The 230,686-nt window shown below is 59.4% G+C and carries 214 protein-coding genes, 11 pseudogenes and 1 other annotated feature (1 of these 226 cut by a window edge); of the genes and pseudogenes, 128 read left to right on the forward strand and 97 right to left on the reverse strand.

From position 1 onward, the window contains the following. The 12 genes from EE36_RS00290 to EE36_RS00345 all read left to right on the forward strand — a co-directional run. On the forward strand, positions 1–1,074 hold the 3' portion of the coding sequence (locus EE36_RS00290) for an acetyl-CoA C-acetyltransferase (RefSeq protein ID WP_005848317.1). Its footprint begins 87 nt before the window's first position; only the last 1,074 of its 1,161 coding nucleotides appear in the window; its start codon lies beyond the left edge, outside the window; its stop codon occupies positions 1,072–1,074. 134 nt (positions 1,075–1,208) lie between these two features. Next, positions 1,209–2,366, forward strand: a complete 1,158-nt coding sequence (locus EE36_RS00295) for a C4-dicarboxylate TRAP transporter substrate-binding protein (protein ID WP_005848319.1) — start codon at positions 1,209–1,211, stop codon at positions 2,364–2,366. Between the two features lie 75 nt (positions 2,367–2,441). Further along, on the forward strand, positions 2,442–2,990 hold the full coding sequence (locus EE36_RS00300; RefSeq protein ID WP_005848320.1) for a TRAP transporter small permease: 549 nt from the start codon (positions 2,442–2,444) through the stop codon (positions 2,988–2,990). After that, positions 2,983–4,287: a TRAP transporter large permease gene (locus EE36_RS00305; protein ID WP_005848322.1), complete on the forward strand. Its 1,305-nt coding sequence runs from the start codon at positions 2,983–2,985 to the stop codon at positions 4,285–4,287. The genes EE36_RS00300 and EE36_RS00305 overlap by 8 nt, the downstream gene beginning before the upstream one ends. A gap of 233 nt (positions 4,288–4,520) precedes the next feature. Further along, positions 4,521–5,768 (forward strand): acetyl-CoA C-acetyltransferase, encoded by a 1,248-nt coding sequence (locus tag EE36_RS00310; protein ID WP_005848323.1) that lies wholly within the window; start codon positions 4,521–4,523, stop codon positions 5,766–5,768. Between the two features lie 88 nt (positions 5,769–5,856). After that, on the forward strand, positions 5,857–6,618 hold the full coding sequence (locus tag EE36_RS00315) for an SDR family NAD(P)-dependent oxidoreductase (protein ID WP_005848325.1): 762 nt from the start codon (positions 5,857–5,859) through the stop codon (positions 6,616–6,618). Between the two features lie 21 nt (positions 6,619–6,639). Beyond that, positions 6,640–7,419 carry an SDR family NAD(P)-dependent oxidoreductase gene (locus EE36_RS00320; RefSeq protein WP_005848327.1) on the forward strand — a complete coding sequence of 260 codons (780 nt, stop codon included), beginning with the start codon at positions 6,640–6,642 and terminating at the stop codon, positions 7,417–7,419. A gap of 106 nt (positions 7,420–7,525) precedes the next feature. Next, entirely contained in the window at positions 7,526–8,350 is an 825-nt protein-coding gene (locus tag EE36_RS00325; protein WP_005848329.1) for an enoyl-CoA hydratase-related protein, read from the forward strand. Positions 8,351–8,401: 51 nt separating this feature from the next. Continuing rightward, on the forward strand, positions 8,402–9,559 hold the full coding sequence (locus EE36_RS00330) for an acyl-CoA dehydrogenase family protein (RefSeq protein WP_005848330.1): 1,158 nt from the start codon (positions 8,402–8,404) through the stop codon (positions 9,557–9,559). A gap of 9 nt (positions 9,560–9,568) precedes the next feature. Next, positions 9,569–10,657: a CaiB/BaiF CoA-transferase family protein gene (locus EE36_RS00335; protein ID WP_005848332.1), complete on the forward strand. Its 1,089-nt coding sequence runs from the start codon at positions 9,569–9,571 to the stop codon at positions 10,655–10,657. 39 nt (positions 10,658–10,696) lie between these two features. Continuing rightward, complete coding sequence (locus tag EE36_RS00340; RefSeq protein ID WP_005848333.1) at positions 10,697–11,467, forward strand: SDR family NAD(P)-dependent oxidoreductase; 771 nt, start codon at positions 10,697–10,699, stop codon at positions 11,465–11,467. Positions 11,468–11,623: 156 nt separating this feature from the next. Beyond that, a complete protein-coding gene (locus EE36_RS00345; protein WP_039911249.1) occupies positions 11,624–12,652 on the forward strand; it encodes a phosphotransferase family protein in 1,029 nt (342 codons plus the stop codon). A 181-nt stretch (positions 12,653–12,833) separates the two neighbouring features. Here EE36_RS00345 and EE36_RS00350 read toward each other — a convergent pair whose 3' ends face one another. After that, the gene (locus EE36_RS00350) at positions 12,834–13,472 is read right to left on the reverse strand and encodes a TetR/AcrR family transcriptional regulator (RefSeq protein ID WP_005848339.1); all 639 of its coding nucleotides are present in this window, start codon (positions 13,470–13,472) and stop codon (positions 12,834–12,836) included. Positions 13,473–13,599: 127 nt separating this feature from the next. On the opposite strand from EE36_RS00350, the gene EE36_RS00355 reads away from it, so the two are divergent. Genes EE36_RS00355 through EE36_RS00365 form a run of 3 tightly spaced genes read left to right on the forward strand, consistent with a single transcriptional unit; the run spans position 13,600 to position 16,619 of the window. Beyond that, the gene (locus EE36_RS00355) at positions 13,600–14,589 is read left to right on the forward strand and encodes a phosphotransferase family protein (protein WP_217564300.1); all 990 of its coding nucleotides are present in this window, start codon (positions 13,600–13,602) and stop codon (positions 14,587–14,589) included. Between the two features lie 13 nt (positions 14,590–14,602). Next, entirely contained in the window at positions 14,603–15,337 is a 735-nt protein-coding gene (locus tag EE36_RS00360; protein WP_005848343.1) for an SDR family NAD(P)-dependent oxidoreductase, read from the forward strand. 34 nt (positions 15,338–15,371) lie between these two features. Then, the gene (locus EE36_RS00365; RefSeq protein WP_005848344.1) at positions 15,372–16,619 is read left to right on the forward strand and encodes an acyl-CoA dehydrogenase family protein; all 1,248 of its coding nucleotides are present in this window, start codon (positions 15,372–15,374) and stop codon (positions 16,617–16,619) included. A gap of 93 nt (positions 16,620–16,712) precedes the next feature. On the opposite strand, the gene EE36_RS00370 is transcribed toward EE36_RS00365, so the two are convergent. The 3 genes from EE36_RS00370 to EE36_RS00380 are packed head-to-tail and all read right to left on the reverse strand — an operon-like array spanning position 16,713 to position 19,761. Beyond that, positions 16,713–18,605: a DUF2207 domain-containing protein gene (locus tag EE36_RS00370; RefSeq protein ID WP_005848346.1), complete on the reverse strand. Its 1,893-nt coding sequence runs from the start codon at positions 18,603–18,605 to the stop codon at positions 16,713–16,715. 4 nt (positions 18,606–18,609) lie between these two features. Continuing rightward, positions 18,610–19,170, reverse strand: a complete 561-nt coding sequence (locus EE36_RS00375; protein WP_005848348.1) for a LemA family protein — start codon at positions 19,168–19,170, stop codon at positions 18,610–18,612. Between the two features lie 48 nt (positions 19,171–19,218). Then, positions 19,219–19,761, reverse strand: a complete 543-nt coding sequence (locus EE36_RS00380; RefSeq protein ID WP_005848350.1) for a hypothetical protein — start codon at positions 19,759–19,761, stop codon at positions 19,219–19,221. Between the two features lie 153 nt (positions 19,762–19,914). Between EE36_RS00380 and EE36_RS00385 the strand changes: the two genes are divergently transcribed. Further along, positions 19,915–20,799 carry a hypothetical protein gene (locus EE36_RS00385; protein WP_005848351.1) on the forward strand — a complete coding sequence of 295 codons (885 nt, stop codon included), beginning with the start codon at positions 19,915–19,917 and terminating at the stop codon, positions 20,797–20,799. A 213-nt stretch (positions 20,800–21,012) separates the two neighbouring features. Here the strand turns inward: EE36_RS00385 and atzF are convergent, their stop codons facing one another. Next, positions 21,013–22,803, reverse strand: coding sequence for an allophanate hydrolase (gene atzF / locus EE36_RS00390; protein ID WP_005848353.1), 1,791 nt, complete (start codon positions 22,801–22,803; stop codon positions 21,013–21,015). A gap of 153 nt (positions 22,804–22,956) precedes the next feature. On the opposite strand from atzF, the gene EE36_RS00395 reads away from it, so the two are divergent. The 9 genes from EE36_RS00395 to EE36_RS00435 all read left to right on the forward strand — a co-directional run bounded on the left by EE36_RS00395 (position 22,957) and on the right by EE36_RS00435 (position 31,406). Beyond that, positions 22,957–23,859, forward strand: coding sequence for a LysR family transcriptional regulator (locus tag EE36_RS00395; protein WP_039911167.1), 903 nt, complete (start codon positions 22,957–22,959; stop codon positions 23,857–23,859). A 158-nt stretch (positions 23,860–24,017) separates the two neighbouring features. Then, the gene (locus tag EE36_RS00400; RefSeq protein WP_005848357.1) at positions 24,018–25,139 is read left to right on the forward strand and encodes a BMP family ABC transporter substrate-binding protein; all 1,122 of its coding nucleotides are present in this window, start codon (positions 24,018–24,020) and stop codon (positions 25,137–25,139) included. A gap of 1 nt (position 25,140) precedes the next feature. Beyond that, entirely contained in the window at positions 25,141–26,247 is a 1,107-nt protein-coding gene (locus tag EE36_RS00405; protein ID WP_005848359.1) for an ABC transporter permease, read from the forward strand. Further along, positions 26,247–27,173, forward strand: a complete 927-nt coding sequence (locus tag EE36_RS00410; RefSeq protein WP_005848361.1) for an ABC transporter permease — start codon at positions 26,247–26,249, stop codon at positions 27,171–27,173. The genes EE36_RS00405 and EE36_RS00410 overlap by 1 nt, the downstream gene beginning before the upstream one ends. A gap of 11 nt (positions 27,174–27,184) precedes the next feature. Beyond that, positions 27,185–28,195, forward strand: coding sequence for a formamidase (locus tag EE36_RS00415; protein WP_005848363.1), 1,011 nt, complete (start codon positions 27,185–27,187; stop codon positions 28,193–28,195). Further along, positions 28,192–28,872 carry a cysteine hydrolase family protein gene (locus tag EE36_RS00420; protein WP_005848365.1) on the forward strand — a complete coding sequence of 227 codons (681 nt, stop codon included), beginning with the start codon at positions 28,192–28,194 and terminating at the stop codon, positions 28,870–28,872. Before EE36_RS00415 ends, EE36_RS00420 begins: the two co-directional genes overlap by 4 nt. Then, on the forward strand, positions 28,869–30,404 hold the full coding sequence (locus EE36_RS00425) for an ABC transporter ATP-binding protein (protein ID WP_005848367.1): 1,536 nt from the start codon (positions 28,869–28,871) through the stop codon (positions 30,402–30,404). The genes EE36_RS00420 and EE36_RS00425 overlap by 4 nt, the downstream gene beginning before the upstream one ends. After that, a complete protein-coding gene (locus tag EE36_RS00430) occupies positions 30,401–31,066 on the forward strand; it encodes a cysteine hydrolase family protein (protein WP_005848369.1) in 666 nt (221 codons plus the stop codon). Before EE36_RS00425 ends, EE36_RS00430 begins: the two co-directional genes overlap by 4 nt. Further along, the gene (locus tag EE36_RS00435; RefSeq protein WP_039911175.1) at positions 31,059–31,406 is read left to right on the forward strand and encodes a cupin domain-containing protein; all 348 of its coding nucleotides are present in this window, start codon (positions 31,059–31,061) and stop codon (positions 31,404–31,406) included. Before EE36_RS00430 ends, EE36_RS00435 begins: the two co-directional genes overlap by 8 nt. Positions 31,407–31,830: 424 nt before the next feature. On the opposite strand, the pseudogene EE36_RS17240 reads toward EE36_RS00435, so the two are convergent. Then, a pseudogene (locus tag EE36_RS17240) lies at positions 31,831–32,822 on the reverse strand (IS3 family transposase). Then, positions 32,419–32,535 (reverse strand) — a sequence feature (AL1L pseudoknot). Its footprint overlaps the pseudogene before it by 117 nt. Positions 32,823–32,880: 58 nt before the next feature. Then, a complete protein-coding gene (locus tag EE36_RS00450) occupies positions 32,881–33,267 on the reverse strand; it encodes a DUF4440 domain-containing protein (RefSeq protein ID WP_005848378.1) in 387 nt (128 codons plus the stop codon). Positions 33,268–33,412: 145 nt separating this feature from the next. On the opposite strand from EE36_RS00450, the gene EE36_RS00455 reads away from it, so the two are divergent. Beyond that, the gene (locus tag EE36_RS00455; protein WP_005848380.1) at positions 33,413–34,300 is read left to right on the forward strand and encodes a LysR family transcriptional regulator; all 888 of its coding nucleotides are present in this window, start codon (positions 33,413–33,415) and stop codon (positions 34,298–34,300) included. A 6-nt stretch (positions 34,301–34,306) separates the two neighbouring features. Here EE36_RS00455 and EE36_RS00460 read toward each other — a convergent pair whose 3' ends face one another. Beyond that, positions 34,307–35,212, reverse strand: a complete 906-nt coding sequence (locus EE36_RS00460; protein WP_005848381.1) for a LysR family transcriptional regulator — start codon at positions 35,210–35,212, stop codon at positions 34,307–34,309. A 108-nt stretch (positions 35,213–35,320) separates the two neighbouring features. Between EE36_RS00460 and EE36_RS00465 the strand changes: the two genes are divergently transcribed. Both EE36_RS00465 and EE36_RS00470 read left to right on the forward strand, forming a co-directional pair. Then, complete coding sequence (locus EE36_RS00465; protein WP_005848383.1) at positions 35,321–35,944, forward strand: glutathione S-transferase family protein; 624 nt, start codon at positions 35,321–35,323, stop codon at positions 35,942–35,944. A gap of 170 nt (positions 35,945–36,114) precedes the next feature. Continuing rightward, on the forward strand, positions 36,115–38,085 hold the full coding sequence (locus EE36_RS00470; RefSeq protein WP_005848384.1) for a pyridoxamine 5'-phosphate oxidase family protein: 1,971 nt from the start codon (positions 36,115–36,117) through the stop codon (positions 38,083–38,085). Positions 38,086–38,312: 227 nt separating this feature from the next. Here the strand turns inward: EE36_RS00470 and EE36_RS00475 are convergent, their stop codons facing one another. From EE36_RS00475 to EE36_RS00505, 7 genes are all read right to left on the reverse strand, one after another. Then, a complete protein-coding gene (locus EE36_RS00475) occupies positions 38,313–39,167 on the reverse strand; it encodes a hypothetical protein (protein ID WP_005848385.1) in 855 nt (284 codons plus the stop codon). Further along, a complete protein-coding gene (locus EE36_RS00480; RefSeq protein WP_005848386.1) occupies positions 39,164–40,369 on the reverse strand; it encodes an amidase family protein in 1,206 nt (401 codons plus the stop codon). Before EE36_RS00480 ends, EE36_RS00475 begins: the two co-directional genes overlap by 4 nt. 11 nt (positions 40,370–40,380) lie before the next feature. After that, complete coding sequence (locus tag EE36_RS00485) at positions 40,381–41,679, reverse strand: TRAP transporter large permease (protein ID WP_005848388.1); 1,299 nt, start codon at positions 41,677–41,679, stop codon at positions 40,381–40,383. A gap of 2 nt (positions 41,680–41,681) precedes the next feature. After that, positions 41,682–42,152 carry a TRAP transporter small permease gene (locus EE36_RS00490; protein WP_005848390.1) on the reverse strand — a complete coding sequence of 157 codons (471 nt, stop codon included), beginning with the start codon at positions 42,150–42,152 and terminating at the stop codon, positions 41,682–41,684. Positions 42,153–42,286: 134 nt separating this feature from the next. Beyond that, positions 42,287–43,246, reverse strand: a complete 960-nt coding sequence (locus EE36_RS00495) for a TRAP transporter substrate-binding protein (RefSeq protein ID WP_005848391.1) — start codon at positions 43,244–43,246, stop codon at positions 42,287–42,289. A 69-nt stretch (positions 43,247–43,315) separates the two neighbouring features. Continuing rightward, positions 43,316–43,984 carry a DUF4286 family protein gene (locus tag EE36_RS00500; protein ID WP_005848393.1) on the reverse strand — a complete coding sequence of 223 codons (669 nt, stop codon included), beginning with the start codon at positions 43,982–43,984 and terminating at the stop codon, positions 43,316–43,318. Positions 43,985–44,168: 184 nt separating this feature from the next. Next, complete coding sequence (locus EE36_RS00505; RefSeq protein ID WP_005848394.1) at positions 44,169–45,047, reverse strand: LysR family transcriptional regulator; 879 nt, start codon at positions 45,045–45,047, stop codon at positions 44,169–44,171. A gap of 443 nt (positions 45,048–45,490) precedes the next feature. Here EE36_RS00505 and EE36_RS17435 point away from each other — a divergent pair, with 443 nt between their 5' ends. Further along, entirely contained in the window at positions 45,491–45,883 is a 393-nt protein-coding gene (locus tag EE36_RS17435) for a hypothetical protein (protein WP_156785499.1), read from the forward strand. A gap of 254 nt (positions 45,884–46,137) precedes the next feature. Here the strand turns inward: EE36_RS17435 and EE36_RS00510 are convergent, their stop codons facing one another. Beyond that, the gene (locus EE36_RS00510) at positions 46,138–46,671 is read right to left on the reverse strand and encodes a glyoxalase superfamily protein (protein ID WP_039911259.1); all 534 of its coding nucleotides are present in this window, start codon (positions 46,669–46,671) and stop codon (positions 46,138–46,140) included. Between the two features lie 433 nt (positions 46,672–47,104). Here EE36_RS00510 and EE36_RS00515 point away from each other — a divergent pair, with 433 nt between their 5' ends. Beyond that, entirely contained in the window at positions 47,105–47,737 is a 633-nt protein-coding gene (locus EE36_RS00515) for a tyrosine-type recombinase/integrase (protein ID WP_005848397.1), read from the forward strand. Positions 47,738–47,938: 201 nt separating this feature from the next. Here the strand turns inward: EE36_RS00515 and EE36_RS00520 are convergent, their stop codons facing one another. Beyond that, positions 47,939–48,376, reverse strand: a complete 438-nt coding sequence (locus EE36_RS00520; RefSeq protein WP_005848398.1) for a helix-turn-helix domain-containing protein — start codon at positions 48,374–48,376, stop codon at positions 47,939–47,941. A 75-nt stretch (positions 48,377–48,451) separates the two neighbouring features. On the opposite strand from EE36_RS00520, the gene EE36_RS00525 reads away from it, so the two are divergent. The 6 genes from EE36_RS00525 to EE36_RS00550 all read left to right on the forward strand — a co-directional run bounded on the left by EE36_RS00525 (position 48,452) and on the right by EE36_RS00550 (position 52,556). Beyond that, entirely contained in the window at positions 48,452–48,841 is a 390-nt protein-coding gene (locus EE36_RS00525) for a mercuric transporter MerT family protein (protein ID WP_039911262.1), read from the forward strand. Positions 48,842–48,855: 14 nt separating this feature from the next. Then, positions 48,856–49,152, forward strand: a complete 297-nt coding sequence (locus EE36_RS00530; RefSeq protein ID WP_005848401.1) for a heavy-metal-associated domain-containing protein — start codon at positions 48,856–48,858, stop codon at positions 49,150–49,152. Then, the gene (merF, locus tag EE36_RS00535) at positions 49,149–49,385 is read left to right on the forward strand and encodes a mercury resistance system transport protein MerF (protein WP_005848403.1); all 237 of its coding nucleotides are present in this window, start codon (positions 49,149–49,151) and stop codon (positions 49,383–49,385) included. The genes EE36_RS00530 and merF overlap by 4 nt, the downstream gene beginning before the upstream one ends. Then, positions 49,382–50,797 carry a mercury(II) reductase gene (gene merA, locus EE36_RS00540; protein ID WP_005848404.1) on the forward strand — a complete coding sequence of 472 codons (1,416 nt, stop codon included), beginning with the start codon at positions 49,382–49,384 and terminating at the stop codon, positions 50,795–50,797. The genes merF and merA overlap by 4 nt, the downstream gene beginning before the upstream one ends. Positions 50,798–50,801: 4 nt before the next feature. Further along, on the forward strand, positions 50,802–51,131 hold the full coding sequence (locus tag EE36_RS00545; RefSeq protein ID WP_005848406.1) for a hypothetical protein: 330 nt from the start codon (positions 50,802–50,804) through the stop codon (positions 51,129–51,131). Positions 51,132–51,209: 78 nt separating this feature from the next. Next, a complete protein-coding gene (locus EE36_RS00550; protein ID WP_005848407.1) occupies positions 51,210–52,556 on the forward strand; it encodes an NAD(P)/FAD-dependent oxidoreductase in 1,347 nt (448 codons plus the stop codon). A gap of 239 nt (positions 52,557–52,795) precedes the next feature. Here the strand turns inward: EE36_RS00550 and EE36_RS00555 are convergent. After that, a pseudogene (locus tag EE36_RS00555) lies at positions 52,796–53,890 on the reverse strand (transposase); the annotation flags it as partial. A gap of 40 nt (positions 53,891–53,930) precedes the next feature. Between EE36_RS00555 and EE36_RS00560 the strand changes: the two are divergent. The 4 genes and pseudogenes from EE36_RS00560 (at position 53,931) to EE36_RS00575 (ending at position 57,684) form a co-directional block, all read left to right on the forward strand. Further along, positions 53,931–55,154: pseudogene (locus tag EE36_RS00560) on the forward strand (IS256 family transposase). Positions 55,155–55,227: 73 nt separating this feature from the next. Continuing rightward, positions 55,228–56,658: pseudogene (locus tag EE36_RS00570) on the forward strand (IS3 family transposase). 171 nt (positions 56,659–56,829) lie between these two features. Continuing rightward, complete coding sequence (locus tag EE36_RS17735; RefSeq protein ID WP_005848423.1) at positions 56,830–56,961, forward strand: hypothetical protein; 132 nt, start codon at positions 56,830–56,832, stop codon at positions 56,959–56,961. A gap of 81 nt (positions 56,962–57,042) precedes the next feature. Next, positions 57,043–57,684 (forward strand): sterol desaturase family protein, encoded by a 642-nt coding sequence (locus EE36_RS00575; protein ID WP_254655517.1) that lies wholly within the window; start codon positions 57,043–57,045, stop codon positions 57,682–57,684. 42 nt (positions 57,685–57,726) lie between these two features. On the opposite strand, the pseudogene EE36_RS00580 reads toward EE36_RS00575, so the two are convergent. Continuing rightward, positions 57,727–58,956 (reverse strand): annotated as a pseudogene (locus EE36_RS00580) (MFS transporter). A gap of 7 nt (positions 58,957–58,963) precedes the next feature. Then, the gene (locus EE36_RS17245) at positions 58,964–59,224 is read right to left on the reverse strand and encodes a metal-sensing transcriptional repressor (protein WP_005848429.1); all 261 of its coding nucleotides are present in this window, start codon (positions 59,222–59,224) and stop codon (positions 58,964–58,966) included. A 120-nt stretch (positions 59,225–59,344) separates the two neighbouring features. On the opposite strand from EE36_RS17245, the gene EE36_RS00590 reads away from it, so the two are divergent. The 3 genes from EE36_RS00590 to EE36_RS00600 all read left to right on the forward strand — a co-directional run bounded on the left by EE36_RS00590 (position 59,345) and on the right by EE36_RS00600 (position 61,122). Continuing rightward, positions 59,345–59,662 (forward strand): hypothetical protein, encoded by a 318-nt coding sequence (locus EE36_RS00590; RefSeq protein WP_254655518.1) that lies wholly within the window; start codon positions 59,345–59,347, stop codon positions 59,660–59,662. 102 nt (positions 59,663–59,764) lie between these two features. Then, a complete protein-coding gene (locus EE36_RS00595) occupies positions 59,765–60,448 on the forward strand; it encodes a HupE/UreJ family protein (protein WP_198005480.1) in 684 nt (227 codons plus the stop codon). Positions 60,449–60,465: 17 nt separating this feature from the next. Next, on the forward strand, positions 60,466–61,122 hold the full coding sequence (locus tag EE36_RS00600) for a hypothetical protein (RefSeq protein ID WP_005848435.1): 657 nt from the start codon (positions 60,466–60,468) through the stop codon (positions 61,120–61,122). A gap of 38 nt (positions 61,123–61,160) precedes the next feature. Here the strand turns inward: EE36_RS00600 and EE36_RS00605 are convergent, their stop codons facing one another. Continuing rightward, entirely contained in the window at positions 61,161–61,484 is a 324-nt protein-coding gene (locus tag EE36_RS00605; RefSeq protein ID WP_005848437.1) for a YnfA family protein, read from the reverse strand. Continuing rightward, positions 61,484–61,821, reverse strand: a pseudogene (locus tag EE36_RS00610) (MerR family DNA-binding transcriptional regulator). Before EE36_RS00610 ends, EE36_RS00605 begins: the two are co-directional and overlap by 1 nt. A 250-nt stretch (positions 61,822–62,071) precedes the next feature. Here EE36_RS00610 and EE36_RS00615 point away from each other — a divergent pair. The 18 genes and pseudogenes from EE36_RS00615 (at position 62,072) to EE36_RS00695 (ending at position 76,000) form a co-directional block, all read left to right on the forward strand. Further along, positions 62,072–64,333 (forward strand): annotated as a pseudogene (locus EE36_RS00615) (heavy metal translocating P-type ATPase). Between the two features lie 19 nt (positions 64,334–64,352). Next, a complete protein-coding gene (locus tag EE36_RS00620; RefSeq protein WP_005848449.1) occupies positions 64,353–64,817 on the forward strand; it encodes a DUF411 domain-containing protein in 465 nt (154 codons plus the stop codon). 95 nt (positions 64,818–64,912) lie between these two features. Next, positions 64,913–65,347 carry a CBS domain-containing protein gene (locus EE36_RS00625; RefSeq protein ID WP_005848451.1) on the forward strand — a complete coding sequence of 145 codons (435 nt, stop codon included), beginning with the start codon at positions 64,913–64,915 and terminating at the stop codon, positions 65,345–65,347. Between the two features lie 86 nt (positions 65,348–65,433). After that, a pseudogene (locus EE36_RS00630) lies at positions 65,434–66,401 on the forward strand (cation diffusion facilitator family transporter). A gap of 23 nt (positions 66,402–66,424) precedes the next feature. Further along, positions 66,425–66,862 (forward strand): hypothetical protein, encoded by a 438-nt coding sequence (locus EE36_RS00635; protein ID WP_254655519.1) that lies wholly within the window; start codon positions 66,425–66,427, stop codon positions 66,860–66,862. 98 nt (positions 66,863–66,960) lie between these two features. Beyond that, positions 66,961–67,908: an exo-alpha-sialidase gene (locus EE36_RS00640; protein ID WP_254655520.1), complete on the forward strand. Its 948-nt coding sequence runs from the start codon at positions 66,961–66,963 to the stop codon at positions 67,906–67,908. Beyond that, positions 67,905–68,399 (forward strand): DUF411 domain-containing protein, encoded by a 495-nt coding sequence (locus EE36_RS00645; RefSeq protein ID WP_005848459.1) that lies wholly within the window; start codon positions 67,905–67,907, stop codon positions 68,397–68,399. Before EE36_RS00640 ends, EE36_RS00645 begins: the two co-directional genes overlap by 4 nt. A gap of 7 nt (positions 68,400–68,406) precedes the next feature. Continuing rightward, positions 68,407–68,538 (forward strand): hypothetical protein, encoded by a 132-nt coding sequence (locus tag EE36_RS17740; RefSeq protein WP_005848461.1) that lies wholly within the window; start codon positions 68,407–68,409, stop codon positions 68,536–68,538. Next, positions 68,535–69,011, forward strand: coding sequence for a cytochrome c (locus EE36_RS00650; protein ID WP_005848463.1), 477 nt, complete (start codon positions 68,535–68,537; stop codon positions 69,009–69,011). Before EE36_RS17740 ends, EE36_RS00650 begins: the two co-directional genes overlap by 4 nt. Beyond that, positions 69,008–69,586, forward strand: coding sequence for a DsbE family thiol:disulfide interchange protein (locus EE36_RS00655; RefSeq protein ID WP_005848465.1), 579 nt, complete (start codon positions 69,008–69,010; stop codon positions 69,584–69,586). The genes EE36_RS00650 and EE36_RS00655 overlap by 4 nt, the downstream gene beginning before the upstream one ends. Further along, positions 69,583–70,098 carry a TlpA disulfide reductase family protein gene (locus EE36_RS00660; protein ID WP_005848467.1) on the forward strand — a complete coding sequence of 172 codons (516 nt, stop codon included), beginning with the start codon at positions 69,583–69,585 and terminating at the stop codon, positions 70,096–70,098. The genes EE36_RS00655 and EE36_RS00660 overlap by 4 nt, the downstream gene beginning before the upstream one ends. A gap of 8 nt (positions 70,099–70,106) precedes the next feature. Continuing rightward, positions 70,107–70,370 carry a hypothetical protein gene (locus tag EE36_RS00665; RefSeq protein WP_005848469.1) on the forward strand — a complete coding sequence of 88 codons (264 nt, stop codon included), beginning with the start codon at positions 70,107–70,109 and terminating at the stop codon, positions 70,368–70,370. Between the two features lie 22 nt (positions 70,371–70,392). Next, positions 70,393–70,683 carry a hypothetical protein gene (locus EE36_RS00670; RefSeq protein WP_005848471.1) on the forward strand — a complete coding sequence of 97 codons (291 nt, stop codon included), beginning with the start codon at positions 70,393–70,395 and terminating at the stop codon, positions 70,681–70,683. 54 nt (positions 70,684–70,737) lie between these two features. Beyond that, entirely contained in the window at positions 70,738–71,385 is a 648-nt protein-coding gene (locus EE36_RS00675) for an SCO family protein (RefSeq protein ID WP_005848473.1), read from the forward strand. Next, a complete protein-coding gene (locus EE36_RS00680; RefSeq protein WP_254655521.1) occupies positions 71,382–72,029 on the forward strand; it encodes a hypothetical protein in 648 nt (215 codons plus the stop codon). Before EE36_RS00675 ends, EE36_RS00680 begins: the two co-directional genes overlap by 4 nt. Then, a complete protein-coding gene (locus EE36_RS00685; protein ID WP_005848476.1) occupies positions 72,026–72,505 on the forward strand; it encodes a hypothetical protein in 480 nt (159 codons plus the stop codon). Before EE36_RS00680 ends, EE36_RS00685 begins: the two co-directional genes overlap by 4 nt. Then, positions 72,498–73,226 carry a cytochrome c biogenesis CcdA family protein gene (locus tag EE36_RS00690; RefSeq protein WP_005848477.1) on the forward strand — a complete coding sequence of 243 codons (729 nt, stop codon included), beginning with the start codon at positions 72,498–72,500 and terminating at the stop codon, positions 73,224–73,226. The genes EE36_RS00685 and EE36_RS00690 overlap by 8 nt, the downstream gene beginning before the upstream one ends. A 218-nt stretch (positions 73,227–73,444) precedes the next feature. After that, the gene (locus EE36_RS00695) at positions 73,445–76,000 is read left to right on the forward strand and encodes an NAD-dependent epimerase/dehydratase family protein (RefSeq protein WP_005848479.1); all 2,556 of its coding nucleotides are present in this window, start codon (positions 73,445–73,447) and stop codon (positions 75,998–76,000) included. Positions 76,001–76,402: 402 nt separating this feature from the next. Here EE36_RS00695 and EE36_RS00700 read toward each other — a convergent pair whose 3' ends face one another. From EE36_RS00700 to EE36_RS00710, 3 genes are all read right to left on the reverse strand, one after another. Next, positions 76,403–77,788, reverse strand: a complete 1,386-nt coding sequence (locus EE36_RS00700) for an IS1182 family transposase (protein WP_005848480.1) — start codon at positions 77,786–77,788, stop codon at positions 76,403–76,405. Between the two features lie 154 nt (positions 77,789–77,942). Continuing rightward, positions 77,943–78,401 (reverse strand): GAF domain-containing protein, encoded by a 459-nt coding sequence (locus EE36_RS00705; protein ID WP_005848481.1) that lies wholly within the window; start codon positions 78,399–78,401, stop codon positions 77,943–77,945. Next, the gene (locus EE36_RS00710; protein ID WP_254655522.1) at positions 78,398–80,056 is read right to left on the reverse strand and encodes a gamma-glutamyltransferase family protein; all 1,659 of its coding nucleotides are present in this window, start codon (positions 80,054–80,056) and stop codon (positions 78,398–78,400) included. Before EE36_RS00710 ends, EE36_RS00705 begins: the two co-directional genes overlap by 4 nt. Before the next feature lie 108 nt (positions 80,057–80,164). On the opposite strand from EE36_RS00710, the gene EE36_RS00715 reads away from it, so the two are divergent. From EE36_RS00715 to EE36_RS00730, 4 genes are read left to right on the forward strand one after another with little or no spacing between them, the layout of a single operon-like run. Beyond that, the gene (locus EE36_RS00715; RefSeq protein ID WP_005848483.1) at positions 80,165–80,962 is read left to right on the forward strand and encodes a GntR family transcriptional regulator; all 798 of its coding nucleotides are present in this window, start codon (positions 80,165–80,167) and stop codon (positions 80,960–80,962) included. 44 nt (positions 80,963–81,006) lie between these two features. Further along, positions 81,007–81,945 carry a tripartite tricarboxylate transporter substrate binding protein gene (locus EE36_RS00720; RefSeq protein WP_005848484.1) on the forward strand — a complete coding sequence of 313 codons (939 nt, stop codon included), beginning with the start codon at positions 81,007–81,009 and terminating at the stop codon, positions 81,943–81,945. Beyond that, positions 81,942–82,565, forward strand: coding sequence for a hypothetical protein (locus EE36_RS00725; RefSeq protein ID WP_005848485.1), 624 nt, complete (start codon positions 81,942–81,944; stop codon positions 82,563–82,565). The genes EE36_RS00720 and EE36_RS00725 overlap by 4 nt, the downstream gene beginning before the upstream one ends. 10 nt (positions 82,566–82,575) lie before the next feature. Beyond that, the gene (locus tag EE36_RS00730) at positions 82,576–84,156 is read left to right on the forward strand and encodes a tripartite tricarboxylate transporter permease (protein ID WP_005848486.1); all 1,581 of its coding nucleotides are present in this window, start codon (positions 82,576–82,578) and stop codon (positions 84,154–84,156) included. Between the two features lie 124 nt (positions 84,157–84,280). Here the strand turns inward: EE36_RS00730 and EE36_RS00735 are convergent. Both EE36_RS00735 and EE36_RS00740 read right to left on the reverse strand, forming a co-directional pair. Beyond that, positions 84,281–85,291, reverse strand: a pseudogene (locus EE36_RS00735) (IS30 family transposase). Between the two features lie 97 nt (positions 85,292–85,388). Next, the gene (locus EE36_RS00740; RefSeq protein WP_005848490.1) at positions 85,389–86,381 is read right to left on the reverse strand and encodes an IS30 family transposase; all 993 of its coding nucleotides are present in this window, start codon (positions 86,379–86,381) and stop codon (positions 85,389–85,391) included. A 378-nt stretch (positions 86,382–86,759) separates the two neighbouring features. Between EE36_RS00740 and EE36_RS00745 the strand changes: the two genes are divergently transcribed. Further along, complete coding sequence (locus EE36_RS00745) at positions 86,760–87,824, forward strand: MBL fold metallo-hydrolase (RefSeq protein WP_005848492.1); 1,065 nt, start codon at positions 86,760–86,762, stop codon at positions 87,822–87,824. Between the two features lie 33 nt (positions 87,825–87,857). On the opposite strand, the gene EE36_RS00750 is transcribed toward EE36_RS00745, so the two are convergent. The 3 genes from EE36_RS00750 to EE36_RS00760 form a co-directional block, all read right to left on the reverse strand. Then, positions 87,858–88,997 (reverse strand): thiolase family protein, encoded by a 1,140-nt coding sequence (locus EE36_RS00750; protein ID WP_005848494.1) that lies wholly within the window; start codon positions 88,995–88,997, stop codon positions 87,858–87,860. A 10-nt stretch (positions 88,998–89,007) separates the two neighbouring features. Further along, complete coding sequence (locus EE36_RS00755) at positions 89,008–89,415, reverse strand: Zn-ribbon domain-containing OB-fold protein (RefSeq protein ID WP_005848498.1); 408 nt, start codon at positions 89,413–89,415, stop codon at positions 89,008–89,010. Between the two features lie 118 nt (positions 89,416–89,533). Next, positions 89,534–90,151, reverse strand: coding sequence for a TetR/AcrR family transcriptional regulator (locus EE36_RS00760; protein WP_005848500.1), 618 nt, complete (start codon positions 90,149–90,151; stop codon positions 89,534–89,536). Positions 90,152–90,458: 307 nt separating this feature from the next. On the opposite strand from EE36_RS00760, the gene EE36_RS00765 reads away from it, so the two are divergent. From EE36_RS00765 to EE36_RS00795, 7 genes are all read left to right on the forward strand, one after another. Then, entirely contained in the window at positions 90,459–91,991 is a 1,533-nt protein-coding gene (locus EE36_RS00765) for an AMP-binding protein (RefSeq protein ID WP_005848502.1), read from the forward strand. A gap of 61 nt (positions 91,992–92,052) precedes the next feature. Continuing rightward, entirely contained in the window at positions 92,053–92,820 is a 768-nt protein-coding gene (locus EE36_RS00770) for a crotonase/enoyl-CoA hydratase family protein (protein ID WP_005848503.1), read from the forward strand. 2 nt (positions 92,821–92,822) lie between these two features. Then, positions 92,823–93,695, forward strand: coding sequence for an SDR family NAD(P)-dependent oxidoreductase (locus EE36_RS00775; protein WP_005848505.1), 873 nt, complete (start codon positions 92,823–92,825; stop codon positions 93,693–93,695). Positions 93,696–93,820: 125 nt separating this feature from the next. Further along, complete coding sequence (locus tag EE36_RS00780; protein ID WP_005848507.1) at positions 93,821–95,125, forward strand: oxygenase MpaB family protein; 1,305 nt, start codon at positions 93,821–93,823, stop codon at positions 95,123–95,125. 376 nt (positions 95,126–95,501) lie between these two features. Then, the gene (locus EE36_RS00785) at positions 95,502–96,611 is read left to right on the forward strand and encodes a TRAP transporter substrate-binding protein (protein WP_005848509.1); all 1,110 of its coding nucleotides are present in this window, start codon (positions 95,502–95,504) and stop codon (positions 96,609–96,611) included. Positions 96,612–96,722: 111 nt separating this feature from the next. After that, positions 96,723–97,289 (forward strand): TRAP transporter small permease, encoded by a 567-nt coding sequence (locus EE36_RS00790; protein ID WP_005848511.1) that lies wholly within the window; start codon positions 96,723–96,725, stop codon positions 97,287–97,289. Further along, positions 97,282–98,592, forward strand: coding sequence for a TRAP transporter large permease (locus tag EE36_RS00795; RefSeq protein WP_005848512.1), 1,311 nt, complete (start codon positions 97,282–97,284; stop codon positions 98,590–98,592). Before EE36_RS00790 ends, EE36_RS00795 begins: the two co-directional genes overlap by 8 nt. Before the next feature lie 123 nt (positions 98,593–98,715). Here EE36_RS00795 and EE36_RS00800 read toward each other — a convergent pair whose 3' ends face one another. From EE36_RS00800 to EE36_RS00815, 4 genes are all read right to left on the reverse strand, one after another. Continuing rightward, the gene (locus tag EE36_RS00800; protein ID WP_005848514.1) at positions 98,716–100,482 is read right to left on the reverse strand and encodes a SulP family inorganic anion transporter; all 1,767 of its coding nucleotides are present in this window, start codon (positions 100,480–100,482) and stop codon (positions 98,716–98,718) included. Between the two features lie 51 nt (positions 100,483–100,533). After that, positions 100,534–102,162 carry an alkaline phosphatase family protein gene (locus EE36_RS00805; protein ID WP_039911192.1) on the reverse strand — a complete coding sequence of 543 codons (1,629 nt, stop codon included), beginning with the start codon at positions 102,160–102,162 and terminating at the stop codon, positions 100,534–100,536. 75 nt (positions 102,163–102,237) lie between these two features. Then, positions 102,238–103,269 (reverse strand): TAXI family TRAP transporter solute-binding subunit, encoded by a 1,032-nt coding sequence (locus EE36_RS00810; RefSeq protein WP_005848518.1) that lies wholly within the window; start codon positions 103,267–103,269, stop codon positions 102,238–102,240. 19 nt (positions 103,270–103,288) lie between these two features. Further along, the gene (locus EE36_RS00815; RefSeq protein ID WP_005848520.1) at positions 103,289–105,148 is read right to left on the reverse strand and encodes a TRAP transporter fused permease subunit; all 1,860 of its coding nucleotides are present in this window, start codon (positions 105,146–105,148) and stop codon (positions 103,289–103,291) included. Positions 105,149–105,267: 119 nt separating this feature from the next. Between EE36_RS00815 and EE36_RS00820 the strand changes: the two genes are divergently transcribed. Beyond that, positions 105,268–106,053 (forward strand): IclR family transcriptional regulator, encoded by a 786-nt coding sequence (locus EE36_RS00820; protein ID WP_005848521.1) that lies wholly within the window; start codon positions 105,268–105,270, stop codon positions 106,051–106,053. Positions 106,054–106,070: 17 nt separating this feature from the next. On the opposite strand, the gene EE36_RS00825 is transcribed toward EE36_RS00820, so the two are convergent. Next, entirely contained in the window at positions 106,071–106,526 is a 456-nt protein-coding gene (locus EE36_RS00825) for a MarR family winged helix-turn-helix transcriptional regulator (protein ID WP_005848523.1), read from the reverse strand. Between the two features lie 152 nt (positions 106,527–106,678). Between EE36_RS00825 and hmgA the strand changes: the two genes are divergently transcribed. The 5 genes from hmgA to EE36_RS00850 all read left to right on the forward strand — a co-directional run bounded on the left by hmgA (position 106,679) and on the right by EE36_RS00850 (position 111,866). Continuing rightward, positions 106,679–108,028, forward strand: coding sequence for a homogentisate 1,2-dioxygenase (gene hmgA, locus EE36_RS00830; RefSeq protein WP_005848524.1), 1,350 nt, complete (start codon positions 106,679–106,681; stop codon positions 108,026–108,028). Between the two features lie 5 nt (positions 108,029–108,033). Then, positions 108,034–108,669 carry a maleylacetoacetate isomerase gene (gene maiA, locus EE36_RS00835; RefSeq protein ID WP_005848527.1) on the forward strand — a complete coding sequence of 212 codons (636 nt, stop codon included), beginning with the start codon at positions 108,034–108,036 and terminating at the stop codon, positions 108,667–108,669. A 10-nt stretch (positions 108,670–108,679) separates the two neighbouring features. Further along, on the forward strand, positions 108,680–109,930 hold the full coding sequence (gene fahA / locus EE36_RS00840) for a fumarylacetoacetase (protein ID WP_005848529.1): 1,251 nt from the start codon (positions 108,680–108,682) through the stop codon (positions 109,928–109,930). Between the two features lie 296 nt (positions 109,931–110,226). Continuing rightward, positions 110,227–111,300 carry a DUF3500 domain-containing protein gene (locus EE36_RS00845; RefSeq protein WP_198005476.1) on the forward strand — a complete coding sequence of 358 codons (1,074 nt, stop codon included), beginning with the start codon at positions 110,227–110,229 and terminating at the stop codon, positions 111,298–111,300. A gap of 122 nt (positions 111,301–111,422) precedes the next feature. Beyond that, on the forward strand, positions 111,423–111,866 hold the full coding sequence (locus EE36_RS00850) for a hypothetical protein (RefSeq protein ID WP_156785501.1): 444 nt from the start codon (positions 111,423–111,425) through the stop codon (positions 111,864–111,866). 282 nt (positions 111,867–112,148) lie between these two features. On the opposite strand, the gene EE36_RS00855 is transcribed toward EE36_RS00850, so the two are convergent. From EE36_RS00855 to EE36_RS00865, 3 genes are all read right to left on the reverse strand, one after another. After that, on the reverse strand, positions 112,149–112,811 hold the full coding sequence (locus EE36_RS00855) for a hypothetical protein (RefSeq protein ID WP_005848535.1): 663 nt from the start codon (positions 112,809–112,811) through the stop codon (positions 112,149–112,151). Between the two features lie 115 nt (positions 112,812–112,926). Next, positions 112,927–114,015, reverse strand: a complete 1,089-nt coding sequence (locus EE36_RS00860) for an NAD(P)/FAD-dependent oxidoreductase (protein WP_005848537.1) — start codon at positions 114,013–114,015, stop codon at positions 112,927–112,929. Positions 114,016–114,051: 36 nt separating this feature from the next. After that, positions 114,052–114,945 carry a pirin family protein gene (locus EE36_RS00865; protein WP_005848538.1) on the reverse strand — a complete coding sequence of 298 codons (894 nt, stop codon included), beginning with the start codon at positions 114,943–114,945 and terminating at the stop codon, positions 114,052–114,054. Between the two features lie 103 nt (positions 114,946–115,048). Between EE36_RS00865 and EE36_RS00870 the strand changes: the two genes are divergently transcribed. From EE36_RS00870 to EE36_RS00885, 5 genes and pseudogenes are all read left to right on the forward strand, one after another. Then, the gene (locus tag EE36_RS00870; RefSeq protein ID WP_005848540.1) at positions 115,049–115,942 is read left to right on the forward strand and encodes a LysR family transcriptional regulator; all 894 of its coding nucleotides are present in this window, start codon (positions 115,049–115,051) and stop codon (positions 115,940–115,942) included. A 412-nt stretch (positions 115,943–116,354) separates the two neighbouring features. Continuing rightward, positions 116,355–116,880, forward strand: a pseudogene (locus tag EE36_RS17670) (TRAP transporter large permease subunit); the annotation flags it as partial. A gap of 70 nt (positions 116,881–116,950) precedes the next feature. Beyond that, positions 116,951–117,175, forward strand: a complete 225-nt coding sequence (locus EE36_RS17675; protein WP_254655528.1) for a hypothetical protein — start codon at positions 116,951–116,953, stop codon at positions 117,173–117,175. 63 nt (positions 117,176–117,238) lie between these two features. Next, positions 117,239–117,872: pseudogene (locus EE36_RS00880) on the forward strand (transposase). Next, positions 117,823–118,725: a DUF4198 domain-containing protein gene (locus EE36_RS00885; RefSeq protein WP_368072179.1), complete on the forward strand. Its 903-nt coding sequence runs from the start codon at positions 117,823–117,825 to the stop codon at positions 118,723–118,725. The pseudogene EE36_RS00880 and the gene EE36_RS00885 overlap by 50 nt, the downstream one beginning before the upstream one ends. A 33-nt stretch (positions 118,726–118,758) precedes the next feature. Here the strand turns inward: EE36_RS00885 and gspD are convergent, their stop codons facing one another. Genes gspD through gspG form a run of 5 tightly spaced genes read right to left on the reverse strand, consistent with a single transcriptional unit; the run spans position 118,759 to position 122,897 of the window. Continuing rightward, positions 118,759–120,654, reverse strand: coding sequence for a type II secretion system secretin GspD (gene gspD, locus EE36_RS00890; protein WP_005848548.1), 1,896 nt, complete (start codon positions 120,652–120,654; stop codon positions 118,759–118,761). A gap of 47 nt (positions 120,655–120,701) precedes the next feature. Then, complete coding sequence (locus EE36_RS00895; RefSeq protein WP_005848550.1) at positions 120,702–121,577, reverse strand: type II secretion system protein N; 876 nt, start codon at positions 121,575–121,577, stop codon at positions 120,702–120,704. Further along, entirely contained in the window at positions 121,574–121,936 is a 363-nt protein-coding gene (gene gspI / locus EE36_RS00900) for a type II secretion system minor pseudopilin GspI (protein ID WP_005848554.1), read from the reverse strand. Before gspI ends, EE36_RS00895 begins: the two co-directional genes overlap by 4 nt. Then, positions 121,933–122,415 (reverse strand): prepilin-type N-terminal cleavage/methylation domain-containing protein, encoded by a 483-nt coding sequence (locus EE36_RS00905; RefSeq protein WP_005848556.1) that lies wholly within the window; start codon positions 122,413–122,415, stop codon positions 121,933–121,935. The genes gspI and EE36_RS00905 overlap by 4 nt, the downstream gene beginning before the upstream one ends. Next, positions 122,412–122,897 carry a type II secretion system major pseudopilin GspG gene (gene gspG, locus EE36_RS00910; protein ID WP_005848557.1) on the reverse strand — a complete coding sequence of 162 codons (486 nt, stop codon included), beginning with the start codon at positions 122,895–122,897 and terminating at the stop codon, positions 122,412–122,414. Before gspG ends, EE36_RS00905 begins: the two co-directional genes overlap by 4 nt. A gap of 181 nt (positions 122,898–123,078) precedes the next feature. Here gspG and EE36_RS17550 point away from each other — a divergent pair, with 181 nt between their 5' ends. From EE36_RS17550 to gspF, 4 genes are read left to right on the forward strand one after another with little or no spacing between them, the layout of a single operon-like run. After that, a complete protein-coding gene (locus tag EE36_RS17550) occupies positions 123,079–124,125 on the forward strand; it encodes a hypothetical protein (protein ID WP_005848560.1) in 1,047 nt (348 codons plus the stop codon). After that, complete coding sequence (gene gspM / locus EE36_RS17555) at positions 124,122–124,577, forward strand: type II secretion system protein GspM (protein ID WP_005848562.1); 456 nt, start codon at positions 124,122–124,124, stop codon at positions 124,575–124,577. Before EE36_RS17550 ends, gspM begins: the two co-directional genes overlap by 4 nt. Then, positions 124,574–126,106, forward strand: a complete 1,533-nt coding sequence (locus EE36_RS00925) for a GspE/PulE family protein (protein WP_005848564.1) — start codon at positions 124,574–124,576, stop codon at positions 126,104–126,106. The genes gspM and EE36_RS00925 overlap by 4 nt, the downstream gene beginning before the upstream one ends. Further along, positions 126,106–127,323 carry a type II secretion system inner membrane protein GspF gene (gene gspF, locus EE36_RS00930; protein ID WP_005848566.1) on the forward strand — a complete coding sequence of 406 codons (1,218 nt, stop codon included), beginning with the start codon at positions 126,106–126,108 and terminating at the stop codon, positions 127,321–127,323. The genes EE36_RS00925 and gspF overlap by 1 nt, the downstream gene beginning before the upstream one ends. Here gspF and EE36_RS00935 read toward each other — a convergent pair. Beyond that, positions 127,320–127,979, reverse strand: coding sequence for a hypothetical protein (locus tag EE36_RS00935; protein ID WP_156785502.1), 660 nt, complete (start codon positions 127,977–127,979; stop codon positions 127,320–127,322). The two genes, gspF and EE36_RS00935, sit on opposite strands and share 4 nt — an antisense overlap. On the opposite strand from EE36_RS00935, the gene EE36_RS00940 reads away from it, so the two are divergent. The 3 genes from EE36_RS00940 to EE36_RS00950 are packed head-to-tail and all read left to right on the forward strand — an operon-like array spanning position 127,973 to position 130,520. Continuing rightward, positions 127,973–129,115: a penicillin-binding protein activator gene (locus EE36_RS00940; RefSeq protein WP_156785503.1), complete on the forward strand. Its 1,143-nt coding sequence runs from the start codon at positions 127,973–127,975 to the stop codon at positions 129,113–129,115. The genes EE36_RS00935 and EE36_RS00940 overlap by 7 nt on opposite strands. Then, entirely contained in the window at positions 129,112–129,639 is a 528-nt protein-coding gene (locus EE36_RS00945) for a type II secretion system protein GspJ (protein ID WP_005848571.1), read from the forward strand. Before EE36_RS00940 ends, EE36_RS00945 begins: the two co-directional genes overlap by 4 nt. Beyond that, positions 129,636–130,520 (forward strand): general secretion pathway protein GspK, encoded by an 885-nt coding sequence (locus EE36_RS00950; protein ID WP_005848573.1) that lies wholly within the window; start codon positions 129,636–129,638, stop codon positions 130,518–130,520. The genes EE36_RS00945 and EE36_RS00950 overlap by 4 nt, the downstream gene beginning before the upstream one ends. Before the next feature lie 304 nt (positions 130,521–130,824). On the opposite strand, the gene EE36_RS00960 is transcribed toward EE36_RS00950, so the two are convergent. Next, positions 130,825–132,450: a DUF4331 domain-containing protein gene (locus EE36_RS00960; RefSeq protein ID WP_005848576.1), complete on the reverse strand. Its 1,626-nt coding sequence runs from the start codon at positions 132,448–132,450 to the stop codon at positions 130,825–130,827. A 208-nt stretch (positions 132,451–132,658) separates the two neighbouring features. On the opposite strand from EE36_RS00960, the gene EE36_RS00965 reads away from it, so the two are divergent. After that, the gene (locus tag EE36_RS00965; protein ID WP_005848578.1) at positions 132,659–133,114 is read left to right on the forward strand and encodes an A24 family peptidase; all 456 of its coding nucleotides are present in this window, start codon (positions 132,659–132,661) and stop codon (positions 133,112–133,114) included. 291 nt (positions 133,115–133,405) lie between these two features. On the opposite strand, the gene EE36_RS00970 is transcribed toward EE36_RS00965, so the two are convergent. Together EE36_RS00970 and EE36_RS00975 are read right to left on the reverse strand one after the other, a co-directional pair. Continuing rightward, positions 133,406–136,585: an efflux RND transporter permease subunit gene (locus EE36_RS00970; RefSeq protein ID WP_005848581.1), complete on the reverse strand. Its 3,180-nt coding sequence runs from the start codon at positions 136,583–136,585 to the stop codon at positions 133,406–133,408. After that, positions 136,582–137,790, reverse strand: a complete 1,209-nt coding sequence (locus EE36_RS00975) for an efflux RND transporter periplasmic adaptor subunit (RefSeq protein WP_005848583.1) — start codon at positions 137,788–137,790, stop codon at positions 136,582–136,584. Before EE36_RS00975 ends, EE36_RS00970 begins: the two co-directional genes overlap by 4 nt. A gap of 375 nt (positions 137,791–138,165) precedes the next feature. On the opposite strand from EE36_RS00975, the gene EE36_RS00980 reads away from it, so the two are divergent. After that, on the forward strand, positions 138,166–138,846 hold the full coding sequence (locus EE36_RS00980; RefSeq protein ID WP_005848585.1) for a TetR/AcrR family transcriptional regulator: 681 nt from the start codon (positions 138,166–138,168) through the stop codon (positions 138,844–138,846). A 40-nt stretch (positions 138,847–138,886) separates the two neighbouring features. Here the strand turns inward: EE36_RS00980 and EE36_RS00985 are convergent, their stop codons facing one another. From EE36_RS00985 to EE36_RS01010, 6 genes are all read right to left on the reverse strand, one after another. After that, a complete protein-coding gene (locus EE36_RS00985) occupies positions 138,887–140,194 on the reverse strand; it encodes a TRAP transporter large permease subunit (RefSeq protein ID WP_005848587.1) in 1,308 nt (435 codons plus the stop codon). Next, positions 140,194–140,700 (reverse strand): TRAP transporter small permease, encoded by a 507-nt coding sequence (locus tag EE36_RS00990; RefSeq protein ID WP_005848588.1) that lies wholly within the window; start codon positions 140,698–140,700, stop codon positions 140,194–140,196. Before EE36_RS00990 ends, EE36_RS00985 begins: the two co-directional genes overlap by 1 nt. A 56-nt stretch (positions 140,701–140,756) precedes the next feature. Then, the gene (dctP, locus tag EE36_RS00995; protein WP_005848590.1) at positions 140,757–141,767 is read right to left on the reverse strand and encodes a TRAP transporter substrate-binding protein DctP; all 1,011 of its coding nucleotides are present in this window, start codon (positions 141,765–141,767) and stop codon (positions 140,757–140,759) included. Between the two features lie 78 nt (positions 141,768–141,845). Next, complete coding sequence (leuD, locus tag EE36_RS01000) at positions 141,846–142,436, reverse strand: 3-isopropylmalate dehydratase small subunit (protein WP_005848591.1); 591 nt, start codon at positions 142,434–142,436, stop codon at positions 141,846–141,848. Further along, a complete protein-coding gene (gene leuC, locus EE36_RS01005; protein ID WP_005848593.1) occupies positions 142,433–143,830 on the reverse strand; it encodes a 3-isopropylmalate dehydratase large subunit in 1,398 nt (465 codons plus the stop codon). The genes leuD and leuC overlap by 4 nt, the downstream gene beginning before the upstream one ends. After that, complete coding sequence (locus tag EE36_RS01010) at positions 143,827–144,642, reverse strand: GntR family transcriptional regulator (protein ID WP_005848595.1); 816 nt, start codon at positions 144,640–144,642, stop codon at positions 143,827–143,829. The genes leuC and EE36_RS01010 overlap by 4 nt, the downstream gene beginning before the upstream one ends. 141 nt (positions 144,643–144,783) lie before the next feature. Here EE36_RS01010 and EE36_RS01015 point away from each other — a divergent pair, with 141 nt between their 5' ends. Genes EE36_RS01015 through EE36_RS01040 form a run of 6 tightly spaced genes read left to right on the forward strand, consistent with a single transcriptional unit; the run spans position 144,784 to position 151,914 of the window. After that, positions 144,784–145,350 (forward strand): tautomerase family protein, encoded by a 567-nt coding sequence (locus tag EE36_RS01015; RefSeq protein WP_039911304.1) that lies wholly within the window; start codon positions 144,784–144,786, stop codon positions 145,348–145,350. Continuing rightward, positions 145,347–147,041, forward strand: coding sequence for a hydantoinase B/oxoprolinase family protein (locus tag EE36_RS01020; protein ID WP_005848598.1), 1,695 nt, complete (start codon positions 145,347–145,349; stop codon positions 147,039–147,041). Before EE36_RS01015 ends, EE36_RS01020 begins: the two co-directional genes overlap by 4 nt. After that, positions 147,038–149,104, forward strand: a complete 2,067-nt coding sequence (locus tag EE36_RS01025) for a hydantoinase/oxoprolinase family protein (protein WP_005848600.1) — start codon at positions 147,038–147,040, stop codon at positions 149,102–149,104. The genes EE36_RS01020 and EE36_RS01025 overlap by 4 nt, the downstream gene beginning before the upstream one ends. Beyond that, positions 149,101–149,703, forward strand: a complete 603-nt coding sequence (locus EE36_RS01030) for a cysteine hydrolase family protein (protein WP_005848602.1) — start codon at positions 149,101–149,103, stop codon at positions 149,701–149,703. The genes EE36_RS01025 and EE36_RS01030 overlap by 4 nt, the downstream gene beginning before the upstream one ends. Further along, positions 149,700–150,560, forward strand: coding sequence for an oxaloacetate decarboxylase (locus EE36_RS01035; RefSeq protein ID WP_005848604.1), 861 nt, complete (start codon positions 149,700–149,702; stop codon positions 150,558–150,560). The genes EE36_RS01030 and EE36_RS01035 overlap by 4 nt, the downstream gene beginning before the upstream one ends. Next, the gene (locus EE36_RS01040) at positions 150,547–151,914 is read left to right on the forward strand and encodes an FAD-dependent oxidoreductase (protein WP_005848606.1); all 1,368 of its coding nucleotides are present in this window, start codon (positions 150,547–150,549) and stop codon (positions 151,912–151,914) included. Before EE36_RS01035 ends, EE36_RS01040 begins: the two co-directional genes overlap by 14 nt. A 49-nt stretch (positions 151,915–151,963) precedes the next feature. Here the strand turns inward: EE36_RS01040 and EE36_RS01045 are convergent, their stop codons facing one another. The 6 genes from EE36_RS01045 to EE36_RS01070 form a co-directional block, all read right to left on the reverse strand. Then, positions 151,964–152,728, reverse strand: coding sequence for an SDR family NAD(P)-dependent oxidoreductase (locus EE36_RS01045; RefSeq protein ID WP_005848607.1), 765 nt, complete (start codon positions 152,726–152,728; stop codon positions 151,964–151,966). 25 nt (positions 152,729–152,753) lie between these two features. Then, positions 152,754–154,085, reverse strand: a complete 1,332-nt coding sequence (gene hisD / locus EE36_RS01050; RefSeq protein WP_005848609.1) for a histidinol dehydrogenase — start codon at positions 154,083–154,085, stop codon at positions 152,754–152,756. Positions 154,086–154,189: 104 nt separating this feature from the next. Then, positions 154,190–154,954 (reverse strand): HpcH/HpaI aldolase/citrate lyase family protein, encoded by a 765-nt coding sequence (locus EE36_RS01055; RefSeq protein WP_005848611.1) that lies wholly within the window; start codon positions 154,952–154,954, stop codon positions 154,190–154,192. Positions 154,955–154,975: 21 nt separating this feature from the next. Beyond that, positions 154,976–156,880, reverse strand: a complete 1,905-nt coding sequence (locus tag EE36_RS01060; protein WP_005848613.1) for a TRAP transporter fused permease subunit — start codon at positions 156,878–156,880, stop codon at positions 154,976–154,978. A gap of 67 nt (positions 156,881–156,947) precedes the next feature. Beyond that, positions 156,948–157,916: a TAXI family TRAP transporter solute-binding subunit gene (locus tag EE36_RS01065; protein WP_005848614.1), complete on the reverse strand. Its 969-nt coding sequence runs from the start codon at positions 157,914–157,916 to the stop codon at positions 156,948–156,950. Between the two features lie 110 nt (positions 157,917–158,026). After that, positions 158,027–159,007: a LacI family DNA-binding transcriptional regulator gene (locus tag EE36_RS01070; protein WP_005848616.1), complete on the reverse strand. Its 981-nt coding sequence runs from the start codon at positions 159,005–159,007 to the stop codon at positions 158,027–158,029. 170 nt (positions 159,008–159,177) lie between these two features. Here EE36_RS01070 and EE36_RS01075 point away from each other — a divergent pair, with 170 nt between their 5' ends. The 4 genes from EE36_RS01075 to EE36_RS01090 all read left to right on the forward strand — a co-directional run bounded on the left by EE36_RS01075 (position 159,178) and on the right by EE36_RS01090 (position 162,152). Then, positions 159,178–159,879, forward strand: coding sequence for a haloacid dehalogenase type II (locus tag EE36_RS01075; protein WP_005848618.1), 702 nt, complete (start codon positions 159,178–159,180; stop codon positions 159,877–159,879). A gap of 140 nt (positions 159,880–160,019) precedes the next feature. Then, positions 160,020–160,490, forward strand: a complete 471-nt coding sequence (locus tag EE36_RS01080; RefSeq protein WP_005848621.1) for a MarR family winged helix-turn-helix transcriptional regulator — start codon at positions 160,020–160,022, stop codon at positions 160,488–160,490. Continuing rightward, positions 160,483–161,349, forward strand: a complete 867-nt coding sequence (locus tag EE36_RS01085; RefSeq protein ID WP_005848623.1) for an alpha/beta hydrolase — start codon at positions 160,483–160,485, stop codon at positions 161,347–161,349. The genes EE36_RS01080 and EE36_RS01085 overlap by 8 nt, the downstream gene beginning before the upstream one ends. Before the next feature lie 44 nt (positions 161,350–161,393). After that, positions 161,394–162,152, forward strand: coding sequence for an enoyl-CoA hydratase (locus EE36_RS01090; RefSeq protein ID WP_005848624.1), 759 nt, complete (start codon positions 161,394–161,396; stop codon positions 162,150–162,152). A gap of 215 nt (positions 162,153–162,367) precedes the next feature. Here EE36_RS01090 and EE36_RS01095 read toward each other — a convergent pair whose 3' ends face one another. Next, entirely contained in the window at positions 162,368–163,090 is a 723-nt protein-coding gene (locus EE36_RS01095; protein ID WP_005848626.1) for a hypothetical protein, read from the reverse strand. Between the two features lie 173 nt (positions 163,091–163,263). Here EE36_RS01095 and EE36_RS01100 point away from each other — a divergent pair, with 173 nt between their 5' ends. Then, positions 163,264–163,947 (forward strand): TetR/AcrR family transcriptional regulator, encoded by a 684-nt coding sequence (locus EE36_RS01100; RefSeq protein WP_005848628.1) that lies wholly within the window; start codon positions 163,264–163,266, stop codon positions 163,945–163,947. Between the two features lie 141 nt (positions 163,948–164,088). Here EE36_RS01100 and EE36_RS01105 read toward each other — a convergent pair whose 3' ends face one another. Further along, positions 164,089–165,246 (reverse strand): surface lipoprotein assembly modifier, encoded by a 1,158-nt coding sequence (locus EE36_RS01105; protein WP_005848630.1) that lies wholly within the window; start codon positions 165,244–165,246, stop codon positions 164,089–164,091. A 200-nt stretch (positions 165,247–165,446) separates the two neighbouring features. Then, positions 165,447–166,151, reverse strand: coding sequence for a hypothetical protein (locus EE36_RS01110; RefSeq protein ID WP_005848632.1), 705 nt, complete (start codon positions 166,149–166,151; stop codon positions 165,447–165,449). A gap of 171 nt (positions 166,152–166,322) precedes the next feature. Here EE36_RS01110 and EE36_RS01115 point away from each other — a divergent pair, with 171 nt between their 5' ends. Both EE36_RS01115 and EE36_RS01120 read left to right on the forward strand, forming a co-directional pair. Continuing rightward, the gene (locus EE36_RS01115; RefSeq protein WP_005848634.1) at positions 166,323–168,491 is read left to right on the forward strand and encodes a sensor histidine kinase; all 2,169 of its coding nucleotides are present in this window, start codon (positions 166,323–166,325) and stop codon (positions 168,489–168,491) included. After that, complete coding sequence (locus EE36_RS01120) at positions 168,488–169,129, forward strand: response regulator transcription factor (protein WP_005848636.1); 642 nt, start codon at positions 168,488–168,490, stop codon at positions 169,127–169,129. The genes EE36_RS01115 and EE36_RS01120 overlap by 4 nt, the downstream gene beginning before the upstream one ends. Before the next feature lie 153 nt (positions 169,130–169,282). On the opposite strand, the gene EE36_RS01125 is transcribed toward EE36_RS01120, so the two are convergent. The 11 genes from EE36_RS01125 to EE36_RS01175 all read right to left on the reverse strand — a co-directional run bounded on the left by EE36_RS01125 (position 169,283) and on the right by EE36_RS01175 (position 180,134). Then, the gene (locus EE36_RS01125) at positions 169,283–170,377 is read right to left on the reverse strand and encodes a C45 family autoproteolytic acyltransferase/hydolase (protein ID WP_005848638.1); all 1,095 of its coding nucleotides are present in this window, start codon (positions 170,375–170,377) and stop codon (positions 169,283–169,285) included. Position 170,378: 1 nt separating this feature from the next. Beyond that, complete coding sequence (locus tag EE36_RS01130) at positions 170,379–171,452, reverse strand: PHB depolymerase family esterase (RefSeq protein WP_005848640.1); 1,074 nt, start codon at positions 171,450–171,452, stop codon at positions 170,379–170,381. Positions 171,453–171,482: 30 nt separating this feature from the next. Then, positions 171,483–171,899, reverse strand: a complete 417-nt coding sequence (locus tag EE36_RS01135) for a hypothetical protein (protein WP_005848643.1) — start codon at positions 171,897–171,899, stop codon at positions 171,483–171,485. Positions 171,900–171,977: 78 nt separating this feature from the next. Next, entirely contained in the window at positions 171,978–173,399 is a 1,422-nt protein-coding gene (locus EE36_RS01140; protein ID WP_005848645.1) for a UdgX family uracil-DNA binding protein, read from the reverse strand. Further along, positions 173,399–174,634, reverse strand: coding sequence for a putative DNA modification/repair radical SAM protein (locus EE36_RS01145; RefSeq protein ID WP_005848647.1), 1,236 nt, complete (start codon positions 174,632–174,634; stop codon positions 173,399–173,401). Before EE36_RS01145 ends, EE36_RS01140 begins: the two co-directional genes overlap by 1 nt. 111 nt (positions 174,635–174,745) lie before the next feature. After that, positions 174,746–175,120 (reverse strand): response regulator, encoded by a 375-nt coding sequence (locus EE36_RS01150; protein WP_005848648.1) that lies wholly within the window; start codon positions 175,118–175,120, stop codon positions 174,746–174,748. Further along, positions 175,117–176,217: an HWE histidine kinase domain-containing protein gene (locus tag EE36_RS01155; protein WP_005848650.1), complete on the reverse strand. Its 1,101-nt coding sequence runs from the start codon at positions 176,215–176,217 to the stop codon at positions 175,117–175,119. The genes EE36_RS01150 and EE36_RS01155 overlap by 4 nt, the downstream gene beginning before the upstream one ends. Positions 176,218–176,364: 147 nt before the next feature. After that, positions 176,365–177,153: a heme ABC transporter ATP-binding protein gene (locus EE36_RS01160; protein WP_005848652.1), complete on the reverse strand. Its 789-nt coding sequence runs from the start codon at positions 177,151–177,153 to the stop codon at positions 176,365–176,367. After that, positions 177,153–178,217, reverse strand: a complete 1,065-nt coding sequence (locus EE36_RS01165) for an iron ABC transporter permease (protein ID WP_198005477.1) — start codon at positions 178,215–178,217, stop codon at positions 177,153–177,155. Before EE36_RS01165 ends, EE36_RS01160 begins: the two co-directional genes overlap by 1 nt. 4 nt (positions 178,218–178,221) lie before the next feature. Further along, entirely contained in the window at positions 178,222–179,082 is an 861-nt protein-coding gene (locus tag EE36_RS01170; protein WP_005848655.1) for a hemin ABC transporter substrate-binding protein, read from the reverse strand. Continuing rightward, entirely contained in the window at positions 179,079–180,134 is a 1,056-nt protein-coding gene (locus tag EE36_RS01175) for a hemin-degrading factor (protein ID WP_005848657.1), read from the reverse strand. The genes EE36_RS01170 and EE36_RS01175 overlap by 4 nt, the downstream gene beginning before the upstream one ends. Positions 180,135–180,350: 216 nt before the next feature. Here EE36_RS01175 and EE36_RS01180 point away from each other — a divergent pair, with 216 nt between their 5' ends. Further along, positions 180,351–182,378: a TonB-dependent receptor gene (locus EE36_RS01180; RefSeq protein WP_198005478.1), complete on the forward strand. Its 2,028-nt coding sequence runs from the start codon at positions 180,351–180,353 to the stop codon at positions 182,376–182,378. Between the two features lie 51 nt (positions 182,379–182,429). On the opposite strand, the gene EE36_RS01185 is transcribed toward EE36_RS01180, so the two are convergent. From EE36_RS01185 to EE36_RS01215, 7 genes are all read right to left on the reverse strand, one after another. Next, positions 182,430–182,870, reverse strand: coding sequence for a cytochrome c (locus EE36_RS01185; RefSeq protein ID WP_005848660.1), 441 nt, complete (start codon positions 182,868–182,870; stop codon positions 182,430–182,432). 54 nt (positions 182,871–182,924) lie between these two features. Beyond that, entirely contained in the window at positions 182,925–183,665 is a 741-nt protein-coding gene (locus EE36_RS01190; protein WP_005848663.1) for a copper-binding protein, read from the reverse strand. Between the two features lie 48 nt (positions 183,666–183,713). Next, complete coding sequence (locus tag EE36_RS01195; RefSeq protein WP_107277643.1) at positions 183,714–185,072, reverse strand: multicopper oxidase family protein; 1,359 nt, start codon at positions 185,070–185,072, stop codon at positions 183,714–183,716. 11 nt (positions 185,073–185,083) lie between these two features. Further along, positions 185,084–186,547 carry a TolC family protein gene (locus EE36_RS01200; protein WP_005848667.1) on the reverse strand — a complete coding sequence of 488 codons (1,464 nt, stop codon included), beginning with the start codon at positions 186,545–186,547 and terminating at the stop codon, positions 185,084–185,086. Next, on the reverse strand, positions 186,547–186,789 hold the full coding sequence (locus EE36_RS01205) for a hypothetical protein (RefSeq protein WP_005848669.1): 243 nt from the start codon (positions 186,787–186,789) through the stop codon (positions 186,547–186,549). Before EE36_RS01205 ends, EE36_RS01200 begins: the two co-directional genes overlap by 1 nt. Positions 186,790–186,872: 83 nt before the next feature. Continuing rightward, entirely contained in the window at positions 186,873–187,280 is a 408-nt protein-coding gene (locus tag EE36_RS01210; protein WP_005848671.1) for a hypothetical protein, read from the reverse strand. Positions 187,281–187,371: 91 nt separating this feature from the next. Beyond that, positions 187,372–187,830 (reverse strand): helix-turn-helix domain-containing protein, encoded by a 459-nt coding sequence (locus EE36_RS01215; protein ID WP_005848672.1) that lies wholly within the window; start codon positions 187,828–187,830, stop codon positions 187,372–187,374. Between the two features lie 160 nt (positions 187,831–187,990). Here EE36_RS01215 and EE36_RS01220 point away from each other — a divergent pair, with 160 nt between their 5' ends. Then, positions 187,991–189,403: an MATE family efflux transporter gene (locus EE36_RS01220; protein ID WP_005848674.1), complete on the forward strand. Its 1,413-nt coding sequence runs from the start codon at positions 187,991–187,993 to the stop codon at positions 189,401–189,403. Here the strand turns inward: EE36_RS01220 and EE36_RS01225 are convergent. Beyond that, positions 189,400–190,284, reverse strand: a complete 885-nt coding sequence (locus EE36_RS01225; protein WP_005848677.1) for a LysR family transcriptional regulator — start codon at positions 190,282–190,284, stop codon at positions 189,400–189,402. The genes EE36_RS01220 and EE36_RS01225 overlap by 4 nt on opposite strands. A gap of 133 nt (positions 190,285–190,417) precedes the next feature. On the opposite strand from EE36_RS01225, the gene EE36_RS01230 reads away from it, so the two are divergent. The 9 genes from EE36_RS01230 to EE36_RS01270 all read left to right on the forward strand — a co-directional run bounded on the left by EE36_RS01230 (position 190,418) and on the right by EE36_RS01270 (position 199,720). Further along, positions 190,418–191,365, forward strand: coding sequence for a tripartite tricarboxylate transporter substrate binding protein (locus tag EE36_RS01230; protein ID WP_005848679.1), 948 nt, complete (start codon positions 190,418–190,420; stop codon positions 191,363–191,365). Positions 191,366–191,400: 35 nt separating this feature from the next. Beyond that, positions 191,401–191,871 (forward strand): tripartite tricarboxylate transporter TctB family protein, encoded by a 471-nt coding sequence (locus EE36_RS01235; RefSeq protein ID WP_254655524.1) that lies wholly within the window; start codon positions 191,401–191,403, stop codon positions 191,869–191,871. Further along, positions 191,872–193,389, forward strand: a complete 1,518-nt coding sequence (locus EE36_RS01240) for a tripartite tricarboxylate transporter permease (RefSeq protein WP_039911212.1) — start codon at positions 191,872–191,874, stop codon at positions 193,387–193,389. Continuing rightward, a complete protein-coding gene (locus tag EE36_RS01245; RefSeq protein ID WP_005848685.1) occupies positions 193,373–194,962 on the forward strand; it encodes a gamma-glutamyltransferase family protein in 1,590 nt (529 codons plus the stop codon). Before EE36_RS01240 ends, EE36_RS01245 begins: the two co-directional genes overlap by 17 nt. Positions 194,963–195,060: 98 nt before the next feature. Continuing rightward, the gene (locus tag EE36_RS01250) at positions 195,061–196,038 is read left to right on the forward strand and encodes a bile acid:sodium symporter family protein (RefSeq protein ID WP_005848687.1); all 978 of its coding nucleotides are present in this window, start codon (positions 195,061–195,063) and stop codon (positions 196,036–196,038) included. 207 nt (positions 196,039–196,245) lie between these two features. Beyond that, positions 196,246–197,514, forward strand: coding sequence for a tetratricopeptide repeat protein (locus tag EE36_RS01255; protein ID WP_005848690.1), 1,269 nt, complete (start codon positions 196,246–196,248; stop codon positions 197,512–197,514). Positions 197,515–197,600: 86 nt separating this feature from the next. Next, a complete protein-coding gene (locus EE36_RS01260; RefSeq protein WP_005848692.1) occupies positions 197,601–197,837 on the forward strand; it encodes a type II toxin-antitoxin system Phd/YefM family antitoxin in 237 nt (78 codons plus the stop codon). Next, the gene (locus EE36_RS01265) at positions 197,834–198,232 is read left to right on the forward strand and encodes a type II toxin-antitoxin system death-on-curing family toxin (protein ID WP_005848694.1); all 399 of its coding nucleotides are present in this window, start codon (positions 197,834–197,836) and stop codon (positions 198,230–198,232) included. Before EE36_RS01260 ends, EE36_RS01265 begins: the two co-directional genes overlap by 4 nt. 102 nt (positions 198,233–198,334) lie before the next feature. Further along, a complete protein-coding gene (locus EE36_RS01270; RefSeq protein ID WP_005848696.1) occupies positions 198,335–199,720 on the forward strand; it encodes a cytochrome P450 in 1,386 nt (461 codons plus the stop codon). On the opposite strand, the gene EE36_RS01275 is transcribed toward EE36_RS01270, so the two are convergent. Next, positions 199,702–201,093, reverse strand: a complete 1,392-nt coding sequence (locus EE36_RS01275) for a sensor histidine kinase KdpD (RefSeq protein WP_005848698.1) — start codon at positions 201,091–201,093, stop codon at positions 199,702–199,704. The genes EE36_RS01270 and EE36_RS01275 overlap by 19 nt on opposite strands. A gap of 175 nt (positions 201,094–201,268) precedes the next feature. Here EE36_RS01275 and EE36_RS01280 point away from each other — a divergent pair, with 175 nt between their 5' ends. Beyond that, complete coding sequence (locus EE36_RS01280) at positions 201,269–201,997, forward strand: acyl-homoserine-lactone synthase (protein ID WP_005848699.1); 729 nt, start codon at positions 201,269–201,271, stop codon at positions 201,995–201,997. Here EE36_RS01280 and EE36_RS01285 read toward each other — a convergent pair. After that, entirely contained in the window at positions 201,964–202,581 is a 618-nt protein-coding gene (locus tag EE36_RS01285; RefSeq protein WP_005848701.1) for a TetR/AcrR family transcriptional regulator, read from the reverse strand. The two genes, EE36_RS01280 and EE36_RS01285, sit on opposite strands and share 34 nt — an antisense overlap. A 113-nt stretch (positions 202,582–202,694) precedes the next feature. Here EE36_RS01285 and EE36_RS01290 point away from each other — a divergent pair, with 113 nt between their 5' ends. Together EE36_RS01290 and EE36_RS01295 are read left to right on the forward strand one after the other, a co-directional pair. Beyond that, a complete protein-coding gene (locus EE36_RS01290) occupies positions 202,695–203,771 on the forward strand; it encodes an efflux RND transporter periplasmic adaptor subunit (protein ID WP_005848702.1) in 1,077 nt (358 codons plus the stop codon). A gap of 3 nt (positions 203,772–203,774) precedes the next feature. After that, the gene (locus EE36_RS01295; RefSeq protein WP_005848703.1) at positions 203,775–206,834 is read left to right on the forward strand and encodes an efflux RND transporter permease subunit; all 3,060 of its coding nucleotides are present in this window, start codon (positions 203,775–203,777) and stop codon (positions 206,832–206,834) included. 9 nt (positions 206,835–206,843) lie between these two features. Here the strand turns inward: EE36_RS01295 and EE36_RS01300 are convergent, their stop codons facing one another. After that, the gene (locus tag EE36_RS01300) at positions 206,844–207,500 is read right to left on the reverse strand and encodes a TetR/AcrR family transcriptional regulator (RefSeq protein WP_005848704.1); all 657 of its coding nucleotides are present in this window, start codon (positions 207,498–207,500) and stop codon (positions 206,844–206,846) included. A gap of 333 nt (positions 207,501–207,833) precedes the next feature. Here EE36_RS01300 and EE36_RS01305 point away from each other — a divergent pair, with 333 nt between their 5' ends. The 3 genes from EE36_RS01305 to EE36_RS01315 all read left to right on the forward strand — a co-directional run bounded on the left by EE36_RS01305 (position 207,834) and on the right by EE36_RS01315 (position 210,923). Continuing rightward, entirely contained in the window at positions 207,834–208,985 is a 1,152-nt protein-coding gene (locus EE36_RS01305; protein WP_005848706.1) for a C4-dicarboxylate TRAP transporter substrate-binding protein, read from the forward strand. An 82-nt stretch (positions 208,986–209,067) separates the two neighbouring features. After that, complete coding sequence (locus EE36_RS01310) at positions 209,068–209,616, forward strand: TRAP transporter small permease (protein WP_005848707.1); 549 nt, start codon at positions 209,068–209,070, stop codon at positions 209,614–209,616. Next, on the forward strand, positions 209,613–210,923 hold the full coding sequence (locus EE36_RS01315) for a TRAP transporter large permease (RefSeq protein WP_005848709.1): 1,311 nt from the start codon (positions 209,613–209,615) through the stop codon (positions 210,921–210,923). The genes EE36_RS01310 and EE36_RS01315 overlap by 4 nt, the downstream gene beginning before the upstream one ends. 40 nt (positions 210,924–210,963) lie before the next feature. On the opposite strand, the gene EE36_RS01320 is transcribed toward EE36_RS01315, so the two are convergent. The 3 genes from EE36_RS01320 to nthA are packed head-to-tail and all read right to left on the reverse strand — an operon-like array spanning position 210,964 to position 212,572. Next, positions 210,964–211,290, reverse strand: a complete 327-nt coding sequence (locus EE36_RS01320) for a nitrile hydratase accessory protein (protein WP_005848710.1) — start codon at positions 211,288–211,290, stop codon at positions 210,964–210,966. Next, positions 211,287–211,949 carry a nitrile hydratase subunit beta gene (gene nthB / locus EE36_RS01325; protein WP_005848711.1) on the reverse strand — a complete coding sequence of 221 codons (663 nt, stop codon included), beginning with the start codon at positions 211,947–211,949 and terminating at the stop codon, positions 211,287–211,289. Before nthB ends, EE36_RS01320 begins: the two co-directional genes overlap by 4 nt. Then, positions 211,946–212,572 (reverse strand): nitrile hydratase subunit alpha, encoded by a 627-nt coding sequence (gene nthA / locus EE36_RS01330; protein WP_005848712.1) that lies wholly within the window; start codon positions 212,570–212,572, stop codon positions 211,946–211,948. The genes nthB and nthA overlap by 4 nt, the downstream gene beginning before the upstream one ends. A 197-nt stretch (positions 212,573–212,769) precedes the next feature. Between nthA and EE36_RS01335 the strand changes: the two genes are divergently transcribed. Then, positions 212,770–214,038: a GAF domain-containing sensor histidine kinase gene (locus EE36_RS01335; RefSeq protein WP_005848714.1), complete on the forward strand. Its 1,269-nt coding sequence runs from the start codon at positions 212,770–212,772 to the stop codon at positions 214,036–214,038. A 9-nt stretch (positions 214,039–214,047) separates the two neighbouring features. On the opposite strand, the gene EE36_RS01340 is transcribed toward EE36_RS01335, so the two are convergent. Together EE36_RS01340 and EE36_RS01345 are read right to left on the reverse strand one after the other, a co-directional pair. After that, entirely contained in the window at positions 214,048–214,923 is an 876-nt protein-coding gene (locus EE36_RS01340) for a LysR substrate-binding domain-containing protein (RefSeq protein ID WP_005848715.1), read from the reverse strand. Then, on the reverse strand, positions 214,923–215,951 hold the full coding sequence (locus EE36_RS01345) for a YeiH family protein (RefSeq protein WP_005848716.1): 1,029 nt from the start codon (positions 215,949–215,951) through the stop codon (positions 214,923–214,925). The genes EE36_RS01340 and EE36_RS01345 overlap by 1 nt, the downstream gene beginning before the upstream one ends. Positions 215,952–216,164: 213 nt before the next feature. Between EE36_RS01345 and EE36_RS01350 the strand changes: the two genes are divergently transcribed. Then, positions 216,165–216,800 (forward strand): TetR/AcrR family transcriptional regulator, encoded by a 636-nt coding sequence (locus EE36_RS01350; protein ID WP_005848717.1) that lies wholly within the window; start codon positions 216,165–216,167, stop codon positions 216,798–216,800. Between the two features lie 10 nt (positions 216,801–216,810). Here EE36_RS01350 and EE36_RS01355 read toward each other — a convergent pair whose 3' ends face one another. Both EE36_RS01355 and EE36_RS01360 read right to left on the reverse strand, forming a co-directional pair. Further along, the gene (locus tag EE36_RS01355) at positions 216,811–218,466 is read right to left on the reverse strand and encodes an FAD-binding dehydrogenase (protein ID WP_005848718.1); all 1,656 of its coding nucleotides are present in this window, start codon (positions 218,464–218,466) and stop codon (positions 216,811–216,813) included. Positions 218,467–218,476: 10 nt separating this feature from the next. Further along, positions 218,477–219,343: a bile acid:sodium symporter family protein gene (locus tag EE36_RS01360; protein WP_005848719.1), complete on the reverse strand. Its 867-nt coding sequence runs from the start codon at positions 219,341–219,343 to the stop codon at positions 218,477–218,479. A gap of 216 nt (positions 219,344–219,559) precedes the next feature. On the opposite strand from EE36_RS01360, the gene EE36_RS01365 reads away from it, so the two are divergent. Both EE36_RS01365 and EE36_RS01370 read left to right on the forward strand, forming a co-directional pair. Beyond that, a complete protein-coding gene (locus EE36_RS01365; protein WP_005848721.1) occupies positions 219,560–221,095 on the forward strand; it encodes an AMP-binding protein in 1,536 nt (511 codons plus the stop codon). Between the two features lie 123 nt (positions 221,096–221,218). Further along, complete coding sequence (locus tag EE36_RS01370; RefSeq protein WP_139283831.1) at positions 221,219–221,866, forward strand: NAD(P)H-dependent oxidoreductase; 648 nt, start codon at positions 221,219–221,221, stop codon at positions 221,864–221,866. A 93-nt stretch (positions 221,867–221,959) separates the two neighbouring features. On the opposite strand, the gene EE36_RS01375 is transcribed toward EE36_RS01370, so the two are convergent. The 6 genes from EE36_RS01375 to EE36_RS01400 form a co-directional block, all read right to left on the reverse strand. Next, positions 221,960–225,040: an efflux RND transporter permease subunit gene (locus tag EE36_RS01375; protein ID WP_005848723.1), complete on the reverse strand. Its 3,081-nt coding sequence runs from the start codon at positions 225,038–225,040 to the stop codon at positions 221,960–221,962. Next, positions 225,037–226,167 carry an efflux RND transporter periplasmic adaptor subunit gene (locus EE36_RS01380; RefSeq protein ID WP_005848724.1) on the reverse strand — a complete coding sequence of 377 codons (1,131 nt, stop codon included), beginning with the start codon at positions 226,165–226,167 and terminating at the stop codon, positions 225,037–225,039. Before EE36_RS01380 ends, EE36_RS01375 begins: the two co-directional genes overlap by 4 nt. Before the next feature lie 110 nt (positions 226,168–226,277). Then, entirely contained in the window at positions 226,278–227,183 is a 906-nt protein-coding gene (locus EE36_RS01385) for a cation transporter (RefSeq protein WP_005848725.1), read from the reverse strand. Next, entirely contained in the window at positions 227,180–227,617 is a 438-nt protein-coding gene (locus tag EE36_RS01390) for a hypothetical protein (RefSeq protein WP_005848726.1), read from the reverse strand. The genes EE36_RS01385 and EE36_RS01390 overlap by 4 nt, the downstream gene beginning before the upstream one ends. Before the next feature lie 104 nt (positions 227,618–227,721). Then, positions 227,722–228,498: an enoyl-CoA hydratase-related protein gene (locus tag EE36_RS01395; protein ID WP_005848727.1), complete on the reverse strand. Its 777-nt coding sequence runs from the start codon at positions 228,496–228,498 to the stop codon at positions 227,722–227,724. A 109-nt stretch (positions 228,499–228,607) separates the two neighbouring features. Further along, positions 228,608–229,486, reverse strand: coding sequence for a glycosyltransferase family 2 protein (locus EE36_RS01400; protein WP_005848729.1), 879 nt, complete (start codon positions 229,484–229,486; stop codon positions 228,608–228,610). Positions 229,487–229,656: 170 nt separating this feature from the next. On the opposite strand from EE36_RS01400, the gene EE36_RS01405 reads away from it, so the two are divergent. Beyond that, the gene (locus EE36_RS01405; RefSeq protein ID WP_005848730.1) at positions 229,657–230,406 is read left to right on the forward strand and encodes a helix-turn-helix transcriptional regulator; all 750 of its coding nucleotides are present in this window, start codon (positions 229,657–229,659) and stop codon (positions 230,404–230,406) included. Positions 230,407–230,686: the final 280 nt, after the last annotated feature.

Consider the following 230,686-nt stretch of genomic DNA (forward strand, 5'->3'; position numbering starts at 1 on the left):
GCCGCGCGCGTTTTGGACGCCACGGTGCAGAATACCGGCATCGATCCCGCTGCCATTGAGGATGTTATCATGGGCTGCGTCGGCCAAAGCGGCGAACAAGGTTTGCACATCGGTCGCAACGCCGTGCTGGCCTCGTCCCTGCCCGAAAGCGTGCCGGCGGTGTCGATTGACCGTCAATGCGGCTCTTCTCAGCAGTCGATCCAGTTTGCGGCGCAGGCCGTCATGTCCGGCACTCAGGACCTGGTGATTGCTGCGGGCGTTGAATCCATGTCGCGGGTACCGATGGGGACTACAGGCGTCTTTACGCGAAACTTCGAGCCCGGCTCGGCCAAGTCGCCGGGTCTTGACGCCAAATATCCCGGCGTGGCCTTTAGTCAGTTTTCCGGCGCCGAAGCGATTGCACGCAAGCATAACTTCAGCCGCGAGGATCTTGATGCCTTTGCTTTGCTGAGCCATCAGCGCGCGGCGAAGGCCACAGAAGCGGGTGCGTTCGATCAGGAGATCGTGCCGCTTGAGCTCGAGAATGGTGAAATTCACCGGACGGATGAAGGCATCCGTGCCGACGCCTCGATGGAGGCGCTGGCCGGCGTGAAGACGCTGAAAGAGGGCGGCGTGATCACCGCCGGCAACGCCAGCCAGATTTGCGACGGTGCCTCGGCGGTTTTGATTGCCAGTGCCGCGGCGGTCAAGGCCCACGGGCTGACCCCCCTCGCACGGATCAGGTCGATGACTGTAACGGGTGGCGATCCGGTGATCATGCTCGAAGAGCCGCTTTTCGCCACCGATCGCGCCTTGGCCCGCGCAGGCATGACGATCGACGAGATTGATCTTTACGAGGTCAACGAAGCCTTTGCCTCGATCCCTCTTGCTTGGCTCAAGCACACAGGTGCCGACCCTGATCGTTTGAACGTCAATGGCGGTGCCATTTCGCTGGGTCACCCATTGGGCGCTTCGGGCGCCAAGCTGATGGCGACATTGGTGCATGGATTGCGCGCCCGCGGAAAACGCTACGGGTTGCAGACCATGTGCGAGGGCGGCGGGCTGGCGAATGTCACCATCGTCGAAGCGCTTTAACCTAAATTCTGGCTGCGGTTCGTGGAGTATCTCAGCCGAATGACCGCTCCGCTGCGTGGCTTCGGAGCACAGACAGTCACCAATAAAGTCGGGGTAAACCCGACGATTTACTGACAATCAAAGGGAGAAGTTAAATGAAGTTTTCTAAATTGTTCAAAAGCAGCGCGTCTGCTTTGGTTCTTGCAGCAGCATCAGTGGGCACATTCTCGACATCGGCCGAGGCGCGCGATTTACGCTATGCGATCGGCTGGCCCCCAGGCGCGCTGCCGACAGAGGCGATCGAGACCTATGCCAGTGCCGTAGAAGAGGCATCTGGCGGGGACGTCACGGTAAAGGTTTTCCCACTATCTTTGCTTAACTTTCTGGAGTCGACATCGGGTGTACGTGACGGGATTGCCGACATAACAACTGTTTTGACACCGTATTTCCTATCCGAATTCCCCAATACAAACTTCGTGACCGAGCTGGCTAGCTTTAGTGAAGTGGTGGAAGGCGACCCTGATCGGATGGCCTTTGCTTTCACCGGCGCGATCATGGAGTACGTCATGTTCAACTGTGGCGACTGCTTGAGCGAGTTTGCGGCCCAGAACCACGTTTACACAGCGGGTGCGGGGACACCCCCCTACATGCTGCAGTGCACAAAACCGGTCGTTTCGGCCGAGGATCTGAAGGGTGCTCGTATCCGCACGCCTGGTGCCTTCTGGAGCCGCTGGATCGAGGCGATGGGGGCCACGCCCGTCTCCATTTCGATCAACGAGACTTTCGAGGCGCTGAACCAGGGCGTCATTGACTGTACTGCATCATCAGCGTCGGAGCTGACGAACTTCAGCTTTATCGATGTGGCGACAGACATCACGACAAACCTGCCGGGGTCTTCCTTTGTATCAGGTCTTACAAATGTGAACGCCGATACATGGGCTGGCCTTGATGACGCAGGCAGAACCGCGATGTTGAAAGGGTCTGCCGTCGTGGCGGCGGAAATGAACTGGGCCTATTATGGTGAGGCACGAGACAACATTGCCAAGGCCAAGGAACAGGGGATCACTTTCCACGAGGCAGAAGCAAGTTTGCGCGCGCAAAGCGTTGAGTGGATCAACGAAGACATCTCGAACGTCGTTGACATCTACGCCGAGCGTGGCGTTACGGGCGGTGAAGAAAGTGTCTCGAAGGTGCGTGAGCTCATGACCAAATGGGTTGGTTTGGTGAAAGACGTGCAGGATGCTGATGCGCTGTCCGATCTTTACTGGACCGAAGTTCTGTCGAAGGTCGATGTATCGACCTACGGGCAGTAAGCGATCTGCTGCACCGACGGTACGTCGTTTTCCGACGGTGCAGCAATCTTCATCCCACAGACAAGTGAGGCTCGAATGAAGCTTTTTCAACGCGTGCTTGAACCGTTGGTCTCGGTAATGGGACTGGTCGGCATCATCTGCGTAACGCTCATGATGTTGCACATTACGACCGATGTAATTTTGCGGTTTGTTTTTAATTCGCCGATCAGAGGTACGATCACCATCGTTTCCCATTATTACATGGTGATACTTGGCTTTTGTTCGCTGGCGGTGGCTGAATCGCGCGATGCCCATGTTTCTGTCGAAGTCTTCACCGAGCTGATGCCGCGCAATGTTCAGAGCGGGCTGGCTGCGATGGCCGCGTTTCTGGCTGCGATTGTTTTCGGGTTCGTCACGGTTCGTACCTGGATAGAAGCCATTCACAAAATGGAAATCAGCGCGGCAATCCAGCAAGGGTCGCTGACCATCCCTGTGTGGCCCAGCTATTTTGCGCTGCCTTTGGGCTGCGGATTGATGGCTGTAACCGCGCTATGGCGTGCGCAGGCGATTGCCAGAGGCGCACAATCTACTTTTGGCCCTGACATGAATGGCGAATTGCCAGCGGAGGAGCTTGCAAATGGATGATATCGGTATTGGTCTCAGTGGCTTGGGGCTTTTGTTTGTCCTGATTGCCTTGCGCGTTCCTATCGGCGTTGCTTTGATCGGGGTAAGCTTTGGCGGGCTTTATGTTCTTTTGGGTTGGAGGGTTGCCTGGGGCGCGCTTGCGGTCATGCCCTATCAGTTTTCCGCAAACTGGGTGCTTAGCTCGGTCCCCATGTTCTTGCTCCTTGGGTTTATTTGTTATCATGCTGAGCTGACCCAAGGGATGTTCAGGGCCGCAAGGGTATGGACGTCAGCGCTCCCGGGCGGGCTTGCCATTGCGGCGGTCTTTGGTTCTGCAGGCTTTGCGGCAGTATGCGGGTCGTCCGTGGCATGTGCCGCGGCAATGGGGCGTATTGCCGTCCCCGAGATGATGCGCGCGCGCTACAATGCCGAACTTGCGACAGGCACAGTTGCCGTCGCGGGCACCATCGGAGCCTTGATCCCGCCCTCGATCATCTTGATTTTGTATGGTGTCATCGCACAGGTATCAGTGCCGCAGTTGTTTCTGGGCGGCATCACTGCGGGGGTGATTTCGGCGATCGGTTACTGCGTGGTCATTCTGGTTCGGGTCAAAATTAATCCGGCTATGGCACCCGTAGGGGTTCGCGCCTCATGGGCAGAGCGTCTTTCGGCGCTCAAGGATACCTGGCCGATTGTCGTGGTCATGATCGGGATTTTTGGCGGGCTTTTCTCTGGTGCTTTCACCCCGACAGAGGCTGGCGCGATTGGCGCGTTCCTTTCATGTTTGGTGGGGCTGGCACGCAGGACACTGAATTGGCGTCGCTTCCGGCTTGCCGTTGAGGAAACGATGATTACGACTGCTGCCTTGATCGTCATCGGCGTTGGCGCGACATTGCTAACAAGATTTCTGACCCTGTCGGGTGCCGGAGATTACCTGTCAGACTCCATCATCGGATTATCCGCCAATCCGGCCATGATCCTCTTTGGGATCATACTGGTCTATCTCATTCTTGGTATGTTTCTTGAGCCGATTGGCGCGATGCTGCTGACGATGCCGATTGTTCTGCCGATCGTGCAGGACGCCGATTGGTCACTGCTTTGGTTCGGGATCGTGCTCACAAAACTGTTGGAAATCGGGATGGTGACGCCGCCCATCGGGATGAATATCTTTGTCATCAAGGGTGTCGTCGGGAACATCGCCACAACAACCCAAATTTTCCGTGGCGTGATGTGGTTTATCCTTATGGACCTAGTGGTGCTGGCGGTGCTGGCGATCTGGCCTGAAATCACACTGTTCTTGCCCGAAATCATGAAGTGAGACGCACCGAATTCCCTCGCAAAACTTATAGCGTCGCCTCACTTTGTGGACGAGGCGGCGCTATAACTAGCAGACTATTCGCGCAGTTAACTTAATTAACTACTTGACTAATTAATGCTGTGGTGAGATGCCTGCAGTGAATGAATTTAACTGTCGGTTTAGGCGGCGGTGAACTGGGCACGAAGCAAACGGCAGGCGGCGAGCCAGCTGAACTTTAGAGAAGGAAACCCTCAATGGCTGAAGCATATATCATTGACGCTTGCCGCACCCCTCGCGGTGTTGGGAAGGTCGGGAAGGGCGCGCTCGCGCACCTGCATCCTCAACACTTGGGGGCCACTGTCCTAGCCGCGCTGCGCGATCGCAACGATCTGAACACGGCTGATGTGGATGACATCATTTGGGGTACGAGCACGCAAAAAGACAAGCAGGGCGGCGACCTTGGTCGCATGGCGGCGCTGGATGCGGGCTATGACGTCAAAGCGTCAGGCGTCACGCTTGACCGTTTCTGCGGCTCCGGGATCACCACGGTTTCGCTGGCTGCAGCCCAGATCATGTCAGGGATGGAGGATGTCGTCATCGCGGGCGGCACCGAAATGATGAGCTATACCGCGCAGATCGCTGACCCGAAGAAACCCTTTATGATGGACGCGGGCAATCTGAGCCTGCGCGCAAAGCACCCGCAGACCCAGCAGGGCTGCAGTGCAGACGCCATCGCGACGATTGAAGGCATTGATCGCGCTGCAGCAGATCAGCTGGCCGTGACGAGCCAAGAACGCGCCGCCAAAGCCATCGCCGAAGGGCGTTTCGACGGTTCTATCGTACCAGTGCGCGACCCCGAGACCGGCGAACTGGTGTTGGACAAGGAAGAATTCCCGCGCCCGGGCACCACGCTTGACTCTCTTTCGACCCTCAACACGGTTTTCGACAAGTTCATGGAGTTCCCGATTGACGACAAGGGGACGACCTACGGCGACATGATCTATGCGCGCTATCCTGAGCTGAAGGGGAAAATGCAGCACATTCACCATGCGGGGAATTCCTCTGGCGTTGTGGATGGCGCGGCGGCGCTTTTGCTGGCGTCCGAAGGCTATGTAAAAAAGACAGGCATGAAGCCACGCGCGCGCATCGTAGCGACGGCGAACATTGGCGACGATCCGACGTTGATGTTGAACGCTCCTGTTCCGGCAGCACGCAAGGTTCTGGAGAAAGCGGGTCTGACCACTGACGATATCGACGTTTATGAAATCAACGAAGCCTTTGCCGTGGTTGCGGAAAAGTTCATTCGGGATCTCAAGCTCGACCGTTCCAAGGTGAACATCAACGGCGGCGCGATGGCGCTCGGTCATCCTATCGGTGCGACCGGTTCCATTCTGATCGGTACTGCCTTGGATGAACTAGAGCGTTCTGGTGGTCGGTATGGCCTGATCACGATGTGTGCGGCCGGTGGCATGGCCCCCGCAATCATCATCGAGCGGGTGTAAGCCTTTATCCGTGCAGAGGGCTGGTCATGATCGCCCTCTGCAAATTTTGGCTCCCTCGAAACGAGACGACCCCAAGAAGAGACCTAGAATGACCCCACCCTTAAGTATCGACTTGAGCCAAAGCAGAGCGCTCGTCACAGGAGCATCCAGCGGCCTGGGCGCACATTTCGCTTCTGTTCTTGCGGCGCAAGGGGCTGATCTGGTTCTCGCAGCGCGACGCACAGACAAGCTGGAGGAGGTCGCAGCGCCATTGCGTGCGATGGGGCGTGATGTCCACGTTGTTCAAATGGATGTGGGCTCTCCCGAAGCGGTTGAGGCGGCGTTTGCGGATATGCCACCCTGTGAAATCGTTATTAACAATTCGGGTATCGGTCAGAATTCTTGGCTTGCCGATATGGATGAAGACGAGTGGCAGCAGTTGATAGATGTCAACCTGAGCGGGGTCTGGCGTGTGTCCAAACAGGCTGTCGCAATGTTTCGCAAAGAGAAGACAGCCGGGGCCATCGTTAACATTGCGTCAATTACAGCATCGCGAACTGCGCTCAAATCAGGGGCGTATGCGGTAACCAAGGCCGGCGTTATTCATATGACTAAGTCGCTTGCGATTGAGGTCGCGCGTGACGGCATTCGAGTCAATGCCTTGGCACCGGGCTATTTCCAGACAGAGTTGAATGCGGATTTTCTGGGATCCGAAGCGGGGAACCGCATGGCTGCGCGCATTCCGCAACGCAGGTTTGGGGCTATGGAGGAATTGAATCTTCCATTGCTCATGCTGGCGGCCAGACAGAACAGCTACATGACCGGCGCGACCATAACCGTGGATGGCGGTCATAGCATCAATGCCCTTTGAGATAACTTACGGAGAACGCAAATGAAACTTGATAACTCAATCTCGGCAGTCATCACTGGGGGCGCCTCCGGTCTGGGGCTTGCCACAGCGCGTGCGTTGGCTTCACATGGCGTCAAGGTCGCACTGTTTGACCTGAACGAGGAAGCGGGCGAGACCATTGCATCTGAATTGGGCGGCGTGTTTTGCAAGGTGAACGTGGCGGACGAAGCCAGCGTCGACGCTGGCTTTGAAAAGGCGCGCGTGGCCAACGGGCAGGAACGTATCCTGATCAATTGCGCGGGCATCGGCAACGCGATCAAGACCGCTGGTCGGGATCGCAAGACTGGTGGGATTTCCCAGTTCCCAATCGCTGAATATCGCAAGGTTATCGAGGTAAACCAGATCGGTACCTTTATCTGTACCGTGAAGGCCGCCGCGGGTATGATGACCCTCGACCCAGAGGACGGAGAGCGTGGCGCGATCATCTCGACCGCTTCCGTTGCGGCAGAGGACGGTCAGGTCGGCCAAGTCGCATATTCGGCGTCGAAAGCCGCGATTGTTGGTATGACTTTGCCAATCGCCCGTGACCTTTCGGCCGAGCATATTCGCGTCAATACAATCCTGCCCGGTCTCTTCGAGACGCCGCTTTTGATGAGCCTGCCCGAAAACGTTCGGCAATCCTTGGGGGCGATGGTGCCCAACCCTGCTCGCCTTGGTAAGCCGGAAGAATATGCCTCTCTGGCTCTCGAAATGGTGCGCAATCCCTACCTGAACGGCGAAGACATTCGCTTGGATGGTGCTATCAGGATGGCACCGCGCTGATTGGCCGCTGTGACGTTGGGGGAGGGGGCGGTCCCTCCTGCCACATCACGGCACTGCAAAAGTCGACGTGGGAACCTGACTGCGCCGCGGGAAAATGGAGAATGGAATGACTGACGTAAAAACCAAAGATACCAAGGATATCTGGGCGCGCGATTTCGACTATATCTCGGTCAAGCGTGACGGCCATGTCCTTGAAATTACGATTGATCGCGCGGATCGCTACAACGCCCTCCACGGCGGGGCGCATCAGGAATTGCACGATATCTTTGATGGATACGAGCAGGACCCGGATCTGTGGGTTGCCATCATCACCGGGGCCGGGGACAAAGCTTTTTGCTCGGGCAACGATCTGAAAGCCACAAGCGAAGGGCAGAATATTGAACCCGCCAGCAGCGGCTTTGGCGGTCTCACTGATCGCTGGGGGCGGGAAAAGCCGGTTATCGCGGCGGTGAATGGCGTGGCAATGGGCGGTGGATGCGAGATCGTTCTGGCATCCGATATTGCCGTGGCGGATGCCCATGCGAAATTCGCGCTGCCCGAGGTGAAGGTTGGCCTGTTCGCAGCGGCGGGTGGCGTGCAACGTCTCACGCGCCAGATTGGTCGTAAAGCCGCGATGGAGCTGATCCTGACAGGCCGTGCGATTACAGCCGACCGTGCCTGTGAGCTGGGTATCATTAACCGCGTCGCGAGCGAAGGCGAGACGGCGATGGATATCGCACGTGAAATCGCCAAGGAGATCACGATGGTATCGCCGACTGCCGTCAGGGCGTCAAAGCGGGTGCTCAACGCCCTTGAAGAAGATATCGAGCGTCTGCCCGAAGCCTTCGCGGGCAACACGGCTGAATTTGACGTCGTGCTAAAATCCAACGACGGTAAAGAGGGCGTCAAAGCCTTTGTCGAAAAACGCGCGCCGAACTGGACAAATAGCTAAGCCGTTTGTGCCACCGATGCCCAGACCCATCAAAGCAACGAGGGATGTCCCATGATCAAAAGACGTATTTTTGAAGAAGAGCACGATATGTTTCGTGACAGCGTTCGCAAATGGATCGCGGCCGAAGTTGCCCCCCATGCCGAAAGCTGGCGTCAGAACAAACACGTTAGCAAGGAAGCTTGGAAATCCGCTGGGGACAACGGTTTTCTGGCGATGTTTGCCGATGAAAAATACGGCGGTATGGGCCTTGATGATTTCCGCTTTGACATGGTTCTCAACGAAGAACTGGGCAAGGTGGAAAGCTCTTTCTTCATCACGCTGCACAACCGCATCGTGGCACCCTATCTGCAAAAGTTCGGCACCGACGATCAGCGCGACCGGTACATGCCGGGGATCGTTTCGGGCGACACCATTCTTGCGATCGGCATGACCGAACCGGGATGCGGCTCGGATCTTGCGGCGATCAAAACCCGCGCCGAAAGGCAGGGGAACCATTGGGTCATCAACGGGTCAAAAACCTACATCTCAAACGGTCAGATTGCTGGTCTCTACTTGATCGCTGCGAAAACGGACCCCGATAACCCGCGCTCTATCGGGCTGTTCTGGGTTCAAGAAGGGGCAGAAGGCTTCTCCAAGGGTCAGAACCTCAAGAAGATGGGGCTGCAAGCGCAGGATACGTCCGAGCTGTTCTTTGATAACGTCAAAGTGCCCGCATCGGATCTGGTTGGCGATGGGACAGATGGTTTCAAATTGATGATGACCAATCTAGCCGAAGAGCGGCTGGTGGGGGCGGACGGCTATCTCGCCCGTGCGGAACGTGCGTTCGAGATCACGATGGAGTTCATCAAAGAGCGCAAGGCCTTCGGAAAACCGGTCGGCACCTTCCAGAACAGCCGCTTTGTCATGGCTGATGCGCGCACCAAACTCGATGTCGGCTGGGCCTACCTCGATCATTGTGCGATGGCCCATATAGATGGGGAATGCACTGCGGAAATGGCAGCGCAGGCCAAGTTGTTCACATCGGAGATCGAAGGCGAAATCATTGATGCCTGCCTGCAATTGCACGGCGGTGCTGGATATATGGAAGAGTATGAAATCTCTCGGCTTTATGTCGATGCGCGGATCAGCCGTATCTATGCTGGCACGTCCGAGATCATGCGTGAAATCATCGGTCGCGGCCTTGGGCTGGATGATCGTCAAAAGGGCTGAGGGTTAGTCATGTCGGGACCGCTGAAAGGCCTGGAAGTCATCGAAATGGCCGGGATCGGTCCCGGCCCTTTGGCGGGGCAGTTGCTGGCCGATCTGGGCGCTGATGTGATCGTCATCGACCGCGCCGAAGCGCCAGCTGACAAAACCGATGTCAACCGGCGCGGCAAGCGGTCCGTCTTTTTGGATCTGAAATCTGAAGAGGGGCGTAGTACCGCGCAGGCGCTGATCAACCGGGCTGGTATCGTCATCGAAGGTTTCCGGCCCGGCGTGATGGAACGGTTGGGGCTCGGGCCAGATGACCTTGACGAGACGGTGATTTTTGGCCGGATCACGGGCTGGGGGCAGGACGGACCGCTGAGCCAATCGGCGGGGCATGACATCAACTATCTTGGCCTGACGGGTGCTTTGGCTGCAATGGGCACGCTTGATAATCCGCCGCCGCCGCCGTTGAATCTGGTCGCGGATTATGGCGGGGGCACGATGTTCCTGCTGCTTGGCATCCTTGCCGCCGTGTTCGAGCGGCAGACATCCGGCAAAGGTCAGGTGGTCGATGCAGCAATGGTTGATGGCGTAAGCGCGATGATGGGCCTTTTCCACACCTTCAAAGCGCGTGGCGCGTGGAGCGAAAACCGCGCGTCCAACCTGCTGGACGGGGGTGCGCCTTTCTATCGCTGCTATCGGACCAAGGACGATCTGTTCATGTCTGTCGGCCCGCTAGAGCCTCAGTTTTTTGCCCTGCTGCTGGAGAAGGCCGGGCTGCCCGCCGAGCATAGTGCCGATCAGAACGACCCTTCAAACTGGGCCGAGCGTGCCGAGCTTTACGCACAGGCTTTCGCAAGCAAGACACAGGCGGAGTGGTCCGGCATCTTTAGTGGGACCGATGCCTGTGTGGCCCCCGTGCTGAGCATGGATGAAGCGGCATCCCATCCTCATATGGCCGCGCGTCAAACGCTGGTGGAGGTGGATGGTGTTTTGCAGGCCGCACCTGCGCCGCGTTTCTCGCGTAGCAAACCGACAGGGATCAATACGCCGAAGGCAATGGGCGGGGACACTGCGGCGATCCGCCGAGCGCTGCATGATGCTCCGAAGTCCGAATGAACATCGCGGCGGGAAACTCTTGCCGCATGGAGGCTGCACATGTTTGATCTGACAGGAAAAACCGCCTTGATCACCGGCGGCAACAGCGGAATTGGTCTGGGCATGGCCGAGGGGCTTGCCAAATGCGGCTGCGATATTGCCATTTGGGGCAGAAGTGCTGACAAGAACGCTCAAGCGGTTGAAACGCTGTCGACCCATGGCACAAAGGTCAGCGCATACATCTGCGATGTGACCAGTTCAGAGGCCGTGAATGACACATTCGCCGCCACTCTGAACTACCATGGTCGCGTCGATGGCTGCTTTGCCAATGCCGGATTTTCCACGCCTAGTTCGGGCTTTGACCAATCCGAGGATGCGCATTGGCAGCAAATGATCGATATCAACCTTAATGGTGCCTATTACGTCCTACGTGTGGCGGCCGCCCATATGCGGGAGCGTGCCGAAGGCGGTGACAGGTTCGGGCGTTTGGTCGGCACCTCCAGTATCGGTGCCTTGAACGGCATGCCCCGCAATCAGCATTATGCGGCTGCCAAGGGCGCATTGATCTCGATGATCCGATCGCTGGCGGTGGAATATGCCCGCTACGGTGTGACCGCGCACAGCATTCTGCCGGGGTTTGTCGAAACGCCGCTGACGGACGAAAGCTTTGCCTCGCAGGCGTTCGCCGACAAGGTGCTGCCCAGAATTCCTGCAAGGCGTCTGGGGCAGGGGTCGGACTTCAGCGCGATTGCGGCCTATATCATGAGCGATGCCAGCGCATGGCATACCGGTCAGGATTTCATCATAGACGGCGGGTATATGGTGTTCTGAGCTGGCGTCATGGGCGTAAAGAACAACGAATAGAATTCGATCTACATCAAAAGCCCAAACCGGTGCCATAATGTCATATCTGTGGATCGGCCAATTCGACCGCATTGCCGGTAGCATAAAGACAGAACGACGGGATTTTGGGATATGGGGGCGCGTATGGATACGGTAACAAAGGGTGCAATGGATTTCGAGCCGGAAGCGCTTGCCGATTTCCTTGCTGAAACTTTCGGAGGCAAGGCTCCGGTCACGATCGAGCGGATTGCGGGCGGTCAATCGAACCCGACGTATTTTGTCACCCGCGGGGACGTACGGCTGGTCTTGCGCAAACAACCGGGCGGCCCGATTTTGCGGGGGGCCCATGCCATTGATCGCGAGTACCGCGTGCTCGAGGCGCTGCACCCCCAAGGCGTCCCGGTGGCGCGCCCGATCCTGTATCATGCGGACCCTGATCTTTTGGGCACCCCGTTTTATCTGATGGAGCGGATCGAAGGGCGGGTTTTTGCTGATGGTGCCTTGGCGGCGGCAGACAAAGCGGAGCGCCATGCCTTGTGGATGGGTTTGGCCGACGCGATGGCCGCCATGCACAACGTCCGCCCCGAAGCGGTAGGGCTGGAGGATTATGGCAAACCTGGAAATTACTTTGCCCGGCAGATCGCGCGCTGGTCACGACAGTGGGAAGAAAGCCAGAGCGACCCGATCCCGGAGCTGGATGAATTGTCGGCCTGGCTTGTCGAGCATCAACCGCAGGATGACGGACGGGTGAGCCTCGCCCACGGGGACTACCGGATGGGGAACGTCATTTTTCATCCGACCGAACCGCGTGTGGCCGCCATTCTGGATTGGGAGCTTTCTACGCTGGGGCATCCGCTTGCCGATCTTGGCTATTGCTGCATGGCCTGGCACACGGCGCCCGAAGAATACGGCGGACTCCTTGGGCTGGACCTCGCGGCAGAAAACCTGCCGACCGAAGAGGCATTCGTTGAGCGCTACATGTCACACTGCCCCGACCTGCCACCGCTGACCTCGTTTCACAAGGCTTTCGCGTTGTTCCGGTTTTCGGTCATCTGGGTGGGCATCGCCGACCGCGTGCGTGCGGGCAATGCGGCGGGCGCGGACGGTGCGGACCCCGTACATCTTGCCAGATGTTTCGCGAGACGTGGTTTGGAAGTGATTGAGCGCGGCTGACGAGAACTCCATTAGGGGGCTGATTGCTAGCCCCCAATCTTAACGAGACATCTCGAACCTGACCGCTATTTGTCTGCGGCGCTTTCGGTGGCGGGGACTTCGTGCGCTTTGACATCCTTGATACGTATCAACGCACTCGGGTCAGAAAACCGCGCCATGCTGTCTACATTGCTTGTAAGGATCACTCCATCTCTAGCATCCATGTGACTGTGGCTGCGAAATGCGCCAGCGTTGACGCGTCGCTCCAAGTGGCGTGGGCGCGGCTCGTGTCACCCAGCCTTGTCTCACGCGCGCTGAGCACTCCGCCTAGATAGGATTCCAGAAATATAAATCGTTGATTTTGTATGGTCCGGCTTTGCGACGGCATCAGGATACGCAGATGTTCCAGGCAACGCTGATAGCCTGAGTTCCAGCGGCCCTCTAGGGCGTCATCGAACAGGACTCTGTGGGACATGGTGAGCATGTGGAGAAAGCGGTTGTATGTGTCCGTTTCACCATCTGCTGCTAAGTTGACAGAAGGATAGATAAGAATATCCACGATCTGCGAAATCCGCGTGGGGCCGCCGTCTGCTTCCAAAGCATCAAGCTGGGCGTTTCGGCGTGCGTCGATGATCTTTGCACCGTCCACGATAAGTTCGCGGATCAGCGCCTCCTTCGAGCCGAAGTGATAGCCAACAGCGGCGGGGTTCTTTTGGCCTGCAGCTTTGGCGATGTCACGCACTGTGACGCCGTCGATGCCCCGATTGGCAAAGAGGCGCTGCGCCTCGCCCTTGAGCCGTTCAACCGATGGGCTGGGCACCTTTGAAGACAGTCGGGTCATATCACGATCCTCTAGAGCACAGAAAATTATGGGTTGCAATAATTCAAATGATTAATACAAATGAATTATGATGAATCAAGCAAACACAGAAACGATCCCGGTCGACCTGCAGGCGCTCACAGCGTGGATGGACGATATCGGGTTGGAACGCGGCCCGCTGAGCAATCTGCAGCTTCTTGCAGGCGGGACGCAGAACATCTTGCTGCGCTTTGACCGGGGCGGCAGAGAGTTCGTGCTGCGCAGGCCGCCGCTTCATCTGCGCAAGAATTCCAATGAGACGATGAAGCGCGAGGCGCGTATTCTGGAAGCGCTTAGCGCGACTGACGTGCCGCACCCCAGGTTCATCGCAGGTTGTGACGATGAAGCCGTGCTTGGTGCCTGCTTTTATCTTATGGCTCCGGTTGAGGGCTTTAATCCTGCAAACGGATTGCCGCAGCTTCACGCCAGCGACCCTGCGATCCGCGCGCGCATGGGGTATTCCTATATCGAGGGGATGGCCGCACTAGGGGCGGTTGACTACAAGGCGGTAGGTTTGGAAGGATTTGGCAAGCCCGACGGGTTTCTGCAACGGCAGACAGGCCGGTGGATGAGCCAGCTGGAAGGCTACGCCGCTTTCGACGAATGGACAGGCTTCAAAGAACTGCCTGATGTCGACAGAATTGTCTCCTGGCTTGAGGATAATCTCCCCCAAGATTTTACGAGCGGAATTTTTCATGGAGACTGCCATTTGGCAAACACGATGTTTGCCCCTGACAGTCCCGAGCTCGTCGCCTTTGTCGATTGGGAGCTGGCCACGATTGGCGATCCCTTGATCGACCTTGGCTGGGTCATGGCCACTTGGGCTGATGAACATACGCCCGTGGTGGGCGATATCGAACCCTGGGTTGGTTTCCCGAGCCTCAATGAACTCATTGCACATTACGACAGGCATTCGACACGCAGTCTGGATGCGGTCGCCTGGTATGGGGTGCTGGCCTGTTTCAAGCTGGGGACACTCCTGGAGGGGACCCATGCTCGCGCAAGCGCTGGCAAGGCACCAAAGGAAACCGGCGATCACCTGCATGCGATGACGATTTCATTGTTCAATCGCGCCCACCGATTGATCGCGAAGAACTGAGAAGGAAACTGTTATGAATGATTTGGACTTTTCGGGAAAGCGGGTGCTGGTCGTCGGCGGTTCTAGCGGGATCGGCAACGGCATTGCCCGCGGCTTTAGCGCGCGCGGGGCAGAGGTGCATGTCTGGGGCACGCGCGCCTCGGCAGAGGATTACGCGGGCCAAGAAGGCTCTGATCTGGAAGGGCTGCATTATGCGCAGGTCAATGTGGCGGACTTCAATGAGTTAAGCGCTTACACGCCGCCCTTCGACAGCTTGGATGTGCTCGTCCAGTCTCAGGGTTTCGTGCGGTACAAGCAGGCGGAATATGCCAAGAAAGGCTGGGACGAGGTGATGGATATCAACATCAACTCGGTCATGCATACGGCGACCAAGTTCAAGCCTATGCTGAGCGCGGCCAAAGGCTCCATCGTGATTGTCAGTTCGGTCTCTGGCTTGCAGGCGAATATCGGCAACCCCGCCTATGCCGCCTCCAAGGCTGCGGCAATCAGCCTGACGAAAACGCTCGGCCAGTCCTGGGCGCGTGACGGGATCAGGGTGAACGGACTGGCCCCCGGACTGGTACCAACCAAGCTGACTGCCGTCACCACACAGAACAAGGAGCGCGCGGAAGCATCTTTGCGCGCAATCCCGGTACGGCGCATGGGCACGCCGGAAGAAATGGCCGGTGCCGCCATGTTCCTTGCCTCGCCGCTCGCGTCCTATGTGCAGGGCCACACTCTCATCGCTGATGGCGGTCTCACGCTGTAACAAGCGATCCAGAACAATTTAGGACACCCAAATCATGTTCTTTGATTTTACCGAAAAAACACAAAACCTGATCGACAAGCTGCAAGCCTTTGTCGATGCCAACATCCTTCCTGTGGATCGCGAGGTCCACGCATGGAACACAGATTCGGCCAACCGCTGGAAGCCTTGGCCCGGCTTGGAACCTCTCAAGGAAAGGGCCAAGGCGGCTGGCCTTTGGAACCTGTTCCTGCCCGAGGAATATGGCGAATACAGCCCCGGCCTGACAAACCTAGAGTATGCGCCGCTGGCAGAGATCATGGGCCGAAATATGTGGTCTGCCGAAGTCTTCAACTGCTCCGCACCTGACACCGGCAATATGGAAGTCTTTGCCAAGTTCGGCACCGCCGCCCAGAAAAAGGAGTGGCTCCTGCCGTTGCTCGCGGGCGAAATACGTTCGGCATATTTGATGACCGAACCCGATCATGCCTGCTCTGATGCGACGAATGTCCGCACTGAAATCCGCAGTGACGGCGACGATTATGTCATCAACGGCAAGAAATGGTGGATTTCAGGCGTCATGGACCCGCGCTGCAAGGTCCTGCTGCTGATGGGTCAGACCAATCCGGAAAACCCGCGCCACACGCAGCAATCAACCGTTATCATTCCGCGTGACGCGCCGGGTGTTAAGGTGATCCGCGCCCAGACAGTATTCGGCGATGTCCATTCGCCCGGCGGGCATTGCGAAGTGCATCTGAAGGATGTGCGCATCCCCAAAGAGAACATCATTCTTGGCGAGGGGCGGGGCTTTGAAATCGCACAGGGCCGCCTTGGGCCTGGCCGCATTCATCACTGCATGCGCTCCATCGGATCGGCGCAGCGTGCCTTGGAACTGATGTGTCAGCGCGTGACAGAGCGCAAGACCTTTGGTCGGATGCTTGCGGATCGTTCCAGCATTCGGATGGAAATCGCAAAGAGCTATTGCGACATCGAACAGGCGCGCCTGCTCACGTTGAAAGCGGCGGATGCGATTGACCGTCATGGGGCCAGGAACGCCAAGGATTTGATCGGCGCGATCAAAGTCGTGGCCCCGCAAATGGCACAAACCGTGGCGGATCGCGCGATTCAGATCTTCGGCGGCATGGGTGTGAGCGATGACGTGCCCTTGGCAGAAATCCTCGCCACACAACGATTTATCCGCCTTGCAGATGGTCCCGACGAAGTGCACGCATCCCAGCTTGGCAAGTTCAAGATCGCTCAATACGCAAAACCCGGTGCCGGTTGGAATAACATCTCTGAAACGTGACTGCTACGATTGTGAGTATGGTATTGCAGCTCTGCCCGTCCGCGCAGGGCGTCGATCCTGCAAGGCCCTGACCCTAACGGGATTTCGCAGGGACTACCAACCTCCACCACCACCTCCGCCGCCGCCCGATCCGGCAGAACTGTTGCTATCGTCTGCACCGCTATGGAGCGATGCAGCAACAGACTCTGCGAAACGCGATAGTCCGCTGATTGCGTCGTCATCATCGCCAACAAACCAGCTTGGAGCATAACTGGGTCCTATGAGTGACTGGCCTGATATTAAATGAGTTTTGAACGTCTCGCGCCAAGGCTTTTCGATACCGAGAGCGATCGCGCTTGGCAGTAGGGTTTCGAAATGCGCTGGTGACAATTCCGGTGCGTCGCGGATGTTCATGCGGTCCATCTCTCCTACCGTGAGATAGAGGCGCAGCCCCGTGATGTGATCCCTTATCTTTGCCCCTGCACGTGTGGTTGATCCGATCAGCACAAGGAAGATCTGGTTGAACGTCACGCCACCCCAGACGACCAACAAAGCCTGAAACGCGATATTCATTCCTGTGTCTTCGTAGAGCATGGCGCAAAACAATAGCGCCCCGAAGACCCACATGCCCGCAAGAATGGCCAATCCCATAAAATTCAGGAGCCGCTTCATCCATGAGTACGGGTTCCTGCGCGATTTCAGCAGCGTCCAGATGCCTGCATTAAGGAATAGGGGCGCGAGACTGGAAAAGAATACGAGCTTCATGGCCGTCTCATTAAGATCGATAACCACCAGCCAGGCAAAGGCAGCCGCACCCGATATGATAATGCCCAGATAGAACAGAATTTTGTTCTGACGGTAAAAGCGCCCGTCGTTTTCAGCCTCGACGCCAATTTTGAAGTTGAGCAAAACTGCTTCGATATCATCTTCGTGTAGTGAGGCCAGGGACATCTCACCTTCATGCGCATGAAGCATGTCCAGAATAGCTATATGACCGGCAGGCAGCCCGTCTGATATGGGCAAGTCAGTCCGCCTGATGGTGACCAGATGATCAAGGCCGTCGAGAACAACGTAGCCCTTCACAGCGAGATCCAGAACCGTGGCAGTAAGCGCCGTTTTCCCTTCATCCCGCAAGGTTCCATCAAAGATATAGCTCATCAATGCTGGCGAAATCCCCATTGGTAGATCCCACCGTGGGACGATTGTCCCTGCCTTGGGATCGCGCCCGAACCAAAGCCACGTAAACATCATATAAGCAAAAACGGCCGCAAAGCCGTAGATCAAGACGACCCATCCCAGATTGTCCCGCCACCACCAGTCTGACAGTTGCGCGGTGGTTGGAGGTGCAACAGCGCCCTTGGGGAACTGTACCATGATCGTCATCCCTTCGAATGGATCAAGAGCGTGGGTGGTTTCAAACGTGGCACCGCGCCCGGATACTGTCGCGACCGCATCGGCCAACTTGCTGCCGCGGGAACCGGTAAAGGCTATCGGTTCAAAAGGCTGTGCGCCGCTCGACAGGATGACGTGCGCAGATGCACTCAAGATCGGGAAACTCCACTCGTCGCCAGTGACGTTCCAGCGCAATCTGTCGCTCGCGTCTCCGAAGATAATCTGTCGGTCGGTCAAATAGCGGATCTGGTAGATGTGGTTGCCGGTCGAAACGAGCTGAAACTGATCACCGATGCGAATCTTGGTGCCCAGATCGGTGTCAGTTGCCTCCCATGGTTCATCCTCTCCGTTGCGTGTGACCGAAAGGATCTCGAAGCTTACCTTGTATCGCGTGCCGTCCGGCGTAGTGACATATTGCGGGATGTCGCGATAAATCCCGTGCTGGATATCTGTTCCATCGGCATTCACTTTGATCGTCTCGGTCACATCAAGCACGCCATCCTCCCGCACGAGGATATCGGTGTTGAAAGATCGGATCACGTCGCCAGCGTGCGCCCCGTAGGCCCAGATAGAAAGTAATACAGCGGCAAGGACGCGCGCGATGTGTTTGGTCACAGCGTTAAAATCCAACCGTTGGGAGTCTGCGATCCGCGGGCTCTTCGATCTCGAAGAAAGCACTTTGTTCGAAGCCGAAGCTTTTGGCGACCAGATTGGAGGGGAAGCTTTCGACCTTGATATTCAGGTCTCGCGCCGCGCCATTGTAATAGCGGCGGGCCATTTGGATCTCACTCTCGACAGTATCAAGGTTAGCTGCCAGATCGCGGAAGTTATTGCTTGCCTTTAAGTCCGGATAGGCTTCGGCCAAGGCAAACAGCTTTCCGATGGCCTGCCCCACCAAGTTTTCGGCGCGTGCACGTTTTTGCACATCAGAAGGGTTCAGGGTGGCCGCCGAATTACGGGCCGCGACGATCTCGTCAAAGGTGGCGCGTTCGTGCGCGGCGTATCCTTTTACGGTTTCGATCAGGTTGGGGATCAGATCTGCGCGTCGTTTCAACTGGACATCGATACCGGACCACCCCTCTCGAACGCGCTGACGGGCGCGCACAAGCGCGTTGTACAAAGAGATGAGCAAGACACCAGCAATCGCAACTACGGTAATAATAATCAGAAGCGTATTCAAAGGGTGGTTCCTATTCCAAGTGGAGCATTCAGGGTTGGGGCCAGTGGATCAGAACCGGCAATCGGGCAGGGCAGTCGCTTCAAAATCCCCTTCCACGGGCTCGTCGAAACTGGCGTCTATTCTGATCGGGTCGAAAGGGGCATAGTCTTGGGCGTCGGGGGAAAGCCGGACGACGTAGTGACAACTCGATCTGACGATGGTCGCACCCTCATTGGTTTCCATCTCTACAACGACGGGCACCGCCGAGACCTCTGTACCGACACCAGCGCTGGTGAATCCCAGTTCGAAGCGCAGCTTAATGCTGCGGATATCCTGAAATTTGTTGCGAAACGCATTGTAATCAGCGGCAAGCTGGTTCGCATCTTTTTCGGGAGTGCCTTTAAGGGTGTAACTGAAAGCGCGTGCCAGCTGCCCCGTGCCAATTGCGTTGTAGTACGACTGGACGAGATCAAGCGCTGTTGATCTATTGTCGTAATACGTTGATGCGGCGGTCACGTGTAGCGCGGGCTCCTTAGCTTGTGCCTGAGTATACGGCAGCACCGCGCATAACCCTGCGCAAAGCAGTGGGCGGAACGCTTTTTGGATATGCATGGGAGCACCTTCTGAAGAAAATGTTTTCAGACGAGATGTTTATAAGTTGTTCGTTTGTCCACAATGGGCAAAAATTTTTAGCCCAAATATGAGTTGAGAGCGGCGCGGTCGATGCTGTTGTGCGCCCCTCTGACAAGCGAAACTAGATAGATCATGATCCAGACTGCCGATACCGCACCTTCTTATGACGCAGCACAGCTTATTGCGCGCCCGATGTTCTGGGAGGCGCTGAAGGGAGAGGCAAGCGATCTGTTGAAGGTCCACGCCGTTGCTCCAGAGGTTGTGCATTACCTCGCCGATATACGGCACTGGATCTTGATCCATATGGCGATTGCCTTGCATTTCGAACGCAAGATTGACCCGGCCGCGCCGCCCTTAACGCCGAAAAAGCTTCTGACCGAACTGGCTGGCACGGGGATCGCCAGTCGCAATACTGTGCAGTCCTTCTTGCGAGAACTTGTGCGAATTAAGCTGACAGAACCGCCGAAAACCGGGACATTGCGTCAGCATGCGACTGAAGTCTCCGCAAAAAGCGAAAAGCTTATGTTTGTCTACATCGACATCCACCTTCGCGCGCTCGATATGGTTGATGGGGGCGGGCGTAGTGCACTCTTTAACCGGACCCCGACGCTTTTGCATAAGCTTCAACCCGCTTTCGCCCGAAAAATTTGTTTGAACCCTGCGTGGTACAATCCGCCGGCAATGGTCAACTGCTTTACCAATAGCGTCTCCGGCAGCAGCATCTTGCATGAAATGGTGCTGTCCACCCAATCCAACGAGCCGGATGGGGATGGCCGGTTCTGGCTCGGCACCGTGTCGACAGCGGGTTTGGCCGCACGCTACCACGTATCCGACGCTCATATTTCGCGCATACTGATAAAGGCACAGCAGGTCGGCGGTATCGGCTGGGAAAACGAAAGGCGACGCGGGGCGTGCTGGCTGTCAACGACATTGCGCGACGCTTATCTTTTATGGCAGGCCGAAAAACTGGCTGCGTTATCGAGCGCGTTTAATCGGTGCGTCAGCGCAACCGCATAGGGACAACTTTAAATCGCTCGATGACACTTAGCTGCATCGAACCTGAAGTATGAAAGCTGGTGGCGTGTTTATATGCAAGGAAAGTTCAAGCCTTCCGCCAAGTTGATAGGGTATGGGGAGCAACTGCGACTACCTAAGATGAACCCTCCTCGATTCCGAACAGCGGGGAAACCCAAGATACGAAGCCACCTTAGAGATGGGGCGCTACGTACCTCACAGCTGCGCTAGATAATTTCGCCAGTCCCCAAGCTGAGTGATGTCTGCGCTTTCCGCAACGGCTTCGGCCTCACAGATGAACCCTTTTACCTGCCGCCCGTCGGACAGATCGACAGTGCCGATACCAAGAGGGGCGGGAATGGCTTCCAGAAAGCCGCCGACCTTTTCAAAGGGCAGGGACCACAGTTCTACCGCAATGGGAGCACCTGATCCGGGGGTGCCTTTCACCAAGCCCGGCCTTGCAGGAGGGTCGCCGGCGAGCGCGTAGAAACGATAGCTATCGGTGGTCGTCGCTGCGCCGTGATAGGTCGCGCCCCGCTGGGTCAATTGATGGTTCAACGGCAGCCCGTGCATATGGGCACCGCACACCGCGAGGATCAGACCGTCGGTCGTCGCAGCTTCAAGCGTGGGCGTGCCGCTGAACGGCCAACCCGTTGCGCCTAGGTTCCGCTTCCCTGCGGCCTCCAGTGCAAGACCTGAGGCGGCGATATCCGCATCTTTGCCAGCGGCTGCCAGCAACGTGACGCTGCCCGGACGGCCATCACTGCGCGCCGGCACGGGCACGGCGATACCGCACATATCCAGCAGGTTGACGAAGTTCGTATAGGTGCCGAAGTTCGAGTTCGGTCCGATGGGGTCAGCTTCTAGCTCGGCGACGGTGTGGAAGGTCGGAATGGTTGGCACGCAGAGCATATCCAAGCCCTCCAACGCGGTTTCAGCAATGCGCGACAGCTTTTTCAGACGGTACATGCCGCGAAACGCATCTGCGGCAGAAAGCGCTTCCGCCTTGCAAATGACCTGGCGCGTGACAGGCAGGATCGCCTCTGGGTCTGTATGTAAAAGATCCTCGATGACGGTATAACGCTCCGCGACCCACGCCCCTTCATAAAGCATATCTGCCACATCATAGAGCGGCGTGATATCAATCTCGCGTATCTCGGCACCTTCGCCGCGCAGCAGGTCCACTGCTGCGTTGAACGAAGCCTCTTGGACGGCGTCACCCGAAAAGCGGATGCTGTCACGACTGGGGATGCCGATCACAGGGGCGGATTTTGGCGTAGAGAGGGGAGGGGCCGAGATGTGTCGTGCATAGGCATCGGCGGCATCATAGGCGCAGGCGACAGTGAAAGCCGTATAGGCGTCCGCGACGGTAAGCGCGAAGATCGAGACCGTCTCGACCGACCGGCACGCGGGCACGACACCAGTTGCAGATAAGGCACCGAGGGTTGGTTTCAGGCCTACAATATTGTTCAGCGCTGCTGGCACCCGCCCGGACCCTGCGGTATCGGTGCCAAGCGAGAAGGCGACAATACCATGGCCTACCGCCACGCCCGAGCCGCCCGAGGACCCACCGGGCACAATTTCAGGGTCGATAGAATTGCGCGGCGCGCCATAAGGGGTGCGGACGCCCACAAGCCCTGTCGCAAATTGGTCAAGGTTGGTTTTCCCGATGAAAATTGCCCCCGCCTCGCGCAGTTTGGCGACGACGAAGGCGTCTTGCGTGGGGGTATAGGCATAGGCAGGGCATGCGGCGGTTGTCTCGTACCCCGCGACATCGATGTTGTCTTTCACCGCAAAAGGGACACCCCACAGCGGTTTGGCAGGGTCGTATGGGCCCAGACCCGCCGCCGCTGCTTGGGCGTCAGCCTCGCTTGCCATGGATAGAAAGATGCATGGGTCGTCCACGTCACGCAGTCGGGTATAGACCTGTGCGATGATTTGTTCAGGCGACACACCGCGCGCATAGGCCGCGTGAAGGTCTGGGATGGTCATCGCAATATCGGTCATAGGAGGCTCTTTTGTAGTTGCACTGGGGTCATCGTTGCGGGCCGTACCGCTGACGTGTCTCAGTCGTCCTCTGTTGCGCTGCGGAATTCAAATGCTAAGAATTCACAAAAGCGGTGCAAAAAATGCATCATCATGGGTCGGAAGGTCTTTTCTATGAAACATCTGCAAACTTTCCGCTTCATCGAGGCAGTGTCGCGCGCGGGCTCAATCCGGAAAGCGGCGGACGATATGAACATCACGGCCTCTGCCCTGAACCGTCGGATCCAGCGGTTCGAAGAAGAGTTTGGCGTCGAAATTTTTGAACGCCTGCCGCGTGGTGTGCGCTTGAACCCAGCCGGTGAGTTGCTGATGCAGCATTTCCTGATGCAGGAGTCCGACTTGCGGCGGGTGAGAAGCCAAGTTGCTGATCTGTCCGGTGAACGACGGGGCCATGTGACGGTGGCCTGCTCTCAGGCGCTGATCCCGTACTTTATGCCTGCGCACACCGCAGCTTACCGGCGTGACCATCCCGGGGTGTCTTTTTCTGTGCAAGTGCGTGATCGCGAAGATGCAGAGCGCGATCTGGCCGAGTTCAGAAGCGATCTGGCCTTGGTATTCGAGCCTGTCCATATGGTAGACCTCGATGTGCTGATGCGTATCCCTCAGGTCATCCATGCCATCATGAAACGGGATCACCCTTTGGCGTCAAAGCCCGACGTGCGGTTGCGCGACTGTCTGGATCAGCCGCATGTCATCCCGTCGCGCCGGTATGGGGTGCGGGCTATGCTAGATGATGCCGCGGCGCGGGGGTCGCGCCCGCTACGCCCCATTGCCACATCCGACAGTTTCGAGTTCATGCGCCACTATGTGCTGCATGAGGATGCCATCGCATTCCAGATCCCCATTGGCCTGGATATGGAGCACTGCGCCGAACTGACTTCGCGCCCGCTGTCGTTACGTGACGTCGCGGCGGGTAGTCTGGTCCTGTGTCAGTTGCGCGGTCGGACCTTGCCCGTGGCTTCCGCCCGTTTCGGCCTGGCACTTTCCACCGCATTGGAACAGTTTTCCGACGTCTAGCAGGCGACTCTGGGGCGACCACACACCGAGTGATGCATTTTTTGCACCGCTTTGTGGAATAATGAGCAGACGTAATCACCGCTGAGATTTTGTAGTCATTGAATCACATCATATGCGCTCTCTCCTCCCAGGGCGGCGCATCATCATTGGAGATTTGAATGACACATGCACCGTTCCTGAACCGCCGTGGTTTCCTTGGTACTTCCGCCGCTTTGCTGGGCACTGCCGCAGTCGGTGGTCTGGCCCGTCCCGCGATGGCGGCTGACCCTTTGACCGTGGGGTTCATCTACGTCGGTCCGAAAGATGATTTCGGCTATAACCAGGCGCATGCCGAAGGGGCAGCGGCGGTCAAGGCGATGTCTGGCGTGGTCGTGCTGGAAGAAGAGAACGTCCCGGAAAGCCAGGACGTGCAGAATTCCATGGAATCGATGATCAATTTTGACGGGGCCAAGCTGATCTTCCCCACGTCCTTCGGCTACTACAAACCTCATGTGCTTGAGACAGCGCCGAAACATCCTGACGTGCGCTTTCAACATTGCGGCGGCCTGTGGTCCGAAAATGACCCGTCGAACGCCGGTTCCTACTTTGGCTATATCGGCATGGGGCAGTATCTGAACGGCGTTGCCGCAGGTCATGCGACCAAGACCAAAAAGATCGGGTTTGTCGCGGCCAAGCCGATCCCTCAGGTGCTCAACAATATCAACTCCTTCCTATTGGGTGCGCGTTCGGTTGACCCGACGATCGTCTGTCAGGTGATCTTTACCGGTGAATGGTCGCTTGCCGTAAAAGAAGCCGAAGCTACCAATGCCTTGGCAGACCAAGGGTGTGATGTAGTCACCTGCCATGTCGATGGGCCGAAGGTGATCTGTGAAACCGCTGTTTCGCGCGACATTTTTGTTTGCGGTTACCACGCTGACCAGACACCGATTGCAGGGGACAAATACCTGACAGGGGCTGAATGGAACTGGGCCAATGTTTATACCGACATGGTGGCCAAGACCTTGGCAGGGGAGCCGATCCCGAACTTCGTGCGCGGCGGGCTGGCGGACGGCTTCATCAAGATGAGCCCCCTCGGCCCCGCGGTCAGCGATGCGGCGCGTGCACAGTTTGAAGCCACGAAAGCAGAGATCGAGGCAGGCGGCTTTGCCGCGATCAAAGGGCCGCTGAAGGACAACAAAGGCAATGTGATCGCCGCCGAAGGGGAATCCTTTGTCGAAACCGATGTCGCGATCGAGAGCATGGACTACCTTGTCGAAGGCGTGATCGGGTCCACAAGCTAAGATGACTTTGGTTGCTCAAGCTGACAAGCCCGCGGCCACTGCGGCGCGGTCCTTTATCGGGATCGCGCCGCGGGCCGAGGCTGTGTTGATCCCGATCTGTGCTTTGCTGGCGGGATTCGCGTTATTTAGTGTCTTTTTGCTGATGGTCGGGAAATCCCCTGTCGCGTTTTACCAACTGGTCTGGAAGGCGGGATTCTCGTCTGCTTTCTCGTGGCAGAACACGCTGTCGCGCGTGGCACCTCTGGTGCTGGCGGCACTGTGCGTCGCACTTCCCGCGCGGCTGGGGCTTGTTGTTATTGGCGGCGAAGGTGCGATCGTCCTGGGCGGGCTTGCCGCCGCCGTTGCAGGCACCGCCGTTGCCGGGATGTCCGCCGCTTTCGGCATGGTCACAATGGCGATTGCCGCGATGATCGTCGGCGGTGTCTGGATCGGTGCCGTGGGCGCGCTGCGGATCAAACGGGGCGTGAACGAAACAATTGCATCCTTGTTGATGGCCTATATCGCGATTGCGCTGTTGAACCACTTTGTCGAGGGTCCATTCCGTGATCCGGCATCGCTCAACAAACCCTCCACCGTGCCGCTGACAGAGAGTTTGCGCGTCGGGGATATGCCGTTTCTGCCGTCGCATTGGGGCATTCTTGCGGGCGTGCTCGCCTGCCTCTTTGCATGGGTCTTGATTGAACGCACGACGCTGGGGTTTGCCGCGCGTATTGCGGGTGACAATGTGCGTGCCGCGCAGGTGCAAGGGTTACCCGTCGGGCGTCTGGTGATCGGTTTTACCGCACTTGGCGGTGCCTTTGCAGGGCTGGCGGGTTATTTCGAAGTGGCGGCGGTGCACGGCTCTGCAAACGCTTCGCTGATCGCGGGCTATGGCTATACCGGCATCCTGATCGCCTTTCTCGCGCGGCATAACCCTTTGGCGATCCTGCCGGTTGCGGTTCTGTTCGGCGGGTTCGAAGCCTCTAGCGGGTTGATCCAGCGGCGTATGGAGCTGCCCGATGCGACGATCCTTGTCTTTGAAGGCATCGTGTTCCTAGTGATCTTGCTGAGCGAGGCGCTGTACGGGCGGGTGCCAATCTTTACCGCTGCATATTGGGAGAAACGCTGATGGAACAGGTAGATGTCGGCCTTTGGGGCGTTCTCATCGCCATACTGGGCGGTGCCATCCGCGTCTCGACTCCGTTCATATTTGTCTCGCTGGGGGAGCTGCTGACCGAACGTTCCGGCCGGTTCAACCTTGGCTTGGAAGGGACATTGGTCTTCGGCGCGATGAGCGGCTACGCCGTTGCTTACGAGACCAACAGTGCGTTTGTCGGCGTTTTGGCGGCGGCTGCGGCGGGGGCCTGCTTTGGGTTACTGCACGGGTGGATCTGCAAGTTCAAAGGGGTGAACGACATTGCTGTGGGCATCGCCATGATGCTGCTTGGCATGGGGCTCGCCTTCTTTTTCGGCAAACCTTACATCCAGCCGCAGGCACCTGATCTGCCTGCGATCAGCTTGGGCTGGTGGTCGGATATCCCGCAGCTTCGGGCGGCACTTGAGGTAAATGTGTTGTTTATCGTCGGCGGGCTGCTGGCGCTTGCCATTGCATGGATGCTGCGTACCACTCGCATGGGGCTGCGCTTGCGCGTTGTCGGGGACAGTACCGATGCGGCGCGTGCCATGGGGTTAAGCCCCGATCGCATCCGGCTGCTGGCAACCGGCGCCGGTGGGGCAATGGCGGGCGTCGGCGGTGCTTATCTGTCGCTTTACTATCCCGGCAGCTGGACGGAAGGCATTTCTTCGGGCCAAGGCCTGATGGCCATTGCGCTGGTGATCTTTGCCCGTTGGAACCCGATCAACTGCTTTTGGGTGGCATTGCTCTTTGGCGGGGCGGGCGCACTTGGCCCGGCCTTGCAATCGGTGGGCATCACCGAAGGCTACTACCTTTTTGGTGCTGCACCCTACGCCCTGACACTGGGCCTTTTGATCCTCACCAGCGCGCCGGATCGCGCGGTACAAGGCGCACCGCTTGCGCTGACACTGACGAAATAAGGATAGAGATTATGAATGGTTTAGGTGGACTGAACAAATCTGACCAAGGTGTTGTGATTGGCATGGTTCAGTTGCAATTGCCGACTGTCGCGACCAAAGCCGAGCTGACAGCACAAACCGCCCGCGTGGTTGATCTGGTGGGCAAGGCGCGCCGCAATATGGCGACGATGGATCTCGTGGTATTCCCCGAATACATGCTCCACGGGCTGTCGATGAACACTGACCCCGAGATCATGTGTACGATGGATGGCCCCGAGGTCGCGGCGCTCAAGCAGGCCTGCGTCGACAATGACATCTGGGGCTGCTTTTCGATTATGGAGCTGAACCCCGGCGGATACCCTTACAATACGGGCCTGATTATTGACCCGCAGGGCGAGGTGCAGCTGTACTACCGCAAGATGCATCCTTGGGTCCCGGTAGAACCGTGGGAGCCGGGCAATGGGGGCATTCCGGTCTGCACCGGCCCCAAAGGGGCCAAAATCGGGCTGATCATCTGCCACGACGGGATGTTCCCCGAAATGTCGCGTGAAGCGGCGTATAAAGGGGCCGAAATCCTGATCCGCACTGCGGGCTATACCGCCCCGATGCGCGAGGCATGGCGGTTTACCAATCAATCCAACAGCTTCTGCAACCTGATGATCACTGCGAACGTGTGCATGTGCGGCTCTGACGGGACGTTCGACAGCATGGGCGAGGCAATGATCATCGACCACGAAGGCACCGTCATCGCGCATGGCAAAACCGGGCGCGTGGACGAGATCATTACCGCCGAGGTCCGCCCCGATATCGTCCGCGAGGCACGCATCGGCTGGGGCGTGGAAAACAACCCCTATCAGTTCGGGCATCGCGGATATGTTGCCGTGAAGGGTGGGGCGCAGGATTGCCCCTATACCTATATGACCGATCTCGCGCAGGGGGCCTATCGCCTGCCATGGGAGGATGAGGTCAAGGTCACTGACGGTACAAGCTGTGGCTTCCCGCTGCCCAACCGTAGATTCAACGAGCAGGGGCCGCAGTCGTGACCACCGTTCAAAGCCACCCCTACGCCTGGCCCTATAACGGCGATCTGCGCCCCGAGAATACGGCGCTGGTCATTATCGATATGCAGACCGATTTCTGCGGGGTCGGCGGGTATGTCGATCACATGGGCTATGATCTGTCGCTGACCCAGGCACCTATCGCGCCAATCAAGGCGCTGCTGGCGGACATGCGGGCCAAAGGCTACCACATCATCCACACCCGCGAAGGGCATCGCCCTGATATGGCGGATCTGCCCGCGAACAAGCGCTGGCGCAGTCAGCAGATCGGGGCCGGGATCGGCGACAGCGGCCCCTGCGGCAAGATCCTGATCCGTGGCGAGGCGGGGTGGGACATCATTCCGGAACTCGCCCCGCTGGAGGGAGAGACAATCATCGACAAACCCGGCAAGGGCAGTTTCTATGCCACTGATCTGGAACTGATCCTGCGCACAAGGCAGATCGACAATCTGATCCTCACCGGCATCACAACCGATGTTTGCGTTTCCACCACCATGAGAGAGGCGAATGATCGCGGGTTCGAATGTGTGGTCGTTGAGGATTGCTGCGGTGCCACTGACCCCGCAAACCATGCCGCGGCCATTAAGATGGTCACAATGCAGGGCGGCGTCTTTGGGGCCGTGACGACCAGCGCTGATCTGATTGCGGGGCTGCCGTCATGACAGTGCATGCGCGTACGTCTGGCGATGCCATCAGCGTCGAAGCCATCGGCATGACCATGCGCTTTGGCGACTTCACAGCGCTCGACGATGTCTCTCTCAAGATACCGGCGGGCAGCTTCCATGTGTTGTTGGGCGAAAACGGGGCCGGGAAATCGACGTTGGTGAAATGCCTCATGGGGTTTAACCGCGCAACACATGGCGAGATGATCGTGGACGGGGCTCAGGCCTTCATGACCGACCCGAAGGTCGCGCAATCGCTGGGACTGGGAATGGTCTATCAGCACTTTACCCTCGTGCCCGCGCTGACCGGTGCAGAAAACCTCGTGATCAGCCGCACCGACACCCCAAGCGTTATCGACTGGGCACAAGAACATCAGTCGCTTCGGTCCTTCATGGCGACGATGCCGTTTAACGTGCCGCTCGACCGACCGGTGAGCCAGCTTGCCGCAGGCGAAAAGCAAAAGCTCGAGATCATCAAACAGCTCTACCTTGGCAATCGCTTTCTGATCCTAGACGAGCCGACATCCGTGCTGACCCCTGCCGAGGCAGATGAGGTTCTCGGCCATATCCGCGCTATGACGGACGCGGGCGCGCTGACTGTGCTCATGATCTCGCACAAGTTCCGCGAGGTGACGGCATTTGCCGATCACGTCACGATCTTGCGCCACGGAAAATACGTCGCCGGCGGCGCAGTTTCCGAGATGAGCGTGGAAGACATGAGCGCTGCCATGATGGGCAAAGCGCCTGTACACAATCCGCGTGTTCGCGTTGATACGGTACGCAAACCTGTGCTGCACCTAAACGGCATTCGGGCACAAGACCGCAGCGGGTTGAACAGCATCCAGATCGACGACGTTACCCTGCATTCCGGCGAGGTTCTGGGTATCGCTGGTATCTCGGGCAACGGCCAGATGGAGCTGATGGAAATCCTGACAGGTCAGCGTCGTCTTCAAGCCGGAGAGATACGGGCAAACGGCACCCCCTACACCGCCACACGGGCAGAGGCGCGGCAGCATAAAATCCGCTACCTGCCCGAAGAACCCCTGCGCAATGCCTGCGCCCCCAAGATGAGCGTCGCCGATAATCTTGCGTTCAAGATGTTCGATGTCAGGCGCAACGGCCGGCCTGCCTTCTGGTGCAATCGCAAAGATATGGCGCGCAATGCCGATTGGCTGATTGCCGAGTTCAACGTCAAGACAACCTCCCCCGATGCCCGTATCGCTTCGCTGTCGGGCGGGAACGTTCAGCGGGCTGTTCTGGGCCGCGAGCTGACCGGTGAGGTGAATGCGCTGATCATATCAAACCCCTGTTTCGGGCTGGATTTTGGTGCGGTCTCCGCCATTCGCGACCGCATCATCGAAGCCCGCAATAACGGCACAGCAGTGCTGCTGATCAGCGAGGACCTTGACGAGATCATGGAGCTTTCTGACCGCATATTGGTCATGTCAGAAGGGCGCATTGCCTTTGAAACCACCGCCGCCGCGGCAGATCTGACAGAGATCGGGCAGCATATGGCAGGGCATGCCGCATGACACAGATCCCCGCCCGACCTTTCGATTTTCCGCTCGCCCGTGATCAAGTCGCGCTGATCATTATCGACATGCAGCGCGATTTTGTCGAACCGGGTGGCTTTGGCGCCAGCCTTGGCAACGATGTCCGCCCGCTGCAGGCAATCGTGCCCACGGTTGCGCGGCTGCTTGCAGGCTTTCGCACCGCAGGCCTGCCGATCTTCCACACGCGCGAAGCACACCGCGCCGATCTGTCCGACTGCCCGCCTGCCAAACGTCTACGCGGTGCGCCTGCGTTACGTATTGGGGACCCCGGTCCAATGGGCCGTGTGTTGATCGCAGGCGCACCCGGTTGCGAGATCATCCCCGCGCTGACCCCGCTGCCCGATGAACCCGTCATCGATAAACCCGGCAAAGGTGCCTTCTACGCCACTGACCTCGGCGATCAGCTTGCCGCACGGGGGATCACCCAGCTTGTCTGCGCAGGTGTCACGACCGAGGTTTGCGTACAAACCACGATGCGCGAGGCCAATGATCGCGGGTTTGAATGCCTCTTGGCTACCAATGCCACCGAAAGCTATTTCCCAAGCTTCAAAGCTGCCGCGATAGAGATGATCGTCGCCCAAGGGGGCATCGTCGGCTGGGCAACCGATACGGATGCAATTCTAGGAGCGATCAATGGCTGAGGGTCTGCCATCACCAAACGTGTTTCGGGGCCTCGTGCCCGACGGTTGGCAAAACATGACGTTCGAGCCTTTCCGCGACGGGGTCGAGATTTGCCACCTTGGCCGCGGTGGTCCGGACGTCGCCTTGCTGCGCTACGCCCCCGGTGCCTCTGTTCCCCGTCATCGCCATCAAGGGTTGGAGGTGATCATCGTCCTGTCCGGCAGCCAAAGTGATGACCATGGGCGGTATCGCGCCGGGGATGTCGTGCTGAACCCGAAAGGAAGCGAACATGAGGTCTGGTCCGTGGATGGATGTACCGTCCTGATCCAGTGGGAACGCCCGGTGACGTTTGTCGACTGAGCAGCACGTCTTTTCCGGATCGCAATGCTGAGCGCGGAACTGCTGCTTTTGCAAAGTTGTAAGGTCAATTTTCATGCGTGTCTTGGATTTAAATTTGGCCGTAAGCCGTGTCGTTGCAAAGCCGAGGGATTAGCGACAAATGCCTCCGTATCCGTAGGTGGTCTCATTCGTTCGGACAGGTTTGCGCCCAGTTTAACGTGCATTTGTTTAAGCCAGCAGCAACTACACTAAATTGTTCAAAGCCAGGGACCTGAGAATACAACCGTCAGCCCGGCCGCGCAGAGCGCGATCGTCGGTATGTGTCGGCGCGCTCCGATCAGACCGGACGAGAGTAACCTCAGCCCCAAGGCCACGCCCGCCGCCGCCAAGAGAGCGGCCAGTGGTGAACCGCCGCGGGTTTACCGGAGAGTTTCTGGTTCAATGATTAAGCTGCTTTTTCGGCAGCGTTCAAGGTTTCGTAGAATACCTCCTCTGCTTCTTGCGGCGTGACGTAGCCGATGGCGCTGTGCAGTCGAGTGTTGTTATACCAGTCGACCCACTTCAGTGTTTCCCACTCGACCTGGCCGACGATCTTGCGGGCGAAGACGTCGATCACGAAGGCGACATAGACCATACCCTACCAGCTTGAGACATAGGTGAAATCGTCGTCCATTGGGCTCGGACCAATGGCACCACAATGAACGACCCCAGAGCCGGTTCGGCATATCGGCGACGAAGGCCCGGTTCACCTTGTCAGCCGCGGGGGGTGAGCTGTATCGGGGGTGGTCGTGATCACCTTCTTGCCACGGGCAACACCTTGTAATGTCAAGATCTTCATCAGCCGCTCCACCGTGCAGCGGGCGATGTCGTGTCCGCTGCGGCGCAGTTGATGCCAGACCTTGCGCGCGCCATACCGGCCCCGGCTGCTATCGAATGCCTGCTTGATGGCGGCCATGTCCAGTTGATCCTGCCTAGCCCGGTCCGATGCCAGGTCCGGATCACGCTCCACGGCCTTGAAGGCGTAATATGTCGATGGTGCGATCCCCAAGACCCGGCAGATCGGCCCGACACCAAAGACGCCACGATGATTGTCGATGAACGCGATCATTTGCGGAACGGGCGGTCGAGCTCCGCCGCCGCGAAATATGCGCTGGCCTTCTTCAGGATCTCGTTGGCTTGGCGCAGTTCACGGACCTCACGCTCAAGTTCCTTGATCCGATCTTTCTCGGCACTTGTCAGCCCGGCCCGTTGCCCGGCATCGCGTTCGGCCTGCTGACACCAGACGCGCAAGCTGTCCGGTGAACAGCCAAGCTTCGGCGCAATTGCCTTATAGGCTGCCGTGTCGCTGGCATAATCAGTACGGTTCTCTCGGAAAAGCCGAACACCGCGTTCGCGAAGCTCGGCAGGATAGGCGGGGGTGAATCTCTGCTTGGTCATAGGGCTCATCCTTTGAGTGTTTTACTCTCCGGTAAACCCGGGGCGGTTCAGTAACGGCCTAGGCCGGGCCGTTGTTGTCCATGTCGAGGAACATCTTCCACGCGCCGGTTTTGTCGCGCTTATAGCCAAGCACCAAGCGGCCCTCGGGCGTATTGACCTCGCCTGTGTCACGCATCTTCATCGTGCCGTAGAAACGGCCCGATACGATGACAGTGTCGCCGTATTCCTGCAGGTCTTCGATATCATAACCAGAGGTGATTTCTGCGGCGGCGATACGCGGGTTGTACTTGTCGCGGATCGCCTGCGTGCCTGTTGTGACAGGCTGGCGTTCGTTCACCGTCATCACCTCGGGATGGCACGAGGCCACCATCCGTTCGATGTCACCATTATCGAGGCCAGTGTTCCACTCAGCGATGGCGGCTTGGATTTCTTCAAGTACTGTCATTGTCTTGCTCCTTGGTCTGTTGATTGAAGGCCCGGTCATCGACCTGATCTTCGCGTTTTCATTTCCATCTTGCTGAGAATGTAGACGGCTGTTATCGTAAGGATAACCCCACTTTAACCTGATACAGTGATCGGAATAGCGAACAATGGCCCGTAGAAGCTTTGGTGACATTCGTGTTTTTGTCGAAGTCGCGCGCCGCGGCGGCTTCCGTGCAGCTGCCGAGCACCTTCAGCAAGCCCCCGCCTCGGTGAGCGAGGCCATCCAACGGTTCGAGGACCGTCTGGGTGTGCGTCTGTTTGAACGGTCATCACGCTCCGTCGTGCTGACACGCGCAGGCGAACAGCTCTATGATAAAAGCCTGCCCGCCATTGTGGATCTGGAAGGTGCGCTGGATGACATCCATGCGCAGAAGGACGAGGTCGCAGGCACCTTGAGGCTTTCGGCTCCCTACAGCGCTGGCCCCTTCTTTCTGGATGATCTGGTCGCACGTTTCGCGACTGCATTTCCGACGGTCGATGTTGAAGTCATCTATGATGACAAAAAGGTCGATCTTCTGACGTCAGGCATCGACGCCGCGATCCGTTCAAACACGTTGCTTGGACCAGATACACATGCTGTCTCTGTTGGACCAGAGCTGGAAATGACCATCGTCGGTTCGGCCGAGTACCTTGCGGGGAAGGGGACGCCTGCGCATCCGCGCGATATCCTGAAGCACGATGCAATCTGCTATGCCTTTGGCTCGGGCGCTCATCTGGCCCCGTGGGGGTTCGACGGGCCGGAGGGCCTGTACACGATACAGCCGAAACCGCGCATGGTGGCGAACGACATGCGGTCGCTGCTGACCTATGCACAGCAAGGGCTTGGTCTTGCGTATCTGTACAGGGAAATAGCCCTGCCTCATCTGGAAAAAGGCGGCCTGACCGAAGTTCTAAGCGGCCATGTGGGGCAGCTTCCGCGCTATTCCTTGAATTACCGCAGCAAGCGGAACATGACGCGCCGGCTCAGAGCTTTCGTCGATATGGCAAAGGCGTAGCGCAAGTCAGGTCTTGGCGCTATCGGAACAAAGCTCCGGATCATCCGCGAGATGGTCAATAAGCGCCCGCACCCGCGTTGTAAGGCGCCTGTTCTGGGGGAAGAGCGCAGCAACGGCATAGGGCGAAACCCGATGCTCGGCGAAAAGCTCCACCAGATCACCGGATCTGAAGGCATCCGCTACCGTGTAGGCGGGGCAACGGGCAATTGCAGCGCCTGTTGCGGCAAGCCGGGCTGCAGCTGCGGGCGCGTTCATGCGGAAACGCCCGCGGACCGGAACAGCCTCTTCCTGACCATTGATATCAAACCTCCAGATGGTCGGCTCGGTCATGTTCCCGTCAAGAATACACTCATGCGTGGCCAGCGCCCGCGGATGATCCGGCGTTCCGGTGCGCTCCAGATAGGCGGGCGACGCACACACGACCAACGGCATTGGGCCCAGTTGCCGTACCTTGAGCGAGCTGTCGCGCATCGGGCCAATCCTGATGGCGAGGTCAAAGCCCTCCTCAATGATCGACACGCGGCGGTCAGAGAATTGCAAATTAAGGTCCACATTGGGGTGTTTCGCCCCGAACTTTGCCAGCGACGGCGTCAGCCGCAAAGCTCCGAATCCGGTGGGGGCCGAAATATGTATCGCCCCCCTGAGCGAGGTCTGATCGTGTCTGACCCTCTCCTCCAACTCGTCAAAGCCATCAAGAAGCGGCTCACATAGCGCGAGATATGTCGCACCAGCGTCTGTCAAAGAGACACTCCGCGTCGTGCGATTAAGCAACTGCACCCCGAGCGCGTTTTCCAAGTCAGCGACATATTTGCTGACCAATCGGGCAGATCGTCCCATACGCTGCGCGGCAATCGTGAAAGAGGCGTTCTTGGCGACAAGGGCAAAGGCCCGCATCCGGTCGATTTTATCCATCTCATTGCGCCTCATCAGGGCTTAAATATACGCCAATTTAGACAATTATCGCCGGAATGCGCAACTGGTAGGGCTTGCACATATCTTGAAAAATGACTGGAGACACCGATGTCAAACGCCGTTCGCATTCACCATTTCGCAAAATCAGGTCACGCCCACCGGGCCTTGGTGTTTGCGAAACTCGCAGGGATCGCACATGAGGAAGTTCCCCTAGATCTGGCAGGTGGTGAACATAAATCGCCTGAGTTTCTGGCCATGAACCCGAACGGGCAGGTCCCGGTCTTGCAAGATGGGGATGTAACCGTATCGGACTCCAACGCAATCCTCGTCTACCTCGCACGGACATATGCGCCGGACTGGATGCCAAGCACGCCGATCGGTGAGGCCAATGTTCAACGCTGGCTGACACTTGCAGCAGGCGAAGTTGCCTTCGGGTCCTGTGCCGCACGACTGATCACCGTTTTCGGCGCGCCCTTGGACGTAGATTTCGCCGATGCAACAGCGACCAAGGCAATGCAAAAACTGGAACATGGGCTGGAAGGTCGCGATTGGTTGGTTGGCGATCGCCCGACAATCGCCGATGTTGCGAATTATTCCTATACCGCCCATGCGCCCGAGGGGAACGTCTCGCTTGATCCCTACCCGAATGTCCGCGCATGGCTCACCCGTTTCGAAGCCCTGCCCGGGTTTCAGGCCATGCCAGCAACCGCTGTTGGCCTTGCGGCTGAATAAGGGGGCGGCCATGACATCCGAAGCCCCGCGCCATCCGGGTCTAAGCGATCTGGGGCTATAGCGCTGACGCCGTAACACCAATAACCGCTGACGCCTTTCAGTCCTAAAGAAAGGCGTCAGCGCAAACACCGCAACACGACCGCTTTTCAGACGAACGATTGGAACACGAAATGGCCCAGTTTCATAAATCCCATAAAGGCGAGCTGCGGCTTCAGGAGCGGCGCAACACGCCCAAGGAATTGATCTCATCCATTCCCCAGTACATCGCCCCTGACATGCCACAGCAGCACGCGGATTTCTTTGCTGAACTGCCTTATTTGCCGCTCGCAACACTGGATCACGACGGGCGGCCTTGGGTGAGCCTTCTGGTTACACGATCGGAGAGTGACCCGTCGGTAGACATCAAAATTTGCGATCAAAACACAATGGAGGTTGTTGCCGAAAGCAACCCATACGATCCCTTCGCGCGGGCATTGATGCAAGATCCGACCTCTGGTCATGCGCAGAAACTCTTTGCCGGCGTAGGGGTCGATTTCAGCAATCGCCGGCGCAACAAAATCGCCGGGCAAATTAGTGCGGCATCTGTTGAAGAGAGCGGAAAAATTCGCTTGCACTTGGCGTCCGATCAACATCTGGGAAACTGTCCCAAATATATTACCGTGCGTGAGTTGGCGTATGAAAAACGCAGTGCAGGCCTCGTGTATGACAGCTTTGAAACCCACACCGCCGCTTTGCCGGATGCCGCCAAAGCCGTTGTGGTCCAAGCCAGCACGGTGTTTTTGGCGACAAAGCACAGTGCAGATGAGGCCAGTTCTGGCATCAAGACCGACATGGGCGTCAATCACCGCGGTGGCGCACCGGGTTTTACCCGCATCTACGAAGACGCTAATGGTGACGACATCACGACGTATCTGGTTTTGCCCGACCATTCTGGCAATCGCTTCTATCAATCTTTGGGAAATATCGAGACGGACCCACAAGTCGGACTCGTTTTTCCAGATTTCACGACAGGCAGTGTCCTTTACATTACGGGGGATGCCGAAAACTTGCTTGATGACGATGCAGAAGCACTTATTCCACGCGTGAGCCTGCTCACGCGTATCAAAGTGACAGGTGCCGTCTTTGTTAAAGACGGTCTAAACCTCAAGTTAACATCTCAAGAGCAGTTCTCGCCGTATAACCCGCCGGTCAAGCTCCTGCGTCGGGAAATGCAAGAGATGGGGCATGTACTGGTTGCTCACGAAACCGAAACCCCCATCACAGCCACACTCGCATCGACAGAAACGCTTTCTGAGAGCATCAAGACTTTCAATTTCGAACTGTCACAGCCTGTCAGTGTGCCATTGCCCGGCGGGTTCGGTGTCTTCGACTTCTCAAACCTTTTGGACTCGGGATACAGGCATATGAACGAAGCCAATCCGCAGCTGGTCAACGAAGACTACGTGCGAACTTGGACGATTTCGAATACGCCCGTTTTCGACCCTGGCAGCAACGAGTTTGCTGCCACCAATCAGGTGAGCGTCACCGTGAAAAAGAAACCGGGCGGCTTGATGTCCAACGTTCTTCACGCCAACGCTTACAAACTTATCGAACAAAGGCTGCCGGTTGAGTTCAAAGGTTCTGGTGCAGGCTTTACATGCTTTGAGCCGGGTACTCAGAATGCTCCTCCAAGTGTTTCATCCAAGATGCTCTGGATCGCGGGCGGTGTCGGCATTACACCATTCATGGCGATGTGGGACGGTATCCTCCAACTGGCGAACGCTCACCCGCAAACAACGACTGACATCGTCCTCCTGTTTTCTGGTCGTGGTGATGACATCAAAGTTCTGAAGCATTTTGTCCGGCAAGTTGGTCCTGTCCCCGCCAATGTGAAACTGGGCATTGTGGCGTTTCAAAGCATCGGCGATGATTCACTGGTCGCAAAATCTGCACGGGAGGATCTGCGTCTGGCATTTTCTGAGGATGCGCTGCAGATCAAAGAACGTCGCGCGCAGGTTGAAGATATTCAATCCATCTCCGCACTCGACAAGCGAGAGGTCTATATGTGCGGACCCGATGCGTTCATGAGGTGGAGCGAAGCAACCCTCATCACACTAAACGTCGAAGAAGGGCGACGTCATCGCGAGTCCTTCGTCTTCTGAGTACAAAATTCATAAAGCCAACGACGATTTTACCCGCAGTCACTAATTTTGAACCAAATTTTTGCGGCGCTATGTACGCATGGCTGGTCTATCCACCGTGCGGCAGCACTAGACTTTACACCGACGCAGCATTTCCCGTGCTGCATGCGCGCCGAGCGACACCGTGCGCAGCTCACCGCGAAATCTTAGATACTTTAGTCAACTGTCGTTTGCATTTCAGTGGGACCTCAGAATGTATCCACGTCGGGCACCGGGAACAGCAAGGTGACACGGTCTGGGTTCATTTCTGCGATGATGATGGTCCCATCGCGCTGAACAGCCAATCCGTGACCAAAGGTTGAAAAGGTGCGACAGCGACCGACCAACTCACCACTCGGAGAATAAGCGGACAGACGCGGGGTCTGGTCACTGACCAGCAATAGGCCATCAGGCGTTAGCGCCAGCGCCATCGGCTTGTACAATCCCTCAATCTGACCCAGCCAAGTGCCATCCCCATCAAAAAGCTGAACGCGGTTGTTCTCACGGTCCGCGACACAGAGCCTGCCTTGCCCGTCGAACAACAGGCTGTGCGGGGTCGAGAACGCGCCCGGTTCAGCACCGGGGTGTCCAAAGGTCTTGAGGTGGCGCAGTTCCGGGTCAAAGATGTGAACCGCGCTGTTCCCGTATCCGTCAGCGACATAATAGCGGCCGTCGGGACCTTGGGTGCAATCGCAGGGATGGTTGAAGGGGCGCCCCAAGCCCGGCCGCTCCGCGCAGTCCATCCGCGTGATCTCGTGCATCGTTTCATCGAGTAGCACGATCTTGTGGCCATCCATGTCCGTGGCGGCCAATTGGTTCGCAGAGGTGGCGCGCAGCCCGTGGCCGCATACGAACTGCGGCAGATCGATGCCTTCGCCACTCATTGCACCGTTTGGCCCGAGTATGACCAGCTCAGGCGCTTGCCGCCTGAGAACAACGATCCTGTCGCCCAAGACCGCGACATCGGAAAGGCCCGACAGCATTGGATCGCTGACATGGCGCACGCGGTAGCGTTGCGTGCGCAAGGCCACATAGGCGCAAGGGCGTTTCGTCGTCTCGCTCACAATGCGCCCTGCAATGTTTCGGCCATGGTGATGAGCATCGCATCCCGGCCTGCCGGAGCGGTCAACATTAGCCCCGTGCCGGGGTGGTCGGTGATGGGTATGCTGACCGAACAGCCGTCGATCACATTCGCAAGGCTGGTGTTGCGCAGCGCCAGCAGGTTGATCCGGTCATAGGTCGCGTCGTCGTTCAGATCATCCGGCTTCGGCGGCATGATGGCCACGCTTGGCAAGGCCACGGGCGTGTCGCCAAAGAGCCGGTCTGCCCGTGCGATCAGTGCTTCCCGCGCGGCTATCGTGCGGGCGAATTCGATGCCGGTGACGCCGTCCGCCCGGGCCATACGCGAGGCGACGCGCGGATCAAGTTCGGCACGTGTCTGGTCAAAATAGGCCCCGTGGTGGGCGCGGGACTCGACTGCCGAGAATTGCCAAACGGGTAGGGCGCGGTAGTCCTCGAAAAAATCGAGGGTCTGTCGTCGTACGCTGACGCCAGATGCCCGAAGCACTTCGAGCGCGGCTTCAAAGGCGTCGACGACTTCGGTATCCAACCCGTCCATGCCGAAGTTCTCCGGCACGATGACTGCACGCGGTGCAGAGGACGCGGGAAGCGGTCGGTCTCGTAGCACGTTCAACACCGGCCGCAGCAGGCCAACGTCTCGGGTTAGCACCCCGACACTATCCAGCGAATGCGACAGCGGCACCGCCCCCTCGCGCGAGATCGTTTGCGCTGTGGCTTTGAACCCGAATAACCCGCAAAAGGCCGCCGGAATACGTGCGGAGCCGCCGGTGTCTGTCCCAAGCGCGATGTCAGCCACACCTCGCGCCACGGCAGAGGCACCGCCCGAGGTCGATCCACCCGCGATACAGCCTTCTTTCAACGGGGTGAGGGGGGTGCCGTAATGTGGGTTCAGGCCAAGACCGGAATAGGCGAATTCCGTCATATTTGCGTGACCAACGAGCCCCGCCCCTGCACCGCGCAGCCGCGCGACCGTCACAGCGTCCTTGATGGCGGGTGACGCGTCTTTACGGACCAGCGATCCCGCACGGGTGACTTGGCCCCGCACGTCGAACAGGTCTTTGACTGCTACGTTCAGCCCTGATAGCGGCCCTTCGCCTTCGACCGGATCATCGAAGGTGCGGGTGAAATCGGGCGCCAAAGCGCGCGCGCGGGCCGCGTCGAGGAGAGATTGAGGGGTCTGTGTCATCAAATCAGCCTTTAAATCGTTTGCTCTACAAGCCATGTCGCGATGCCGGGGAAAGCCGTCAGCAGGATTACGGCCAGCACAAGGATCAAGAAATAGGGGACGATCATACGAGTGATCTCGAAGATCGACTTGCCTGTCAGGTTCTGGATCACGAACAGGTTGAACCCCAGCGGCGGCGTGATCTGCGCCATTTCGACGACGATGATCAGATAGATCCCGAACCATACCGGATCGATCCCAACGGCAGCCACGGCGGGCATCACAACCGAGGTCGTGAGCACCACGATGGAGATTCCGTCTAGGAAACAGCCAAGCAGCACGAAGAACACCGTCAACACAGCAATCAACCCCGGTGCGCCCAACCCACTGGCAGAGATGATTTCGGCCAGTTGCCCGGGCAAGCCGGAGAAGCTCATGGCCGAAGTGAGAAAGGCCGCGCCAAGCAGGATCAGGCCGATCATGGCAGAGGTGCGGGTGGCACCCAAAAGCGAGGCGATGAAACTGTCGCGGTTCAGCGACCGGCCAAAGGCCGCGATGATGAGCGCCCCGGCCACACCGATGGCTGCGGCTTCGGTCGCGGTGGCGACCCCGGCATAGATCGACCCGATGACCCCGATGATCAAACCGACCACCGGCAGCAACATCCGCAGGCGGTGCAGGCGCTCAGCGATCGGTAGACGGGGTTCGGGGGCGGGCACGCCATCGGGGTTCATTTTTGCCCAGATCGCGATATAGCCCGAGAACAGCGCCATGAGCATCAGCCCCGGCACCACGCCCGCAATGAACAGACGGTTCACGGACACTTGGGCCGCGACGCCATAGACGATCATCACGATCGACGGCGGGATCAACAGGCCAAGCGTGCCCGATCCAGCCAAAGAGCCGATGGCAAGACGGTCGGCATAGCCGCGCGATTTCAGTTCGGGCAGGGAAATGCGGCCAACCGTGGCGGTGGTGGCTGCCGATGATCCCGACACAGCGGCAAAGATCCCGCAGCCCGCAACGTTGACATGCGCCAACCCACCGGGCAGCCGCCCGACCCAAGGGGCGAGCCCGGAAAACAGGTCTTCGGCCAGACGGGTGCGGTAGAGAATTTCGCCCATCCAGATGAACAGCGGCAGTGCCGTTAGCGTCCAGCTGGCGGAATGCGCCCACATAGTGGTCCCGAGGATCGCATCGACCGGCGTCGAGGTGAACATCATGAAGATCACGACGCCCGACGCCATCAGTGCCACGCCAACCCAGATGCCCAAGCCCAAAAGGACGAGCAGAGACACGACCAGAACGGCGGATTGCAGAAAAATATCCATGATTATTCGCCCCGACCTTGTTCGTTTGTATCGTCGCTCTCGACCGGTAGGCCGAGGATGAGGCGCAGCGTGCGCTCGGCAAAGGCTAGCGCAAAGAGCACCGACCCCAAAACCATCGCAGATTGAGGCCACCAAAGCGGAACGGCCACCACACCTTGGCTGACTTCGTTGTAAGTCCAGCTTTCGTGGACATAACCAAAGATCGCCCAAGCGACCCACCCCATCATTGCGGTGGCAAAGGCAGCGGCCAGAATGTCAGCGATATGTCCCAGACGATCCGGCATCAGCTGGCGTAACGAGGTGACGCGGATATGATCGCCCCGTATCAGGGTCGCCGGCAGCGCAAGGAAAATCGATGCGCTCAGCCCCCATGCCGCGAAATCATCCGCCGACGGGATTTGACTTCCCATCAGGCGAAGGCCGATTTGCGACAGGATCAGGGCCGCGATCCCCAGAAGGGACAGCGCGGCCAAGACTCCGCAAAATTTGAATAAATGGCGGGTTAGCAACATGGCGGGGGCTCCGGATTGGTGGGGCGGGCGGGGTAGGGACACCCCTAGCTGTTTGCATAAAGGCCCGGGCATTTGACAGCCCGAGCCTGCTTGGATCAGTTCAACGCATCGACGATCTTTTGACCGTCTTCACCTGCCTGTTCCAGCCATTCTGCACGCATGGTCGCGGCAATCGTCTCGAAGTCGGCGGCCAGTCCTTCGGGGGTCGGCAGCACGTTCATGCCATTGTCAGCCATTGTATTTGTCGCTTCGGTAGTGGCCACTTCGGCCATCTCAAAGCCACGGGTTTCCGCCAGTTCAGCCGCTTCTTGCAGCGCGGTTTTCACCTCGTCAGACAGACCGTCGTAGGCCCCTTTGTTCACGATCACCATGTTCTTCGGCAGGAAGGCCTGAACGTCATAGTAATGCGACACGAAATCCCAGGCTTGGCTGTCCACACCCGTCGACGGCGAGGTGATCATACCGTTGATGACCCCGGTCGAGAAGGCTTGGCTGATCTCGGAGGTGGCGATGGTGGCGGGAACGGCACCCAAAAGCTCGGCCAGACGCGCGGTCGATGGGTTGTAGGCGCGGAATTTCACCCCGTCGAAAGAGGAGCCGTCGGTCACCTCTTGGTTCATGTAGACGCCTTGCGGTGGCCAAGGGGCGGCGAACAGCAGAACCAGTCCATCTTCGGCCAGTTTTTCTTCGTAGATGGGGCGGGAGGCTTCCCAAAGCGCGCGGGCCTCGTCGAATGTGGTCGCCAAAAGCGGCACGGCATCCGCAGAGTAAACGGCGTCTTCGTTGCCAAGGGCCGAGATCAGGACTTCGCCGATGGGAACGATGCCGCGCTGAACGCCGCGCTTCAGTTCGGGGCGCTTGAGCAGGACCGAGTTCGACACAACGTCGATTTCCAGCGCGCCATCCGACAGGCGGGCCACGTCATCGGCAAAGGCGCGGATGTTCTGGGTCAGATAGTTGCCGTCTGGTGCGTCCGCTGACATTTTCCACGTTTCGGCATGGGCCAGACCGGCTGTCAGGGCTGCGATCGCAGTTCCGATGAGAAGGTGTTTCATGTGAGGTATCTCCTGTTGGGGTGGTTTGTTGTTCTTGCCCTGCCGTTTTGGCAGGGCAGGGTGGTTCATTCAGTCTTCTAATGCGGGCAGGTCCTGCGCATCCAATGACCACATCAGGCGGAAGGTTTCGGCCTCGCGCACCGCGCCGCCCAATTTCTCGGTCAATTGGCGCAGGGTCGCTTCGGCGATAGGCTCTGACGTCACATCCACCGCGATGCAAGGCGCCAGAACGCGCCCTTCGGTGTTTTCAGACGGCAGCGGGGTCGAAAGGGTTTCGTCGGGGATCATGTGATGCACGCGCAGCACGCCTTCCTCGGCCATCAACTTGCCAAGCACGTTGCTGACGGCGTCGGTATCCATTGCATTCGGCACCAGTTCGATCAGCACCAGTGCGCCGCCCCAGCCAAAGCCGCCCTCTTGCGCGACCTGCATCACCCGGCGGCGGGTGTTGGACATCCGACCAAAGTTGGTGATCGACCACTGGGTCTGTTTGGTAAAGGCTTTGCGGTAGGCGTCGGAGGTGAAATCGGCAAGACTGCTGGCGCGGTAAAGCGCAAGGTATCGCCGGGCCGAGCCGGATACCGCACGATAGCGCCGCGCACCGGTGAAGCCCGGAATGCGAACGCGCTCCTCCATATGCTCTCTGTCATACCACTGGTTGAAATCTGCTTCATGGTCTGGGTCGATATCGCTCCAGACGAAAAGCTGTGCCTGATCGGTTGTACGGATATTGCTCATTCTGCATCCTGATCTTGGACATAGCTTTCCCGTCACGTGGCGGGGCACGGCCCGCCTCCGTCGAGGTGCGGTCAAGCTCTGTCGATTGTTGTTGGGGCACCCTTGCCGAGATGGGGCCCAACGACAAACGGGATTATTCAGGGGGGGGTGATAGGGTTTTCCGATCAGGCCGGTTCACACCGCGTCAGGTTTGGCGCTGATGACGCTCTGCACAGACCCGCGCAAGATCGGCGATTGCCTTGTAAGTGGCCACATCGGAACTGCGCCGCCAGATGCAATACAGCGGCAGCGGCGGCAGTTCCGCATCGACATCAAGCTCGTAAATACCTGGCCCGGCCAAATCACAGGCCAGTGGCATGGTCGCAATCCCAAGTCCGCGCTGTGTCAAACGGGCAATCGCGGCCATTGATGTGATACAATGTACGATCGAAGGCCGCAGGCCGCGATCGCTGAAAAGCGCGAGTACATTGGCATGGGGGCGCGAATTGCGGGTGAAGGTGATCAGCGGGCTGGTGACAACATCAGCGAGGGAGAGTTTTTCGTCGCGCATCCCCTCTGGCCCGAACCAGCCCATGGCCAGTGGCGGCAAGTCGGCGCAAACACAGGTTTGATCATGGCGGTCATCTGTTGTCAGCAACATATCCAAAGCACCGCGTTCAAAGGCGGCCGCGATGTTCGGCGTTGGCTCAACCGTCAGTTCAAGCTCTAGCCGGGGATAGCAGCGCGCCACCTCTTCGATCAGATCGCAAAGCCAAGTATGAACGACCGAAGATACCAGCCCCAGACGGACCCGCCCCACGGCGGTGGTCGGATCGGACAAGGTGGCGCGCAGATTGCGCTCCGTCGCGAGCATCTCTTGCGCTGTTTTAAGAATCATGGCCCCGGCAACCGTGATCCGGGTGGCGTGAAACTCACGGTCAAACAGTTCGACCTGGAGGTCCGTCTCCAGCGACGAAATCCGGCTGGAGACCGTCGCTTGGCTCACATTCAATTGCTCGGCCGCCGCTCGGAAACTACCCAAATTGGCGACTGTGACGAATGTCTCTAAAAAGCGCGTGTTCACGAAGAGCCTCTATTTCTTGTTTCGGTCGCGAAGGAAGAGGGTAATTCAGCCCGACGGTGAAGTCACCTGTCGTCAAAGAACGCTGGACCAATCAGGTGGTGAGCAACAATTGGGCGGTGAGCGGCCCTTCGCTACACCATTTGTAGATGTCCGGTGTGCGGACAAAGCTGCCGTTCGGCGCTGTCATGCAAACGACCGCTTCATCCAAAAACCGCATGCATCAGGAAAAAAACGGAAGTGTCAGGCGGTTATGAGCCAACTCAAGTAAGGCTGTCTTGATATGGACATTCAGGACGTGCCGCCGGAAATTTGTAGTGCAGCAAGGTGCGTTGCGTCGAAGAAGATGTCAATTTCTCCAATAGGGCGATGAGCTTGCCGAACTTGCCTCGGTAGGAACGATTTGGCATGCATAGATCAACCGATCGGATAAGAGGTCGATATCTATGAAAAAGTTCATATGGTTAGTTTCTGGCATCGTCGTATTGGGAGGCGCAGTTGCTTCCTGCTCTAATAACGAACGCCTCTTATGCTTTAACCCAACAGGCTATTGTGGGGGAAGCAGCACGCCGGACCCTGATCGCATCGGAGGACCGTCTTGGTTCCTTTGGCAATCCAGCGCCGAGGAAAGATTGGCGTATTACCGTGAGGAATGCTCAACCAGCACCATGCCGATGCCCTCCAACGATGTGACGACATGTGCGCTTGAGCACATTAAGTATCAGACCCATTCAAATTGCGTTCAGTACTATCTGCCGCCGACCAGGCCCAAGGACGCAGCTGAGGAAGCGCAGCGCAACACGGCTTTTGAACGCTGCAAGCGCGATATTCTCAATTAACATGATTTGTAAAAAGTGATCGGTGCCGTTAACGGCCCAGACCGTCCACTCCCACGTTGTGCCGACGCCGCAGCGCAGGTGCAAAGGTGTGGAACGCGGGACAAACCGAGCTTTCGCTGCGGCTGCGCCAATGACGCACTTCGGAGAATGGGTGTTCAGTCGGCCTTGATTTTCGCGTTCTAAAAGCGGTCATTTCTGGAGCGTCTCGGCTAGAGTGGCAGACCAACGGTAGCTGGCCTGCCCCAGTTCTTTACTCAGGACACTTGTTCGCAAAACCGAATTCTGTTGCCAAATGGGTCATGCACTTGGATTTGCAGGCCCCACGGCAATTCTTCCAAATCAGGACGCCCGAAGGAATACTGCTTATCCGAAAGCTCCTTATGAAACATTCGAACTTTTTGAGTTGGCAAAAATACGTTCGATCCGGGGCTTGCGTCGCAATGATGCTCTGTAAGATGTAAAAGCGCACCGGCACGCTCGACGCCCATGTAGAGCGGCAGTTGCTTTTCTTGACGATGCTCAAATGCGACTTCGAAGCCAAGAAACCCGCAGTAGAACTCTCTTGCTTTGGCCTCATCAAAAATGCGGATGATAGGGCTGATTTTACCGAAGTTGATCGCGTTAGAAACAGCACCTTCCAGTTTGGCCGATGCTGTGTCCCAATCTGAATATCCCAACGTGCTTGCAACGAGCTCCAAAGCCTCTGAGTGGGAAATATCTTTGTCGCCTTTGGCCAAGGCTGACCGAAGTTTGCGGGCCATAGATTTGGCCTGATCTACACTGTTCATGATGATCTCCATGCCAGCAAAGTGTTTACGGCGCTCGCTTTACCGACCAAGTGCTGGACGGAGTGTTTGAATTAAACATTAGAGCATTTTCACCTTACCCAACAGGGTGCGAGCGGCTGGCAACACAAACCGAGGTAAGAAGGCCATATTCAGTAAAGTTGGTCAAGAACTGCTTTGTGTGCCCACAAAAAACGCTCGTTTTTGACACGGCCCAAAAACATTCCAATTTATGCTGTCAAAAACCCCTTTCAGAACCCAGCCAGTTGTTGAAGGTTTTTGGGATGCTCGTGAAAGCGGTCATTCGTGCACAAAGCAGCATAGGTAAGTCTGGGCTCACTGCGGACCTCGGATGCGGCGCAGCATCATATGGTATGATGTCTTGTCAACGTCGGGTTGTCGATGTGGGAGGGCGTGGTGGATCGGAGGATGCATCATGGAAACATCAAACTTACCGGCCATCCGCGCCTTACGCCCAGCCTGGAACAAAGGCCGGATCGTCGGCCAGAAAAGGCCGCTCAAGCCCAAACACGTCTGGGCGATCAGGGTGCGGCTGGAATTGGCCGAGAACCACCGTGATCTGGCCCTCTTCAATCTTGCCATCGACAGCAAGCTGCGCGGCTGCGATCTGGTGAAAATGAGGGTGGTCGATGTTATGGCATCCGGCCAAATCAAGGAACGCGCGTCGGTTCTTCAGAGCAAGACCCAGAAATCTGTGCGCTTTGAAAGCTCCGAAGGCACCCGTGCATCGCTGGCAAGATGGATGCGGGAGCCGCTGATGGTCGGATCCGAACACCTCTGGACTGGGCGTTTTCACGAACGGCTTCACATCTCGACCCGCCAGTATGCGCGAATTGTGCGTGACTGGGTGACTTCCATCGGTCTGGAGGCAAGCGCCTATGGAACGCACTCGATGCGGCGAACGAAGGTCACGCAGATTTACAAGAAGACAGGCAACCTGCGGGCGGTCCAGCTGCTGTTGGGTCAAACCAAGATGGACAGCACTGTCAGGTACCTCGGCGTCGAGCTTCAAGATGCGCTTGTGATCGCCGAAGCTATCGAAATCTAAACGGCTGGGCCGTCGCCACAGACGGCCCTTAGCTGCCGTCCGGGTCTTAGAGTATTGCTGCGCAACAGCATGCAGAAAGCCGATATTCCACTGCGGTCGGCCAACTTTCTGATCCTTTGGAATCCAAAAGGCGATCTTCGCGTGTTTGACGCACCTTCATACGCGGTACACAACAATCCTTCATGTTTCGTCCAGTTCGGATCAATCTGTTTCGCCCACAGTCCCATCCGATAGCACCGTGAGGAGAGGACACTCTGGCCTGTCCGAACCGCTGCACTTCGCAATCGTTTCCGCCAAAATGGTCTCGATGTTCTGGAGATCCATTATCTTTGCCCGCACGACGTCGAGATGATGCCGCCCGCGCTTCTCAACTTCTGCACAAGTATGGCTGCCGCGATCTACCATGCTGAGCAGTCCTCGGATTTCCTCCATCGTAAAGCCCAGTTCACGCGCCCGCATGATAAAGCCAAGCCGCTCGACATGCGTCGGCCCATAGCGGCGGTGTCCAGCGGGGCTGCGCGGTGGGTCGGGCATCAGACCGACGCCTTCATAATAGCGGATAGTCTCAAGGTTGCAGCCGGTCAGGCGTGCAAGGTCAGAGCGTTTAAGGTCTCTCACAACACCGTGATCATCAACCATGCGTTTTCTCCTTGATCCTGTAGTTGCTACAGACCCTATCTTGCAAGTCATCACAGGGCAACAATGAGCAAAGAGATGACAGATCACACCCCCGCGACCACAGACCAGCACGAAGACCGATCCGGTTGGCTCGCCACCGGCGCTGGCGTGATTGGCGCGCTCGCCATGACCTCCTGCTGCATCCTACCGCTTGTTCTGGTCAGTCTGGGTGTGACCGGGGTCTTCATTGGTCAGCTTACCGCCCTTTATGCCTACAAGTGGGTGACTTTGAGCTTCGCGGCAGCGGCGCTCGCCTATGGGTTCTGGAAAGCTTATCGCCCAGTCCCTACTGACGCCTGCGCGGACGGTACCTGTGCGCGCCCGATTGATCGCGGGCTGATGCGCGGGCTGCTCTGGGGCGCTTTACTTGTCGTGCTTCTCGCCTTGGCCTTTCCGGCACTCTCGCCCTTCCTTTTGACATTCTGACCATGAGGTCTCCCATGAAACTTCTTATCTCCACCGCTGCGCTCATCCTTTCAGCCAGCGTAGCAATGGCCGCAGAGGCCACCACACGCGTCGTTGTTGAGGGGCTCACTTGCCCTTCGTGCAGCTACATCGTCGCCACCGCGATGAAGCGCGTGGAAAGCGTCGAAATCCTTGAGTTCATCGAGGGCGATACGAAAAACGGTCTTTATGTCCTGCGCTATGACAATGCGCTCACCGACCCGGAGGCCATCGTCGCTGCCGTGACCGGCGTAGGCTATGGCGCGTCATTGGCCACGGAGAGCGGATCGTGAAGGAAGCAAAGACACCCGACAACCAGAGCCGTCTGCTCAAGGTTGGTCTTATCGGCACGGTTATCGCTGCCCTCTGCTGCTTCACGCCTGTGCTGGTCATTTTGTTCGGCGTGGTCGGACTGTCGGCGTTGCGGGGCTGGCTCGACTACGTGCTGCTGCCCGCGCTCGCCGTCTTTATCGGCATCACAGTTTACGCGCTCTGGAAGCGCCGTAATTCGGAGAACCCCTCATGAAAGATAGCAGTTCACCCCAAAACGGCCCCTATGATCTCGCCGTGATCGGCGCCGGCTCCGCTGGTTTCTCCGCTGCCATCACCGCGGCCGAAGCTGGTGCGCGCGTGGCACTGATTGGCGCAGGCACCATCGGCGGCACCTGCGTTAACGTGGGCTGCGTGCCATCCAAAGCCCTGATCCGCGCGGTCGAGAGCCTGCACCACGCGCGTGCGGCGGGTCGGTTCGATGGGATTGAGGCCGAGGCCCGCGTGACTGATTGGGCGGCTACAGTTGCGCAGAAACAGGCGCTGGTCGAAGAGTTGCGCCAAGCGAAATACGCGGATGTTCTGCCCCGGCATGAGAATGTTGATTACGTTGAAGGCCGGGCGACATTCGATGATGAAGGCAAGTTGACGGTCGATGGCAGCCTCTTTCCGGCGGGAAAGTTCATCATCGCCACCGGCTCACGCCCGCATGTGCCTGCCATCCCGGGGATTGAGGAGGTCGATACGCTCGACAGCACATCAGCGCTGGAGTTGACCGCATTGCCATCCTCCATGTTGGTTCTCGGCGCGGGCTATATCGGCGTGGAACTGGCGCAGCTTTTCGCGCGCGCCGGAGTCGACGTGACGCTGGTTAGCCGTCGTGGCGTGCTGCCCGAAGCGGAGCCCGAGGTTTCGGCGGCGCTGGAGGGCTATTTGGCGGACGAGGGCATCCGACTGGTGCGTGCAAAAGGCTATGATCGCATCTCAAAGCAAGGCGCCGCCATCGCACTGAACCTTTCGGATGACCAAGTGCTGACAGCAGAACGGCTCGTGCTCGCAACTGGCCGCGTGCCAAACAGTGACGGGCTGAACCTCGCGGCTGCCGGGATCACGGTGGGTGCGCGGGGAGGCATCGAGACCAACCCTCATATGCGCACCACCAACCCTAACATCTGGGCGGCAGGTGATGTTACTGGCCGCGATCAGTTCGTCTATATGGCCGCCTATGGAGCCAAGATCGCCGCCCGGAATGCTGTGGCGGATGAGACACGCACCTACGACAACGCGACCATGCCTTGGGTCGTCTTTTCTGATCCGCAAGTGGCCGGTGTCGGGCTTAGTGAAGCGCAGGCCCGCGCCGCTGGCCTTGAGGTCGTGACCTCCATTCTGCCACTTGACGCTGTGCCGCGTGCGCTGGCGGCCCGCGATACGCGCGGGTTGATCAAGCTGTTGTCCGAAGCCGGGAGCAAACGGCTGCTCGGCGCACAGATCCTCGCGCCAGAAGGTGCCGATAGCATCCAAACCGCGGCCATGGCGCTGAAAGCCGGGCTGACTTACGAGGAACTTGGCGATACCATCATGCCCTATTTAACCACGGTCGAAGGGCTGAAACTGGCAGCACAGACCTTCGAGAAGGATGTGGCCGCCCTGTCGTGCTGCGCGGGGTGAAGACATGGCAGACCGCTCAAACCACGATTGGCTGAGCACCCGGCGCGACAGCCTGCTTGCTTGGTGGCTCCCCATCGGCGCAATGCTTCTGGCGATTCCGCTTGCCGATGGCCCCAAAACCGCGTTCTGGGTCGCCGCACTGGCTTGGATGGGCATCGCCTGTCTGCGCAATGCCCATCGCTGTGGCCGTGTGCATTGCCGCTACACAGGACCGTTTCTGCTGGCGATGACACCACCGGTGCTGGCGTATGGGGCTGGCGTGTTGCCGTTGGGCGGCGACGGTTGGCGCTGGCTTGGGCTCTCGATCGGTCTCGGCGGGACTGGAATCTGGTGACTTAGTGAACGAATGCTCGGCCGATATCGTTGAGCCTGCGACAGACGCGTTCCGAACTCTCGACTTTAAGGAAATTTCATGACCGAAACACTTGACCTGATCGTCATCGGCGCCGGCATGGCCGGGGTCAACGCTGCGAAAAAGGCCGCGCGTGCAGGCTGGTCCGTCGCCATTGTGGACGAGCTCCCCTACGGCGGCACCTGTGCCCTGCGGGGCTGTGATCCAAAGAAAATGTTGCGCGCCGGGGCCGAGGCGGTCGACGCCGCGCGGCTGCTGAGCGGCAAGGGAGTGGCCGGTGACACGCGGATCGACTGGCCAGCGCTGATGAAGCACAAGGAAAGCTTTACGGACCCGGTGCCTGAGAACATGGAGGACGGGTTGAAGAAGGCCGGTGTGCAAACCTTGCATGGATCAACCCGCTTTACCGCAGCGGATCGGATCGAAATCGATGGCCATGGCGCAATCACATTCGGTCATGCGCTGATCGCCACTGGCGCGAAACCGCGTCCGCTGGATTTTCCTGGTGCCGAGCGCCTAATCGACAGCACTGATTTCTTAAACCTGTCGAACCTGCCAAAGCGCATCATCTTCGTGGGGGGCGGCTACATCTCATTCGAATTTGCTCATATCGCCGCACCAGCGGGCGCCGAGGTCACGATCCTTGACCACGGCGCACGGCAGCTCAAGCTGTTCGATCCTGATCTTGTCGATATGCTGCTGGAGCGCAGTCGCGCGGCGGGGATCGAAATCATTTCCGAAACAACCCCCGAAAAGATTGAAGCTGCAGGCAAAGCGCAGCGCATTTTCTACGGCAAAGACGGTAATACTCATGTCAAAGAGGCCGACCTCATGGTTCACGGCGCAGGTCGCATGCCGGCCGTCGATGAGTTGAATCTAAGCGCTGCTGGAATCGAAACCGAGCATGGCGGTGTGAAGGTTAGCCCTTGGCTGCAATCCACCTCCAACCCCCGCGTCTACGCAGCCGGTGACGCCGCAGCCTCCCCGGGCAAGCCTCTAACCCCGGTGGCTGTCTTCGAAGGCAAGATCGCCACTTCGAACATGCTGAAAGGCAAGCAGACCGAGCCGGACTACACAGGCGTGCCCAGCGTGGTGTTCACCATCCCCGAACTCGCACGGGTCGGCATGCTGGAAGAAGAAGCGCGCGAGACCGGCGATGTAGAGGTATCATTCACAGATACTTCCGGCTGGTTCTCCCAGAAACGTCTGGGCGAGACCCATGCAGGTGCCAAGATCATCTCGAATTCAGAGGGCAAGATCTTGGGCGCGCATATGTTCGGTCCGGACTACGCGGAACTCATCAATATCTTTTCTTTGGCAATCAAGCTGGGGCTCACGGTTGATCAGATCAAGACGATGCCCGCGGCATATCCAACGGGGGCGTCGGACATCGGTTCGATGCTCTAAGGTCGCCGAGTTGCTGCCAACCCCCGCTTCGAGAGCATGCGACGCGGCACCCTAACATGACCAAAAGGACGTCATAAACCAGTATGTCAGATGCATTGCGCGAGCGTCTGCTCTTAATGTCGCGGGGGGGGCTCTCTTGCGCCCGCAGCGAACGACCGCTTTCCGCCGATTCTGTGGAAAAACTAACGTCTGCAAACGCAGAAATAGCTGTTCCAGATCCGGCGCTTGCGCCTTTCCTATCAGGCTTTGCGCGTTTGCTGCGGCGCAGGAAAGATCTTAGCAAGTTTCCGGAGGTTTTGGACGGTTGCGGCGAGCAGGAATTCATCATTTGCGCCGCATGGACCACGTAATCGGAGCCGCCCCAAGCCAAGGATGCGTTTGAGGTGCGCGAAGAGCATCTCGACTTTCTTTCGCAACCGCATCGAGATCGCATACTGTTTGGTCTTGGCAATATCACGGGCGGCCTGCCGGGCATCTTCGTGTTCTTCGCGGGTGATCTTGCGTGCATCGGCTTTCGGACAGCACTTCATCTTCGATGGGCAGGCCTGACAGGTGTGTTTCAAAGCCTGATACTTGGCGACGCCTTTGCCGGTGGGACCACGGTTTGGATCTGAGTAGTTGCGGCGGAATTGCTTGAACGGCTGGCCTTCCGGGCAGATGTATTGGTTGTTCTCAGGGTCCCATTCAAAGTCGGCGCGAGACCAGGTGCCGTCAGTCCATCCAGCTTTATCCAGCACTGGAATGTGGGGTTTGATGTTACGATCAACCAGCCATCCCAACATTGGCCCTGATCCATAAGCAGTGTCTGCGATCAGTCTTTCTGGATCAATGTCGTGCCGGTCTTTGATGCGATCCAACATGGTGCGCACTGACCCGACCTCTGCCTGCCGGATCGACCGCGTTCCCTCAACGTCCACGATGACGCTATGGTCGGTATCAATCAGATAATTGGTAGAATAGCTGAAGAACGCGGGGCCTTTCCGAGCTGCGGTCCACTGGCTGGCGGGATCAGAATGGGACGTAAACTTGGCTTCAACCTCGGATGCTGCACCAAAAGCCGCGTCATCCAGGACGTTGAGATATTCCTTCACCGCACGCGGCGCATCTTTTGGATCGATGGCACTGCGGTCCCAATCTTCCTTCGGTGTAGAGTTCTGTTTGTTCGCTTCAGCCTCAATCAGGCTGACACCTGCCGCAAGGCGTTGCCCGCTCACCAAGCCATCAGCGATACACCGTGCGACGGTCTTCTCGAACAGGTGGCGCAGAAGTTTGCTTTTCTGAAAGAGCCCGTGCCGGTTCTTGGAGAACGTCGAATGGGGACTATCCTGAATTTTGTGCGCTGACGTGGTAACTGCTTACAGAGGAGACCCACGTATGAGCATCGACAAAGACTTGCTGGACCGTCTGATGGAAGGGCGTTCACCCGGTGACCTGTTTGGCAAGAGCGGCATCCTAGCGGAGCTGACCAAGGCGCTGGCGGAACGCGCGCTGAGCACAGAGATGGATGTCCATCTCGATGAAGAGCGCGCAGATGATGCGTCTGAGGGCCAGACCCAGCCGCCCAATCGGCGCAATGGCAGCAGCCAGAAGACCGTGACCATGGACAGCGGCAAGGTGGTTCTGGACATTCCCCGCGACCGGAACGGCACCTTCGATCCGATGCTGATCGCGAAGTATCAGCGGCGCTTTCCTGAATTCGACCGCAAGATTGTCAGCATGTATGCCCGGGGAATGACGACCCGAGAGATCCAGGGGCATATCGAGGAAATCTACGGCGTCGAGGCCTCGCCCAGCCTGATTTCCGCGATCCCCGACGCGGTCATGGAGGAGGTCACCGCCTAGCAGAACCGCCCGCTGGAGCCCTGCTATCCGATTGTCTTCATGGACGCGATCCGGGTCAATATCTGCAGCGACGGGGCGGTCTCGAACAAGGCGGTCTTCGTGGCCCTCGCGGTGCTGCCGGATGGCACGCGGGACGTTCTGGGCCTGTGGTTTCAGGCCAATGAGGGCGCGAAGTTCTGGGCCAAAGTGCTCAGCGACCTGCGCAACAGGGGCGTCTAGGACATCCTCATCGCCGTCGTGGACGGGCTAAAGGGCTTTCCCCAGGCCATCGAGGCCGCATTCCCCCAGCCCCGGATCCAGACCTGCATCGTCCATCTGCTGCGCCATTCCATGAACTTCGCCAGCTACAAGGACCGCAAGGCCGTCGCCGCCGCCCTCAAGGCGATCTACACGGCCGTGGACGTCGAGGCGGCAGAACTGGCTCTGGCTGAGTTCGAGGACAGCGATCTGGCAAGGCAGTATCCGGCGATCGCGCCGAGCTGGCGCCGGGCCTGGAACGAGGTCATCCCGTTCCTCGATTACCCGCCCGAGGTCCGCAGGCTGATCTACACCACGAATTCCATTGAGGCCTTGAACTCGAAAATTCGCCGTGCCGTCAGAACCCGAGGTCATTTCCCAAGCGACGACGCTGCGGCGAAATTGATCTATCTGGCGCTCAATGCTACATCGACCGAGTGGAAGCGTTCGGTCCGCGAATGGCACGCTGTCAGATCTCAGCTTGCCATCATGTTCGAAGACCGCTTCCCGATGGCGTAAGAAAACGCGTCACGCACAAAATTCTGCACAGTCTCGAGGGTTTCTGGTTCATCGTAGCCTTTAAGGAGCGAAGATGAACAAGAAGCCCGGAACATCGAAAGATGCAGCTGACAAGCTGGTCAAAAACATCCGCCGCAAGACCCGCCAGACCTACTCGGCGGAGGAGAAGATCCGCATTGTTTGGGCCGGATTGCGCGGGGAGGAAAGCATCTCTGCGTTATGTCGCCGCGAGGGTATCTGTGACAGCCTGTATTATACTTGGTCGAAGGAATTCCTTGAGGCTGGAAAGCGTCGCCTTTCCGGCGGTGAAGGGGACCGTGGCCCCGGTGGGGCGGCGAAAGCCCCGAAACGCGCGTCAAGCGACATCGCCTGAGGTAAAGGGTCTGCGATCCGAGGCCATGGCTCTGAAGGAATGCGTGGCTGACCTAACCCTTGAGAACCGTCTGCTCAAAAAAAGCATGACAGGGGCTGGGGAGTTCGAGGAATGAGGTATCCAGCAACCGAGAAGTTGGAGATCATTCGCACAGTTGAAGGGTCGCATCTGCCAACCAAGAAGACCCTTGATATGCTGGGCATCCCGCGCACCACATTTTACCGACACCTCTCACACATGCTGCGCATGTGCTGCCGGTCAGCGGGATATGGCCGATATGTCGAAGGTGGCTTTGATACCCTGGCAGATCGTTCGCCACGTCCAAAGTCGGTCTGGAACCGCATCCCTGATGTCCGCCGTGACGATCTGATCGAGTTTGCGTTGGAGCATGAGGCACTGACCACACGCGAGCTGGCCGTTAAATATACCGATGAGAAGCGATATTTTGTCTCTGAATCATCGGTTTACCGCATCCTGAAAGCCGCTGATCTGATTACTGCGCCGGACTACGTGGTGATCAAGGCCGCCGATGAGTTCACGGACAAGACCACCGCCATCAACCAGATGTGGCAGACTGACTTTACCTACTTCAAGATCATTGGCTGGGGCTGGTATTACCTGTCCACCATCCTCGACGACTACAGCCGCTACATCATCGCCTGGAAGCTCTGCACGAACATGCAGGCCGAGGATGTGACCAGCACGATCGAGCTGGCGCTTCAGGCATCGGGCTGCGACCAAGCCGTGGTCCGACACAAACCCCGTCTGCTCAGCGACAACGGCTCCTGCTATATCTCTGGCGATCTGGCCAAATGGCTGACCGATCAGAAAATGGACCACGTTCGCGGGGCGCCATTCCACCCACAAACCCAGGGCAAAATCGAACGCTGGCACCAGACCATGAAGAACCGTGTTCTGCTGGAGAATTACTACCTGCCCGGTGATCTCGAACAACAGATCGGGGCCTTCGTCGACTACTACAACAACCAGCGCTACCACGAGAGCCTGAACAACGTCACACCCGCCGACGTCTACTTTGGACGGGACAAAGCCATTCTGAGAGAACGGGAGAAGATCAAGAAACTGACGATCCGACAGCGCCGCTTGCAACATCAAAAACAAGCCGCATAATCAATCACGCAACCGAACCAGAGCCTCCAATGTTCAAGCCGCTCTGATGTCCCATTTTATATGACGACTGACAATTCAGACATCGCGGGTCTCCTAACGATAACTTCATTCAATCAATTGCTTGAATGATAGCTATTTTTCTGTGCCAGACAATCCGGAAAGCTTCTTTTGATGTTTGAGACCTTTCTCTCTGCCGAACCCATGATCCGCCTTGCTGCCTTTCTGGGTGTGCTTGTGGCTATGGCCCTCTGGGAAGTCGCGGCGCCGCGGCGTCGGCGGCAGATCCCGCGGGTGATCCGTTGAACGAACAACCTCGCGCTGGTGGCCGTTGACACGATCATCTTGCGGCTCTCATTTCCGATCGTAGCGGTTGGCCTTGCCGTCATGGCTGAAGAACGGGGCTGGGGGTTCTTTAATAACTTTGACTTGCCCGTCTGGGTGGCAATTACCGCCTCAATGCTGCTGCTTGATCTGGCGATCTACCTACAGCACGTGATGTTCCACGCGGTCCCCGGCCTCTGGCGGCTGCACCGCATGCATCACGCCGACCTCGAGTTCGATGCGACAACAGGGTTGCGGTTCCACCCGGTTGAAATTCTCATCTCGATGGGCATCAAGCTCGCGGTGGTCGCCGCCATCGGCCCGCCCGCCGTGGCAGTGCTGCTGTTCGAGGTGGTCTTGAACGCGACCGCGATGTTCAACCACGCCAATATCCACCTGCCGCGCCCGGTGGATCGGATACTGCGCCTTTTTGTGGTGACCCCTGACATGCACCGTGTTCACCATTCCGTCGATCCACGTGAGACCAACTCGAATTACGGCTTTAACCTGCCGTGGTGGGACCACCTTTTGGGGACGTATGTTGCGCAGCCAGCCAGAGGGCATGAGGGGATGGAGATCGGGATTGAGCAGTTCCGCAAGCGCCGGGACCTCTGGCTTGATCGCATGCTGATCCAGCCGGTTCGCGGCCCAGCCTCGGGCGGCGCACTCGACCCGAAGGTCACGACGAAAGAGCCTGTCGATTGATCAGAGTTCATCCGGAATGGGCCTGGCGCGGGCCCGTCATATTCAGAACTGCGTGCGAGACACACCCACGTTGTCCGACTCGTCAGCGGGCCAAAAGCGCAAAGCTGCTACGATCCTGAACGCAGCCAAACCCCCCAGCAGTATAAACGCCGGAGCCGTTCCGAATGCGGTCATGGTCCAACCTGCCAAAGGATAAGTGACCAGCCAGCAGGCATGAGACAACGCGAATTGCGCTGCAAATACAGCAGGCCGGTCTTCTGGCTAGGCTGATCGGCGCAAGAGACGGCCCGAGGGTGTCAAAACCGCAGAATTGCCCAGACCGATAAGCATCCAAATCGTCAGCAGGAGGGGCCAAGATAAGCCGAAACCTATGATGCCCGCTGCGATCCCAAACAGAGCCAGCATCATCAGCCAAGCCCCTGTCAACATGACGGGTCTATCCGGGAATTTGTCCAGCACTCTGGGCAGAGCCAGTGCCGCGATCATGCTGCCAGCCCCGAAGGCAAACATCGACCAAGCCAGTGCTATATCTTCAAGCCCCAGTTGCCCCCGCACCAACACTACCGAGTTTACCAGAACCATCGCGCCCGCAGACGACACAGCGAGGTTCAGCCCCAGCAGTCCGCGCAACCGGGGCGTTGCGAGGTAGATCCGAAGCCCCCGCGTAGTGCGATCATAAATCCCGCGCGCGACTGTCGCCTTGGGAACGGGCAGAATGACCGTCAACACCAGCAGCGCCGAGGCCCCAAAACCCGCGACCGTCCCAAGAAACAGGGTGTTATAGCTCATCACCGCCAGCAGCACAGCGGCCAGCGCGGGCGAGATGATGTTTTCCAGATCATAGGCCAAGCGGGACAAGGACAGAGCCCTGGTATAGCGCGCCTCATCCGGTAGCACGTCAGGGATGGTTGCCTGAAAGGTCGGCGTGAAGGCGGCTGAGGCCGATTGCAGGAAGAAGATCAGCATATAGATCTGCCAAACCTCGGTTACGAAGGGGAGGGCCAAGGCCACCGCAGCCCGCACCAAGTCCAACGTGACCAATAGAGCACGGCGCGGCAGACGCTCGGCAAAGGCGCCGGCAATTGGCGCGATGCCGACATAGGCCACCATTTTGATCGTGAAGACGGTGCCAAGCACCATGGCAGCCCGATCCCCGGCCAGATCATAGGCCAATAGGCCAAGCGCCATCGTTGCCAATCCAGTGCCAAGTAACGCGACAACTTGGGCAAAGAACAGATGTCTGTAGGTGCGGTCCGATAGAACAGCCAGCATGATGCCCTCAGAGGTAACGGGTGATAGCTTTGAGTTCCGCACGGTCACTCTCGGAGCCATCGACCTCAAGGCAATGGTCGATGTGGTCATGGATCAACACGCGTTTGGCGTTGGTCAAGGCCTTCTCGACGGCTTGCAACTGCTGGGCCACATCAACGCAAGGCTTGCCTGCTTCCAACATCGCGATCACCGCACGCAGATGCCCATCGGCACGTTTCAGCCGGGCAATGAGGGCGGGATGACTTGCATGAATATGGGTATCTGACATACTAAGACTCTATCCCCCTGGGGGGGATAGAGCAAGACGGCGAAAAGCGCCGCGTAATTGACGAGAGGGCAGACAGGACAGATGACTTTTCTACGGACAACTGGGCAAGCCGCTTTTGCGATGCTTCTCTGTATGGCCGTGCTCGTCTGGTCCGTGGTGCCGACCTCTTCCCATGTTCCTGCGGTGTTGGATGTTCTTCAAGAACATGAACAGATGATCGCGGATCACGGGCACTCTCACGGGTTAGAAGAAGACCTTGCTTGGGCCATGCACGGGCACAGCCACGACAGTGCAGACCATGATCATAGCCAAGCCGTCGTGTTTGGCCGCGCCTTGGCCGCGCAACCTGTTGAGGTCTACAGGGCCGCTTGGCGGCTGAGTGTCGCTTCTGCAAATTCCTCAAGGGTCTACCTGATCGAACGACCGCCGCGCGTGTGACTGGCCGCGCCACTGGCGCTCCCATTCCTCACAAATCACATACGCGGAGTTCAACCCACGAACACAGTCCCACGGGGCTGGACCGATTTTGGCGCACGCCGGATCGCGATCCTGTCCCTTGTCACAGTTACCTTGCTCATTCAGAGCGCAAGCTATGCCATGGCGCATAACGTCACGCCCGGGGATGCGGGCTATATTCAGGAAATCTGGGGGGTGAACATCATTCCCTTCATGTATCTCGGTGCCAAACACATGGTGACGGGTTACGACCACATCCTGTTTTTGTTTGGCGTCGTCTTCTTTCTCTACAAGATGAAAGACGTAGGCATCTATGTCAGCATCTTTGCTGTGGGGCATTCGACGACGATGCTGGCGGGTGTCTGGTTCGGCTGGGGCATCAACGCCTATATCGTTGATGCCATCATCGGTCTGTCGGTCGTCTATAAGGCGCTCGACAACCTTGGCGCTTATCAACGCTGGTTCGGCGCGCAGCCCAATACCAAGGTCGCCACGCTGATCTTTGGCTTCTTCCACGGCGCCGGTCTGGCCACCAAGCTTCTCGACTACGAGATCGCCCCGGACGGCCTATTGGCTAACCTTCTGGCGTTCAATGTGGGCGTCGAGATGGGCCAACTGATGGCGCTTGCCGTCATCCTTATCGTCATGGGCTTTTGGCGGAAATCACCTAACTTCTTCCGCCAAGCCTACACCGCAAACGTCATCATGATGGCTATGGGGTTCATCCTCATGGGCATGCAGATCACCGGCTATTTCGTAGCCGCGTAAGTAAATAGGAGAACCACATGTTCAACGCAGAAAAACCAAGCCTCAACGAATTGCCCACTTCCGCGCAACTCATCCGCTCCACCGCCATTGCTGCTGCCAGTGCCGCATTGATCCTCGTGACCGTTGTGCTGCCCGCGGAATACGACATCGACCCTACGGGGATCGGCGGCGTGCTCGGTCTGGCCGAAATGGGCAAGATCAAAAGCCAGCTTGCCGCAGAGGCCGAAGCGGACCGCATCAAAGCGCTGGAAGAGCAGGGCGCGCTTGTGCCCCAAGAGCAGTCAAGCCTGATGAACGACATCTTCAGCGTCTTCGTCGGGGCCGCCCATGCAGAAGAAGTGCCGTCTGAACCCGTGCAAGAATGGCGCGATGAGATCACCTTTACACTCGCCCCCGGCGAGTCTGCCGAGTGGAAGTTGGTGATGGAAGAAGGCCAGACCGCAGAATACGTCATGTTGGTCGACGGCGGGCGCGTGAACTTTGACTTGCACGGTCATGGTTCGGGCCAATCCGAGACCTATGAAAAGGGCCGCGGCTCGACAGGTGAACAGGGCGAAATCACCGCCGGTTTCGCAGGTCAGCACGGTTGGTTCTGGCGCAACCGTGACAAGACTGAGGTGACTGTGACCGTTCAGGTGCGCGGCGAATACGACGAATTCAAAGACGCCAGCTAAACCGCGTGGCTGCCGGCCCTTTGAGGAGGGTCGGCAGCCTATCCGGCGCGGGGCGCGAGAATAATCACCACTGCGCCAAGAATGCAGAGGCCTGCCCCGGCAGCATCCCAAAGATCAAGCCGCTGCCCTTCTACAGCCCACATCCACACAAGCGAAGCCGCGATATAGATACCGCCATAGGCCGCAAAAGCGCGCCCGGCGAACCCGGCTTCGACCAAGGCCAACAACCCCGCAAACAGCGCCAAGCTCAGCAGCCCCGGCACCAGCCACAGCGGCGAAGCGCCGCGCCACCACGCCCAGACCGCGAAACACCCGACGATCTCAGCCAATGCCGCAAGCGGATAGAGCAGGGCAGCGGGCATCAGGCGGTGGTCCCGTGATCGGCAAGGCATTCTTCATGGTCGCGCAGCACCTCAAGAATGCGACAATCAGCCACCCGATCCGCATTGCACGCCCCGATCATGCGCTGCAATTCAACGCGGAGGGCTTCGAGCCGCACCAGCCGCGCCTCGACGTCGCGAAGTTGCTTTGCTGGCGGGAATGACGGATGAAGGAGAGACGGTCCAGTTCCGCATCGCCGTAACGCCGCTGGCCGCCTTCGGTCCGGCCGGGCTCGGGCATCAGACCTATCTGTTCATAATACCGGATCGTCTGCACTTTGGTGCCGGTGCGTTTTGCGAGTGTGCCGATGGCAAGCATATCTGACCCCTTTCATTCTACAGTCTCTGTAGGTTTTTGAAGGGTGTCGCGCAAGCCGGCAGCCCGTGAACGGGGTGCTACCCCGGGCTAAATTTCTGCAACTCGTCGTATCATACTCCACCACGAGGCCATTCCCGCAGCCTAAAAGAAAGATGATCGGGAGAAAAAAAAGATCTAAAAAAGCGCTTGAAGCTACAGTTGCTGTAGGTCGTATCTCTGCGTCTGACGGTGAATCGGATTGGAAACAGACATGGCGGACGGCAGCACTGCACAACGGGAATGGCGCGTCACGGGGATGGACTGCGGCACCTGCGCAGCCAAAGTGCGCGGTGCGGTAGAGCGCTTGCCGGGGGTTGCGAATGTTGATGTCGCGCTAATGTCAGAGCGGCTGCGACTTACGCTGGATGAGGGCGAAACATCGCCCGAGCAGATCGAGAATGCCGTGCGCAGTATCGGTTTTGGCATCTCTTCTAAGGGGGCGAAGGTAGAGAAACCAAAGGGCGGTTTCATCCTGCCGGACGATGCGATCATCGGCGCGGCAGCGGCACTGCCTCAGGACACTACGCCCGAAGAGGCATCCAGCGCCGCTTGGTATCAAACCGCGAAAGGCCGCTTGGTCCTCGGCAGCGGAGCTTTGCTTGCAGCAGCATGGGCATCATGGCTTTACCTGCCGGCTCAGGTTTCCCACTGGGGATTTGTTATCGCTACGCTGATCGGGTTGATCCCTGTCGCCCGTCGCGCGGTTGCCATGGCGAGGGTGGGCATGCCGTTTACCATCTAAATGCTGATGACGATCGCCGCGAGTGGTGCGTTGGTGATCGGAGAGTCGGAGGAAGCCGCGTTGGTAGTCTTTCTCTTTGCCGTAGGCGAGTTGTTGGAGGGTGTCTCCGCCGGTAAGGCGCGCAATAGCATTCGGGCTCTGACCAACTTGGTGCCAAAGTCGGCGCGGCTTGAGGTCGGCCGCAAAACGCGGGAGGTGGCGGCTGAGACACTCCGTTTCGGGCAGATCGTGCAGGTGCGCCCCGGTGATCGAGTGCCCTGTGACGGCGAAGTGGTCAGCGGCACTTCGGGCGTTGACGAAAGCCCGGTAACGGGCGAGAGCGTGCCGCGCCTTAAAGAACCGGGCGCGGATGTCTTTGCCGGATCGATCAACACAGAAGCGCTGCTGCGCGTGCGCGTTACCAAGGCCGCCGCGGACAACACCATCGCCCGTATTGTGAGACTGGTGGAAGAGGCCGAAAGCGCCCGTGCGCCGACCGAGCGTTTCATTGATCGATTCAGCCGCGTCTACATGCCCGCTATAGTTGGCACGGCCGTTTTGGTAGCCGTGGTGCCGCCGCTCGCCATCGGGGACGCTTGGGGCGAATGGGTCTATCGAGCGCTGGCTCTGCTGCTGATTGGCTGCCCCTGTGCGCTGGTGATCTCGGTGCCTGCGTCGATCACCTCGGCCCTGTCCACCGGGGCGCGCAACGGGTTGCTGATGAAGGGCGGCGCGGTGATTGAAGCTGCGGCGCAGATCACCCAGATCGCCTTTGACAAGACCGGGACGCTGACCCAAGGCAAGCCGCGGGTAACCGACGTGCAGGTACTTGTAGGAAATGAAGACGATCTATTGTCCCTTGCCGCCGGTGTCGAGAACGGCGCAAGCCACCCACTTGGCCAGGCAATTTGCGGCGCAGCTAATGCGCGTGAAATTGAGGCCGCTGCCGCGACACAGTCCCGCGCCTTGCCCGGCAAAGGGGCCGAGGCGTTGATCGCCGGAGCGACCATCTGCGTCGGTTCGCCCCGTTTGGCGGCAGAGCGCGGGGCGCTGTCAGACACATTGCGCGCCCAAGTGGAAACGCTCGAAGCACAGGGTAAAACCGTGGTAATCGTGTTGCGCGATGACGTGGCCCACGGTCTCATCGCGCTGCGCGATGAACCGCGTGCCGATGCCGCAGAGGCGGTGGCGCAATTGAACGCCTTGGGAATTTCGTCGGTGATGCTCACTGGGGACAACCAACGCACAGCAGCGGCCATCGCTAAAGGGCTGGGTATAGACCACCGTGCTGAGTTGATGCCCGAAGATAAGGTCGCGGCCATTCAAAACCTCACGGCTGAGGCGAAGGTCATGATGATCGGCGACGGCATCAATGACGCCCCTGCATTGGCCGCAGCGCACGTGGGTGTCGCGATGGACTCCGGCACCGATGTAGCGCTTGAGGCCGCCGATGCTGCAATCCTACGTGACCGGGTGACGGATGTGCCTGGTCAGATCCGCCTTGCTCGGGCAGCGATGAGGAATATCCGGCAGAACATCGCCATCGCCCTTGGGCTGAAGATCGTGTTTCTTGTCACTACGGTGCTGGGAATTACCGGTCTTTGGATCGCGATCTTGGCGGATACCGGGGCGACCGTCCTGGTCACGCTCAACGCCCTGCGGCTGCTGTATTTCCGCCCATCCACCGCCGAGCGGTTGGCCATCCCCGGCGGCCGCGCTACAACCCATGCCACCTATGAAACGACCGCTTGAACCTTTGAAAGGACTTCTCATGTTTCTCACACGACGTAGCCTGCTGGCCTGTTCCGCAAGCTTTGCCGCCGCACCATTTGCGGCATGGGCTGAAGAAAAGCCTGCGATCCACGTGATGAAAGACCCGAACTGTGGCTGCTGTTCGGCTTGGATAGAGATTCTGGAGACAGAGGGTTTCGCCGTAACGACCGAACGCAGCTTGGGAACGCTCTTGATCAAATACAAGCAAGACAACGGCATCCCGCAGAAAATGGCCTCTTGTCACACCGGAAAGATCGACGGCTATATGATCGAAGGTCACGTCCCACCTGCCGACATCCGCAACCTGCTGGCCGAGCGCCCAGATGCCATCGGTCTTGCCGTGCCGGGGATGCCCTATGGCTCGCCGGGGATGGGGCCGGAGAGTGAGCGCGACGCCTATGACGTCTATCTGATTGCCCGTGATGGCAGCAGCGAGGTGTTCTCAAGCTATGACGCTACATAGGGCCATGCGCTGAGAGTGGCTTGGCGTCGTGCCCCCTGGAACTTGCATGTCGGCCTTCGGGTTTTGATCCTGTTACCCAATCAGGGAGTAAGATCATGCAAGTTCAAGAAATCATGACGAGCAACCCGACCTGCTGCGGCCCCGACGCCTCGGTTCAGGAGGCTGCGAAGCTGACGGATGACAAGTCGGTCGGCTCCATTCCGGTGGTGAACGACGCCGGCGCGCCGTTTGCCGTTGTTACGGATCGCGACATTTGCTGCGGTGCGGTTGCGCAGGGAAAAGGCACCGATACGCGCGCGTCTGACGTCATGTCAAAAGACGTGCTGACTACCGCGCCGGACGATGATGTCGAGGAGTGCTGCACCAAGATGGAAGAGAAGCAGGTAAGGCGTGCAGTAGTCACTGATGCGGCTGGTAAATGCTGCGGCATCGTCGCACAGGCCGATGTGGCATGGGAAGCCAGCGGCAGCGAAACAGCAAAACTGGTGCAGAAAATCTCCCGTGACGAAAAAACATCGGGCTGCTGCTAACCAGGCTTTGCTTTGCTTGCGGGGCAAGACATCAAAACGCGGGGCACCCCGCGTTTTGATACACATAGCATTAAAGGGAAACGCTGATGGCACATGATCATGCCCATATTGACCCCGAGAGCGGCGACCGCAAAGTATCATTGGCCATCTGGGCGAATGCCCTACTGACCGTGGCGCAATTATTGGCGGTATTCTTGCGGGGTCGCTCGCGCTTATTGCGGACGCGCTGCATAATTTTTCCGATATGGCGTCGCTTGTCATCGCCTTCGTTGCACGTAAGATCGCGCGGCGCCCGGCAGATGCTCGGATGACATTTGGCTATGGCCGGATCGAAATCGTCGCGGCGCTGATTAACTGCACCACGCTTATTCTCGTTGGAGTATATTTGATCTACGAAGGCGGGATGCGCATGATTGATCCACCTCAGGTGGCAGGGTGGACGGTAGTCATTCTGGGTGGTGCCGCGCTCATGGTCGATACGCTGACGGCGCTGCTGACCTATTCGATGCAAAAGGGCAGCGTTAACATCAGGGCCTTGTTCTTGCACAACCTGTCGGATGCGCTGGCTTCGGTAGCGGTAATCATTGGTGGCACACTGAGCATTCTATATGACCTTCGCTGGGTCGATCCCGCGATCACCATCGGTATCGCGCTTTACATCCTTTACCTCGCACTTACCGAAATCGGGAGCCCGATCCGCATGCTGATGCTGGGCAGCCCGCCCGACATGGATGCTGGCGCAGTGGTTAAGGCGATGACCGATGTCGAGGGCGTCCGCGATGTGCATCACGTCCATCTCTGGCAGATGCAAGAGCATCAAGTGGCGCTTGATTGTCATGTGGTGTTGAGCGGACGAGATTGGATGGACTTGGAGGCTGTAAAGCAGGCGGTCAAGAAAAGTCTCGCAGACGAATTCGGCATTGGCCACTCGAGTCTTGAATTTGAAACTTCTGGGAATTCCCATAAGCATGCCGCGCTGTTCGGGCATGAAGGCGGTGCGACGGGCGCTGGCGAAGAGGGAAAACTCAGTGATGGGGCGTCGCACGACCGCTGAGGTCGCTTGCCATGCGCTGCGTCTTGCTGATCTATGAGCGTGCGGCGTTTTGCGCGCCCTCACTTTCTGGTGAGGGGATCGACAGCGACACATCGGGTCCCTATATCTCTTCCATGCGCATCCTGCTTCGCCTTGCCACATTCTGCCTCTCGCTCGTGCTTTTAACGGGCATCTTGGCGCATGATTTGGCGGCGGCGAACATGTCGATGCAGATGTCAGGTGTGACCTTATCCGCAATAATGGAAGAGGACGGTGGCTGCACCGCTTGTTTGCAGGAAAATCAAGGCGAAGCGGTGTGCGACATTGATTGCACAGCACCCGTCTTTGTGACCTCGCAGATGCTTCAGTCCCAACCCGAAAGCGTCCAGGGCTTCTTTGTGCCGGTGCCGGGCGATCTTGACCTCACCGGGGTCGATCCCGGGTCTGATCCTTTCCCACCGCGAACCATCTCCCTGAGTTGACCGGCCGCACCCAAGGGTGACGGCCCGGTTTCGCGACGCTTTCTGCCAACGGGCAGCGGCGCGCTCGACCCTACCTGTCACTTTCGGGAACGACCCTCATGCCTATTCAATCGACTCGCGCGATGTCGCGCAGGCGTGTGCTGACCGGCGGACTTGCCGCAGTTGGTGCCACGCTGATCCTACCTGATCCCTCTTTCGCGCTATCAAAAGGGGTGCCGATCCAAGCCTTGGGTTTCGACGGCGCCGTGCTTGTCGCGGCCTCAAAGCGCAGGCTGTGGCACCTGTCATCTTCGCAAGAAGCCAAGCCTTCGCCGGTGGAGCGCTCAATTGCCGCAATCGCAAGCCATCCCGAGACTCCTGGCACGATGTTCGCGGCAATCGATCCTGTCGGGCTCATGCGCAGTCGCGATGGGGGCAGTACATGGGCCGACGCCGGCGCGGGCCTGCCCGCGACCCGCGTCACGGCACTGACCCATAGTGCGCTCGAGCCAGACATGCTCTACGCCGCTCTTGCAGAGGACGGGCTTTGGCGCAGCATAGATGCGGGTGAAAGCTGGGAGTTCGTCATGGATCGGCCCTACCTCAACGGGGCTGAACGCGAAGTGCTGACGCTCGCATCGGTTGGCAATCCGACTGGCATGGGCGGCATCTGGCTCTATGCCGGAACCGACGCCGGGCTGACCCGCGTGCCTGATTGCTTTTGCCGCTGGCAGGATGTGACACCGGGCGACGCGATGGATGCGCTGGCTGCGGGCAAGACACCGCCGTCTGCCGAACCCTTGCCTGAGGGACAGTCTGTCCGCCATCTCGCGCTGTCGCCCAAAGCGTCTGAACGGCTCTATGCCGGGCTGGCAAGCGGCCTTTGGACGTCGACAGATGCTGGAGTGAATTGGACGCGCGCAGCGGCGGGAAAGATCGACGCGCTGGCTGTCGATCCTGTCGACCCTCAGCATCTTGCCGCCGTTCGCGACGGCATTCTTTCCGTCAGCCGCGATGGCGGCATGACCTTTGAACCTCTCAACATCCCTCAAGGAGATCAGACATGAACAGGAAATACACCTTCGGCGCGGCCGCGGCCGTAGCCGCCGCCGGTATCATCGGCTTTGCCACCTTCGGCATGGCTGAAAGCGACAACACGACGCCCGCCGACACTGCGGCAAGCACCGTCCCCGCAGATCGCCAAATGACCATCTGGCGCGATCCGTCCTGCGGCTGCTGCGATGCTTACGCCGATTATGCCGAAGAGAATGGCTATCACGTCACCCGTATTGACGACCGGAATTTCGACAAACGCTCGGTCGAGGTCGGCGTGCCAGAACAGGGGCTGGGGTGCCACCTTGCCGAGGTCGATGGCTACTACGTCAGCGGTTTGGTGCCTGTTGAGATTATCCAGCGTCTGACATCCGAGCGCCCCGAGGTCACCGGCATCACGCTGCCCGGTATGCCCCAGAACGCGCCCGGCATGGCAGGCAAGAGCGGCACGCTCAAGACCTACGCCTTCGGTGAGGACGGCGTGGCCGTGTATTCAAATGAATGAGGATAGAATGATGGGCATGATGAACGGGCCGATGTCGGTCGGAATGATTATCGTCTGTGGCCTGCTCTTCCTCTTGGTGCTAGCGGTGCTGGTGCTGGGTGTGCTGGCCTTGATCAAATACCTGCGGCGGCCCGCATGAACCGGTTGGGTCTGACCGCCGCTATCGGTGTCGCGGGCGCGGCGGCGGTCGCTGTCTGGGCCGGGGGGAAGGAGGACAGCCCTCCGGCGCTCGCCGTGTTCGGCGTGCCGGTGGACGCAGAGATGATTGAGCTTGGCGCGGGACTCTATGAGGAGACCTGCGCCTCCTGCCACGGCACAGACCTCGAGGGCCAACCTGACTGGCGCAGGCGGCTCGACAATGGCCGCATGCCCGCACCGCCGCATGATGAAACGGGTCATACATGGCACCACGCGGATCAGCAGCTTTTCGACATTACCAAGAACGGGCTGGCCTCGGTTGTGCCCGGTTATGAAAGCGACATGCCGGTGTTTGATGGCATTTTAAGCGATGACGAAATTACGGCGATCCTCGGCTATATCAAGAGCACTTGGCCCGAGCGGGAACGCGACTATCAAGCCGAGATTACCTCCAGAAGCGAGGAGGGATCATGAGCGGTATAGAGCGAAATGTCCGCAAGCCGCGATGGTTTGTGCTAATCGCCGCACTTCCTGTGACGGTCTTCGTAGCAATCGCAGCGGCCTTCCTGTGGGGGCTGTTCAACAATGAAGACAGCCTTCCCAGCACAATGATCGGCCGGGACATCCCGGAGTTTGATCTGCCCCCCATTGACGGACGCGAAAACGGCTTGTCTGCGGCAGATCTGCACGGCGAAGTTTCACTGGTGAACGTCTGGGCTTCTTGGTGCGTGCCATGCCGGGTTGAGATGCCGCTGCTGGTGGAACTGGCCCAAACGAAAACCGTGCTGATCCACGGTATTAACCTCAAGGACAAGCCCGCTGCCGCCCGAAGATTCCTGGCTGAGCTTGGCGACCCCTATGACCGGATCGGTGCCGATAGTTCTGGCCGGACCTCAATCGACTGGGGCGTCTATGGCGTGCCGGAAACCTTTGTTATCGATGCCGAAGGGAGCATCGCTTACAAACATGTCGGTCCATTTGACCGGCAGTCTCTGGAGAACGACATTCTTCCAGTGGTGCGTCGTCTGCAACAGGAGCAGGGGGCGTGAAGCGGCGCGTTTTTCTGGGCGGCGCACTAGCGCTTGGGTCCACGCCTGTCGCGGCGCGGACCCTGATGGTAGAGCATCAAAAGCCTTTACCTATGCTGTCGCCGTCCATCACGGATGGGGCCGGGCGGAGCCTGACTTTGGCAGAGTTTCGTGGCCGGACGCTTTTGCTCAACATCTGGGCGACATGGTGCGCTCCCTGCCGCCATGAGATGCCAACCCTTGACCGGCTTCAGGAACGATTGGGTCGCCCGGAGTTTCACGTTCTTGCACTCTCAACCGACAAGGGCGGGTTCGACGCTGTGCGCGCCTTCTATACGGAGATCGGCATCACGCATCTCGACCTTTATCTGGCAGACCAGTTGCGGGGGATGATGGCCTTTGGCGTCGTCGGCCTGCCCACCACATTGCTGGTCAACCCCGAAGGCCGCGAGGTCGCCCGCAAGGTCGGCCCCGCCGCGTGGGACAGCCCGGCGGCCATTTCTCAAATCCAACGCGTCATCACAAAAGGATAAACCTAACAGTGTCCCAATTCTCAAAAGCGAACCGGCCCTCATTCGCGATCACCATGCCTTCGCGGCGCCAGATCCTCATGCTGACCGGCTTTGCCGCCATCGGTGGAGGTGCAGCGCTGAATTGGGAGTGGTTGACCGCCGTGGGGGCCGCGCCCTTGCTCCTCAGTCTCGCCCCTTGTGCCGCCATGTGCGCCCTGGGGCTGTGCATGCGCGGCGGCTCTGGCTGCGCCAAAAACGATCCGGTGGCAAAACCGGACACCTCGACAGACTAAACCTCAATCGAAAGGAACTAACATGACCTACACAGTGAAACTTACCACCGCAGCCCTGACAGGTTTGCTGCTTGTCGCCACTATCGCTCAGGCGCAGGAGGCTAAACCCGAGACCGGGGATATGCCGATGGCCGATGGCGAGCATATGAAAGGCGACCTGGCTGACATGAAGGGCATGGAAGGCATGGAAGGGATGATGCCCATGATGAAAATGATGGCCGAGATGGGGCCGATGATGGAGACCTGCAACGAGATGATGCAGTCCATGAAAGAGCATATGGAAACGCCCCATACCGAAGATCAAAAAGGCTGACGCCCTTGGTTCGCCCGTCCAGGAGGCGGGCGAACCACCAGTGAAAGACATACTATGACCAAGATCACCACGACCCATCGTCGGCTTCGCATAATTCTTTGGACCACAGCAATCGCAGCTGTTGTTGTCGTTGCAGGTTTTGCGGTTATGCGCCCCGGCCATATCCCCTCGCATCAGGCCGTCTATCGCGGCGACGCAGATATTCGTTCCGAATTCGCGTTAATCGATCACGACGAGCAGGCCGTCACCCAAGACGATTATAAAGGTCGTTGGCAGCTTGTATTCTTCGGCTTTACCAATTGCCCGGACATCTGCCCAACCACTCTGGCCTATATGGGTAGCGTGCTGGACAAGCTTGGATCTGAAGCAAATCAGGTCGCCCCGCTGTTTGTGACCGTGGACCCAGAGCGCGACACACCTGAGGTTCTCAAGGACTATGTTGCAAATTTCCATCCGCAATTGACCGGGTTGACGGGCAGCACAGCGCAGGTTTCCGCGGCAGCGGATGCCTTCAAGGTCTACCATGAGAAACTCTCGAACGAGACCGCGCCGGACGGCTACATGATGGCCCATGCGGGTCACATTTACCTGATGGCCCCTGACGGTCGGTTTGATGCTGTATTTCTCGAAAGCGCGCAGCCGGTCGAAGAAATGGCTGAGCAAATTTCTATGCGCATCGCGAAAGAGAAGAGAAACCATTGACACAGAATTTACTGTTACCACCCCGCTTCGGGTTGCGGGCTGCGCGCATTTGCGCCGCGATGCTGTTCACCGTAACGCCTGCCTTTGCGGACCACCCAGGGGAGAACCTGAACCAAGCGATGGTGGGTAAAGAGGCCGCGTTTGAACCCATTGCGGCGCGAGAGGTGCCAGAGGTGAAATGGACGGCACCAGATGGCGACACGGGCTCTCTGGACGCAATGAGGGGCAAGATCACGGTGCTTAATTTTGCTCCTGATGCTTGCGGCAGCCCCTGTGACGCGCAGCAGGACCAACTCAGCAAAACGCTTGCCGCGCTCAATGCCAGTGCCATGCGCGAAATGGTCATCTTTGTCACCCTGCGCGATACGGCACCTGCGGTCCCGGCCGAGCAGAACTGGACAGCTGCGCAACTTTCCGACGTTGATCGCCTTGGTGACACGGTGAATGCCTTCGCCTCTGTGAGCGCCCGGAAAGATGGAGCCCCGATGGTGCATTTGCTCAACCGTGAGGGTGCGCAGGTTGGCATATTCCACGGGTCAGACTTTGAGCCGATAAACCTCGTTCTTTACATCAACGGGCTGACGCACCAGCGGCCCCATGCCGAACCCGGTTTTTGGCAACGCATAACGGGGTGGTTTCAATGACAAGCCAAAGTCTGGTCAGGCCACATTGGCTCACCACCCTGCGCCGTTTTGCCTTGCTAACGCTGCTGGGGCACCTTTTTTGGGAGGTTGCCCATATTCCGCTCTATACAATCTGGGTTGAGGGGACATGGGGCGATATCATCTTTGCCGTGGTCCATTGCACCGGAGGCGACCTGCTAATCGCCATGAGCAGCCTTCTGCTCGCACTGTTTTTCTTTGGCGCAGGCGCATGGCCGCAGTCGCGGGTCTATCCCGTGTTTGGCTCGATGCTTGCGATCGGATTTGCTTACACGATCTTTAGCGAATGGCTCAATATTGAGGTCCGCGAGGCTTGGGCCTACCGCGAGATCATGCCAGTCATCCCGTTTATCGACGCGGGCCTGACGCCGATGGTGCAATGGCTCGTCGTGCCTTTCGCAGCTTACTTCGGTGCGCTCAGGCGCTTATCAAAGGGAAAGGGGGCGCCGGGTGCTTGATGTCTCTTCCCTCGGGGTGATTGCAGCTTTACTGGCCGGAACGATCTCCTTTGTCTCGCCCTGTGTCTTGCCGCTGGTGCCGGGCTACGTCTCTTATATTGCCGGGCGCACTGGCGCCGCGGGCGCGGAGCGTAGTCGGAGCCAAGCGGTTTGGCTGAGCTTCTGCTTTGTGTTGGGGTTCTCAACGATCTTCATGGCGCTCGGTGCATCGGCCACAGCATTGGGGCAGGCGCTCTTGCGCTGGCGGTTCGAGCTGAACCTGATCGGGGGCGCGGTCGTGATCCTGTTTGGGTTGTTCATGCTGGGGGCCGCGCGCGTTCAAACAATGGAGCGTGACCTGCGGTTTAACCTCGACCTTCCCGGCGGGCAGCCGGTGGCGGCCTATGTCCTGGGCCTTGCCTTCGGCTTTGGTTGGACCCCCTGTATTGGACCGATCCTTGGTGCGATCCTGACAGCCAGTGCAGCAAGCGCCACGATATCAGAAGGCGTCTGGCTGTTAGGGATCTATTCGGCAGGTCTTGGCGTGCCGTTTTTGATCGTGGCCGCTTTTACCGATCAGGTTGCAACGCGCTTGCGGACGATTGGTGCGGTCGGGCGGCGTCTGCATCAAGTGGCGGGCGCGGTCATGGTCCTGATGGGGATCGGGATGATGACGGGTCAGCTTAGCGCCTTTTCTTGGTGGCTATTGGAAACATTCCCAATCCTGGGAGCAATCGGGTGAAACTATGTTGGAACCTTCCAGCGGAGGAGGTTGGTTAAGACTGCATAGCCTCGTTTCTGAGGTGCGCAGCAAGGAGAAAAACGATGTCGGACAGTGATATGATGGGCGGTGGCATGATGTTTGGCATGGGGGTCGGCTGGCTTCTGGTTATCGTGCTCTTGGTTTTGATGATTGCGGCGTTGGTGAAATATCTGCGCAAGTAAGACGGGAGGTGGGGCATGGAGACGTCCGATAAGCCAGTCATCGTCGTGACCGGATCAAGCGGCTATCTCGGCGCCGCGGTCGTTAAGCGGTTGCACGAAAATTACCGCGTTGTGGGGTTGGACCGCAGCTCGCCCCCGCATCCGCCCCATCAGGCTGAATGCATCTGTTTCGACATAACTGACCCGGGCAGCGTTGATAAAGCCTTGGCGCGACTGCGGTTGGCCTACGGAGACCGTATCGCGGCCTGCGTCCATCTTGCGGCGTTTTTTGACCTGAGCGGAGAAGACGATCCGGCCTATGACGCGGTGACGGTAGAGGGGAGCAAGCGGCTTTTGAAAGGGCTCCAAAATTTCGAGCTGGAACAATTCATTTTCACCTCCACCATGCTGGCACATGCGCCCACCGTGCAAGGCGACAAGATAGACGAAGAAGCACCCTTCGACCCCAAGCTGCCCTACCGCGCCTCGAAAATCCGCACCGAGGCGATGTTGCGCGAGGAAAAGGGCGAGGAAAAACTTGTTCTCATGCGGCCTGCTGGCATCTACGATGATGGCGGGCATTCGACCTTCTTGGCTCATCAAATATCCCGTATTTACGAAAAGCGGCTGAGCGGTAAAGTTTATCCCGGTGACCTGTCCCGCGGACAGGCGTTTTTGCATCTCGACGATCTCCTCAATGCCATTGAACGCATCGTCGACCGCCGCCAGACCCTGCCGGAAGTCTTTCCCGTGTTGTTGGGCGAAGCTGAGCCAATCCCCTTTGGCGAATTGCAGCGGTTGATCGGACGCGAACTGCATGGCGAAGATTGGGTGACATGGAATATCCCGCCCGCCGCCGCGAAACTTGGGGCATGGGCCGAGAACCGCATTTTTGGCGAGGACGCCTTTATCCGTGCGTGGATGGTGGATATCTCCAGCGATCACTACGAGCTTGATCTGTCACAGGCTAAGGAGCATCTGGGATGGACCCCGAAGCACAGCCTGCGTCACGATATGCCCCTCATGCTGCAAAAGCTGAAAGACGATCCGTATCGCTGTTATAAGGACAACGGCTTGAACGCCGCACGGGTTTCTGCGGCCAAGGTGGAGCAGGCGGCAGAAAAGGCTGCAGCCGAGGAGAAAGACGAGGGTGCCGCCGGACAGCAAATTGCTGTGCGCGAGCACGACAAACATATGCGCATGATGCATTTCCAAATGCTTTGGGTGCATTGGCTGGTTGCGGCATTGGGCCTCTGGCTCGCCACCGCGCCCTCGGTGTTCGGAACATTTGACCAGACCGAGTTCAGCGCCGCCGTGCAGCGCGTGACCGAAGATCGCGGGCTCTGGGCGGCTTCAATGCGCAGTTGGCTTACGGCGTGGAACAATGTCTTTACCGGTCTGGCCATCACCGCGCTGGCCTTCATCTCGATGAAACCCGGCAACGGTTGGGCGCAATGGGCGAATGCGGCGCTTGGGGGCTGGCTGCTTGCCGCGCCCTTGGTGTTCTGGACGCCTGACCCTGCGGTTTATGCCAATGACACCCTGATCGGCGCGCTGGTGATCGCGCTGACGATCCTGATCCCGATGATGCCCGGCATGTCGCGCGAGGGCATGATGGACAACGGGGACATTCCGCCGGGGTGGACCTATTGCCCCTCCACTTACGTCCAGCGGGTGCCAATTATCGCGCTCGGGGTGGTCGGTTTCCTGCTATCGCGCATTCTCACGGCCTATCAATTGGGGCATGTCGATGGAATCTGGGAGCCGTTCTTTTCCTCTCCATCCAACCTCAACGGCAGCGAATATATTGTTACCTCAGATGTCTCCAAGGCTTGGCCCATCGCTGACGGTGGCTTGGGGGCGATGAGCTATATGTTCGAGATCCTTATGGGGGTTATGGGCAGCCGTATGCGCTGGCGCACGATGCCGTGGATGGTGGCGCTTTTTGGCATTGTCGTAGGTCCGCTGGGGGTGATCAGCATCTATTTTATTATCATCCAGCCCATCGCAATCGGAACCTATTGCACGATCTGTCTGCTGGCCGCCGCCGCGATGCTGATCATGATCCCGTTCTCTTTGGATGAAATCGTCGCGATGCTGCAGTTCATGGTCTGGAACACCCGCCGTGGGCGCCCCTTTTGGCGGGCGTTTTTCCGGGGCGATGCGCTGCCGGGCTCAAGCAAAGGCGGCACGATGAGTTTTGATGCGCACCCTCGCGAGATCGCCCGGCAAAGTGCGCGGGGGGTCACTGTGCCTTGGACCTTAGGGGTGAGCGCTGCCATCGGCCTGTTTTTGATGTTGTCGCGTGCGATTTTTGACAATGCCCTGCCGCTGGCGGGCAGTGATCACTTGGTTGGCGCATTGGTGCTGACGACCGCTGTCATCGCCTGGGCCGAAGTTGCGCGGCCGTTTCGGTTTTTGAACATTGGCTTTGGGCTGTGGCTGATCGTGGCACCTTGGGTTCTGGGAGGCGGCACCATCGCGGGCAGCCTGATCGGTGTGCTGTCGGGCGTCGCGCTGCTCGGGTTGACCCTGCCGCGTGGAAAGCGCAACGCGGAGCATTATGGCAGTTGGGACCGCTATATCGTTTGAAGTCGAAGTGTCCAGAATTCGCATGCGGTAACCGCGTCGAGTTTCTGGAGTGCGTGTTGCGCCTAAAAATGAAGACTAACTCCCAAATAACTGCCTCTTGATAGCCCCAGTGCAACATATCGAGTTTGACCAACTCCGGTTTGGTCCGTCGCCTGTAAAGAATGCGAGGTTGCGACTGCGCATAGCTCCAAGCGTGACACGGTCACTAAGGGGCTCAGAGCAGCCTTGCGGCGATGCAGCGAAAGATCTCATGCAATACTGGGGTGGATGTTGGCTTCCTCTGCCTCGGCAAGTATAGGGCGCGTCTGCAGCGAACTTCCGCAATCCGCCCATTCTGTGGAAAAACAGCGTGTTGCTTGCGCAGAAAGCTGCGCTTTGAAGATCGCGCGAGCGTCTTTCCTATCAGGCTTTGCGCGTTTGCTGCGGTGCAGGAAAAATCTTAGCCAGTTTGCGGAGGTTTTGGGCGGTGGCGGCGAGGAGGAATTCGTCATTTGCACCGCATGGGCCACGTAATCGCAGTCGTCCCAGCCCGAGAATGCGTTTGAGGTGGGCAAAGAGCATTTCGACCTTTTTCCTGAGCTTCATCGCAATCTGATATTCTTCAGTTTTGGCCAAATCTCTGGCAACCTGACGCGCGTCTTCGTGCTCCTCGCGGGTGATCTTGCGCGCCTCAGCGTTGGGGCAGCATTTTTGCTTGGACGGGCAGACCTGGCAGACTTCTTTCAAGGCGCGATAGCGCGCGGTGCCCTTGCCCGTCGGCCCCCGGCTTGGATCAGAGTAATTCCGGCGGAACTGTTTGAGCGCGTGGCCCCCGGGGCAGATGTATTGGTCGTTCTGCGCATCCCAGTCAAAATCTGTGCGTGTCCAGGTCCTATCGGGGCGTCCGGCCTTGTCGATCACAGGGATGTAAGGATCGATCTTGCGTTCCACGAGCCAGCCGAGCATGGGGCCTGAACCATAGGCTGTGTCGGCGATCATCCAGTCGGGGACCAGGCCGAACTTGGCTTTCACCCGTGTAAGCATGGTCTGGGTCGATCCAACCTCGGCTTGTCGGATCGAACGGGTGCCTTCAACGTCCAATATGACACCGTGATCCGTGTCTATCAGGTAGTTATCGGAATAGCTGAAGAATGCCGGACCCTTACGCGCCGCCGTCCATTGGCTGGCGGGATCAGAATGCGAGGTGAACTTGGGCTGCACCTCGCTGGCCGCGCCAAATGCAGCCTTATCCAGCGTGTCGAGATACTCGCGCACGGCGCGGGGCGCATCAGCCGGATCAATGTGCGTTGCGTCCCAGTCTTCCTTCGGCGTGGAGTTCTGCTTTTTCGCATCGGCTTCGATCAGGCTGGCGTCAATCGCCATTCGCTGGCCGCTGACCAGACCTTCGGCGATGCAGCGCGCGACAGTCGCCTCAAACAGGTGGCGCAGCAGTTCGCTGTCCCGAAAACGCCCATGCCGGTTCTTGGAAAACGTCGAGTGATCCGGGACCCGGTCGCTCAGATCGAGGCGGCAGAACCAGCGATACGCGAGGTTCAGATGCACCTCTTCGCAGAGCCGTCGCTCAGAGCGAATGCCGAAGCAATAGCCGACCAGCAACATCCGGATCAGCAGCTCGGGATCGACCGACGGGCGGCCGGTATGGCTGTAGAAATCCGCAAGGTGGGCGCGGATGCTGCTCAGGTCGACGAACCGATCAATGGATCGAAGCAGGTGATCTTGGGGAACATGATCCTCCAGCGAGAACTCGTAGAACAGCGCCGGTTGCGCCTCCTGTCGTGGTCCCATCATCGCCAATACTCCCCCCGAATAAAGGGATTGAATCAGCAGTTCAGGCCGCGATCAAGGAAGAGTTTTTCAACAAAATAAGCCCAAAGATGCGTTTCGGTGACAATTAACAGACGACGAGAATAAATGATGCTTACGGCACCATGGCGTATTAAAGTTAGTTTAGCAGTTCACTTCGATCGGCCAGTGCAGCAGCAACTTGTTCTGCGATCTCCACTTCTCGCGAACTGAAGGCCGGATCGCCACGCAAGTAATTGACCGTACCCAAAACCGATTGGTCACGAACAATCGGAACATTCAACACAGCATTGAGCCCGAGCCCAAGAATGGTTTCGTAATCCGAAAATGCCCATCTGATATCAGCGGCCCCGAAACCGAGGTTTATCTTTCGGTCGATCAGAACGTTTTTGCCCCATTCCGTATCCCGCTTTGGTTTGCGACCGCTGACGGGGTAGCTCTCGGGCAAGGTAGAGTGAAGGCGTTCCACCTCCATCGTTGTGGCGTGGAAGCGCATCGCGGTGAACAACTGATTGTCGAGAGCTTCACCGCAGAGGTCAAACGCCTCCTTCAGCGGTATGTTCTGATCGGCGATGCGTTTGCAAATGTCCGTTGTCATGGTTTCGCTCCAGTTTTGGCCGTGCCCGCGCGCCGCGGGTCGGCGACCGCGTCCACGCCGGCCCCGTCGCGCAGGGCGATGCAGATCCCGCCCGCCATCCAGGTTCGGGCGGGCCATTCTTCGAGATCATGTCCGCGTGCGCGTAAGTCCTTTATCTGCTCCAGTGGCAGATCGGCTTCGTATAGCACCTTGTTAGGATGGACGTCATGTGGCGCGAAGCTGCCGGGATAGGCATAGGAAGCCACGCGGGGCGCCTCGACCGCCGCATGCGGAGCCTGTCCGTGGTCCAGCATGCCTAACAATACCTGCGCCATGGCCTGAACCTGTACGTCGCCGCCGGGCGTGCCCATGGCGAGCCAAGGTTTGCCATCCTTCAGTCCCAGAATAGGGTTCGGTGTGAGCCGCGGACGCTTGCCCGGTGCGAGAGCATTTAGGTGACCAGGGATCGCACGGCTCTGCGACCCGCGTGAGGAGACTGACAGCCCGGTGCCGGGGATCACCACGGTGTCATAGCTCGGATCGCTCGGGGTGGCGGAGAAGATGTTGCCGGCGCCGTCGATGACGCTGACGTGAGATGTATCGGCGCAGCCTACCTCGAACACCGGGCGTTCGCCCGAAGCCGCAAGAGCCGGGGCCTTAGGGGCGGGAAGCGGATCGGAGGTCTCCTGAATGCTGCGCAGCCGGTCCGCGATGAAGGCGGGGTCCAGCAGTGCCTCGGGGGCGATCTGCATGTAGCGGGGGTCGGTGACATGCGCTTCGCGGTCTGCGAACACGCGTTTCAGAACTTCGAGCAAGAAATGCAATTTAATCTGATCCCCGTCGCAGGTGGCGTCAGGGCCGGCCTGCTCCAGCATGGCAAGCGTCTGCGCCATTGAGATGCCCTGGCACCACGCGCCGCAGCAGTGGATTTGCGTGCCCCGGAATTCGACGGCGAAGGTCGGCTCTTCGCGGACCTCGTAAGAGGCGAGGTCCTCGGCCCGCAGCAGGCCGCCGTTCTTGGCGTGAAAGGCAACGATCTTTTGCGCGGTCGGGCCAGTGTAGAAAGCCGCGCGGGCGGCGGCCAGGCCGGCGCGCCGATCTCCACCCTCGGCACGGGCGGCACTTTCGGCGTCGATCAGCAGTTGCAAGGTTTTTGCAAGGTCGGTCTGAACGAAAAGCTCTCCGACCTTCGGCGGGCGGCCATCGGGCAGGAAGATCGCCGCCGTGGACGGAAAGCGCGCGTATTTCTCCTCCCGCGATGCAATGAAATCGGCCAGCAGGTGATAGACGTCGAAACCATCGCGGGCGGCCTGCACCGCCTCTTGCGCGACATCGCCGAAACCGAGCGTGCCGTGGGTCGCCAGAACCTTGATCCAGCTTGCCGGGGCGGCGGGGACGACGGTGCGCAGCAGACCCTCGGGCACGTGGTCGCCGTGGTCGCGCTGCATTTGCACCACGTCTGCCGCCTGCGGCCAGACCCCGACACCGTCGTAGCTGGTCACATGCTCGCGCGCCGCGTCATAGAGGATTACCGGCGCGACCCCGGCAAAAGACACCAGATCGGGCTGCACAACGGCCAGCGCTATCCCGGCTGCCACCCCGGCATCCACGGCGTTGCCGCCTCCGCGCAACACCCGCTCCGCGGCCCCGGTGGCGATGGGATGTCCGGTGGCCACTGCCCATTCTTCGCTCATCTCCACCCTCTCAACGCTGCAATATATTCCTGTGACAATTATTAACTACGTAGTTGACAAGTGCAATACCCCTCGTTCTATGATAGTTGTATGGAGAGCCCCTCAGATAGACTGTCCCTCGAGACCTTGGTCACCGCATGGGAAGACACGGCCCCCGATGGCAAGGGTCGGCCCAAGTACCTGCGTCTGAGCGAGGCTTTTACCCGCTGCATTCAGGACGGGACCTTCGCGCCCGGCGGCCAGCTTCCCGGCGAGACCGAGATCGCCGCCGCACTGCCTATCGGCCTGTCCACGGTGCAAAAGGGCCTGTCGCGGCTGGTCGAGCAGGGGTTGATCGTGCGCCACCGCAAGCGCGGCAGCTTCATCGCCGACGCACGTCATCAGGTACCCGAGGTGCATGTGTACCGCTTCCGCGACCCCGAGACGGGGGATTGGAAGATGCCCTATACCCGGGTGGTCGATATCCAGCGTCTGCCCACTGCCGAATCCGGGCCGCTGCTCATCGGTTTCGAGGCCGAGCAGGTGATCCGCATCGACCGGTTGGTCTGGGTCACCGGATCGCAACCGGCCTTCGGCACTATGTATTTGCGGTTCGACCACGCCGAGGCGCTGCTGTCGCGCCCCTTGGAAGAACTGCACGGCATTTCCTACCACCGCATGCTCTGGGAGCAGTTCCAGATCCGCACCGCCAAGGTCCGACACGAGGCGCGCGCCGACCTGCTGTCCCGGCAAGCCTGCCAGCATCTCGACCTCGCCGCGCCGCATGTGGGGATGATCTGGGACGCTCATGAACATGACAGCCAGGACAGGCTGCAACTGATCCAACGCTTCGAATTGCCCCGGGGCCACCGTTCGATGGAACTGGTGGAAAGCAAGCCCGGATTCTGACGACCAATAAAAGTGCAACTAACCTAATCAACAGTGGAGAGACCATGAAACGTATTCTGATGACCACCGTCGCTACCGTCCTGCTGGCCGCCGGGCCCGCGCTGGCCGAATGGAACCCTGACGGCCCGATCCGCCTGTGGATCGGCTATGGAGCCGGCGGCGGGACCGACGTGCAAGGCCGGACCCTCGCGAAGGAGATTGAGGCCAAGCGTGGCTGGCAGGTGATCCCCGAAAACAAGGCGGGCGACGACGGCACCGTGATGTCGGCGCAGCTCAAGGGAGAGGCTCCCGACGGCCAGACCCTGGGCTTCGCGATCACCACGACCTATGATTTCGCGCCGATGAACAGCGATAACCTGTCGCCCGAGGATTTCACCTATATCACCACGACCGCAGGCTCGCAGATGGCCGTGCTGGCGCGCGCCGAAAGTGGCTGGAAGACGCTCGACGATCTCAAAGCCGCCGCCGCCAATGAACCCATCGTCTGGGCCAACTGGGGCACGCAGGTCGAGGCCGGCACCGAAATCGTTGCCCGCGCGCTCGGGATCGACGTGAACCACCTGCGCATGAAGGGTGGCAGAGGCACGCTCAATGCGCTGGTGTCGATGGACGCCAACGTCGCCTGGGGTGGCGGTGTGCAGAAACCGCTGGTTGAGGCGGGCGAACTTGTGATCCTCTCCTCCGCCGAGACCGGTCCGGTGGCTCTTGCTCCAGAAATGCCGACGCTGATGGATCAGGGCATCGACCTGAACCTCGGCTACCAGTATATCATCACCGCCCCCGCGGGCATGCCTGACGAGATCCGCGACGAGATCGGCAGCGTAATCGCCGAGATCCTCGCCGACCCCGAGAGTGAGACACGTCAGTTCATCGAAAAGCAGTACCCACCTGCGCCGATCGTGACGCAGGGCGCGGAGCTGCGCGAGCAGATCCTCTCGACCTATGAGGCCAACGTATCGATGATGAAGGCACTGGCCGAATGACGCGAGGTCTCGTGGACACCGATGAAGGCGCCCCCTCTGGGGGGCGCTGGAACCTCTGGCTGGGCGGGGGCACGCTGGCGCTTGTCGCGCTTTGCCTTCTGGTTTGGTTTCCGCGGGACATCAGCAGCGGATTCCTAAAGAAGAGCCTGACCGGCGATACCATTCCCGGTGACGCGTTCTTTCCCACGCTGCTGGTTCTGCTGATGGTGCCGCTGGCGCTCTTGCTGATTGCAGGAGAGTTGCGGTCCAAAGGTCGCAAGGCGGGAGAGCCCGTTGGGCGTCTCACTCTCGACAACCTTTTGTTTCTGACCCGCGCCGGTCTCGTCACCACCGCTTCGCTGGCGTTGATGACCTGGGGCGGACCGCTGGTGGTCTGGGCCAGCAATGCCCTGGGCCTCTCCGACTTTTCTGGCTACCGAGCGGCCTCGGGGCGGTTTCCTTACAACGTTGCAGGGTTCTTCCTCGGCAGTACGGCTCTAAGCGCCAGCTATATTTACATCACCCGCCGCAGTCTGCGAACGCGCGACATCGTGGTCTCCATGCTCTCGACCGCTTTTTTGATCCTGCTGTTTGCCGGGTTGCTCGACAACATCCAACTGCCGCCGAACGCCGACCTCTGAAGGACACCCCTTGGACCTATTGCTGCAATATCTCGCGCTCGGAATCACTTCCGTCTTCACAGCCGCCGATGGCGGCATTTGGCTTTTGCCTACGGTCATGGTGCTGACCGGGGTGGTGATCGGCATTCTTGTTGGTGCCACCCCGGGCCTGTCTGGCCCCTTCGCCATGGCCATCGCGCTGCCGGTTCTTGTGTCGATCTTCGGCTACGGGAACGAGGCGCTCTATCCAGTGCTGGGCTGCCTCCTGGGGATCATGAAAGGCGCGACCGTGGGTGGTGCCGTGCCGGCCATACTGTTCAACACCCCCGGCACGCCCGATGCCTTCCTAACCACGGTGGACGGCTATCCCCTGGCGCAGAAGGGACAGGGTCGCAGGGCCATCCAGACTGCGCATTTTGCCTCCGTCGTGGGGGACAACTTTTCCGACCTCGTGCTTTTCATCGCCGCCCCGGTGCTGGCGGTGGCAGTGGAGCGGGTACTGGACCTGCCCGAGAAATCGGCCCTGATTATCCTGTCGCTATGTTTCATGGCTGCCGTTGTCGGCAAGGCCCCGTTGAAGGGCTTGATAGGCGGCCTTCTGGGGATGTTCGTTTCACTCGTGGGAACAACGATGTCGGGCGACGGGCCGCGCATGACGCTTGGCATCCCCGAGCTTGGCGGCGGGCTGCCGCTGACCTCCTGCGTACTGGGCGTGCTGGTACTATCCGAAGTGCTGATCGCGGTCGAAGACATGCGCCGCGATCGGGCGGCGGCCAAGGGGCCGGTCTCCGCTCCCGAAATGGGGCCGCGGCTGAGCTGGGCCGAGCGTTGGCGGATGATGCCGGCGATCTTGCGCGGCGCCAGCATCGGCACGATGATCGGCGCGCTGCCGGGGATCGGCACCACTACCGCCGCGACCCTGTCGCATGACACCGCGCGGTGCCGCTCGAAATCTCCCGACACCTTCGGCAAAGGCGCGATCGAGGGCGTGGTGGCGACGGAATCGGCGAACTCGGCCGTTTCCGGCGCAAACCTCATTCCAGTAATGAGCCTTGGCATTCCTGGCAATTTCGCCGCCGTCTTCATTATCCTGGCGGTCGAGACAATTGGCGATTTCGCCTTTGGGCCGCAGGTCTTCCGGTTCACTCCGATTAAAGAGATCGAGGGTTTTGATACGATCATGAACCGCGATCTGGTCATGGCCTTCGGCCTCTTTACGATGATGGTGATCGCCAACTTCTGCAACTGGAGCGTCGGCAGTTTCCTGATGAGCCAGTTGGGCCGTCTCATTCGGATTCCGAAGGACGTGATGTTGCCGGTGATCCTGACCGTCTCGCTCACCGCGGCCTATGTGCAGGACGGCGGCTATGTCGGTCTGCTGAGTGCCTGCGTCTTTGCCTTGATTGGCTACGTGCTGCGGCGCCTCGGGATTTCGATCCTGCCTTTTGTCATCGGTTTCCTGCTGGCCCCGGCCCTCGAAGGGCTGATCCGCGGCAGCTTCACCGCCTCGGGCGGCGATCCGTGGTTTCTCCTGAAGTCGCCCATCGCGCTTGTGATGCTTGCGCTGTCCGTCTGGTTGCTGGTGCGAATGTTCCGGCAGAATCGCGCGTAGCTTGAAGTTCTTTAATAAGAAAATGCCCACATTCTGAGTTAGCTCAAGTGGCAAAACCTTATTGTTTCGTAGAGCGATGATGTAGTGTGGACTCACATTGAAGCGCAATTTCTGATTTGCAATGTTATTCCAATCGGTTCCTGATTTCCATCAGCCTGCTTTCAAAGACCTCAGCGGGCGTCCAGTAGTCTAGGCACTTGCGCGGCGTTGCGTTGAGGCGCTGGCAAATCGACTTCAAATATCGATATGTCAGAGCCGTCGGTGCGGTTGATCTGGGCAGGTAATTCCTCAACCTGTTGTTCGTAATCTCAACAGTGCCTTTCTGATAGGGCGCTTGCTGGTCACAGAACCACGGAGCCGCACCCAGACCGGCCTTGAGATGCTTCCAGGCCAAGAATTCAGTGCCGTGATCAAACGTAATAGACTGGCGCGCATCGGCGGGCAGGGGAGCCAGGCCCTGGATCAGCGCCTCCATGATCGGTTTGGACTGGCGATCCTCGTTGCGCATGACGACAGCATACCGGCTCACCCGTTCGACCAGAGATGTCACGTTGACCTTTCCATGCTCCTTGCGGAACATCATCAGATCGCATTCCCAGTGGCCGAAATCGACACGCTCTGAGATGCTCTCAGGCCTGTAGGACAGGCTCTGCCTGTCGAAGATGTGAGTCCGGTTGTGCCTGCGGTAACCACGCGGCCTGCGGCGTCTGCGATGTTCGGGAAGATGGCGATAGAACTGTTCATCGCGACCATCTTTGGAATAGGCGAACCGATAGATCGTCTCGTGACTGACCCGGATCGGATGGCGCTCCAACCGCATGCGGCCCGCAATCTGTTCGGGTGACCAGCCAGCCTTCAATCGGTCTTCAATGGCTTCCTTCAGTTCAGGGTAAACGATCATCTTGCGATGGATCGCGCGGCGCGCCTCGTATTTGTCCTGAGCGACAAGCGCGTGGTATCCATCCAGTTCCGGTATCTCATTGTCAGTGTACCGATTGCGCTTGATGTCTCAGTAGATCGTGGAGGGATCGCGGCCCAGGCGATCCGCAATCTCTGAAATCGGCATTTTAGTTTCCAGCCACTTTGCAAGCTTGCGTCGTTCGTTCAGCTTCAGGTGACAGTAGTAACATCCCATTCTTTATACTCCATGCAACCCACTGTATTCGTGAAGAATTTGCGCTTCGTTTGTGAATCCACCTGTGGATTCTCAAGTGTCGTTGCAACGTTTTCCGCTATCTCAGTTTCATCAGTTCTTCCCTGAAGGCTTCAGTCGGCGTTTTCCATCCCAGGCACTTTCTGGGGGTGCCGTTCAAGCGGTCACAAATCGACTTCATATCTCGATTTGAGAGCGCGGCCACGGGCGCATCCCGTGGTAGGTAGCGGCGTGCACGTTTGTTCAAGTTCTCGACGGAACCCTTTTGCCACGGAGCCTGTGGATCACAAAACCAGGCCTCTGTGCCGATACCAGGCTTCAACTTACGCCAATTCCTGAACTCGATCCCACGGTCAAAGGTGATCGACTTGCGCGCCGGTTGGGGTAGGGGTTCCATCACACCCATCAAGCGGTTCATCAGATGCGTGGTGCTGCGGTCGTTGTTGCGGAACAGGACAGCAAAGCGGGTCTTCCGCTCGACCAGTGAGGCAACGTTCATCTTGCCCTGAGCGCGTTCGAATATCATCAAATCGCCTTCCCACTCGCCGAAAGTCTCGCGGCTATCAACGTAGTCAGGGCGTTCGTGAATTGAGCGATCCGGCGGGAACACAAGGCCTCGTGGCCTGCGCGCGTGATGCGGACGCCGTTTTTTCCGGCGGTTGGGCAGGTAGCGTGCGAGTTCTGCAGATTGACCATCTGGGCCGTAAACATAGGCGTAGATCGTTTCATGACTTACGCGGGTTGTTTGGCCTTCATATTGCAATCGGCCCGCGATCTGCTCTGGTGACCAACCTTCCTTGAGCTGCTTGATTACGGCTTTTCTCAAGCCGACAAGGCGCACCAGTTTGCGCCGCCGCGCACGTCTTTCGGTCGCCGCTTTTTGAGCAACCACGCCGTAGTATCCGTTCAGTTCCGGCAACTCTTTGTCGAAATAGTGATTGCGCTTGATCTCGCGATACACCGTGGAAACATGCCTGCCGATCTCTGCTGCAATCTCGCGCACAGCAATCTTGGCGTTCAACATGTCTTCTATCGCGCGTCGTTCACGCAGGTTAAGCTCTTTATGCGCCATCTTCCATTCTCCTTGCTTTCCAGCAAGATAGAGGAAATTTCGCAACCCAGTTTAGAATGTGCCCGTTTACAATACGTGAACTGATAATTAGGGTTATGTTACAATTTAGCCTTGGAAGCCTATGTTATACTGAATATTCTCCGACGAAAGATCACCGGAATTTGAGGTAAATATACGTCTCAGGATAACTGAGTTACCTCCACCTCGGTCGAGGCAGCTACCTTTCTGGTGTGACAATTGCCAATGTCCCCTATCAAGCGGTTTCGAGGCCCACGTCAATAAAGGATCCACAAGGGGACCTCGGGTCATTGCCTTGCTTGATGAGTAGCAAACAAGTGTGTATTTCTGGTTTGATTACGCAGTTTAGGACGAGTCGAGATGGTTTGCGAAGTAGCCTCAGCCGCGGTCAAAAATGTTCTCCAATATCCATTTGCAGGAGATGCCCCGCTCATCGGCGATGGCTCTACTGTTGAGGTGAATGATAACCTGCTTTGGGCACGTATGCCGGTTGGTGGTGGGCTGGTGTCGGTCAACATCTGGCTGTTCAGACATGATGGATTGTGGGATATCATCGATACGGGCATCGACTCTCCGGAAACCGTTGCGGCTTGGGAAAAAATCTTTAATTCCACCATTCAGAGACACGCCGTGGGCCGTTTGGTTCTCACCCATGGACACCCTGACCACGGGGGGTTGGCCGGGTGGATAAGCCGACGGTGCGACGTGCCTGTGTTGATCACCTCCGAGGAAGAGAAAGAGCTGGTTGCATTGGCCAAGGGCATGTCGCCGGAGCGTGACGCGCGCCAAGCAGCATTCTTTCAAGCAGCCGGTGGCAGTGATGCTTTGATCGAGGCAAATATGGATCTTCAACGATCCTATAGCGGGCTTGTCTGCACTCCGCCGGAGACGTTTGGACGGATTGCAGCAGGTGACATTCTGACGTTGGGAGGAGACGATTGGCGGGTCGTCATAGGCTCCGGCCATTCGCCAGAACACGCCTGTCTTTATAACGAGAAACGAAAACTGTTCATCGCAGGCGATCAGGTGTTGCCGAAGATCACGCCCAACGTATCGGTTCGCGCGCGTAATCCCGAAGCGGACCCGATGACCAATTGGCTCGGTAGTCTGGCGCGCATCAAGTCTGAGATCCCGGATGACGTGTTGGTGCTGCCATCACATGGCGATCCATATCGCGGATTGCATGCACGCATCGACACGCTGATCGAAGGCCATGAACAAGACCTGAAAAATGCGCTCGCGGAGATCCGTGAGCCCAAGCGCGTCGTCGACCTGTTCACCGTTCTCTTTAACCGCGAAGTGACGGAAAGCATTTACGGTCTTGCCGCTGGCGAGGCATTGGCCAATCTCCACTGCCTACGTACGCGCGGTCAGGCCACGCGCGACATCGATGCTCAAGGTGTCGCGTGGTGGCGGGCGATTTGAAATCGCCCGATCACCTTACGTGCTTCATGCGTTCTATTTCATCAGGACATGCGCGTAGCAAACGGCGCCGACCCCCACCATATGGGCCAGTCCGGTCTTGGCGTTCTTGTGCTGGCGCGCTCCCGCCTCGCCGCGAAGCTGCCGGGTAATTTCGCCCACCTGCCCGATCCCAGTTGGGCCCACGGGATGGCCCATCGCCAGCAATCCGCCTGAGGGGCTGACAGCACAGCGCCCGCCAATATCCCATGCGCCTTCTTTTAGCATCGGCACGTAGTGGCCCGGTTTGCAGATGTCGATGGCCTCGGCATAGAGTAGCTCTTCGACTGAAAAGGCATCGTGCACTTCCAGCACATCCAGATCCGTGGCCGCGATCTGGGCCTGAGCTACCGCAAGGCGCATGATATCAGCAGTGAGCGCGGTGTCGGGGTTCAGATTGTTGCCCGCCCGTTCGCTGCCCGCAGCGGAGGAAGCAATCCGCACGGCGCGGCCCATATCCAGACCCAACCGCTTGATACCCTCCTCAGAAGCAAGAATGACCGCCGCGCCGCCCTCACCGATTGGGGTGCATTGCAAGGCGGTGATTGAGCCCGAAATCGGTCGGCTCATCACCTCTTCGATCGTGCGGACCTTCTGACGTTGGGCATTGACGTTTTTCGCGCCGTTCGCGTGGTTTTTCACGGCGACAAGCGCCATGTCTTCGGGGGTTACGCCATGTTTGTGCGCATACTCATCCGTCAGCAGAGCAAAGTGGGTGAAGGGAAGGATACTGTCCTCTGCCAGATCCGGCAGCCCGGTGCTGGCGCGATAGACTTCGGGGCGCTCCCGCTTGTCAACGCCGACCGCCAGGACGACGTCGCTGATGCCAGAGGCAACTTCCATACAGGCGTGCCGTACCGCAGCCGACCCGGAGGCGGAAGCGTTTTCGATGTGTACGATGGGGCGGCCGCTATCGCCGAGATGGCGCAGCATCGGGCGACCAACCGCCATGCCCAGAAGGGCATGCGCCACATAGGACGACTCGACGTCCTCCCACGTCACGCCGGCGTCTGAAAGCGCTTCGCGAACGGCGGTCAGACCGAGCTGGACATAGCTGGTATCGCTGCTGCGCTGGTACGGGTGAAAGCCGATGCCGACAACGTAAACGGGGCGAAGATCGCTGATAAGTTTGGCCATGCGCTGATCCTCAATCTTCAACCGGTGTGAAACGAAGGTCTTGCGGTCCGTGGTTCGGGCGCGTTTCCGGAACGAGTTTCGTGATCATGGTCATTCCCGGTATCAGCATGGCGTCATCAGGGGCCTCCAGAACAGACCGCAGGATCGCGCCATCCTCTGTCTGGATCGAACCGACCAGAAAAGGCGTATCGCGCGGGGTGCCGACAGGCATATGCACAAAGGCGGAAGCAATCAAAGTACCGCGCCCCGTGAGCGTTTTTGGGCTTAGTTCCGTCGAGCCGCATTTCTCGCAGCCATAATTCTGCATCGGAAAAAACACATATCCGCACTCTTTGCAGACTCCGCCGATCAACGCCGGGTTATCCGGCAGTTGTTCCGTCCCCCCTGCTTGAAACAACTCGTGCACTTCTTCGGTCATGGTGTCTCCCCTACGCCATATCGTCTGAAGGAGACTATAAATTTGCTTGTTGTTTGACAAGTTTATAGTTGTATAGATCTCACTGCTGCGATCTTGGCGCGCCATGACAGGTTATAGATTACTTGGCCGCAATGGACTGTTTGAGATTGGAGATGAAAGCCTCTCCCAGCGGAACGGTTTCGTAATTGGTATCCAGCACGGCAAACGCCAATTGACCCCGCAAGAATGCGTAAATGACACCGGCCTGTAGCAATGGGTCAACATCACTGCGGATGTTTCCGCTTTCGATACCGATCTCGATTTCCTGTTTGAGCGTCGAGATTGCCTGATTGTGCAGGCGCGTCATTGTTTTCTTCAGGCTCTCTTCGATCTGTGCCTGCGTGAACAGGAAGGTGAGTGCCTTAACCCGTTCGAGCTTGGACACTTTGATATAATGCCGGATGAGGTCGTTTATCCGCTGAATCCCCCGTTCGCGCACCGGCAATTCAGCCGCGTCCTTGTAGAATTCCGAAACGACATATTCCGCTACACGATTCTGAAGCTCAATCTTTGAACCGAAGTAATGGCCCGGAAGCCCGCGGCTAAATCCCGCCAGATCGCCAACCTCGGCAAGAGAAAAGCCATCGAAACCCTTCCTCGCGACGAGATCCGTCGCTGCCCCTATCAGCTTAGCCTCAGCTTTCTCTCGCCGTTCGACTTGAGTTCTGCGTTTCTTGGGTGTCACGTCTGCCGGCATCAGTCTGTCCAATTTTTGTCTGTGTAGGCCCAGATGAGAGCTACTGCCCATATCGGTACGGGCTGCATGCCCCCTATTAAAGAAGCGCCATATACATTGTATGTAATAGTTTGTTGGTGGTCCAGCAAATGACCGACAAGATTGGTCATCACTGATATATGCCGAAGCATCACAAATTCTTCTACCACCAATGATACTACTTGACGGATTAGAATTCGCCACAATAAACTTGCTTGATAGTCAGCAAGCTAATTAGCGGGGCACAGGGAGGATCGTGTCAGCTGACCAGCGCAATGGAGGATTTGCGATGAGCACACTTGGAAGCTCGACCTGCACAATGGGCGAGTTGTTTGACCGCGCGATACGCCGATTTGGCGACCGTCCCGCGATCGTCGATGGCAAAAGCAAGCTGACCTACCGCCAGTTGGGCGCAAGGATTTCACAGTATAAGTCAGCATTTGCCGCACTTGGCCTCAAGAACGGCGATGCCGTGGGGCTGCTAGTAACCAATACAATTGAAGCCTACAGCGTTATGGCTGCGGCGATATGCATGGGGGTGCGGTACACCGCGCTACACCCGATGGGCAGCCTTGATGACCATCTGTTCATCGTCGGCGACGCTGAAATCGACATGCTCATCGTTGAGCCGACGGCCTATGCCGCGCGTATCGAACCGCTTTCAAAAGCGTGCAAGATCGCAACCTTAGGGCCTTCGGAGGGGCATACCGACATCAGTGCCCTCGCCGATCAGCAAACGCCCGGAGATCTGTCCCCGACACTAGATCCATCGCAGATCGTCTGCGTGGTTTATACGGGCGGCACCACCGGTATGCCGAAAGGGGTCATCCACCGTCATCCGTCCTTTGTGAATAGCGTTCAAACTGTCTTGGGCGAATACGAATGGCCCGCGGAAACGAGGATGCTGATCGTTGCTCCCATTTCTCATGCGGCCGGCCTGTTGGTGCTTCCTGTCCTGCTGAAGGGCGGCATGGTTGTCATGGCGAACGGATTTACGCCGACAGGATTCCAGGACACCATTCTTGAGCACAAGATCACCGCGACATTTGTCGTGCCGACGATGATCTATGCGCTTCTTGACCATCCAGATGTTGTCGTCGAAAAGATGTCATCGCTAGAGCTGATAATCTACGGTGCCTCGCCGATATCGCCGTCCCGCCTTGAACAGGCGCTCAAGTTCTTTGGCTCTGTCTTTATGCAGGGGTACGCGCAAACCGAGGTGCCGTTGCAGATCACCATCCTGCGGCGCGAAGACCACGACCCGGCGCGACCCGAACTGCTGGCGTCTTGCGGACACCCGACTGCAGCCGTGCAGACCGCGATCCTTGATGAGGATGATCAACCTGTCGCACGCGGCGAGGTAGGCGAGCTGTGTATTCGCAGCCCGATGGTGATGGACGGATATTGGAAGCGCCCTGAAGAGACCGCCGAAACGCTCCGCTCGGGCTGGCTGCACACCGGCGATATGGCGCGCGAGGATGACGAAGGATACCTCTATCTGGTCGACCGCAAGAAAGACATGATCATTTCAGGCGGCTTCAACGTCTATCCGCGTGAGGTTGAAGATACACTCTCGAGCCACCCGGATGTTGCCAACGTTGCCGTCGTGGGCGTGCCGCATGACAAATGGGGCGAAGCCGTTACTGCCGTTGTCGTGCAGCGCGAAGGATGCACCATCGACAGCGCCGCCTTGTCGAGTTTTGTCAAAGACAAAAAGGGCCCGATCTATGCCCCCAAGGCCATCCATGTCGTCGACGCGATCCCGCTGACGGCTATCGGAAAACCGGATCGCAAGGCCGTCCGCGCGATGCTGGCGGAATGATGTTTCCCTGTTCGACATCACAAGGGACAGCTTTCGGGCTGGAGAAAAACAAGGTGCAACAATGAGTTATATCAAGACTGAAACCGATGGTCATGTCCTGATCATCACGCTGGACCGGCCCGACGCCCGCAATGCTTTCAACCTCGCCATGTCCGAGGAACTGGAGGCGACCATCGACCACTACGAGAACGATATCGAGCTGCGCTGTGCCATCATTCAGGCAAACGGGCCAACCTTCTCGGCGGGTCAGGATTTGATCGCGGCGGCAAAGGGGGAACGCTCGGTCACTAAGGGGCGCGGCGGCTTCGGCATCATGGGCCGCCCGCCAAAGAAGCCCCTTGTCGCAGCGGTTGAGGGCCAGGCGCTGGCCGGCGGCATGGAATTGACGCTGTGCTGCGACATCGTCGTGGCATCGACCAGCGCGGTGTTCGGTTTGGCCGAAGCCAAACGCGGGCTGGTCGCGATTGGCGGAGGCTGCTTCCGCCTGCCCCATCGCATACCCCACAACATCGCGATGGAGATGATCATCACCGCCGAGCCGCGTTCCGCCGAAGACATGCACAGCTTTGGCTATGTCAACAAACTGGTGGAACCGGGCAAAACCCTTGAAGGGGCGATGGAATACGCGGCCCTTGTCGTGCGCAACGGACCGCTTGCCACAGTGGCGTCCAAAGAGATCGCTCACCGTTCCGCCACGGAGCAATGGCGCGATGAAGACGGCTGGCGCATTCAGGAAGAGATCATCAAGCCGGTTCTAGCCTCTGACGACCTCAAAGAAGGCCTCGCTGCCTTTGCTGAAAAACGTGACCCCGTCTGGAAAGGAAAATGACCATGAACTCGCTTGAAGGAAAAATTGCGGTTGTTACCGGCGGCGCACAGGGCATCGGCTATGCAATCACGAAAATACTGGCAGGGAACGGTGCCAAGGTCGTGTTCGCCGATGTCGATGGTGAAGCTTCCGCGAAGGTGGAACAGGAATTGGGATCGAGCGCCAAGGCGCTTGTCGGCGATCTGCTGGACCCCGAGGTGCCGAAAGCGCTGATCGACACCGCAGTCGATGCATTCGGCGGCGTGGATATCGTGGTCAACAACGCTGGATACCATTGGGACGCAATGTTCCATAAAATGTCTGAAAAGCAATGGCAGGCCATGCTCGACATCCACATGACAGTCCCCTTCCGGGTACTTCAGGCCGCGGCACCCGTCATGTTCGCTGCCGCCACCGAAGATGCCAAGGCAGGCCGCGAAGTCATGCGCAAGGTCGTGAACGTATCCTCGCTTGCCGCGTCATTCGGCAACATCGGCGCCTCCAACTACTCTGCCGCAAAAGCCGGGATGATCGGGCTGACCAAATCGCTCGCCAAGGAATGGGGGCCGCGCAAGATCTGCGTGAACTCTGCGGCATTCGGCGTGATCCAGACCCGTCTCGGCCTGCCACAAAGCGAACAGAACCAGATCAAGGTCGGTGGCGAAGAGGTGAGCCTGGGCGTTCCAGTCAAGACATTGCAAGCCATGGGCATCGACCACGAAACGGAAACCGGAGACATCTACAAGCCGCGCGAGATCAAGCAGATCCCGCTGGGCCGCGCCGGTCACATCGACGAGGCCGCGGGCCTTGTTTATTTCCTGTGCTCGCCCCTGTCTGACTACGTCACTGGCCAGGTGATGTCGGCAAGCGGCGGTTCGGGCGGAGGAATGTCCTGATGCTTCCTGCGCAGCGGTAAGGGCATCGCTCTCCTAGCGAAAATGTCGTGATCGCTACGCTGTCTCAATGTTCAGTCTCAAGTAGCCGAGTCGAGCTCTGTCAGTATAGCTTAAGGAATTCCACCATGAAACTCATGCAGGAAAAAGACCTTCAATCCGAGTTGGAAATCGACGCAAGAATGCAGGGCCTCGATGGTCGCTATGACTTCGCGCCTGCTTGCACAAATCTGGACGATCCGGGACGCAGACCCGGAACCGCCCACACAAAGAAAATGCTGACAAAGTTGTCGGGCGTGGAGCCGGTGTATGACCCGGAATACGCAAAAAAACTGGCAATGATGAATTGGGTCGGTGATCCCCTGTCGGACAAGGCCGTGCTGTCGATCCGCCGAAGTGGGCGCAATCCTCATGAAATCACCGCCAAGTTTCTGGAAGGTGGCATCGACGCCGTAGAAAATCCGCCCGAGGAACTGGTTGAGATCTGGAAGCAGGTTTCCGAAGACCCTGAATGGCTGGATTGGGAAAAACTGGAACGCGGTTCCAAGGTATTCCGCAGGTTTGGCGTGTTTGCCTATCAGTTTGCCGGTACCATTTCCATCGACGGCTATCGGTCGCCCAATATCAGCCGCACGCTGATGTCGACGGGGCAATACAGCGATCAGACCGCATTCAAACGTTTTCTGCTTACCTGCAACTTTTGGCTTCAAGTCTCCGAAGAAGGTGGCATGCGCCTGCACGGTGAGGGTTGGAAAGTAGCTCTACGTATTCGGTTGCTGCATACCCTGATCCGGCGTGCTGTATACGGCAGCGATCGTTGGAATGAAAAAGAACTTGGCATGCCGATCAGCCAATTGGGCCTTTTGGCCGCGCCCATGCTTGGCTCACCTGGAATGGGGCTGTTCACCCGCGCATTGGGCTATCGCACCACGGACGCCGAGATTGAGGACATGAACCACTTCTGGCGCTATGTCACCTACATCATAGGATATCAGGAGTTCTGCAAATTCCCTGAAACAATTGAAGATTCCGTGAACGCCCTATTCCATCTCAGCTGTATTAGCGTGAAAACCGACGATGACGATGGCATACGCTTGGGACAATCCTATATCGACAGCTTCACGCCCCCAGAAGATCTTCGTGGTTGGGTCAAAGTGAAACGATGGGCCGAGCATAAAGTGAACATCGCGCATCTGATGATGTTCGTGCCGCCGGAATCTCGCGCATTGCTGAATGTTCCGAATTCAAAGTTCTGGACGCTGGTCTACTTCCTTGGCCATGCGCCAAAAACGTTCATTCAGGATACGCGGCGCAAACGAAGCACGTCCTACGCAGATAGGCTGGATCGCCGCATGACGGAACAACGCCGGAATTGGGTGAAACGCCAGCTTGGCGAAGCAGACTTGGTCTACCGGCCCCAATCGAAATTCTAAGCGTGTATGACGGGATGTAGCGCCGCGTTCAACACAAGGTGCCCCGACGATCTGCGCAAGCTAACAGCGCTGCAAGGGTCGGAAGTGCCAACCACCATTCAGTAATATCAAATAATAACAGCGACTTGCTGCATACCCATGCGAACCTGCCAAGAAAAATTGCGAACACAAGAATTTACTTGCTTTATAACAAGCAACTACTAAAGTTTTTGAGGGAGTTCCGCGGATCACTGGGAGGTTAGGTGGTTCGAGGCGACACGGAGGAAGACATCAGAAAGAGTGACTGCCCATGACCCGCGTCAGCGGTTTTGGAGCGACACCACCAACGCCGTGATTTCATCAGGGCGGGGGGCAAATACAACGAAGGAGGATCGTTATGCACCTGAAGAAAACCATTGCCATCACCGCCGCCACGCTCGCGCTTAGCACGAGCATCGCGTCCGCGCGTGAAATCACCTATGCACATTTCCTGCCCGCCGCGGGGTCGATAAGGGACGCGACTGTCGCCTATTTCGACCGCGTATCCGAAGCAACCGGCGGAGAGCTTACGTTCGAGACGTTCTGGGCCGGTGCCATGGGAGGGCCGGTAGAAATGTTGGACACTATTGGCAGCCAAACCGTAGACGCGGGCGGGATCGTCGACGCCTACCCGCGGTCGAGCATTCCAACGGCTTCAATGTTCTCGGACTTTGGTCGGCTGGTGTCATCCAACGCCGATATGCTCGCCTATTCGGCTGCCGTGACAGAACAGCAATTGCTTAAATGTCCGGAATGTTCTGCCGACTATGAAGATAACAACGTCAAGCTGCTGGCGACAACGGCGACCGCGCCCTACTATCTCATGTGCAAGCCAGAAGTAACTTCGACCGCAGATTTGGCGGGAAAAAAAGTGCGCGCTGTCGGCAATGTTGCCAACCTGATGCAGCAAATGGGCGCGGTGTCTGTGTCGGTGACCACAGCAGAAATGTATGAGGCCATGCAGCGCGGCCAAGCCGATTGCAGCACAGGATCGGCTGCCTGGCTGGATGAATACAAGCTCGGCGAATTTGTGAAGTCGATGATTAACGAGCCGATTAACGACTACATCAGTTCGGGCAACATTCTGTTTAACCTCGACGTATGGAATGACTTTTCCGAAGCTCAGCGGGCCGCGTTCATTGATGAGCTTCCGGCCTTCGTAGCACAGATCAACTTTGAAGGCTTGTCCGACGCGGACCAGGCCATCGAAGCCGCCAAAGCAAATGGTCTGAAAATTTATGAACCCGATGAGGAATTTAAGGCACAGATCACCGAGTTCCGAAGTGCTACCTTCGCCGCTGCCATCACCACGGCCGAAGGCACAGGTGTCAAAGTTGCGGAGCGGGTCACCACCGACTTTGAAGCACTGGTGGAAAAGTGGAGCGCCATCGTAGCTGATATCGGCATGGATCAAGCCGCTTATGAAGAGGCGCTGCGCACAGAGATTTATTCCAAACTGCCGAACTGATCCTCCCAAGAGAACGGCGGGCAGCCATTATGGTTGCCCGTGGTTTTTGACGTGCCGGGGTGCAGGTGCCCCCCTCATACAATCGACGCATATTTCAAGGATCAAAGCAGCATGGCCAAGTTGGTTCACTTTGCAAATTGGGTTGCGAGAATTCCCGCGATTTTTGCAGCCCTTCTCGTAGGCGCAATGATGCTCCTTGTGGCGTCCGACGTCGTCCTCAAATACCTGTTCAACGCGCCCGTCCCCATGACGCTGGAGCTTGTCGCGGCATATTTCATGCCCGCCATTTGCTTCCTGCCCCTTGGCAATGTGACGCGCACCGAAGCGCACCTTGAGGTCGAACTATTCACCCAAGGCATGGCAGGGCGCCCCCTTGCCGCGATCAAGCTTTTTGGCTGTGTATTTGGGATCATCTACGGAATTTACATGCTGGACCCCGCGATTGCCCAAGCCATCAAAATGACCGGACGCGGCGAGTATTGGGAGGCCGCCACCGTCCACTTGCCGGTCTGGCCCGCCCGCTGGTTCTTTCCGCTGGGGATTGGCCTCATGATCTTGTGGCTTGCCCTGCTCGCCGTGTCTCACGTGTTCGTCGTACTGACCGGGCGTTCACCCATCGCCCGTGAAATGTCGAAACAGGGCGATACCAAACATTCTGCAGGAATTAACCATGACTGATCTGGCCATCGGCGGCGGCGCTCTTGTCGCCATACTCATCCTGCTCGCACTGCGTGTCCCGATCGCGTTCGTTCTGGGCGGCGTTTCGTTCGTCGGCATCATCCTTGTCCGAGGATGGAATGCGGCGCTCAATATGCTCGGCTCCCTGCCACACAGCTTTGCGTCGTCGTGGGAGCTTTCTGCCGTACCGATGTTCCTGCTCATGGGGGCGGCGGCGTTCCAGACCGGCCTTACTCAAAGCCTGTATTCCGCCGCGCGACTGTGGCTGAACAAGCTGCCCGGCGGCCTAGCGGTCGCCACGAACTTCACTGCGGCGGGCTTTGCCGCAGCCTCTGGATCTTCGGTCGCGACCTCGGCTGCTGTCGGACGGTTGGCGATCCCGGAAATGTTGAAGTATGGCTATGACAAAGGCCTCGCCACCGGCACCGTCGCGGCGTCCGGCACGCTAGGCGCGCTCATTCCCCCGTCGATTGCCTTTGTTCTCTACGGCTGGTTCACGGGCGAGTCTGTCGGTAAACTGCTGATCGCAGGCCTTATTCCTGGGATCATGACGGGCGCAATTTATACGCTGATGATCATTCTGCGTTGCATAAAGTCACCCGGACTTGCACCGAAAATGACTGAGCACGTCACCCTGAAAGAAAAGATGCAGGCGCTGGCCGCCGTCTGGCCGATGCCGGTTCTGGTTCTGAGCGTCATCGGCTCCATCTACTCCGGCATCGCCACACCGACCGAAGCAGGCGCGGTTGGCGCCGTGATGGCTTTCGTCATCGGGGCAGCCAAAGGCAAGCTAACCTGGGCAGTCCTGTGGCGAAGCATGGATGACACGATGAACACAACCGCTTCGCTGTTCTTCCTCGCCATCGGTGCCGTGATCCTGACGCGCTTTCTGGCGATTGCCGGTATACCTACATTTATCGCGGAAGTGGTGTCCGATCTCGGCCTCGGACCCATTCAGCTGGTCATTGCCATGGCCATCGTATTCCTGCTGTTGGGCATGTTCCTTGACCCCATCGGCGTGATGCTGGTGACGCTTCCGATATTCTTGCCCGCGTTCGAGGCAGCCGATCTCAACCTGATCTGGATCGGCGTGATCGTCGTCAAGATGATCGAGATCGGGCTGCTGACGCCGCCAGTCGGGATCAACGTCTATGTGGTCAAACAGGTCGCGGGGGATAGCGTACCGTTGTCAACTGTGTTCAGCGGCGTAAGCTGGTTCCTCGCCTGCGAGGTATTCATCATGGTACTTTTGGTTGCCTACCCAGCATTGTCTCTATGGTTGCCTAACTACATGGGTCAATGAACCAAAAGGGGCTGGAATAATCGGTTTTAGTCACCCCAAAACTCGCTATCGGTTCCTCGCGCTTGGTAAGTCACCCGCCAATACCAACGTCCAAGCAGCAAAGCTCCCGGCGATATAGGCGCGCTATTTTTCAGGACCGGGTTTTGACGCACATTCCATGAATATCCTTAGTTCACAGCCGCGGCAAATGTCGTCATCCGCAGCTTTGACCGCAGCGGCAATCGCCTCGCCCTTGTTGTTGTGCATGTTATCTTCGCCAAGCTCGTCGAATACATGCAACTGCCGCATGATCCGTAATGCGGGTGCGTTGGTGGTAAAGATGTGGAAATCAGCGCCCGCCCGGCGCGCGCGTCTGATCTCTTTCAACAGCAGACCCGCGCCCGACAGGTCAATTTTCCAAAGACCTTTCAAACCCATAAGCTTCGTTTTCGGGACCGGGCTTCGTTCTTCCACCTGCCTGAATTGCTGTTCCACATTCTCGACCGAGGCAAAGAACAACGGACCATCCACCCGGATAACAGAAATCTGCGGGCATTCTGGCAGCCCATAGTTGGCCGCGTTTTTGAACACCCGTCTTCCGTTAATCTCTGTCGGAGAGCCGACCGCGACGATGGGATGGGCGCTATCGTAAAGAAAGACGCAAAGCGACGTGATGACGCCGATAACAATGGCAAGGTCCAACTCGGTAAAAATGCCGGTCAGAAAGGTTGCCGCCAAGATCGCTGTCTCCCTCTTGTTCGAGGTCAGGATATGGCGGATCTCGTGAAAGTTGATGAGCCGGTAGGAAACGAAGAGGATAACCCCCGCCATCGCGGGAACTGGAACATATTCAAGATAGGGGGCAAGCACGAAAAGCAGGATCACCAAGAACCCTGCCGCAAAGATCGTTGACAGCGGGGTTTGCGCACCCGCATCCGCATTCAGCCCCGACCGTGTGAAAGACCCCGACCCCGCGTAGCACTGAAAGAATGCCCCTACCGCATTGGACAGCCCCTGCCCCACCATCTCTTGGCTGGAGTTGTAAGGCTCATCCCGCCGCAGGGCAAAAGAACGCCCGATGGAGATCGCTTCGAGCAAGCCGACAAAAGCAACGGTCGCCGCGACGGGCAACAGCTCCGTCACGAGATCAAAAGATATTACGGGCGCGCCGAAGGAGGGCACGATAGAGCGAAGCGGAGAGAACATCGCAACCCCTTGCGCGGGCGCATCCAGCACCCACGCGACCGCGGTCCCTACGGCCAAAGCGATGATATACGCAGGCATTTTCTTGCTGACCCGGGACAAAAGCACGAGGGTGAGGATCGTCGCGGCTGAGATGAGCATTGCGGTGGCATTCGCCCCGCCGATGTTTTCCGCCGCGTGGTAAAGCCGCTCAAACACACCACCGCCCGCCCCCTTGGCCAAGCCAAGCGCACCGTTCAATTGGCTGGCCGCGATCAAAAACGCCGCGGCCGCTGTGAACCCGATCAGAACCGAATGCGAGATAAAGGAGATCAAGCCGCCAAGCTTAAACACGCCCGCGACAATCTGGATCACCCCCACCATCAGCGTCAGGGACAGCACCATCGCGATATAGTCGTCAGAGCCCGGGACCGCGAACTGTGACATCGAGCCGAACACAACCGCCGAGATCGCCGTGGTCGGCCCCGACACCATGATCATCGACGATCCCCAGATGCCGGCAATCAATGACACGACGACAGCGGTGAACAGCCCAAATTCAGGCGGCAGACCCGCGATGATGGCAAAGGCCACCCCCTGCGGCAACACCACCGCCGCATTCGAAAGACCGGCCACGGCATCAGCCCTGACTGTGCTACGATCAACCTGTTTGAACCACGGTCGCGCCGGACTAAGCGCCAAGAACAACGCGGTCAGCCGGTGATGCATATGCTTCTCCCGAACCTGCGTCTCAGGTTCTGCTTTCAGCTCGAGGAAGGGTTAACCCTTCGGTTTGGCACCTGCTGCTGCAAAGGCAGCTTCAAGGTCGGCCTCCGTTGGAAAGCCGATCAGCACACCCGCCCGCGCTTCGTTTAGGTCAGCACCGCGCCGTTCAATCTCGGCATCGGACATTGTGGTGCGCTGGCTGATGCGGCGGGTCCACTGGAAGAACAGCTTTTGCAGCCGTTCACATTCTTCCACGTAGTGCGGATCGCTGCCCAGATCGTTGAACTCATCCGGATCAGCCTGCAAATCGAACAACATCGGGCGGAAGCCTTCGGCAAAAACGTATTTCCATCGCCCATCGAAAAGCATCGTCAGCTTCGCTTCGGCAACGCTGACGCCCAGACGGCGCCGTGCCTGCCTGAAAGAGTAGTCGTATTCGGAGATGACAAAATCACGCAGCCGGTCCTCCTTGCCCTGCATGAGCGGGCGCAGGGACTTGCCCTCGATAATATGCGGGACAGCGGCACCGCCGAAATAATCAAGAATGGTCGGCACCACATCAATCGCCTCGATCAGCGCATTCGAAACCGTGCCGCGTGTGGCGTCTGCCTCTTTGCTGGGGTCGACTACAATTAGCGGAATACGGGCCGAAGGATCGTGGAACAGCTCTTTCTCGCCAAGCCAGTGATCCCCCAGATAATCGCCGTGATCCGAGGTAAAGACGATCATCGTCTCTTCGGTCAGCCCCTTGGCATCCAGAAACGCCATCAACTCGCCCATCTGGTCGTCGATCTGTTTGATCAACCCCATATAGGCCCCGATCACCTTGGTGCGGGTAACGTCATTGGTAAAAGCTTTGGAGACGCGTTCTTCCATGAAAGCGCCGAAGACGGGATGCGGGTCCGTCATTTCGCCCGCGCTGCGCAGCACCGGCTGATGGGTCTCGGGCGGGTACATGTCGTGATAGGGTGCAGGCACGATATAGGGCCAATGCGGCTTGATATAGCTCAGGTGTAGGCACCACGGTGTGTCGCCCGCTTCCTGAATGAAATCCATCGCGCGGCGGGTGATGTATGGGGTTTCGCTTTCTTCGTCCGACGCACGGGCCTTCAGGTCAGAATTGTCGAGGAACCAGCCGCTCAGGATGTTGCCGTCTTCATCTTCGCCACTGTTGGCGACGCTGTCCCACGGGTTTTCTTCCTCCCAGCCCCGCTCTTTCATATAGTTGTCATAGGCTTTGTTGCGCTTGCCATAGGCCGTGCTTGGATGCAGCCCGTCATCGCGCTCGTAAGGCTCGAAGCCACACTCAGATACCAAAGCGCCGATGGTACTGTCCGGTGCCAGACCGAGGCGTTTCATCCCTTCCGCATCGGCGCTCATATGCGTCTTGCCGCAAAGCGCCGTGCGCACGCCCAGAGGGCGCAAGTGGTCGCCCAAGGTCATTTCGCCCACTTTCAAGGGCACGTTATTCCACGTCGACCCATGCGAGCTGACGTAGCGGCCCGTGTAAAAAGACATGCGCGAAGGGCCGCAGATCGTGGATTGCACATAGGCGCGGTCAAACCGCACACCGCGTTTGGCCAAAGCGTCGATATGCGGCGTATCAAGCCCCGGATGCCCCGCACAGGACAGGTAATCCCATCGCAGTTGATCACACATGATGAAGAGTACATTTTTTGTCATGAAGATGTCCGGGTTCGAGAAGTATTCAGGCGTTGGTTGGGGTGGCCGGAACTGCTTGAGCCCCGGCCACTGGTTTTAGGCTTTCGCCGCATCGGGGATTTCGACACCCATTTCGGTCAATGCACGCAAAGCACCGGGGTGCAGTGGCAGGTTGATGTCTTGCACCGCCCCCTCTGGCGTGATCGCCCGCAACCAAGGCGCGCTTTCGCCCGCCTCTTTGACACCTTCGTAAAAGGCCTTGGTCATCTGATAGACCATCTCTTCATCGGCGTCCTTGTTGGTGACGATCCCAACGGTGACGCCCAATGTCGTGACGTCTTCATCGTTCACCTGATTGTCACCGTAGATGCCTGCAGGCAGTGTCGCGGCGCTGAAGCCGGGGCGGCCCACGAGCGCCTGAACGCCTTCAGACTCCAGCGTATCCGTAGGGATACCAAGGAAACGGATCTTGTTGGTCACCGCGATCTGGGTCAGCGCGGGGCTAGGGGCGTTGGTGGGGTTACAGTAGACATCGAGGTTGCCATCTTGGAAGGCCGCCGCTGCCGCATCCCAGCCAAGTTTGACGGCTTCGTAGTCGGCGCCCTCTTCCAGCCCGGCCACGGCTTTGAACAGACGTGCCATGGTGGTGTAGGCAGCGCCGCCGGGGGGGCCAAGGAAGATGCGCTTGCCGGCGATCTGATCCATCGACGTGATGCCTGAGGAGTCGTAAACCGCGATGTGATAGACCCCCATCGGGAAGTTCAGCACGGTGCGCAGATTGTTGACCAGTTCAGGCGCCTGTTCGATCTTCTCATACATGGCCGCCTGACGGCGCATCAGCGAGTGGATGACGGGCGAAGACATGCAGAAGTCGCTGCGCCCCATCGCCACTTCCAGCACATGGCGCGTGGCTGCACCCGTGGCATTCAGCTGGATTTCATAGTCGGACAACGCGCCGTTCACGATATTCGCGAAAGTCGTCATTACGAGGTTCGGGCTGGTGCCCGGCCCGAGGGTCGACATGCGCAGGATGTCTTTTGCAAAAGCCCCGCTCGGCATAGTGGCGAGTGCAGCAGCACCTGCAGCGGTGCCGAGAAAGCCACGGCGCGAGAATGTTGAATTGGTCATTGGTTAGTCCTCCTCTGTATTAAGAAACTTCGGGTGTCAGGAATGACCCGAACCGAACGGCCGACCAAAGTGCCACGGTGGCTGCCACAGCAATCCACGACACCAGCGGTCCGAAAAACAAAAGCGCAAAGGCAATGCCAAGGCCCACCGGTGCGTAGCGCAGCTTGCCTTTCGCGGGGTAGCAAGCCCGCGAGATATGCAGCACGGCGAGCGTCACAAACAGGATTGACTGCGCGGATTCCGCCAGCGGATATCCGGTACCAAGCAGCATGGCCGGTTGATAGATAAAGGCAAAAGGGATCACGAAACCGGGCAGCGCCAAACGTGAGGCTTCAATGGCTGTGCGCATCGCGCCGGCTCCGGCGATGGGTGCGGCCGCAAAGGCCGCGAGGGCGACAGGCGGCGTCACCGCAGAGAGCACGCCGAAATACAGCACGAACATATGCGTATGAATGATCGGCACCCCAAGTCGTTGCAGCGCAGGCCCCATGACCAGCACGATGATCAGATAGGCAGGCACCGTGGGCATCCCCATACCCAAGAGCAAACAGGCGACCGCCATGAGCACCAAGGATACAGCCAGTTGCCCATCGGCATAGCTTGCCACGAGCGACGCGAACCGCAGCCCGACCCCCGTCAGGTTCAAGATCCCGATGATGATACCAACCGCGCCCACGATCACCACCAACTGGGCCGAGATCAGCCCCGCCGCGCGAATGAACCTGACCCAAGAAGACACGTCGGTCAGCAAGCCAGGCTTGATCGCGAACCCAAGCACGACGGCAAAGGCCACGCCGATAAAACCCGCATAGGCCGGGGAAGAGCCGCCGACCATGGCAACGACGATAGCCGTCAGCGAAATCATGAAGACGATAATCTGCGCAAGTTCACGCCAGACGAAGCTAAGCTTTGGCTGTACGGAAACGTCTAGGTCCATGTCCCGTGCCGCACTTGACGTCGACATGAACAAACCCGCGTAATACAGGATCGCCGGAACCGCGGCGGCAGCACAAATGGTCAGATAGGGCTCGCCGGTGACATCGGCCATGATGAAGGCCACGGCCCCCATAATCGGTGGGGTTATCTGCCCCCCGCTCGAGGCAGCGGCCTCAACCGCGCCAGCAAAATGAGCTTTGAATCCGCGTTTTTTGATCAGCGGTATCGTGATGACACCCGTGCCGACAACATTGGCTACCGCGCTGCCGGAAATCGTGCCGAACAATCCGCTGGCAATGGTCGCCGCCGCTGCCGGACCCGAACGAATACGCCCTGTAGCCGCGAGAGCCAGCTTCACAAGCACACGGTCGATCGTGAGAAATTCGAGAAATGCGCCGAAGATGATAAAGATCAGGATGGTCGAGACCACTGTCGCCATAGGGCGGCCAAAAACACCGTCAAAGGAATACCACAGAACCTGGATCAACTCCTCAGACGTCATGCCCGCATGGCGCATGAAACCCGGCGCATATTGTCCGAATGCACCGTAAAGAAGCACAAAAGCCGCGACGCTCGCCATGACCATACCGACAGATCGGCGGGTGAGCTCGATCACCGCAATCAGTCCTAAGGTGCCGAGCCAGATGTCGGTGGAAGTGAGGAAATAGAGCCCGGTTTCAATCTCTGCCGCTGCGCGAAAATACTGAAAAACAGAAACTCCCAGCAACACCGCAGTGACCAGTGCCAGAGGTTTCCCCACCGCGACGAGTGGATTTTCCATTTGGGTTAGCAGGATCAATAGCCCCCCGACCAACAACATCCCCACGCGCAGATACGACTCGCTGAAAACGCCAAACACGGACACGTAAAAGACGACGGCGATGATCAAAGCCGATAGTGCCAGATTCAATCCGGTCACAGTTTTCGAAAGCACATTTTGCATCGGTCCTCATCTCCTCCAAATGCAGCCCGGCATGGTCCTCCTCGACCACAACGCGACCGCACAAGAATTAGACAGTAGAGGGTTGACGGTCCAACACCCATTTCACTAGGTGGAACGCTATGACAAAATTAAATCGGTCCGTCGAACGCGGGCTCAACATTCTTGAAGTTATCTCCAGCAATGGCGTTTGTTCCCTGGCCTTTCTGGCTGAACGGACTGGATTGCCTAAACCGACGATCCTGCGAATCTGCGCCACTTTGGTCCAACAGCGCTGGCTTAGCCAAAGCAGAAGTGACAGCCGCTACAGGGTTGGCTCCCGATTTCCGCGGGTCAACGCACACCCCGATTCGATAGATGCTCTGGTCGAAGCCGGTGCCTATGCGATCCTCGCGCTTTCCGAGGCAACCGGACTTGGCGTGGACCTTGCCGCACCCATCGGCAACGGGCGGGTCGAGATCGTCGATACGACGCGGACCTTCTCAGAGCATGGCGTTTTCCCCGACTGCATCGGCTACAGACCCTCGCCTTTTCGGTCTGCCTTGGGATGTGCATTTCTTGCCGCGTTAGACCCCGCGCAAGAAGCTGAATACACCGCCCGTTTGGCAGTCCATACCACCGGTAGGGATCGCGTCGCGGCTCTGGCGCTGCCAGCCAAATTGCGCGAAGTGCGCGTGCAGGGTTTCGCCACAAGAGAGGACGGCTATTGGGGGCGTGCGGTAGACTACGGTGGCATCCCAAGCGCGATAGCGGTCGCCATCAGCTCTCGGGGTCACATCGTCGGCGCAGTCAGCCTCATTTGGCTGGCCGAGCAGCACAGCGTCGCCTCTGTCGCCAAAGCGCATCTGGAAAAACTGACCGCCACGGCACGGGAGATCGGTGAGCTCTACGCCGCCCACATCGGCTAATTTCGTTGATCGACTGTTTAGGCTTTGCCCGTCTGCCCGTCCAAAACACCTTGCAATCGGGCTAGCAGGTCGTCCAGTTGCAGGCGCTCTTGCGCACTAAAGGCTTCCAGTACCGCCGCTTCAAAGGCCAAAGCCTCAGGCACGATCTGTTGAAAAACCTCTAGCCCCCTGTCGGTCACTTCGATCTCAACCAAACGATGATCCCGGTCGCTGGTCGACTTGGCAAGAAGGTCGGCTTTCTCAAGCTTTGACACGGCCCGACTGACGCTCGGCTTGTCGAGCGAGACACTATCATGGATCTCGCGCACCGACATCTTCTCGCGATGCGCCACATGCGCCAGCACCCGCCATTCCGGCGTGGAGAGACCGTAAGGCTCCCCGTAAACCTTCGACAGCTTCTTGCTCATCTGGGCAGCCAATACAGACAGTCTGTAGGGCAAAAAAACCGACAGACTGAAGTCATCTGATGCCATATGCGCCCGCCCTTCCTAGATCGTTGCAAATGAAATGTTCTTGACGGAGTGTCCCACAGCAGCCTATTCGTTGCAAGTGCAACGATTCTCATAGGGCGGATCTGATCGGTTTTCTAGCCCAAAAGTCACAGCATCGAGGGAAGGGAAAAACTATGACTGACACTGGCAAAAGCTCTCTGATCCAGGCCGATGGAGGGACGATTACCCCGGGTTATATGCCCGGTTTCGGCAATGATTTTGAAACCGAAGCGCTCCCCGGTGCTCTACCTCAAGGCATGAACAGCCCGCAGAAATGCAACTACGGTCTTTACGGCGAACAGCTATCCGGCACCGCATTCACCGATGTGCGGCCAGAGCGCACGTGGTGCTATCGCATTCGGCCGTCGGTCAAACACAGCCACCGCTACGAAAAGATCGACCTGCCCTATTTCCGCTCTGCACCCGATATCCACCCCGAGGTGACCAGCCTTGGCCAGTACCGTTGGGATCCGGTCCCGCATACGGACGCGCCTTTGACTTGGCTGACCGGCATGCGGACCATGACCACGGCAGGTGATGTGCATACCCAAGTCGGGATGGCCACCCACGTCTATCTGGTGACCGAATCCATGCAGGACGCCTATTTCTTCTCCGCCGACAGCGAGATGCTCGTCGTCCCGCAGGAGGGTCGCCTGCGGTTTGCGACCGAGCTGGGAATCATTGATGTCGAGCCCAAGGAGATCGCCATACTGCCGCGCGGACTTGTCTACCGTGTCGAACTGCTCGACGGTCCCGCGCGTGGGTTTGTTTGCGAAAACTATGGTCAGAAGTTTGAACTTCCCGGCCGTGGTCCAATCGGCGCAAATTGCATGGCCAACCCGCGTGATTTCAAAGCGCCGGTGGCGGCCTATGAGGACCGCGAAGTGCCGTCCACTGTCACCGTGAAATGGTGCGGGCAGTTCCATGAAACAAAGATCGGTCAAAGCCCGCTCGATGTGGTCGCATGGCATGGCAATTACGCCCCCTACAAGTACGACCTGCGCACCTACTGCCCGGTCGGTGCGATCCTCTTCGACCATCCAGATCCCTCGATTTTTACGGTGCTGACTGCGCCCTCGGGCCAAGAGGGCACGGCAAACATTGATTTCGTGCTATTCCGCGAGCGCTGGATGGTGGCCGAAAACACCTTCCGCCCGCCGTGGTATCACAAGAACATCATGTCCGAACTGATGGGCAATATTTACGGCGAATACGATGCGAAACCACAGGGCTTTGTGCCCGGCGGGGTGAGCCTGCATAACATGATGCTGCCGCATGGGCCGGACCGGAACGCCTTCGAGAAAGCCTCGAACGCCAACCTCGGGCCAGAGAAGTTGGACAATACCATGTCCTTCATGTTCGAAACCCGCTTTCCGCAGCAGCTGACCCAGTTTGCCGGGAAAGAGGCCCCGCTTCAGGATAACTACATCGATTGCTGGGCGGATATGGAAAAGAAGTTCGACGGCACGCCGGGTAAGAAATAACCGCGATGTTGACGCTTTATTCCTACTGGCGCTCGACCACGGCCTACCGTGTGCGGGTGGCGCTGAACCTTAAAGGGCTGCCCTATCGGGTGGTTCCGGTCGATCTCGTGGCCGGAGACCAACGCGCCCCGGACTATGTCGCCAAGAACCCGATCAAGGGGGTGCCGACCTTGCTTCTGGAGGACGGCAGGGCGCTAACCCAATCGCTGGCGATCATGTCCTATCTGGACGATATCGCGCCGGAACCTGCCCTTCTGCCTGAAACAGCGTTCGAGCGGGCTCAGGTACTGGCCGCCGCACAGGTGATCGCGACGGACATTCATCCGATTAACAACCTCAAAGTCGTCAGCCACCTGAAAACCCAGCATGGGTTGACCGCCGATGAGGGGACAGCCTGGATGCGCCATTGGATGACCGAAGGGCTGCATGCCTATCAGGCGCTGCTGCCGGACGGCCCAAGTTTCAGCTTTGCGGATACCCCCCTGCTCTGCGACCTTTGCCTTATCCCGCAACTCTACAACGCCCACCGGTGGGGGGTCGATATGACCCCCTTCGCGCGGCTGCTCGACATCGAACAGCAGGCCCTGCGCCTCCCGGCCTTTGACGCCGCACGCCCCGAAAATCAGCCAGATGCCAAATGAAGGACACGATATGACACAACTCATGCGCTCATGGGTCGACAGTGCCAATACGGCCAAGACCGACTTTCCCCTGAACAACCTGCCCTACGGCGCGTTCCATGTCGCCGGGCGTGACCTGCACGCGGGCGTTGCCATCGGCGATCAGATCCTTGACGTGACTGCGATGGAAGAGGCTGGCCTGCTCGATCTGCCTGCCAAGGCAGTCTTTGCCCGTGGCACCTGGAATGATTTCATGGCGCTCGGCGCTGACGTCTGGCGCAGCTTTCGCGCCTATCTGACTTCCGCTTTGGCAGAAGGAAGCGCTGAGCAAACCACCTTGCAAGCGCATTTGGTGCCGATGGCAAATGTGACGTTGGAAATGCCCTTCACTGTCACTGAATTCACCGACTTCTATGCGGGTCGCCACCACGCGTTCAACGTGGGCTCCCTGTTCCGCGATCCGGCCAATGCGTTACCGCCGAACTGGCTGCATATCCCCATCGGTTATAATGGCCGCGCCTCCTCTGTTGTGGTCAGCGGCACCGATGTGACCCGCCCCAATGGGCAGTTGAAGGCGCCGGATGCGGAGATGCCGGTATTCGCCCCGTCCAAACGATTTGATCTGGAGCTTGAGATGGGCGCCATCGTCGGCAAACCGTCAAAGGGTCGTGTGAGCGTACAACAGGCGGATGACATGATCTTCGGCTATGTCCTGCTCAACGATTGGTCCGCGCGCGACATTCAGGCATGGGAATACCAGCCGCTCGGGCCATTTCAGGCCAAGGCGACAGCGACCACCATCAGCCCTTGGATCGTGACTAAAGACGCGCTGGAGCCCTTCCGCGCCTCCACCCCGCCGCGCGAAAAGGAGCTTCTGCCCTATCTGCAAGAACCCGGTCCGATGCTCTATGATATTGACTTGGAGGTTGCCCTCGCCCCCGAAGGCAAGTCTGAAACAATCCTGTCGCGCACCAATTACAACGTGATGTATTACTCGGCAGCGCAGCAACTCACCCACCATACCACCAGCGGCTGCCCGATGCGCGTGGGCGATCTGCTCGGCTCCGGCACTATTTCCGGCCCAGAAAAGGAAAACCGGGGCAGCCTCTTGGAACTCAGCTGGGGCGGTAAGGAACCTCTCACGCTCGATACCGGCGAGACGCGCACCTTCCTTGAGGACGGCGACACGCTCACCCTGCGCGGCGCGGCAAAGGGTGATGGTTATCAAATTGGTTTTGGCGACTGTGCAGGCACCCTGCGACCCGCCCCCGCGATCGACTGAACGGACCATCCCGCCAGAAGAGAAACGTCGGCGGCGTTATAGCAGCGCCGTCGTCGACCGTTCCCGTCCCTCTAAGTGAACCGAATAACCCCCAGATATGTAAACGCTTTGCTTGATAAATTTGGAAACAGAGGGGCGGTTTCCCAAGAGATTGATGTGCGACTAAAATTTGACTATGCTTCTTCGGAAAAGGTTTCCTAATGCCTCGTCATACTAGTCTTGTCTGTGCAGCTGCGTTAGCCGCGCTCTCGACCGCATGGGCCTTCGCGCAAGAACCCCACGACGGTCCGCCTCCGATGTCTGAAGAGGATCAGGTGCTTAGCGAAGCTCTTCAATTGCGCATGGGTGACACGAGTACCCTAATGGAAACCGTTCCCGTCCCTGACAACGCTTCCAGCTGCGGTGGTACGCCCGGCTATGACCGTATGCTTTGCCTGATCGACCTGCTGAAGGAAGACCTCCCCCACGACATTTTGGAAACCCTTCAGGTAGAGTATTCACGCTCACAGGCCGAGCATTGGAGCAATCTTCCCGCCGGGGCCTTTCCCAAACGCCCCGGTGTTCTGCTGGGCGAACTGAGCATCAAGCAGCGTGGCCTGGTCAAGGCGATCATGATGGAGGCCACAAGCCACGATGTCGACGAAGGTTTCGACGAAATGATCCAAACTTTGAACGCCGATGACTATATCAATACCGTCAGCGCCGACTACAAGGCTGGCTATTCCTCTTACAACACAAAGTTTGCCTTTTTGGGTACACCCGGACCATATGGCACATGGGAGCTTTATTACGGCGGTCATCATATGGCCTTTGCCAACACCTACACCGACGGGAAATTGGCAGGGGCCACGCCCTCTTTCCGAGGCGTCGAGCCCTTCCCTTATTTCGAGATGAACGGTCGGGTGAACCAGCCCCTTACGCAGGAGCGCGACGCTTTTGCCACCTTGCTCAGCGCCCTCTCGGAAGAGCAACGCATGGCCGCAAAACTTGAAGGGACCTATCGCGATATCCTCGCCGGGCCTCAGGCTGACAACGCTATACCAGACAGTTTCGAGGGCCTATCCGTCGCTGCGTTGGACGAGAATATTATTGCATTGCTTGTTGCGGCAATCGAAACCTACGTCGGGGATTTGACCGAAGTCGAATCCGCAGCCTACATGCAGAAATACACGACCGAGCTGCCGGACACCTACCTTGGGCATTCCGGAACGCCGCAACTAAGCGCCGAAAACGACTATGTCCGAGTTCACGGCCCTTCCCTCTGGATCGAGTTTTCATTGCAGTCAAACAAGTCTACGGGCAAAGTCGGTAACCATCCGCATTCGGTTTGGCGTGATCTGAATGACGATTATGGCGGCCAGAAAAAATGATATGGCGTTGTTTTATTCGCACCAGCTTGCTTGCGTATGCATTGTTTTTTGGAGGCGTGGGGAGCGTACTGGCCCATGCTTTGCCCGGTAGTGCACTTCTAATACGACAGGACGAGTCAGAGTTGAGACTCACAATCCAGTTCCCGTTAGAAGATGCGATCATCGCCGAACCCGAGCTTGCGGTGCTTGAAGGGATGAAGGCTGACGAACCGCTGTCGCATAGAATGGAGGACCGCCTGGTCAGTTATCTCCATCGCCATCTCTCATTGACTGCGGGCGGTGCCTCACTGCCACTGACGCTTTACGACGCCCGTATTCAGACTGCCTATCACGAACATGTCGGGCATTTTCTACAAATCGTTACTCAGTGGCGCGCGGCAAGTACTGAAATTGAACCAAATTCTCTCGTACTGAAGTACGACGCCGTGATGCACGAAGTACGAAATCACCGTGCGACAGTGCGATTTCTCATGCAGAATAGAGAAGCGCGCCAAATTGCGGAGTTCGGTTTTTTCGATGCGGAGAAAGGTATTCCCCTGGACCTGCGCGCAACTGGGCTCGAGTGATCTAGCCTTCTTTGCGCCGTTCACAAATGCCCAATCTGGCCCGCTAATGTAAATGTATCCCACACCAGCAACGTTCTGAGAGGTCAGTTCTTTACGCACAGCGGACTTCGGCTAAATACGCAGTGAACGTCTGGAATGCGCCTTCGTGTCGGATTTGTTGAACGGCCCAAAGCTGCTGCTAGCGCAGTGCTGCCATGTAGTATCGCTAAACCAGCCGTTCCACAGATCGCGCCAAAATGTTTATACTTGGAGAGTTAATATCCAGTCATTGGGTGCCGCCCCCTAGCGGCGAATGCTCACAAGGGGGCGCTTTGACCTAAAAAACCAGTTTGCTTCCGCTTTAGGTATACTTTCCGAAAAGGACATTTCGTGGATGATGTTGCCGGTTGCGACCTCGGTTCCGCCCGCTAGCGGCACCGTCACCCTTATGTCGCCACCAAGACGAATATAGCCTGGCCGTGCAGTTTCGTCATCCGGTTTCTGCTCAGAATTGACCGCGTCGCTCAACAGGTGATTGCCTGAAATCTCGATACGGATCATGTTGCCATTGTAGGGCGCTTCGATCAGGAAGCCGTCAGGCCATCCGTTGCCGGACTGCGGGCCGACATGGATTTCACCAACGAAGCTGTCCTCGAATTCACCCGTGCTGAGCAGGATTTCACTGTCTTTTGCCAACATGAACTTACAGACGACCTTGTTGCCGTAATCCGCGTTGTGAAGGATATAGGAGAAGTCCAGCGTGAAATCGCCGCATTCCGCACGGCCCCAGTGCCACGCCTTGAGAACACCTTCGATACCGGCATTGCCCCAATTGTGGTCGTGATAGCCGTGACCATCCTCGATAGCGATGGTTTCGCCCGCGACCTGAATGGTGCCCTTCACAACTGCGCGTGGTGCGGGCAGGACATGCGCGTTAAACACCGCCAGCGCCTCGTCGAAATACACCGCACCGGATCCGGCACGCCAGGATTCAACGGTCGCGACAAGTTCAAGGTCGACGACAAAAGTGATCTTCGGGAGATTTCCATAGTATCTCCTTCTGAAAGAGGTGGTAGGCCGATCAGCTTTCAGGCCGGTTCAGCAACTTTGCGTATTTCTTGAGAAACAGGTCCGCCCCCTTCATCTTGCGGGTCAGGAAGTCTCCTGCGGTGAAGAAAACAAGGAAGGAATTCCCCTGTTTGGGACCAAGCGGAACGAGGATCGGCGCCTTGCTGCCCCATGGCTTATAGGGCTTCATGTCTTCGATCGCCTTGCCCGCTGCCAATCCGGATAGCGTCGCTTTGAGCCAAGGCAGTTGGCGGCTTGTGGCCACGATTGTCATGGCGTCGCCGACATCCGCAACATCGCCCGCCGCAAACACGTTCGGCAACGAGGATGGGCGCATCCATGGGTCGACCTTGATCCGGTTGGCCGTCGTTTTCTGGACACCGGCAAGCGTTTCAAGCAGCTCGGAATTCGCGCGCGATCCGATAACCGGAAAGATCAGATCGAAGTCGTGCTGTGACCCATCGGCGAGTTGCAGGGTGCCCACGTAGGGCTCGGTCAAGCTTTTCAGGTTCTCCGCCCGCTGACCGAGAATGAGCGTGACACCAGCCTTGCGCAGTTTCGTAGCCAATGAAGCGCCCAGTTTTGACGGCATCGTCGGGAATAATGCCTCGTCGCTTGAGATCAACGTCACCTTCTTGTCCGGCATGGCATAGGCGATTTCGCCCGCAAGCTCGGTGCCAACGGCACCAGCCCCGACAATGCCAATGTTCTGCGCCGCTTTGAGTTGCTGGTGAATGCGCTGGTTGTCGCCCCTAAGGCCCGCAATATCAGCACCTTGAGGCTTGAAGGGCATCGCATTGCTGGACCCGGTGGCAACAACGATTTGATCCGCCTCTACCCGCGTGCCGTCCTCCAACGTGACACCTTCCGCGTCGATAGCCGTCGCCTTGGACGCGATGACCCTGCCGTTCGCGAGCAGCCGATCATAGGGAATGAGAGCGCGATCTAGCAGCGAAGGGTCGACAACCGCGCGGATCATGGCCGGCGCGTGAACGAAGTGACTGCGCGGCTCGATCAATATGACTTCCGCGGTGTCGTCGAGAGACTTCGCGAGTTCGGCGCCTATGTAACCGCCGCCGACAATGGCAATTTTCTGTGACATGATTTCTAACCTTCTTAGTCGCCTAACGGCGTTATTCTATGATTTGTAGGCAGCGTGATCGGCGGGATAGGTGATCTGTCCGAATTTCCCGGCGCGATACGCGCGGAACGCTTGGGCCAGCTCATCGTCGCTATTCATGACAAACGGGCCGCGCATGGCGATGGGGTCGGTGATCGCCTCACCGCCAAACAGCAGCAGATCAAGCGGTTCAACAGCCGGGTTGGTAATCTCCAACGTCCCATCCGGGGCGTCCAATCCGATGATGGTATGAGCGTCGATCTTGGCATCACCGACCACGGCCCCATGCGTCGGCAGGAATCCCGCGACTGGCAGACCGGCGTGCAAGGCGATATCAACCGTCGCAAGCGGCTCGATCCTGACGTGCCAGATGAATTCGCCCGCATAGGTGGGGATGGGCGAGGATTGTCCATCATACTGGCCAAGCAGAACTTTGACCTCCCCACGCCCACCCGCGAGCATTGCCACGGGCAGGTCCGGTGATGAGACGGACATGTATTGCGCAGGCTCGATCTTGTTCGACGCGGGCAGGTTGATCCAGAATTGAAAGGAATGCAGCACCCCGCCATCCCGGCGCAGGGGTGCCGCGAGCATTTCGTCGTGGACAATGCCATTGCCCGCCTTCATCCATTGCACGCCTCCCGCCGTGACAGAGCTGTTGTTTCCCAGGCTGTCAAAATGGGTCATGGCACCTTCCATGACATAGGTGAAGGTCACGATACCCGCATGGGGATGGGCAAAGCTGCCGTCCGGCTCGGGTAACTCACCGGCAGAAATTTCGCGCTTGGGAAGATGATCGAGAAGCAGGAAAGGGCCGACCGCATTCACAGCCCGGTTCGGAAGGGCACGTCCGATGGTAAATGTACCGACCTGATCGGGCTGCGCTGGCTCTTGAAAAGAAACTTGTTTCATTGAGTTGCTCCGGTTGTTGATCCAATGATAAGCGAAACGGAACTTGATTGATATTTATACTTATTTCGCATCTATATAATCTCTCCTTAACTTTCGGTGCCTCATGAAACTCGATCAACTGAATGTTTTGCGCGCTGTTGTTGAAACGGGCTCGGTCAAAACGGCTGCCGAGCGCCTCAACCGGACACAGCCGGCGATCAGCCAGGCATTGAAGGCTCTGGAATTCCAGACTGGGACCGAATTATTTGACCGGTCGGGGTATCGGCTTGAACTCACACCCGTCGGCAAACGGGTCTATCTTCAATCCTTGCGCGTTTTGACGGAGGCAGAGGATCTGGGTCAACTGATCCATCATTTCGAAAAAGGGCAGGAAGAGACGATCACGATCGCGGTGGATGCCACCACTAACCTCAACGCGCTGACCCCCGTCTTATGCAAACTGCAAACAGGTTTTCCCGAGACCCGCGTGGTCTTGCGCCCCGAGGTACTGTCCGGTGCTATCGAGGCCGTAAAAACAGGAACCGCGGCAATCGCGATTTCGCCAATGTCCTCGGTCATGCTCGAGGAAGAGGGTTTCGACTATATACCCCTCGGTACATCTACGTTGCGCAATGTTACGTCACCCTCCCTTTGGGCTGAGATGGACAATCCCAAGCGCCTCGCGGACTTGCGGCGCTTCCATCAGGTCATCGCAAGCGACAGCGGGCAAGCCGGAGGACTGTTCGACCGCGAAATCGGCGTCCAGAAAGGCCAACGCCGCTGGTACGTCAGCGACCTTCAGACAAAAAAGCACCTTTTGATCGCAGGCCTCGGTTGGGGCCGCCTGCCAGAGCACATGATTGCGGAAGAGTTGAAACAAGGGCGGCTGTGCGAGATAGACTTGCCACACACGCATCTTGCGTTCGACGTCACCATCTATGCGTTTCGCCAGTCCAAGCCAATCGTCCGCGCGGTAGCGGCATTGCTGTGGAAAGAATTTGAAGCCCATGCGATGTAAGACATGCGTATCGTAAAAGCCGGCTTTGATGGCCGATTTTCCAACGCATTTCTGCGGCCAACCTTTTATGAAAGTAATGCTCCGGTTATCCCCGTGATACTGACAAGGGTATCATTGAAATCCCTGCCAGTCTGATCGCAGCTTCGGCGACAGCGTCCGAAATGCCCGCCATAGCTATGCCGCCCTGCCCTTTGCCCTGGTCTTTGATGCGGACACGACCCTGCGGCGGATCACGGGCAGTATCCTTGCGGCGCTCGGCGTTGCCGCCGCACTTTGGGTAGCATTCAACAGCGATGTGCTCGGGGACCAATATGGCTTCATTGAAAGCGACTTTCAGCGCGCGGTCGCGGTGACGCTGCTCTTGGTGGTGCTCGAAACGGCCCGGCGCGGGGTCGGCTGGCCGCTGCCGCTGGTGGCGGGACTTGCGCTGCTCTACGGGTTGTTTGGACAGTATATTCCGGGTGAGTTCGGACATTCCGGCACGCCGGTTGAAAGTTTTTTCGGGACGCTGACCATTGCCGAGGGCGGCATCTGGGGCACGCTGACCGGGGCTTCGGTGTCGGTCGTGGCGATCTTTGTAATCTTTGGCGCGGTCCTGAACCTTGGTGAAGCGGGTCAGGGTTTCATGAACGTTGCGGCAGCAGCAGCGGGTCGGCTGAAGGGCGGTGCCGCCAAGGTTTCGGTGTTGTCGTCCGCCCTGTTCGGCTCCATCTCAGGCTCTGCCTCGGCGAATGTCGCCTCCACCGGCGCCATCACCCTGCCCGCGATGACGAAGCTTGGCTATCCCGCGCCTTGCCGCCGCGGTCGAGGCCGTAGCCTCCTCCGGCGGGCAGATCATGCCACCCCTGATAGGTGCCGGTGCCTTTATCATGGTCGAGCTTACCGGCGTTCCCTACACCGGCATTATGGCCGCCGCAGCCCTGCCAGCGCTGCTGTATTTCGTCGCGGTCTGGATGGGCATCAACACCTATGCCAGGCGAGAACTGGTTGAAGGTCGCGCTGACAGCAATGGCACTTGGCATTGGGCTTTATATCATTCCGTTGGGCATGGTCGCCAACCCCGACATGCTGCGGCTCTCGGACGCTCCACTGGCCGCTTTCTTGGCGGCGGCGCGCGTGGCCTTGGGTCTGACGTTACTCTCGTCCGGTCTGATCGGAGCGCGCCGACCCATACCGACGATCGCGCTCTGTGCGGCCGGGCTGACGGTTGTATTCTCAGGCCTCTGGTTTTGACCAATTTAGTGTAGTTGCTGCTGGCTTTGACAGATACAGGCATTGCCAAGTTGTTCAGCTAGCATGATCCGGCTATTTCAACGTCGTGAAACCCCAACCAGCGTCCTGCGCCTGAGGGGCTTCCAGTTCCCTCGCGCAATCATCGCATAGGCTGTTTGGTCTTACCATCGCGTCGCAATGAGCACGGCCGACGTTGAAGACACCTGGTGGCCGGCGCGGTGTGATTGTAAGCCGGGAAGCAGTCCGGTTGTAGGTCACTCGCTTTGGTCCAAATTGCGCATATTGCGGCCGGCGCGTTCGTCCTCGACATTCTCGTGCAAACACGACGAAACACGAAAGCAGCCAAGCGGTTTCTCCAAATGTTGATCAATCAGTTCGGCGAGCCGAGGGCCATGATCACCGACAAGCTGTGCAGCTGTGTCAAGCCGATCAAAACATTGGCACCGGAGGCTGACCACCGCGCCCACGAGGGATTGGACAACACCATCGACGGATCACACAGGCCGACCCGCAAGCGAGAGAAGATATTCGGCCGGTTTAAGTCACATCGGCAGACTCAGAGGTTGCTATCCGCTCACGATCAGACCAACCTGATTTTCCGTCCCGCCGATTTCAACGCGCCGCAAACTCATATCGCCATGCCCGAGATGACGCGTTCAGCCTTTGGGCAGAATACACCATCGAAGTGGTGGCGTGATTTACAGACCAGCAACACACTACGACACGCGGCCAACAACTTGGCACTGCCGAAACAGCAAACGGGTATGATCATGTCTCTATACACGAAATCTTTGACCATATGGCTTCTGGCCACCCATTCTGCCTTGGCGCATGAATTTTGGATTGAACCTCGGGCCTACACTTTCCCGTCACAGGCAACGATTGAGGCGGATTTATTGGTCGGATCTGAGTTTGTCGGGCAGGATTATATTTTCATTCCGAAGGGATACAGCTCGGCCCTGTTTTCCAGAGGTGACGTTGAAACAGAGCTGGCGTTTACCGGACAAGATAACCCGTCGTTGAGCCTCCAGTCGGGCGAAAACGGGCTGCACGCTATTGTACTTGTTTCAAATGCAAGCACCCTAAAGCATGACACGCTGGCCGACTTTCGTGAATTTGCTGAAACCGTAGGGCGTGGTGCCGAAGTATTTAGCACCCGGCCGGGTCAGCCCATCAGAGAAGCCTATTTCCGTTATGCGAAAACCTTGGTGGGGGTGGGCGACAATAGCGGGCAGGATCGTGCATATGGCGCAATTTACGAGTGGGTAGCGCTGGATAATCCTTATGTTACTTTGGACGGGCCGGTCCGCTTTCAGCTGCTCTTGAATGGCGAAGCAAACGCCAATCAACCGGTTCAGGTATTTGCGCGGCCTGTTGGGTCCGAAGCCGAGACAGGACCGCAGCATATGATGACGGATGCGAATGGCATATTGACGCTTTCGGATGACATTCGTGGAGAGATCATGATCAACAGCGTAAAATTGCTGCCGGTAAAGCATAATGACTTTGATTGGGTGAGCTATTGGGCGTCGCTGACTTTTGAACGGTAGCAGCGTCTTGGGGGCAAGTGCCACTGGCTTGGGTCAATACAAACCCTGAATTTCCAAAGGCAACTGCTGTACTTCTTGTTTTTTAAGGATCGTTCTAGGCTGCTGTGTGGCGTCGGCTGCTTTCAGGCGGTTGAACCGGCGCGAAGAAGCTTCGGTGATATCTTCACGGCTGCGCAGGATCGTGGGTCTTAGAAAGACAAAAAGTGTACGCTGGGTATTGCGGGCATTACGCGATTTGAAAAGCTCTCCGACCACCGGTAGATCGCCAAGACCGGGCACCTTGCTGCTGCCATTGATGCGGTCGTCGGTTATCAGCCCACCAAGCACGACTGTTCCGCGGTTGTCGGCCATTACGGTTGTATTAATCACCCGCCGGTTGGTCACAAGATCCGCGGCACCTTCAACATTGGCATTTGTTAGGCTCGATATTTCCTGTTCGATGACCAGCTGCACCACACCTCCGGCCGTGATCCGGGGCACGACATTCATCGTGATGCCGACATCGCGTCGTTCAATCGTGGTAAAGGGGGTCGCCGTATTCCCATCGGTGGCGAAGCTACCCGTCCGGAAGGGAACGTTCTGGCCGACGACGATGGTCGCGGGTTCATTGTCCAGCGTCGTGACCGAGGGCGTCGACAAAAGCCGCGCGCTCGTAGACTGCGACAGGGCCTGCACCAAAATACCAAAGTCATTGCCACCGGCACCAAGCGTCAGTCCCGTAGACAAGGCAGACCCGGCGGGGACACCAACAGCAGCAAGCACGGACCCCAGCGATACCCCTCCCCCATTAGAGAAGTTCGAGGCGGCGATTGCTCCGTTCGGCACATTCGGGCCAAGCCCCAGCTGGACCCCAAGCCGCTCTGCGACCTCGCCGGACACTTCGACAATAGCTGCCTCGATCATCACCTGCGGGCGACGCACATCAAGGGCATGAACGAGTTGCCCGACTTCTTGGACCTGCGCCGCAGTGCCGCGAACAACGATAGAATTCGTTTCGACAGAGGCGGTGATATTGACAGCATCCGGGGCGACGACGCGGTTTAGCGGCACAAATTGTCCGTCCGACGTGGCTTCGGCTGACTGTGCGCCCACATCGGCGGCAACTGCGTTGGTGATGTCAGTGGCATCCCCCACCGTACCTTTGATGATGTCTGCAATGATCTGTGCGTCGCCATACTGGAGGTTGAAAACTGTGGTAGCGACGGCCTCGCGGGGGTCTTTCCGTGGCGCAACGTCCATGGCGATGGCAAGGCTGCGAATTTCTGCAATGTCTTCAGGCGTGCCACGGACAAGCAGTAGATTGGACCCTGCATCAACGGACAGGCGCGCGCCTGTACCCGCTTGACCAAGTACCTCTAGGATCGCACTGCCGACGGTGACCGCATCGGCACTGCGAAAGCGCAGCACCTCAGAGCGGACAAGGGCATCTCCGTCAAAGCTGCGCGCGATGGCCATGATCCGGTCCACATTGGCGCGGGTATCGGTAATGACCACGCCATTAGGATCTTCGACGGCTTCGATATATCCCGATTCCGCGACAAGCGGGCGCAGGACGCGCACGGCTTCGGCAGAGGGCAGCCGGTTCAGGCGCAACATCTCGGTTACGAAGTCTTGACTGCCAGCGATGACTTCTTCGCCAAGATTAGGTCCGCTCGCAGTGCGCGCTTCGGCCTCGGGGATCACTTGCCAGATTGATCCGGCCTGAACGGCAACAAATCCGCGTACCCGCAGAATGGATTGGAACAACGACCAGACGCCTTCTTTGTCCAGCGCCTCGGCAGAGACGACAGTCACCTCTCCCACCAACCCCGGATCAAGCACCAAGGTGCGGCCGGTTATTTCGGAAATCTGTTCAACGAGCAAAGAGATGTCTGCGTCTCGCAGATTGATGACAAAGGTTTCCTGAGCGCGCACAGGGGCGGGCAGCATCAGTAAAACTGCGAGGGCAAGGGCTGCTATATGGCGAAGCGCAAGGTTCACTGCAGCGGAAATGACATAACGATCGTTCGGCCATTCCTTTCGACTTCGATACGGGCCAAGCCAGACGCCGCAATCACGTCATACAGTTCCCGATCCTGATCGACATTGCCGACGCTTTCACCATTTACACTTGTCACGATGTCACCTGCTCTCAGACCGGCGCGGTTTACGCCTACGTCGTGCTTTTCAGCGATGGTATATCCTTTTTCCCCTGGCACCAAGCCAATCGTATCCAGAACCTCAGCGGGGTTGGCGATGATGCGGTCGCGCCACATGTCGATGTAATCCTGTGTTGTCACGGGCTGAGCGCGTGCAGCGGCATCCACCTGTTCACTGATGGAACTGCCCTGCCCAGATGTCATAAGCGCCAGCAGCCGTTCCGCGCCTGTCGGGACTTGCGGACCATCGGCGACCAGATCCGCACCGGCAAAATAAAGGCGGCTCTCGGTGTCTTTTGTCAGCACGGTTACGTGGTTTTGTGAAATAGAGGTGAGCGTCGTACCGGGGACGACCTCATCGCCGATGCGATAGTTGCCTTCAGTCGTGTCCGACCGCAGCAATGCCAGCGAGCGGGTCGGATCATCGCGTACGATGACCCCGAGCAAAATCAGGGTCTGCGGTATCGCGGCCGTCTGAGCATCTGCCACCGCGACTTCCGCAGCGCCGAACGGTGCAAGAGCCAGCGCAGGCGCAAGGTCGGGCAGTGCCTCGGGCTCTTGTGCGGGGGGGCGAAGCTTCGCAATAGGGGGGATAACGCGATCGTGGCCCAGCACACGCCAAGTCGCTTCGGCACCCGCCGCGGCCACGCTGGAAACGGCCGTCAGGATCACGCCCAATCGAAGCCATTTCGCCGCATGGTCAAAGCGCGTCATGACGGGTCTCCTGACGCGACATATCCATCCAGAATATACAAGACCCGATCCGTCCCTGAAACGGCGCTGCCGACAGAGACGGCCTGCACATCGGGGTCGCTGGTCGGGCGGCGCGTCACGTCGAGATCGAATTCAATGCCGTATACCTCAAGCGGCTCTGCGCCGATTGCCACCCCTGCCCGGACTTCTGAAAGGCGGTATTCGGCGGCCCACCGTGCCGCGACCCGATCCGAGAGATCGGCGATGCGTTTACTGTGCCCCTGCGTGGCCGACAGCAGCGATACGGCACCCAAGGCAAGGACGGCCATCGCCGCCAGCGCTTCGATCAACGTGAACCCTGCATCGTCCTGACTTGTCATTCTACCTCCTGAAGATGCGCCGCGCTGACGCCGTCGAACCGAACATACTCCGCCGCGCCGCCACCCGCACGCAATTCAAGCGACAAGGGGCTGTCCCCAGTCGGGCGTGAATCCGTGGAAACGACGATCGCGCCAGCACTTCCAACGATCCGCGTGCGACCGGCCAGCAGATGGGGTTCTTTCAGGACCGGTAAAGGATGCGGCACCCAGATTTCCCCGTTATAGACATCGAACCTATAGCCCTCCGCGCCCCAAACGAAGCCCATTGGCACCCCCGTCAGGATCACATCGTCCGCTGCCCGATTTAGCCTGGCGACAAGAAGGTCGGCCTCTTGCTTGGCAATATCACCACGTGACCCGCTGCCGATGTTAAGCCCGACAATCCCGGCCATTATTCCGACCAACACCAGTACCACAAGCACCTCAACAAGCGTCACGCCCGCGTCTTGGTGTCGGTCAGGGGCGGCCGTGGTTTTCACCTGCTGGCCTGCAGCCGCCCATGTGCCAGATCTGCCGCGACCCCTTCGCCGCCGGGTGCCCCATCTGCCCCAAGCGACATCAGATCGAACCCGCCATTCGCACCCGGATAGACGTAGATGTAATCATTCCCCCAAGGATCGACCGGCACAGCCGTCAAATACCCACCCGCGACCCAGTTGCGGGGTTCGGGCGGCGCGGTGGGACGCACGGCCAAGGCCTGCAATCCCTGTGCGGTCGTGGGATAGGTGCGGTTGTCCAAGCGGTAAAGTTCGAGCGCCGAGCCGACTGCGCGGATGTCGGACTGCGCAACGGTCACCCGTGCTTCGTCTGGGCGCCCGATAACGTTGGGCACAATGATCGCCGCCACCAGCGCGATAATGACCAGCACCACCATCATCTCGATCAGAGTTACGCCCGCTTCACCGTCGCGGCGGCTGCGGTGGGACGCGGGGCGGCCCCCCAGCTTTTTCCAGTGACGCATGAAACTGTTTCCCTATCTGTTACGTGGCTTTCCGTATACTATGGCAACAACGGGACGATTGAAAAGGTAATTTTTCGTGATAAGTCAAGGCATTACGCCAGATTTAAACGCCTCGGAGCGCCCTGTACGGCTGCCCGCGTCTGACGCTTTAAAAGTGCCTTTGACCACGAGAAATTCGGCCATGGTTGCACGGGCCGAACTTTATTGCCCGCAGGTTGATGGGCTGGCCGCCCGTCCGGTCAGTGCAGAACACGTCAGCAGTTTTATCGTTCATGTACCCAGATCCAATGCGCGGCAACGGCAGGCGTTGATCACCTTTGCTGTCGAAGAGCGGATTGCCGCACCGCTGCAGTCCGTCCAGATCATCCAAGGCCCGCTCGCCGATGCGTCGCCCGGGGATCACCTGGCGTTTGTCCTGTCCAATGACGTGATGACGCAGGTGACACAGGAAGATGCGCCGCACCTCCCCGAATATCTGTTAATCCCCCGTCCACCGTCCGACAATGGTTCCGCGTGGGCTGTCTGGAAAGAAGGCAATCGTGCGGTTGTGCGCTGTTCCGACGGGACGGGTTTTGCCGCCAATGTGAATATGCTGCCGCTTTTATGGCAGCGCGCTGGCCGGCCGTCGCTGCGCGCGCTTGGCGAACCGTTGGGAGCGGATCTTCCAGCCGAAAATCTGTCAGCCACACCACCCCCACCGGACCCGATAGACGTGGCCTTCAGCTTTGCTCAGCCGCGCAAGGCTGCAGCACGGGGGTTGGCTGCGTGGAAGTGGGCTGCCGTCGCTGTTGGGTCTGCTTTAGCGCTGCATATGACCATCGCGGCTTTGAACCTGCGCGCCCTCTCTCAGATCGCACAGACAGAGCGCCGCGCTGCAGAGCTGGCCATTTCGGACATCCTGCCCGGAATGGCCCTAACCCGAGAGGTTGGCCCCGTTCTCGCACGCCTGACACCTGCGCAGGCGGTTGTAAAGGAAAGCAGCTTTTTGCCCCTGCTCAGCGATATCTCGCGCGTGCTGACGGACGCGCCGGTTGGTTTCAGGCGCATGGCATGGGGCGCGTCAGAGAATACATTGGTGGTGCTCATGCAGAGCCCTGGTCTGGACGACCTGCAAGGCATCGAGCAGACGCTAGAGGCATCGGGCTTTGCCGTGCGCAGCGGTGCCGCCACAGCGGGCGATGGCGGTGCAGAGGTCGAAATGCGGATCGCGCGGGGGGATGGGGGATGAAAGCTTTTGCCGCGCTCAACCCGCGTGAAAGGCGTCTGGTGGGCATTGTGCTACCGCTCGCCATCGTGGTTGTGGGTTATCAATTCTTATGGGCTCCGCTGCATCGGGCGCAGGCCGAAGCGCGCGCAGACATTCAAGCATTTCGCCTTGTTCAGGACACAGCTGCGCTGGCGTCCGTCGACACGATCGTGTCATTGCAACCGCTCAACGAGACGCCTCTTGCCACGCGGATCACCACCTCGGCATCCGCGGCAAACCTGACCCTGCGGCGCATTGAGCCTGAAAACGACAGCATCCGGGTCACTTTGGACGATACACCCTTTGCGACCATATTGCTGTGGCTCTCTGATCTGGAAGAGCAGCACGATGTGAGGGTAGAGGCGCTCGAGGTGGATCGGCGCCCGGCACCGGGCCGTGTTTCGGCGCGTTTGCTTTTAGGATCGTTGCAATGACCCATGCCAGCACCCAGACCCGCCTTTCCTATGGTTTCGCGCAAAGCCAAGGGGTCATTCTATTACCTGCCTCTGAAGACCGTGCGGAGCCACGCTGTCAATATCGCCATGATGCCTCTTTCGAAGCCCTGATCGAAGCACAGCGCGTGTCTGGCACCGCTGTGACATTCGAGGAAATATCGGCTGCCGAGTTTGAAGCGGCTCTTGGCACGATCTACCGCGATTCCGCGTCCGAGGCCGCACAGGTGGCTGCGGATGCAGACGATGATCTGGCCTCATTGGCGGACACCGCCGCTTCGATCGACGATCTGCTGGCCCAAAATGACGATGCGCCCGTGGTGCGGCTGATTAATGCCCTGCTGCTCGAGGCGGTCAAGGAAGGCGCGTCTGACGTGCATATCGAGACGGAGGAGCGGCGACTTTTGGTGCGCTTTCGGGTCGACGGCATTCTACGCGAGGTGATCAGCCCGAAACGCGCACTCGCGCCGCTGCTTGTCAGCCGGATCAAGGTGATGGGCAAACTCGACATCGCTGAAAAACGCCTTCCGCAGGACGGCCGCGTTTCGTTGCGGGTAGGAGGCTATGACCTTGACGTGCGCATCTCGACGATCCCCTCTCAATTTGGCGAGCGTGTGGTGCTGCGACTTTTGGACCGGGGGCAGACATTGCGCGGGATCGACCATCTTGGCCTGTCGGATCGCGATAATACGGTGCTGAAACGGATCCTGTCCTTGCCCGATGGGATGGTGCTGGTGACTGGACCGACCGGTTCGGGCAAGACCACGACGCTTTATGCTGGTCTGGATATGCTGAACGACCGGCAACGCAACATCATGACCGTCGAGGACCCGATCGAATATACGATGGACGGTGTTGGCCAGATGCAGGTCAACGCAAAGACCGATCTCAGCTTTGCCAGAGGGTTGCGCGCCATTCTACGGCAAGATCCGGATGTGATTATGGTCGGCGAGATCCGGGACCGCGAGACGGCACAGATCGCCGTGGAATCCGCCATGACCGGGCATCTGGTCATCTCGACCTTGCACACCAACACGGCCATCGGTGCCGTGTCTCGACTGGTCGAAATGGGTGTCGAACGATTTTTGCTGGCTCCTATGCTGCGCGGGCTGATCGCACAGCGGCTGGTGCGGCGCAATTGCACCGACTGTCTGGGCGACCACGAGGTCACGCAGGCGGAAAGCGATCTCTTGGGGCAAAAGATTAAGCCCGGAGAGATCGTGAAGAAGGGGCTTGGCTGCGATACCTGTCAAGCCAGCGGCTATCGCGGACGTCTGCCGCTGTATGAAATTATCGAGGTCGACGGCGCGCTTGAACGCAAGATGCACGAAGGGCGATCCGAAGCCGAGCTGATCGCTGCGGCGCGGGATCGCGGCCCGAGCATTCTGGACGACGGCATCGCCAAGATGCGTTTGGGCCTCACCACTGCACAGGAAGTCGCGCGCGCCATCCACGACGGTGCCCCGCCGCAACCCAGCATATCGCTTGCCGCATCACAAGAGGATGAATAATGCCAGCCTATGCCTATGAAGCGATGACGCCCGCGGGCAAGTCGACCAAGGGGATCATAGAGGCCGCAAGTGCCGCCGCCGCGCGCAGCAGTCTGCGCCAGCGCAACCTCGCGCCGCTGTCGGTTGAACCAACCGTCGCAAAAAAGGGGAAAGCGACAAAGGGGGCGGGCTTTGGCAGGGCCAAGATTTCGCGCCGCGCGCTGACCCTACTGACCCGACAGCTTGCCACGCTGATCGGTTCGGGGATCGGTGTGGAGCAAGCGCTCAAGACAGTGGCAGACCAGCAGAACAAGCCTGCTGTTACATCACTGTTGTTGAACCTGCGCGCCTCAGTGCTCGACGGGCGCAGCTTTGCGCAGGCGCTTGGCGAGTATCCTCATGTGTTCGGAGACTTTTACCGTGCGTCGGTCGCCGCGGGGGAAACCTCGGGGCAGCTTGGCCAAGTGATGGAACATCTGTCCGGCTTCGTGGAAACCCGCGCCAAGAACCGGCAGACGGTGCAGCTTGCGTTGCTGTATCCCGCGATCCTTGCCGTCGTTTCGCTTGCGGTAATCGTAGCACTGTTGACCTTTGTGGTGCCTGACATCGTGCGCGTTTTCACCTCTCGCGGGGCGGAGCTGCCGTTCCTGACCCGATCGTTGATTACGGTAAGTGATTTTATCAATGCGTGGGGTATTGCAATGCTCGGCGTGCTTGCTGCCGTTATCCTTGGCGGGGCCAGCCTGCTGCGGCAACCGGCGATGCGGCTGCGTTGGCATCGATTTCTATCGCGTTCGGTGCTGACGCGGGGGTTCTCTCTCAAGACAAACTCGGTGCAGTTTGCGGGTACCTTGGCAACCTTGACCGTCAGCCGCGTGCCGCTTGTAGATGCCTTGACCGCTGCTACGCAGACCGTGCCAAATTTGCATGTTCGCGAAAAAGTCGCCCAAGCCACGGCACGCGTACGCGAAGGGACCGCGCTTTCACGGGCGCTGGACGATGCCAAAGTCTTCCCCCCGATGCTGATCGCGATGATCGCAAGTGGCGAAGCGGGGGGCGTGCTGGGGACAACGCTGACCCGCGCAGCCGACGATCAGGAGCGCGATCTGAATGCATTGGTAGCCGCATTGGTGGCACTGGTCGAACCTGCCGTACTGCTGATCATGGGTGGGATCGTGATGCTTTTGGTGCTCTCGATCCTGCTGCCGATCGTTAACCTCAACAATCTGGTGAATTAGAATGGCATTTCTATGATCATCGGCCCGCTCGTCGGCATGCCCGGCACCAGCACGGCGCCTTCGGGCTCAATACGCGCGACTAGCCGCCGTTCCCCTGTCACCGTGACCTTGGCCAGCGTGCTGTCACGGTCCGTCAATATTGCTATGGCGTCGCGGCCTTGGGTCGTCAGGTCCAACGTCATCTGTGGCACTGTTGTGTCGCGCCCCAATAGATCTTTGCACCGCCCTTCGCTGATCAGAACCGCGCCCGCCGCAGCAGCGGCACCCTTGCGCCAGCTCAGCCGTTGCACATCAACGACGGCCTGCGACGTGCAGTTTTTCAATGCGGCCCCGGGGATCAGGTCGACCAAACCGGGCCCGATACGCCCCACAATGTCCGTCGCGCTCATGGATGCTGGGGTAAAGGTCGCGACGCCTGTCAGCTGCGTATCGGGGCCTTGCAAAGTCCAGTCCGCGACCCCGCGAGCAGCGAACAAAGGCCAGCCGCGCAGGTCCCAATCCAGCGAATATCCACCGTCCAACACAGCACGCCCTTCCCACAGGCCGCCATACAGGTCAGTAATCGGAGCAGGGATGACGGCAATACGGCGCAAGGCCGATGCCGGGAGGGTGACAAACAATGTCGTCACGTAAACGAGGAATGCAAAAGATGCCAAAAGCACAGCCGATACAATCCATCGAAACCGTGACTTCCGGTGCCTTTTCCCCTCTGTCGCGGCGGCGGGTATTGTTGGGTCTTGGTGGGTCATCGGCGCTCATTGGTTTATCGGGCTGCGGCGGGTTGTCTTTGACAGGTGACACTGAACTGCCGCCTGAAAATGCGGTGGGACAGGCCGTTTTGCTGGCCCCGCTTACCGGCCCGCGTGCGTCATTAGGACAGATCATGCTGGCAGCCGCAAGCCTTGGCGGCAACGCGACCGGCCCAGGGGCCGAGGTCGAGGTGGTCGATGCTGGCGATAGCCCCGAAACAGCCGTTGCTGCCGCGCAAAAAGCGATGGACGGCGGGGCGAAGATGTTACTTGGTCCGCTTTTCTCCGGCCAGAGCCGCGCGGTCGCCGAAGCTGTCGGGCGCGGTACGCCCGTTGTTTCACTGTCGAACGACAGCTCTATCGCCGGAGATAACCTGTTTGTATTCGGCATCACACCGCAGCAATCAGCGAAATCGATCCTCGGCTTCGCGGCAACCCGCGGCAAGCGCAACGTTGTTACTGTTGTTCCTCCGGGGCCATTTGGTGCCTTGTCCGCGCAGGCGGCGCAATCCGTCGTCGGGGCGACAGGGGGTACCGCTCCGCCAGCGATTGTTGCCGCATCCGCCGCTGGCCTGATCGACAAGATCCGGGCCGCGAACGGCGGTGCGCTGCCAGATGCGGTTTATCTGCCCGTTGTGGGTGGCCCCTTTGAAGAACAGGCCGCGGCGATCAAGAGCGCGGGGGTGCAGCTGCTTGGCTCGGAACAATGGGCATCGATCACGCCTTACCGGATCGACGCATTGCAGGACGGTTGGTTTGCCGCACCCGACCCTGTTCGTTTCGAAGCCTTTGCTACGGCCTTTACCGCGTTCAGTGAAACCGAGGCGGGTGTGCTTGGTGGGTTAGCCTTTGATGCCGTCGAAATGGCGCGAATTCTTGGTCGCATTGGCCAGCAGAACCGCAAAGGGTTGCTGCGCGACGCCGGTTTCGACGGTGTCGTCGGCCCCTACCGTTTCCAAAAGGACGGCCAATGCGCACGCGGGCTGGCTATCCTAAGCGTGACAACCGGCGCGAATAACCTGATTGGCTCTACCGGCGCATGACCCTTAACCGCGACCAAGAGGCTGGCGTGACCCTGATCGAGATGCTGGTCGCGCTTAGTCTGTTCGCTTTGGTGGGTATTGCCTCGTTTACCACACTGGACACGATCTTGCGTGTCCGCGAACGCACCGATGACCGGCTCGAGCATCTGGCACAATTGGATCGGGCGTTGCTGGTCTTCGGGCGCGATATTGTGCAGGCGGACCCCAGTACGGTGACGCTTCGGGATGGGGTCCTGTCCACTCTCGGACATGATGGCCAGACCAGACGCCAATATCTGCACGATGCAAATACGCTTAGCCGCGAGATAGGCCCCCAAAATGCGGATGATCTGTTGCGGCAATCCTTGATACTGGATGTCAGCGCGCTGACGTTTCGCGTGCTTGATAGGGATCGTATCTGGCATTCAACGTGGCCCCTCCCCGACAGCGAGAGCGAAGCGCTGGCCGTGGATATGCGCGTGGACATTGATGGAATTGGCAGTCTGAGGCGGCTTTCGTCTTTGACCCGCCCTGCGCCCCGATGAGCCGCGCCGGTATACGATATCCGGACGCCGGCGTCGTGTTGATCAACGTGTTGGTGGCGCTCGCGTTGGGGTCTGCGATCGTTGTCTTGATGTTCACCTCGCAAGAAGCCCTGATGGAACGCACCCAGCGAGCAGCCGCAGCGACCCAGGCCGAGGCGCTGGCCTTGGGCGCGGAGACCTCGATTATCGTGGCGTTGCGCCGGGATATGGACGTCGCACCCGAGACGGATCATATGGCCGAACCATGGGCGTTGGCAGCACAAGAAGAAGTGCAACTAGAGACGGGTAGCTTTGCGATCAACGTATCAGATGCCCAAGCGCGGTTTGATTTGAACGGGCTTGCAGCGGGGCGCCTCTCGCAACAGCAAATCCTTGCGCGGCTGGTCAAATCTCTGGACCTGCCCGACAGCGTGGCCTTGGACATCAACGACCGAATTTCCCGCCGCGGCCCCATACGCGCGTTGTCCGAGGTCGAGCTTTTGGACGCGCAGACGCGTGCGATACTGGCCCCCCACGTCAGCCTGCTACCGCAACCCGGAGATGTGAACATCAACACCGCAAGTGAAGCGGTCATCGCGGCAGTGCTGGGATCGCCAACCGCCGCAAGACAACTGGTCAAGCGGCGCGAACAAAACGGTTTCCTCACGCGCGGGGATGTGACCGATGCTGGCATTGTCGCGCTGAACGGCATTGGTTTCACGTCAGACGTCTATGACGTGGAAAGCCGCGCAGAAGTGGATGGCACGACGGTTATCCTGACGTCCCGGCTGCTGCGCGAAGACAGGCTGGGGCGAAAAGACACCTATGCGATCGAGCGCAGCTTTTCAAAGCATCTGGGATCGAAGGGGAGCTTGCCTACCCCAAAGCCCTTCCATCCCTAAGGGTAAAATACGAAACGCGGCCACTCTATGGAGCGGCCGCGCCTCTTTCTTATTCTCACACCCCCGAAAAGGAGCCAATCAACCTAGGGGTTGAAAGGTTCGCTCGTCGGGAACCGTGGCACTGTGACCCCCGCGAGGGAGATCGGCTGGGCATTGCGATCCTGGTTGAAGGCGCGCACAAAATCGGCCCCCAATTTGGAAATGCCGTTTAGTCCGCCGCTGCTACCACAAGCGACTAGAACGCCGGCCACAACCACAAGAACTGAGATACTCTTCAACATCGGAATTCTCCTATTCTATGGGTTTAGTTGTTCGGCGAGCCAGCAATTGGTGTGTTCAAGTAGGGGAACACGGTTTGCAACTCGGTGGCGCGCAAAGGTGCCCCATCGGTCAACGGCACTAGGCCCGCAGGCGCGGTATCGTTGGGATCGCCTTTGCCACAAAGACCCAGATTTACATTGTCTTCGGCACTTGGGTCTCCGCTAAGCTCTTGCCCGAGAGGCACATCATGGCACAACCGGCCCATCATCACGCGCAGCGCAAGATCGACAGTGTCATCCGCCGGACGGCGACCGTTGGGAAAGCCCGCAAGGTCTTCAGCCAAAAGGCCAAAGGTATGCTGCTCGGACGCGGGTGTCGCCGGGAACGCTGTATTCAAACGCAGCATTTCAGACAGGTCTGTCTTCGTATCGAAGCCAGCAGGCTGGTTTACGCCCTGAAAACCGCTGAGGAACGCGGTAACAAGGTCGTTCCGGGGGAAGTTCGACGGAGCGATATTGTCCGATGCACCCAACGCATCGCGGAACAGGATATCCAGTAGCGCCGGCAGGGTCGGATTGGTCACATAGACAGCCAGTGCCTCGTCAATTGTAGGCTCTGCTGCGTTAAACAGATCCTTGTCGGAAAGGCCGATGACCACCTCGTTGACCAGCGGGTTGGACAAGCGCGACTGCTGTACCCAAGCGCCACCATAAATCGAGGTCTTCTCGTAGGTGGGCGACGGATCTTCCAACTCGCCTTGTGGCAGGCTGGCAGTCGTCCATGCCCCGATGACCGGCTCATCCCCTTGGGTCAGACAGGAGATTGGAATTTCCAAAGCCAGCGTTGTGACATTGGCTTTACCAATCAGGTCGTCATTGGCGCGGTCCTGCACGATCCCGTTCGCGTTGAAATTGGGATCGTTATACTGGGACCACATCGGGTTATCTGGTCCCTGCACTGGAACGAGGTTCACCAGATCAAAGATTTCGCCAAGGTTCACCGCGAAGGCCTCTGCGCGCTGGCCAGCAAAAACCCGGCCCGTTCCGCAGCCCGGAATTTTTACATCGTCATAGATATAGGCGTTCGCGTATTCGGCATAGTCAGGCAAGGTCTTGTTGCCAACGTTGTCGAGCGGCTTGGTAAAGGTCGTGCCGCCGCCATGCGAAAGAGACGTTCTTTTGCCGCTGCGACGGTCCCCCGTGATCATGGTCACGCTATAGCTTTCGGTTTCACCCAGAGCGGCAGTCGGGCTGCTGGCTGTGATCTGGCCTGCGGCGCGCAGCGGAATGCCCACTTTCTCGCCGCCGATGTCCAGCTGGATACCAGTGCCGTCTTTCAGATTATTGTCGAATTGGAACTGAAAGGTGATCTCTTCTTCGGCATCGGCGTCATTGCTGACATGGATCTCGTAGATCGCATCAGGGTCCATGGTGAAATAGTTGGGTCCACCATAGGGGGCCTGCAAAGGCTGGTAATTTGCAATGAGGGTCACGTAGTCGCCGCGGTTTGCCTCGTAGCTTTTGAACATGTAGAAATCTGTCGCGTCGATCTTTGGCTGCTCGGTAATGCCCGGCGCCTCACGGTGCGATGATGCAGTTGCAATGCTTGCTGTCAGGCAAAGCGCTGTAGCGCAGCTTCCCTGCAACAAGGTACGAATGGTAAATTTCATGTTTCACTCCCAAGTTGGCTTATTTTATGTGCCGAGACCAATGGTCATCGGATCGCCCTGCGAGTGCTGAAAAAATTCTATTCACTACCCGCATTGAATGAGCCACGTGCTGCCGCCGAGAAAGTTTCACAGTTTATGATAGAATATCTCATTTAGATGGAACCTAGGCACACTGGCGTTTTCGCTGCCTGCCGTGTCTTATGCGCGAATGCCTGTGTTCATCCTGTCATCCCTCATTCTGATTCCGATTTTGGGTCAGCTTGTTCGTATTGATCTGCGCCAACACCGCCTGCCGGATCGCTATACGCTTCCGCTGATCTGCGTCGGACTGGTAACGAATGCCCTCGCGCAGCGTGCCCTCCCGACGGAGGCGATCTGGGGCGCTATCATTGGCTATGTGGTATTCTGGCTGATCGGAGCGGTCTATTTCCGCAGCCGTGGGCAGGAAGGGTTGGGCTTGGGTGATGCAAAGCTACTGTCGGCAGCGGGTGCATGGGTTGGGGTTTTCGCCTTGCCTTGGGTCGTGCTCCTGTCGGCTCTGGGTGCTCTTGGATACGCAGTGCTCTCAGGCCACGGGCGCCAAGAGCGCCTCGCGTTTGGTCCATGGATTGCCGGGGCCCTTCTTCTTATTTGGTTCGGAAAAGGGCTTTTTTCAGAGGTATAGAAACGCGTATTACCCCTGTGTACGGCATTTTACGCCGCCATCTCGCGGATGATGGCGCTGATCATATTACCCTCACGGGCCAGTCGGTCATACGCGGTGCTGACGTCAAGCGAATGCGGGTGCCATCGAAATCGAACGTAGCGGTCTTTATAATTCCTGACCTCGCTCACCGACATAGATCAGAAGATCTGTGCTAAAGCGCGGCTCGGCCTGACTATTCTGGGATGATGCTCTCGTATGGTTGGTGAACGCGCGGACTTTCCAATCGAAGGACGTCAACCACACGCCCGGTCAGCGTTGAGGGTCTGCACGTTTACGTCTGAATAAGCTCGACAACCATGCTCTCCTCGGCCGTTCCGCTGGCGTCGCCTCGTCCCCTTGCAGGTTTCGCTTTTGTCCAAACATCAGCATGGCGGGTGTCAGGATGAGGGTCAGAAGGGTCGCGACGACCAGCCCCCCTACAATCGCGCTCGACAGTTCGGTCCAATACTGGGTCGATGGCGCGCCAAAGACGATTTCGCGCGTGAAAAAATTCAGGTTGGCCCCCAGCACCATCGGCATCAGGCCAAGCGCCGTGGTAATCGATGTCAGAAGAACAGGCCGCAAACGTTGTGCGCCTGTGCGCAAGGCAGCCTCGCGCGGGTGCATGCCAGAGGATCGTAGATCATTGTAGGTATCAATCAGAACAATGTTGTTGTTCACCACGATGCCCGCCAACGCGATAATCCCGATGCCCCCCATCACAACGCCAAAGGGGCGCCCCGTGACGATCAAGCCAAGCAAAACACCCGCGACCGAGAAGATGATCGCGCTCATCACGACGAAGGCTTGGTAGAAGCTGTTGAACTGAAGAACGAGGATCACCAGCATCAAGGCAATCGCGGACACAAAGGCACCAACAAGGAACACCATCGCTTCGGTCTGGTCCTGCGCCTCGCCGGCGAAGCTATAGCTGACCCCGTCGGGCAAATCCGCGGCGTCCAGAGCTTGTTGCAAAGCCGTCACCTGATCGTTGACCAACAAACCGGGTGCGACATTTGCCTCTATCGTCACGACGCGCTTTTCATCGACACGTGTGATCGTGCCCGTCCGTTCAACCGGCTCGAAGGTGACAAAGTTGGAGATCGGCACCAATCCGGCAGAGGTGGGAACGCGCAGGTTTCCAAGCTCTGACAATGACCGTTCCTCGGCCGGGAAACGTACGCGGATATCCAGCTCCCCGTCCGCGTCCTCGGGCCGGTAATCCGCGACGGCGATGCCTTGGGTCAGCAGCTGAACGGCCTGCCCCAAAAGACTGACATCAGCGCCATATCGGGCGGCTTCCGCCCGGTTCACGCGGATGGACACCTCTACCCCCGGAAGCGGCAGCGTGTCGGTCACATCCGTGAAGCCGCCGATCTGCTCCATGATGGACAAGACCTGCGCGACAGCATCACCCTGCACGGCCGGATTGCGTGCCGCGATCTGAAGGTTGATCGGCTTGCCAGCGGTGGGACCGCCGCTTTCGGTCTGGACCTGAACGTCAATGCCGGCAATGTCTGCGACATCCCGCCGGATATCGGTGCCGATGGCTTCTGCCGCGCGCCGCCTGTCCCATTCGGTGAGCTCAAGCTGTATCGTACCGATGGTTTCTTCGCTGCCCTGCCCTGCGCTCATCGTGGATCGGGCATAGACGGTGGCTACTTCATCATAGCCCATCAATCGCTGCTCGACCCTGCGCACCAACGCGTCACGTTCGTAGATAGAGAAGTTGTCACGGGCAAGCACCTGCACCTGCATGAACTCAGGCTCTACCGAGGGGAAAAACGACAGGCCGGTGCCGAACTGCCCGTATAGACCAAAGCTGCCAAGCAGCATGGCAAGCGCCAGCAACGCCGTCGCACCGGGCCTGAGGATTGCCCATTCTAACAGACGCACATAAGCCCCGGTCAGCCCGCCAATGCGCCGTGGGTCACCTTTTTCAGCTTCGCTTAGCGCACGTTTGGCCGCCGCATTTTGCGGCTGGCGTTTGCCGATGAGGCCACCCAGTACCGGGATGAAGATGAGCGCCATGAAAAGGGATGCGAAAAGGGTCAGGATCACGGTAATGGGCAGGAACTTCATGAACTCGCCAACCATGCCGGTCCAGAACAGCAGCGGAAAAAACACGCTTAATGTCGTGGCGGTTGAGGCGATGATCGGCCAAGCCATGCGCTTGGCGGCATAGGCATAGGCCGTTTGCGCATCATCCCCCTCTTGCAGACGACGGTCCGCCAGCTCGACCGTTACGATGGCCCCGTCGACCAGCATCCCGACGACCAAAATCAGCGAAAAGAGAACCACGATATTCATCGTGAACCCCATCGCCCAAAGGGCCGTTACCCCCACCAGAAACGCCCCCGGAATGGCAAGACCGACAAGGATAGCCGACCGAAGGCCAAGGGCAGCCACGATGACGATCATCACAAGCAAAACCGCTGCAATGACGTTTGCCTCCAGGTCGCTCAGCAACGTCTCTACCTGCTCGGACTGATCTTGCAGGTAGGTTACCTCGATGCTTTCGGGCCAATCCTTGCGCAGCTCTTCCAGCGCCGCACGCGTGGCCGCGACTGTTTCGATGATATTCGCGCCGGACCGCTTTTTCACCTCAAGCGCAAGTGCCGGTTGCCCGTCGATGCGTGCGTAGCCCGTCGGATCCTGGAAGGTGCGGCGGACGGTTGCGACATCTTCGAATGTCACCACCGTATTTCCGCGCACCTTTACCGGAATTTCCATGACGTCTTGCAGGTCCTCGATCAGGCCCGGCACCTTGAGCACGATGCGCCCGCCCCCCGTCTCGATGGCCCCCGCGGCAATCAAACGATTGTTGCGCTGTAGCTGGCCGATCAGCTCATCAAAGCTCAGGTTGTAGGTTTGGAAAACGGTCGGGTCGATCAGTACCTCAAGGAATTCGTCCCGCGCGCCGCCAATCTCGACCTCCAGAACGCCGGAAAGCCCTTCGATGGCTTCTTGCGCGTCATCGGCGATGGCGTTCAGCGTTCGCTCTGGCACCGGCCCCGAAATGAGCGCGGTGATAATCGGGAAGAGCGCGGTGTTGATCTCTGTCACCGTGAGGTCATAGGCGTCTTCGGGCAAATCGCCCTCGACCCTGTCTGCGGCTTCCCGAACCTTGCGCAGCGCTTCGTCGATGTCTCCGCCGGGGGTGAATTCAAGCTGGACGTTCGCATAGCCTTCGGATGCGTTGCTTTGGATCTTCTCAAGCCCGGCAATCGCGGCGAATTCGGATTCCATCGGCTCGATCAGCAGGCGTTCGGCGTCGGACGGGCTGATCCCTTCAAGGCCCGTGGAGACGTAAACAAGCGGTAAAGGCACCTCGGGGTTGGCTTCTTTGGGGATGGCGACATAGGCGACCGCACCTACGCCCAAGAGCATCAGAAGCACCATCAGAACGACCCGGCCACGCGAGAATGCGGCGTCAATAATCGTATTCATTCCCGCTGCCCTTCGTCGCTTGCCGCGTCACTATCGGGAATGGGAAGCGCGGGCTGCCCATCTTGAGGGGGGCTGTTCTCCTCACCGTCATCCGCCTTGGTCTGCAACGACGGTGCCACCTCTTCGCCTTCGTTCACGAACCCCTGACCGACAGTGATGATCCGCACCGCGTCCGACAGGCCGCTGACATACAGGCCATCGATCTCTGCCCGCACGATGCGAATGGGGGTGAACACAACCATATCATTCTCATCAACGGTTTTGACGCCCAAGCGCCCCTCTGGGCTCAGCGATATCGTCGAGGGCTGCACGAAATGCGCGCTCGTCGAACCGGTCGGGATCCGAATTTCGGCGGAAATACCGGCGGGAATGGCACCGTCTTCATTCGGCACGGTGATCTTGGTAAGGAACGTGCGGGTTTCGGCATTTGCAGCCGTGCTGACAAAGCTCACCGTGCCTTCACGCTCTTCTCCGGTGATGAAATTTACCGTCGCCGTCTGGCCGCTTTTGATCTGACCAAGCGCCTGTTGTGGCACCTGCAATGCGACTGTCAGCGGCCGATTATCCACGATGCGCCCGACTTCGGCGCCCGCCTGAATAAACTCACCCGCATCAAGTGACAGCTCTTCGACACGTCCGGTAAACGGGGCCGTGATAACAAGTGCCTCTATCGCCTCTTGCGCTGCGGTCACGGACGCTTCGGCGGCGGCAAGCGTGGCGCGTGCTTGGCTGACCCGATCGGCAGTCGCCACCCCTCTGTTCAATAGCTCAGTCGCGTTTTTGAACTCGCGGTCCGCACGGGCGAATTCTTCGCGCGCCCGCGCAAGATCTGCCTGAGCTCCCGTCGCAGAGAGCCGAGCAATCACCGCGCCGCCCTCGACCTCTTCCCCCTCCATCACCAAGACATCCACAACGTCGCCTGACGCCTCGGCGCGGATCGACGTATCGCGGTCAGGTTGCGCCTGCCCTTCCGCCTGAAAGGATGTCATGACCTGTTGAGGCGTCGACTTTTCAACCGCCACGGCAACCGGCTTGGCGGGGGCAGTTTCAGCTTGCTCTGCGTCTTCGTCACCCGAGGGCAGGATATACCCGCTGCCCATCCAGCCGACGATGGCGACAACCAGAGCTGCAGCAATCCACGCCGACCGCGACGCGCCTTTATCGTCCTCGAAAGACAATTGCTCTTTGTTTTCGCTGTCGCTCATTTCCAGTTGGCCTTCACTCTCACACACAGGGTTCCTTTTCAGACATGCATACCATGTAGGCCGCCGTTCAAAGAGGTCGCATCATATGACGCTTTTTAACAACAGACCAGCAGTCTGTAAGCGGGAAATAGACGGTGCGCATGAAACGTCAATGCGACGTCGAGGCATCCAGCGATCCTACCGCTGAAACGAAGCGCAATCGCGATGGATCAAACGCGCTTTGCTGACCACGTACGACCTCATTCAGCATTTAGATGCTCATGGGACTTGAACGATGAATGACACGGGCCTAGGTGTTTACCGACCAACGATCTGTATGGCTATGGAGACGTCGCATTGTCAAAGACCGGTACAAAAAGAGACAGCCGTGTGCGTATGGCGCCAGCGGTAAGGCGAGACCTTATCCTTGATGCGGCCCAAGCGCTGTTTATGGAACGGGGCTGGGATGCCGTGACAATCGCGGATGTGCAGGCAGCGGCAGGCATTTCACGCGGCGGTTTCTACCACCACTTTGCCGCAAAAGAAGACCTGTTGAGCGGGCTTATCGCGCGCATCACTGAACAAGCGATGCAGACCACTGAAGCCGCGATGAGCCAGAACAACGGCGATGCATTGGTCCAGTTGAACGGTTTGCTGGATGGCGCGGCGCAATGGACGGCCGACAACGTCAACGAACTGCGCGGTTTGGTGCAAATCTTCTCACGGCCCGGTAACGAGATCCCCTACCGCCGGATCTGTGACGCCGAGGCGGCGGTCGTGATGCCGGTTCTTAAAGCCATCATTGAATCCGGTAGTGCTGAGGGAACATTCAACCCCGTTGACGCAGGGCTGACCGCCGAGCTGATGCTAAGCCTTTCGCAGGGCCGTCGGGAGGTTCTCATCGAGGTATTTGACCTGGCGAGCGCGACCAATCTTGACGCGGCAGTTGACGCACTTGACAGGCGTCTTCGATCTGAAGGTGAAATCTGCGACCGATTGCTTGGCCTGCCGGTGGGTAGCGTCTCCCTGTCAAACCGCACCGAATACCGCCGAATGCTGGCCGGCTTGGTCCAGTAGCGGCGGATGATATGCGCGAGTTTGCAACGCGACGCTCCGACTACATCCCAGGCAGCCATAGCGCCAGTTGCGGGAACAGGATCAACAAGAACACCAGCAGCACCGAACATCCCATATAGGGGAAGGCAGATCCGTAGATTTCGCGCATGGTTGTGCCCTTGGGGGCGACGCCCTTCATCACGAAAAGCAGCAGCCCGAAGGGCGGTGTGGTAAAGCTGATCTCGAGCGCCAGCAGGATCACCAGACCGAACCACACCGGATCAAATCCCAGCGTTGTGGCGAGCGGGAAAAAGATCGGTACGGTCAGCAACATCATAGATATCTGCTCCATGAACATACCCAGCAGCAGCAGTACCCCGAACATCACCAGCAGCATCGCCACAGGGGCCAGATCAAACGACGTTGCCCACCGGATCAACCCGCTGGAAGCACCGGAAAATGCCAGCAACTGGCTGAAGGTGGCCGACCCAAAGACGATGAGATAGGCCATTAGGGTCACGCGCATCGCGCCGATCACCGATTTCTTCATCGCTTCCCATGTGAGGCAACGGAAGGCCACCGCCAAGATCAACACGCCAAGCGCCCCGAATGCCGCGGCCTCGGACGGGGTGATCAGCCCGCCCACCATGCCAATCACGATCACGACCATGACTGACAACATGGGCACCACATCGCCGAAGAACAGTCGCATCTTCTGGCCAAAGCGCAGGTCTTCGACCTCGTAGGCGGGGGCGGCGTCAGGATCGATCCGGGTCTGAATGTAGATTGTCGCGATATAAAGGCTCGCAAGGATGAGCCCCGGAATGATGCCCGCGATCAACAATGCGCCCACATCGATCCGCGCCAAGGTTGCCAACAGCACGGCCAGCGCCGAGGGCGGGATGATAATCGCCAGACCACCCGTGCCAAGGATCGGACCGATGGACATATGCTTTTTATACCCGCGTTCCGTCATCTCGGGCACCATCAGGCTGCCCAGCAACGCGGTGGAGCCCATGGACGACCCAGACAGCGTTGAAAATGCCGTGCCGCCCAGAACCGTGACATAGGACAGCCGCCCCGGCAGCTTGCCCAGCAAACGGTCGATGGCATTGAACATGCGCTTGCCCAAACCGGTGTAGAAAAAGATTTCGCCCATCAGCAAGAACAACGGGATCGGCACCAGCGCATAGTTGGTCAGCCCGCCGAACCCATTGTTCAGCAGCAGCGTGACCCCTTTGGCTCCGCCCATAAAGAACCACGCCCCAACGATATTGGCTGCGAGAAAAGCCAAGGCAACCGGCATCCCGATGGCCATCAGCACCAGAATAGAGCCCAGCAAAAGGGCCAGCGATTCAAACCATTCCATTATTCATGTACCCCTGCTTCGCCGGAGTGCATCAGGTCATCGCCAAAAACAAATCGGGAAAATTCAATCGCCATCAGGCCAAAGCTGACCGGAAAGGCCAGCGTCAGTATCCATTTCGGAAAGTAATACGCCCGCACATCCAGATCATTGCGCGCGATGTTGTTCAGGCACAGCTCTGCCCCTTTCCACGCCAGTATCAAGGACACGACAACACAAAGCACCGCGACCAGCCGGCTGACAAAGCGCCGTGCCGCTTCGGGCAGCGCCGCGGTCACCAGTTCGATATGCACATGACCCTTCTCGCGTACCAGCCAAGGTGCGCCGAGCATGGTCATATACAGGATCGCATATTCAGACGAGGTAAAGAGCCACGCAAAGGGCTGCATCCCGCTGTTGCGCATCACCACTGACAGAATGACCGAAATCATCAGCCACACCAGCATGGCCCCGGCAATTCCCGCCATCGCGTAAAGGAAACCTCTGTAAATTTGTCCGACACGCGCCATGGCTGCCCCTTTTGAACGAAAGCAGGCGCGCCCCATCAGAGCGCGCCAGATGTGGCTTACTGATTTTTCTGCGCGTCGTAGAACAGCTCTATCAGTTTGTCGTAGTTCCCGTCGCCTTGGGGACTTTCGGCCATCAGGCCCTTCATCCGGTTCCACGTATTCTCTGTCGCCGCTCCCAGATATTTTTTCGCCGCTTCCCCTTCCAGCGTCACAACGGTCATGCCTGCCTCTTCAAGCTTGGCAAAGTCCTCATCACGCACCGCGCCCAGCTTCTCGGCCGAGGCTTTCTCGTGCTCGATCGCCACGTCTTGCAGGATTTTGCGTGCCTCGTCCGAGAGGGAGTTCCACTTGTCGAGGTTCACAATCGTGCCAAGATCGGTCGAGAAGAAGCAGGGTTCGATCCGGTAGTTCAGGAACTCGTTCCATTTAAGGTCAATAAGGCCAATCTGTGTCCAGCCTGTTGCATCGACCACGCCCCGTTCCAGCGCAGAATAAACCTCGGTTGTGGGCAGATCGATCACCTGCGCGCCCAGATAGTCGGTGAAGAAGGCGTTATAAACCGCGTTGCCGCGCAGCTTGAGGCCCGACACATCCAGGTTCCCCTCTGCGTCAAGGCTGGGCTCGTTACGGGTCCACAGGTTGTAGCATACGCCGGAATCGAACCACCCGAGGTATTTGACGCCCATCTTCTCTTGGTGGATCTGGTCGATCAGTTCCAACCCGCCATTAGCGCGGGTTTCGACCGCGGTCAGGTTGGATGTGACCAGCGCGTCTTTTTCAGGCAAAGCCCCTGCGTAAAAGCTGCCCGGCGTATAGACCATATCGACCACACCCGACCGGACGGCGTCGGGCTGCTGGAACATGCCAATGGCTTCGGGGCCACCACGCACTTCGATCTGCACAACGCCTTCACCGGCGGTGTTCACCTTGTCGACGAATTCAAGGAACGACTTGGTATAGATCAGGGATTCAGGAAAAGCGTGCACTGCGGTCAGCGTCTCTTGTGCAAAAGCCGCCGTGGTCAGCGCCGTCGAGGCGAGGATACCGCCAAGGATTGTCTGTTTCATCGTATATACTCCCGGTTGGTGGGGCTGTTGGACCCCGTTATGTTGCCGTCCTGTCCCTCTTGCGGGGATCAGCACGTCTTAGGATGCGGGCACTGCCCACGGGTGCGCGGCAAACCGTGCCGTGCGAAAATCTTTGATGCGGTCGTTATGCTGGGCGGTCAGGTCGATATCATCCCAACCGTTCACCAGCTTCTCTTGCCAGACGGGATCCAGTTCGAAGGTCAGGGTATGCCCCGCGATCACCGCTGCACATTTTTCCAAATCCACTGTCGCGCTGACAGCATCGGTGCCGATCGCGTCCAGCAGGGCGTCAATCTCTGCATCGCTCACACGGGCGGGCAGCAGGCCATTGTTGACGGCATTGCTTTGAAAGATGTCGCCAAAGCTCGGGGCAAAGACAGCTCTGATCCCGAAATCAACCAGCGCATAGACCGCCGCCTCGCGGCTTGAGCCGCTGCCGAAGTTGCGCCGCGTGATCAACACCTCTGCCCCCGCATGGCGATCAAGCACATGATCCGCCGCATCCTGACGCAAGTCATGCAACAGGAACTTTCCATAGCCGTCAGCCCGCGGCGCCGACATAAAGCGCGCCGGTATAAGCTGATCTGTGTCGACGTTTTCCTGCGGCAGCGCGACGGCGGTGCCATTGATCTGTGTCCAGCCGGTCATGCGCGTCCCTCCAGTAGCGGGCGCACATCGGCGAGGTGCCCGGTAACTGCGGCGGCGGCGACCATCGCGGGGCTCATCAGATGGGTCCGCGCCCCGCGTCCCTGACGGCCCTTGAAGTTACGATTGGTCGAAGACGCGCAGCGTTTGCCCGCCCCGACCCGATCACCATTCATGCCGACACACATCGAACAGCCCGATGCGGCCCATTCAAGCCCCGCTTGGGCAAACACGTCGGACAGACCTTCGGCTTCGGCCTGCTTCTTGACCTGCGCCGATCCGGGCGACACCAACCCCGGCACGACGGCCTTGCGCCCCGCCAATACTTTGGCGGCTAGGCGCAGGTCTTCGATCCGGCCATTGGTGCACGATCCGATAAACACCTGATCCACTGTAATCTGGTCCAGCGCCATTCCCGGTTCCAGCGCCATATACTCCAGCGCCGCGCGCGCCTGCGCCTGTTTGCTGCCCGACAGCCGCGCCGGATCAGGGACATGTCCGGTGATGGGCAGCGCCTCTTCGGGGGAGGTGCCCCAGGTCACGGTTGGCGCGATATCGCTGGCGTTGAGTGCAACCTCGCGGTCGAAACGGGCGTCTGTGTCAGTCGCAAGCTGCGACCAGTCGCGTAGGGCCGCCTCCCAATCCGCGCCTTTCGGGGCAAAGTTGCGCCCTTTGATATAATCGAATGTCACCTGATCCGGGGCCACCAGCCCCAACCGCGCACCCCCTTCGATGCTGAGATTGCACAGCGTCAGGCGCCCCTCCATGCTTAACGCGCGGACAGCGGGGCCGGCATATTCAATCGCGTGGCCGCGTGCGCCATCGGCCCCCAGCTCTGCGATCCAGTGCAGCGCCAGATCTTTGGCCGTGACACCGGCCCCCAACGCGCCGTCCACGGTGATCCGCATCGTTTTGGGGCGTTGTTGCCAGATTGTCTGCGTCGCCAGAATATGCGCCACCTCTGTTGCACCGACGCCAAAGGCCAGCGCACCAAAGGCCCCATGAGTAGAGGTATGGCTGTCGCCGCAATTGATCAGCAGCCCCGGCAAGGTCAGCCCTTGCTCGGGGCCGATCACATGCACAATGCCCTGCCCCGGATCGCGCAGATCGAATAGCCGGATGCCCTGCGCCTTGGCGTTGCGCCCCAATGTGTCGATCATCCGCCGGATATCCGCCGCCATCTCGCCGGCGCGGGTGGGGGCATAGTGATCGACGACTCCGAAGGTCAGATCAGGGGCGGCGACCTTCATGCCGCGGCTCTCCAGTTTCACAAATGCGTGGTGCGATCCTTCGTGCACCAGATGTCGATCGACCCATAGCAGTGACGTGCCGTCATCGCGCCGCATCACCTCATGTGCGGCCCAAAGCTTGCCAAAGAGGGTCTGCGGCGCGGTCATTCTGCGGCCCCCTTCCGGCCTGGTTTCACCACCGGTTCCCAATGGCGCGCCTCGCCTGCGCCGACACGGCTCAGCGCCATTTCAAGGCGGAACATATCGGGGCGATAGAGCGCAGACAGGTATTCAACCCCGCGTCCATCCTCATCCTTCACCACACGGTCCAGCGACAGCAGCGGCGCGCCGACACTTACCCCGAGCGCATCCGCCACATCGGGCGACGCGAGGGTCGCGCTTACCGTTTGATGGGCTGATGCAACCTTGACGCCAGACCGCTCCAGCAAGCGGAAAAGTGGCGTCGTCGCCAGCTCTGCCTCTGTATAGTTATGCGCGATATCTTCGGGCACCCAGGTGGTCAGGTGGGAAAACGGCTCCCCTTCCACCAACCTGAGACGCACCGCAACCTGTACACGCGCTTGCGCATCCAGCCCCATTGCGGTGGCCACACTGCCCGGCGCGGCACCATAGCTAAAGGACAAAAGCCGCGCGGTGGTGTTCTGCCCCATCTCGACCAACTGCGGCATCAACGTATTGAAATCCGCTGCAAGCGCGGGCTGCACCTTGGGCGCGCAAACAGTCGTCCCTGACCCAGCACGGCGCGAGATCAGCCCGTCCCCTTCCAGCGCGTCCAGCGCACGGCGCACGGTCACCCGCGATACATCCAGCGTCACCGCCAGCTTTTGCTCACCCGGCAAAACCGCACCGGCGGCGTAGACGCCGCGCATGATCTCTTCGTGCAGATGCAGGTAAACGCGCCGCGCCTTACCCCCTTCGGGAAGCCCCCTGCCCTTCGAAGATGTGCTTTGAAGTGTCATTTGAATCCTTCCAATCCCTTCCAACCCTACAAAGAGTTTTTTCAAAAGCAAGAAATCTATCTGACAAAAATCAAATTATTTGATCTATGCACATTTAATTATCTGTATTACAAAAAATACAGATCTGACGCAGGAGGCTTTATGCCGATCATCGAGATTCATGTGCTGCAAGGGTATGACGCAGCCCAGAAAGCAAGGCTGTGCAAGGCGCTGACCCATGCCGCGCGCACGGTGATTCCCGCGACACCGGATGCGGTGACAGTGATGATCAAGGAAATGCCCGCCACCGATTATATGCGCGGCGGCCAGCACCGGTCGCCCGCCCCCGCCCTGCCGGATGCCCCGTCAATGGTGGCGCGGTACCTGCGCGCGATGGAGCAGCGCGACATCGTTACCGCCCGCACGCTTTTAGGCGACGGGTTCACCATGCACTTCCCCGGTGCCGCGCCTATGACAGAGCTTGATGATCTGCTGGAGTGGGCCGCGCCGCGCTATCGCTTCGTCAAGAAAACCATTCGCTCGATTGACCTTGCGCCCGGCGACGGGCCGGCCACGGTCGTCTATTGCCACGGCACGCTGTCCGGCGAATGGCCCGACGGGACCGCCTTTTCCGATATTCGCTTTATCGACCGCTTCGAAGTCACCGACGGCTTCATCACCCGCCAAGACGTCTGGAATGACATCGCAGAAACAAAGGCCCAATCATGACCCAAGACATCGACCCGATTACACTGGCCGTTCTGGCCGGACGGATGGAACAGATTGCCGACGAAATGGACGCAACCCTGTTCCGCGCCGCCTTTAACCCGATCATCGCCGAAGCACATGACGCGTCGCACGGGCTGTATCATGCGGTGTCGGGCGACACGCTGGTGCAGGGCAAGTCCGGGCTGCCGATCTTTGTCGGGGTGATGTCATTTGCCGTGAAGGCGGTGATCGACAAAGCGGCCGAGAATGGCGATCTGGAAGACGGCGACATCTATATCTTCAACGACGCCCATCTGGGCGGCACGCACCTGTCCGATATGCGGTTGGTGCGCCCCTATTTTCACGACGGCAAACTGTTTTGCTATCTCGCCTCGGTCGGGCATTGGCATGATGTGGGCGGCGCGGTGCCGGGCAACTACAACCCCGCCGCAACCGATGCCTTCCAGGAAGCCTTCGTGCTGCCCCCTGTGCGTCTTGCCAAAGCGGGCAAGGTCCAGACCGACATTATCGACATCCTGATGCGCAACACCCGCCTGCCGCAATCGGCCCAAGGCGATCTGAACGGCCAGCTCGGCGCGCTTGATCTGGGCAAGAAACGTCTGGACGAGCTACTGGCGGAATACGGTGCCGACACAGTGCGCGCGGCGTTGGATGCGCTGCAGGACCGCGCCGAAACCCTGATGCGGACAGAGCTGACAGACCTGCCAGATGGACGCTGGGAGGCAGAGGATTTTCTGGATAACGACGGCATCACCGATACGCCGCTGCCGATCAAGGTCGCGCTCGAGATCAAGGGCGATCAGATGCTGCTGGATTTCACCGGCACGGCAGACCGCTGTGCAGGGCCGGTCAATATCGCGCTCCCCACGGCGGTGGCCACGGCCTATGTCGCGATCAAACATATCTTTCCCAGCCTGCCCGCCAACGCCGGTGTGATGCGCCCGATCGAGGTGAAGATCCCTGAAGGATCGCTGCTGTCCGCCCCCTTCCCGGCGCCGGTCGGCGGCTATACCGAAACGATCCTGCGGATGGTCGATGTGATCTTTTCCGCCGCGTCGCAGGCGGCACCGGACCGCGTGGTTGCCAACGCGTATGGCACGATCAACGCGCTGTCGATTTCGGGCAAACGCGCGAATGGTCAACCTTGGGTGATGTTCAGCTTTTACGGCGGCGGGCATGGGGGCTCTCCCGAAGGGGACGGGCTGAACCACGGCAATGCGCCGATCTCCACCGCGACCATCCCCCCGATGGAGATCCTCGAATCCGCCTATCCGGTGATGTTCAAACAATGGGCCCTACGCCCCGACAGCGCCGGTGCGGGTCAGCATCGCGGCGGCATGGGGGCCACCTACGAGATCGAAGTGCTTGAGGAATCCGCCACCGCCTTTCTGTTCGGCGAACGCGGACGCTTTGCGCCGAAAGGGGTCGCAGGCGGGGGCGACGCGGCGCTGAACCGGTTTGAGTACGAACAAGACGACGGCTGGCACGCCCCGCCCATGGCCTCGAAAATGGTGGGCATCAAGCTGCAACGCGGCCAGTCCGTACGGCTCGATACCCCCGGCGGTGGCGGCTATGGCGCGCCCGCAAACCGTGCTGCGGCCGATGTGGCCCGCGACGTGGCGGGTGGCCTGCTGACACCCGACTACGCGACACAGACATATGGCCCAGACTGGAAAGAGGTGACCCAATGACCAGCGCAAACCGCATGATCGGCGTCGATGTCGGCGGCACCTTCACCGATATTTTCGTTCTGGACGAGGCGACAGGCAGCGCGCAGGTCGCCAAGGTTCCCACCTCGCGCCCCGACCAATCGGCGGGCTTTTTGTCGGGCATCGGATCGCGGGTCGATGATCTGTCGACTGTCTCTGTCGTCGTGCATGGCACCACTGCCGGCACCAACGCGCTGCTGGAACGCAAAGGGGCCAAGATCGGCGTGATCACCACAATGGGCCTACGCGACGTGCTGGAAATGCGCCGCCGTGACCGGCCGCGCACCTGGGGCCTGCGAGGGGATTTCACGCCCGTTGTCGATCGCGCCTTGCGCCTCGAAGTACCGGAACGCACGCTTGCCGATGGCACGATCCGTCAGGCGGTGGACCTCGAGGCGGTGCAAGCCGCCGCGCAAGAACTGCTGGATCAGGGCTGTCTTGCCTGTGCGATCCTCTTTGCCAACAGCTATGCCAATGCCGAAAACGAAAGACTGGCGGTCGAAGCCGTGCGCGCCATGTGGCCGAATGCCCATGTCTCGGCCTCAAGTGAAATCCTGCCCGAAATCCGCGAGTTCGAACGGTTCTCTACCACCGCGTTGAACGCCTATCTGCAACCCGAAGTCTCTGGCTACCTCGCGCGGCTTGAAACCGCGCTGAAACAGGACGGGTTTGCAGGCGAGTTCATGATCGTGCAGTCCAATGGCGGGGTGATGGATGCGGCGACCGCGGCGCGTCTGCCCGTGCGCACGGCGCTGTCGGGTCCGGCAGCGGGGGTCATCGCCGCGGGTTACATCGCCGAAGCCGCCGGTTTTCCCGATATCATCACCGGCGACATGGGCGGCACCTCTTTTGATGTGAGCCTGATCGCCAAGGGCCAGTCGATGCTGTCGCAGCAGACCTCGATCGACTTTGGCATGGTGGTCCGGTCCCCCATGATCGAGATTACGACAATCGGCGCGGGCGGTGGCTCTATCGCTTGGGTCGATAAGGGCGGCTTGCTGAACATCGGGCCGGAAAGCGCCGGGTCCACGCCCGGCCCTGTCGCCTATGGTCAGGGCAACACGCGCCCCACTGTGACCGACGCCAATGTCGTTCTAGGCCGTATTGATCCCGACAACCCCATCGGCGGCAAGCTCGACCGGCTGGATGTGGAGGCCGCAAAAGCTGCGATCCTTGAACATGTGGGCACGCCCCTTGGGCTGGACGCCCTGCAAGCCGCCGAGGCGATCTTGCGCGTGGCCAACAGCCGCATGGCCGGTGCGCTGCGACTTGTGTCTATCGAACGCGGGTTTGACCCTAAGCGCTTTGCGTTCATGCCCTTTGGCGGCGGTGGTGCCTTGCATTCCGGTGCCATGATGGCAGAGGTCGGGCTGGCGCGGTCCATCGTGCCGCGTTACCCGGGGGTAACATCTGCCATGGGCTGCGTCATCGCGGATATGCGGCAGGATTTCGTGCAAACCATCAACGCCACCCTGTCGGGCATCGACCTCGGGGCGCTGACCGGTTTCATGCAAACCCACGTTGATGACGGGCTTGCCACGCTTGAAGCCGCGCGCACCCATTTTGAACGGCGCGATACGGAGTTCACGCTTGATATGGCCTATCTCGGCCAGACGCATACGGTATCGGTGACGCTGCCGGTGACAGTGACCGATGGCACAGTGACGCCCCCGACAGAGGACGATATCTCGGCTGCATTCGACAGCGCCTACCGCGCCACCTATGGGCGGCTGCTTGAGAATGGCACGCGACGGGTGATCAACCTGCGTTCTGCCATCACCGGACGGCGCCCGCGCTTTGATCTGTCCACGCTCGCCCCTGTCGGTGGCAGCGTTGAAGACGCGCTGAAAGGCACGCGTCAGGTCCACTTTGACGGTCAATGGCACGAAACGAAGCTCTATCACCGTCTTGCCTTGCCGGTCGGTGCCGAAGTCCCCGGCCCCGCAATCCTTGAACAACCTGACACAACCGTGTTGATCGAACCCGGACTGGTCGGCAAAGTCGACGCCTACGGCAACACTCTGATCGAAAGGGCCACCGCATGACCCCTGCCACGACCGCTTTGCTGACCATCGACCTGCAAAATGATTTCCTGCATCCGGAAGGCGCCTATGGCCGTGCGGGTCAGGGGGCCGAGAGTATCCTCGCCCTGCCCGACCGGATCGCGCCGCTCAAGTCCGCGCTGACCAAGGCGGGCGGCACCTATATCTCGGCTCAGTTCACGCTGGTACCGGGGCGCGATGACGAACCGCTGATCGCCGCGCATCTCAAGAAACTGCGCCCCTTCCTGACCAAGGGCGACTTTACCCCGGGCGGCTTCGGCCACGCGCTGGTAGATACGCTCGCCCCGGCGGATTTCACGATCGAGAAAGTCGCCTACTCTGCCTTTTACCAGACACGGCTTGAATATGTGCTGCGCGCGATGAAGATCGACACGCTGATCATCGGCGGGATCGTCACCAACGGCGGTGTCGCCAGCACCGTGCGGGATGCGCATCTGCGCGACATCCATACGGTGCTGCTGTCGGACGGTTGCGCCGCGTTCAAACAGGACGTGCACGAGGCGACGCTGACCTCGCTGGGGTCGGTGACGCAGGTGATGACCTGCGCCGAAGCCACCGCCGCTGTCGGAGGTGCCCAATGACCCTGCGCCAACGCCTGACCGCCCCCGATATTCTGATCGCCCCCGGTGTCTATGACGGGCTGACCGCCGCCCTTGCCACCGACGCGGGCTTCGAGGCGCTGTATCTTTCCGGTGCAGCGGTTGCCTATACCCGTTTGGGCCGCCCTGACATCGGGCTCAGCACCGCGTCCGAGATGACCGATACGATGGCGTTGATTGCCGATCGCACCGACCTGCCGGTGATCATGGACGCCGACACCGGTTTCGGCAATGCACTGAACGCGCGGCGCACGATGCAAAGCTATGAACGCGCGGGCGCCTCTGCTTTGCAGGTAGAGGATCAGACCTACCCCAAAAAATGTGGTCATCTGTCTGATAAGTCGCTGATCCCGAAAGAGGAAATGGCTGGCAAGATCGCCGCCATGGCCGATGCGCGCCGCCACGATACGCTGATCATCGCCCGCACCGACGCCATCGCGGTAGAAGGCTTTGACGCGGCGATTGATCGCGCGGGCAGCTATATCGACGCCGGTGCCGATGTATTGTTCATCGAGGCCCCCCGCGACAGCGGAGAGCTTTCGCGCATCGCCGATACCTTCAAGGGGCGTGTCCCGCTGCTGGCCAATATGGTGGAAGGCGGCGCGACCCCGATCTCATCGGCGACCACGCTAGAGGATATGGGTTTCGATATCGTGATTTTCCCCGGCGGCATCGTGCGCGCTTTGGCGAGATCGGCGCAGGACTATTACGCAAGCCTGAAAGCAACCGGCTCTAACAAAGCGTTTTCCGACCGGATGCATGATTTCGACGGGTTGAATGCAGCGATTGGCACCCCCGAGATGCTGGCCCTTGGAAAGCGGTTCGATGGCAAATCCTGATGTCGCCGCCCCGCCGTCGGCTTTCGATCTAGAGGTCGAAACCCTGATCATCGGCGCGGGGGCCTGCGGCATGATCGCGGCGCTGGCGGCGCATGAGGCAGGTCAGGATGTGCTGCTGCTAGAGGCCGACCCGATCCCCACAGGCTCTACCGCGCTGAGCGCCGGGTTGATCCCCGCGGCAGGGACGCGCCTGCAACAGGACGCGGGGATCAGCGACAGCCCCGACGTTTTTGCCACCGACATTCAGGCCAAGGCGCACCACGAAAACGATGACGCACTGGTCGCTGCGATGGCCCACACCGCCCCTCAGGTCATCGACTGGCTTGTCGAAACACATGGGCTGCCGTTCTCCCTCGTGCGTGACTTTGATTATCCCGGTCACAGCCAACGGCGGATGCACGGGCTGCCCTCACGGTCGGGTCGCGAGCTGATCGACGCCCTGCGCGCGCGGATTGAGGCGCTTGATATTCCGCTGATCTGCAACCGCCGCGCCACCCGGCTTTATGCGGCAGGGGCAACGCTCGCAGGGGCGCGGGTGTCGTTGCCTGACCAAAGCGGCGAGGATATCGGCTGCGACCGGCTGATCCTTGCGTGCAACGGGTTCGGCGGCAACCGCGACATGGTCGCCGACCACATGCCGGATATCGCGGAGGCGATCTGGTTCGGCCATGACGGCAACCGCGGAGAGGCGATCAGCTGGGGCGAGGCGCTTGGCGCGCGCCGCCGTCATCTGGGCGCCTATCAGGGGCACGGCAATGTCGCCCACCCTCACGGTATCCTGATCACATGGGCCACAATCACCGAAGGCGGCGTTCAGGTGAATACGACCGGCAAGCGGTTCTGGAACGAGGCGCAAGGCTACTCCGAAGCGGCGCGGGCCGTGCTGGCGCAGCCTGACGGCGTGGCGTGGACCATATTCGACGCCCGCATCGCCGAGATTGCCCGCCAGTTCGAGGATTTCAAGAACGCCGAGGCCCAAGGGGCGGTGATCACAGGGGATACGGTCGAAACACTGGCTGCAAAGGTCGGATTGCCCACAGATGTTTTGGCGAAAACGATCACTGATATTCCGGCGGGCGGGCGGGATGCCTTTGGCCGCACATGGGGTGCGGCGTCCCTTTCTGCCCCTTTCTGCGCGGTGAAGGTGACCGGCGCGCTGTTTCACACGCAAGGCGGGCTTGAGGTTGACCCGACGACGGCCAAGGTGCGCAGGACAGAGGGTGGCACATTCGACAATCTATACGCCGCTGGCGGTGCCGCTTGCGGGGTATCGGGCAAGGGCGACAGCGGCTATCTGTCGGGCAACGGCTTGCTCGCGGCTGTCACGCTCGGGTACATCGCGGGGCGCGGATAGGGGTTTGCCACCATCCTGCGTCTGCCGTGTTCGTTGACCGCTTTGTCGCTTACTCGGCTGTCCAACCGCCATCGACCATCAAGGCTGTGCCCGTCACCATGGCAGACGCATCGCTCGCGAGGTAGACGATCGGGCCCATGATATCCTCGATCTCGCCGACGCGGCCCAGTTTGATCTTTTCTTCAATCCAAGCCAGACGCGTGGGATCGGATAAGGTTTGCTCTCCCAAAGGCGTACGGATGAAGGTCGGGCATAGCGTGTTGATGCGCACCGCCTTTGGGCCCCATTCGATTGCCATCGCTTTCACCATCCCTTCCAAAGCGTGCTTCGATGCGCAGTAGACCCCCCGATCGATGCCGCCGACATGTCCCATCTGACTGCTCACATGGATGATCGAACCGGGACGGCCCGCTGCGATCATTTGGTCGGCGGCGGCTGTGGAAAGGAAATAGGCTGCCCGAAGGTTAACATTCATGACGGCGTCGAAATCCTCGGGAGTGGTGTCGAGCGCAGGCCCGTGGCGGGCCATGCCGGCGGAATTGACCACGATGTCCACCGCCCCAAGACCGGAGAATGCCGCGCGGGTCGCATCCACATCGGTGATGTCCAGCTCTTGCGTCTCGCAGCTCAGCCCCTCTGCCTCCATCGCCGCGTGCAACTTACCCAACGGTCCGGCCCGGCGCGCGGCGCAGATGACATGCGCCCCCGCCCTGGCCAAGGCCGTCGCAGCCCCCAGACCGATGCCAGAGGTGGCACCGGTGACAAACGCGCGTTTCCCCGAAAGGTCAAAGCCGGCAAAGGACGGAAGTTGCATCAAGATCTCCTATGTTAACAGCGGTCTATTCGGCCGCTTCGCGGTAGCTTGCGGCTTCGCCATAGGGCACGTTCTCACCGCCATAGCGCCGCACGCGGACATTGCATTGTTCGGCGTGCCCCACAAAGCCTTCCAACATGCATAGACGCGAACCATAGGCCCCGACCATTGCTGCGGCCTCATCCGTCATAATCTTCTGATAGGAATGGGTCTTGAGGAATTTACCAACCCAAAGCCCCCCTGTATAGCGCCCTGCCTTATGCGTGGGCAGCGTGTGGTTGGTCCCGATCACCTTATCACCATTGGCGACATTCGTACGCGGGCCCAAAAACAGCGCGCCATAGCAGGTCATGTTTTCCAAGAACCAGTCATCACGGTCCGTCATGACCTGCACATGCTCCGACGCGATATCATCGGCCACCTGCAACATCTCGTCGTAGGTATCACAGACGATCACCTCGCCGTATTCCTCCCAGCTTGTCTGCGCTGTGGCCGCAGTCGGGAGAATTTGGAGCAGCCGGTCAATCTCGGCCAAAGTATCCTCGGCCAATTGACGCGAATTGGTCAGCAAAACGGCAGGAGAGTTATAGCCGTGTTCCGCCTGCCCCAAGAGATCGGTCGCGCAGAGCTCGGCATCCGCTGCTGTCTCATCCGCGATAACCATCGTCTCGGTCGGGCCGGCGAAGAGATCAATACCCACCCGTCCGTAAAGCTGACGCTTGGCCTCGGCGACGAAGGCATTGCCGGGGCCAACCAGCATGTGTACCGGATCGATCGTCTCTGTGCCAAGCGCCATAGCCCCGACCGCCTGGATCCCGCCCATGACATAGATCTCATCCGCACCGCCCAAATGCATGGCCGCAATAACAGCCGGATTTGGCTTTCCGTTAAAGGGCGGCGTGCAGGCCACGATGCGCGGTACTTCGGCAACCTTGGCCGTGGCGACAGACATATGCGCGCTGGCGACCATGGGGAATTTCCCACCCGGGATGTAGCAGCCGACGGATTGAACCGGGATATTCTTGTGCCCCAGAATAACCCCCGGAAGCGTCTCTACTTCGATGTCGGTCATGGAAGCGCGTTGCGCGCGGGCAAAATTCACGACCTGCTCTTGCGCAAACTGAATGTCCTGCAATTCGCGTGGGCTGAGCTGACCGATCAGGTCGTCAATCTCTTGCTGGCTTAGCCGGAAGGTTTCCGGGCTGTAGCTGTCAAACTTTTCGCTCAATTCGCGCACCGCTGTGTCGCCGCGCGTTTCGATGTCCTGCAAGGTCTGCTCGACGACCGCACGGGTCTTGGCGTCGTCATCGGCACGGGCAGCATCGGATTTGCCCTTCTTGAGGTAGGTAATTGTCATGGTTCGGTCCTTTGGTCAGGCGCTGGCAGTGATAGGTCATTTCTAGGCTGACCAAACCGAGTTGCAATATTTTCTGAATATGCTGCAATTATTTCATAGTCATGTCAGCGCGCGTCCCTCTTTTTGAAATCTTCCACAAGCGCGGCACCGCCCAATTGCATGAGCGTGTGTTCGGACCCCACGACAAAGAAGCTCCCGCCGGCGTCGCGGTGCGCGTCTAGGGGCTCTGTCGGGGCGCAATAGAGTCCCGTGGCCGCCCCTGTCGCGGAAAGGATGTCCCGCGTCATCTTTGCCACTTCAGGCGCAAAGAAATCGGACAGACCATGAGAAACGGCCAGATCAGCGCGCCCGATAAAGAGCGCATCTACGCCGTCTACATCCGCAATTTCACTGTGGTTGACCACGCCGTCGGGGTCTTCAATCTGGCAGATCAAGGCGACTTCACTTCGCGCCACGGACAGATGCTCTTTCAGGCTGCGGCCTGCATAGTCGGCCGCCCGTGACGTGCCGGCAAAACCACGCCCGCCGGGGCCGTAATTCACGGCGCGCGCCAGTTCTTTGGCCTGCGCTGCGGTTTCGACATGAGGCACCATGACACCGGCCGCGCCGCCGTCCAGCACATTGAGCACCCAATCCGCTGTTGCCACTGGCACGCGCACCACGATGGGGCACCCTTCGGCACGTCCGGCCATGGTCATGGCGTCCACGGTGCCCCGATCAAAAGGCGCGTGTTCCGCATCGACGACCAGAAAATCGAACCCTGCCCGTGCCATGATTTCGATCACGATGGGATGGGGCGTTTTGATGAAAGCCCCGAGCATGGGCTCTCGTGCGACCAGCCGTGCCTTGAATTCAGCATTCGTCATCATTTCCAATACCCTCCTTGGCCCTTAAGCCGTTTGCATTTCGATATTTTCCGCAGCGCCCAAGGCTTTGCGAGAGAAGACCACCAAGACCGCGAACACCACCGCGGCTGCCGCCGTCGCCGGCCAAGGCGGCATCAGCGCAAGCCCAATCGGCACGACCCAAAGCAGCCGCGACAGACCGCCCCAAGGCAGCCGTGCGCCGCCCAGAAGATGCGCAACGCCCAAGGCGAAAACGCCGCCTGACAGGATGGCACGCAGGATGTCTCCGGCTTCGCCACCGCCCAACATGCCGGGATAGGCGAGGAACAGCATCGGCAAGGCATATGCGGTCGCCCCAAGGCGCAACGTCTCGCCTGCGACCTTCATCCACGGCGCCTGCGCAATGGTCGCCGCAACGAAAACACCAAGGCAGACAGGCGGCGTGATGACCGACAGCGCCGCGTAGTAGAGCACGAACATATGCACCACGAGCGGATCAATACCCTGTTGGATCAGCGCCGGAGCGAAAACAGCCGCGACCATGACGTAGGCTGCCGAGGTCGGCAGACCCATGCCCGCGATCAGACAGACAATGGCCATGAGCCCGGCAATGAGCCAGATTTGCCCCTGCCCGATCGACAACACCGCTGCTGTTACCGCGACGCCAAACCCGGTGAGGTTGATCATGGCGACAAACACCTGTGCGCCGACCAGAAGGATCCCGACAATGACAACACCTTTTCCGCCCGCTTCCAGCGCACGAATGATGATGCCGATGACGGCACGGGGATCCTCACCACTCGAGATCCGCGCGACAAGGACGGCCACCAACATGGCAATCATGCCGTAGCAGGCCGTCAGCTCGACGGAATTGCCGTTGAGGACGCCAAATCCAAGCCCCAGCAGGGCGGCAACAATAGGGGCGAGTCGCGAAAAGGTCATGGCACCGCGCCAGTCGGGTAGATCTTCAGACGTCACCGGACGAAAGCCCTGACGGCGCGCGATGACGTGAACGGTGGAATAGATGCCAAGGTAGAACAACAGCGCAGGTACAACGCCCGCAAGCGCGATAGACCAGTAATTCACGCCCACAAGCTCGGCCATGACAAAGGCGGCTGTCCCCATGATCGGGGGGGCGAGCTGCCCGCCGGTCGATGCGATAGCCTCTACCGCGCCGGCATAGGCAGGGGGGTATTTCAGCCGCTTCATCAGGGGGATCGTGAAGTTCCCTGTCGTGGCGACATTGGCGACGGTCGAGCCGTTGATTGCCCCAAAGAAGCCCGATGCGAAGGTCGCGATTTTCGCCGCCCCACCGGGCCGGGAGCCACCTAAACGGGCCGAGAGGTCAAAGAATGTCTCGCCTGCGCCCGTGTGCAACAGGATCGCGCCGAACAGCACAAATGCCGCCAGCGTCGTCGAGGCCACATTGACCAGCATACCCCATAGGCCACGGTCGGACAGGAAGATGATCTCGGTGAGATAGCCCGCGTCAAAGCCACGGTGCCCGAATTGGCCGGGGATCAAATAGCCGAAGAATGCATAGGTCACAGCTGCAATGACGATAAGGGGGAACACCCAGTTGGAGCTGCGCCTTGCCAGTTCAAGCACGCAGGCCAATGTGCCGAACCCCATAACCATATCCCAACCGTTCGCCCAAGGCAGATCGTTCATAATGGTTTCGTAGTTGGCTATGATATAGGCACCTGACACCGTCACCACGCCGACGATTACCGCATCGATCACGATACCAAGCGGGCGCAGGCGGCTGCCTTCGAAAAGCGGGTGCATCAGCACGGCCAGGGCGGTGATCATCATCACAAAGATCGCACGCTGCACGAGCGATTCAAACGGCCCGTTGAAAGAGGTGTAGAACACAAACACCCCCAGAAGCACTGCAAGAGCCGCAATGGCGGTCTGTCGAAAATGAGCGAAGATCGGAAGGGTATTCATCACGGCACCTTGGCGAAAATGGTAAATAGAGGGGCGACACGCGCCGCCCCTTTTGAGATCAGGTCTTTTACTTGAGGCGCGCGGGCACGGTCAGGCCGATTTCCTCGTAGTAGCGGATGGCACCAGGATGCAGCGGGCTGGTTGCGTATTGCAGGGTCAGCTCTGGCAGGTTCAAGCCCTTTACCGTCGGGAAAGCGGCGGATTGCTCTTCCATATTCTCCATTACGGCTTTGGTCAGGTCATAGGCCGTCTGGTCGTCCATATTGGGGCGCGCAGAGACACCGATCATGAATCCCCAGACCTTGTAAGGGCCCGTGTTCTCCATCTCGCCGCCCGGCATGTCCACGATGGAAAGCTCCGGCAGCGCTTCGCGGATCTTGGCTTCTTGCGCGTCGTCGATGCCAAGCGCGGTCAGCGGCGTGAAGGCCGCGATATCGGTGGTAAGCGCATCAAAGGACGTTCCCACGGCGCTTTTGACGAAGCCTTCGGACCGGCCGTCTTTGATGGCGTTGGCCTGTTCGCTGTTGGTCCCGCGCACCCAATCAGGCGAGATTTCCAGCAGGTCGAACACAGCCAAGGCCGTGGCTTCGGTCGACGACCCACGCATGCCCGGTCCGAACTTCTTGCCGTCGATATCCGACAGTTTCTCGATACCGGAATCGCGGCGAACGACTGCGTTCTGCGGTGCTAGGGAATAGGCCCACAGGAGTTTGGATTCGATCGGCTTGCCGTCGAAGCTCTTGATGCCATTGTAGGCGTGATACAGTGTCGACGTCGTGATCAGCCCGATATCCAGCTGGTCGCGCGCCATGCGTTTGAGGTTATCGACTGTGGCACCCGTTTCCACGACCGAAGCCTGATAGGCATCCGGATAGGCAGAGTTGATGATTTTCGCGAGCGAGGCGAAATAGGCATAATGCGCGCTTTGCGAATTGGTCGCACCGAAAGCGAGCCGCGTTTCAGCTTGAGCAGGCAAAGCCACCCCAAGCCCGGCAAGGGACAGTGCAGCGGCGACAGCGAAGTTGCGTAGTTTCATGGGTATCCTCCAAATATCATGAAACGATCCCGATAGGGACGTTCGAACGGAGGTTAGCCACAGTGCATAGCCGCTATGCAATTCCTGTCTGCGTTAATGAAATAATTTCACTACCCGCTTTGACGTTCTTGGAGCTCACCCGCCAAAACACGGATATCACCGGTCCCGACATAGCTCTCGGCGCTTAATATGATATCTACTGCCTGATCCAGCATGCGGCGCAGTGGCTGGCGCATTGTGGTCAGCCGATAGGATTCCCAGGCCGCCATCGGAATGTCGTCGAACCCGATCACAGCCAGATCACCGGGGACCGAGATGCCTTTGTTTCGTGCAGCATCGAGCATGGCAATCGCCATGATGTCATTGGCGCAGAACACGGCGTCCGGCATCGGACGCTGGACCAACATTTCTTGAGCGGCGGCATAGGCTTGGCGGTAGCTGAACCCGCCGTCGAACTGCACAGCGATCTCGCGTCCGGCCTCTTCCAACTGGTCGCGAAACCCTCGCATGCGTTCCAGATGCGTCGACGTATCACGCCGCCCACCGATAAAGGCGATGCGCTGTCGGCCACCGTCCAGAAACCGCCGCGCTATCGTTCGCGCGCCCCCGTAATTGTCGCAGCACACCGCCATCATGGTACTGTCGGTCTGTACGCGATTCAGTAACACGGCGGGAATTCCGTTCTGACGACAGGCACGCGCCAGCCCGGAGGTGATTGTGGAGCTTGCCAGAATGACCCCCTGCGTGCGGAAGTCGATGACTTGCCGGATCATCGTGTCCACATCTTCGGCCGCTGGCACCACATGCATAATCGCCTTGAGCCCCCGCCCCGGTAGCATTCGGGTCAATTCGTCCATCACGATGGGGTAGAACGGGTTGCGCATTTCGCTCAGCACCATCGAGATCGTGTTGCTGGATTGTTTGGCCAACACCTGATCGACTTTGCTCACATAGCCAAGCGCCGTCGCAGCAGCAAAGATCGCTTTGCGCTTATCCTCGGCAATCGGGGCATTCCCCCGATACGCGCGCGACACGGCGGACACCGAAACGCCCGCGCGGGCGGCAACATCTTTGGCAGTGACCTTTTTCATATCGATTGCCTTACCCGATTGCTGCGCTTGCCCGAAATAGGGACTGACGGCTGACCTCGCGCATAGTTTGACGAAGCAATGGCATGGGTGCAATTGTGAAACGTACCCGCCATTGTGTTCAAATACTTGGATGAATGCTGCCGAAAAGTAGCACGCTCAGAAAGCCCCCCATGCCAGACCGTACAGATTTTTCGACCATTGTTTTCGACGTAAACGAAACCCTTCTGGATATCGCGACGCTAGAGCCGTTCTTCGACCGCGTGTTCGGCAATGCCGCGGTCCTGCGCGAATGGTTTCCAGAGCTGATCTTGTATTCGCAAACAGTGACCTTGTCCGGGCTCTATGCACCATTCGGCGATCTGGCCGGCGGTGTTCTGCGGATGGTTGGCGACAATAGAAACATCGCCATTCAGGATAGTGACGTATCCGAGCTGAAGTCACTGATTGGATCGATGCCCGCCCACGCCGATGTGGCCCCGGCCTTGAGCAAGTTGCGCGACGCGGGGTTCACGCTTGTGACCCTGACGAACTCCGCCCCATCCCCCGCGCCGACACCCCTTGAAAAAGCCGGCATCGCAGCGCTTTTTGACCACCACTTTAGCGTGGCCGAGGTTGGTCACTTCAAACCTCATCCGTCGACATATCAGATGGTTGCCGACCGTCTGGGCGTCGATGTCTCAAGCCTGTGCATGGTCGCATGTCATATCTGGGACACCATCGGCGCGCAGTCCGTTGGGTGCCGCGGTGCCTTTATCGCGCGGCCACACAACAGCATCCTGCACGTGCCCGGCGTACCGGAACCTGACTTTACCTCACATGATCTCGCCAAGCTTGCCGACCAGATCATTCAGGCACAGAAGTTGGCCGGGTAAGCAGCAAGAAGCCCTGTTCGCCCTCGCGGTGCCGCAGGGCGCGGCCGTGTCGTAACGTCACCATTGTCTGTGACGCGGTACATGTTGTCGGGTGCATTTAGTTCATATACGAACAAACTAGTTCACATGCGAATTGATTTATGGCCAATACATTCAAGGTTTTCCACAAGCTCCAGATCGCACATTCAGCGCTCTTTCGCGCTGCCGACCGTCGGACGCGCAACAAGATAGGGCTTACCACGTCACAGCTTGCGGTGCTGTTGATCCTGTCGCGAAAGGACGGGCAGCCCATCAGTGACCTCTCTTCGACACTTGCTATGGGTAAGTCCAGCTTGACCGGTCTTTTGGATCGCATGTGCGCAAAGGGTCTGGTGCGTCGGTCACCGTCGCCGGTGGATGGCCGTGTCATACACGTCTACCTTGAACAGCCGGGCCGCGCGGTGCTTGAACAGGGCGCGGGCGAAATCAGCCAGTTCAACGCGGCGCTGCTTGCGCCTTTTCCTGCTGAGGAACAGGTCATTATTGAACGGTTTCTGACGCATCTGGCAGACAATGCGGACGGCATTGTGAACGGCCCTACCCCGCCGAAGAAAGGGCCAGCCGATGACTGACGACATTACCCAAACGACAATCCGCTTCGCCGCCACCGATGGATGGGAGCTGGAGGCAGACATCCACACCTCATCTTCGCCCAAAATCGCGGTATTGACCTCGGCCGGCACGGGGTTCCCGCGTCAGTTTTATACCGGCCTCGCGATGTATCTGGCCCGCCAAGGTGCCGTTGTCTTGACCTATGACTATCGGGGGATTGGAGGATCAAAGGGCAAGGATCTGGCCGGATCCGGGATCGACTACCCTGACTGGGGACGGCTTGACGCACCCGCCGCCCTAAATGCGCTGGAGGAGGCGGCACCGGGCCTGCCGCTTACCCATCTGTGTCACAGTGTCGGCGGGCATTTTGTCGGCCTCATGCCGAACCACTCCAAGATCACCAGACACGCGTTTGTTTCTGTCGGGACCGGATTTTTCGGCGGTCACCACCTGCGCAATATCCCGTCGGAGCTTTATTTCTGGTGGGTGTTGGGCCCCTATTTGCTGCTGCGCTACGGCTATATCAAACCGGCGGGCGGCTGGCGGGGCGAAGCGCTGCCGCCGAAACTGTTCAAGACATGGCGCCGGTGGAGCCAGCGCCGCAGCTATTTTCAACCAGACCTCGCAACGAAACTGGCACCGCATCATTACGACGAGGTCACAGCCCCTATCCGGTCTTGGATCTTTCCCGATGACCCGATTGCAACACCGTCAACCGCATCCGACCTTTTAAAGTGTTATCGAGCCGCCCCGCACGAGGTGATCATCCGCACACCATCGCAGGTCGGTGTAACGCGGATCGGGCACGAAGGCGCATTGCGAAAAGGCCGCGATGCTTTATGGGCCGAATTCAGCGATTGGCTCATGGGCGCGCCCTGAACTGCAACCGATTTCCACCGCCATTCAAATCAACAGGATCAAACATGACCGAAAACATCAAGCTACACACCGACCAACGGGTCACGACCATGACCATCGCGCGCCCCGAAAAGCGCAATGCCATCACGCAGGATATGTATGCCGCCATGGCCGACGCGCTGGAAGACTATGCCCGGTCCGACGCGGTACGCGGCTTCGTGATCACAGGTGCGGAAGACTACTTTACGTCCGGGAATGACTTGCAGGATTTTGCCAAGGGAACCCGCAGCGACGGTGTGCCGCCCGTTATCCGGTTTCTGACCGCAATCTCCACCTGCCCCAAACCCTTGATTGCGGCCGTAAACGGCCCGGCCATTGGTGTCGGGGTGACGATGCTGCTGCATTGCGACCTGATTATCGCCGCCGACACGGCCACATTCAGCACGCCCTTTGTCCAACTGGGACTGGTACCAGAGGCCGCCTCCTCGCTTTTGCTGCCCGCCACCGTCGGCATGGCCGTGGCGAACGATATGCTGCTGGCCAATCGCGTTCTTGATGCGGCAGAGGCGCTGCGCTTTGGCTTGGTGTCGCGTGTCGCTCCCTCGTCCGGTTTTGCCACCGAAGTTGCGTCGCTTGCAGCTGGTTTGGCCCAGGCGGCACCAAGCTCGGTTATCAAAACCAAGGCGCTGATCCGTCATGGCAAGGACCAGATGACCGCCCAAATGGAGCGTGAATCGGTGCTGTTCGCCGAGCAACTGAAATCTCCGGAATTCGCAGAGGTCGTCGCCGCCAAGATGCAAAAGCGTCAGCCGGTCTTCAAATAACGCGCCGCTTTGCCCTAAGGCACCCGGCGGGCAAACCTGACGGTTCAACCCGGTTTTCCGGGTCGGCCGCAGGTTCGCTTGCCGGGTTGCGTCGCGGCGCGTCAACTCGCCAGCAGATGCATCGCCCGCTGACCTTTTCGGCATAGCGCACAGCCGCGATCTGCGCGATGACGGCAAGTCCGCTTGGTGGTCATGGCGTGAATGCAGCGTTTTTCTTACCCTTGCGCATCGGCGTAGAGCTTTGGGAGAAAGCCTGCCAGAATGGTCATCTCATTAAAACAGTGGTTTAACAAAGCAGTTGCCGACGCCTCTTTCACGGTCAGCAGACGTGCCAGATAGGTGTTCCCAAGCGTTCCGATGACAGAGGGCACCGCCTCGTTTCCCTCACGCGCGGCCACCATCCCAAGCCAAAAACGGCTACGCATTTCGGCACCGCCTTCGACATTGCGAACAATGTGGCACATTTCGCCGCCATAGATGGGCTCTTCTAGCAGGCCAACGCGGGCGCATACGGCGACGTCGCCGTCAGCCAAGTTTACCTCCCCCAAAACCTCCTCAGGTTCAACAAACTGAATTCTCAGCTTATTCAAGTCTTCACCGATGTATTCATGCACTAGATGGCTCGCCCCGATGAACTGGCCATCAACCTTGTTTTCCCAATCCATCCAAAGATGCGCATCCGGGAACCAACGTTGGTAGTGTTCGGTCGTTTCCATGTAATCGCCAAACCACCAACCAACCATTTCAGGTGAAACGCCCGGCATCGGGGTCCGTACAGAAACCTCATAAATACCGTTGGGTAGGCGTTTCACCCCGGTCTCAAATCCAGGTTCACCTTCCGCAAACCCAGCGGTGGGCTGACCGCTAAAGGGCGGGAGGCCGAATATCCCGACACCAAGCGCAAAGACAACTGCGCCCCCAACAATCCATCTCATCATGTACTGACTACCTATCGTGCTTGTGCGCCCAGCTATTCTACGTTCGTGAATTATGTCAATATTATTCTTCGAACGTAGAATAGCGTGTTGTAAGAGATCACGCTGGAAAGCTAAGCTGACCCGGGCTAAGCGAGACGGAGTTCTCGCGGCTCAAACATGGAGATGTCATTCAAATGTCCAAGCAACGTACGAGGACCGAGGTCAAAACCGCCATCGACGTTTCTGAGACAGCCGAAAGAAAACGCGGCCGTCCGCAGGCCGCACAGGGTACAGATTTGAAGCTGACTTTGCTTCGCTCTGCGATTGATCTGTTTGCGGAGCGCGGTTTCGACGGCGTTTCACTGAGCCACGTTGCTGAAAAAGCCGGGGCCGACAAAGGCCTTTCACGGTATTACTTTGGATCAAAAGAGGCGCTTTGGATCGCAGCGATGGAACATCTTGCCGACTGTTTTGCAAGCGACCTTAACAAAGCTCTTGTCGTCAATACCGCGACCCAAACGGAAGCACTGAAAGCGCTCATTCGCGCTTTCATCACCGCATCCGCCCGCTGGCCGCAAGTGAGCCGTGTTATCGTTCATGACGGGGCAAAACACAGTGATCGCAGTGATTTTTTGCAAAGGCACCTCGTTGTGCCTTTTTACACGGCACTGAAAGATCTGATCGCAGGTGCAAAATCAGAAGGCACCCTTCCGAACGTCTCGGACCGGACTATCTTTTTCATGATCACCCATGGTGGGTCATTTCCAATGGCCCTGCCCATTCTCACCAACGCGATCGAGGGTGGGGATATTCGATCATCCGACGCATTGGAACATCATTCCGAAGCGATCATCGAACTGCTATTTTCCAAGGCATGAAGATGAAATGGGGCTGTCGCAGTTCCCACCCTATCGTTGGTGCGTGCGCAGGGGGCAACCGGCGTCGGCACGCGCTGCGTAGTAACAACCAAGCACGACCGAAACCTATGCAACCGGGCAGCGGCTTAGGGCTGAATTTCTTCAAAACGATCGTGTCAGGCCGATGCTGGCAGTGGCGTTGCGAAACCTGTTGATTGAGATGGTGGAGCGTTGCTCTTCAAACCCGAGCCTCAGAACCTGGGTAAATCCCTTGTAGCTCCAGTTCTGGTTGGACAGGTTCAGCATGACGCTTGATTTCTTGTCGACGCGGGCAACGCCGAAGATGGGATGCACGCCGTCAAATTCGTTCCGGTCAAACGACAGGTCCAGCCCGACCCGAAGACCGCCGGCAAAGGAATAATCGCCGCCGATGGTGACGCCCGCCGCATGGCCCGCGACGGGGCTGTAAGAGCTGGCACGGTTTTCCGCGCGCATACCTACGCGAAACACAAGCTGCGACGATGCCGCATAGGCGAATTGCGCAGCGCCTGCTGTTCGGTCCACGCCGACACCGCTGCCATCATAGGTGATGCGTTCGCGCTGAAGCACCGCCGTGGCGCGGGCGCGGGTGCCGAGGTTGCGCGTATAGGACAGGCCAAGGCCGTAGGTATGCGCATAGGCCGCGTCATCAATCCAGCGCTGCGATCCATAGATCTCGGCCGAGACAAGACGCCCCTCATTGGCGAAATGCAGCAGGGATGCACTGGTCCGAAGGGTCACTTCATCGGGCGCACGCCCGTCGAAAAGCCGGGCATCCAGATCCAGCGCGAACCTGGCGCGTAAGGCGTCCGTAAGACGCGGCACGGTCGCGACGCCCGTGCCAATCTCGAACGCCGTGGCGGATTGGGCGCGCGAATTCGGGTCCAGCTGCAGCACAAACCCGCTGAGGTTCACCGTCTCTGCAGAGGTCCGGCGGGCGGCATTGCTTTCGGGCACAATGGCAAAACGGAAATAGCCCTGCCATTTTTTCGGTTTGGCCAAACGGTCAAGCTCCGCCTGCACTTTTGCCTGAACAGAGGGCGACAAACCCGCACCTTTGGCCAGTTCAAGGTGATATCGCGCCCGTTCGATCTGGTCGCTTTTCACCAATGCGTTCGCCAGCTCAAGCCGGAACGTGGGATCGTCTGGCCGCAAGATCACAAGCCGCGCCAGCGGGGCAACGGCTTGGTGTGATTTTCCGGAACGGTTGTAGGCGACCCCTAGAATCCACATCCGGCGCAGGGTCTCTGTCTCGGTCTTGGGTGAATACCCCTCGAGCAATGGAATAACCTCTGCGGCTTTTCCCTTGAGGATGCTTTGTTCTGCATCATCAAGGGAAAAGGCCGCTAATGGCGAGGCCAGTAAGATTAAAAATAGATTGTATAAAATTCGCCGCATCAAAGACCTCGGCTACCGCGGGGAAAGCGGGTTTTTGCGGCCGGTAATTGACCGCATCCAAGAGACCCGCTTATCCGTCGCTTCTATTTCTTGTTGGCGTAGAATGTACCACCGACGCCCGCGTCGAAAATCTGCGGCGAGGGATTGTTCACATCGTTGATACCGCCAGATACCGGCCCAAGCATCGATTCTGCACCCGGCCCCATGAAGTTGCCGCCGAACTGCAAGGTGGCGTCCCCTTCGTTCTCGCCACTGCTAAGCCGACCGGACATGTGGAACAGCATCGCGCCGGTGTTCTGCTCGGGGATATTGACGCCCGCGACGACCTGCGCCGGAATGGTGGTGCGGCTGAGCGAGGCAGGCAAGCCTTGATCGACCGTCAGCGTCCCGTCCAGTTTGACGGAGTTCGAGGTGCCCGCCTCGGTCGCGACGATATTGGAGGCCGTTCCGGTGAACGGATTGGTGGTCTGCCCGTCGGTCCAATCCACATCGACTGCCAGATCGCCAATGATTTCCGCGCTATTCGCATCGATATCGGTGCCGAAAATCTGGGCCGATCCGCTGTTCACGCCGACCTTCATCTGACCTTCGTAGCTGGCTTTCAGCGACGTGGGCATATCCGAAGTGGGGGCCTTTTGACTGACAGCGTTAAAGGCTGTTTCAAAATCCTGCCCGCCGCCTGCGCCGCCGCCAACAAGCCCGCCTCCGGAGCTGCTTCCATTGCAACCAGACAAGACCGTCGCCACCCCAAGGCTTGCAATAACAATACTAAGACGTGCGTGTTTCATGAAATTCCCCTTGCTTGATTTAAAAAATTCTTCTTCACTTTTTAGATACCTACTTCATGAAATCGTCTCCCCCCCGTTCAGGGGGTGTCCTCGGACAAGAGTATTTTGAGAAGATGAGCCGTATAGAATGATTAAATTTGCAATTATAAGTTCCGCTGTGTGGTCCATAAGATGACACGTCCACATGTCGCCCCCGGAGCCGTTTTCGCGCTTTGCGTCGTGCTCTATCTGGCCGCCGCCGCTGCTCTGACATGGGTGGCGACAGCCCAGCCGTGGCTCGGGCTCAGGCTTGGCGTGGTGGGGCAAAGCGTTGTCGTCACTGACATCGCGCAGGGCAGCGCCATGGATCGCGAAATGATCGGTAAGCGGCTGTTGAGCGTTTCAGCGGATAACCAACCCCCAATCCCGGTGACACCCCTAGACCTGATAGAAGAGCCCGACGGGATCAGCGATCAAGAGACCCTGCGTCGGTTCTTTGACCGTCAGGATCGCTTGCATGACGCGTTGCGAAGCGGCGCAGTCACCCTGACCTTCGACCAAGCCGACGGCCCTGAAAGCGTCGCGGTAAGGGTCCAGGGAAGCCGTCCGGTTTCGGATCTGCCGATGAAATTCTGGACGCAAATTTTTGTCGCGTTCGTGGGCATGTTTATCGGGACTTGGGTCGTCTGCCTACGCCCTCATGAACACGCCGGATGGTGGTTTCTGCTGTCCGGGATCGGGTTGGCTTTGGCATCGTCGAGCGCCGCGATCTACAGCTCTCGCGAGCTCGCGCTTAGTCTGAAGGCCTATTCGGTGGTCTGCCGGGTAAATCCCGGTGGGTCGCTACTATTCGGGATCGGTATGGTGACATTGTTCCTCTCGTACCCGCGGCGCATTGTTCCGAAACCCGTGCTCTGGCTACCGACACTTCTGATCGGTGCCTGTATCCTCTTGGTGCTTGGCCCCGGCTGGCCGGACAACCTGAACAATGCCCCCGATTTCATCGCGATCATCATGGTGGCCCTGTTGCTGGTCATTGCCGCACAAGTCGCCGCCAATCGCCGCGACCCGGCCGCGCGGGCGATGCTGGGCTGGCTTGGCGTGTCGGTTGCGGTCGGTGCGGGTGGCTTTGTGCTGACGTCCATTCTGCCGACGCTTATTGGGTTGGCCCCGGTGATCGAACAAAGCACTGCGTTTTTGTTTTTCCTGATCATCTATGCTGGTATTGCCTTGGCGGTGACCCGCTACCGGCTGTTCGATCTGGCGAATTGGTCCTACGGCATCTTGTTTTATGGCCTTGGGGTGGCTTTGCTTCTGGGGCTTGATGCCGCGCTCATCTACGGGCTTTCGCTGGGGCGCGCGCCTGCCTTTGGCATCGCCCTCGCGGCGATCTGCATGGTTTACCTGCCCTTGCGCGACAAAATCTGGGTGCTGCTCAAGCGCAACCGCGAGATCCCGGCGGAAGAGCTGTATCGCAGGGTAACCCAGATCGCCCATGCGAGAGACCCCGAAGACAAGCAGAGGCTGCTGCGTAAGTTCTGGTCCGATATTTTCAATCCGTTGCGCATCAAGGATCAACCGGCGTCTACCACGATCACCGCACTGCAAGACGATGGCCGTATCCTGACGCTCGCGTCTATCGGCAATCTGCCTGCACTGTCGCTTGAGCTGGCCGGGCAAGGATCGCGCCTTTTCTCGTCGCGCGATCTGGCGCGGGCCGATGCGATCCTGTCGTTGCTTGATGCCAGCCTGTCCCAGCACGAGACCTATCTTCAGGCCGTCAGCGCAGAGCGGCTGCGCATCAATCGTGACATGCATGACAACATAGGGGTGCTGCTGCTCAGCGCCCTGCATACCGGCCCTCGGGAACGCAAAGACCTTCTTATCCGCCAGACCCTCGCCGATCTACGAGAGTTGATTTCAAACCCGGATCAGACTGATTGGGATCTCCGCGATCTGCTCGCCGATCTGCGTGCCGAAATCATCACCCATTTCGAGGCCGCCCAGATCACCGTCACGTGGCAGGCCGACGAGATCACCAAAGGCCGTATATCCCATCGGTTGGCGCATGCGCTGCGCGCCTTTCTTCGAGAGGGGACCAGCAATATCCTACGACACTCTGGCGCGACAGAGGCGAAGGTCCGGATTGCCCTGGAAAGCGATGGGTTGCAGCTTACGCTCAGCGATAACGGCTCGGGCTTTGACAGCAGCGTCGCGTCGCTTGGCAATGGTTTCAGAAATCTGAGAAACCGCTTCACCCAGTTGCAAGGTGCCTTCAGCTACAGCACCGGTGCCAAGGGCACCACCTTGACCGCGTTTCTACCTCTTTTCAGCACTCAGAAAGAGGCCGCAGCAGAATGAAGCGTATCCTGATTGTCGAAGATATCGTCGAAACCCTGCGTTGGCTGGTCGAGATCGTACGATCAGCATATCCGGCGGCCACAATATGCACGGCCAACTCGGTACGGACGGCGCTGTCAAAACTGGATGGCCAGATAGATCTCGCCCTGATTGATCTGGGTCTGCCTGATGGGTCGGGCCTCGAAATCCTGCGCGGCCTGAACAAGGCCAGCCCCTCTGCAATCAAGGTCGTAACCACGGTCATGGGCGACGACGCGAGCATTGTTTCCTCGCTCTCGGCGGGGGCGGACGGGTATTTGCTGAAAGAGACAGAGGCGGCGGTGCTCTCTCGTCAGCTGACGCAGCTTTCTATGGGGTTGCCGGCGATATCACCCTCTGTCGCCCGCCGCATCATGGAACACTTCCGCCTCACCGGGCCGGTCGCCAGCCTGGACGGGCGCCTGACAGAGAGGGAGACCGAAGTGCTCACGCTCATCTCCAAAGGTCTGCGCAACGCCGAGGTCGCCTCCGCATTGAATATCGCGGAAACGACGGTCGCTGGATATATCAAGATCGTCTATCGCAAGCTCGGCATCTCCTCACGGGCGGAAGCCGCCTGGCACGCGAACCGCTTGGGGCTTGGACTGAAACCGGAATAGCGCCTTTGTCGGGCAATTCAATTTCAACGACGGAGCGGCTGCCGTTGGCGTGTTGTAGGGTCTGTCATGCATAAGATACTAAGGCGTTTTAACTTCAGCTCCTGATAAGGGTGCCACAAAAGGCACCCTTACCCATCAAACTGTTCAGTCGCCCTACGCCACATCAACCCCGGCAGGAACAAACCTACGCCAGTCAACCCCGCGGCCCGCTGCGTAGTCCAGACCGATTTGCACCCAATTGATGTCACCCCCTGCGGCCACCGATGATGGGGCGCTGCCATAGGTGACCTGCCGCGTGCCTTCCTCGAACGCGTCGATGGATTGGGGCCAGACCTCATCGTCCCAATGCAGCGTCATCTTCCGGCGTTTGGGTTCGTATTCGGCGGTGAAAAGCGTGCCAAACCCCTCGGCGTAGCGGTCTTGCTTGAGCGGCGCTTGGGTGAACTGGCCTGCCAGCGCTGACGGCGTGACCCCTTCGGATAAGACACTCACAAGGTGTTTTGACCGTTCAAACGTGCGGGTAAAACTGCCTCTGTCAGGCGTGCTGCCGTCGGTCTGGTGGTTTGTGGCGATCAGCCGCGGCTGCACCTTTGCCCCGCCACCGGCGTACATCTCGACGCTCGCACCCGCACCGGAGGCATCGGCGACCACCACATTATACGGCATATGCGACGGCACGCGTTGCAGCACGCGCAGCGCTTGAGGCACGGTTTCGCAGGTTTCCAGAACGTAGCGCAGGATTGTGGTGATACCGAACCCGCGCCCTGTTTCCTGCCGTCCGCCATAAGCCAGCGCGATGCTGAGCCCCGCATCATTGATGCCATCGGACAGACCCCAAAGGAATTCGACCATACCCATCACGCGCCGACCGGTCCAAGCGCTGTGCAGCAGTAGGCCTTCGTTCAGGTCAGGTGACAGATCGTAGTTGCGCACCAGCCGGATGTCGTCGTCCGACGTGGCCACGGCGAGGGAGCAGCCGCCCAGATAGCTTGGCGGGCACCACGTGGATAGGAAGCGTGCTGCACGGGCCGACCCGCCCGCGAGCGCTGTAAGCTTGGCGTGAACAGGCACTAACTCGGGCATATGTTGCTTTAGGGCCGCCTCGCAGGCTGCGCGGTCAGGGCCGTTATCGCCGCCGCGTGCAGTGAACCATGCCTCGTAGGCGGGCCATGAACGGGCCCATCGGGCGGCCCATTTCGGGCCCGGCGTGGCTTCGCTGATGGCGTCAAAGGTAAGGGAGTGTGTCACATTATGCGCCTTTCTTAGGCAAATCGAGGAAGAACCGCAGCATTTCGCGGCTCGCATCCGGCCCTGCGGGGTCCGTGTATGACCCCGCGCTGTTGCCGCCCGACCAAGCGTGACCAAGGCCCGAGACGGTCCATTGTTCCATCACGACATGGCCTTTCGGTGCCATCACGCTGCGGCGGGAGAAACGGCGCCCGCCCGTGTTGCCGTCGTCCTGAACCTCGGGACCGTTTGGGGCGTGTTTGGCGATCGCATCCGCATTCGCGGCACTCACAGTGCTATCCGCATCGCCCTGAAAGATGATCGTCGGGATGAATTCCCCTGTGTCAGAGCCTGTTGCCCCCTGCCCCATGGCCGCAAAAGCCGATGGCACGTCATGGGCGGCGCGGTAGGGCAAACCGGAATGGGCACCCACCGCATCAAAGACATCCCTATAGGTTTGTCCCAGCACCACAGCCATCGCCGCGCCGGCCGACAGCCCCGCAACAAAGCTGCGCCCTTTGGGAATGGCATGGTCGCGCTGAAGTTGTTGCATCAGCCCTGCAAGGATCGCCGGTTCACCCGCGCCGCGCATCTGGTCGGCGGGATCAAACCATTTCCAGCAGTTCTGCATATTCGCCATGCGCGATTGCGCCGGATAGACCACGATCACCCCATGCGCCTCTGCCAGTTGGTTCATGCCCGTGCCCTTGGCAAAATCCACAGGGGATTGTTTGCACCCGTGCAGCATCATCACCAAACCTGTCGGCGCAGAGCCTTTGAGGTTGGGAATATAAAGCCGATAGTCGCGGCTGCCTGCGCTGCAGGAAAAGCTGCCGCTGTCGAATGTGGCACCCTCGGGCAGGTCCGGCTCGATGCTGTCACCGCCGTTCAGTGCCGATTGCGCCAGCCCCGAAAGCGTCTCGCGCAGGCCGCGGCCGATCTTGGCTTTACCGAAGGGGCTTTTGCGACCTTTCGCCATGCTCCCCAGCCCACCGGCGCCAAGCGCGTTCTGGATGGCTTCGGTCGCCGCTTTGGGGTTACCCGCGCGCACAAGTTTTCCGGCACGGCGCATGGCCGCGTTAAATTCATCTGTCATGTCGCATTCCTCTTTAGGATGATGCCGGAGCTAACTGATCCGGTCGCCGAGTGCTTTCTTGACTTCGGTGCTGGCTTGAAGCGCCCCCAGCACGTTGATGGAGCCGATGGTCGCAAGGGCCAGCTCTGGCGTCACATCGCGCGCGATACGGGCCAGACCCACCACCTTGATGTGCAGCACTTCATTTGCTGCCTGCACCGCCTCGAGATCCGCGACGGAGTAATCGCGCAGACCCATTTCCATTGTGTGACGGTCGATAGACCGTGTCACCGTCTCCGACTGGTGATCCAACTGCTTGCGGATCGCCGTGCGGATGAAATCGCTGCGGTTGGAATAAAACCCCTCCTGCACCAGCAGGTCGATCCGCCCTAGATCGACAAAGCCGAGGTTGATCGTGATCTTTTCGTTCTCGGGTTGCTTTTCCCGTAGCTGCCTGACGTTGCCCATCTCGATTCTCCATCCATGTGGATGGTATATGGCATCCTATGACCATATTGCAACTGCCCCCTACGAAATTACGCCTTTTCAGGCCAACATTCGTACGGCGGCGGTCAAATCGTCTTGAAATTGGGCAGTTGCGTCGGCTTTGGCCTGAGGATCGGGGAGGCGCAAAAGATACGAGGGGTGTAGCGTCAGCAGGACCGGCGTGCCTGAAGGCGTTTGTTCGACCGTGCCACGGCGGGCGGTGATGGTATCGCGCCGTCCGGTCAGCCCTTCGGCGGCCGTCGCCCCCATGCCCAAAATCAGCTTGGGTTTGACCTGCGCGATCTCGGCATCCAACCACCAGCGGCAATGTTGAATCTCTGACGCATTGGGCCGTTGGTGCATACGGCGCTTGCCGCGCGGGGTGAATTTAAAGTGTTTCACTGCATTGGTCACAAACGCCTTGTCCCGCTGCAGCCCCGCCCGCCCTGCGATATGATCAAAGAGCTGCCCCGCAGGCCCGACAAAGGGCCGCCCGCTTAAATCCTCCTGATCGCCGGGCTGTTCACCCACGATCATCAGATCGGCATCCATCGGGCCCTCGCCCGGTACGGCCTGTGTCGCATTGCAATGCAAGGGACAGCGGGTGCAGGCGGCGATATCCTTGGCCAACGCGTCTTGCGGCCCCTCCCATGCGGATTGATGCGCGGCAAGCTGCGCCTGCACCTGCGCCAACCGCTGCGGCGGAAAGGACGGTGCGGCCTCGGCCATGGCGCGGGCACGGGCGGGGGCGTCGGCGATCATCTGGGGGATATGCGCCGCCTCGGGCATATTCTTCCAGTATTTCTTGGGCATCTCGGACTGCATGGCTTTGACCATCAGCCGCGCGGGGTTAAAGATGTTCTGGAAATAGGTGATCCACAGCTGTTCGCTCGCGTCTTCGGGCAGGGCGGGCTTTTCCTGCCCCTCGCGGAAGGTCAGTTTGCCCCCCTCGAAAATCGCGCAGACATCCGGCGTGAGAATGCGCCAATCCATATCGCTGAACCGACGCAGAAAGAAATCGGCAGTGGGTTCTACCGTGTGATACGTCGGCTCGAACCACGCGGCAAAGGACCGGCGGGGGGCATCGGGCGCGCCAATCTCGCGGAAACGGACGAAGGCTTTCATCTTGTGCTGGCAGCGATGCACGTTCTTTTCCATCCGCCGCAGGCGCGACAGATCAGCATCACCGCGATCCGTCATCAAATGGGGCGCGTCCTTCAACCGCCACAAAAACGCATAAAGCCGCGCAAACCGTTCGGGGTCGCTGTGCCAGACGACACTGCGCGCCATGCTGATGAAACTACGTGGAACGGTCACCTGCCCGCCCGTTTGCACGGGGGAGGCACCACCAAAAAGATCGGGTGCCGTGCTGGTATCGCCCCAAAGGATCGCCTCGGGCGGGACGCCGGCGGCCAGAAACTGCCGCGCCGTATCACGCCACGCCTGTGCCGTGCCGATCTTGGGCATGACCGCGCGGTGCATCAGAACAGGGTCAACTGTTCGGGCGGCGGCGCAAACCGCGCGCGCAGGTCGATACTGTCGGTCAGCCCGCCGGGGGACCAGCCCCCCGCAGTGACAAAGCTGCGCGCCTTTTTCATAGATGCGCCCATGCGGATCAGATCCTCGTAGCGCAGGGTACGGTGGCGGCGGGTGGACAGGATGCGGTTCACCGTCTTCACCCCGAACCCCGGCACCCGCAGCAGCAACTCGCGGCTGGCGCGGTTCACATCCAGCGGGAACACCTCGCGGTGCACCAGCGCCCATGCGAGTTTCGGGTCGACCTCAAGATCAAGGTTCCCGTCTGCCGTGACGGATGTAATCTCGTCCAGCTGGAAGTCATAGAACCGCAGCAGCCAGTCCGCCTGATAAAGCCTGTGTTCGCGTTGCAAAGGCGGCCGGATCAGCGGCAGCTTGGCCGAGCTGTCAGGGATCGGCGAGAAGGCAGAATAATACACGCGCTTGAGCTTGTAGCTGGAATAGAGCCGCGTGGACTGGCCCAGAATGGCCGCATCATTCGACCCATCCGCCCCGATGATCATCTGCGTCGACTGCCCCGCAGGCGCAAAGCGTGGTGGGCGCTTGCCGGTGTGGGATTTGTCTTTCGACACCTCTTTACGCAGCCGGAAATCGGCCATCGCTTTGCGGATCTGATCGGGCTTTTTTTCGGGGGCGTATTGCTGAACAGCCGCATCGGTGGGCAGCTCTACGTTGATCGATAGACGGTCTGCCAGCAGCCCCGCTTCGGCGATCAACTCTGGCGCGGCGTCGGGGATGGTTTTCAGGTGAATATAGCCGCGAAAATTCTCTTCGTGGCGTAGCTTGCGCGCGATCTGTACCATGTCCGACATGGTCGCATCCGGCGACTTGATCACGCCCGAGGACAGGAACAGCCCTTCGATATAATTGCGGCGATAGAATTCGATGGTCAGCTTCACCACTTCATCGACACTAAACCGCGCCCTAGTGACATTGGACGAGGCACGGTTGATGCAATAGCTGCAATCATAGATGCAGAAATTCGTCATCAGGATTTTCAGAAGCGAGATACAGCGCCCGTCCGGCGCATAGGCATGACAGATTCCCGACCCCTCGTTCGACCCGACGCCCTTGCCATCGCGCGAGTCGCGTTTCGTCGATCCCGAAGAGGCGCAAGACGCGTCATATTTAGCCGCGTCGCTCAGGATTGCCAGTTTTTGCTCTACAGATTGCTTAGCCATATGTTCACTATATGTTCACATATGACCGATGTCACGGGGGCAAAGCATCCCTGCCCTGCGCCGCAGTGTCGCGGCGCGCGGGATTTTGCCTGCGGGATTTCCTGTCTGAGCTTACTCGGTCTCTAGGCTTGGGTAGACGCGGCGCAGCGTCTCGATCAGCTTCTGGCTGCTCACGGGCTTTTTCACGACACGGTCATCCGGCCCGAGAAAGCTGATCTGGTCGGCGTCATATGCGGTGATGAACACGAAAGGGATACCCCGTTCGCGCAGAATATCCGCGACGGGTTTCGATGTCTTGTTGCGCCCAAGGTTCACGTCAAGAAAGGCGATATCAATATCCCCGTCGCGCGCTTTTTCCTTGGCGTCTTCCAGATGGATACTGGGGCCTACGACGTTAAAGCCGATGTCTTCCAGCAGGTCGGACATCTCGAATGCGACCACGACCTCATCTTCGACGATGAAAATATTCTGAGGTTGATTTGTCATTCTACTGCCTGCTCTTCCGTCTGTTGCGGCATCTTCAAATGCCATTCATATCCATCTGGCCCGAAAACCGTATCGATTTTCCCGCCCGTTTCCGCCTCGAGGGCACGCCCTGTGATGAAGCTACCAAAACCTGTCTCGCTGGGTTTCTCGGCGGCAGGGCCGCCCTTTTCCACCCAGTGGAGTTCAAGGGGGGAACCCTCGGCGGCACTTCCTTGTTCCCAAGATAAGTTCACAACACCGTCAGGAACCGACAGGGCGCCGTATTTCATCGCGTTTGTTGCCAGTTCGTAAAATGCCATCGACAAGGACAGCGCCTGGCGCGATGGCACCTCTACCTCCGGCCCTTTCAACGTGATCCGACCGCCGCCTATAGGGTCGAGCACATCGGCAGCCACGGCACCAATCGCAGCACGGTCCCAAGTGGTGCCCACCAGTTTGGAGTGGGCCGTCGCATAGGCGTTAAGCCGTTGGTCAATCGTTTCACGGATACCGCGTTGAATGCTCATCTTGCGCAGCGACTGGCTGACGATGGATTTCACCACACTAAATGCGTTCTTCACACGGTGGTTCAACTCGGCAATCAGGATGTTCTGCGCCTCGCGCAAGCGGCGCTCTTCGTCGATATCAATCAGGGCGACGGTCGCGCCGATCCGCTCCCCCTCCCCGTCGAGCACCGGCTCGCCAATGATCCGCATCCAAAAGCGGGTGCCGTCGCCGCGCTGATAATCCACGTCGATCTCGACATGGTCCTCGCGGTTCTGGATCACCCGCGCCAGAGGGTACTCGTGGCTTTGTACACGGGACCCATCAGCGTGGTACGATACCCATTCGCCATAGGCGTCCACGTCGTCCGAATGCAACACAGGGTGGCGCACCATCTTTTCGACGTGGCTGTTGCCGTAGATAATCTTGCCTTCGGCATCGGCCATGACGACCCCGACGGGCACCGTCTCCATCATCGCTTCGAGGAAGTTCAACCGATGCGACGCCCGCTGCGCCTGTTTCTTCGGCGCATCCGCGTCAACATTCTTTGCCGCCAGCTCCTCTTGCACATGCAAAAGCTCTGTCGCCATCTTATCGGTGGGCTGTGTCGGCATGGTTTGTCCTGGGTGATTGGTGCAGTGTGTCGGTTGACATAGACCGTCAGACGCTGGTGTCTAGGTGTAGTGTCACATTTACGTCATTCTGTCGAATCTCATACGTCAACCGATATATATGTCAGCGCGCTGGCGTGGTGCCCGCCCCTACCCCATACGCTCCTGCGCGACGTGTGGCAGGATATAACTTTGACCAGCTGCGGCGGGCGTGTTGACGGTCAGGGTGCAGCCGTAGGCTTGGGACAGTATGGCGTTTTGCATCACGTCGGCGGGCGCGCCGTGTTTCAGGATCTGGCCGTCTTTGACCATCGCCATGTGATCAGCGAACATGGCCGACAGGTTCAGATCATGCATGACCGCGACCACGCCGCCGCCGCGATTGGCGAAATCTTTGAGAAGCCGCATCACCATAAGCTGATGGCCGATATCCAGACTGGCAACAGGTTCGTCCAGCAGCAACCAACGGGGCAAGCCGTTCTGCACCGGATGCCAAACCTGACAGAGCACGCGCGCCAGCTGCGTGCGTTGCTGCTCTCCGCCCGAAAGCTCTTGATAAAGCTTGTCTGCGTAGCCCTCTAACCCGACGGCATGCAGGGCGCGGGCGGGGATATCGTCGCGGTGTCCAGATATGCCGCGGCGTAGCCCCATGCGCACGACCTCGGCCACGGTAAAGGGGAACGCAAGGGTGGCTGACTGCGGCAGCACCGCGCGCATCGCAGCAAGCTCCCACGGGTGCAGATCGGCGACGTTTTCGCCATTCAGCAGAACGCGGCCGGTGAAGTCGACCTCTGCCGTGATCGCCCTAAGCAGTGTCGATTTGCCCGAGCCGTTGGGCCCGACAATCGCCGTAAGCGCGCCGGCATTGGCGGTGAAATCGACCCCATGCAGGATGTCTTTTTTGCCGATACGGGCAACAATATCGCAGGCGCGCAGCATTACAGATCCACCAACCCACGGTGCCGCAGTAGGATCCAGAAAAACACTGGTGCGCCCAGAATGGCGGTGATCAACCCGATGGGCAGTTCCGCCGGCGCGATGATAACGCGGCTGATGATGTCGGCGGTCAGCAACAGCGTGGCCCCCAGCAGGGCAGCGTTCACCAGCAGGGGTTCGTGATCGGGTCCCGTGGCAAGACGCAACAGATGGGGCACGACGATCCCGACAAAACCGATCCCGCCGGACATGGCGACCGCGGCACCGGTGGCGGCGGCGACGGTGAGGATGGCGGTATGCTTTACCCGCTGCACCGGCACCCCCATATGCGCGGCGGTTGCCTCCCCGAAAGCGAGTGCGTTCAGCCCGCCGCCCAAGCGCATGGCCACACCCGTCGCCAGAAGGATCAACGGCCCCGCGATGGCGACTTTGGTCCATGTGGCACCGGCAAGCGAGCCGAGCCCCCAGAACGTCAGATCGCGCAACTGCGTGTCATCGGCGAAATAGATCAACAGCCCGCCCAAGGCCCCTGTCAGCGCGCCCAATGCAATGCCCGCCAGCAGCATCGTCGCGACAGAGGTGCGCCCGCGCCGCGTCGACACGCGATACAGCAGCAAGGTTGCCGCCCATCCGCCCAGAAAGGCCGCCAGCGGGATCAGCCAAAAGCCCGCCACGGTGAGAACAGCCACCGGCAACAGCCCGCCCAGAACGATTGCCACGATCGCGCCCAATCCGGCACCCGCGCTTACCCCAAGCAGACCCGGATCCGCGAGCGGGTTGCGAAACAGCCCCTGCATCACCGCGCCTGACACAGCCAGCGCGGCCCCGACACAGATGCCCATGATCAGCCGCGGCAAACGGATATCCCAAAGCACTACCCGTTCAAGCTGCGTCAGCGGCGCACCGGTCACGATCTTGAACAGGGCGTGCCACAGCGATGTGCCCGACGCCCCGATCGCAAGGCTGCCGATGGCGGCGACCGCCAGAACGATCGCCAGCCACACATGCGCCTTGCGCGCGGCACGACGGCGGTCGCGGGGCGGGGCGAAACCTGCTAGCGCTGTCATCGGATCAGTCGGCGTAAAGCGCGGCGTGCAGATCGGCGACCGCATCTGCCGTGCGCGGCCCGAACCCCAGCAGATAAAGCCCGTCCATCCGCACCACCGACCGGCTGGCCGCTGCAGGGGTGACGGATATGGCAGGCATCGCGAACAGCTCTGCCTCGGTGCTGTTGTGATCGCCTTCACGCGCCATCATCACCAGCACATCGGGCGCTGCAGCCAGCACGGCTTCGTCCGTGATGGGTTTGTAGCCCGCAAACCCCGTGACCGCATTGACCGCGCCAGCCAGATCTATCATCGACGCGGCCGCGGTATCCGTGCCCGACGCCATGATCCGCCCGCCTTGGGTGCTGAGGATGAACATCACGCGTTTGCGCTCTGCCTCGGGCCGGTCTTGCGTCGCACGGGACACGGCTGCCAGCTTTTGCTGCAATTCCGCAGCCAGCGCTTCGGCCTGCGGCTCTTTCCCAAGCGCCTGCCCGACGGCGCGTATCTTGGCGCTGACCCCTTCGGCGGTATAGTCGTCAGGGACGATGACAAAGGGGATATCCGCCTGCGCTAGCACCTCGATTGTTTCGGGCGGTCCGGCACCTTCCTCGGCGATGATCAGCTTGGGGCCTGTGGCCAGCATCCCTTCGGGCGAGAGCGCGCGCATATAGCCCACGTCCGGCAAGGCAGCGGCTTCAGGCGGATAGCTAGAGGTCGTATCCCGCGCAACCAGCTGGTCCTGCGCGCCGAGGGCAAAGACGATCTCTGTCACCGCGCCGCCGATGGAGACGACGCCCCCTGTGGGTTCCTGTGCCGTGGCGGGCAGTGCTGTAATCAGGCCAAGCGCCGCGACGCTGATAGCGGTCGTGAAAGCGCGGATCATGCGGGCACCTCGACGTTCAGGCTCTCCAGCCCCGCGACAAGCTTGCCCCATGCGGGACGACAATCGCGCCCTTCCTTGCCGACGCCAAAGACCTGAAGGATAAGCCCCCCGTCCTTGTTGAAGGCCTCGACCGAAACAGCGGGGCCGCGTTGCGTGGGCTTGTCGACGGCCCAGACCTCGGCGATGTGATCAAGCCGCAGGTGCAGGTTAAAGCGAGGGTCCAGCACGTTTTGCCACGGGCCCATGGATTTCAGCGTGGTGATCGGGCCCGAATGGATCTGGATACACCCGCGATTGCCGGTAAACACCATGATCTCAAGCTCTTGCGCGACCACCTGATGCAGCATGGCATCGACAGCAGAAGGCTGCAAAGCGCGTGCAAAGGGTTCGCCTGCGATGCGGTAGGCCCCTAAGCGGTTCATCTTGAGCTTGGAGGTCAGGCGCAAGAACTGATGCGTGTCGGTCAGCCGCGCCCATTCCTTTCGCAGGATGTCCAGTTTCGACAGATCGGATTTCGGCACCTCGTCAGGTTCGCGCGACACCACGTCTAAGGTGGGGGATTGATCCTCCAGCGTCAGCCCCGCTTTGGCGCGATCAAAGGCCGCCACATCGGACCCGTCGCGCAGAAAAATCTTGTGTACCGCATCCCCCGCAGCATCGAACACCTGCAGGCTGCGGCGCGTACCGGCGTCCGTCTCCTTCTCTACGGCAAAGGCATGATGCCACCGGCTGGGAAAGAGCCGCAGATCGATGTCATCGGTGAGGATCATCGATGCATGGGGACCGGCGTGATAATTATCATAGGTGCCGACCTTTTCGTGCACGCAGGACGGGTTGCGGGTCAGCGCCATAACCTCGCCCAGAGTCTGGGCGGCGCGCATGATCTCGTCGGGGTGCGCATTGATACGCCGCACGCCATCGCCGGTATAGGCCGCCAGCAACTGCGCCTCGCTGATCTTGAGCTTGTCGGCCACATCACGTTCGCGCAGCTTTGCGTGGTCGGCGCGGAAGGCGCGAATATCCTCGGGGGTCGGGGGAACGGAATGGGTCATGCAGCACCTTCGCCATATCGATTGAAAGAGAGTGGGCTGGCGACGCGCGTCGGGCATCCGCTGGCAAAGGCGCAGATCAGAACCTGCCCTTTAATGTTGACACTTTTAGTCGGTCTTTTTAGAACCCGCAAGAGCGCAACCCGTCTACGCCCCTTTTTTCACCGCCAGCCCCTCGCAAGCATTCCGTCAAACCTATTGCTTGCAAGGATGTCTTCGATGACCAAAGCCGCTGGAACCCGTGCCCTATTGAGGGGTACGACAAGCCTGATACTTCTTTCCCTAACCCCGCTCCCCCTCGCCGCGCAGGAGGGCTTTCTAGGCACGCTCGTTCTGGGCGAAAGCAAACGCGAGGTGCAGACCGATACGGCAGTATCCATCACCACAGTCGACCAAGAGGAGATCGACGACCGTCAGGCAGGAACCGTGGCAGAGCTGATCGATTCAGTTCCCGGCGTGAGCCTTGTGAACGGGTCCACCCCGCAAGGGTCCGGCATCAACATCCGCGGCTTCGGCGCGAACGATATCTACGGTGCGGATTCCAAAGTCGCCGTGCAGATCGACGGGGCCACCACCGGGGCAGAGCGGCTTTACCGGATCGGCACCCAGCTGTTCACCGATCCGTTCCTTTACAAGTCGGTCGATGTGATCCGAGGATCCGTCGGCAGCTTTGAATACGGGTCCGGCATCGTGGGCGGTGTCGTCCGGCTTGAGACGAAAGACGCGTCGGATCTGACGGGCGGTGAGCTTGGCTATGTGCTGGGTCAAACGCTGGAGTTCAGCACGAACGGCGACGGAATCACGTCTTCCAGCGTGCTGGCGTGGCAACCGACCGAAGATATGGAGTTTCTGCTGAACTATACGTGGCGCGACCAGAACGATCAGGTGGATGGTGACGGGGCGACTATCGGTAACAGCGCCTTCACCCTGCCGTCGGGACTGATCAAGGCGAAATACAGCTTTGGCCAGAACCGCGATCAATCGCTGACCTTCAGCCTGTCGCACACCACCGCAAGCGACCGCGACGTGCCCTTTGACAGTTTTACCGCCACGGCGGATTCCTTTGGCACCGTTGACCGCGATACGGAGTCCACGACCGCGGTGCTCACGTACAACTTTAACCCAGCTGACAATGATCTGGTGAACCTTGATGTCGTGCTATCCTACGCCGACCAACAGATCGACCAAAGCTATGTCTCGGGCAGCTCACCCCTTGAAGGCACCCCGCAAGGGGCCGGTGTTCTTGCCTTGGCGAATGCGGATCATCGATATCAAACAACGAAACTGGCGTTCAAAAACCAAAGCCTGTTCACCTCGGGCGTTGTCTCCCATGATCTGCGGACCGGGCTTGAACTGATCCACAAAGAACGCCTAGATGCCAGCAACGCCCCCGGCGGCAAGGACCGTCGCGTCGCTGTCTATGCGGTGGATGACATGCGCATCACTGATGCATGGACCGTGACACCGGCGCTGCGCTACGAGACGTCGAAGATCAGCGGATCAGCGGCCCCAAATGATGGCACTTATGAAAACAACGCGCTGATGGGCGGGCTGTCGGTGCGCTATGCCTTCGGGAATGGTTTGGCCCTGTTCACCAGTGCCGCCTATACCGAAGGGCTGCCGATGATCGACCATCTGGGCACCGATGCCGCGATCACCTCGTCCGAGAAGGCCGAGACATACGAGATCGGCGCCTCGTTTGACCGTCATGATCTGTTCCGTAGCGGGGACCAATTCGCGATCAAGGGTGTCTACTACGAGACCACCTTGACCGATGTCAGCAGCTATTCGGTCTCGGGGGTGCGCCCGCCTGCACCGGCGCTGGACCGGGTCGAGACCTCGGGGCTGGAGCTTGAAGCCTCTTACGCGTTGGACACGGGTCTTTACTTTGACGTGAATGCCAATGTGGTGCGCGGGACGGAGTATGAACCGGGCGGCTCTTCCGGTGACTGGCGGTTGCTGCCTGCGGACAGTCTGCGGGTCACCGTAGGCAAGAAATTCGGCAAAGAGCTTGACCTGAGCTGGGAGGTCGTGGGCAACACATCTGTAACAGACGACGGCGAGACCTCGGCAGGCTTTGGGGTCCATAATCTGCGCGCTACCTATGTCCCGCAAAACGGTATCCTCAAGGATACGCAGTTCCGCGTCGGGCTAGAGAACGCTTTCGACAAAACCTATACGCCGCATCTGTCGACCCGCACGGCACCGGGTCGGAACGTGAAATTCTCGATCTCGCGGATGTTCTGAAACGGCACGGGCCCCCGGGGTGCAACGTACCTCGGGGCCTTGCCCTTTGGCTTAGTCGATCCCGTTCTCGCGCTGAAGGCGGCGGATGTAGGCCACAATATCCATCACATCGGCCTGCGTGATCCCTTCGACGGGAGGCATGTTTCCGAACGGCCAGTGATGCCCCCGCACCCCGTTTTGCGCGGCCAGCAGGAACGCCCGGTCGCCGTGGTGGCTGGGTTCGTAGATCACATGCACCAAAGGCGGTGCGACGCCGTCCTGCCCCTGACCATTGGCCCCGTGACAGGCCGCGCAAACCGCATCATAGGCGCGCTTTCCCAGCTGCTCCTGATCGGTGAAACTGTCCGGCACCTTCACGGTTGCCAAGGCACCCTCCGCAAGCTCGGTCGGGCTGGTCTCGGGTTGATCATGATGCGAGAAATACCACCCGCCCGCCGCTGCCGTCAGCAGCGCAAAGGGGACAACCCACAGCAATACACGCGATGTTTTCATGTCTTCGCCTCTTATGGGGCGGGCACCGGTGCATGACCGGAGCCCGCGCGTGGATTACTTCAACTCGACGACGGTCAGCTTGCCTTTGACGGGCTCTGCGACGAATTCGATGCTCTGACCTGCAGAGAGCTTGCCGATCATGGTTTCATCGGCGCGAAACACCATGGTCATCGCGGGCATATCAAGGTTGACCAAAGGTCCGTGATCGATGGTGACCTTCCCGCCTTTAGTGTCAACTTTCTTGACGGTGCCCTTGGTATAGACGACCTCTGCCGCTTCGGTTTCTGCCTCGGCTTTGGCGCTGACTTCGATGGGGCCGTACATGCCGGATTCATAGTGACCGGGGATCAGGCAAGCGAATTCAAACGAGCCAGCATTGGCAAAGGTCCAGATGACCTCGCCCGACTGGCCGCCCTCAAGACGGACCGAATTGGGATCGTCATGTTCCATATCCATCTTCGCCATCATTTCCTTGTGCTTGGCGTTGCCTTCAGCGTTATCGATCACGAACTCATGCTCAAGCTCGCCCTTGTTGGTGACCTCAAAGCGGATGGTTTCCCCCTGCTCGAACGCAAAACTGTCAGGTTCAAAGATCATATCACCATCTTCGGTCTCGCGCATGGTGACCGCGATGGTCCGGGTGACGTCAGCCGCCGTACCGGGTTTGCCCACTGCCATCATTTCGGCATGCTTGTCGGCGTGGTCGTCATCATGCCCGCCAGAGTGGGAACCCGCCGCAAAGGCAGGGCCGGTCAAAGCAATGGCGAAGGCGGTGGTCATCAGAAGGTTTTTCATTGTGTTTTCCTGTATGGTTTTCAATGTTTTATGTGGATGCAAAAGGGGTTATCCCTTTTGCGTTGGTTTCGGGGTCAGGATGGTTTTGGGACTGTTGTTCGTGGCGAATTCCGGTAGTTCTCCGGTCCACTCATAGGCTTCCTCGCCGGGGGGGTTGTCGTACCATCCGGGGTCGGAATAATCGTCCGGCGCAATGCCGTCGCGTACCTTCACAACAGAGAACATGCCGCCCATTTCGATCGGCCCGTGTTTGCCCCAGCCGTTCATCATGGGGATCGTGTTCTCGGGCAGTTCCATCGACATCTTGCCCATGTCGCCCATGCCCGCCGTGCCCATCGGCATGTAGCCCGGCTTGAAGCTGCGCATCTTGGGAGTAAGCTGGGATTTATCGACACCGATAAAGGTCGGCACGTCGTGGCCCATGGCATTCATCGTGTGGTGCGACTTGTGGCAGTGGATCGCCCAATCGCCCAGATGGTCCGCCGTGAACTCATAGGCGCGCATCGCGCCGACAGGAATGTCGATGCTGACCTCGGGCCATTGCGCGCTTTCCGGCACCCAGCCGCCGTCGGTGCAGGTGACCTTGAAATCATAGCCGTGCATGTGGATCGGGTGGTTTGTCATCGTCAGGTTTCCGACGCGCACCCGTACCCTGTCGCCCTTGTTCACGACCAGCGGGTCAATATCGGGGAAAATCCGGCTGTTCCATGTCCATAGGTTAAAGTCGTTCATCGTCATGACGCGCGGCACATAGGTACCGGGGTCAATGTCGAACGCGTTGAGCATGATCAGGAAGTCACGGTCCACCGGCATGAACGTCGGGTCTTTGGGGTGGACGACAAACATGCCCATCATCCCCATCGCCATCTGGACCATCTCATCCGCATGGGGGTGGTACATGAAGGTGCCGGATTTGGTCAGGTCGAACTCGTAGACAAAGGTCTTGCCCGGTTTGATCCCCGGATGGCTCAGTCCGACCACGCCATCCATACCCGAGGGCAGGATCAGCCCGTGCCAGTGGACGGATGTGTTTTCTGGCAGTTTATTGGTGACATAAATCCGCACACGGTCGCCTTCGACCGCTTCGATCGTGGGGCCGGTGGACTGGCCGTTATACCCCCACAGATGCGCGATCATGCCATCGGCCAGTTCGCGTTCTACGGGTTCTGCGACAAGGTGGAATTCCTTGACGCCGTTGTTCATGCGGTAGGGCAGCGTCCAGCCGTTCAGCGTGACCACGGGCGTGTAATCCACCCCCGTCGAGGGGCGCGCCGTAACCGCAGTCGCAGCGCTGTCCATATGCGCCGCTTCCGGCAGCCCCATGTTCAGAGTTTTGCCCCACGCCTGAGAGGACACAAGTGTCGCCCCCGCCGCGCCGGCACCGAGTAGTTGACGTCTGTTCATCATATCGTTTCCTTTCAGTGTCCTGCGCCGCCACCAGCGGCCAACGTGGCGCCTTCGGAGCCCCCGCCGCCGCTGCCTGCACCACCGCCGTAGATGGCCGCGGTCAGATCCGCCTGCGCCATAAAGAACGCCCGCTTCGCATCCGCGGCTTCCAGCTCGGCACCGAGCTTTTCACGCACATCAGTCAGCAGTTCGAAGGTGTTGGTGATCATGCCGTTGTAAGACAGCAGGGCTTCGTTCTCGACGGTCTTGCGCAGCGGAACAAGAACATCGCGGTAGTGGCGCGCGATCTTGTAAGAGGCATGGTAGGCCCGTTCGGCTCCCCGCGCTTCGGATCGTACATTGACCGCCCGTTCCGCCAGCACATTCGCCGCCTGCAGATACGACAGCTCTGCCTTGCGCATCCGCGCCTTGCCGCTGTCATAGATCGGGATCGCGAACTCCAGCTCTACCTGAGGCGTGATCTCTTTCTCGATATCGCCCCCCTCGGCTTCACGCTCAAGCTCGGCCCCTGCGACGATTTCAAGATCGCTGACGATGCGGGTCTGGTCTGTCAGGCCAAAGGCTTTTGCCTGCGCTTCAAGACCCAGCTTTGCGACGCGGAGATCGACACGGTTGCGCAGCGCCTTGGCTTCGACATTGGCAACGCCGCCCACGGACCGCGGCAGCCCCGGCAAGGCGTCAGGCACGTAATAGTTCACGTCAGCCCCCCAAAGCCCCATGAGGCGCGTCAGCTCTTCCTTCGCGGTGGTCGCGTCCAGCCGTGCCTTGGCAAGCTGTCCGGCCAGCTCCGCGTTGAACGCCTGCTCGCGGGCTTGGGCGGCTTTATTGAGCGCGCCGGTTTCCCCCAGCTTGCGGGCCAGCTCCGATCCGGCGTCCGAGGTCGCCTTGGCGCGTTTCAAATACCCCACCACCTCAAAGGCGGACACGGCATTGACCCAGGCCTGACGGGTCTGGTTGGCCAATGTCAGCGTATCGTTCACCGCTGTCAGCTGCGCTTGACGAAAGCTCGCGTCAGCGATTGCACGGCGTTGTTTACGCGTGGTGGCATCCAGAAGATTGGCGCGGATCAACCCTTCGATCGCACGGTAGGCCCCCAGTTCGGGCGCCCCGATCCCGAGCACGCCAATGGAAACGATCGGGTTTTCCGGCGTCGATTGCTGCCATGCTTCGGCGGCGGACAATCCGACATTCGCATAGGACGCCTGAAGCCCCTTGTTGTTGAGCAAGGCGACCTGAACCGCCGTATCGGCCGAGATTGTCTTGCCCTGCACCATCGCGCGCACTTCGCGTTTCACCGCTTCGTTTTCGGCTTGGGTCTCGGCAAAGACGGTGCGTTTACCAAGCGCGGGCGTGATCTGGCTGGCGACATTGGCAAAGCCGGCTTTGGGGTCGGTATAAGCGCTTGGGATCGCCGTGGCGCAGGCCCCGAGCACAAGGGGAAAGCCGATGATCAGCGGCAGTTTACGGACGTGCATCAGTTCCCCTCCGATTGTTCTTGGTTCACGGTGCGCCAGTCACGCGGACCTGTGGGCCCACGATAGGTATAGCCGGCCAGCGGGTTCGGGTGGTTGATGGGAGAGACGACGGTCGTGCTGAGCGTGGCTTCTTGCGTGGCCACGGCAGGCAGCGGTGTCGGCGTATAGGGCAAGGGTCTGACATCCTGCGTGCAGGCGCCAAGGGTCAGGGTGCAAGCCCCCAAAACGAAATGGAATTTCATGTGATGTACCTGATTGATCTTCTAGGGATCGCGCGCAGGAAAGCTGGCGCGACGCAAAGACCCCAAAGCGGGTCTAAATCAGATCAGGATTGGGGAGGACGCAGAAAGCCTTGCGCCTCAAGCGAACGCGCCTGCGCATGGCCGATCTTGTAGGTGCCCGCAGTGACGGCATCGTCTTGCGGATGCGCGTGGTCCATCAACACGATGGACAGGCACATCCCGTTGCAGCAATTACCTGCACTGTCATCAGGCGCACTTGAAGGGGCTTTTTCACTGTGATTGTCGACAGCGGCACGATCCATAGTGCTATGATCATGCAGGGCGTCTTGCGCGATTATATCGGCCACATCATCCATGGCGTTGGCGTAATGCCCGTCATGCATCCCCGACGCCGCGTGGGACGCGGACGGCGGAAACAGCACCAGCGCCGCAGCAAAGGCAAGACATGCCACTGCGTTCAGCCAGAAAGATATGGTGCGCTCAAAAGCCATAGGAGACAGTTGATGCACCTGCCCCTTCCTGTCAATCGGTCCTGCGCTGGAAGGTTTCGAAGTTTTTTACCCAGTGGGCAGCGGAAAGCTGCTATGCTTTTTTGGCACCGGCGTTCGAGATAGCACTGACGCTGCGGTGGGTAATCTCCTCTCCGGTGACGCGATCGACCAGCATGGGCGCGATCGGTGTGCCCGCACTGCGCGAGACCAACGTGACCGACGGGCTGCCTTCAATCGGGACATGGGCGTTGGCCCAATCGATCAGCGACACCAGCATCGGATAGAGCGCCTTGCCCCGGTCGGTCAGCCGGTATTCGTGGCGCAGGGGGCGCTCCTGATAGGCCTCGCGGCGCAGCACACCGGCCCCCTCCAGCTTGCGCAACCGGTCCGCCAGCACATGCCGCGTGATCCCTAGCCGGTCCTGCATCTGCTCGAACCGGCGAATGCCCAGAAAGCAATCGCGCAGCACCAGCATGGTCCAGCGGTCGCCCACCACGGACAGCCCCCGCGCCACGGGGCAGGATTCATTCTGAAGCTCGTTCCATTTCATGCCGTGATCCTAGCAGGCATTGACAGGTTCTGAAAGAGAACTTACCCGTAGTGCATTCCAAAAAGGAACCGAGAGGCGAAAACTCGCCACTCCAAGCATTCGAACGGGGGAAAACCATGCCACATCAGGTCGCCACATCGCAGCTTGGCAAGGCCAGCTGATGGCCCACGTCACCCCGAACGCCGCCCCCGCCCTTTCCGCCGCCGCGACTCAGGCTCGCGCCACCCGGACCCGCGCCCTGCTAGAGGCGCCAATCGCGCCGACGCTGGCCAAGCTTGCCGCGCCCAATGTCTTGGCGATGTTCGTGCAAACCGTGCAAAGCATATCCGAGGCGTATTTCGCCAGCCTTCTTGGGGTGACAGCGCTGGCCGGATTGGCCTTGGTGTTCCCGCTTGTCATGCTGACGCAAATGCTGTCGGCGGGGGCCATCGGTGGGGCGATCTCGGCCGCGGTGGCGCGCGCGCTTGGCGCGCAAGACAGCGCGCGGGCGGCCACATTGGCAGTAGTCGCGTGGATGATCGCGGGCACCTTTGCCGTGATCATGGCCGTTCTGGTCGGGCTGTTTGGCGTGGCGTTTTTCACCCTGCTGGGGGGCGGTGCCGATGCCGTCTCTGCCGCCGCGACCTATGCGCTGGTCTTCTTTCCCGGCTGCATGGCGATCTGGCTGTGCAACGCGTCACTCAGCATTATTCGTGGCACGGGCGACATGCAGACCCCTGCCGTGCTCTTGCTGCTGGTGTCCGTCATCTCGATCCCCTTGTCGGGCGGCTTCGCCCTGGGGTGGGGCCCCCTGCCCGCGCTTGGCATGGCGGGGCTGCCCATCGGCGTCGTGCTCGCCTTTGCTATCGGGGCTGTCCTGGCGATGGCGCATATTCTGACCGGGCGCACGGGGCTTAGCTTTGGCGGTGCCTTGGGCCGGATCGACGTCGGCATGTTCCGCGATATCCTCAGCGTCGGGGCGCTGGCGGCGGTGAATACCCTGCTGACCACGATCACCATCATCATGATGACAGGGCTCGTGGGCCGGTTCGGCGAAGAGGCGCTGGCCGGTTACGGACTTGGCGCGCGGCTCGAATTTCTGATGATCCCCGTGATCTTTGGCATTGGTGCCGCGATGACGGCGATGGTCGGGGCAAATATGGGCGCCGGTCAGGTGGACCGCGCCCTGCGCGTGGCCTGGACCGGATCTTGCGCGGCGGCGGTGATCGTCGGCGGTATCGGGCTGCTGCTCGCGGTGTTTCCCGACCTTTGGCTTGGCATGTTCCTTGACCCGTCCAACACCGGCGCGCTGGACGCAGGGCGCAGCTATTTCCGGCTCGTGGCGCCCTTCTACGCCTTCTTCGCCCTCGGGCTCGCGCTGTATTTCGCGTCGCAGGGGGCGGGGCATATGGTCTGGCCGGTGGTCAGCAGCCTCAGCCGGATGGCGGTGGCGCTGATCGGCGCGTTGATCCTGATGCAAACCGGCGGCCTGGGCCTGCGCGGCATCTTCATCGCCATCGGCGGCGCGATGGTGGTCTATGGCTCGGTGATCGGCCTTGCGATCTGGCGTAAGGGCTGGCGCGCGCGGGCCTAGTCATAGACCTCTGCCGTGAGCCCCTGCTGGATCAGCGCGGTGACCAAAGCCGCCAGCACCTCGGCGCGGCGCGAGGTGACCCGCTGCACCAGCCCCAGACGGCGATGGATCGGCGGCGCACCGAAAGGGAACCAGTCAAGCGAGGCGGTCTCGGCATCGTGCAGCGCGATCTGCGGGATAATGGCAAAGCCCAGACCCGCGCGCACACAGCCCACCACGGCTGGCATCGTATTCACCGACACGATCTGCCGCGGCGCGGCGCCAAGGCGGGCGATTTCGGTGTCGATCTGACGCGCCAGCGGCACCTGCGTGCGATAGCGGATATAGGGCACGTCCCGGATCAGATCATCCAGCGTGATCGTCCCCGTGCCGGGCGGGGTGAGAACGATCAGCGGTTCGGTCAGCACAGGGGTCCAGCGCAGACTGCTGGGCACCGCCACGTGATCCGCCACAACCGCGGCATCCAGCTGGCCCGAGACGACCTCGCTCATCAGCTCCTCTGACACACCGACACGCAGCCGAAAGTTCAGGTACGGAAAGCTGGCGCGCAGCGTCGCAAGCGCCTGCGGCATCAGTGAATTTGCCCCGGTCCGCAACGACCCGAGCGCCACGGTGCCGCGCATCTGCTCCCCTGCGACGGAGGCCTTTGTGTCCGACACGATCTGCAGGATCGACTGGGCCGAGCGGACCATCTCTGCGCCCTTCGTGGTCAAGGCGGGCGGGCGGCGGGTGCGGTCGAACAACTGCGTGCCGATCTCTGCCTCTAGCGCCGCGATCTGCTGGCTGACGGCAGAGGCGGTCAGGTTCACGGCCTGCGCCGCCGCAGCAAAGCCGCCGTGCTGGCTGATGGCCAATAAAGTCTCAAGCTGACGTGTATCCATACCTCAAGATAAGATATGCTAAATGTAATGGCAAGAATTACGCGCTTTGCTATGGTTATTCTTGTGTTATTCACGAAACTGACACCAAACCCGTGGCGGATAAACCGCTGCTTCTCTCACAGGGAGTCCTCCTATGACGTTTCGTTCGGGCCTTGCCGCCCTTTTCACCGCTGCCAGCCTGATTGCAGCCCCCGCCACAGCCGACACCTACCCCGAGCGCGCGGTAGAGTTCATCGTGCCCTGGTCGCCCGGTGGCGGCTCTGACACGCTGATGCGTCTTGTGGCCAACAATGTGCAGCCCTTCCTTGGCGTGGAAATGCCTGTGATCAACATGCCCGGCGTCGGCGGCACTGTGGGCCTGCGCGAGGCCTCGCGCCGCGCCGCGGATGGCTATACCATCAGCCAGGTTCACGAAGGTCTGCTGGTCGCCACCGAAACCGGCATCACCGATCTGGCATGGGATGACTTTGACCCGATCGCCCTGATGACAGCATCGCCCCAGTATCTGGTGGCGGGCAAATCCGACAACTACAGCAATTTCGAAGAATTCGTGACCTACGCCAAGGCACATCCCGGCGAGATCTCGATGGGCGTCACATTGGCCGGCGTCCCGCATCTGCACGCCGCGATGATCGAACAGGCCTTCGGGCTTGAATTCAAATACGTCGGCTATGAGGGCACGGGCGAACGCGTGCGCGCGCTGGTCGGCGGCAACCTTGATGTGGCGATCGGCGACATCAGCTCCTCCAAACAATTCGTCGACAACGGCGATCTGACCTTCCTTGCCGTCGGCGCGACCGACCGGGTGGACGCCGCCCCCGATGTGCCGACCTTCAAAGAGCTGGGTCAGGATCTTGAGCTGAACGTGACCCGCGGCATCGTGATGCCCAAAGGGGCCCCGCAAGAGGTCCGCGACACGCTTGAAGCCGCGCTGCAAGAGATGGCCCAAGACCCCACCTATATCGAGCAGACCAACAACGCGGGTGCCGATGTCGGGTTCCGCGGTCAGGAAGACTACCGCGCCTATCTGAGCAAACTGGACGAGACAGTGAAATCGCTGTCGTCGGTTCTGGCCCCATGAACGGGCACGACCCCATGAAGGCACAGGAGGCGGGCTTGGTTGCCCGCCTTCTGAGCTATGTCTTCCTCCTGCTGGCCTCGATCGCATTGTTCATCTCGGCCAGCGGCATTGCGACCTCGCGTTTTGAAAAGCTTGGCGCGGGGGCGTTCCCCAAGATCATCTTTGGCGCGATGGCGATCGTATCAGCCATCGCGATCATCGACGCGCTGCGCCAGATCCCGCGCCACGCTTACGGTGATTTCGCAGCGCAGGCCGTAGCCTGGGCCAAACGCTGCTATCTGGTGTTTGTCTGCCTTGGCGCGCTCACAGCCTATCTGCTGGTCATTCCGGTGCTGGGGTTTTCCATCGCCAGCCTGATCTTCCTTTTCGTGCTTCAGGTGATCCTGATGCCACGCACGCCCAAGTCAATCGTCCTCGCCGCTGTGGTGGCTGTGGTTTTCTCCTTCGGGCTGAACTGGCTTTTTGCCGAAGTGTTCACCGTCTTCCTACCGCGCGGAGTGCTTTGAATGACTGATTTCATGACAGGGGCCGCGCAGATTTTCACGCTGGCGACGCTCGCCTATATGTTGGCCGGGTCCGTCGCGGGCATCGTTGCGGCGGCGATCCCCGGTTTCACCGTCACCATGGCGATTGTGCTGACCCTGCCGCTGACCTTCACGATGGAGCCTTTGCAGGGTATCGCCGTGATGCTCTCGGTCTATGTGGGCGGCTATACTGGCGGGCTGATCTCGGCGGCGTTGCTGGGCATCCCCGGCACGCCATCGTCGGTCGCCACGACCTTTGACGCCTTCCCCATGGCGCGCAACGGCGAACCGGGGCGCGCGCTGTCCATCGGGGTCTGGGCGTCCTTCTTTGGCACCGTCATCTCGACCATCGTGCTGATCTTCGCCGCACCGCCGCTCGCGCTTTTCGCCGTGCGCCTTGGCCCGTGGGAGTATTTCTCGCTCATCGTCTTTGCCCTGACAATCGTCGCCAGCCTTGTCGGCACCTCCGCCATGCGCGGCATTCTGGCGGGGCTGATCGGGCTTGCAATCTCTACCGTGGGGACGGACCCGATCATGGGCCGCCCGCGCTTTGATTTCGGCATAGAGATGCTGCAGGCCGGCCTGCCGTTTCTGGTGGTGCTGATCGGGATCTTCGCCATCTCGCAGCTTGTGTCAGAGGTAGAGAATGCCGACAGCGTGCGGTCGGGCAATGCGCTGGTCACAGGGGCCATCGATTTCCAGACATGGACCGTGATGAAAGAAGTGTTGATGCGGCCCGTCAACCTGCTGCGGTCGTCCATCGTCGGCGTGCTGATCGGCGCCCTACCCGGTGCGGGCGGGTCCATCGCCAACCTTGTCGCCTATGACCAGGCCAAGCGCGGATCTAAGAACAGTGACAAATTCGGCACCGGTGAACCCGACGGCATCGTCGCCTCCGAGGCGGGCAACTCCGCCACCGCGGGCGGCGGGCTGATCCCGCTTATCGGTCTGGGCATCCCCGGATCGGCTGTTGATGCGATCCTCATGGCGTCGCTGATGGTGCATGGCATCTCGGTCGGGCCACGGCTGATCATGGATCACGGTGACCTTGTCTATGGCATGTTCATCGCAATGGTGGTCGCGTCCTTCATGATGCTGATCGTGTCGATCTGCTCCATGCGGCTGTTCCTGCGGGTGACCGAAGTGCCCAAATGGCTGATCGTGCCGGTGGTGATGACCTGCTGTGTCGTGGGCACCTTTGCGCTGAACAACCGCGTGACCGACCTTTACCTGCTGATCTTTATCGGCATCACCGGCTACACGCTGCGCGCCCTTGGCTATGCGCTGGCACCTTTGGTGCTGGGGGTCATTCTGGGCCCGATCGCAGAAACCAACCTGCGGCGCGCGCTGATGACGGACGAAGACCCGACGCTGTTCTTCACCCGCCCCATCAGCCTGATTTTCCTGATTGCGGCTTTCGTGTCCATTGTCTGGGCCATCCGCAGTCACCTCAAAAACCGTCCATCTACAGAAAGGCCATCCCATGCGCCTACGTCATGATCCCGTCTACCCGTCGCGCCGCTCGCCCATCCTGGCCGAGAATGTCGTCGCCACCTCGCAACCGCTGGCGACCCAAGCCGGTCTGTCCATCCTGCAACAAGGCGGCAACGCTGTGGATGCGGCCATCGCCACGGCGGCGGTGCTAACAATCGTCGAGCCCACGGGCTGCGGCCTTGGCTCTGACGCCTTCTGCATCCTGTGGGACGGCAAGCAGCTGCACGGGCTGAACGCCTCGGGCCGCGCGCCCGCCGCCTGGACGCCCGAGTATTTCAAGGACGGCATCCCCGAACATGGCTGGGACGCCGTGACCGTCCCCGGTGCCGTCAGCGCTTGGGTCGAACTGTCTGAAAAATTCGGCAGCCTCGGCCTGTCGACCGTGCTGGCCCCCGCGATCCGCTATGCCGAAGACGGCTTTATCGTGTCGCCTGTCGTGGGCACGGCATGGGCCAAAGGGGCCGCGGTGCTCAAGGACCAGCCCGGCTTTGCCGAGACTTTCATGCCCGAGGGACGCGCGCCCAAACCCGGCGAACGCTTCCGCAACCCCGGTGCCGCGCGCACCCTGCGCGCTATTGCCGAAACCAAGGGCCGCGCTTTCTACGAGGGCGAGATCGCGCAAGAGATCGCGGCCTTCGCCAAGGCCAATGGCGGCGCGATGACAACCGACGATCTGGCAGCGCATCACAACGACTGGTGCGGCACCATCAGCCAAAGCTTTGACGACGTGGAATTGCACGAGATCCCGCCAAACGGTCAGGGCATCGCCGCGCTGATGGCGCTTGGCATGTTGCAGCACACCGACATCCGCGACCACGGCCCCGACGATCTGGCCGCCGTGCATTTGCAGATCGAAGCGATCAAGCTCGCCTATGCCGATCTGCACGCCTATGTCGCCGATCGCGATCACATGACCGATGTGGACGAAGCGGCCCTGCTTGACCCCGATTACCTTAAATCCCGTGCCGCATTGATTGATGCCAACAAGGCGCAGGACTTTGGCGCGGGGGCCCCCAAACAGGGCGGCACCGTGTTACTGAACGTCGGTGATGCCTCGGGCATGATGGTCAGCTTTATCCAGTCGAACTACGCGGGCTTCGGCTCTGGCGTGGTGGTGCCGGGCACGGGTGTGTCCATGCAGAACCGCGGCTTTGGCTTCACGACACAGGACGGCCACCCCAATCAGGTCGCGCCGGGTAAACGCCCCTTCCACACGATCATTCCGGGCTTCGCCATGAAGAACGGCGCGCCGCTGATGGCCTTTGGCATGATGGGCGGGCCGATTCAGGCGCAGGGCCATATGCAGCTTTTGCTGCGCACGCAGCTGTGGGACCAAGACCCCCAGACCGCGGCCGATGCCCCCCGCTGGCGCGCGATCGAGGGGTTGGCCGTCGCTTGCGAACCGTCGATGCCTGCCGATCTGCTCGACGGGCTCAACGCGCTTGGCCATGCGATCCAGATCGAGGCACCGGACAACGCCTTTGGCTTCGGCGGCGCGCAACTGGTGCAACGCAATGCGGCAGGCGGCTACGCCGCGGGCTCTGATCCGCGCAAAGACGGGCAAGCCGCAGGCTTCTGATCCCGCGCCACAGGGGCGAGCGGAGGGTCACGCCTCCGCTCGCCCTTTACGGGCCGGCAGCGCCCCTATATCGATCTTTCGACAACGCAGGCATTCCCATGAACTATATCAAACGCATCGGCATCGACGCCTATATGATCTTGCTGCTGGCCACCGTGATCGCGGGCATTGTGCTGCCTGCCACAGGTGTCGCCGCCGAAGGCCTGCGCGGGGTGACCTTCTGGGCCGTCTCGTTGCTGTTCTTTCTCTATGGGGCCAAGCTGGACCCAAGCGCGGTCAAGGCTGGCATCACAAACTGGCGTCTGCAAGGGATGACCTTTGGCGCGACCTATGTGCTGTTTCCGCTGATTGGCCTGCTGCTGGCGACGCTGTGCAGCCCGATCCTCGGGGCGACGGTGACTATGGGGCTGCTATTTTTGTCGGTGCTGCCCTCGACCGTGCAATCCTCTATCGCCTTCACCTCGATTGCGGGCGGCAATGTGCCTGCGGCGATCTGCGCGGCCTCCGTCTCCAACCTCATCGGGGTCATTCTGACGCCGGTGCTGGTGACCTTGCTGCTGCATCAGGGCGACGGCGGCGTCAGTCTGGATGCCATCGGCAAAATCGGCGTGCAGATCTTGCTCCCTTTCATCGTCGGGCAGGTGATGCGTCCGCTGGTGGGCGGGTTCGTGCAACGCCACAAGCTGCTGACCATGATCGTGGACCGCGGGTCGATCATGCTGATCATCTACTCTGCCTTCAGCGCGGGCACAGTCTCGGGGCTTTGGTCCGCTATTCCCGTCACCACGCTGATGCTGCTCTTTGCCGTGGTCTGGCTGTTTCTGGCCGTGGGCATGTGGTTGATGATCGCCCTTGGCAAGGCTGCGGGGATGCCCGACGCGGATCGCGCGGTGCTGTTCTACTGCGGGTCCACCAAAAGCCTTGCCAGCGGGTTGCCCATTGCCACGGCGCTTTTTGCGCCCGATCTGGTCGGGGCCATCGTTTTGCCGCTGATGATCTACCATATCTCGCAGCTTCTGGTCTGCGCCTTCGTATCGCAGCGCGCGTCGCGTCGGGCCGCTGCGGCGCCTGCCTAAAGTTACCCATGGGTATCCTTTTTGCCGATCACCCCCGCGCCCGCGCGCGGGTCTTTGCCGGTCGGGGCACCACGGTCTAAGCCACAGCAGAAACACGCAATTTTCCGCCGAGATTTGGCGGGGTCGCGGCGTGCATCGATAGGGGATACGCGTTACGAAACCGCGAAAAGGCAGCAGACTGCCCACCCGACAAGAAGGACCCTATCGATGGCAGATAAATCAAAACGAAGCTGGTTTGGCCGTACCGTACTGGCCGCGGTGATGCCCGTGGCCGCGCAGGCCCAGACCGTGCAGGACGGCATGGCCGCGTTCGAGCAAGGCGATTATACCCACGCGCTGGAACTGCTGCTGCCGCTGGCCGAACAGGGCGACGCCGAGGCGCAATGTCAGGTCGGCCGACTGTACTATCGCGGCGGCGATGGTGTGCCGCAAAGCTTTGATGATTCCGTCGCATGGGCCAAGAAGTCTGCCGAGCAGAACAACCCCTGCGGGTTGAACTCTCTGGGCGTGTCCTACCGCTTTGGTCAGGGCGTCGACCCCGATGCGAAAACCGCGTTCGACTATTTCACCCGCGCTGCGGCCCAAGGGTTTGACAAGGCGCAGTTCAGTCTGGGCAACATGCATGAACTGGGCGAAGGCACAGCGCAAAGCGATGCAGAGGCCCGCGCCTGGTATCGCAAAGCGGCAGAGCAAGGCAATGCTATGGGCCAGTACCGCTTGGGCATCCTGTTGCTGGAAGGTCGCGGCGGCGAGGCAGCCCCCGAAGAAGCACAGCAGCTTTTGCGTGCCTCGGCGGAACAGGGTCTGGCTGACGCGCAATATTCGCTGGGGTGGATGGCCAACCACGGCGTCGGGGTAACGCAGGACCACGGCCAAGCGCTTGAATGGTATCGGCTCGCGGCAGAACAGGGCTATGCTCCCGCGCAGATCAATCTGGGCAATCTCTATGCCGAGGGGCTTGGCACCTCGCAAGATGACGAGAAAGCCGTCGGCTGGTACTATGAGGCAGCGCGCAATGGCGTCCCCGCTGCGCAGGTCAACATGGGTAAGCACTATGCGCTTGGACGCGGTGTGCAGCAGGACTTTGACGAGGCGATGGTCTGGTATCAGCAAGCTGCGGAATATGGCGAACCCGTTGCCTATCTGAACGTAGGATTGCTGTATGAAAACGGTCAGGGCCGTCCCGCCGATCCGGCAGAGGCCGCGCGCTGGTACCGTGCCGCCGCCGAACGCGGAGAGCCCCGATCCCTTGCCAAGCTCGCGCATTTCTATGCCGAAGGGATCAGCGTCACACCGGACCCCGTGACCGCATGGGCGTTGCAGGATACCGCGATGGCCTATGACCGCGACGGCGAGCTGGACGCGCCCGAAGAACGGCTGATGCAAATGGGCCAACAGTTGGCACCCCAGCAAAAAGGTGAGGCAAAGGCGCTGGCGCAAAGCTGGCAGAACGGGGAAGAGCTGGTCTTGCCTTAACGGTCCAGCCGAAGCTGTGACCACGGCCCATATGGACAAAATGTCCATTTTGCCTATATTGTGCGGTGACGCTACAGGAGAGCCCCATGACACGTGTCACCGCCACCGAATTCAAGAACAACATCGGCGCATTCAGCGATGCGGCGATGAGCGAGCCTGTCATCATCACCAGCCACCAACGTGACCGTCTGGTGCTGTTGTCAGCGGATGAATACCGTCGCCTGACCGCCCTGACCGAAGGGGTGACCGCGCAGGATAAGGACCGCGTGGCGCGCGGGCTTGAACGGCATCGCAGCACGATACTGGAACTCGCCAAACGATGACGGAGCCCCGCTGGGTCACCCGCGAACTTGTTGAATACATGCATGATTGCGTTCTGGAGCTGGCGGGCGGCGCGCGCGGGTTGCGCGATGGTGACTTACTGGAATCCGCACTGGCCCGCCCGATGAACCTATATGTTTTTGGCGAAACATCGCTTTTTGAACTGGCCGCCTGCTATGCCGAAGCCATCGCCCGCAACCACGCCTTTGTCGATGGCAACAAGCGCACGGCCTTCTTTGTCGCCAGCGATTTTCTGCACCAGAACGGATACGAGCTGCAGGCCGCTGTGGATCAGGAACACGCCGATATGATGGTGGAACTGGCCCAAGGCAAAATGACCCGTGCCGACGCTGCCGCACATTTACGCAGCCACAGCATCAAGACCTCTGCGACCTGACGTTTCGCGTTGGCGCGTAACTTTAGATAGAATTAATCATTGTTTCCCTGCTAGAAACACCGGTGTGATAAACGCCACCCGTGGGCCGGCAAGGAGACGACAATGAATACACAGAATATGCCTGCGCCCGATGGGGCGACACCGGCGCATCCGATCCCTGTCGAGGCGGATCTGGCCAAGGCCGATGTCGGGTTGATCGACTTTGCCAAAAAAGCGGGGAAGAACATCTTTTCGGTGATCCCCGATGCGACGCGCACGCAAAGCTATCTGAAAGGGCCGGCCAAGATCCATTATGTCTGTGACCCCGATATGGTGACCGAACTGCTGGCCGGTGTCGGGCGTCGCTTTCCCAAGGCGGAGTTTACACATAACGTCATCGGCCCCGTTGTCGGCAACGGCATGATCCTGTCGGAAGGCGAGAAATGGCGCGCGCAACGGCATCGCTATGCCCCGCTTTTTGCCGCGCGCAACCTGCCCGTGCTGACCCGACATTTTGCCCAGACCGGCGACGAGCTGGCGGATTTCTTTGCGCGCACGGCAGGCGAGGTCGATGTATCGGATGCGGCGCAAGAGGCGACGCTCACCAATATCTCGCGGGTGATGTTCTCGGGGAACGAGGCTGTGTCCAAGCAGGATGTCCGTCAGGGGATGCGACGGTTCACCGACTATATCAGCTATATGTCGCTGTTCGATCTGATGGGGCTGCCGAAGTGGGTGCCCCGTCTGAAATGGCTGCGCAGCAAGAAAGCGATCCGTGATCTGCGGCAGTTGACCCATGACGTGATCGCCAACCGCCGCGCGCAGCGCCATGCAGAGGCGGTCGATTTTCTTGACCTGCTGATCGAGGCGCTTGAGACGGATAAGGAAGATGTCGAAACGACGGTCGATAACCTGCTGACCTTTGTCGCGGCGGGCTATGAAACCTCGGCCAATACAATCGCTTGGGGGCTGTATCTTCTGGCGATGCACCCCGAGGTACAGACCGATCTGCGCGCCGAGGTGATGGAGGCCTGCGGTGACGGGCCCATCGGCTTTCACGATCTGCCCAAGATGCCCAAACTGCACGCGCATGTCCGCGAAACCCTGCGGATGTACCCCGCAGGCGCCTTGTTTGCCCGTGATGCGACGGATGAGGTGACGATCAAGGATGTGACGTTCAAGAAGGGCGATGTGATCATGTTCCCGGTCTATGCGCTGCACCGGAACGAGCTGCTGTGGGACAATGCGGCACTGTATCAGCACGACCGGTTTCTGGACTGTAAATACCCGCGCGGACAGTATATTCCCTTTGGGGACGGGCCGCGCATCTGCATCGGGGCGCAATATGCCGAGACAGAGATTATGGTGCTGCTTGCCTCGGCGCTGCGGCGGGCGTCTTTTGAACTGACGGACCACCCTGTCGCGCCCCCGAACCTGACCTTTACCATGCGGCCCGATGGCCCGCTGATGTTGCGGGCCGTGCCGGTAGATCAGGCGGCGGTGGAATAGCTTTCGGGTTTGGCCGCCTTGGCCGCATCCGCTGCCTTGAGCACAACACAGAAGGTGGTGCCCACGCCGAGCTTGCTTTTATAGGCGATGCTGCCGCCGTGGGCATCCACGATACGTTTCGAGATAGACAGGCCAAGACCCGTACCCTGGAACTTGCGCTGATCGCTTGAATCGATCTGGCCAAATTCCTCGAAGATGACGCTTTCACTGCCTTCGGGAATCCCGATGCCCTGATCCGCGACCGAAATCACGAGGTTCTCGTCCTCGCGTTTGAGGCCCACACGGATGGTGCCCCCCGCTTCCGAGAATTTGGCGGCATTGGACAGCAGGTTCACGATCACCTGATCGAGCCGTTTCTTGTCGCCGCGCACGATGGGCTGGTCTGCGGCAACGTTGATCTCTACCGCGACGCCAAAGCGGCTGGCATAGGGCTGGAACGAATGGGCGGCCGTGTTCACGACCTCGGCCAGATCCACGTTACCCAGATCAAGCGAGAATTTCCCCACATCCGCTGATTGCAAAAGCAGCAAATCCCCGACCAGATCCCCCAGACGGTTCGAGTTGCGCGTCGCGATATCGAGCAGCCGCGACATTTTGTCCGGCACCTCGCCCGCTGACCCTGCGTTGATCAGGTCAAGCGCACCGCGGATCGACGTGAGCGGCGTGCGCAATTCGTGGCTGACGGTGGACAGGAAACGGGTCTTGGCCTCGCTTGCGGCGAGGGCATTCTTGTTCTCGGTCTGAAGCGCGAGGCGGTTCTTCATCAGCGCGGAATACCCTTTGATGAAGGTCCGGGCGAGTTCGAACACGAAGCCCAGAACAAACAGCGCGGTGAAGAGGTTGAGCCAGATTTCAGAGTCCAGCGAGGGGCGCGCCACGACGACATCGCGGATCGGGATATAGAGGATCGCCCCGATGTAGATCGCCAGCCGAAATCCCAGCACATATAAAAACTGGTGGTTGTTCATCGCCGCAAAGATAGAGGCGGAAATCAACAGGAAAAGCGGCAGAAAGTGGCTGTTTCCCACGCCCTGCTGGATCGCGATCGAGATGCAGAAAAGCGCAATCGTCGTCGCACTGAGCGCCGTGGTCATGTAGATGTGGAACAGCGATTTGCGGATCTTGAGGGTCTTGGACCGGGTGTTGCGCAGGATGTAGCGCAGCACGACGATGTCATAGATTTCGCACAAGCCGATCGCGAAAAAGAAAAACAGCGCGACCCTCAGCTCATAGTAATAGCCTGCCAAAGCAATAGCTGCGGTATAGATGATCGCCCGCTGGCCAAACGCACGGCTGCCCACAAGCGCATAATCCCGCAGCCGGCTTAGAACCGGGCGGGCCTGAGGCAAATTAACATTGTCAATTGCTTCCATGTTGCGCTTCCTCCGTCAGCCTGGCGCGGAATTGAGCGCCAAACGAATCTGCTGATATTTCACTACGATACACCTCAACTATTGGTGGAAAATTTGTTGCGATCATGGCAGAACCGTGGCTGTATGCATTTTGTTAACTTTTTCGTTACTTGAGCGGAGCTTTAGGCAGAGAACAATGGGTATCCAGAACGCAAAATCGCACCAGCGCGCAGAGACGATCCAGTTGGAGCCTTCGGTTCAGGCCGCTCTTCAGACACGACCCGTTGAAAGCGATGTCCCTTCATACGCGACACGGCTGGAAGAGACAGTGGTGCATATCGGCAACCAGTATCGGTATGGCCAACTCTATTCAGATTTTCTGAAAGCACGCAAATCAGTTTTTATCGATCAAAAGGAATGGGATCTGCCCCATACCGAAGGGATGGAGTTTGACCAGTACGACACCCCCCAAAGCCGGTCTGTCGTGATCCATGAATACGGCCGGGTGCTGGCGGGCGTGCGGTTGCTACCCACCACGGCGCAATGCGGCTGTTATACCTATATGCTGAAAGACGCGCAGCGCGGGATGTTGCCGGATATCCCTGAATATGTGCTTTACGAAGACGCGCCGGTAATGCCCCATGTTTGGGAAGCCACGCGGCTGTTTTTGTCAAAAAACGAGCCCGCGCACCGGCGGCTGGCGATCCAGACCAAGCTGATCCGGGGCATGGCGCGTGCCGCGACCGAACAAGGGGCGACCCATGTGATCGGGATCGTACCTGCCGTGTTCCAACGCTGGATGAACCGGCTGGGAATGAGCGCACTGCCCTTGGGCCCCAAGCTGAACATCAGCGGCGACAATACGCAGGCCGCGATCATGCATGTGGCGAATTACGCCGACCCGACCCCGCCTGACGCGCGATAAGCGACCAGAATGGTATCGACCGCACGGGTGACATGCTGGTCGATATCCTTGTAGGGGCGCGTCGTCAGCCCCAGTTGCGCACGGACCATGCCAAAGCCCTTGAGCAATGAAATAAGGTCTTCGGCGACATCACGCGGGTCGAAATCGTCGCGCAGGTCGCCGCTTTCCTGCCCTTGCACCAGCAGACTGCAAACGGCGGCGCAAACCGCCTCGAAGGCGGCGGTATAGAAGGTGCGACCGATCTGCGGGTAGTCGCGGGCGACCTCGTGGATCAGACAGGTAAATTCGACCGAATCCTGCTCCCCCAGAAAGCTCAGGAATTTCCGCCCGAACGAGATCAGCGCGGTGCGCAAATCGGGATGGTCCGAGATATCTCCCAGCACCTCAGCGCGAAAAACCTCTGCCTCGGCCTCGAGCACATTTTGCAGGATCTCCGACATATTGTCGAAATGGCGGTAGATCGTCGCCTTGGACACAGAAGCCTCGCGCGCCAAAAGGTCCGTCGTGACTTTTTCAAAGCCTTTGACGAAGAACAGGGCGCGCGCTGTCGACAGTATTCGCGATTTTGATGCGTTTTCATTCATATTGCAGAACTAGGACGTGTATGGGTGAAATAAAAGTGCTGAACGGTACCAAGGGGGGTTGAACTGTACGTCACTGCGCGTAAGTACCGCCCAGTACTCGAAAGGCCTTTGATATGAAGCAGCTGATTTCCGTCCTTTTATGCGCCACCCTTGCGACGCCTCTTGTTGCACAGGACGCGGATGACCTGACCCCCTCGGGCACGCCCGCGCCGATCAGGTCGGTCAAATTGATAGAGGCGGGCGGTGCCGCGTCGCAGGTGCAGCGGGTCTTTTTCGGCAAGATCGCAGCGCTGGAAACAGTGGACCTGTCGTTCGAGGTCGGCGGCCGCATGGTGATGTTCGACGCCCAAGAAGGGCAGTTCCTGCAAGAAGGCGTGCAGATCGCGGCGCTGGACCCGGTGCCGTTTGAACGCGCGGTACAACGTGCCGAGGTGCAGTTGACCCAAGCCGAACGGGATTTCGAACGTTCGCAAACGCTGGCCAAAAGCAATGCCGTGTCCACGGCACAGGCGCAGGACACGGAAACCGCCCGCGATCTGGCGCGGATCGCGTTGAGCGAGGCTCGCGAGGCGCTGGACCACGCGACGCTGATCGCCCCCTTCCGCGCCTTGGTCGCCTCGCGTCTGACACCGAATTATGCCAATGTCGCCCCCGGACAGGCCATTGTACGATTGCATGATATGTCGGAAGTACGCGTCGAGATCGACGTTCCCGAGCAGATGTTCCAGATGTATTCAAATGCGGCTGACGTCGAATTTACCGGCACGTCGCCGCTATTTGCCGGTGGTGTGCCGCTTGAATTGCGCGAATTCAACGCCGAAACGCAAAGCATCGGGCAAAGCTACCGCGTGACGCTGGCGCTCCCCTCTGATCGGGTCACACCGAAACTGATCCCCGGCGCATCGATGAGCGTCACTGCGCGGATCGCGGCAGGTGACGACACTGCAACGACCCTGCCCCCTTCTGCCGTGGTTATGGCCGAGGATCAGGCGCGGGTCATGGTCTATACCCCTGACGAGACCGGCGAACAGGGTCAGGTCAGCTGGGTCAACGTCGACGTGTCCTCGAATACCGGCACAGATATCATCGCCACGGGACTTGAACCGGGCACCCTGGTTGTCGGCGCTGGCACACAGCTGCTGCGCGAGGGCGACACCGTGCGCCCCTTCAACGGGTTGAGCATCGAGTAAACTATGAAAATCGCACGTTTCTCCATTGAAAATCCGCTTTATACGTGGATTTTCATCCTCTTTGCCCTGTTTGGGGGTGTGTTTGGCTACCTGTCGGTCGGCAAGCTGGAAGACCCGAGCTTTACCTTGAAATCCGCCATCGTCGCCACCGCCTATCCCGGTGCCAGCGCGGCAGAGGTGGCGACCGAAATCTCTGAGGTGCTAGAGGCTGAAATCCAGCAGATGGACGAGGTCAAGACCGTCACCTCGCGCAATACCCACGGGCTGTCGGTCATCGAAGTCGAGATGCAGGATGAATACGACGGGACCGAGCTGCCACAGGTCTGGGATGATCTGCGGGATCGTGTGTCTGACGCGGCAAGCTCACTGCCCTCGGGGGCCTATCCGTCACAGGTGAACGACGACTTTGGCGATGTTTTCGGTATCCTATATGCCGTCTCCGCCCCCGGCTTTTCGGATTCCGAGATCTGGGAAATCGCGACCTTTATCCGGCGTGACCTGCTGACGGTCAACGGTGTTGCCAATGTCGATATTGACGGGCTGCCCGAAGAGGCGATTTTTGTCGAACCGTCGTCGCAAAAGATGTCACAGCTTGGCATTGATCCCAGCGTGATCATCGGCGCGATCAGTGAATCCACAGCGATCAACCCCACCGGCTTTGTCGAAACTGGCGATACCAACCTGCGGATCGACGGTCCCTCGGGCGATGATAGTGTCAATGACATCAGCGCCTTGACCTTCGGCTTTCAGGGCGAGGTGCTGAATCTGCTGGACGTGGCAACCGTGTCGCGGGGCCGTGTGGACGCCCCCGACCATCTTTTGCGTCAAGACGGGCAAGAGGTCTTCACCCTTGGCGTTTCGGGACTGGAATCGGAAAATATCGTCGAGGTCGGCAAACGCGTCGAAGCGCAGCTAGAGACCTTGCAGACCTTCCTTCCCGTCGGGGTAGAGATCACGCCGATCTACGAACAACACCGCGTCGTGGACGAAGCCAACAACAGCTTCCTTTTGTCTCTTGCCATGTCCGTGGGCGTGGTGATCGGGGTGCTCGCGCTGTTCATGGGGGTCCGCGCCTCGGTTGTTGTCGGTGTATCGCTTTTGCTGACCGTGCTGGCCACGTTCTTCTTCATGTATCTGTTCGGCGTCAAAGTTGAACGGATCAGCCTTGGGGCCTTGATCATCGCGATGGGGATGCTGGTGGATAACGCCATCGTCATCGCCGAAGGCATGCAGCAGGAAATGCGCAAGGGGCGGCCCTCGGTCGCCGCTGCGGATACAGCGGCGCAGAATACGCAGATCCCCCTGCTGGGTGCCACGGTCATCGGGATCATGGCTTTTGCCGGGATCGGCCTGTCGCCTGACGCCACGGGCGAATTCATGTTCTCGCTTTTTGCGGTGATCGCGATCTCGTTGTTGATGTCGTGGATCGTGGCGGTGACTGTGACGCCTTTGCTGGGGCACTATATGCTGAAGATCGGCGGGCTGGCAGATGACGACAGCGGGTATAACGGCCCAATTTTCCGCAGCTATGGCAACCTTGTCCGGCTGGTGCTGCGGTTCCGCTGGCTGGTGTTTGCCGGCCTGATCGGCACCACGGTGGCCTGTGTGATGATCTTTGGTCAGGTCAAACAGCAGTTCTTCCCTGCGTCCAACACGCCGCTGTTCTACTTTGAATACAAGGCGGAGCAGGGCAGCTCTATCCAGTCGACCTCCCGCGATCTTGCGGTGATCGAGGATTGGCTGCTCGCGCGCGACGACGTTGACACTGTGACGACGACCATCGGTGCCGGCCTGACGCGCTATGTTCTGACCTACACGCCCGGAGACAGCGATCCTTCGATCGGGCAGCTGGTGGTGCGCGCTACTTCGGCTGACGTAATCCCCGCCCTGCGCGCCGAGCTTGACCAGTTCGCGATCAACGCGCTGCCTTGGGCAGAGGTACAGACCAAGCGGATCATTTTCGGCCCCGGTGGCGGGTCGGATATCGAGGCGCGTTTTTCAGGGCCTGACCCCGAAGTGCTGCGCGATCTGGCCGATCAGGCAGAGGATATCCTGCGTGACGCGACCCCGCTGCTGCATACCGAACATGTCGATTGGCGCGAGAAAGTGCTTGTGACCCGCCCTGTCTATGCCGAGGACCGTGCGCAGGCCGTGGGCATCGGGCGCAGCGATGTGGCGGATGCGATTGCCCTGTCGACCAACGGGATCACTGCGGGCACCTACCGCGAACGGGACCGGCTGATCGACATCATCGTGCGGGTGCCGCGTGCGGAATCCGCGAGCAACGGGCAGCTGCCCGACCAGATCGTCTATTCCGCCGCGCTTGGGGACTACCTGCCGCTGAGCCAGGTGATCGACGGGTTCAAGGTCACCGCCGAAAACGCGGTGATCGAACGGCGCAACCGCGTGCAGACGATCACGGTACAGGCCAACGTCATCGAAGGCGTCACCCCGCCCACCGTCTTCCCGCAGATCCGCCCGCTGATCGAAGAGATCGAGCTGCCGGTCGGCTATACCCTTGAATGGGGCGGAGAGTTCGAGAACGCGGGCGACGCGCAGGCCTCGCTTGGCAAGCAGATGCCGCTGAGCTTCGGGACCATGTTGCTGATCACCATTCTGCTGTTTGGCAAACTGCGTCAGACGGCGGTGATCTGGACCATCGTGCCCATGGCGATCAACGGGGCGGCACTGGGGCTGTTGTTCTCGGGCTTGGCGTTTAGCTTTACCGCGCTGTTGGGGCTGCTGTCGCTGTCGGGGATGTTAATCAAGAACGCCATTGTTCTGGTCGAAGAGATCGACGTGCAGAAAGAAAACGGTCTGAACCAGCATGACGCCATTGTCACCGCCAGTGTCAGCCGTTTGCGCCCTGTGGTTCTGGCGGCGGTCACGACGATCCTCGGGATGGTGCCGCTGCTGGCCGATTCGTTCTTTGCCGCGATGGCGGTGACGATTATGGGCGGTTTGGGCTTTGCCTCTGTTCTGACGCTGATCGGTGTGCCGGCGCTATATCACACCTATCTCGCGAAAGAGCGCCGCGCGGATGCGGCGGCCAAACCGGCCTAGGAAAACGGATTATGCCGTGGTGCCATGCACCACGGCATGCGCCAAGGCACGGGCCAGCGCGTCGCGCTCCCCCTCGGATTGATCGGGACGGATACGGTACCAGTCAACCAGCCCGTTCAATGCCCCCATCAACGCACGGCTGGCGATTTCGATGTTCGGCACGTCCAGCTCCCCCTGCGCCACACCCGCGCGCAGCACCTCGCGGTAGAGATTTTCATAGTCGTTGCGCAGGGTAATCAGCTCGCGCAGCACAGCGCGCTCGGCTTCGGTGGTGGAGCCGCGCAAATAGACCTCAACGCCCAAGCGGATACTGCGCTGATAGGGCAGCGTGTCCATCATCACCCGCGCATGGGCATGGGCCATCAATTCAAGCTTGCTGATGTTGGAAGTATCCAATGATATCAGCGGGGTAACCGCGTCAAAACAATATTGCATCGCCTGTCGGTACACCGCGAAATAGATCGCGTTCTTGGACCGGAAATGGTGGTACACCCGCCCCTTGGTCGCGCCCAGAACATCGGCGATATCGTCCATCGTCGCCTTGTCGAGCCCCTTGAGCATAAAACACTGCGCCGCCGCCTCGATGATCTCGCGGCGGCTGTCGTGCTTGGGCGCGCCCCCCTCGGTGGCGTCCGTCAGCGTGTCGTCATCGATGTGTTCGTCCATTCGGTTCAGCCTTTGACAGCGGGTGCGCAGTAAAGAACGGGGGGTTTTGCCCGTGTAGCGTGAATACTGAGCCGAAAAAAACGGTTGTGACAAGCCGTTGCGTCAGCGGACCCCCCGTAATTATCCGTTAGCGCACTTACATCACCGACAGCTATTGACACCTGCGCGCCCTGTTACGAGAGTAACATACTACTCGGAATGTTGGACCGTCAAATCACAGGCTCAACACATCAGACCGTGGGAATGGACGGTGTACCGAGTACCGAAAATCAAGGGGCAACCACGCATTTTGCGCGGTTGCGTGACCCGAAATATATGTTTGGGAGGACATACATGACTTATAAATCATCCGTCGCAGTCACCGCATTGGTCGCTGCTGTTGCAATCGCCGGTCAGGCCAGCGCGAAAGAGCGTCTGAACTTTGCCTATGGCTATCCGAATAACTCTGCCATCGGTCTGGCGGTTGACGCCTATGCCGAAGCCGTGGCCGAACGCTCTGACGGTGAAGTCGACGTGACCGGTTTCGCGATGTCGCTGCTGAGCCTGCCTGAAACCTCGCCCGGTGTGCGCGACGGTCTGGCGGATGTCGGCTTTGTGCTGCCGCCCTACTATCCTGCGGAATATTCCACCAACCTCTTCCTGCACGAGATGAACCTGCTGGTGAATCTTGTCGAAAAACCCACAGGTAAAGAGCCGCTGGCCTTCACCGGCGCGATGGTCGAATACACCTTCACCAAATGCCCCGAGTGTCTGGAAGAATATAGCGCACAAAATCAGGTCTATACCGGCGGCGGCGTGACACCGCTGTACAACCTGCTGTGCAAGGACGTCAAAGTCACCTCCGTCGAAGATCTGAACGGTCTGCGTCTGCGTGCCGGTGGTGCCGGTTTCGTGCGCTTCGCCGAAGCTTTCGGCGCCCAAGGCGTGCGTCTGCCCGTTTCCGAAGCCTATGAAGCGCTGGATCAAGGCATCATCGACTGCGCCATGCTGTCCGCGCCCGAGCTGACAAACTACAACCTGCACGAGGTCGTCACCGACATCACGCTGGCCGTACCGGGCGGTGTCTTTGCGGGCGTTTCCTCGGCGAACGTGAATGCGGACCGCTGGAAGGGCATGGACGACGCATCGCGCGAAGCCCTGTTGTGGGGTGGCAGCCAGATGACGGCGCATACCACATGGAACTTCTACACCGACGATGCCGCGGCGATCGAACATGCGCGTGGGGCCGGGATCAACATCCACGAACCCGACGCAGAGCTGCTGGCCGCGGTCAAGGAATTCAGCCGTCAGGATCTCAAGACCGTTTCCGCCCTGTTCAAAGACACTTATGACGTTGCGCGGGCCGATGAAATCGCCGCCGATTTCGAGCCCCTGTTGGCCAAGTGGAACGATCTGGTGGTCGACGTGGACAGCGCTGACGCGTTGAACCAAGTGATCTGGGATCAGGTGATTTCCAAAGTGGACCCAGCGACTTACGCGCAGTAAGCCGCCCATCCGCTGATCACAACGGGGTGCCGCGCCGATGTGCGTGGCCCCCCGACGACCCCTTTTGCAAACGGATACTCCGATGAAACTTATCGCGTCAGTGATCTCTGCGGTGATCACGTTGACCGCTTCGCTGGCTGGTATCATTGTTCTGATGCTGGTTGCCCATGTCACCATCGACGTGGTCATGCGCTTTGCGTTCGATACGCCGCTGAACTCTACTATTCTTTACGTCTCGGCCTTTTATATGGTCGCGATCGCCTTTCTGCCTCTCGCCGCGGTGGAGCAAAACGACAGCCACATCGCGGTTGAACTGCTGGTCGAAAGGTTTCCCACCAAAGTACAAAGCTTTCTCGCGGGGCTGGCCTTGCTGCTGACCTGCATCGTGACTGCCACCGTCGCGATCCGCACCGGAGACGAGGCTTTGGCGAAATTTATCGGCGGCTCCTATTCGATCGAGGCAGGCGGCAAGGTGACCACATGGCCCACCTATCTGGCGCTGCCCTTGGGCTTTGGCCTGATGTCGATCGTCGCCGCGTGGAAATTCATCTGTCACCTTACCGGCCGCCCCCACGGGTTGAACGCCTTGCAGGTTGTAGACCCCTATCTAGCCGGCGGAGACGCACAATGACCGAGTTACAAATCGCAGGCATCTTTATCGCGATCCTGCTGGCGATGATCCTGATGCGTATCCCGATTGGCATCTCGCTGATCGCCGTGTCCTTTGGCGGGCTTTGGTCCATGTTCAACTGGAACATCGCCTGGGGGAGCCTCGGGATCGTGCCCTATAGCTTTGCCAATTCATGGGTGCTGAGCTCTATTCCCGCCTTCCTGTTCATGGGGTTCATCTGTTATCACACAAGGCTGACGCAGGGGCTGTTCAACGCCGCGCAGATCTGGCTGTCGAGCCTGCCGGGCGGACTTGCGATTGCGTCAGTCTTTGGCTGCGCGGGTTTTGCCGCTGTGACCGGATCCTCGGTCGCCTGCTCTGCGGCGATGGGTAAAATCGCGGTGCCTGAAATGGTGCGTCACCGGTACAGCCCCGAACTGGCGACGGGCACCGTTGCCGCGGCGGGGACCATTGGTGCCCTGATCCCGCCATCGATCCTGATGATCCTTTACGGTATCATCTCGCGCCAGTCGGTCAGTGCCCTGTTCCTGGGGGGGCTGGTGGTCGGGGTAATCACGCTGGTCGCCTATATCGTGCTGATCCTCGTGCGGGTAAAGATGAACCCTGATCTTGCACCTCCGGTCCAGATCAGTGCGACGCGCGCGGAGAAGATCAAGGCGTTGGGTCAGACATGGCCGGTGCTGCTGATCGTGATCGGTGTGTTCGCGGGTCTGTTTGGCGGGGCATTCACCCCGACCGAAGCAGGTGCCATCGGGGCCATGCTGTCGACCATTGTCGCCCTGCTGTACCGTACGCTGACGTTCAAGGCGCTGCGCATGGCGATCACCGAAACGCTGACCACCACCGCCGCTTTGCTGATCATCGCCGTGGGGGCCAGCCTGCTGACACGCTTTCTGGCGCTGTCGGGGATCGGGGACGCGCTGTCCGATGCGATCCTGGGCTTTGGTGCCGCGCCGTTGTTGATCATGATCGGCATCGTTTGCGTCTATCTCGCGCTTGGCATGATGCTGGAGCCCGTCGGTGCGATGCTGTTGACCTTGCCTATCGTTCTGCCCATCGTCGAAGAGACGGGCTATAGCCTGCTGTGGTTCGGTGTGGTGCTGGTCAAACTGCTCGAGATCGGGATGATTACGCCGCCCATGGGGATGAACGTCTTCGTGATCAAAGGTGTGGTCGGCAACACCGCGTCGCTGTCCACGATCTTCAAGGGCGTGTTCTGGTTCGTCATCGTTGATCTGCTGATCGTCGCGGCGTTGATCGCCGTGCCCGATATCGTGATGTTCCTGCCCGATTGGGTCGGCCGCTAAGACATCGCCTCCGGCGCGGAGTTTCCTGCGCCGGAGCTTTCTACAGCGTGATAGCTTGCCCGTGAGGCGTCCGCGCCGCAGCTTCGTGCCATGCGTCTTTACATGCCGCCAGCTCGCCCGCCGTTGTCAGCTGCTTTTGCGCCACGATCTTTTCCAGCGCAGTCAGCCAGTGCTGGTAGTAGTCACGCTCTGTCCCTGAATGCACCTCTGCGGTCAACGCCTGCGCCCATTCGGCCCATGTAAAGGCCCCCGATTGATGCAGGGACACCGCCATCGCAAAGGCCTGCGCCTGCCACGGCGCGTCAAACACCGGTTCATCATCCGACAACGCAATATCGGGCAATAGCGAAAGATCGGGCAGGGTCATGATACGGTCCTTAGATAGGGTTCCCACAGATCAAGGGTCACGCTGTCATCCGCGCGCGCCTGATCGCCCCAAAGCGTGCGCGCCGAAAAGGCCACCTGATACAGCCATTGCGGATCCTCGCCCTGCCCTTGCGCATTGCTATCGGGAAAGACGTGAAACCCGTGCACCTTGGTGATCGTACCGATCTTGTCGCGGGCATAGCGTGCCATGCGGGTGTGGGTGGTGGGATGGTTGTTGATCGTTCTGATCTGATCCCCGACGGCAAAGGCCGGGGTCCCTGCCGCGGGCCGATCCGCCGGCCCCCCCGCCGCCAACATGGCGTCGACATCTTCGGCAGCAAGCTTGCGTTTGATCGGCGCGGCGGGGGTCAGCGGCACCGATTGCGCGATCTCTGCCTCGGTAAGCATCCCCTTTTCCACCATCAACCGCTTGGCCGCTTTCAGCCAGATCGCGTAATAGGGCGTGCGGGTGTAATCGCCCGGATGCATATCCTCGCGCGCGGATCGCGCAGCATCGATATTCCACTGCCCACAGGCCCCAAGCGCCACCACGATACCAAGTGCGCGGGCCTCCCAGGGGGCGTGAAACAGCGGTTCGTCCTCTTCTTGCACCACGGGGCCAAAGCCCATCATCCCGCCAAGGTCCGCGCCGCCGTTCATGATGCCACCTGCGGCGCGCGCGCCAGCCCTGTCCCGATCATCGCATTGCGGGCCACCAGATCGGCCAGCTGTTCCATCCCATAGCCTTCGGTTCCCGCCGGGCGCTGCGGGATCACGAGATAGCGGATCTCGGCGGTTGAATCATGCACCTCGACCCGCGTTGCCGGATCAAGGGTCACGCCAAACTCCGCCAGCACCCCACGCGGATCAATCACCGCCCGCGACCGGAAGGGAGGTGATTTATACCACGTCGGCGGCAGTCCCAGCACCGACCACGGGTAGCAAGAGCACAGCGTGCAGACGACCAGATGATGCACCTCGTCCGAGTTGAACACCGCTTCGATATGCTCGCCCTGACGGGAATGATACCCAAGCGAATGGATCGCTGCAGAGGAATCGCGCCGCAGCCATGCCTCGAACTCCGGCTCTACCCATGATTTCGCCACCACGTGCGCACCGTTGCGCGGGCCGATCTTGGTCTCGTAGGTCTGGATGATACGGTCCACCGCCGCGCTGTCGATATAGCCCTTAGCGCTCAGCAGGCTTTCCAGCGCCCTCACCCGCGCCTCGGTCTCTTTCAGATGTGAATGATCGCTGTCGTGATCATGCCCGTGGGATGTCATCGTTCCGCCCCCTTCGCCCTGCGTGTTGATGCAACGATAGGAGGGAACGCCGCGATTGGAAACCACCATATGTGTGGGCGGCCTGCCGCGACTTCCGTGACGTCAACATACCTTACTTATCCCCCCGTCCTGACACGAAGCGACCGCAGGAATGCCCAATTTGTTAACCAAGTTGACCCAAAGCCAAGGAGCCCCGCATGAGAACCTATCCGATCCCCTTTAACGAAGAAGCCCGCCTGCGCGCCGTTTTTGATATTCCGGGACTGACCGCACAAAACGAAGCGTTGTTTGACACGATATGCGAGGCGGCGCGCACCCTGCTCGACTGCCCGATTGCGCATATCAGCGTGGTCGAAGAGGACAGCCAGTGGTATAAATCCGTTGTAGGCATGCATCTGGACCCGATGCCCAAGGACACCGGTTTTTGTGCGCACACCATTATGTCCGACGCGCCGATGATCGTGCCCGATCTCAGCAAGGACGCCCGCTTTGAACGGCATCCGATGGTCGCCAAGGGCGGGCCGGAGGCGCGCTATTACGCGGGTGTGCCGCTTATCCTGTCCTCCGGTCACCGCTTTGGAAGCCTGTGCGCGCTGGACCTGAAGCCCCATGAATACCCTTCGGAAAAACAGATTGCCCTGCTCACCGATCTGGGTCGTATCGTCGTTGCCGCACTGGAGCGGAGCCAACCCGAAGCCCCCGAAGTGCAACAGGATAAAACCGCGCAATCGACCTTCCTGACCTTGGTCGGACACGAGTTGCGCACGCCGCTGACCGTGCTTTTCGGCAGTCTCAAGCTGTTGGAGGCGACAGCAAGCACCGGTACTAACCCCACGCTGATCCATTCGGCCCGTCGGTCGGTGGATCACCTGACGAAACTGATTGAAACGATCCTGTCCTATAGTAACGCCAGCACCGGCGAGCTGCGGTTGAACGAACAAAACTGCGACCTTGGCGCGATCCTGAGCGCGGTTGCAGGGTTGCAGTTCCCCACCACGGATGCGGCGGCCAAAACGGTCACGCTTCGTGATACTGTGATGCTAGATACGCTGCATGTGGACGCCGAACAGATCGAACTTGCCGTCACAGCCTTGGTGTTGAATGCCGTGATGCACGGCGGGACCGACATCACGCTAGAGACGTTTCAGGACATGGACGGGAATATCGAGATTTCGGTGCGGGACAACGGCAGTTTCGACGACCATGTCGAACTGGCCGAACTTTACAAACCTTTTGTCGTGGGCGGGTCGCTGGACCACCGCGCGACCAAGGGCGGGCTGGGTCTGGGGCTGCCCCTGACCCGCAAGCTGGTCGAGATGCACGGCGGCGATTTCGAGGTCCACGCAGAAGCGGATCACAGCCGCGCCGTCATCCGCCTGCCCGCGTGGCGGTGTAAAACCGCGATGATCCAGGCTGCCAAAATGGCACCTGCCACTGTCCCTGATGCGCGGCAGAAGCTTATCTAGGAGCAGCGCTTAAGCGCTTGTCTCGGCGTGGTGTATGAACCGGGCCTCAAGCGCGCTTGGCTGGCGTTCGGCATGGGTCAGGATGTGAAACTGTCGTTGCGGGGTGTCGATGGGCACGTCGACCATCCGCCCCGCCTCGATCGACCGGCGGACCACAAGATCGGACAGCAGCGCAGCACCGATGCCCGCTTCGACCGCGCTGCACACCGCCTCGTTTGACGGAAGCTCCAGCGTGCTTTCCAGTTCCTCCAGCCCCAAACCCTGCCGCCCGAGCCACTGCAGAAAACTGTCGCGCGTGCCTGAGCCTGCTTCACGCAGGATCCAAGGGGTGTGCCGCAAGCGTTCGGGCGAAAGATCGCCCCCCGCGGCACCGCTTGGGAACACCAGCCGCAGCGTATCCCCCGCCACCGCCTTGGCGCGGAGTGTGGTGAGCTGGCAGTCCCCCTCGATAATGCCGATGTCAGCTTGCAATGCTTCGACCGCGCGAGCGGCGTCGTCGCTGTTGCCGATCCGCACCGTCAGCGCGATCTCGGGGTGCGCCTCGCGGAACCGCGCGATCACCGCGGGCAGCCAGTAGTTCGCGACCGTCTGGCTCGCCGCAAGCCGCAGCCTGCCGCGTTTCACCCCCGCCAGATCATCCAGCCGCTGGCTGGCGATGGCAGCGCGGGCCAGAACGGCGCGGGCTTCGCTCAGAAAATCGCGCCCTGCATCGGTCAGCACAATCCGCCGCCCGATACGATCAAAAAGGCGCAGGTTATGACGCTCTTCCAGCGCGGCGATGGCAGCGCTGGTCGCACTTTGGGTCTGGTTCAATGCTTCGGCGGCGCGGGTCATGTGTTCACGCTCTGCCACGGCAACGAAAATGCGCAACTGGTCCAGTGTCATCAGGCGGCCCCCGTCAGGATGATCAGCGCAAGGCTGACCCCCATGATAAAGACCCAAGCCGCCGCCCCCAGCAAGGCCGGACGCCCCCCCGCCGCGGCAAGTTTGCGCAGATCAGTCTCAAGCCCCATCGCCGCAAGCGCCATCGCCAGCAGGAATTGCGTCACAGCGGTCGCGGGGTCCAGCACCGCCTGCGGTACCCATCCGGTCGAGGCCACGCCGACCATCGCGATGAACCCGAAAACAAACCACGGGATCGGGGCCTTGCCGCCAACGCTTTGCCCCTGACGCCGCCGCGCGGCAAAGGCCCCCAGACACAGGATCATCGGGGCAAGCATCATCACCCGCGTGAGCTTGACAATCGTGCCGAACTGGCCGGCCTCCTCGCCGCGCTGGAAGGCGGCGGCGACGACCTGGGCGACCTCGTGGATCGACGCACCGGTCCAAAGGCCAAAGCCGCGCGGGCCAAGGGTCAACCAGTTTTCAGCCAAGGGCAGCAGGATCATGGAGAGCGAGCCAAAAATCGTCACGCAGGCCACCGCATAGGCGACGTCTTCGTCGCGGCCACGGGTGACGGTATTGGTTGCGATCACGGCAGAGGCCCCGCAGATCGACGTGCCCGCCGCGATCAACTGCGTCAGCTTGGCATCCACCCCCAGCACGCGGCCCAGCCATGTGGTGAACCCGAAGGTCAGCACCAGCGAAAGCGCGATCACCGCGACCCCCACCCAGCCGACAGCCGCAACCTGCCCCAGCGTCAGCTGCAACCCCATCAGGATAATCCCCGCCCGCAACACCGGTCGCATGCTGATCGCAAGCCCTGCCTTCGCCACCTCGGGCGTGCCAAGGGTGTTGCGCAGCGCCATCCCCAGAAGGATCGCGAGGATCAACGGGCTCAGCATCCCCACCCCCGGCAGATACCGCAGCGCAAAGGCCAGCGCGGCGATCATGGCGGCAAGCGCCAGACCCGGCCAGATCGATGGCGTGGTTTTATCGGCGTGAACAAGGTCAGAGAGGGTCGTATCAGTCATAGCGTGCCTAAGTATCGTCGTGTCCCCTGCACTATCGGCCATTTCGATACATCAATCCAACGGATTATAATTGTCCAAATGATCGGAATTGGTGATTGATCGCTCAGTCCGTGGCAGTCGCTTGATGCAGCGTCTCTCTTTACGCTTGGGGTTCTGCGCCCCTATCGTTAAGGGACTGCCGAAACCCGCATCGTTGCGCAGAAAGGGAAACCCATGGTCCCGATCATCTTTGGCCCCCTGCGGACCCGTGAAACGCCGCGCCAGTCGCGTGCGGTGACCCGCGTGCATGTCATCCTGAACGCCACGGCGGCGCTGCTGGCCGAGAACCGGTTGCAAGACCTCACCACCACCGCCATCGCGACCCGTGCCGAGGTGCCTGTCAGCTCTATCTATCGGTATTTTCCCACGCTTGATGACGTGCTGCTTGAGCTCTATTCGCAGACCGCCAATGAATTACGCGCCAAGCTTTTTGCCAGCCTAGATGATGTTCACGCCCATACGACGTGGCGGGACCGGTTGCGTGCCGTGCTGGATGTGCAGCGCAGCTATCTGGCGCGGCATCCCTACTACCGCCCGCTGCTGCTGCATTTCGCGACGAAACGCGGGCCGCTCGCGATCGAGGATGACGACCACGATGATCTGGTCCGCTTTCTATGCAACAGATGGGAAAGCGGTGCCGACGGGTTTCAGGGCGGCGATCCCGTGGTGGTGGCCAAAACCACGATCCAGATCTCCCTTGCGATGGAGGATCTGGTCGCGGCGCAAGCGGACCGGCGCAGCTCTCGCCCCTATTCACAAGAGCTGACCAAAGTGCTTGAGCATTATCTGGCGCAATACCTGTCGGATTAGCGCCTGCGGGTCAGGCGATGGTATCCGCCCGCCCCGCCTGCCGCCCCGAAAAGATGCAGCCGCCCAGAAACGTCCCCTCAAGCGCGTTATACCCGTGATACCCACCGCCGCCAAAACCGGCGACCTCGCCCGCCGCGAACAGCCCCGGGATCGGCGTGCCAGCGGCATCCAGCATCTGGCTGTCAAGATTGGTCTGTAACCCGCCCAGAGTTTTGCGCGTGATGATGTTCAGCTTGACCCCGATCAACGGGCCGTTTTCAGGGTCGAGGATCTTGTGCAGTTTGGCCGTGCGTTGCAGCTTGTCGCCGCGATAGTTCCGCGCCGCATGGATCGCCATGATCTGCGCGTCTTTGGTGAAGTTGTTATCGACCTGACTGTCGCGAGCCCTGATCTCGGCCTCGATCTTGTCAAGCGACAACAGATCATTCCCCTCCATCCCATTCATCTTGGTGATGAGCTCGGGCAATGTTTGGGCGACGACGAAATTCTCGCCATGCTCCTTGAAGGCTTCGACGGCGGGGGTCGCGGCCTTGTTCAGGATACGCTGCTGCAAGACTTTGACCCAGCTTTTGTCGGCGAAATCGGGGTTCTGCTCTGACCCCGACAGGGCAAATTCCTTTTTCACGATCTTCTGCGTCGTAATGAACCACGAATAATCAAAGCCCGTATCAAGGATCATCTTCAAAGACCCCAGACTGTCGAACCCCGGGAGTGACGGCGCGGGAAAGCGGTTGCCCTTTGCATCGAACCACATCGACGACGGGCCAGGCAGGATACGGATACCGTGGTTGGGCCAGATCGGGTCCCAGTTCTTCACGCCCTCGGTATAGTGCCACATACGGTCATTGTTGATCAGCTGGCCGCCCGCCGCCTCGCTGATGGCGATCATGCGGCCATCGACGTGGGCGGGTACGCCGGCGATCATCTCTTTCGGGGCGGGCCCAAGACGTGCCGTCGGCCATGACTTGCGCACCAGCTCGAAATCTCCGCCGATCCCGCCAGAGGTGACAACGACAGAGGGCGCGCGCAGTTCGAAATCGCCCACGATATCACGGTTGGTCTTTTGCCCGCGCGATGCCCCGTCCGCCGCCAGCACCTCGCCCGAGACACCGACCGCGGCACCGTTTTCCATGATGATATGCGAACAGCGATGGCGGAATTTCAGCGCGATGCGACCGGCCTGTTCGTGTTCCCGCACGCGGCGTTCGAATGGTTCCATTGTTCCGGGCCCAACACCCCAGGTCAGATGGAAGCGCGGCACCGAATTGCCGTGACCCGACCCAAAGCTGCCGCCGCGTTCGGCCCATCCCACGACGGGAAACCACCGCATCCCCATATCGTACAACCAGCTGCGCATCGGGCCTGCGGCGAAATCGACATAGGCCTCGGCCCATTTGCGCGGCCATGCGTCTTCGGGCCGGTCGAATTGGGCCGATCCCATCCAGTCTTGTAGCGCAAGTTCGCGGCTGTCCTTGATGCCCATCCGGCGCTGTTCGGGGCTGTCGATCAGCATCAGCCCGCCAAGGGACCAGAAGGCCTGCCCGCCCAGAAAGGCTTCGGGTTCCTGATCGATGAGGGTGACCTGTTTACCACGATCAGCCAGTTCGGCTGCGGCGACCAGTCCGGCCAGACCGCCGCCCACGATAATAACGTCAGAGGTATTCATGCAAAGCTCCTTACGCTGTGCCGATGCGGCGGTATTTCAAAACGACGGGCAGGATGATCAGATACATCAGGATACCGTAAACAGCCGACGGCAGCGCATAGGCGGTGAACCCACCCTCGCCGCCGACAATGATCGCGGCAACGGCGATCCCCAGGGTACTGTTCTGCACCCCCGTCTCGACCGAGATGGTCTTGGCCTCGGTCACCGACCGGCCAAGCAGACGCGGCACGACAAAGCCGATGGTGGTCAGCGCGGCCAGCAAGACCAGCAGCGCGGGCCCGATCACCACGATATTTTCCACAAACAGCGCCCAATTCGCCGCCAACGCCGCCAGCACGATCACCGCAAACAGGATCGTCGCCACCGCGCTCAGCTTAGGCTCGGCCCGGGTCATCGCGGCAGGGGCCATCGCCCGCGCGCCCAAGCCAAGCGTGACAGGCACCACCGTCAGGGCAAACATGGTGACAGCGGTTTTGGTGATGTCGATCTCGGGCGCGGCATCGCCCATGAAATATCCCATCGACAGGCCCAAAATCAGCGGCACGGTCACCACACTCGCAAGGCTGATCACCGCCGTCAGCGACACCGACAGCGCCACATCCCCTTTCGCCAGCTTCGAGATCACATTGCTGGTCACCCCACCGGGGCAGGCCGCCAAGATCATGAACCCCACAGCCATTTCCGCGCGGATGCCGAAGCCCAGCACACAGATAAAGGTCACGAGCGGCAGCAGGATGCTTTGGTTCAGCGCCCCGATGAAAAACGCAAGCGGCCGCTGCCCGACACGCGCGAAATCCGCAGGTGTCAGCCCGACACCCAAGGTAAACATGATAAACGCCAAGCCAAGCGGCAAGACGACCGAAATCAGTACATCCACGATTATCCCTCCCAAGACATCTGTGAAAAACAGAATATATTTCCGGTATAGCCGTCAAGTGCCGATTCACCTAAGAGAAATCCGCTCTGCCGTAACGTCGCGCACGGGCCCCCGATGGACCCTTCCCCAAAGTAAGGTTACCTTAGCGTAAGGGAACGAAACAACCTGCGCGCCCGAAGGTGGCGGGCGGGCATTGGCACGATGGGAGTACATCTAATGTCGGATACGGTGATTGCGGATTTTGATCGCAAGCTTGCACGAGAGGCGTTTGAACAGCGCGCGGCGCAGGGCGCTGCGGCGCTGACGCGTCTGGGGGCGGGCGTGGATGTGCCTGTGGCGCTGATCATGCGCAACGATCTGACCCAGCTCGAGGTCATGCGCGCTGCGGCCATGGCCGGCACGGTCATCGTGGCGCAGAACTGGCACGCTGCGGCAGAAGAGGCCGGCGCCATCTGTGACGACAGCGGCGCGCAGTTCGTGATCATCCACCGTGACCTGATCGACGCTCTGCGCCCCGCCCTTGAGGGGCGCACGGTCATCGCGGTCACCCCTGATACCGCGCTGCGTCAAGCGTATGGCATTGATGACGCCGCCGCAAAGACCGACCCCGAGACACCGGAATGGTCCGCGCTGGTAGATGCCGCCGACCCCATCACCCCGCGCGAGATGATGCGCCCGCTGATGCGCTATACCTCGGGCTCGACCGGCAAGCCGAAGGGCGTGCGGCGTTTGGGGGGCGGGCCCAAGCGCGACTTTGAAGAGGTGCTTTCGCGCGTAGGCACCGAGATGTTGCAGCTCAAACCCGGCTCGCGGTTCTTTACGGCAGCGCCGATCTATCACTCGGCACCGTCAACGCTGACCTCTGCCGCGCTGGTCACCCCGGGCGTATCGACCTTTGTCGCGCCCAAGTTCGACCCCGAAAGCTTTCTTGCCACGATCGAGGCTCAGCGCATTACCCATATCTATCTTGTCCCCACCATGATGAGCCGGATGCTGAAGCTCCCCCAAGAGGTGAAGGCAAAATATGACCTGTCCTCGGTGGAATTCTGCGTCTCAACGGGGTCACCGTGGCCACATGACCTGAAAGTAGCGATGATCGACTGGTGGGGGCCTGTGTTCTGGGAAAGCTACGGCGCGACAGAGATCGGGTTTATGACGATGGTATCCTCGGCAGACGCTTTGGCCCGACCCGGCACCGCAGGGCGGATGCAGATGGGCGGCACGCTGATGATCCTTGACCCCGATGGGAACGAGCTGCCCGCCGGTCAGGTGGGCGAGATTTATGCCCGCATGGATGCCTTCGGCGGGTTCGACTATTCCAACGATCCCGAAAGCCGCGCCTCGGCTGAAAAGCACGGGCATTTCTCTGTCGGGGATCTGGGATCGGTGGATGAGGACGGGTTCCTGTTCATCACGGATCGCAAGAAAGACATGATCATCTCGGGCGGGGCCAATATCTTTCCCGCCGAGATCGAGGCGGTGCTGATGCGCGCGCCTTTCATCCGCGATGTCGCCGTCTTTGGCGCGCCTGACCCCGAATTTGGCGAACAGATCGTCGCGGCGGTTGAACTGGCCGACGGGCACAGCGCGGACAAACAGAAGGTGCTTGATTTCCTTGACGGCAAACTGGCCCGTTTCAAAGCGCCTCGGATCGTCGATTTCCACGAGGCCCTGCCCCGCGAAGACAGCGGCAAGATCTTCAAACCCCGCCTGCGTGCGCCCTACTGGGACGGGGCGGGCCGGTCGATCTGACCCTGACCTGACGCCCTTACACCAACTGCGACCGGTGCGAATTGCGCCGGTCTCCTTGTGTTGGGGCGCGGGGATTCCTACATCGCGCCGGTACACACGCCGCCCCGAGCGGCCAAAAACAGGATGATCACGATGACCAGCACCCTACTAGAGCAGTTGAACTGGCGCTATGCGACCAAGAAGATGGACCCGTCCAAGAAAGTCCCTCAGGACAAAGTCGACACCATCGTCGAAGCCATCCGCATGACACCCACCTCAAGCGGCACCCAGCCCTTCGAGCTGCTGGTCGTGACCAACTCCGACAAGCTGGCGCAGATCCAGAAAGCCGCCAGCGACCAGACCCAGATCACCGAAGGGTCACATCTGCTGGTGTTCGCGGCGTGGGATAACTACACCAAAGACCGCATCGACGCGGTTACCGATCTGAATGTCGAAGCCCGTGGCGACCTGCCCTTGCTCAGCGCCTATTACGAGAACCTGAAAAACAACTACCTGCCCCGCGATGCCGAGGTAAACTACGCCCATGCCGCGCGTCAGGCTTATATCGCGCTTGGGGTGGCACTGGTTGCCGCCGCTGAACAAGAGGTCGACAGCACCCCGATGGAGGGTTTCGACCCAGCGAAGGTAGACGAAATTCTGGGCCTAAAAGAGCGCGGCCTGCGGTCGGTGATCCTGCTGCCTCTGGGCTACCGCGACGCGGAATCCGACTGGCTGGCCCCGATGAAAAAGGTACGCAAATCGGCGGAAACGCTGGTCACCCATATCGACTGATTGCTACGGGGCGAAGGGGCGAACACCCGTCTCGCACCGCCAGAAGCATACCAACGCGGGGCCGGTTCTTTGCGACCGGCCCCGCGGTTTTCGTTAGACCGCCGCCTCGCGGGTCAGGCGTTTTGATGCCATCCCCGGCTCTGCCCCCCAGACCGCCACATAGCGGTAAAAGACCGGCGTGAGGAACAGGGTGAAGATGGTAGCAAACCCAAGCCCGCCCACGATCACCCAGCCCACGGCGATGCGCGCTTCGGCCCCCGCGCCCGAGGTCAGGATCAACGGCAAGCCGCCAAAGACGGTCGACACCATCGTCATCATCACAGGACGGATCCGCAGACGCAGCGCGTCCCGGATGGCGCTGTCGATATCCTGCCCCGCCTCGCGCAACTGGTTGGCAAATTCGACGATCAGGATACCGTTCTTCGCCATCACCCCGATCAACATGACCAGCCCGATCTGACTGTAGTAGTTCAACGATCCACCGCTGAGCGAGATCGCGAAAAGCGCCGCCGCCAAACCAAAGGGCACGGTCAGCATGATCACGACAGCGCTGGCGATGCTTTCGAACTGCGCGGCCAGCACAAGGAACACCACCACCAACGCGACGCCGAACACCATATACATCTCTGTCTGGCTGTCGCTTAGCGTCGCCGCCTCGCCGGTAAAGATGATCCCCATCCCGTCGGGCAGCACGCTATCGGCAATCGCCGTCAGACGGGTCATCGCGACGCTAAGATCGATACCGTCGTTCAGGTTCGCCTGCGCCGACACCGCCAGCGACCCGCCCTGCCGTTCCAGCGTGGATTGGCTGACCACGGGCACCAGCTCTGCCGCCGCGGACAGGGGCACATAGGCACCGCCCGGCAACTGCAACTGGATGTTATCAAGATCAGACGGGTCATCAATCGGCGGGCCACCGGGCACGACATTCACATCCGTCTCGATCTCGTCCGCAAAGACGGTGACGGCGACCTTGCCTTGGGTCATTGCGCCGATGGTCTGGGTGATCTCGGCCTCTGTCAGGCCAAAGACGCTCGCCATTTCGGGATCAACGCGGACCTCGTATTGCGCCTGCACCGCGTCGTTGGAAAGTTGCGGGTTCAAAAACGCCTCATCCTGCGCCATCGCCGCGACCAAAGCCTCGGTTGCCGTGGTCATGGCCGCGATGTCCTTGCCTGTCACCGCGAATTGCAATCCCTGCCCGCCGCCCCGGATATTGAGACTGTTGGTCCCCCGCGCAGAGGCCTGAACGCCGGGCACCCGCGCCAGCTTGCCGCTGATCTCGGCGACCAGTGCGGATTGGCTGCGGTCACGATTGCTCCAGTCATCAAGCCGCACGATGATGAAGGCGCTGGTGCCACCGCCAACGCCAACGATGCTTTGAACCGAGGTAACCTCGCCGCTTTCCTGATAGGGGGTCAGGATCTCTTCGACCTGATCAACCTGGGTATCAAGGTAGTCGATCGTGGTGTCAGAGGCACCGCGCGCCTGGACCAGAAAGAACCCGCGATCCTCGTCGGGCGTGATGGCAGAGGGCAAAGTACCCGCCGCGCCCGCCGCCACGATCACAAAGGCCCCCGCCGCCCCCAGCACCACCAACGGCATGCGAATGGCTTTGTCCATCACCGTGTCAAACATCCGCCCGGCCCAGCCTTGCGGCTTTGCCGTTGCCTCAAGCGCGGATTTCCCCGGATCAAGAAAGGCCGCCAGAACCGGTGCCAGAGTCAGCGCGGTGATGGACGACAGCGTGACAGCAAAGGCCAGCACAAAGCCGAACTCGCTGAACACCCCGCCGGCCTGACCGGGCAGGAAAGAGATCGGGATAAACACCGCCGCCAGCGTCGCGGTGGTAGAGATGACGGCAAAGAACACCTCGTTCGTGCCCGCCGCAGCGGCAGCAAAGGCCCCCATCCCCTGTTTACGTTTGCGCACGATATTCTCGATCACGACAATCGCGTCATCCACCACCATCCCGGTCGCCAGCACCAGCGCCAGCAGGCTGATGGTATTGACCGAAAACCCCGTCAGCCAGATCGCGGCGACCGTGCCCACCAGCGACACCGGAATGGTCACCGCCGGGATCATCACCGCACGGGGGGAACGCAGAAAGGCAAAGATCACCACAACCACAATCCCCGTCGCCAAAGCGATGGATTTCATCACCTCGGTCAAGGATCCTCTGATGAATGTCCCATCGTCAGACGTCACGAAAAGCCGAACGCCGTCGGGCAGCGCCGATTGCAGATCAGCCACCGCAACGGCCACATGTTCCGAGATCGACAGCGTGTTGCCCACGGATTGCCGCGTGATGTCCATGCCGACGGCGGTCTGCCCGTTCACGCGGGTCAGCACGGCGTCCTCTTCCGGCAGCAGCCGCACGAACGCCACATCGGAAACGCGCGTATTCGCATCAATCGGGATCTGGCCCACGGTATCAACGGTGACATTCGCGTTGCCGACCCGCAGCGCCAAGGTTTGCGCATCTGAATCCAGCGATCCCAGCGGCGTGTCATCGCGCAGCGCTGCCAGTGCGTCAGAGACATCGAACAGGGTCATCCCCCGACTAAGCAGCGCGGGCATATCCAGCGTCACGCGGAACTCGTTAGGTTGCTCGCCGCGCAGGGTAACCTCTGCAATGCCGTCAATGGTGGACAGCCGGTCATAGACGACGCCCTCGGCCAGCTCGGTCAACGCATCAAGACTCGCGTCGCCCATCAGCGCCAGCCGGATGATCGCATCCGCGTTGCTGTCGCTTTTGGTCACGGTCGGATCATCCTCGATATCATCGGGCAGGTCACGCAACGTGGACGAAACGATCTCGCGCGCCTCATTTGCCGCGACATCGACATCGGTGCCTTCGGACAGATCAATGGTGATCCGGCTCGACCCCGTGGTCGAGGTGGATTCCATATAGGATAACCCCTCAAGCGCGCTCAGGGCATCCTCAAGGACTTGCGTCACCTCACGGTCGACGGTTGCGGGCACCGCGCCTTCATAGGTGGTGCGCACGGATAGAACCGGCTGGTCAACGTCGGGCATTTCCCGCACGTCGACAGCCACAAGCGCCGCGAGACCTGCGATCAGGATCAGCAGGTTGATGACGATCCCGAAAATAGGCCGCGAGACGAATAGATCGGCGAGCCCGCCACGGGGCTTTGCAGGGGTATCGCTCATGACGGTGCCTTTTCAGTCTCGGCACCGACCGCGGTGATTTTCGCCCCGTCCCGCAGCTTTTGCGCGCCTTCGGTCACAACCATCGCGCCATCGGCGATGTCGGCCTCCACCCAGACGAATTCGTTTTTACGGTAAAGGATCGTGATCGGCACCCGCACCGCCGTCCCACCGTCATCGACCCAGACCGCAGCACCCATGCGCGACCACGTCACCGCGGTCGATGGCAAGACCGGCAGCGGTTCGCTTTCATGCAGCAGGCGCACCGCAAAGGTCATGCCCGGCCAGAGGATGCGTTCCGCATTGTCGATCTTGGCCTTCACCGTGACCGAACGCGTGACCGCATCGATCCGGCTGTCGAATGACAGGATTTCTCCGGTGATCGACCGACCGACAAAGGCAGAGGTAGAGACCAGCACCTCATGCGCCTGCCCTAGGACACCGATAGCGCGTTCGGGCAGTTCGAATTCGACCACCAGCGTTTCGGTCTGGTCAATCGTTGCAATCACGTCATTCGCGCCAAGGATATCGCCGACCTCAACCTCACTAAGCCCCAGACGCCCCGAGATGGGCGCGCGGATGGTGCGGTCTTCCAGCGCGACTTCAGCCAGACCCACTTCGGCATCGGCCAGTTGCTGCGCCACGCGCGCCTCTGACTGTGCGACATCGGTAATGGTAGAGTTGCCACCGGCCCGCAGCCGGTCATAGCGGTCGACCGTATCGGTCGCCTGCTGCAGATTGGCGCGCGCGATTTCAAGGTTCAGCTCTTGGGTCCGCGCATCCAACCGCACAAGGACTTCGCCCTGTTCAACGTCGCGGTTCGCAGTCAGCCGGGTTTCGACCACTGTACCGGCGGTTTCAGTCACCACATCCGCACTGCGCAAAGAGGATGCTGTGCCGGTGGCGTATAAAGTCACCTCGTAGGGGCGTTGTTCCAGCGCGGTCGTCACCACCGACGTCGCCCCCCGTGCACGCCCGCCCCCAGGGGGGCCACCTGCAGGGCGCCCACCCGCCGCGGACTGAGGCTGCGCCGCCTCGCTTGTGGCATCCGTGCCGGGCAGGCCAAAGGTGATGGCATAAGCCCCGAACAAAAGCCCGACGGCCACCAGCAAACTCACAAATTTCCGCATTATTCCAACTATCCAGATCAGGTCATTAAGCCATTTAACGTGGGCCTTGAAAATTCCGTCGCTGAAAACGCGACTAAATGCAGAAAAAATTCCAGCGGTCCCGCGGCAGCCTAGTTTTCGGGCTTCACGCTCAGGGTGACCACGCGCCAGGCGTCATCCTCGCCCACCAGCTCTTTCGCGCGCGCCGTATCGGGCAGCAATTCGTCGTCGTCACCGATCACCACGTGCAGATAGCGTCCGGCCTCGCGCAGCTTGACGACGGGCGCGCCGTCCATGCCTTTCTGAACACGATCCGCCAGATCTTGACGCTCGGCAGAGCCAAGCTTGCGCGGCGCACCGTCCAACAGCTCCGCGACCGAGATACGCAGATTGCGCCCACCGTCTTTCAACACGTCCAGTCCGATCAACCCCGCAGCTACGGCATCGGCCCACCAGAACCCCATCGAGATACCGATGATGCCCAGAATACCCGCAACGCCGGTCTTCCAGTCTGCGGCGTTCATGTCAGCGTCCGCATGCAACACCTTGTCCTGAATATCAGGCGCGATGGCCAGCTTCTTGCGGCCCAAGATCACTGGCGGGATGATCGAATAGACCAATGCCGCCACCATCAGCCAGCCCATCCAGATCTCGGTGCCGAACAGGTCGATACTGCCGATGGTGGGATGTTCCTGCCGCACCAATGTGACCACCGCGTCATACACCAGATAGCCGCCCATCAAGGTCAGCGCCGCCGCCGAGAGGGCAAAGGCCAGGGTGCCGATGCGGTGCAGGCCAAAGGGGTACTTCGGGCTTGGTGGCATCCGTTCAAGCCGCGCGGCGATCAGGAACAAGATCGGCGGCAACAGCGATAGCGTGTCTTCGATCCACGCCGCCTGCATCGCCTGACTTGATCCCATGACCATGAACATCACGAAAATGATCGTGACCAGCCAGAACAGCGTCCACCATTCCAACCGACGCGCTTTCGCGATTTTCTCGGCGATCTCTTGCGGCAGCGGGGGGTAGCGGTTCATTCCTGCGCCTCCCGCGTCAGCGGACGCAGCGCCATATTGGACCGCATGAGAAACCGGTTCTCGCCGCGCCGCAGCAGCAAGACCCGTTCGGGACGGTCGGCCCCGACGGTCACATATCCGATGGGGTTGGTCATGCCCGTATGCTCTGTCAGCGGTGAATCTTTCGGTATCCCGCCCGCCAGCAGATGCAGATCACCCCCCTCAAGCGCGTCAAGCATCTGGTGCGGGTTCTCGCGATGCCATTCGATTTGCGCATCAAGTGCCGCGGCGATCAATGTCACCGCCTGCAGGTCTTGATCCGGCAAAGGATCATGCAACGCGCCGACCTTCAGCACGGCACCCTGCACGGTATCAGTGGTGTTTTCGGGGTCTTTCGGCAACTGGCAGGCAGCCAGAACGACCAAAAGAGCAGCGGCGATGAGGTGGCGGTACATGATCAAAACCCTTCAGGGCGACAACTGCACAGATCATGATTTCGTTCCCGCGGGGCCGACACCCGCAGGAACCAGAGGGGGTCGCAGCCCCCTTCGACAACAGATCACCCGTTAAAGCGGGGCGCCCGTTTTTCGAGGAACGCGGCCACGCCCTCTTTGAAGTCGGGAGTATTCCCCGCTTCTTTCTGCCACTTGCGCTCGTTCGCCAGTGCGGTGTCAAAATCAGTGTCGGCGGCGCTCCACGCGGCTTTGCGGATCAAGGCAAGGCTGCGCACCGGCCCGTTCGCCAGTTTGATCGCGATCTCAAGCGCGGTGGCGTCAACCGCGTCATTCTCGACCAGCCGCGTCACCAGCCCCCAGTCAAACGCCGTCGGCGCGGGAATTTTCTCGGCCAGCAGCATCATCTCCATCGCGCGCACGCGGCCCACGGCGCGTGTCAGCAACCACGTCGCCCCGCCATCGGGGATCAGCCCGATCCGCGCAAAGGCTTCAAGGAAATAGGCATCACGACCGGCGACAATCACATCACAGGCAAGCGCAATCGACGCGCCCACACCCGCAACCGCCCCCTGCACGGCAGAGACCACGGGCACCGGCAGATCGCGAAGCGTCATCATCAACGGGTTATAGGCATTTTCAAGCGCGGCACCCGCGTCGAGCTCTTTGCCACTTTCGATCGTCCCCTGCTTGAGGTTCGCCCCCGCCGAGAACGCGCGCGGCGACCCCGCCAAGACAATCGCCCGCGCTGTCTGTGCTTCGCGTTCCAGCAGGTCACGCAGCTCTAGCGCCATGGCAGAGGTCAGCGCGTTCATCGTCTCGGCATCATCGAGTCGCAGCACTGTCACCGGCCCGTGCCGTTCGACCTTGATCTTATTCGTCATCCTACTCTCCTCCCACGCATTCTACGGTCTGTGTCGGGGTATCCCACCACGGGAACAGGGCATGGTAAAGGCGCCATCACCGGAACCCGCAGCGTCGAAAGGTCACTGATCAGGTATCGCCAAACGTCGCGGCGACCCACTCCGGCAAGGTCGCCCGCTGCTCGAACACTGTCGATTTCGCCCGCAGCACGTTTTCTTTGGTGTCGCGCACCGGCTCCGCGCTGATCGTGGCGTAGGCGTGATCGCGCGCGACCTCCCATGTCTCGTCGCGAAATCCCGCCAATCGGGCATAGAACCGTGCCGCCGTCTGGTCTGCCTCTTTCCACGCGGTACCGGGCAAGCCGCGCCCCGGCATGTTCCCCACATCGGTCCGATGCTGGTTCGCCGTCTCTAACGCGTCGATATTGGCGTATTTCAGATGCATCAGATAGACACCGCGCGGCAGGTCAAACACCGCCGTTTCAATGCGCTTGGGCCCGACCCATATGCCGTGGCGCCACAGCCCCGTGCCGCGTTTGGTCACCCATGCCTTGCTGTAGTGCCCCGAGAACACCGCCGTGCGCCGATGGCCAAGAGCCATTTGCCCCGCCGCGAGCACATCATCCTCCAAGGTCTCTGCCACATTGAGACCAAGCGCGAACATCGACTTTGCCGATGCCGTCTCTAACACCGCGTGCAGTGACGTATATAGTTCAGGATCATAACAGATCAGCTCGTCCGCATCGGTGCGGATCACCCAGTCGAAAGACACAGCCAGCCCATCGGCAAAACTGTTCAGCACTTGCCCGCGGCGCCGGTCGAACCCTTCCAGCGTTTCGCGGGGCACGGTGATCACGGTCGCACGCGGGCAAAGGCTGGCGATCCTGGCGTCGGCCCCGTGGGCGACAATATAGAGGTTATCAAACCCCAGCATGCGCCCATAATGCGCGTACCACTGGGACAGCGCCCAGTAGTCTTTGTAAACCATTGTGATCGCGCAAATATTCATGGCTTCCTTTTACGCGCTTTGCGATTTTCCGAACAGGGTATTTTGTCACGCACCGGCCTGACGCCTCCAAACTCCCTTACGCAAAAGGATGAACGCCTTGTTCCAGCCATATTTTATGTTGCTTTTTGGCGACACCGTTGCCATTATGTTGCCTAGGCCGGGGGGCGAACATGTCATTGGAAAAGCTGATTGATTTGGCAGGTGCCGCGAAAGCGGGCACGGGCGATGTTGCGTTTTGGGACAGCTGCACCCAAACCTTCGCCGATCTGGGCGTCACCGGCATCGGCTATGGCATCATCCCTTACGCCAGTGACGCGACCGTGCGCGGGTTTACCCAAGCCGGTTTCTTTCGCCACACCTACCCCCAAGACTGGGTCACCGCGGTCGAGGAACAGGCGCTGGTGGATGACGACATCTCGGTCGAGTTGATCGCCAATGGCACGAAAGAAGTGCTGTGGAATGACACCAGCCTACTGGACCACGCGACCGAGCCGCAACAGATGCAATCCGAGCTTGAGAATGACATCGGCATGCAGTTCGGTGCGTCTTTCGCACTAACCCGCACGCCCGCGGGTCAGGCCATCTCCGGCATCGGTCTTTGGGTGAGCGAGACACGCAGCGACCGCGAATTCGATCTTTACTGGCAACAGCATCGCAGCGCGTTACGACGTTTGTCCTTTGCGATGGATGAAGGCATCCGCCGCGATCACATGAGCGTGCTGGTCAACCTCACCCCGCGCGAGCGTGACTGCCTCAGCTATCTTGCCATCGGTCTGCGCCCGGCCGAGATCTGCTGGACCCTCAAGATCAGCGAAAAAACCTTCGAGAAACACATCAAGGGCGCGAAAGAAAAGCTGCGGGCCAGCACACGCGATCATGCGGTCGCCAAATCAATGGTTTTAGGGCTAATCCAACCGTAGATGGGGGTTTTCCCCCGCTTGATCTACCCTTGGGTTACTGGCAGGTAGAGCGCATAGAACGGCATCACGATTTTCTCCAAGCAGGCCGGTGAGATAGGGCATATTCACGCTGCCTTTTCTCGTCATACTGGCATTGCTTCGCAAGTAATTCTTAGACCAAAGCGCGGGGTGGCAGTAATGCCGCCCCCATTTTGTATCCACTGGTCGTAAAACGTGAACCACCACGCCGCCCACAACTGACGCGAGAGGGTCGCTACGTCAACTTATCACAAAGCCGTCA

It is taken from the genome of Sulfitobacter sp. EE-36 (assembly GCF_000152605.1).
Taxonomy (GTDB): domain Bacteria; phylum Pseudomonadota; class Alphaproteobacteria; order Rhodobacterales; family Rhodobacteraceae; genus Sulfitobacter; species Sulfitobacter pontiacus.

Coding starts and splice junctions, on each gene's coding strand:
- EE36_RS00740 (WP_005848490.1), bottom strand. CDS start 86,381: ATGGCGCATAAAGAGCTTAACCTGCGTGAACGACGCGCGATAGAAGAC.
- EE36_RS01370 (WP_139283831.1), top strand. CDS start 221,219: ATGATCACGATGACCAGCACCCTACTAGAGCAGTTGAACTGGCGCTAT.
- EE36_RS00365 (WP_005848344.1), top strand. CDS start 15,372: ATGTTCTTTGATTTTACCGAAAAAACACAAAACCTGATCGACAAGCTG.
- EE36_RS00395 (WP_039911167.1), top strand. CDS start 22,957: ATGAAACATCTGCAAACTTTCCGCTTCATCGAGGCAGTGTCGCGCGCG.
- EE36_RS01215 (WP_005848672.1), bottom strand. CDS start 187,830: ATGAAATGGAACGAGCTTCAGAATGAATCCTGCCCCGTGGCGCGGGGG.
- EE36_RS01185 (WP_005848660.1), bottom strand. CDS start 182,870: ATGAAAACATCGCGTGTATTGCTGTGGGTTGTCCCCTTTGCGCTGCTG.
- EE36_RS01095 (WP_005848626.1), bottom strand. CDS start 163,090: ATGATGAGATGGATTGTTGGGGGCGCAGTTGTCTTTGCGCTTGGTGTC.
- dctP (WP_005848590.1), bottom strand. CDS start 141,767: ATGAAACAGACAATCCTTGGCGGTATCCTCGCCTCGACGGCGCTGACC.
- EE36_RS17675 (WP_254655528.1), top strand. CDS start 116,951: ATGGCACTTGGCATTGGGCTTTATATCATTCCGTTGGGCATGGTCGCC.
- EE36_RS01080 (WP_005848621.1), top strand. CDS start 160,020: ATGGCCAATACATTCAAGGTTTTCCACAAGCTCCAGATCGCACATTCA.
- EE36_RS01115 (WP_005848634.1), top strand. CDS start 166,323: ATGACACGTCCACATGTCGCCCCCGGAGCCGTTTTCGCGCTTTGCGTC.
- EE36_RS00685 (WP_005848476.1), top strand. CDS start 72,026: ATGACAAGCCAAAGTCTGGTCAGGCCACATTGGCTCACCACCCTGCGC.
- EE36_RS00970 (WP_005848581.1), bottom strand. CDS start 136,585: ATGAATACGATTATTGACGCCGCATTCTCGCGTGGCCGGGTCGTTCTG.
- EE36_RS00460 (WP_005848381.1), bottom strand. CDS start 35,212: ATGGATAAAATCGACCGGATGCGGGCCTTTGCCCTTGTCGCCAAGAAC.
- EE36_RS00340 (WP_005848333.1), top strand. CDS start 10,697: ATGTTTGATCTGACAGGAAAAACCGCCTTGATCACCGGCGGCAACAGC.
- EE36_RS00510 (WP_039911259.1), bottom strand. CDS start 46,671: ATGAACAGTGTAGATCAGGCCAAATCTATGGCCCGCAAACTTCGGTCA.
- EE36_RS00330 (WP_005848330.1), top strand. CDS start 8,402: ATGATCAAAAGACGTATTTTTGAAGAAGAGCACGATATGTTTCGTGAC.
- EE36_RS01065 (WP_005848614.1), bottom strand. CDS start 157,916: ATGAAACTACGCAACTTCGCTGTCGCCGCTGCACTGTCCCTTGCCGGG.
- EE36_RS01310 (WP_005848707.1), top strand. CDS start 209,068: ATGAAACTTATCGCGTCAGTGATCTCTGCGGTGATCACGTTGACCGCT.
- EE36_RS00720 (WP_005848484.1), top strand. CDS start 81,007: ATGAAACGTATTCTGATGACCACCGTCGCTACCGTCCTGCTGGCCGCC.
- EE36_RS00870 (WP_005848540.1), top strand. CDS start 115,049: ATGAAACTCGATCAACTGAATGTTTTGCGCGCTGTTGTTGAAACGGGC.
- EE36_RS00745 (WP_005848492.1), top strand. CDS start 86,760: ATGGTTTGCGAAGTAGCCTCAGCCGCGGTCAAAAATGTTCTCCAATAT.
- EE36_RS01265 (WP_005848694.1), top strand. CDS start 197,834: ATGACGGAGCCCCGCTGGGTCACCCGCGAACTTGTTGAATACATGCAT.
- EE36_RS01335 (WP_005848714.1), top strand. CDS start 212,770: ATGAGAACCTATCCGATCCCCTTTAACGAAGAAGCCCGCCTGCGCGCC.
- EE36_RS01390 (WP_005848726.1), bottom strand. CDS start 227,617: ATGTACCGCCACCTCATCGCCGCTGCTCTTTTGGTCGTTCTGGCTGCC.
- EE36_RS00940 (WP_156785503.1), top strand. CDS start 127,973: ATGCCAAAAGCACAGCCGATACAATCCATCGAAACCGTGACTTCCGGT.
- EE36_RS00620 (WP_005848449.1), top strand. CDS start 64,353: ATGTTTCTCACACGACGTAGCCTGCTGGCCTGTTCCGCAAGCTTTGCC.
- EE36_RS00960 (WP_005848576.1), bottom strand. CDS start 132,450: ATGAAATTTACCATTCGTACCTTGTTGCAGGGAAGCTGCGCTACAGCG.
- EE36_RS00705 (WP_005848481.1), bottom strand. CDS start 78,401: ATGACAACGGACATTTGCAAACGCATCGCCGATCAGAACATACCGCTG.
- EE36_RS01300 (WP_005848704.1), bottom strand. CDS start 207,500: ATGGACGAACACATCGATGACGACACGCTGACGGACGCCACCGAGGGG.
- EE36_RS00525 (WP_039911262.1), top strand. CDS start 48,452: ATGACAGATCACACCCCCGCGACCACAGACCAGCACGAAGACCGATCC.
- EE36_RS01120 (WP_005848636.1), top strand. CDS start 168,488: ATGAAGCGTATCCTGATTGTCGAAGATATCGTCGAAACCCTGCGTTGG.
- EE36_RS01400 (WP_005848729.1), bottom strand. CDS start 229,486: ATGAATATTTGCGCGATCACAATGGTTTACAAAGACTACTGGGCGCTG.
- EE36_RS00640 (WP_254655520.1), top strand. CDS start 66,961: ATGCCTATTCAATCGACTCGCGCGATGTCGCGCAGGCGTGTGCTGACC.
- EE36_RS00790 (WP_005848511.1), top strand. CDS start 96,723: ATGGCCAAGTTGGTTCACTTTGCAAATTGGGTTGCGAGAATTCCCGCG.
- EE36_RS01305 (WP_005848706.1), top strand. CDS start 207,834: ATGACTTATAAATCATCCGTCGCAGTCACCGCATTGGTCGCTGCTGTT.
- EE36_RS00755 (WP_005848498.1), bottom strand. CDS start 89,415: ATGACCGAAGAAGTGCACGAGTTGTTTCAAGCAGGGGGGACGGAACAA.
- EE36_RS01010 (WP_005848595.1), bottom strand. CDS start 144,642: ATGACACTTCAAAGCACATCTTCGAAGGGCAGGGGGCTTCCCGAAGGG.
- EE36_RS01110 (WP_005848632.1), bottom strand. CDS start 166,151: ATGAAACACGCACGTCTTAGTATTGTTATTGCAAGCCTTGGGGTGGCG.
- EE36_RS00500 (WP_005848393.1), bottom strand. CDS start 43,984: ATGAGCAATATCCGTACAACCGATCAGGCACAGCTTTTCGTCTGGAGC.
- EE36_RS00805 (WP_039911192.1), bottom strand. CDS start 102,162: ATGACAAAAAATGTACTCTTCATCATGTGTGATCAACTGCGATGGGAT.
- EE36_RS00435 (WP_039911175.1), top strand. CDS start 31,059: ATGGCTGAGGGTCTGCCATCACCAAACGTGTTTCGGGGCCTCGTGCCC.
- EE36_RS00315 (WP_005848325.1), top strand. CDS start 5,857: ATGACCCCACCCTTAAGTATCGACTTGAGCCAAAGCAGAGCGCTCGTC.
- EE36_RS01140 (WP_005848645.1), bottom strand. CDS start 173,399: ATGCACCGCGCGGTCATGCCCAAGATCGGCACGGCACAGGCGTGGCGT.
- EE36_RS00780 (WP_005848507.1), top strand. CDS start 93,821: ATGAAACTCATGCAGGAAAAAGACCTTCAATCCGAGTTGGAAATCGAC.
- gspF (WP_005848566.1), top strand. CDS start 126,106: ATGCCAGCCTATGCCTATGAAGCGATGACGCCCGCGGGCAAGTCGACC.
- EE36_RS01355 (WP_005848718.1), bottom strand. CDS start 218,466: ATGAATACCTCTGACGTTATTATCGTGGGCGGCGGTCTGGCCGGACTG.
- EE36_RS00495 (WP_005848391.1), bottom strand. CDS start 43,246: ATGAAACACCTTCTCATCGGAACTGCGATCGCAGCCCTGACAGCCGGT.
- EE36_RS01405 (WP_005848730.1), top strand. CDS start 229,657: ATGTCATTGGAAAAGCTGATTGATTTGGCAGGTGCCGCGAAAGCGGGC.
- EE36_RS01380 (WP_005848724.1), bottom strand. CDS start 226,167: ATGCGGAAATTTGTGAGTTTGCTGGTGGCCGTCGGGCTTTTGTTCGGG.
- EE36_RS01345 (WP_005848716.1), bottom strand. CDS start 215,951: ATGACTGATACGACCCTCTCTGACCTTGTTCACGCCGATAAAACCACG.
- EE36_RS00415 (WP_005848363.1), top strand. CDS start 27,185: ATGAATGGTTTAGGTGGACTGAACAAATCTGACCAAGGTGTTGTGATT.
- EE36_RS17435 (WP_156785499.1), top strand. CDS start 45,491: ATGAAAAAGTTCATATGGTTAGTTTCTGGCATCGTCGTATTGGGAGGC.
- EE36_RS00470 (WP_005848384.1), top strand. CDS start 36,115: ATGGCCCAGTTTCATAAATCCCATAAAGGCGAGCTGCGGCTTCAGGAG.
- EE36_RS00655 (WP_005848465.1), top strand. CDS start 69,008: ATGAGCGGTATAGAGCGAAATGTCCGCAAGCCGCGATGGTTTGTGCTA.
- EE36_RS01340 (WP_005848715.1), bottom strand. CDS start 214,923: ATGACACTGGACCAGTTGCGCATTTTCGTTGCCGTGGCAGAGCGTGAA.
- gspI (WP_005848554.1), bottom strand. CDS start 121,936: ATGACAAGTCAGGACGATGCAGGGTTCACGTTGATCGAAGCGCTGGCG.
- EE36_RS01135 (WP_005848643.1), bottom strand. CDS start 171,899: ATGGGCAACGTCAGGCAGCTACGGGAAAAGCAACCCGAGAACGAAAAG.
- EE36_RS00765 (WP_005848502.1), top strand. CDS start 90,459: ATGAGCACACTTGGAAGCTCGACCTGCACAATGGGCGAGTTGTTTGAC.
- EE36_RS00335 (WP_005848332.1), top strand. CDS start 9,569: ATGTCGGGACCGCTGAAAGGCCTGGAAGTCATCGAAATGGCCGGGATC.
- EE36_RS00515 (WP_005848397.1), top strand. CDS start 47,105: ATGGAAACATCAAACTTACCGGCCATCCGCGCCTTACGCCCAGCCTGG.
- EE36_RS00725 (WP_005848485.1), top strand. CDS start 81,942: ATGACGCGAGGTCTCGTGGACACCGATGAAGGCGCCCCCTCTGGGGGG.
- EE36_RS00310 (WP_005848323.1), top strand. CDS start 4,521: ATGGCTGAAGCATATATCATTGACGCTTGCCGCACCCCTCGCGGTGTT.
- EE36_RS01290 (WP_005848702.1), top strand. CDS start 202,695: ATGAAGCAGCTGATTTCCGTCCTTTTATGCGCCACCCTTGCGACGCCT.
- EE36_RS00670 (WP_005848471.1), top strand. CDS start 70,393: ATGACCTACACAGTGAAACTTACCACCGCAGCCCTGACAGGTTTGCTG.
- EE36_RS01225 (WP_005848677.1), bottom strand. CDS start 190,284: ATGGATACACGTCAGCTTGAGACTTTATTGGCCATCAGCCAGCACGGC.
- EE36_RS00825 (WP_005848523.1), bottom strand. CDS start 106,526: ATGGCATCAGATGACTTCAGTCTGTCGGTTTTTTTGCCCTACAGACTG.
- EE36_RS01245 (WP_005848685.1), top strand. CDS start 193,373: ATGCGCCTACGTCATGATCCCGTCTACCCGTCGCGCCGCTCGCCCATC.
- EE36_RS00305 (WP_005848322.1), top strand. CDS start 2,983: ATGGATGATATCGGTATTGGTCTCAGTGGCTTGGGGCTTTTGTTTGTC.
- EE36_RS01075 (WP_005848618.1), top strand. CDS start 159,178: ATGCCAGACCGTACAGATTTTTCGACCATTGTTTTCGACGTAAACGAA.
- EE36_RS00450 (WP_005848378.1), bottom strand. CDS start 33,267: ATGACAGTACTTGAAGAAATCCAAGCCGCCATCGCTGAGTGGAACACT.
- EE36_RS17740 (WP_005848461.1), top strand. CDS start 68,407: ATGATGGGCATGATGAACGGGCCGATGTCGGTCGGAATGATTATCGTC.
- atzF (WP_005848353.1), bottom strand. CDS start 22,803: ATGACCGATATTGCGATGACCATCCCAGACCTTCACGCGGCCTATGCG.
- EE36_RS00845 (WP_198005476.1), top strand. CDS start 110,227: ATGTCTGAAGAGGATCAGGTGCTTAGCGAAGCTCTTCAATTGCGCATG.
- EE36_RS01155 (WP_005848650.1), bottom strand. CDS start 176,217: ATGCCGACACAGCCCACCGATAAGATGGCGACAGAGCTTTTGCATGTG.
- EE36_RS00800 (WP_005848514.1), bottom strand. CDS start 100,482: ATGCATCACCGGCTGACCGCGTTGTTCTTGGCGCTTAGTCCGGCGCGA.
- maiA (WP_005848527.1), top strand. CDS start 108,034: ATGTTGACGCTTTATTCCTACTGGCGCTCGACCACGGCCTACCGTGTG.
- EE36_RS01220 (WP_005848674.1), top strand. CDS start 187,991: ATGGCCCACGTCACCCCGAACGCCGCCCCCGCCCTTTCCGCCGCCGCG.
- EE36_RS01255 (WP_005848690.1), top strand. CDS start 196,246: ATGGCAGATAAATCAAAACGAAGCTGGTTTGGCCGTACCGTACTGGCC.
- EE36_RS00400 (WP_005848357.1), top strand. CDS start 24,018: ATGACACATGCACCGTTCCTGAACCGCCGTGGTTTCCTTGGTACTTCC.
- EE36_RS01055 (WP_005848611.1), bottom strand. CDS start 154,954: ATGATGACGAATGCTGAATTCAAGGCACGGCTGGTCGCACGAGAGCCC.
- EE36_RS01260 (WP_005848692.1), top strand. CDS start 197,601: ATGACACGTGTCACCGCCACCGAATTCAAGAACAACATCGGCGCATTC.
- EE36_RS00385 (WP_005848351.1), top strand. CDS start 19,915: ATGATCCAGACTGCCGATACCGCACCTTCTTATGACGCAGCACAGCTT.
- EE36_RS00700 (WP_005848480.1), bottom strand. CDS start 77,788: ATGATGGGACCACGACAGGAGGCGCAACCGGCGCTGTTCTACGAGTTC.
- EE36_RS00775 (WP_005848505.1), top strand. CDS start 92,823: ATGAACTCGCTTGAAGGAAAAATTGCGGTTGTTACCGGCGGCGCACAG.
- EE36_RS00465 (WP_005848383.1), top strand. CDS start 35,321: ATGTCAAACGCCGTTCGCATTCACCATTTCGCAAAATCAGGTCACGCC.
- EE36_RS00355 (WP_217564300.1), top strand. CDS start 13,600: ATGGACGATATCGGGTTGGAACGCGGCCCGCTGAGCAATCTGCAGCTT.
- EE36_RS01365 (WP_005848721.1), top strand. CDS start 219,560: ATGTCGGATACGGTGATTGCGGATTTTGATCGCAAGCTTGCACGAGAG.
- EE36_RS01205 (WP_005848669.1), bottom strand. CDS start 186,789: ATGAAATTCCATTTCGTTTTGGGGGCTTGCACCCTGACCCTTGGCGCC.
- leuC (WP_005848593.1), bottom strand. CDS start 143,830: ATGACCGCGCCGCAGACCCTCTTTGGCAAGCTTTGGGCCGCACATGAG.
- EE36_RS00945 (WP_005848571.1), top strand. CDS start 129,112: ATGACCCTTAACCGCGACCAAGAGGCTGGCGTGACCCTGATCGAGATG.
- gspM (WP_005848562.1), top strand. CDS start 124,122: ATGAAAGCTTTTGCCGCGCTCAACCCGCGTGAAAGGCGTCTGGTGGGC.
- EE36_RS01045 (WP_005848607.1), bottom strand. CDS start 152,728: ATGCAACTTCCGTCCTTTGCCGGCTTTGACCTTTCGGGGAAACGCGCG.
- EE36_RS01250 (WP_005848687.1), top strand. CDS start 195,061: ATGAACTATATCAAACGCATCGGCATCGACGCCTATATGATCTTGCTG.
- EE36_RS01170 (WP_005848655.1), bottom strand. CDS start 179,082: ATGATCCGCGCTTTCACGACCGCTATCAGCGTCGCGGCGCTTGGCCTG.
- EE36_RS01280 (WP_005848699.1), top strand. CDS start 201,269: ATGGGTATCCAGAACGCAAAATCGCACCAGCGCGCAGAGACGATCCAG.
- EE36_RS00980 (WP_005848585.1), top strand. CDS start 138,166: ATGGCGCCAGCGGTAAGGCGAGACCTTATCCTTGATGCGGCCCAAGCG.
- EE36_RS00715 (WP_005848483.1), top strand. CDS start 80,165: ATGGAGAGCCCCTCAGATAGACTGTCCCTCGAGACCTTGGTCACCGCA.
- EE36_RS00965 (WP_005848578.1), top strand. CDS start 132,659: ATGCCTGTGTTCATCCTGTCATCCCTCATTCTGATTCCGATTTTGGGT.
- EE36_RS00320 (WP_005848327.1), top strand. CDS start 6,640: ATGAAACTTGATAACTCAATCTCGGCAGTCATCACTGGGGGCGCCTCC.
- EE36_RS01160 (WP_005848652.1), bottom strand. CDS start 177,153: ATGCTGCGCGCCTGCGATATTGTTGCCCGTATCGGCAAAAAAGACATC.
- EE36_RS00480 (WP_005848386.1), bottom strand. CDS start 40,369: ATGACACAGACCCCTCAATCTCTCCTCGACGCGGCCCGCGCGCGCGCT.
- EE36_RS01320 (WP_005848710.1), bottom strand. CDS start 211,290: ATGACCCTGCCCGATCTTTCGCTATTGCCCGATATTGCGTTGTCGGAT.
- EE36_RS00750 (WP_005848494.1), bottom strand. CDS start 88,997: ATGGCCAAACTTATCAGCGATCTTCGCCCCGTTTACGTTGTCGGCATC.
- EE36_RS01175 (WP_005848657.1), bottom strand. CDS start 180,134: ATGACCCATTCCGTTCCCCCGACCCCCGAGGATATTCGCGCCTTCCGC.
- EE36_RS00860 (WP_005848537.1), bottom strand. CDS start 114,015: ATGTCACAGAAAATTGCCATTGTCGGCGGCGGTTACATAGGCGCCGAA.
- EE36_RS01350 (WP_005848717.1), top strand. CDS start 216,165: ATGGTCCCGATCATCTTTGGCCCCCTGCGGACCCGTGAAACGCCGCGC.
- EE36_RS01395 (WP_005848727.1), bottom strand. CDS start 228,498: ATGACGAATAAGATCAAGGTCGAACGGCACGGGCCGGTGACAGTGCTG.
- EE36_RS00895 (WP_005848550.1), bottom strand. CDS start 121,577: ATGACGCGCTTTGACCATGCGGCGAAATGGCTTCGATTGGGCGTGATC.
- EE36_RS00575 (WP_254655517.1), top strand. CDS start 57,043: ATGGCTGAAGAACGGGGCTGGGGGTTCTTTAATAACTTTGACTTGCCC.
- EE36_RS01145 (WP_005848647.1), bottom strand. CDS start 174,634: ATGGCTAAGCAATCTGTAGAGCAAAAACTGGCAATCCTGAGCGACGCG.
- EE36_RS00865 (WP_005848538.1), bottom strand. CDS start 114,945: ATGAAACAAGTTTCTTTTCAAGAGCCAGCGCAGCCCGATCAGGTCGGT.
- leuD (WP_005848591.1), bottom strand. CDS start 142,436: ATGACCGGCTGGACACAGATCAATGGCACCGCCGTCGCGCTGCCGCAG.
- gspD (WP_005848548.1), bottom strand. CDS start 120,654: ATGCTGCCCGCCCCTGTGCGCGCTCAGGAAACCTTTGTCATCAATCTG.
- EE36_RS00345 (WP_039911249.1), top strand. CDS start 11,624: ATGGATACGGTAACAAAGGGTGCAATGGATTTCGAGCCGGAAGCGCTT.
- EE36_RS00360 (WP_005848343.1), top strand. CDS start 14,603: ATGAATGATTTGGACTTTTCGGGAAAGCGGGTGCTGGTCGTCGGCGGT.
- EE36_RS00625 (WP_005848451.1), top strand. CDS start 64,913: ATGCAAGTTCAAGAAATCATGACGAGCAACCCGACCTGCTGCGGCCCC.
- nthB (WP_005848711.1), bottom strand. CDS start 211,949: ATGAACGGCGGCGCGGACCTTGGCGGGATGATGGGCTTTGGCCCCGTG.
- EE36_RS01210 (WP_005848671.1), bottom strand. CDS start 187,280: ATGGCTTTTGAGCGCACCATATCTTTCTGGCTGAACGCAGTGGCATGT.
- EE36_RS00380 (WP_005848350.1), bottom strand. CDS start 19,761: ATGCATATCCAAAAAGCGTTCCGCCCACTGCTTTGCGCAGGGTTATGC.
- EE36_RS01315 (WP_005848709.1), top strand. CDS start 209,613: ATGACCGAGTTACAAATCGCAGGCATCTTTATCGCGATCCTGCTGGCG.
- EE36_RS00295 (WP_005848319.1), top strand. CDS start 1,209: ATGAAGTTTTCTAAATTGTTCAAAAGCAGCGCGTCTGCTTTGGTTCTT.
- EE36_RS01020 (WP_005848598.1), top strand. CDS start 145,347: ATGACCCAAGACATCGACCCGATTACACTGGCCGTTCTGGCCGGACGG.
- EE36_RS01375 (WP_005848723.1), bottom strand. CDS start 225,040: ATGAGCGATACCCCTGCAAAGCCCCGTGGCGGGCTCGCCGATCTATTC.
- EE36_RS00410 (WP_005848361.1), top strand. CDS start 26,247: ATGGAACAGGTAGATGTCGGCCTTTGGGGCGTTCTCATCGCCATACTG.
- EE36_RS01030 (WP_005848602.1), top strand. CDS start 149,101: ATGACCCCTGCCACGACCGCTTTGCTGACCATCGACCTGCAAAATGAT.
- EE36_RS01200 (WP_005848667.1), bottom strand. CDS start 186,547: ATGCACGTCCGTAAACTGCCGCTGATCATCGGCTTTCCCCTTGTGCTC.
- EE36_RS00605 (WP_005848437.1), bottom strand. CDS start 61,484: ATGCCCGCTGCCCTGCTCTATCCGCTTGCGGCATTGGCTGAGATCGTC.
- fahA (WP_005848529.1), top strand. CDS start 108,680: ATGACACAACTCATGCGCTCATGGGTCGACAGTGCCAATACGGCCAAG.
- EE36_RS01270 (WP_005848696.1), top strand. CDS start 198,335: ATGAATACACAGAATATGCCTGCGCCCGATGGGGCGACACCGGCGCAT.
- EE36_RS01150 (WP_005848648.1), bottom strand. CDS start 175,120: ATGACAAATCAACCTCAGAATATTTTCATCGTCGAAGATGAGGTCGTG.
- EE36_RS01070 (WP_005848616.1), bottom strand. CDS start 159,007: ATGAAAAAGGTCACTGCCAAAGATGTTGCCGCCCGCGCGGGCGTTTCG.
- EE36_RS00760 (WP_005848500.1), bottom strand. CDS start 90,151: ATGCCGGCAGACGTGACACCCAAGAAACGCAGAACTCAAGTCGAACGG.
- EE36_RS01190 (WP_005848663.1), bottom strand. CDS start 183,665: ATGAAAAACCTTCTGATGACCACCGCCTTCGCCATTGCTTTGACCGGC.
- EE36_RS00520 (WP_005848398.1), bottom strand. CDS start 48,376: ATGGTTGATGATCACGGTGTTGTGAGAGACCTTAAACGCTCTGACCTT.
- EE36_RS00425 (WP_005848367.1), top strand. CDS start 28,869: ATGACAGTGCATGCGCGTACGTCTGGCGATGCCATCAGCGTCGAAGCC.
- EE36_RS01295 (WP_005848703.1), top strand. CDS start 203,775: ATGAAAATCGCACGTTTCTCCATTGAAAATCCGCTTTATACGTGGATT.
- EE36_RS00350 (WP_005848339.1), bottom strand. CDS start 13,472: ATGACCCGACTGTCTTCAAAGGTGCCCAGCCCATCGGTTGAACGGCTC.
- EE36_RS01060 (WP_005848613.1), bottom strand. CDS start 156,880: ATGAATACCCTTCCGATCTTCGCTCATTTTCGACAGACCGCCATTGCG.
- hmgA (WP_005848524.1), top strand. CDS start 106,679: ATGACTGACACTGGCAAAAGCTCTCTGATCCAGGCCGATGGAGGGACG.
- EE36_RS01230 (WP_005848679.1), top strand. CDS start 190,418: ATGACGTTTCGTTCGGGCCTTGCCGCCCTTTTCACCGCTGCCAGCCTG.
- EE36_RS01025 (WP_005848600.1), top strand. CDS start 147,038: ATGACCAGCGCAAACCGCATGATCGGCGTCGATGTCGGCGGCACCTTC.
- EE36_RS00545 (WP_005848406.1), top strand. CDS start 50,802: ATGGCAGACCGCTCAAACCACGATTGGCTGAGCACCCGGCGCGACAGC.
- EE36_RS00925 (WP_005848564.1), top strand. CDS start 124,574: ATGACCCATGCCAGCACCCAGACCCGCCTTTCCTATGGTTTCGCGCAA.
- hisD (WP_005848609.1), bottom strand. CDS start 154,085: ATGACAATTACCTACCTCAAGAAGGGCAAATCCGATGCTGCCCGTGCC.
- EE36_RS01015 (WP_039911304.1), top strand. CDS start 144,784: ATGCCGATCATCGAGATTCATGTGCTGCAAGGGTATGACGCAGCCCAG.
- EE36_RS00950 (WP_005848573.1), top strand. CDS start 129,636: ATGAGCCGCGCCGGTATACGATATCCGGACGCCGGCGTCGTGTTGATC.
- EE36_RS00770 (WP_005848503.1), top strand. CDS start 92,053: ATGAGTTATATCAAGACTGAAACCGATGGTCATGTCCTGATCATCACG.
- EE36_RS01085 (WP_005848623.1), top strand. CDS start 160,483: ATGACTGACGACATTACCCAAACGACAATCCGCTTCGCCGCCACCGAT.
- EE36_RS17245 (WP_005848429.1), bottom strand. CDS start 59,224: ATGTCAGATACCCATATTCATGCAAGTCATCCCGCCCTCATTGCCCGG.
- EE36_RS00455 (WP_005848380.1), top strand. CDS start 33,413: ATGGCCCGTAGAAGCTTTGGTGACATTCGTGTTTTTGTCGAAGTCGCG.
- EE36_RS00675 (WP_005848473.1), top strand. CDS start 70,738: ATGACCAAGATCACCACGACCCATCGTCGGCTTCGCATAATTCTTTGG.
- EE36_RS00695 (WP_005848479.1), top strand. CDS start 73,445: ATGGAGACGTCCGATAAGCCAGTCATCGTCGTGACCGGATCAAGCGGC.
- EE36_RS00405 (WP_005848359.1), top strand. CDS start 25,141: ATGACTTTGGTTGCTCAAGCTGACAAGCCCGCGGCCACTGCGGCGCGG.
- EE36_RS00600 (WP_005848435.1), top strand. CDS start 60,466: ATGTTCAACGCAGAAAAACCAAGCCTCAACGAATTGCCCACTTCCGCG.
- EE36_RS00985 (WP_005848587.1), bottom strand. CDS start 140,194: ATGGAATGGTTTGAATCGCTGGCCCTTTTGCTGGGCTCTATTCTGGTG.
- EE36_RS00885 (WP_368072179.1), top strand. CDS start 117,823: ATGACGCGTTCAGCCTTTGGGCAGAATACACCATCGAAGTGGTGGCGT.
- EE36_RS00485 (WP_005848388.1), bottom strand. CDS start 41,679: ATGGATATTTTTCTGCAATCCGCCGTTCTGGTCGTGTCTCTGCTCGTC.
- EE36_RS01180 (WP_198005478.1), top strand. CDS start 180,351: ATGACCAAAGCCGCTGGAACCCGTGCCCTATTGAGGGGTACGACAAGC.
- EE36_RS00820 (WP_005848521.1), top strand. CDS start 105,268: ATGACAAAATTAAATCGGTCCGTCGAACGCGGGCTCAACATTCTTGAA.
- merA (WP_005848404.1), top strand. CDS start 49,382: ATGAAAGATAGCAGTTCACCCCAAAACGGCCCCTATGATCTCGCCGTG.
- EE36_RS00550 (WP_005848407.1), top strand. CDS start 51,210: ATGACCGAAACACTTGACCTGATCGTCATCGGCGCCGGCATGGCCGGG.
- EE36_RS00590 (WP_254655518.1), top strand. CDS start 59,345: ATGCTTCTCTGTATGGCCGTGCTCGTCTGGTCCGTGGTGCCGACCTCT.
- EE36_RS17735 (WP_005848423.1), top strand. CDS start 56,830: ATGTTTGAGACCTTTCTCTCTGCCGAACCCATGATCCGCCTTGCTGCC.
- EE36_RS01195 (WP_107277643.1), bottom strand. CDS start 185,072: ATGATGAACAGACGTCAACTACTCGGTGCCGGCGCGGCGGGGGCGACA.
- EE36_RS00530 (WP_005848401.1), top strand. CDS start 48,856: ATGAAACTTCTTATCTCCACCGCTGCGCTCATCCTTTCAGCCAGCGTA.
- EE36_RS00650 (WP_005848463.1), top strand. CDS start 68,535: ATGAACCGGTTGGGTCTGACCGCCGCTATCGGTGTCGCGGGCGCGGCG.
- EE36_RS01385 (WP_005848725.1), bottom strand. CDS start 227,183: ATGAACCGCTACCCCCCGCTGCCGCAAGAGATCGCCGAGAAAATCGCG.
- EE36_RS01090 (WP_005848624.1), top strand. CDS start 161,394: ATGACCGAAAACATCAAGCTACACACCGACCAACGGGTCACGACCATG.
- EE36_RS00975 (WP_005848583.1), bottom strand. CDS start 137,790: ATGAGCGACAGCGAAAACAAAGAGCAATTGTCTTTCGAGGACGATAAA.
- EE36_RS00430 (WP_005848369.1), top strand. CDS start 30,401: ATGACACAGATCCCCGCCCGACCTTTCGATTTTCCGCTCGCCCGTGAT.
- EE36_RS01035 (WP_005848604.1), top strand. CDS start 149,700: ATGACCCTGCGCCAACGCCTGACCGCCCCCGATATTCTGATCGCCCCC.
- EE36_RS00300 (WP_005848320.1), top strand. CDS start 2,442: ATGAAGCTTTTTCAACGCGTGCTTGAACCGTTGGTCTCGGTAATGGGA.
- EE36_RS00795 (WP_005848512.1), top strand. CDS start 97,282: ATGACTGATCTGGCCATCGGCGGCGGCGCTCTTGTCGCCATACTCATC.
- EE36_RS01130 (WP_005848640.1), bottom strand. CDS start 171,452: ATGACAGATGAATTTAACGCGGCCATGCGCCGTGCCGGAAAACTTGTG.
- EE36_RS01165 (WP_198005477.1), bottom strand. CDS start 178,217: ATGACAGCGCTAGCAGGTTTCGCCCCGCCCCGCGACCGCCGTCGTGCC.
- EE36_RS01240 (WP_039911212.1), top strand. CDS start 191,872: ATGACTGATTTCATGACAGGGGCCGCGCAGATTTTCACGCTGGCGACG.
- EE36_RS00645 (WP_005848459.1), top strand. CDS start 67,905: ATGAACAGGAAATACACCTTCGGCGCGGCCGCGGCCGTAGCCGCCGCC.
- EE36_RS00810 (WP_005848518.1), bottom strand. CDS start 103,269: ATGACCAATTCAACATTCTCGCGCCGTGGCTTTCTCGGCACCGCTGCA.
- EE36_RS01285 (WP_005848701.1), bottom strand. CDS start 202,581: ATGAATGAAAACGCATCAAAATCGCGAATACTGTCGACAGCGCGCGCC.
- EE36_RS01040 (WP_005848606.1), top strand. CDS start 150,547: ATGGCAAATCCTGATGTCGCCGCCCCGCCGTCGGCTTTCGATCTAGAG.
- EE36_RS00990 (WP_005848588.1), bottom strand. CDS start 140,700: ATGGCGCGTGTCGGACAAATTTACAGAGGTTTCCTTTACGCGATGGCG.
- gspG (WP_005848557.1), bottom strand. CDS start 122,897: ATGCGTCACTGGAAAAAGCTGGGGGGCCGCCCCGCGTCCCACCGCAGC.
- EE36_RS01100 (WP_005848628.1), top strand. CDS start 163,264: ATGTCCAAGCAACGTACGAGGACCGAGGTCAAAACCGCCATCGACGTT.
- EE36_RS01275 (WP_005848698.1), bottom strand. CDS start 201,093: ATGGAAGCAATTGACAATGTTAATTTGCCTCAGGCCCGCCCGGTTCTA.
- EE36_RS00325 (WP_005848329.1), top strand. CDS start 7,526: ATGACTGACGTAAAAACCAAAGATACCAAGGATATCTGGGCGCGCGAT.
- EE36_RS17550 (WP_005848560.1), top strand. CDS start 123,079: ATGGTTGCACGGGCCGAACTTTATTGCCCGCAGGTTGATGGGCTGGCC.
- EE36_RS00815 (WP_005848520.1), bottom strand. CDS start 105,148: ATGCAAAATGTGCTTTCGAAAACTGTGACCGGATTGAATCTGGCACTA.
- EE36_RS00785 (WP_005848509.1), top strand. CDS start 95,502: ATGCACCTGAAGAAAACCATTGCCATCACCGCCGCCACGCTCGCGCTT.
- nthA (WP_005848712.1), bottom strand. CDS start 212,572: ATGACATCCCACGGGCATGATCACGACAGCGATCATTCACATCTGAAA.